Here is a 228,532-nt window from a genome sequence, read left to right on the forward strand (position 1 = left end):
GATCGAACCCGCCGAAGTCGACCAGGCCCGGATCCGCAAGCACCGGCGCCTGACCGCGGCGTGGGCCGTGATGTGGGCGCTCCATGTGCTGATACTCCTGCCGCTGTATGCCGCCGATCAGGTCACGGCCCTGGCGGCGGGGACCATGCTGCTCGGCAAACCCTCGGTACTCATCGCCGTTGCCGCCTCATGGTTGTGGGTTCGCAAGCGATAACCGACAGCAGGCATGCCGACAGGTAATCGGCATTTATCGACACGCCGAAGCCAAGGGACGATAGCTTTCAACTAAGTCCCTTCGGGCACCGTGTCCTGCGTCGACCCGACTACGCGATTACCCCGCATGAAAGGACTCGCCATGACCCGTTCCTCTGCTGACCTCATGCGACGCAACCTGCTGGACGTCTTCAACGAACCCGATCCGGCTCGCCGGGCCGCAGCTATCGCCGAGACCTATGCCGAAGATGTGGTGTGGCACGAACCGGACCGAATTGTGCACGGGCGCAAGGACCTCGAACGCCGCGCCGAAGAGGTGCGTGCGGAAAACCCGGACTGGGTCTTCCGACCTGCAGGCCCGGCCTCGGAGCTCGACGACATCGGCCACCTCGGCTTCCAATACGGCCCTGTCGACCAACCGCCGGTGGTCAACGGCATGGACATCGCTCGCACCAAAGACGGCGTCATTATCGAGCTCTACACCATCGTCACCGAGATCCGTCAGCCGTCCTAGCCCGATTCTCGACGGCTTCGCGGGCCAGGATAAGGCAGCTGACCACGAGTACCCAGGCGGGGAATACCAGCTCCACCCATTTGCTCATCTCACTGACGATGAGCAGTGTCAGGGCTACCAAATAGGTGAGGAGGGCGAGCCAACGGGGCATCAGCTTGGTCTTCAACCAAATCGTCGCGAGCGAGATCATGAATACGGCGGCCATGCGAAGCGCATAGGTTTGGCTCGCTGAAACCAGGACATGCCTGCCGAAGTTGATCACCTCGGAGCGGGCGGTCGGGTCGGTTACGTCGGTGTTGCTCGCCACCAAGCCCGCGGCGACCGCGGTGGCGACGAACATCATCGCCAGAAATAGCAGCCCGCTGCCGAGGAATATGGATAGGAAGAATCGGTCTTCGTAGCGTCCGAATCCGTCGCGCACGACGCCGATGAACCATAGAAAGCTGATTCCGGCGAAGGGCATCAGCACCGTTGCCATCGTGATCGCACTTTGTTGGCTCTTGAGCCAATGCGTTGAATCTTCGAGGCCCGCGGGCATTTTGATGCGGATCAGGATAATCGTCGTGCCGAACAATACCGCGAAGACGATTCCGGACAGCGCGGCGGCTCGCGGCGTCGACAAATGGCGCGGTTGCGGCGCCGAGTTGGTGTTCTGCGGCGGGTTCGACATGAGGTGATCCTGTCAAACTCGGGCGCCCATGGCCGGGATTCGGAGTTTCCCGAAATTATCTCGGATGTCCAGTACGGCGGAGATAGCCGAATCTTTGCGGCGCTATCGGCTCGCTGCGTACCATGCTGGATGTCCCGCTTACTGCGACGGTAAAGGCAGGTGACGCCATGCCAGCGACCGATCAGGACTGGAGTAGACCGGCGGCGATGGCCATCCCGAGGGAGGGCTATTTCGAGCTGGAGCGGGGTCGGTACGGACCGGTGTATCCACGGACGCCAGCCTGCTACGGATTCTCGATCATCGCAAAGGTGAAACCGGGTCGAGAAGAGGCGGTTCGCGCATACGGCAAGCAGATCGAAGAGGCGGTAGCGGGCAGCCCGGATGTGCTGGCACCACTGCGGTTGCATTATCTGCGGTGGGTGCTGTTCGATGTCGGCTCGGGGCTGCATTTCCAGTATCAAGGCATCTTCGACACCGATTTCGACAAGTACACCGAGGATGCCGTCGCGCTCTTCAGTCAGACCGGTATCACGACAGTTTTCACCAATCTCGAAGGGTTCCCGGAGGATTGGCAGGAAAACCCGGCCGCCTTCGTGAAATTCGTTCGAGAGCACCAGTTTCCGAGCTTCCTCGAATACGGCGAGTACCCCTACGTCACCGCGGACGAGATCAAAAAGGCGCTGCGGCTGAAGGCGGCGTTCTCCGACATGCTCGATCAGATGCAGTAGATCGTCCGGGCCGATGCTCGAACTCGACGATATTCAGCACATCCTGCTGACCCGCACCCCGGCGATGACCGGGCGCTACGAGTTCCTGTCCTTCGACGATCCCGCCGGGGGCCGGGCCTGGCTGACCGAGCTGCTGGACCGGGTGCAGTCGGCCGCGGACGTGCGCGCCACGATGGACAGCTCCGAGCGCTGGATCACGCTGGCCTTCACCTGGCGTGGGCTGCGGGCGCTAGGGGTGTCGGAGGAGGCGCTTGCCACCTTCCCCGCCGAGTTCCGTGAAGGCATGGTCGCGCGCGCTGACATTCTGGGCGATACGGGTGCCAATCACCCCGATAACTGGGTGGGTGGGCTGGCCGGTGCTGACCTGCACGCCATCGCGATCCTGTTCGCTCGCACCGATGCCGAACATCAGAGGTGCACCGCCGAGCACCACAAGCTGGTGGCCCGCAGCCCGGGCGTGCGCGTGTTGTCCTTCTTGGATTTGAATGCGACGCCGCCATTCAACTACGCCCACGACCACTTCGGTTTCCGAGACCGGTTGTCCCAGCCCGTGATCGAGGGATCCGGTGAAGAACCGACGCCGGGGTCGGGCGCACCGCTGAAACCCGGCGAATTCATCCTCGGCTATCCGGATGAGGAGGGGCCGGTCCACCGGTTGCCGCAGCCGGAGGTGTTGTCCCGCAACGGGAGTTATATGGCCTATCGGCGGCTGCGAGAACACGTCGGTGCGTTTCGGAGCTATCTGCGCGAGCACGCCGACACCCCGGACGGGCAGCAGCTGCTCGCCGCGAAGCTCATGGGCCGCTGGCCGAGCGGCGCGCCCTTGACGCTGGCTCCCGACCACGACGATCCGGAGCTCGGCGCGGATCCCATGCGGAACAACGACTTCAACTACGAACAGATGGATCCGCACGGCTACGCGATACCGCTCGGCTCGCACGTGCGACGGCTCAACCCGCGTGATACCGCACCGAATATGAACCGCCGCAGGATGATTCGCCGCGGCGCCACCTACGGTCCGGCGCTGCCGCAAGACGCACCCGATGACGGGGCGGATCGAGGCATCGCCGCGTTCATCATCTGCGCCAGCTTGGTCCGCCAGTTCGAGTTCGCCCAAAACGTCTGGATCAATGACAAGGCATTCCACGAACTCGGCAATGAACGCGACCCCATCTGCGGCACCCAGGACGGCACCCTGGAGTTCACGATCCCCAAGCGGCCCATCCGCAAGGTGCTCACGGGACTACCGGCATTTACCACGCTCGAGGGCGGCGCGTACTTCTTCCTGCCGGGTATTCGCGCACTGCGATACCTGGCCTCGCTCGACAGTTGAGAGGTGACAGCATGAGCACCCTGCCGCGGGCACGCACTTACAACCAGGACCACATTCCGCGCAAGCACGACGGGCGGCGGCGGATGAGCATCTATTGGACGTGGAGTTATCCGTGGGAGGCCCAACGCGATCCCGCCGAAATGTACAACCGCTTCTCCACGATGACCGAGGTCCGCAATGTCACGTGGCCGAGTTACGAGACCGTCGAGTACGACGCGGCGCACTTCCTGCAGGGCATCGCGGGCACATTGGAGCTCTTCCATCGTTCGACGCTGGCGTTCCAGCGACTGGCGGGGGAGGCCACCGGACATCCCGTCGCGGTGTTCCAGCGCATCGACCAGGCCGGTTACACCTTGCCGATCGACGAGCGGATCCTCGCCGATACCGACACGCTCATGGTGTTCGGACTCGACCACGTCCTGTCCGAGCAGCAGGCCGCACCCGAGGAGTGCGCCGCGATCCGGGAGTGGCTGCAACGCGAAGGCACCTGTCTGCTGCTGGCGCCGCACCACGACGTCGGCTTCACCGACGACTTCACCCAGCGACAAATCGAATACGAGCATCACGGCGACCCGCTGGTACCCCGCCAACAGCGATTCGGCCAGTACACCCGCTCACTGATGAAGGCGCTCGATGTGCCGGTGCACAACAAATGGGGCCTGCGCCCGGCAGTCGTCGACGGCACCGATGAGATCGCCCCCCTGACCGGATTCCGAGATCTGGACGCGCTCCACCTACTGGACAACGTCACCACCCTCAACTTCCACCCCCACCTGCCGCACTACGAACTCACCGCCCCGGAAAGCGACTCCCTACGAGTCCTCGGCCGCCAGCGCGTAGCCCCCGATCGCCCCCACCCCTTCACCGCCGCAGGCAACACAGAATTCAACACCCTGATCTGGATGCCCCCCACCACCCCCCGCGCAGGCGACATCGTCCTCCTCGACTCCACCAACTTCACCACCCTCTTCGGCGGCACCCAAAGCCTCGAAAACCTCTGGCACAACCTAGCCACCATGCAATAACCGGATTACCCAGCGGCACTGGGGGTTAGCTCTCGGTTGCGGCGCTCGTCGTCGGCCAGGTTTCAGGACTTTCGCTGTTTGCTGGGGGGATGGGATCGGGCCCATTCGGCCCACTCGCCGAGTGCATCGGTCAGGCGGATGCCTGCTTCGGCGGCGTATGCGGATCGATTCGTCGACCAGGCGCAAGACGGTGCAAGATGCAGCTTGGAGAGCATGACCCGGTGCGCAACTCGGCCGCGGGTCAGGTAGTGCCGATTCGCCATCGGCACGGCTGCGCGGCCGAGTTGCTCGGCGGTGCCGTCGGCGATGACGGCACCGGCTGCATGGTTACACCAATTCGGGTACGCGCAGGTGGGCGAGTGCCAATTCGAACTCGCCGATGTCGGTCACCTGCATGCCGGCTTGCCCAGCGATTCGGTCCCGCATGGCGGTCGCCTGGTCGCGGTTGCGTTCCATCGCATCGGCGTTGTCGAAGGTGACGGACGAAACGCCCCGCCCGGATGCCCGGTCGACCAGCAGACTGGCGCTGCAGAACCCCTCGAGGCCTTCCATTGCGGGCAGGGCTTGGGACTTGTAGGTGTCGATCGCCGAGTCGGCCCGAGCCGGGTCCATCTTGCTCCAGACCACGCGGGCGCATGCGCCCTCGCGGGAGAAGTGGTCCCGATGCAAGGCGGCAATCTCCCACTGTTCGATCAGTGCGCCGCCGCGGAACGTCTCAGCGGCACGATCCCGAATCGAGCGAACGCGCTCCGCGCTATTGCGCATCGCGTCCTCGGTTTCCCACGCGGTCGTCGCGATGCACCGGCCGGACTTCCGGTCGACCAGCAGCGACAGCCCGATACAGCCGGGTATGTCTTCCAGAGCCGGCAATGTTACGTCGCGAACGTGCGCAATCCCGGCATCGATAGCGGAGGGTTGCGCCTGAATAGTGGTAGAACGTGCGTACACGATCCACCCCCTCGGGGTGTTCAGGGCAGCGCCCCGATGGCGCCACCGGTAAGTTCACACTGCTCCGCCATTCCCGCAATGGCAATAGCGGATGGCCTCCCAGCACACTCTCCGCAACCTGCCGCGATCGTTCCGTAGCACATCAGGCACATCTGTCGGCGAACGTGCGGCGGGTACGGGCCCACGGACGGCTCGAACGATGTGTCACGCAGCGGTGCCGGTCGGTGGGGAACCGGGCTGCAGAGTCGCGGTTCGATGCGTTGCTGATTGCGCTGGCCGACGACGAAGTGCGCTCGGCCGAGCGGGAATTCGTGGTGTACGACACGGCCGAATCGATCGATGACGGATGGATCCGACCGGAACCACGGTCGGTGGACGATGCGCGGGTCGAAGGCCGGTGCCGCTCGCGCGCTCCGCGCACGCGAAAGCCGCAGCGAATAAGCCTATTTCGTGGCTGCCGCCAGTTCGATCAGGCGGGCGCGGATGATATCGGGGCGCTCGTCAGCGACGAAATGCCCACAGCCGGTGACGGGTTCGAAGGTGTAGTCGTCGGCCTTGGCGGTATCGGCGGCGGCGAGGGATGGGTGGACGGCGACGTCCTCGACGCCGAAGACCGCCCGGATCGGGATGGTGATGCGGCGGCGTTCCGGATTGCGTGCGGCATCGGGGACTTCGCGCAGCCAGAAGGTGCGGTAGGTGTCGGTGGCGGCGCGGGCGCAGACCGGATCGCGGAAGCGGTCGGCGAAGATGCGCACCGCCTCGCGGTCGAAGGCGCCGTGGTCGGTGATCGCGGCGCCGATGAGTCGTTCGAGGAACTTGGTGCGCTGTTGCAATGGCACACCCACGGTGGCGACCAGGGGTTGATAGGTGAGGAAGCGCCAGAGGTGGCGCAATACCGTCGGTACCGGAACCCATGGATGCGCCATATTCAGCACGAGGTAGCCGTCGAAGCGCTCGGGTTCGCGCAGCACCATGCGATATCCGACGTAACCGCCCCAGTCGTGGCCGACCAGCAGCACGCGGCCCAGGCCGAGCGCATCGAGGAGTGCGAGCACATCGGAGGCGACATCCTCCTTCGCCCACCGATGTGGTGCGGGGCCGGACCAGCCATAGCCCGGCAGATCGGGCGCGATGATCCGGAGCCCATCGGGTGGGTCGGCGAGCAGGTGCCGGTAGGCGTAATGGTGCTCCGGCCAGCCGTGCAAGAGCACGACCGGCCGACCGTCGACCGGTCCGGCCTCGGTGACGTGGAATCGGACATCGCGGGCGGTGATGAACGACCGGCGCACACCGGGGATGACTGGCGGTTCGGAGACAGCGGTACCGTCGGTAACGGGCATATGGTCACCATAGTTCGCCCAGGGTCTGGCGAACACCTTCCGTGGGCGGATCGGAACGACCTGCTGTGGGCGGACAGCGAACCGTACGCGCCGCTGGACCACGATCAACCGGAGGATCACACTGGAGGTGTGTTCCAGCGGATCGTGGTGGGATACGACGACTCGCCCGGCGCCCGCGAGGCTCTTCGACTGGCGCTCGAGTTGGCCGCCGAGCATAGATCCGCGCTCACCGTCGTCGCCGTGGAGGAGCATCGGCCGCTGTATCGGCCGGTGATCGGTGAGATCGAGGAGGAGCGCTCGGTCGAGGAGGAGGCCAGCCGCCGCTGGCTGGCCGCGGCCGCCGCGACGGCAGCCGAACGCGGCATTGTCATCGAAGCCGAGATCCGCGCCGGACACTCCGCCCGTGAACTCGCCATCGCCGCAACGCATCACGTGGCGGATCTGCTCGTCCTGGGCCGCAGCGGCCATTCGGCGATCTGGGGTCGCTTCATCGGCACGACCGCCGAGAAGGCCGCCCGACACGCCGATTGCTCTGTGCTGATCGCTCAGACCGGGCATGCGCCGAAGTGAGTCGCTGCACAGCGCGCGGTTCGCCGCCGGGATCAGGCCGCGAACGGTAGATTGCCGCCATGGCACTGCCCCGGGAATTGCTCGATATCGCTGAGCGGGTGAACAACTGGGGGCGGTGGGGCGATGACGACGAGATCGGCACACTCAATCTCATTACCGATGAGGTCGTCCGGAATGCCGCGGCCACGGTGCGCACCGGGCGCCGGGTCTCGTTGGCGGTGCCATTGCAGCAGCACGGAATTCAGACCGGACTGATACCGGGACGGGTCAATCCACTGCATTCGATGATCGCGCTGAACTGGGAGATGTTCGGACCGGGACTGGTCGCCACCAGCGACGATGTGGTGACAATGGGACTGCAGGCCGCCACCCACTGGGATGCGCTGACCCATGTATCGCATTCCGGCCGGATCTACAACGGGCGTCCGGCCGACACCATCACCGCGCACGGCGGCGCCGCCTTCAGCGGTATCGATAAGGCCCGCCATATCGTCTCGCGCGGTGTCCTGCTCGATATCGCGGCCGCCCATGGCGTCGATCGTCTCCCTGGCGACCACGCCGTCGGGCCCGAGGACCTGCTGGCCGCCGAGGAATTGGCGCGCACCCGGGTCCGTGCCGGGGATGTGGTGCTGGTGCGGACCGGCCAGATGCGGTTGTATCTGGCGGGCGACAAACAGGGGTATGCCGTTCCCGCACCGGGACTTTCGGTACGCAGTCCGGAATGGTTCCACGCCCGCGATGTCGCGGCCGTCGCGAACGACACCCTGACCTTCGAGATCTTCCCGCCGGAGCTCGCGGACGGGTGGCTCGCGGTGCACGCACTGCACCTGGTCGAGATGGGCATGCTGCAGGGGCAGAACTGGAATCTCGAGGAGCTGTCGCGGATCTGCGCGGCCGAGGGTCGCTACGAATTCCTGCTCAGCGCAATGCCCGAGCCGTTCGTGGGTGCCACCGGAACGCCGGTCGCACCGGTCGCGATCTTCTGACCAACGGTGCGGACCCGCACCACCGGGACACGCCGAACCAACTCGGCGACTGAAAACCAGGTGAATCGAGGGCTATCGGCGAGGTAGGAATTGCTCATGCCGTCTGACTTCGCCCCGGGTTTGTTCGCAGGACAGGATCTCGCAGCGCGCGTCGAGCATGCCGAACGCACCCTGGTCGAGGAAGGTGCACGCGCGGCCGCGCGGCGGAATCCGCAAGAGCGAGTGTTGCTGCACCCCATCGGCAGTGGCGTCGCGGTATGGGCGGGTGCGGGATCGCCGCTCGACAAGGTCGTCGGCGTCGGAATGGGCGGTGCGTTCGACGACGCCGAGCTCGATGCCGTCGAACAGGCCTTCGCCGAGCGCGACGCGCCGGTGCAGTTCGAGGTGTCGACCCTCGCCGACCCCGCCGTCGTCGAATGCCTGACCCGCCGCGGCTATGTGCTGTTCGGCTTCGAGAATGTCCTCGGTTTGCGACTCGACCCAGACCGGAAGGCGCAGCTGGCCGATGGTGTGGAGATCTGCGATGTCGGCCACGAGGAATTCGATACCTGGGTGAATGTCGTTGTGGACGGCTTCGCCACGCCGGATACCCAGGGTGTCGCCTCGCACGAGGAGTTCCCGCGCGAGGCGATCGAGCGCGCCGAGCGGGACCTCACCGCGACAACCGGTTTCGTCGGTTCACTGGCCTGGATCGGCGGTGTGCCCGTCGGAGGCGCGAGCCTGCGCCTCAGCGACGGCATTGCCCAACTGTGCGGTGCGGCGACCCTGCCCGAATTCCGCCGACGCGGTATACAGGGCTCACTGCTGTCGATGCGCCTCGCGGCCGCGGCGGTCGCGGGCTGTGACCTCGCGGTGGTGACCACACTGCCCGGTTCGAAGTCACAGCAGAACGTGCAGAAGCTGGGCTTCCAACTGCTCTATCCGCGCGCCATCCTGATCCGCTAGTACCGGCCGAAGGCGAGCGCGACATTGTGCCCGCCGAATCCGAACGAATTGTTGATCGCGTACTCGATCTCCTGGTGGCGCGCCTCGCCGTGCACCACATCGAGATCGATCTCGGGATCGAGGTTGTCCAGGTTCAGCGTCGGCGGCACGATGCCGTCGCGGATGCTGAGCACGGTCAGGATCGATTCGAGTGCGCCCACCGCGCCGATGGAATGTCCCAGTGCGGATTTCGGCGCGTAGACCGAGGCGTGATTGCCGACGGCCTTGTTGATGGCGCGCGCCTCGGCGACATCGCCGATCGGTGTCGCGGTGGCGTGCGCGTTGATATGGGTGATGTCCTTCGGCGTCAGGCCCGCGGTCTGCATCGCCCGTGTCATCGCGCGGGCGGCGCCATCGCCATCCGGTGCCGGAGCCACCAAATGGTAGCCATCGGAGGTGATTCCGGCGCCGAGCAGCCGCGCGTGGATGGTCGCGCCGCGCGCCTTGGCGTGCTCTTCGGTTTCCAGGACCATCAGCGCACCGGCCTCGCCGAAGACGAAGCCGTCGCGATCCTTGTCGAACGGGCGGGAGGCGCCCTTCGGGTCATCGTTGCGGGTGCTCATGGCGCGCATCATGGTGAATGCCGCGATCGGCAGGACGTCGATGAAGCCCTCGACGCCGCCGGTGACGACCATATCGGCATCACCCATCACGATCATGCGCCACGCGTTGGCGATCGCCTCCGAACCGGACGAGCACGCCGAGACCGGGGTGATCACTCCGGCCCTGGCCTGCAGTTCCAGACCGACGACGGCCGACGGGCCATTGGGCATGATCATCTGCACGGCCAGCGGCGAAATCTTGCGATAGCCGCCGTTCTTCAACTTGCTGTTCGCATCGGTGATCGCATCCGCGCCACCGATGCCGGTGCCGATCGCCACCGCGAGTCGGTAGGGATCCACCTCCGGACTGCCCGCATTGCGCCATACCTCACGTCCGAGGACGGTCGCGAGCTGTTCGACATAGGCCATGCGGCGCTGCTCGACGCGGGTCAGCAGGGTCTCCGGCCGCACCTTCAGGTGACCGCCGATGCGCACCGGAAGCTCGTACTCCTCGATGAACGGATCGTCCAGCTCCTCGATTCCGCTCTCACCGTTGAGGAGTCCCTTCCACGTGGCATCGACATCGCCAGCGATCGAGGTGGTCGCCGCGAGGCTGGTCACGACAACGTTCGGAAAACGTCCATCGGCGGCAAAGAGGTTACGCACGAGCGTCACTCCTGATTTCTCTTCCGGTAACTCTGTTTCGGTGTCCTGACGAGTGCCTTATGCGAAGCGAACAGGCGTACAACCGGTCCGCCGCAACCCGACATCATTGTCGGACGGTATCGTCGCAGGCGGTTCCCGGTGCTGAGCAGGGTGTCGAAACACATTGCTGAGCAGGTGTTTTCGCCGGACATCGTTTCGGGAAGAGCTTACCGGCGCGGTTTGATCACGGTATGCCCGTATTTACGAACCTTCGGCCCGGCTCTTGTGGGAACCCTCCAAAGTTGCCGAAACGGGACGCATCCGCGGCCGGATCGGGCGTAGTCTGCCGGTCCGCTGACGAGCGCGCGCTGGCCGATTCGGTCGCCATTACCCGGGGGGATGTGCAATCTTGTTATTGCACAACGGCATTGAAAGGGCTGGGGCCCGGCAAGTTTTGAAGGTCGCCCGAGCGGCACCGGCAAAGGGGTGTGGCGAGATCATGGTGTCGTCGAACGCAGCTGAGTCCAACGGCAATACCGCCGCGTTCCGAACCGGCATGCGCCGAAGCCGGAACCGTTCGGCCGATCCGCTATGGCCGGGCATGATCCCGCCCGGACCGGCGCCACGGGTCCTACCCGGGCCGCGCCCACCACGCCGGAAACGCCGCCCGCGGCATCGACCCTGGCTGGTTGGCAGCGCGGCATTCTTCGGGACGCTGGCGGCGGTGGCGCTGGTGCTGGTGTACACGGCCGAGGCGAGCAATACCCGGCAGTCGACCGCGACGATCACCGATCCGGTCCTCGGCGGTGGCCCGAACTGTGAACCGACCCGCACGGAACAACTGGTGCGCGGTAATGGCACCGGTTCGACCAAATCGGGTCCGGATGTGATTCTCGCCTTCCAATACGCCTACTACGTGACCCGATCCGGCTCCGACGCCCGATCCCTGACCAGCCCGGACGCCGGGGTGTCCGCGATCCAGTTGATCGATGCCGGAATCAAATCCGTTCCGCTCGGCACCCAGCACTGCGTCCTGATCACGCCGATGGTCGACGGTCGATTCGATGTCGTGATCACCGAGGTCCGGCCCGATTCGACGGTGCGCACCTACCGGCAGTTCGTGAGTGTCGCACCCCGCGAGGGCATCACCGTCATCACCAAGATCACGCCGCCGTCCTGATCCAGGTGCGGTTCGCCCCGGTTCTCCGCGCAGGATCAGCCGCCGGGCAGGCCAGCGGCGGTCGCCGCGGCGGTCAGCACCGATTCGAGCATCTCGGGCGTGAGTCGGCCGGTGAAAGTGTTCTGCTGGCTGACGTGATAGCAGCCGAACAGGTGCAGCGGTGCGCGACCGGCGGCGCTCGGCGCGAACACGATATGGGCGCCGTGCCCGAATTTGGGACGCGGGCGCGGCACGGTCCAGCCCGATGATGCGAGTGCGGGAAGCAGTGCCTGCCAGCCGAACGCACCGAGTACCACCACCGCCCGCAATGTCGGTGCGAGCAGACCCAGTTCGGTTTCCAGCCAGTGCCTGCAGCGGTCGCGTTCGTCGGGGGTCGGCTTATTGGCCGGCGGCGCGCAGTGCACCGGTGCGGTGACGCGCGCACCGATGAGCCGCAGCCCGTCATCGCGGTGCACCGCCGTCGGCTGATTGGTCAGCCCGACGTTGTACATGGCGGCGTAGAGGAAATCCCCACTGCGGTCGCCGGTGAACATCCGGCCGGTTCGGTTGCCGCCGTGTGCGGCCGGGGCCAGGCCGACCACGAGCAACCGAGCGTCATCCGGGCCATAGCCGGGAACCGCCCTGCCCCAGTAGGTCTCGTCGCGGTAGGCCGCGCGCTTCTCCCTGGCCGCCCGTTCCCGCCAGGCGACCAGCCGCGGACAGGCGAAGCAGTCCGCGACCGCGGCGTCTAGTTCGGCGATGGTCTCGCACACGATGGTTATTCGATCACACAGTGCGGCCGGTCATTTGGCTGACAGCATGCCGCTGAGATGGTCATATGCGACGTGCGCATGGAGTCGAACCCCGGTGACCAGTGGCCCGTCATCGGCATAGAAGTGCGGATTGTGATTCATCGCCATACCCCGGCCACCGGGAACGGCGACCGGCATGCCGGTTTTCGGGTCCAGTTCGGAATCCTGCACGCCGAGCGTCACATAGAGACCACCGAATTTGTTGACGAACTCGGCGACGTCGTCATAGCCCAGCGTCGGAAGGGTCGGGGTGACCTTACCGGCCCCGGCGACGCGCCGGAGTGTCGGCAGCCCCGCCTCGATCCACTCCTCGGTGTTGTGCACGGCGGGCACATCCTGGAGGTATTCGACTGCCGCCGAACAGTTGTAGGCCTGCGCCGAATGCGCGGCGAGGGTGTCGAGGCGCTTCTGGATATCGCCCATATCGGTCTCGACGGCGCAGCGGATGGTGCCCCACAGCGTGACGGTCTGCCCGATGATATTGAACCGGCCCACATCCTGCACGTGGCCGATGGTGACGGTGCACGGGTCGAATGCGCTGATCTGCCGGTAGAGCTGGCCGATGCCGGTGATGACGGCGCCAGCGGCGGGCATCGGGTCGACGCCCATCCACGGTGTCGACCCGTGCACCTGGTGCCCGGTGATGGTGATCTTCACCAGGCAGGAGGCGCCGAACTGGTTGCCGATCCGGTATCCGATGTAGCCCTTGGGATATGGCGTGACGTGGAAGCCGAATGCCATGGTCGGCGCCGGATCGTCCAATGCGCCTTCGGCGAGCATCTGCTTGGCGCCGCCCTGCTCGTCCACTGGCGGCCCCTCCTCGGCGGGTTGGAAGACGAACAGCACCGTCCCGGGGAGCCGATCGCGCACGCCGGTCAGTACCGAGGCCGCGCCCATCAGCATCGCGGTATGGCAGTCGTGGCCGCAGGCGTGCGAGACCGGGTACGGTCCGCCGGGATAGTCGTTGTCCACCACCTTCGATGCGAAATCGACACCGCATAGATCGGGTACCGGCAGTGCGTCGATATCGGCGCGCAGCGCGATCGTCCGGTCGCCGGCCGCGCCGCCGCGCAACACGCCGACAATGCCGTGTCCGGCGATGCCGGTGCGCACCTCGTCCAGGCCGAGCGAGCGCAGGTGGTCGGCGATGAGTGCGGCGGTATTCGACTCCCGGTTGGACAGCTCGGGATGCTGGTGCAGGTGGTGCCGCCACTGGATGACCTGATCCGCCAGTTCCGCCGCGCGCCTGTCCAATTCGTCGTAGATCGCGTCCGCATTCATCTGAACTCCGTTCGTTGTGTCGGGCAGCCACACGAGCAGCGATGGACGAAACGGTCATGTCCACTATGCATCGATAGCCGATCGTTTGCGTACAGGTCGTGCGACCAGTTCCGCGGCCGTGCGCGGTGGGTAAGGACCCGGACATGTGAGCCTGGCCACCGTGGGCGAGTTGATAGCATGGCCTTTCTGGCCGACCGGATGCGGGCAACGCCCCCGGATTCACCTCGAAAGAGTCTTTTCATGCAGTTTGAAATCGTCGAGCGAGACGAGACGTGGGTTGCCGGACTACCGGTGCGCAGCCCGAAACGTGCGCTCGGGGAACTGCGTGACCACGATCTAGAGGCCGCGTGGGCGGCGGTACTGCATCAGGAACTCGGCGGCCCGCTGGCCAGCGCCTATACCGACTACAGCGGTGAACTCGGCACCTATAACACTCAGATCGTCGGCTATGAGTGCGCGTCCTTCGGCAATGTCACCCGCGGTCACCTGGTGGCCCGGCTGCCGCGCGGCACCTATGCCCGCTTCTCCTCGGTCGGTAACTTTCCGCAGGTGATGACCGACCTGTGGACGCAGATCGCCTATGCCGAAGAGCACAACCAGATCAAACGCACCTACAGCGGTGACTTCGAGTGTTATCCGCACGCGTACAAGATCGATCTCTACCTGGCGGTCGATGCGCGGTGAGTGAGCGCAGCGAACCGACCATGGCACAGGGCATCTCGCGGCGGAGCGGCAGCGAGGCGCGGTCATGACCTATGCGATCGTGGTGCGCCGCGAGGCCATCTACGGCGGCCTGGTGGTGCCACGGGTACGTCCGAGCTTCAAGGTCAGCAATAGCGATCTGATCGAATTCCTCAAGGATCGGCTGCGCGACCGCGCGGGCGCCGACCAGCCGATGTATACGGTGTATGTACCGGATCCGGCCGGGAACTACAACGCTGTTGTTTGTTTCGAGTACTCGGATCCGAGTGCGGTTCCGGTCGGTGACGTACTGGTCAAGGTACCCAAGGGTGTCTACGCCCGGTTCGAGCCGAACGGGGATTATCACGATCCGGTCGAGGACGTTTGGGCCCAGGTCGACGATGCGACCGCCTCCGCCGAGATCACTCGGGCCTACCGTGAAGAGATCGAGATCTGGCGTGGGCCGGAGTCGGTCGAACTGTTCATCTCCATCCTGGTTTAAGTTTGCCGAACGTTAGCTCTGTCAGTACCGACTGGTCTCTCTATTCCTTTCGATGGCTTGTTCGAGCCGTCTGACCTGCGGCGATTTCGGTCCGCCCAAATAGTTTTCGGGAGATTAACCAGACATCTGGTCAATTCTTGTCGGATGACGGATACTGCCCTAGGCAAACTCACCTGATCGGCGAGTCGTCTGGTGAGTCTGCCGGACCGGCTCGATGACTGCGCGGATGCGCGGTAGCAAATGGAGTAGGAACACCATGACTGTCGAAACAATCGCAGTCGGCCCCGGGGGCACACGCGATGCCGAGGTGTTGCGGTTTCGCGACATGCATTCCGGTTATGCCTTTCATGTCGCTACTCCGCAGGCTCATCCTGATCTGTGGCGCCGTTATCTGCATGGCGCGCTGCAGGTTTACCGGCACTACGGCGTTGATCACGCTTTGGAATACGACAGGGTCGTCGACGGCAGCTCGACATCGTTGTTCTTCGCCGCTGTCGACTCGACCGGCGCGGTCGTCGCGGGATTGCGGGCGCAGGGTCCCTACGGCGTCGCCGATGAGGTGCGCGCCCTGGGCGCCTGGGCTGGTCGCCCCGGTGCCGCCGAGTTGCGGGCGATGGTTGCTGACCGGATACCAGGGGGTGTTGTCGAGGTGAAAGCGGTCTGGGTTGCACGGGCGGCCGAGCAGCGTGCCGCGCTCGCCGCCGCGGTGTCGCGCTGTGTCGTGCACGCCGCGTGGCTGCTCGATGCCCGGTTCGGTTTCATCACCACTGCCACGCGGAATGTCGGCCTGTACCGCTCGAGTGGTGGATATGTCGCCGATCGGATACCGTCTGTGCCCTATCCCGACGACCGTTATCGGACCATCCCGATGTGGTGGGATACTCGGACTTATCGGTCATTAGCCACAAAGTTGCAGAGTTCGTTGATCGCGCTGGAGCGTGCGGCGCTGGATGCTTGGCTGTCGCCGCACGGTCGGGCTCCCTCGGGTGGATCAGGGATCGGAGGACTGGCGCAGGCATGAACGGTGACCTCACCGCGGAGCACCGCCCGTTGATTCTCGACGAGATGGCCGTAGCCGACGCGCAGATCCTCGTGCAATTGCGGAAATCGCCGCAGGTCCGCATTCTCGACCTGCGTGATGTGCTGCGCGCCGAACTCGCCAAGGTGCGCCGGCCGCCGGTGGATCTCGGCGGCCCAGAAACCGACCGATGGGTTTACTATCCGTGGCGGCGCACACTGGTCGGGCTGCCCGGCGAAAAGACGTACCGGGCAATCCGTTTGGACCGCAATCAGAACAAGCTCACCCGCGCCGAACAGCTGCGCTGTGCCGGTCAGACGATCGGTGTGGTCGGGCAGAGCGTCGGCCACGCGGTCGCCTACGCGCTGGCCCTGGAGGGCACCTGCGCCGGGCTGCGCCTGGCCGATTTCGACGATATCGAACTGTCGAATCTGAATCGGGTGCCTGCCGGAATCTTCGATATCGGGGTGAACAAGGCGGTCGTGACCGCGCGCCGGATCGCCGAACTCGATCCGTATCTGCCGGTCGAGGTCTACCCCGCGGGTGTGGACGAGGACACCGTCGACGAGTTCATGCGGGGGCTATCGATCGTGGTCGAGGAATGCGATTCGCTCGATATCAAGTTCGCGGTCCGCGAAGGCGCACGGCGCCACCGCATTCCGCTGCTGATGGATACCAGCGATCGCGGGCTGCTCGATGTCGAGCGCTATGACCTCGAACCGGACCGTCCGCCGTTCCACGGTCTGCTCGGCGCGACCGTCGGGGCCGATCTGCGCGGGCTGTCCACCAAGGACAAGGCGCCGCATGTCATGCGGATCCTGGATCCGAAGGAACTCTCGGCCCGGATGGCGGCGAGTCTGGTCGAGATCGACGAAACCGTGACGACCTGGCCGCAGCTCGGCGGCGATGTGCAATTGGGTGCGGCCATCGTGGCGTCGGCGGTGCGCCGGATCGGGCTCGGACAGAAGCTGTCCTCGGGGCGGACCCGATTCGATCTGGAGCGCGGCCTCGACGAACTGGCCGAGCCGGAGCCCGGCTGCGAGAAGGTGGCCGACGAATATCCGGCTCTGGAAGGCGTTGCGCCGCAATCGAACGGAACCGCCTTCGACATGGTGCTGGAATGCGCGCAGCGTGCCCCTTCGGGCGGTAATACCCAGCCGTGGTCGCTGCGAGCCGAGGGGAGCGACCTGCGCATCGAACTCGCCCGAACCCGCTCGTCGGCACTGGATATCGGCTATCGCGGCAGCGCGGTATCGATCGGTGCCGCGCTCTACAACGCCCGTACCGCCGCGGCCGCGCACGGCATACTCGGCGATTTCGAGTTCATCGAGGACGACGCCACCGCGCTGACCGCGGTGCTACACCTCGGCGACGGCACCGATCCGACGCTGGCCAGCGACTATCCGGACGCGCTCACCCGCGAGACGAACCGCCGCCTCGGCACGGCCGCACCGCTGGCCGAGCACATCCTGCCCGCGCTGCGCGCAGCGGCCGCCGACGCGGACGGAATGGTCCGTGCCGTCACCGCACCCGACCAACTCGCGGCCGTGGCCGCGCTACTGTCCGAATCCGATCGCATCCGCTATCTGACTCCGCGCCTGCACCAGGAGCTGTTCGGCGAACTGCGTTGGCCCGGTGCGGATCCGCGCACCGGGATCGATATTCGGAGTATGGAATTGGCCGCCGATGAGCAGGCCAAAATCCGGATCGGCGTGCGCTCGGATGTCATGGATCGGCTGCGCGAATGGTCCGCCGGGAACGCGCTCGGCGAGTACACCCGGGACCGAGTGCGGTCGAGTTCGGCGCTGCTGGCAGTGACGTTCCCGCGTCGATCCGGGTCCGCATCGGTCTCATTGGCCGACTACGCGCGCGGTGGCGCGGCCGTACAGCGGGTCTGGATCGAGGCGCAACGGCTCGGTCTCGCGGTGCAGCCGGTCTCGCCGTTATTCCTTTATTCGCGGCACCCCGACGAGCTGAGAGGGATTTCCCCGGATTTCGCGGATACACTAACGTCACTTCAGGGCCGTTTCCTGGACCTGCTGGGAGTGCCTGGGCATGAGATCATGGCATTGGTGCTTCGCCTGAGCTATGCGGCAGCAGCCACGGTCCGCAGCAGGCGGCTTCCAGTGCCGGGCGCGGGCAACCGCAGCTAGCGCGATCGGAGAATAGGTGCCTCGGCGAACGCTCGACTCACTGGTGACCCAGGTCGCCTCGGAGTTGATGGGCGTCGACGCCACGACGATGGTGGCGGCGAGTGAACGTGTGCTGGCCAGATTGGTCGATCACTTCGACGTCGATTTCAGCTACCTACGCCATACCGATAGAGAGCAGCGGGCGACCGTACTCATCGCGGAGTGGCCGCATCGCGGTGATGTACCGGATCCGGACCCGCTGAAGATCGTGCATTTCGAGCACGCGGATTCGGTGTTCCGCGAATTGGAATACGCCACCGAACCGATCATTGTGCGTCCATCGCAGCAATCCGCCGACTATCAGGAGACCATCCGGCGCTCCTCGGGCATTCCACAGGTCGCCATGGCCGCCGTACCGCTGCTGTCACGCGGTGAGTCGACCGGCGTGCTCGGATTCATCAAACAGGGCGATCGCGACTGGAGCACCAGAGAACTGAACGTGCTCAAGGCGATCGCCGCACTGTTCGCCCAGTTGCAGGCGCGTGTGGTGGCCGAGGAGCGATTACGTTATATCGCCTTGCACGACGATCTGACCGGGTTGGCGAACCGGCGGGCACTGCTCGAGCATATGGAGGAGCGGCTGCGACAGGGCAGTCCCGGCCCGGTGGCCGCATTCTTCCTCGATCTCGATCGGCTCAAAGCGCTCAACGATTTTCTGGGACATACCGCGGGGGACAATTTCATTCGCACACTCTCGTCGCGGCTGCGCGAGAATCTCGATCCCAATGACATGATCGCCCGGCTCGGCGGCGACGAATTCGTCATCGTGCCCGCCAAACCGATGGACGCGGTGGCGGCCGAGTTGGAGGCGACGCGAATCCAGCAGCTCATCGGACGGCGGGTCACCGTTGGCGGGGAATCGGTCAGCCGCGGCGCCAGCGTCGGTGTCGCGGTGGGTATTCCGGGTGAGACCACGGTCGCCGATGTACTGCGCCGGGCCGATCATGCGTTGCTGTCGGCGAAATCGGGCGGTGGCAACGGTGTCGCGGTCTTCACCGACGCCATGCGCGCGCAATTCGAACTACAGGACGATGTGGAGCTGAATCTGCGCGGCGCGGTCTCGGATGGATCGCTGCTGCTGCACTATCAGCCCGAGGTCGATCTGCGCACCGGCCGGGTCGTCGCGCTGGAGGCGCTGGTGCGCTGGTTGCATCCGACCAGGGGCTTACTCCCGCCCGGTGCGTTCGTCACGGTCGCGGAGGCCACCAATCTCGCTGGTGAACTGGGGCGCTGGGTGATCCGCTCGGCGTGCGCCCAGTTCGCCGAATGGCGCAGGCGCGGCCTGGCGGCGAATGTGGTCATGCGGATCAATGTTTCGCCCGTTCAGCTGGTCAGCCTGGACTTCGTGGAGCGGATCGAGGACATGCTGCGGCTGTTCGGCATCGATGGCAGTTCGGTCTGCCTGGAGATCACCGAACATGTGGTCGTGCAGGATCTGGCGCGCACCCAGGTCACGTTGCGCGGGCTCAAGCGGATGGGCGTGCAGATCGCCATCGACGACTTCGGCACCGGCTACAGCTCGCTCTCGCACCTCAAGGCACTTCCGGTGGACGCGGTGAAAATCGACCGCGGGTTCGTACAGCGCCTCGGCGCGAGCACCGACGATTTGGCGATCGTGAAATCGATTATCGGGCTGGCCGGGTCGTTCGGGCTCGGCGTGGTCGGGGAGGGCGTCGAGACGCCGGTGGCCGCGCGCACCCTGGTCGGCTTGGGTTGCTATCGGGCCCAAGGGTTCCTGATCGCGCGGCCGATGCCCGCCGATGAGGTGGAAGCCCATCTGGCCGTCGGCCGGATCCCATTGGATCTCGATCTGCCCCGGGCGGGCCGGGGTACAACCCGGGCGTGACCGGTACAGGTCCGGACGGCTGGTCGGATTGCGGTGCGGGACGGGCTGGCACCTGTGCCCCCGCTCGACCGCTGGCTGCGCGGGATTCCGGAGATGCATCCCGATGCCGCCGCAGACTTCCGGCGTGCATGCGTCGAACTGGCAAACGACGGTCGGCACAGCTCCAGCGAACTACTGCTCCTGGTCCGCTTCGCGGGAGATGGGTTCGCGTTCGGCCCGAACAGGCGCGAGCCGTGGACGGGGACTCAGTTCATGGACTCATCCAGGTGTGGTGCGATCTGGATGAATAGGGAGTGGGCGGGCATACCCGGCTGTCCGAATGCGCCAGGGCGTGCCCGTTAGCAGGGTCTTTCACGGGTGTTCACGCGCCGTTGGGCGCATGGGTTCCGGGGGGAACCCGATTCGCTGCACGATCGGCGATGTGCGCATCGTGCAACTGGCGAACTTCTACGGTCCGCGGTCGGGTGGGCTGCGCACCGCATTGCATCATCTGGGCGAGGGCTATGTGGCCGCCGGGCACGAGGTGGTGCTCATTGTGCCTGGACCGCGCCGGGCCGAGGAGATACTGCCGACCGGAGCGGTACGGATAACCCTGCCCGCCTTGGCCATTCCGTGGACCGGCGGATATCGGGCGGCGGATCCGCGGCGGGTGGCCGATGTGCTGGCCGGGCTGCGGCCGGATGTGCTCGAGGTATCGGATCGGCTGACGCTGCGTGGCTTCGGGCGCTGGGCGCGCACCCGCGACGTGGCCAGCGTCATGATCTCCCATGAACGCCTGGACCGACTACTCGGCCAGGTCATGCCCGGGCCGGTGGCGCGCCGCTGCGCCGATATCGCCAATCGCCGCACCGCCGACGACTACGACATCGTGGTCTGCACAACGGAATTCGCGCGTGCGGAGTTCCTGCGCATCGATGCGCCCAATGTCGAACTGGTGCCGCTGGGGGTGGATCTGGAGTTGTTCAGTCCGCGCCGCCGCGATTACCGACTACGTGCCGATCTCGGCGTACCCGGCCATCCGCTGCTGGTGCACTGCGGCAGGTTGTCGGTGGAGAAACGGGTGGATCGCAGTATCGAGGCCATCGGGGCGCTGCGGAAGGCTGGCGTGGAGGCCCGGCTGGTCGTCGCGGGAGAGGGACCGCGGCGGGAGGCCTTGGAGCGCCGGGCCCGCGCTCTGCCGCCGCTGCCGGGCGGACTGCCCGCCGTACATTTCACCGGATTCATCACCGACCGGGCCATGGTGGCAAAGCTGCTCGCCACCGCCGATGTATCACTGGCGCCCGGTCCGCACGAGACATTCGGCCTCGCCGCGCTGGAGGCGCTCGCCGCGGGCACCCCGGTGGTCGCGAGCCGGTCCTCGGCGCTCGCCGATATCGTGACCGCCGAATGCGGCGCGGTCGCCGCCGATCGGCCGACCGCGTTCGCCCAGGCGGTCACCGATGTGCTCGCACTGCCGACCGCCGGGCGTCGGAAGGCGGCGCGCAACCGGGCCGAGCAGTTCACCTGGCCGCGAGCCGTCGCGGGGATGCTGGCGGTGCTGGGGCGGTAGTCCGAAACCCCGGCGTGTCGCGGGCGGGTCGGTTCCGCACTCTAAACCTCGCCCGGGCTTCAGAGCAGCGCGTTCGCCGCGTAACGTGCGGAGCACCGATTCACGCTATTCGAGATGGGATCCGGTGTGCTTGGCTTTGGTCGCGGGAAGACAGTGCGGGGCGCGAAGGTGCTCGTTACCGGGGCGGCGAGCGGAATCGGCCGGGCGACCGCACTGGCATCGGCAACGGCCGGAGCCGAACTGGTGCTCACCGATATCAATGCCGAAGGGCTGGAGGATACGGTGCGCACCATCAAGGAGGCGGGCGGTGTGGTCCTGGCGTCGCGTGCCCTCGATATCACCGACTATGCCGCGGTCACCGCTTTCGCGGCCGATGTGCACGCCGAATTCGACAGCCTCGATATCGTGATGAATATCGCGGGCACCTCCACCTGGGGCACGGTCGAGAATCTCGAGCACCGGCATTGGCGAAAGATGGTGGACGTCAACCTGATGGGCCCGATCCACGTGATCGAGAACTTCGTGCCGCCGATGGTCCGCGCGAAACGCGGTGGGGCACTGGTCAATGTCTCCTCGGCGGCCGGAATCCTGGCACTGCCATGGCATGCCGCCTACAGTGCGGCCAAGTACGGCATCCGCGGCGTCTCCGAGGTTTTGCGATTCGACCTACAGCGCCACGGCATTTCAGTGCATCTGGTGGTGCCCGGCGCGGTGAATACGCCCTTGGTGCAGACCTTCGAACTCGTCGGTGTGGACAAGCAGGACAGACGGATCCAGCGACTCACCGCCGCGTTCACCGAACACGCCGTTACGCCGGAACATGTTGCGACGGTGATACTTCGCGGTATCGAGCGCAATCAGTTCCTCATCTACACCTCTTTCGATGTTCGTTTCGGCTATTGGTGGACGCGCAAATTCGCCTACCCGTACGAATTCCTCATGCGCCGCATCGGTGATCGGTTCAACAGGCTGCTGGTTTCGAAGGGCAATTGAGCGTCACATCGAGTACCCGGGCACCGGGACCCTGCTCGCCGAGGCGGTCGTGTTCATTGACCAGTCGGCAGCTGCCGAGCGAGAGGCAGCCGCAGCCGATGCAGCCGGTCAGGTTATCGCGCAGGCGAGTCAACTGGGTGATGCGGTCGTCTAGGTCGGCGCGCCAGGTGGTGGACAGGGTTTCCCAGTCGCGCCGGGTCGGCGTGCGGCCCTCGGGGAGTTTGTCCAGGGCGGCGCGGATTTCACTCAACGGAATGCCGACCCGCTGCGAGATGCGGATGAAGGCGACGCGGCGCAGCGTTTCGCGCGCGTATCTGCGTTGATTTCCACTCGTGCGACGGCTCGTGATGAGACCCTCGCGTTCATAGAAGTGCAACGCGGAGACCGCTACTCCGCTACGCTCGGACAGCTGCCCGGGGGTCAGCTCCTTCGCCCGCCAATCGGTTGTCGACATCACGCTCCTCCATTCACCTGAACAATACTTCAGGTTAGGGTGTGCTGGGGTGAGAATCGGGCACACCCAATTGCGTGCTCTTACGCCCTCGGCGAACTACGGTCGGATCATGGGAGCAGACGCGGTGCGGGCGGGGCACGAAGGCGGTGCGGACGAAGCGGGCAGTGGGCTGGGTGGTGTCGGTGAACCGGGCGGGCGGCTAGCGGTCACCTCCGAGGTCGGCACCCTGCGCACGGTGCTGTTGCATCGGCCCGGCGACGAGCTGCGGCGGCTGACTCCGCGCAATAACGATCAACTGCTCTTCGACGGCATCCCCTGGGTCGAGCGGGCCCAGCAGGAGCACGACACCTTCAGCGGCGTACTGCGCGAGCGCGGCGTCGAGGTGCTGCTGCTCGCGGATCTGCTCGCCGAAACCCTCTCGGTGAGCGGCGCCGCCCGCATCCAGGGCATCTCCGGGGCCGTCGACGCGCGCAAACTCGGCCATACCCTGGCCGACGAACTCGCGGCCTTCCTGCGCGGCGTCCGGGCCAGGGAACTGGCCAACATCCTGATGTCCGGGATGACCTTCGATGAACTGCCCTTCGGCGGCGACAACACCTCGCTGGTGCGCCGCATGCACCACGGCGCGGACTTCGTCATCGATCCGCTGCCGAATCTGCTGTTCACCAGGGATTCGTCCTTCTGGGTCGGCCCGAGGGTGGCGATCACCTCACTTGCCCTGCCCGCCCGGATGCGCGAGACCTCGCTGACGGATCTGATCTATGCGTTCCACCCGCGCTTCCTCGGGGTGCGGCGGGCCTACGAATCGCATACCGCGCCGATCGAGGGCGGTGATGTGCTGCTGCTCGCCCCGGGGGTGGTGGCGGTGGGCGTCGGTGAGCGCACCTCGCCCGCGGGCGCGGAAGCGCTGGCGCGCAGTCTGTTCGACGACGATCTAGCGCACACCGTGCTAGTCGTCCCGATCGCGCAGAACCGGGCGACCATGCATCTGGACACCGTCTGCACCATGGTCGACACCGATGCCGTCGTGATGTACCCGGTGGTCCGGGATTCGCTGTGCGCGTTCACCATTCATCGCGAGGACGACTATGGCGGCCGCAACGACCAGGCCAGGGTGAGCGTGCGCGGTCCCGATCCGTTTCTGCCGGCGGCCGCCGAGGCAATGGGCATCGGCAAGCTGCGGGTCATCGATACCGGACTGGATGTCATCACCGCCGAACGCGAGCAGTGGGACGACGGAAACAACACCCTGGCGCTCGCACCCGGCGTGGTTGTTGCCTACGAGCGCAACGATATGACCAATACCCGGCTCGAGGATGCGGGCATCGAGGTGCTGCGGATCCCCGGCTCGGAGTTGGGTTCCGGACGCGGCGGACCGCGGTGCATGTCCTGCCCATTGTCGCGAGATGATGTGTGAGCCTGCGATGTTCACCATTACCATTACCCATGATTCGTCGATTGCGCCCTATGAGCAGCTGCGGCTCGGTGTCATCGCGCAGGTGCGCTCGGGAGAGTTGACGGCGGGGACGAAGATACCGACCGTGCGTGCCCTCGCCGCGCAGCTGGGGCTCGCGCCGAATACCGTCGCCCGTGCCTATCGGGAACTCGAGGCCGACGGGGTGGTCGAAACCCGGGGCAGACAGGGCTCTTTCATCGCATCCTCGGGCGATCCGACCAAGGATCTGGCGGGCCGGGCCGCGACCGACTACGTCGCCACCATTCGACGCCTCGGCCTCGATGACGAAGCGGCACTGCGGTACGTCAAGTCGGCTCTGGAGACTTAGCCGCAGGTCCCGTGGCAGGGCCGGCGTCGGTTGAGACGCGGCCTCAGCGCCAGCTGGGCAACCAGAGATGGTCGTGCCAGTTGCCCGGGGTGATCGGGAGGGCGGTCAGGATCGGCCAGAGCCAGATGAAGTTGGCGATCACCAGACCGAGATAGATGCAGACCGCGAGGAGTCCGAGGCTGCGCCGCTCGCTCGGTACCGCGGGCAGATAGGTGCCCGCGGGACTTCGCGGTATCGGCGTCGAGCGGGCAGGGCCGAGAATATCGCCGCAGACCAGCGCGATCCCCATCACCAGGAACGGGGCCAGCGGCACGGCGTAGAAGTAGTACATCTGGCGATCGAGGGTGAAGAACCAGGGCACAAGTCCGGCGCCGTAGCCAGTGAGGATCGCGGCATAGCGCCAGTCCCGGCGGACCACACTGCGCCACAGCATCCAGGCCAGCACCGGGAATGCGATCCACCAGATCGCCGGGGTGCCGATCAGCATGACGGCCTTGACGCACTGGGTCTGACCGCAGCCGGTGACACCGTTGTCGGCGTAGTAGTAGAGCATCGGCCGCAGCCCCATCGGCCAGGTCCACGGCTTGGATTCCCAGGGGTGATGGTTACCCGCGGAGTTGGTCAGGCCCTCGTGGAAGCGCAGCGTCTCGCCGCTGTAGTACCACAGTGAGCGCAGGGCGTTCGGGAGGAACGACCACGGTCCGTCGCGACCGACCTGATTGCCGACCGCGTACCGGAACACCCCGTCCTCACTCGAGAACCAGGCCCAGTAGCTGGCCAGGTACACCCCGAGCGGGATCAGCACCAGCGCGTACAGCGCGGGCCCGATATCGCGCACCGCCGTGCCGACCCACGGGCGGCGCACACCGAAGGTGCGCCGCGCCGCTGCGTCGAAACAGACGCTCATGATGCCGAACGCGAGGATGAAGTACATGCCGGACCACTTTGTGCCGCAGGAGAGTCCGAGCAGCACTCCGGCACCGAAGCGCCACCAGCGCACCCCCAGTCGCGGACCCCATTCGCTCGCGTCGATCCGACCCTGGTAGTCCACCAGGGCGATTCGGGCCCTGACCTCGTCGCGGTCCACGATGAGACAGCCGAATGCGGCGGTGACCAGCACCGCCATGAAGATGTCGAGCATGCCGATGCGCGAGGAGACGAAGGTGAGTCCGTCGGCGATCAGCAGAATTCCCGCGATCGCGCCGATCATGGTGGAACGTGCCATCCGCCGCACGATCCGGATGACCAGCAGCACCAGCACCGTGCCCGCCAGCGCCGCGCTGAACCGCCAGCCCCAGCCGTTGTAGCCGAACATCCACTCGCCGATCGCGATCAGCTGTTTGCCGATCGGGGGATGCACCACCAGCCCGTATGCGGGATTGTCTTCGACACCGCCGCCGGTGAGGATCTGCCAGGCCTGCGGCGCGTAGTGCTTCTCGTCGAAGACCGGGGTGTACGCGTCGGTGGGATAGTCCAGCATGATGAACCGGGTCAGGCCCGCGATCGCGGTGAGGACGGCGGTGACCACCCACCCCTGCATCTTGTCGAGCGGCCCGAAATCGGGCGTTGGCCGCAGTGGTGCGGGGCTCGACCAAGAGGGCACGGCCTTGGCTACGGTCGCGCGCTGGTCGGTCACCTGGGTCACGCCCCGATCGTATGCTGTGCGCGCCACCGAGACCCGCACCGGTTTGCGCGCCGCAACTGGAATCACACCTCGAACCGCGGTCGAGGGGATCCGCGAGCACCACCCGCAGATCAGGGTGCGGCGAGTCCGCCTGCGTGTCGGCATCGGTTGTGATTACCCGACACGGGATTCATTTTCGCGTGATGACAGAATCGCGACGACCGGCAAAAGATCCGGGGAGGCGGAGGAACAAGGTGACGGCGGGTCGGTTGGTGCTCGCGGCGACGCCGATGGGGGATATCGGCGATGCGTCGCAACGGCTGCGCGAAGCGCTGGGATCCGCCGATATCGTCGCGGCCGAGGACACCCGGCGCACCCGCAGCTTGGCGAAGGCGCTCGGGGTGGAGATCACCGGACGGGTGGTGCGCTTCGACGATCATGTGGAAGCCGCGAAGATTCCGGCGCTGCTCGATGAGATCGAGAGCGGTCGCACGGTGCTGCTGGTGACCGATGCCGGTATGCCGTCGGTGAGCGATCCGGGCTATCGCATGGTGGTCGCCTGCGTGCAGCGCGCGCTCCCGGTCACCTGTCTGCCGGGCCCATCGGCGGTGACCACGGCACTGGCCCTGTCCGCGCTTCCGGTGGAGCGGTTCTGCTTCGACGGATTCGCGCCACGCAAGTCCGGCCAGCGCCGGGAGTGGTTGCGCACCTTGCGCACCGAGCCGCGGGCCTGCGTATTCTTCGAGGCTCCGCACCGGCTGGCCGAGTGCCTGGCCGATGCGGTCGAGGTGCTCGGTCCGGACCGGCGCGCCGCGGTCTGCCGGGAGCTGACCAAGACCTACGAGGAGGTCGTCCGCGGCAACCTCGGTGAACTCGCCGCTTGGGCGGTCGACGGGGCGCGCGGCGAGATCACTGTTGTCCTCGAAGGCGCACAGCCGACCTCGGCCGATCCCGCCGACCTGGTCGAGGCGGTCGAATCGCTGACCGCCGAAGGTATCCGCCTCAAGGACGCCTGTGCGCAGGTGGCGGCGGAAACCGGGGTCTCGCGGCGCGAACTCTACGACGCGGTCCTGACTTCCCGCCGCAATGGCGGCGACAGTTCGTAGCGCGACGCGCCATCATCGACACTCCCGGACAACCGGATGGGGAGTGTCATAGTGCCATCGATCACGGTCGAGACGATGATCGGTGTCATGACCTCTTTGGAAAGCAAGGCGAAGGCGTTTCTCGAATTGCATATCCCCGGCGATCCCGGCGTCTTTCCGACGGTATGGGACGCGTGGTCGGCGAATGTTGCTGTGGCGGCCGGGTTTTCGGCGCTGACCCTGGGGAGTCATCCGGTCGCCGATTCGATCGGGCGCAGCGATAAGGAAGGTATGACGTTCGCGGAGCTGCTGACCCGCGTCCGGCAGATCACCGATGCCGTCGAAGTTCCGGTCTCGGTCGATATCGAATCCGGTTACGGCCTCGAGCCCGCCCAGTTGATCGAGGGTCTGCTGGAGGCGGGCGCGATCGGTCTCAATATCGAGGACACGGTGCACAGCGAGGGCGGTCGGCTGCGCACCGCCGAGGAGCATGCCCATCTGGTGCACGGGCTGCGGCAGTTCGCCGATGCCGCGGGCGTGCACGTGGTCATCAATGCCCGCACCGACTTGTTCATGCGCCAGGACGGCGCCGATAGCGACCGTGTCGACCGTGCCATCGCACGCCTGCGGCTGGCCGCCGAGGCGGGCGCCGACTCGCTGTTCCCGGCGGGTGTGCGTGCCGACGCCGATATCCGGCGGCTGACCAGTGAACTGCCGCGGCCGATCAGCATGGTCGGGGTGCCCGGCGAATCCGATCGGGCCGTGTTCGCCGATCAGGGCGTCGGCCGAATCAGCTTCGGGCCCCTGCTCCAATCGGCGCTGACCACCGAGATCAACCGTCTGCTCGAGCGCTGGAAGTAGGCGAGTGCGAAGAGCCCCCGACCTTCTCGTGAAGTTCGGGGGCTCTGTCGTGCTCGGGCGGGGCTACTTCTTCGGCTCGACGTAGCGCGGGTAGACCGCCACCGGTTCCGGCAGCGGGGTGCCGGGGACCAGCGGCGTTGCGATATCGGCGAACGTCCGCTTGGGCGTGGCGAGCAGATCGAGGATCTTGCCCGCGGATTCGGGCATGACCGGCTGAACCAGGATGGCCACGATGCGCAGCAGCTCGATGGTCACGTACAGCACCGTGGCCTCGCGGGCCAGCGATTCCTCGGTGCCGGTCTTGGCCAGTGCCCACGGAGCCTCGGCGGAGAAGTACTTGTTCGCCTCGCCGAGGGTCAGCCAGATCGCCTCCAGCGCCAGATGCATCTGCTGGCTGTCGAATTCGGTGCGGCAGCGCGCCAACAGCTCGTTCGCGCGGTCGAGCAGGGCGCGGTCGGCGTCGGTGAATTCGCCCGGCGTCGGCACCACGCCGCCACAGTCGCGTGCGACCAGCTTCAGGCTGCGCTGCACCAGATTTCCGAATTCATTGGCCAGATCGGTATTGATCCGGCCGACGATTGCCTCGTGGCTGTAGCTGCCGTCCTGACCGTAGGAGATCTCGCGCAGCAGGAAGAAGCGCAGCGCGTCGACGCCGTATTCGTCGACCAGCGCGAGCGGGTCGACCACATTGCCGACCGACTTGGACATCTTCTCGCCCTTGTTGTACAGGAACCCGTGCACGAAAACGCGTTTCGGCAACTCGATCCCGGCCGACATCAGGAATGCGGGCCAGTACACGGTGTGGAATCGGGTGATGTCCTTGCCGATGATGTGCACGTCGGCAGGCCAGAACTGCTGGAACGCAGCCGATTCGGTATCCGGGAAGCCGACGCCGGTGATGTAGTTGGTGAGCGCGTCCACCCATACGTACATCACATGATCGGGATGGCCGGGCACCGGCACGCCCCAGTCGAAGGTGGTGCGCGAGATGGACAGGTCCTTCAGACCCGCCTTCACATAACTCACCATCTCATTGCGAGCCGTTGCGGGCGCGATGAATTCGGGATGTTCGTCGTAGAGCGCGAGCAGCTTGTCCTGGTAGTTCGACAGGCGGAAGAAGTAGTTCGACTCCTCGGTCCAGGTGACCGGTGTCTTCGACTCGGTCGAGATCCGGGTGCCGTCCTCGAGCAGCGTCGTCTCTTCCTCGGTGTAGAACGCCTCGTCGCGGACGGAATACCAACCCGAATAGTTGTCCAGGTAGATATCGCCGTTGGCGAGCATCCGCTCCCAGATCGCGACGCTGGCCACCTGGTGATCGTCATCGGTGGTGCGGATGAAGCGGTCGAAGGAGACATCGAGCCTCTTGTCCATCGCCTCGAACACGTCGGAGTTGCGCGTGGCGAGCTCCTCCACCGGCACGCCCTCCGCGACCGCGGTCTGCTGCATCTTCTGCCCGTGCTCATCGGTGCCGGTCATGAAGAAGACGTCATATCCGTCGAGCCGCTTGAAGCGGGCGAGGGCGTCGGACGAGATGTACTCGTACGCATGCCCGATATGCGGCGCACCGTTCGGGTAGGCGATGGCCGTGGTGATGTAGAAGGCGCGGCGGTCAGCTTCGCTCATGACTGCACCTCGCTGGCGCTCGGCTCCGTCATGCGCGAGGCGCCCGTGTCTTTGATTCGCTCGCTACGCTCGCTCATGGTGCATCTACTGTAGTGCGCGTGGATTCCGACGCTCACGTGAATATCCCCGGAGACGATGACCGCCGCCCGGCGTCGGTGTACTACCGCACCGGAGCCCGCCGATGAGCGAGCGCAGCGAGCGAACAAAAGGCAAGCGAGCCGCGCCGGAATTGCCGGATCCGCTCGCGCCGCTGGTGGACGCGCATACGCATCTGGACGCCTGCGGGGCGACCGATGCGGAGTCGACGGCCGTGATCGTGGACCGTGCGGCCGCGGTCGGTGTCGGCCAGGTGGTCACCGTCGCCGACGATCTGGCCGCCGCGCAGTGGGCCGTACAGGCCGCGAACTGGGACCGTCGGGTGTTCGCCGCCGTCGCCCTGCATCCGACGCGGGCAAATGCGCTCGATGACGCGACGAAGGCCGAGCTGGAGCGTTTGGCCGCCGATCCGCGCGTCGTCGCGATCGGGGAGACCGGACTCGATTACTACTGGCCGGGCAAGCTCGAGGGCTGCGCCGATATCGAGGATCAGGTCGAGGGCTTCCGCTGGCATATCGACCTGGCCAAGCGCCTGCGCAAACCGCTGATGATCCACAACCGCGAGGCCGATCACGATCTGCTGACGGTGCTGCTGGACGAGGGCGCGCCGGAAACCGTGATCTTCCATTGCTTTTCCTCTGACGCCAATATGGCGATGTCGTGCGTGGCCGAGGGCTACCTCCTCAGCTTCTCCGGGACGGTGAGTTTCAAGAACGCCCACGAATTGCGTGAGGCCGCCAAGGTGGTGCCCGACGACCAGATTCTGGTGGAGACCGATGCGCCGTATCTGACTCCGCATCCGTTCCGCGGTGCGCCCAATGAACCGTATTGCCTGCCGTACACCGCGCGCGCCCTCGCGGAATTGCGGGAACAGGACCCGGTGGAGCTCGCGAAAATAACGACCGCGAACGCCCGCCGCATTTACGGTATCTGAATCGATTGCATTTCTGTTCAAGATCGAACGTGAGTTCTCGCGGTAACGCGCGAGAAGCCGTTTTTGCGATCTTGTTCGGACGTCGGCATTCGAAGCCCCCGTCAATGTGCAAGGGGGCTGGATGGACGCGTGTGTTCTAGGTCACTTCACTCGGCACGTTTTGTGATTTACCTGCGGTGTCGATATTGATTTGTGATATTGAAACCCGCCGCTCATAAGTCTGCGGTTGTCGACCCCTGACCCCTTCGTTATCGTGCTGTGACCATGTCTCCATTCACGAGGATCAACCAGTCCCGCTCGCCGCTGCTGTACGCGGCGGTTGCGGCGCTGCTGGTGACACTGATCGTCGGTGCCGCGATGGCGATCGTGAACCGCAAGACGGTCACGGTTGTCGTGGATGGCGAACAGATGACGCAGACCACCATGTCGCCCAATGTCGGCGGAGTGTTGAAGGCCGCGGGGTTCGATGTGAACGACCGCGACCTGGTCCGGCCCGCGCTGGCAGCGACGATTGCCGATGGCGCCACCATCACCTTCAACCGGGCCCGTGAGGTCGCGCTGTCGCTGGACGGCAAGGTCGAGAAGGTGTGGTCCACCGGCCTGACCGCGGGCGATGTGGTCGATCAGCTGCATCTGCCCCGCGAGGTTTACGTCTCCCCGGCCCGCACCGAGCGGCTGCCGCTGGAGGGCGCGGCATTGCAGATCGCCAGCCCACGCGCGGTATCGCTGCTCGACGGCATCGGCAATTACGTCGATGTCCGGCTGGCTGCGCCGACCGTCGGTGATTTCCTAACCGTCGCGGGCATTCCGCTGATCCAGCAGGACAGTGTCGAGCCCGCGCCGACCACCCCGCTCACCGATGGGCTGCGCATCGTGGTGACCCGCAAGCGCATCGAGAACAAGGTCGAGACGATGCCGCTGGATCCGCCGGAGAATGTGATCGAGGATACGACCATGAATATGAGCCGGTCGGTGGTGGAGAGTCCCGGCGAGGCCGGTGTGCAGGACGTCACCTTCGCGGTCACCATGGTCAACGGCCAAGAGGTGAGCAGACAGCCGGTCTCCGCCACTGTTACGGTGACCGCGCAGCCCAAGACCGTCCGCAAGGGCGCCAAGCCCGGCACCGAGGTACCGCCCGTGCGTGACGGTGCGATCTGGGATGCGTTGGCCCGCTGCGAATCCACCGGTAACTGGGCCATCAATACCGGCAACGGCTACTTCGGCGGCATCCAATTCGACCAGAGCACCTGGGAGCGCCAGGGCGGACTGAAATACGCGCCCCGCGCCGACCTTGCCACCCGCGAAGAACAGATCGCCATCGCCGAGCTCACCCGCGCCGGCCAGGGCTGGGGCGCCTGGCCCGCCTGCACCAGCCGCCTCGGCATCGGCTGAGTCCGACTCGCAACGGGTTGATACGTTGTCGGACGTGTCCGAACCCGATATTTCCGCTCGTGGGAGCGCTGCGCTACTCGGGCCCGCCGAGGTGCGGGCACTGGCCGAACTGCTGGGCGTGCGCCCGACCAAGCAGCTCGGGCAGAACTTCGTGCACGATGCCAATACGGTGCGGCGCATTGTCGCGGCCGCGGGGGTCGGGCGCGGGGATGTGGTGCTCGAGGTCGGGCCCGGGCTGGGCTCGCTGACATTGGCGCTGCTCGATGTGGTGGATTCGGTCGTCGCGGTCGAGATCGATCCGGTTCTCGCGCGGCATCTTCCGGTGACTGTCGCGGACCGTGCGCCGGAACTGGCCGGGCAGCTGAGCGTCGTCGAGGCCGATGCGCTGCGGGTGCGCGCGCGGGACCTGCCGATATCGCCGTCCGCGCTGGTCGCGAACCTGCCCTATAACGTGGCAGTGCCGGTGCTGCTGCATCTGCTGGCCGAATTGCCCAGCATCACAACCTCATTGGTGATGGTGCAGGCGGAGGTGGCCGATCGCCTGGCCGCCGAGCCGGGTGGCCGCATCTACGGCGTTCCCAGCGTCAAGGCGGGCTTCTTCGGCACCGTGCGCCGCGCGGGCGCGGTCGGCACCCAGGTCTTCTGGCCGGTGCCGCGCGTCGAATCCGGTCTGGTCCGCATCCAGCGCTACGCCGAACCGCCATGGCCGATGGATGAAGTGCACCGCCGCCGCGTCTTCGAGGTCATCGACGCCGCCTTCGCCCAACGCCGTAAAACCCTGCGCGCCGCACTCGGCACCTGGGCAGGCTCCCCCGCCGAGGCCGAACGCCGTCTACTGGCCGCCGGAATCTCCCCGACCGCCCGCGGCGAAACCCTCGACACCGCAGCCTTCGTCCGCCTCGCCGCCCAGGTGTAATTCCGTCATGGGCAGTGCGTTCGGTTGATCGGATGACGTTCGGGCCGAATCGTAATCGGCGGACTGGTCGGTTTCTGTTGCTGGCGTGACAGGAGGGCGCTCGGTGCGACCAACGCCGCCAGCTGCGCGAACAGCTGCTCTGTCGAAACAGATTGTGGATAACGAACTTTTGTCTTTGCTGGGGCGAATGTGGCAGCCGCCGTGACCCATCGAATTCGGCTAAGCCGCCGCACCGCATGTGCCGCACAGATTGCGCAGGTCAACGCGCCGATTGTCGGCTCTATCGAGGCCGGTCGGCGGCTGCGGTCATGGGTGACCGCCATCCGGATGGTGCGCACCGCTGGATGTGGATGGCGCTGTGGATGATTCGACGCGCACGGTGAACTCCGCGGTGTGCACGACGCCGCCGTGGGAGAAGTCTAGATATAGCCGATATGGGCCCGCGCTCGGGGCCTGTGCATGGAAGGTGACCTCCGGACCGGCTGGTGTGCGGCCGATTTCGCCTTGCGGGTGGACGTGCAGGTAGGCGAGGTCATTGGCGCGCAGTGCGACCAGATGTGCGTACGCACCGAGGTACGGTTCGAGATCGGTCACCGGCGCGCCGTCGCGCGTCACGGTGAAACGCAGTTCGCTGCCCGCGGTGCGCAGCTCGCCGGTCATGCGCACCTGGTAGCCGTCCACCGTGGCCGACCGCGATTCGGGCGGAAGCGGTTGTGTCGTAGCCGCTCCCGCGACGGTGAAGGTGCGGCTCAGAACCAGATCGCCCGGACCTTGTTCCGGGACGAAATCGGCGAAGACGCGATAGGCGCCGGGCGCCGCCCAGGTCCAATCGATCGACCAGGTGCCCGTGTCGTCCATGGTCGGATGCACATGCCGGTATTCGGTGGCGTCCGACCGGACCACGATCAGGTGCAGCTTCTTATCGTGCTGGGTGGTGAATCGGGTGACCGGCGTCGCGTCCGGTCCGGTGATCCGAAAACGCAGGGCCCCGGCTCGATTCGGCTCCGCGGGTGCGGTCAGATCGGCCAGGGTGTAGCCGGATCGTGAATCCGACAGCCCGGTGTCCTGTTCGGTGTGTGCCATCGCGCCGTGGTCCGGTGCCGACCCGGTCGGCTCGCCCACCAGGGCGCCGATTCCGAGTGCGACACCGAACAACGCGACCAGTCCGCCACCGACCGCGGCGAACCTCAGCCGGTCCTGCATCAGACGGCGACCTCGTACCCCGCCTCGTCCACGGCGGCGACAATATCGGCGGCGGCGAGCGGTGCGGCGCTGTCCACCTGGACGGCACCGGTGGCGAGGTCGACATCCACGCTGGTCACGCCATCGATCTTGCCGATCTCCGTCTTGACCGAGTTGACGCAGTGTCCGCAGGTCATCCCCGTGACGGTGTAGGTGCTGGTGGCCATGTCCGACTCCTTCGCTGGCATTCGATCATACGGTGTGGGGGTATCCCCAACGCAAATGAAACATACCCCCCGAGGGTATTGGGCGCAAGTGTGGATTGTTCTGCCATCGACTGGTCGTTCCGGAAGTTCGGATAGTTCCCATCGTCCAGCTGTTTTCGGAATATGGACTCGGATGCCGACGCGCTCGACGGCAGATCTCGTTCCTTATGCCGACGACGTGTTCACGCGCGAACGGTGGAAGGCCAACCGTGCATGGCCATTTCGGCGACCCGCTCCAGCTGTGCGGGACTTGCACCGTCTCGAGATGCCTGTGACATGCCCTGCATGACCGTGCCCACATAACGCGCGAGCGTGGTCGCATCGGTCTCGGGCGGCAGCAGGCCCGCATCGATATCCGCCTGAATGTGCGCCGCGAAGCCCGCCACATTCCGATTGCGAATCGTGCGCAGCATCTCGGCGATCTCGGTGCTGGTGGTGTTGAGTCCCGCGCTCATCACCAGGCAGCCGTGCGGGCAATCGGGCCGGGTGTACTCCGTCGCCGCCTCGCGCAGCATGCGGCGCACCGCCGCCTCGGCCGTCGGCTCCTCGGCGAGGGCGCGTGGGATGAAGCCGCCGTAGCGGGTGCCGAAGACCTGCACCACCTCGTTGAACAGCGTCGCCTTATCGCCGAATGCGGCGTACAGGCTCGGTGCTCCGATGCCCATCGCCGCGGTCAGATCGCCGATCGAAGTCGCCTCGTAGCCGCGCGCCCAGAACAGTCGCAGCGCCTTTTTCAGCGCGGCATCCCGGTCGAACGAGCGGGGGCGTCCCCTGGTCGGTGCACTCACCCAGCCATTCTATAGCGATCGCTAGATAATATGCTAACGTCCGTTCTGTAGTGATCGCTAGAGAAAGGGCTCATGATGGGTGCACAGCTGCGAACCGGTCGGCTCGACGGCAAGACGGCACTGGTAACCGGTGGCAGTCGCGGTATCGGCCGGGCGATTGCGCAACGGCTGGGGCAAGAGGGTGCGCGCGTCGCCGTGCACTACAACGGCAATGAGCAGGCGGCGAAGGAGACCGTCGCGGCCATCGAGGCGGCGGGCGGTTCGGCCTTCGCGATCCGGGCCGAACTCGGCGTGCCCGGCGATGCCGCGGCACTGTGGTCCGCATTCGACGCACATGCCGACGGTGTGGACATCATCGTCAATAACGCGGGCATCGACGGCATCCGCGAACCGATCGGCGGTACCGATGAGACAGCCTTCGACCGGCTCTTCGCCGTCAATGCGAAGGCGCCGTTCTTCGTTGCCAAGCTGGGGCTGGAGCGACTGCGCAGCGGCGGGCGCATCATCAATATCTCCACCGGCCTCACGCACGGGGCGAGAATGCCGCAGCTGATCGCCTACACCATGACCAAGGGCGCCATCGACACGTTCACCCAAACGCTGGCAAAGGAACTCGGTGCGCGTGGCATCACCGTGAATGCCGTCGGGCCCGGCGTGATCGATACCGATATGAACGCGAGCTGGCTGCGCAATGACGAGACCGAGGCATTGGTCGCCGGGTGGTCGCCGTTGCACCGGGTCGGTCAGCCCGGCGACGTCGCCGATATCACGGCCTTTCTCGCCTCCGACGATTCGCGCTGGGTCACCGGACAGTGGATCGATGCCACCGGCGGGGCCCTGTTGTAACCGTCCGACACATGGCCGGTGAATGTCTCATCGCTAGCTGAGCACCTGTCGGACCCACCCGATAGGCTTGAGCACCGTGTTGTCGGTAGTGCCAAGTCCCGTCATCGTGCGCGCCCCGTCGAAGGTGAATCTGCATCTCGGCGTCGGTGACGTGCGCGCGGACGGCTATCACGATCTGACCACGGTGTTCCAAGCGCTATCGCTCAGCGATGATCTGGAGCTCGCGCCCGCCGCTGCGCTGTCGGTCCGGGTCAGCGGCGAAGGCGCCGCCGATGTGCCGACCGATCGCACCAATCTGGTCTGGAAGGCCGCCGTGCGCGTCGCGCATCTGGCCGGACGCGCGCCACTGGTGGAAATCGCCATCAATAAGGGCATTCCGGTCGCCGGTGGTATGGCGGGTGGCAGCGCGGACGCCGCCGCCGCGCTCGTCGGCCTGAACGAGCTGTGGGACGTCGGGATGACTCGCGACGAATTGTTCGCGGTCGCCGCCGAACTCGGCAGCGATGTGCCGTTCGCGCTGCACGGCGGCACCGCGCTCGGCACCGGCCGTGGTGAACGGCTGCTTCCGGTATTGTCCCGCAATACTTTTCACTGGGTGCTCGCGCTGGCCAAGGGCGGGCTGTCCACGCCCGCCGTCTTCGCCGAACTCGACCGACTACGCGAGAACGGCACCCCGCCCCGGATCGGCGAGCCGCAGGCGCTGATGCAGGCACTGGCCTCCGGTGACCCGAAACAGCTTGCGCCCCTGCTGGGTAACGACCTGCAGGCGGCGGCCCTATCGCTGAAGCCGGAGCTGCGTCGGACATTGCGCGCCGGCGTCGGCGCGGGTGCGCTTGCCGGATTGGTCTCCGGTTCCGGTCCGACCTGCGCATTCCTGTGTGACAGTGAGGATGGCGCGGTGGCGGTCGCGGCCGAACTCGCCGGTGCGGGTGTGTGCCGCAGCGTGCGCACGGCCAGCGGACCGGTGCCCGGTGCCAGAGTCATCAGCAGTGACACGCCCGGAAAGCGCTGACCTTGGTGAAAGAAGCGTGCACTTCCCGCTGAATCCTGCGATCGCCGGACTCGGCTGGAAAAGTGCACGCCTGGTTGGGCTGGCGCGGAGTTATGCGATGACGTCGGCGAGGCGGTCGACCTGGTCGGCGTCGCGGCCGTAGCAGTAGAGCATGACCTCGTCTGCGCCGAGATCTTCGAATTGGCCAATGGCCGTGCGGATCTCGTCGGGAGTGGTGAGCATGCCCGCGAGCATGTAATCGGCGCGACCGCTGAATTCGTAGTAGTTGCCCATCGAGGTGCGGGCGTCTTCGATCAGGTCGGGTGCGCCGAGTGCGACATTGACCTGGGCGACGATGCGCGGCTCGCCGTCGCGGCCGTATTCCTTCCATGAGCGACGGGCGGCATCGAAGAGGTCACCGGCCCAGGACGGTGCGGCGGCGGCGAGAAATCCACCGCCCCAGCGTCCGACGCGATCGATGGCGGCGGGCTGGAAGCCGCCGAAAAGGATTTCGGGGCCTTCGGGACGCAGCGGCGCGGGGCCGACCGGTCCGCAGTCGGCACCGTGCGGCTGACCGGACCAGAGGCGGCGCATGATCGCCATCTGTTCGTCCAGGCGGCGACCGCGAGTACGCAGGTCGGTGCCGGAGGCGATGTGGTCGTCCGCGCGACCGCCGACACCCAGGCCGAGCACGAAGCGGCCACCGGACATGCGGTCGAGGGTTGCGGCCTGTTTGGCGAGCAGCGTCGGCTCGCGCAGCGGTGCGATGAGCACCTCGGTCTGCACCTTGATGCGGTTGGTGGCGCCCGCGATCATGCCGAGCGCGATCAGCGGTTCGGGATTGTCGTAGACGAGCCGGTCGAGCAGGCCGAGGGTGGAGAACGGGCCCGCATCGGCGCGGCGGGCCCAATCGAGCAGAGCGGCGGGATCGGAAATGGGCAGACCGAGACCGATGTGCATGAGAAACCTCCAGGTAAGGGGTAGTTGATCCGTGCCGCCCCTGGCACCTCGACGCGAGGTGGGGCTCCCATTCTGCGGCTGTGCTTCGGAAGCGCCTTCGCTAACGTTGTTCGTAACGAACGCTGTTCGCTGAAGCTACTGTAAACGAACGCTGTTCGTTGCGCAAGTAATGGCGGATTCGGGTATGTGACCACTGATTTCGCGAGGACACGGGTAACTCGTCGGGGACGCCCAAAACCGGGGTCCGGACCGCGACCGTCGGGCCGTGCGGGAGGGTGAGTAGGCTCTCTCGACGGGAAAATTGCGCGGAGAGGCGGGCTAGCGGGATCCATGTCCAACCTGATCAACCTCGAGCAGGTCTCCAAGAGTTTCGGTATCAAACCGCTCCTGGACAACGTGTCGCTCGGTATCCACGCGGGCGAGCGGATCGGCGTCGTCGGCCTCAACGGCGGCGGTAAGACCACCCTGTTGGAGGTGCTGACCGGTCTCGAACCGCCCGACAGCGGCCGGGTGAGCCGGGTCGGCGGGCTGCGGATGGCGGTGGTTACCCAGCGCGGTGTGCTGCCGCCGGGCGCGACCGTCGGAGCTGTTGTGCTGGCCGGACTCGCCGATGATGCGATGACCGACGATATGGCCGAACACGAATGGGCCTCGAACCCGCGCATCCGTTCGGTGCTGGCGGGTATCGGCATCGACGGCCTCGGCCTGGAGACATCGGTCGACAATCTGTCCGGTGGCGAGCGCCGCCGCGTCGCGCTGGCCGCCGCGCTGGTGCGCGAACTCGATCTGCTCGTCCTCGACGAGCCGACCAACCACCTCGATGTCGAGGGCGTGCAGTGGCTCGCCGAACATCTGCTCAACCGCCGCAGCGCGCTGGTGGTCGTGACCCACGATCGCTGGTTCCTCGACACCGTCGCCACCGATACCTGGGAGGTTGTCGGCGGCAAGGTGGAGAGCTATGAGGGCGGTTACGGCGACTGGATTTTCGCGCGCGCCGAGCGGGCCAGGCAGGCCGACGCCGCCGAGGCCAGGCGCGCGAACCTGGCGCGCAAAGAGCTGGCCTGGCTGCGGCGCGGCGCGAAGGCGCGCACCTCCAAGCCGCGCTATCGGGTGGAGGCCGCCGAGGCGCTGATCGCCGATGTACCGCCGCCACGCGATAGCGTCTCGCTGGCCGCGTTCGCGCGAAAGCGCCTGGGCCGCGTCGTCATCGAACTCGAGGACACCACCCTCACCACACCGGACGGCCGAGAGTTGGTGCGCGACTTGACCTGGCGCCTTGCGCCGGGGGAGCGGGTCGGCCTGGTCGGGGTGAACGGCTCCGGCAAGACGACCCTGCTGCGCACCTTGGCCGGTGCGATCGAACCCGCTGCGGGCAAACGCATTCAGGGGCAGACGGTCCAGATCGGCTGGCTGCGTCAGGAACTCGACGATCTGCCGACCGACCTGCGGGTACTGGAGGCCGTGCAGCAGGTGGCGCAGCGAATCGTGCTGGGCGACAAGGAGATCTCCGCGGGGCAGCTGGCCGAGCGGCTCGGCTTCACTCCCGCCCGTCAGCGCACCCCGGTCGGCGACCTATCCGGCGGTGAACGGCGCAGGCTGCAACTGACCCGCATCCTGATGGCCGAGCCGAATGTGCTGCTGCTCGACGAGCCGACCAATGACCTGGATATCGATACCCTGCAACAGCTCGAGGACCTGCTCGACAACTGGGCGGGCACGCTGGTCGTGATCAGCCACGACCGCTACCTGATCGAGCGCATCTGCGACTCGACCTGGGCACTGTTCGGCGACGGCAAACTCACGAACCTGCCCGGTGGCATCGACGAATACCTGAAAAAGCGTGCCGTATCGAACTCGGCCGCAACACGTTCCGGCACCGACACCAAGCCCGCCGAAACCCCCGCCACCGACTCCGCCGCCTACCGCGCCGCCCGCAAGGAACTGGCCAAACTGGAACGCGCCATCGATAAGCTCACCGAACGCGAGCAGCGCCTGCACACCGCCTTGGCCGACGCCGCCACCGACCCGGAGAAACTCATCACCCTGGGCACCGAGCTGAAACAGGTGTTGGCCGAAAAGGAGACCGCCGAGGAGCGCTGGCTCGAATTGGCCGATGGCGCCTGACTTGTGGGCAACGGCGCCTGATCCCTGGGCGACGGCGCTTTAGGCTTTGGCCGATTGCGTCTGCCGTCGGTCGGGCTGCCCCTAGCCGACGGGAGCCTGCCCTCTGGCCGACCTCGACTCGGCCTCGCAGACCGTCCGGTACCAGCGAACCATAAGGAGCGCACCTGATTCGGTGGGCGCCGCACCACGCGCGACGGATTGTTCGCTGCATCGAGCGGAGTCGAATGGCGCCTCGGTCGTGGGGCAGCCGGTGCGAGAGACTCGGCCGTTCGGTGGGCGCTGCACCACGCGCCCGACTTGGCGCCGCATCGAGCGAGTCGAATCGCGCCCCGATCGTGGGTTAGCTGGTGCCGGAGACGCGACCGTCTTGCACTACGACAGGCAGGCAGGTCTGTACGAAGTCGGCGCCGAAGCCGGTGAGGGTAATGCTGCGGTAGTAGACCTTGGTGCCGAAGCCGGAGCGCTTCAATACCTCTCGGACCGGGGATTGGGCCTCGAGGATCTGGTAGCGGTTCGGGTTGCCGACGGGTTCCTTGACGAATTCGATCAGGCCGAGGCGACGCAGGTTGGGCAGATATTGCTGGACGCGGTTCGGGAAGCGCAGACCCGCGTGTTCGCCGATCAGGTTGAGGCCGCTGATGATCCGCTCGACGCCGAGGCCGCGTGGACGTCCGGTGCGGATGTCGATCGAGGGCTGCGGGCCGTCGAGATGGAGAAAGCGCAGGATGCGCGCCTCGTCGGGGGTGAGTTCCTCGAGCATGCGGGCGAAGGCAGGATGGGTTTCGGCATGTTCGCCGTGCGTGCTCGCCGACAGGCGCAACAGCGCGGCACCCTGTTCGCGCAGCGTGGGAACGGCGTCGGAGGTGGGCTGTTCGGGTGTGGCGGGCAGTCGCAGTGCGCGGCGCACCGCGTCACGGACCCCCGCCTCGGCCTCGGCCAGAACCTCGCGCGGTGGATTCCCGGCGATGCTGCCGCGCACCACGGTCGCGCCGACACCGAGTGCGGTATCTATGCCCCAGGCGGTCACCTCGGCGGCGGCGGTCACCGCGACCCGGGCGACGCCGGTGGTCGCGCGGACGGTTTTGCGCACCGACCCGGGCTCCCGCTTGCGGGCTCCGACCTCGGCCGAGCTGATCGGCAGCCGCGCGATTTCCGTTGCGAGCTGGGGTGTTTCGGCCACCTCGGAGTGCTCCGCCGACGCAGAGCCCTGCCCGGCGGCCTGCAGATCGTCGCCGCCAGATTCCGTCATAGCCATGATGTCGCCACTCCCGTCCCGAAGATCAGGATGTGAGCGTATCCGGCGAAGAGCCCCAACACGCCGCCATGCAGAAAAAGGAGCCATTCGTCCTGTTTGATGGCCGATCGCAGCATATCCACGAAGTCCGGAGGCTTCAGCGCCGACATCTGTTTGGCGATGTAGTCGTTGATTTGCCTACCCTGCTGGACATTGAAGTCCGGATCGGCGAAGGCGATCGGTGCGATGGACATCGCCTCGGTGGTCAGCGTCGACTGCAGCGAGTCGTACTCCCGGCTGCCGAGCATGAACTTCACCGCGGGTCTCGCGGGTCCGAGCGCGCGGTCCGCGGCCGGGCGCAAGGTGTCCTCGAGCATCTGCATGGTCCGGTCCGAGCGCGGGCCGTTGAGCAGTTCGTCACCGATATTGGCGACGGTCATCACCTGGCTGGAGACCAATTCGGCGTAGCCATCGGTGATCTCGGACTGCCGCTTGATCAGCAGACCCTGCCGCCACGGGCACCACCACTTCGGGTAGGCGGGCGCGAAGATCATATTCAGGCCGATCCAGTTGACCATCCAGCCGATGATGACGCCGCCGATCGGCAGCACCACCAGTGTCGACCAGCCGGTTGCATGCAGAATCCCGACCAGCACCACACCCATCGGCGCGCCGAAGTAGAAACCGAAGTTCTGCATGAAACGCAGTTCCTTGGCGCCGAGTACCTGGAAAAGGGTGTTGAGCAGGTGCGGGCGCGCCTGGAAATAGCGGATTACCATCTGCTTGACGTCGAGCAGTTGATCGATATTGGCGCCCAATTCCTCGGTCAGCTCACGCAGAATATCGGGCAGCTGCTGGCGGACCCGCGCATGAATCATCTCCCGTACACCGGTCGGCAGGTTGTACCAGAGTTGCGGGTGCTCGCGGCGCAGGATTTCTTCGACGATGTCCTTGATCTGTGCGTCGGCGATATTGGCGAGGTGTTCGGCGAGCTTGTCCGGTTCGAGTTCGCGATAGAAGTCGGCGACGCTGCCGAGTTTCGCCAGGCCCTTGTCGACGGCGATGCTCGCCATTTTGTCCGCGCGCGAGGGCACGATGCCCTGCCAGCCGATTCGGCCGTCGTAGCTCAGTAGCGGAAGCACCTGAATTCGCTTGGGCAGGAAGGGAAACAGCGCGCGCAGCCCGGGTAAATGCACACCGTGGAAGGCGACCGGCTTGAACAGCATGAGGATGCCGGTCCAGTTGGTGATGTAGCCGATGATTCCAGTGAAAAGCGGGATAGTCACTAACTCGAGGAGGATCGTCGGGTGAATCCCGAAAACACTCTCCAACACGACACCCTCCTGCCGATATACCGGTGACCGCCGCCTCACCGGCATCCCAAACTAGCACCCAGTCGGCAGACGGACCCTACTGTGAGATCGAGAAGCCGGTCCACCGCGAGTGTCCCGAGCCACAGCGGATTGTCTGAGACATCAGTCACACTGTGTGTCCAGAATGTCGTACTGTCAACCGGCGCCGGAGACAATGACGACCACCACACGTTCGACGGCAGGGGTCGGCGTGAGTGCTGGCCCACTCGGCTCTCGGTTACGCATACCTGGAAAGCTCGAGGGCAATAATCTGTGGGCGTATTCGTTCACTAGGCAATACATCGGAGTAGACGTGACAGACGACAGGACCGGACAGGACCTGGCCCGGGCCGGTTCCCGCTCGGTGGAGCGCAGCTCGGATGTCGAACAGCGGCAGATCAGCAACGAGGCGAGGCTGATTCGCGGTGTGTTCCGGGCGGCGGGACTCGCCGCGGGCTCCGTGGTGCGCGGCAGTCAGTGGGCCGTCGAGACGACCTATGAGGTGACCAAGGAGATCACCCAGGCCGCGCTCGACGGTGAGTCGTCGGCCGATATCGCCGAGCGGACCGGCAATGCGCTGCGCTCCATCGCGCGCAGCGCGCTGGGCGTCACCGAGGGGTCGGTGCGCGAAATCGTCAGCTATGTACCGGCTTCCAACGGTGCGTCGCAGCAGCAGGCGATCGGCATCGGCGCACCGCTGCACTCGGCGAGCAGTGAGGAGCTGCGCCGCCGCGGCGATGCGCTGCTGGCCCGCTCGGCCGATGTCTACTTCACCGAGGATGTGCATCCCGCCTATGACCGGATCCTCGACGAGTTGGCGCCGGACGAGGCGCGCATTCTGCGGTTCATGGCATTGAACGGTCCGCAGCCGACGGTCGATGTGCGGACCAATCGTCCGCTCGGCATCGGCTCGGAGTTGGTGACCGGCGATCTGACCTCGGTGCCGGAACAGGCCGGAGTCCGCTACCCGGACCGCTCCCGCACCTATCTGATCAATCTGAACCGGCTGGGGTTGACCCAGGTCTCCGATGATCCGGTGGTGCTCAGCCGGTACATGGTGCTCGAGGTGCAGCCGGTAGTGGAGGCGGCGCTGAAGAAGGCCGGGCGCGCGCCCAAGATCGTGCGCAAGAGTCTGCGGCTGACGGAGTTCGGCAGCGACTTCTGTAATACCTGCTTCACCATCGGCAACTGAGCCGCGCGCCGGGGCGGATTATCGACCATCGGTGATAGCAATCTGATACAAATCTCCCAATTCGTGTAGCGCGGCGGCTTCGAATGGGATTGTTGAGGTTATGGATCAGGATGCTGTGTCAGCGATCAGTCGCCTGAAGTTCCGGTATCTGCGCACCCTCGACACCAAGTCGTGGGATGAATTCGCGGATACGATGATTCCCGAGGCGACCGCCACCTACAGCGAATACCTGCAGTTCGAGTCGCGGGACGCGTTCTTGGCTTTCATGCGCAACACCCTCGGTCCGCATGTCATCACCGAGCACCGATGTGATCATCCAGAGATCGATGTCGTCGGTGATACCGCCACCGGCACTTGGTATCTCGCCGATACCGTACTGATACCGGCGCACAATATGCTGCTGCGCGGCGCCGCGTTCTACTCCGATCGCTATGTGCGCTGTCAGGACGGCCTGTGGCGGATCGCGCACACCGGCTACGAGCGGACCTATGAGGTGGTGCTCTCGCTCAGCGATCTGCCCAGCCTGCGACTGACATCGAGTCGCTGGGGGATGATCGCGCGCGAAGACGGCATCGCGGACATCGAACGCGAGCCCACTACCCCGCTGCGCCGCGAGCCCGAACCGGCGACGGAAGCCGAACCCGAAGCCGGATAGGGGCGGGCGTTCAGTCCGCGGCCGCGACCAACGGCTCGAGTGTGAGCTTCGGATGCTCCTTCTCGATGTACTGCAGCCGCCACTTGTCGCCGAACAGCGCGAGCAGCACTCCGTCGGAGCGGGTGAACACCTCGACCCCGCGCTGCCGGTCGAGTTCGGCCATCGACTCCGCATCGGTGCGCCGGGCCAGCGTGTACGGCAGGTGCTCCATATGGGTTTCGACGTTGAACTCCGCCAGCATTCGCGCGGTGACCACCTCGAACTGCATCGGGCCGACCGCCGCGAGCACGGGGGAGGCATCGCCGCGCGCGTCATTGCGCAGCACCTGCACCACGCCTTCGGAATCGAGCTGATCGATGGCCTTGCGGAACTGCTTGTACTTGCCCGCACTCTGCGCGCGCAGCACCGCGAAATGCTCCGGTGCGAAGGATGGGATGGGCGGGAACTCCACCTTCTTGTCCACGAACAGCGTGTGCCCCGGCGCCAGCGCGGTCGCGTTGACCAGGCCGACCACATCACCCGGGTAGGCGGTGTCGACGGTCGAGCGCTCCCGGCCGAAGACGGTGAGCGCGTATTTGGTCGCGAACGGCCGACCGGTCTGGGCGTGCGTGACGACCATGCCGCGCTCGAATTCGCCGGAGACGATCCGCATGAACGCGAGCCGATCCCGGTGTGCCGCATCCATTCCCGCCTGCACCTTGAAGACCACCGCGCTGAACGGATCGGTGGTATCGCGCGGTGCGCCGCCGATATCGGCACGCGAACCGGGCGCGGGCGCCAGCGCAACCAAGGTCTCGAGCAACTGCCGCACACCGAAGTTCAGCATCGCCGAGGCATAGATGACGGGGGAGGTCTGCCCGGCCAGGAACATTTCCTGATCGTGGTCCTGTCCGGTGGCCGAGAGCAGTTCGCTCTCCTCGGCGGCGGTCGTCCACGCCTCGCCCTCGCGAGCGTCGGCGGCTTCGGGGTCGATCGATTCCTCCGGCGCGATGGTCGCGCCGCCCGCGGTGCGGGTGAAGTGGATGTACTCGACGGCCTCGCCCTCGGCGCCGCGACGCAGCAGGCCACGGAAGTCACCGGCGATGCCGACCGGCAGGAACAGCGGCGTCGGGGTGAGTCCGATCCGCTCGTTGATCTCGTCGAGCAGTTCCAGCGGCGCGCGGCCGGGGCGGTCCCACTTGTTGATCACCGTAATGACCGGAATGCCGCGGTGGCGGCACACCTGGAACAGCTTCAGTGTCTGCGGCTCGAGACCCTTGGCGGCGTCGATCAGCATGACCGCGGCGTCGACGGCGGTGAGTACGCGGTAGGTGTCCTCGGAGAAATCCGAGTGGCCCGGGGTGTCGACCAGGTTGATGACGTTATCGATATCGGAGCCCGCGGCGCGGTAGTTGAACTGGAGTGCGGTCGAGCTCACGGAGATTCCGCGCGCCTTCTCCATTTCCATCCAGTCCGATACGGTCGAGCGGCGCCCGGCCTTACCGTGGATCGCGCCCGCCTCGGAGATCATTTTGGCGTGCAGCGCGAGCGCCTCGGTCAGCGTCGACTTGCCCGCGTCGGGGTGGGAGATCACCGCGAATGTGCGCCGCCGAGCGACCTCGGCGGGCAACCCACGCGGGGCGGGCGCGACGACACCCTCAGTGGAGGCGGTCAACTTCAACAACCTTTCAGACAGCCGATCGGCAACCGCTCCAGCGTACGCGACCCGGGTGACGACAATTCGGCGAGTACGACGACCCGATTCAGGGAGAGATAGACAGTTGCGCTATGGTGTTCAGGTTGTCTCGGCGAGGGTGACCGCAGACCTGATGCGTTCACCGTGATCGACGCGGCTCGGCTCTCTGCCGTCCTCGTTCGGTCTTCGCCCGACGAATAGACCAACCTTTGCCAGGGCGGATAACAGTTCCTGGCGCACTGTTGACAGCCCGCAAGAGCCGTAGGGAGCAGATCCAGTCATGTCCGACGCCAACCTTCTCGAAGCCGCCGTCCGCACGGAGTTCGGCAAGGGCGCGGCCCGCCGCACCCGCCGCGCGGGCAACGTCCCCGCCGTGCTGTACGGCCACGCCGCGGACCCGCAGCACCTCTCGCTCAACGCCCAGGCCTTCGCCGCCATCCTGCGCGAGCACGGCACCAATGCGGTGCTGAACCTCGTCATCGACGGCAAGAACCAGCTGGCGCTGACCAAATCCGTTGTGGTGCACCCGATTCGCCGTTACATCGAGCACGCCGACCTGCTGATCGTCAAGCGCGGCGAGAAGGTCACCGCCGATGTGAACGTGACGCTGGCCGGTGAGGCCGGTCCGAGCACCCTGATCACCCAGGAATCCACCACCCTGTCCATCGAGGCCGACGCGCTGAACATTCCGGAGGCCATCGAGGTCTCGATCGAGGGCGCCGAGGCCGGCACCCAGATCACCGCGGGCGAGATCCCGCTGCCCAAGGGTGTCACCCTGGCCGGTGACCCGGAGGCCCTGATCGTCAACATCATCGCGGCCCCGGCCTCCGCGCAGGAGACCGAAGAGGCCGCCGCGGCCGCCGCCGAGGCCGAGAGCGCCGAGTAGGAACTCCCCGGGTCGGTTATCCGCATGACCGAATCCTCGACCGGGCCCGCGCTCGTGGTCGGACTTGGCAATCCAGGTCCGGAATACGAGCGCACCCGGCACAATATCGGCTTTCTGGTCGCCGACGTGCTCGCGCAGCGCGTCGGCGGCCGTTTTGCCGTGCACAAGAAGTCCGGCGCCGATCTGCTGCAGGCCCGGCTGGACGGGCGTCAGGTGCTGATCGCCAAGCCGCGTTCGTTCATGAATCTGTCCGGGCGTCCGGTCGCGGCGCTGGCGAAATTCTTCTCGGTACCGCCGACCGAGGTGATCGTCGTGCACGACGAACTGGATCTGCCATTCGGTCAGGTTCGGCTCAAGCGCGGCGGCGGTGAGGGCGGGCACAATGGGTTGCGCTCGGTCTCCAGTGCCTTGACCACCAAGGACTATCTGCGCACCCGCATCGGCATCGGCCGCCCGCCGGGCCGCCAGGATCCGGCAGACTATGTGCTCAAACCGTTTTCGTCGGCGGAGCGCAAGGAAGTTCCGGTGATCGTCGAACAGGCCGCCGACGCAGTCGAATTGCTGCTGCGCGTCGGGCTCGAACCGGCCCAGAACCAGCTGCACTGATCGAGACGGATTGCGCGGAGCGTCGGTCCTGATCGCGGAACATAAAGCTGCCGAGCACAATTGCGATGATCACATGGTGTGCTAGGCCACCGCGGCCGGCGCATCGAGATCCGCGAGCGCGAAAGCCGTTGCCACGAAAAAAAGTTGACGAGACCACCGCCCGACGGCTGCGGATCTCCGCTCGGGCGCGGCGTCGCTGTGTGCAAAGCCCCTGCGCCCGAATGCAATTCACATGTTCAGCGCAGGTGGATGGCGGTGGCGGAGCGGCGGAGTTTGCCGGAGGAGGTCTTCGGGAGGGCGCCGGGGCCCAGCACGGCGACGGTGCGGGGGCGGGCACCGACCTCGGAGAACACCGAGTGCACGATCTCGCGTTCGATGCGTTTGACCTCATCGGCGTTCTGGTGGTCATTGCTTTCCACCACCACGGCGAAGCTTTCGCGCTTTTCCCCCGCGTCCAAACGGACCGCGACGGCATTGCCGGGGCGCACACCTGCCACCCGCATCGCGGCGCGCTCGATATCGGTGGGATAGATATTGCGGCCGCCCATGATGATGACGTCCTTGATCCGGCCGCACACCACGATCAGGCCCTCGTCGGTGAAGTAGCCGATGTCACCGGTGTCGAGCCAGCCGTCCTGGTCCTGCGCGCTACGGAACCCATTGACCGTGACATAGCCCGAAGTCACTGCGGGACCGCGTAATTCGATCACGCCGACGGAACGGGTGGGCAGCGGTTGGCGCTCCGAGTCGACGACCCGGCCCTCCAGATTGTCGACCAGATAGCCGAGTGTGGGCAGGCGGCGCACATTGCTGTGGTGGCCGTGCGGATCGTGGACCGGCACCGCCTTGCCGAGGGCCTCCAGCAGGTCGGCATCGATGACATCGAGTATCTGCCCGAGTCCGGGATCCGGAATCGACACCGCCAGTGTGGTTTCGGCCATGCCGTAGACCGGGGTCAGCGCCATCGGATTGAGCCGGAAGCGTTTTCCGGCGGCGGCGAGTGCCTCCATGGTGTCCGGGTCGACGGGTTCGGCACCGTTCCACATGTACCGGACGCTGCTGAGGTCATAGGCGCCGTCCTCGGCCTGCTTGAGCCTGCGGGCCAGCAGCGAGTACGCGAAATTCGGTGCCGCCGTGACGGTTCCGTGATACTTATCGATCAGCTCGGCCCACAGCAGCGGGCGCGTGAGGAAGTCGATCGGCGTCACGCAGACCACTTCGGCGCCGAATTGCATAGGGACGCTGAGGAAGCCGACCATGCCCATATCGTGGAACAGGGGCAGCCAGCTGATCATCACATCCTCGTCGAGCTGGAACTTCACCCGATCGAACATGGCGTAGGCATTGACGTAGAAGTTGCCGTGTGTGATCCGCACCGCCTTCGGCGATCCGGTCGATCCCGAGGTCAATTGCTGCAATGCGATATCGGTCTCGACGGTCGGCACCGGATCGGCCTCCGGGCCGTCGCGGAGCTGGTCGATCCGCACCACGGTGATGCCGCGTTCGCGCAGCAGCGGTTCGGCGGCCTCGAAGGGCGCGCCGAGCACCACCGCCCGCGCATCGATCATCGACAGGACGGTCTCGGTATCGCGGGCCCAGACCACCAGATCGGTCCGCGGCGTCGGCTGATGCAGCATGGTGATGGATGCGCCGCGCATCCAGATGCCCTGACAGGCCGGTGCGATATCGACCGGCATCCCGGCCAGCACGCCGACCGCGTCGCCGTGTCCGATTCCGGCCGCCGCGAGGCCGCCCGCCATGCTGCGCGCGATGCGGTGGATCTCGCCCCACGTCTGCCGCAGCGGCGCATTCGGCTCCCCGGTCACCAGCCCGCGAACCGAGGTTCGTGCCGTCGCGTACATCTCATCGGTGAACCTGCTCAAGTCCAACTCCCTGATCACCACGGTGCGGTGGCCGGACGTTGTGCACCGGCCTGCTTCCAACTATCCCGCCAATTCTGCGCCGCGTTAACGCTTCGGCCCGGTAGTCCGCGGACTTGTCCGATCTGGGCGGCGAATCGGGGGCGGAAAGCTACGAGCGGTTCGAACCGAAAGTGGCGGCGTAGCGGTCGACGTAATTGCGGCCGGATCGCGCGGCCAACTCCCGCATCAGCTCGTCGGTGGCGGCGCGGACCGGGGAGGTGGCCGCAGTGTCGGTCGCGGTATGGATCGCGCGGCTCGGGGGAACATGCGGGTAGTAGCGCGGCGTGCCGAAGCTGATGCGCACCTTGCCGAAACGCGGCAATTTGGCACCGCGCGGATTCACCTTGTCGGTACCGGAGAGCACCACCGGAATCACCGGCGCGCCGGTCGCCATGGCGACGCGCAGTGCACCGGTGCGGCCGCGGTAGACGCAGCCGTCCGGGGAGCGGGTGCCCTCCGGGTGGATCGCCCAGATATCACCCGATTCCAGGATCTTGGTGGCGGCGTTCAGTGCGTCCGCCGCGGCGGTGCCGCCGGTGCGGTTCACCGGGACCTGACCCAGGACGGTGAAGAACCAGCGCAGGAATCGTCCCTTGAGTCCGGTGCCGGTGAAGTACTCCTGTTTGGCCAGGAAGGTGACGCGGCGAGGCAGGACCAGCGCGAGGTAGAGGGAATCGAGCACTGCGAGGTGGTTGGCGGCGATGATCACCGGTCCGGTGCGTGGCACGTGCCGCCGACCCTCCACTGCGGGCCGACCGAGCAGTCGCAACAGCGGGCCGACCAGCACGTACTTGAAAAACCGGTACCACACATGAGCCTCCGAGAGAGTTGCCGTAGACACTGTCTACCGTTGCTGTAGACACTGTCTACCACGCAAGCGTAGACATTGTCTACTATTGTTGGTAGAGGATTTCTACTTGTGTGACGCAGTCGGGATGCCGGTGAGGAGCGATTCGATGGCTGACGTAGACGATGTCTCCATGGTCGGAAATGAGCCCCTGCGCGAACGGTTGGTCGGCGCCGGGGTCGACATGCTCGAAGAGGTGGGCGTCGGGCAGCTCGGTCTGCGGGCGATCACCCGCGCGGCCGGGGTCTCCCATGGTGCGCCGCGCCGTCACTTTCCCACCCACCGTGCGCTGCTGGCCGCCATCGCCGCCCGGGGTTTCGCCGATCTCATGGATCAGTTTGCGAAGGCACGGGAGGGAGCGACCACGCCGCGCGAGCATATGCAGCGCATGTCGGTGGCGTACGTCGAGTTCGCCGGTGAGCGCCCGGAGATGTTCACCCTGATGTTCCGTCACGACCTGCTCGAGGGTTCCGGCGAGAATCTGCGCTCGATCACCCTGCCGCTGTTCGAACGCTTCGCCGCACTGGTCGCCGAGGCGGCGCCGACCGCCGACGATCCGAGGGCCACCGCGATCGCCCTGTGGACCAATCTGCACGGCATCGCCACCCTCCAGGCCAACCGCAGTCTGCGCCTCGTCATCCCGGGAGCCAGCGCCCCCGCCCTCGTCGCCCAGGTCCTCGCGTTGCATCTGACCTGACGGTGCACCCCCCGCTTGCGATCCGAGCCTGCGCACAGCCGGGTGTGAGCTGGCTCGGACCGCCGTCGTGGAGCTAACGGCGTTGGGGGAGTGGGATTCTCGCGAGATCGGTGGCGATGACGATCTCACCGGTGAAGTACTCGGACGCCTCGTCGAGATGGCCGTCGAGGTCGCGGTAGCGCTGGGAGAAATGGGTCAGCACCAGGGTGCGCACACCCGCCTCGGCGGCGACCCGGGCCGCCTGCCCGGCCGTGAGATGGCCATATTCTTCGGCGAGGTGGGCGTCGGCGTCCAGGAATGTCGCCTCGATTACCAGCATGTCCACGCCAGAGGCGAGTATCTCGACACCGGGGCACATCCTGGTGTCCATCACGAAAGCCACACTCTGTCCAGGTCGCGGCTCGCTGATATCCGCCAGAGTGATCGTGCGCCCGTCGTATTCGATGCTGCCCGCGCGTTGCAACTGCCCGATCGCCGGGCCGTGCAGGCCGTGCTCGGCGAGTTGTTCGGGCAGGATGCGCACACCGCTCGGCTCGGTGAGCCGGTACCCGAAGGCCTCGACCGGATGCGACAGCGCGACCGCTTCGAGGACGAACGGTGCGCCGGGCGCGTCCAGCGCACCGGGATCGGCGATCGGATGCGCCCGCAGGTCGATGGTGCGGTAGAACGCGCTGGCATTGCTCAGTCGTTCGAAGAACTGTTCGCCCGAGGCGGGGTAGTACACGTCCACCGGATGGGCGACCTTGTCCAGATTGATCCGCTGGATGATGCCGGGCAGTCCGAGGCAGTGGTCGCCGTGGAAATGCGTCACCGCGATCCGGGTGATGTCGGTGACCGAGACGCCCGCATGGGTCATCTGGCGCTGGGTGCCCTCGCCCGGATCGAAGAGGATGCCCTCATCGCCCCAGCGCAGCAGATAGCCATTGTGGTTGCGCTGCTTGGTCGGAACCTGACTCGCGGTGCCGAGGACGACCAGTTCCCTGGGGGACATCAGAGCGCCGCGACCGCGGTCACGAACCGGTCCAGTTCCTCGAAGCCGACGAAGCAGTGCGGTGAGGCGCGCACCACCGAATCGAGTCCGCGCGCGGTCATATCGAGCAGGGTGGAGCTGGCATGGCTGGCTGTCACCGTAATGTTCTGTGCCGCAAGGCGATCACGCACTTCGACGGCGGGAATTCCATCGACGGTGAAGGATACGATGCCGCTGTGCCGAATGCCAATATCGCGCACCGTGACTCCGGATATTTCCGGCAGCGCTTTGCGCAGATGTTCGGCACGGGCCGCGATCGCGGTATAGACGTCCTCGGGTCCGAGGTCGAGCAGGTACCGCACGGCCGCGCCGAGGCCGAGACGGGCGGCGACATCGCATTCCCAGAATTCGAACCGGCTCGCGTCGGGCAGCATGGTGTACGCGTCGGGGCCGGTCCACTGAGCACTGTGCAGATCCAGCCGCTGCGGTTCCATCGACGCGGCCAATTCCGGTCGCACATAAAGGAATCCGGTGCCGCGCGGCCCGCGCAGCCATTTGCGGCCGGTGACCGAGAGCGCGTCGACGCCCAATTCGGCCACATCGATCGGCAGCTGTCCGGCCGACTGGCAGGCATCGAGTAGTACGAGCGCACCGACCGAATGCGCGATCCTGGTGGCCTCGGCGGCCGGGTTGACCAGGCCGCCATTGGTCGGGGCGTGCAGCACCGATACCAGCTTGACGCGCTCGTCGACCAGCTCCGCGAGTGCGTCGAGATCGATTTGACCGCTGCCGTCGCTGGGAATCGGCTCGACCACCGCACCGGTGGCCTTGGCGCGCTGCAGGGCGGCGATCGCATTGCTGGCGTAGTCGGCGCCCGAGATGAGAATGCGGTCGCCGGGTGCGAGCGGGACGGAGTAGAAGAAGTCGGCCCACGCACGGGTGGCACTGTCGCTGAGCGCGATGCTGGTCGGAGCGGCATTGATGAGCGCGCCGATATCGGACTTCACGGCGGCGAGGTCGTCGAGTCGCTCATTCGCCGCGCGGTAGCCGCCGATTTCGGCCTCGCGCCGCAGATGGCCGATGACGGTGTCGAGCACGATCCGTGGCGGCAGCGACGAACCCGCGCTATCGAGGAAGACCAGGTCGGATCCGGACTCGTAGCCCGGGGTATCGGCACGTACGCGATTCTCGTCCAGCATGTCGACGACAGTATCGCCGAAACGGGCCAAGCGCGCCGTCGCGCGGGGGCGGTGCAGCTCGGCGGCCGGGCCACGGGTGCTGGCCGGGCGTGACCATGAATTCAGATTCTTGTCACATCTTTTGTCGGTGCCCCTCGTTACCCTGGGTTGGGTCGGCGCACTGGAATACGACGAGCAATCGCGGCGATACAGAACTACCGAGACAACTACCGGCAGACGAACCCCGACTACGGGTATCCGGTTCACATGGTGGAGGTTGGTATGGCGGTTACGCTCGAGCACCCGGAGCGGGTCATCGCGCTGGAGCACGGTGAACTGTCCTCACGTGCTGCGGCCGAGGCCTACATCGAAAAGATCTGCTTCAAGTTGGGCCCACCGACGCTCATCGGCGCCGAACTCGAGTGGCTCACCGTGCAGGGTGAGTGTTCGCCGTCCGGTCCACTGGCCGCCCCCCGCCCGCAGCTGACTGCACTCGCAGATGCACTCGGACCCTATGCACCGCGGTCCATCGCCCCCGATTCGCCGGCACTCTCGCTGCCAGGGGGCAGCCGGGTCACCATCGAACCCGGCGGTCAGATCGAACTTTCCAGCGCCCCGTTCGCCGCTGCCGCGCAGCTGTGCGAGGGTTTGTCCGCTGATGCCAGGATGCTGCGGGATCTGCTCGAATCCCGATCCATCCGCACCGTCTCCGCCGCCGCCGATGCGGACCGCCGCCCCAAGCGGGTATTGCGGTTACCGCGCTATCGCGCCATGGAAGAGTCCTTCGGCGGTATCGGCCCCTTCGGCAAATTGATGATGTGCAATACGGCCGCGACCCAGGTCAGCGTCGATGCCGGTGCCGACCGCGCCGAGGTCACCGCCCGATGGAATGCGCTCTACACCATCGGTCCCACGCTGGTCGCCGCCTTCGCCTGCTCGCCGGAATTGCGCGGTGCGCCCGTTGGCGCGTGGGCATCCCAGCGCATGCGGAGCTGGTTGCGCCTCGACTATGCCCGCACCCGTCCAGCGGCGGAGTCCTGGCCCGATCCGGTCCAGGGCTATGCACGCTGGGCCCTGGATGTCCCGCTGCTGTGCGTTCGTGGCCCCGATGGCGTAGACGGCGATGGCGAGATCGGCTGGGCCGCGCCGCCGGGCGCGACCTTCGCGGACTGGCTGTCCGGTGCGCTGGACGACGAGATCGGACGTCGCCCTGAGCTCGGCGATCTCGACTACCACCTGACCACCCTGTTCCCGCCGGTGCGGGCCTCGGGGCATCTGGAGATCCGCTATCTGGACGCCCAGCCGGAGAACGACTGGACCGTTCCGATCCACGTATTCGACGCCCTGCTGTCGTCCCCGGATGTCGTCGCCCAGGCGAGCGCGGTCGCCGCGCCGATCGCGGGCCGTTGGCTCGACGCGGCCCGCTGCGGGCTGGCCGATCCGGAGATCCGGGCCGTCGCGGTGGAGCTGTTGACCCTGGCCACGGCCCATGCGGCGAGTCCGTCGGCCGCCCGGGAGATCGAGTCCGCGGCCGAGCGATGTCGCAGCGGTCGCACCCCGACCGGCGAACTCGCTTCGCAGCCCGCGGATCAGCACGAGGACCGCCCATGACCGAGGCATCGCGGCGCAGACCGCCGCTTCGAGTCGCTGGCCAGAACGAGTTCCGGAGATGTTCATCGTGACCATTCAGTACCCCGCAACAGATAATTCCGGCACCGAGCGATTGCGTGACCGGATCGCCGAAGTGCTCACCCGCGCACGGGAGCGCACCGTCGGACTTACGAACCTCGACGAGGCGGAACTGGTCGCACAGCATTCGCGACTCATGAGCCCGCTCGTCTGGGATCTCGCCCATATCGGCAACCAGGAAGAGCTGTGGTTGGTACGCGATGTCGGCGGGCGCGAAGCGGTGCGCGCCGATATCGATGAGCTCTACGACGCGTTCAAACACGCCCGCGCCAATCGTCCAGAGCTGCCGCTGCTCGACCCGACCCAGGCCCGTGGCTATGTCGGTACCGTGCGCGACAAGGTCTGGGATGTGCTGGACACCAGCGCTTTACACGGTGATCCACTGGTCGACGGCGGATTCGCCTTCGGCATGATCGCCCAGCACGAGCAGCAGCACGACGAAACCATGCTCGCCACCCACCAGTTGCGCACCGGCCCCGCCGTACTGTCGGCACCGGCATCGCCCACGGCGCCGAATCCGGTCGGTGGCGAAGTCATCATTCCCGCAGGCGAATTCACCATGGGCACCTCGACCGACCCGTGGGCACTGGACAATGAGCGCCCGGCGCATCCGGTGCACGTGCCCGCCTTCGCCATCGACACCGCACCCATCACCAATGCGCAGTACCTGGCCTTCATCGCCGACGGCGGCTATGACCGGCCGGAACTGTGGTCCGAAGGTGGTTGGGCGCACCGGCAGCAGGCGGACCTGGTCGCGCCGCAGTTCTGGGAGCGCGATCCGGCCGGGCACTGGTGGCGTCGGGTTTTCGGCGTGATGACCCCGGTGCGTCCGCACCAGCCGGTGCTGCACGTCTGCTGGTTCGAAGCCGAGGCCTACGCCACCTGGGCCGGTAAGCGCCTGCCCACCGAGGCGGAATGGGAGAAGGCGGCCCGCTTCGATCCGGAGACCGGAACGTCGCGCCGCTACCCATGGGGTGACGCCGAACCGGGCGAGGCCACCGCGAATCTCGGTCAGCGCCATCTGGAACCGGCCGATGTCGGTGCGTACCCGGCGGGTGCCTCCCCGGCCGGAGTGCATCAACTCATCGGTGACGTATGGGAATGGACCGCATCGGGTTTCGAGGCCTATCCGGGCTTCCGTGCGTTCCCCTACGCCGAATATTCCGATGTCTTCTTCGGCGGTGACTACCGGGTCCTGCGCGGCGGCTCCTTCGGCACCGATCCGGTCGCCTGCCGCGGCACCTTCCGCAATTGGGACCATCCCATCCGCCGCCAGATCTTCTCCGGTTTCCGCCTGGCCCGCGATCTGCGAAAAGGCGAGGGCGAGTGAGGATATCGGCAGTCGAGTTCCGCGGCCGACCGGTGACCACGGGAGGTGGGTGCTGATGTGTCGACAGCTCGGCTACGTCGGTCCCACGGTGCGCGTCGGCGACATGCTGACGCTCGGCTCGCATTCCCTGCGGACTCAGGCGTGGGCACCGAAGGATATGCGCGGCGGCGGCACGATCAATGCCGACGGGTTCGGTGTGGCCTGGTGGCGGGAAGTCGATGACGCGGTGACCGTCAGCCGGTATCGCAATCCGGCGCCCATCTGGACCGATCCGGCGGTGGAAGAGGTACTGCCGCAATTGGAATCGTGGGCGGTGCTGGCCGCGGTGCGTTCGGCCAGCGTGGGTATGCCGGTCGAGCGGAGCGCCTGTGCGCCGTTCACGCACGGCCGCTGGGCGTTCGGCCTCAACGGCCTGATACCGGACTGGCGCCGGGCGCTCAGCGCGGTTGCCGAGGAATTCGGCTCCACCGCATCCGAACTCGGCGCGGGGCAGCTCTTCGAGCCGGTGCAGTTGCTGGAGGCCGAATCCGCGACCGATTCGGCGACACTCTGGATGATTCTGCGCGGCCTGCTGTCCACCGACTCGCCCGATGGTTCATGGGCGGCGGCACCGGCGGCATTGAGTCTGCTCGTGGCCGCGGTACTGGACCGATCGCCGAACGCCAGACTGAATTTGCTGCTCGGTGATGGTCAGCAGCTGTGGGCGACCACCGTGTCCCACTCACTGTCGGCCCTGGTCACCGACGATTTCGCCATTCTATGCTCCGAACCCTTCGACGACGATCCACGCTGGCAGCCGATTCCGGATCGGCAGCTGGTCAGCGCCAGCCCCGGCGCGCTGACGGTGGCACCCCTGCTCACTGTCCCAAGCACGAAAGGCTCACTCCGATGACCGCACCGACGCTGGAGATCCACCTATCCGATGACGACCTCACCTCGGCGTTGCGCGCGGATGCCAGGCTCGGCCTGACCGCGGACCCGAAGTGGCTGCCGCCCAAGTGGTTCTACGACGCCCGCGGCAGTGAACTGTTCGAGCAGATCACCGAACTCCCCGAGTACTACCCGACCCGCACCGAACGCGCGCTGCTGGAACGGGTGGTCGGCGAGATCGCCCGCACCGCGCAGGCCGAGGTCCTGGTCGAACTCGGCTCGGGTTCGGCGGCCAAGACCAGGCTGTTGCTTTCCGCGCTGACTACCGAGGGTCCGCTGAAAACCTATGTTCCCCAGGATGTCTCGTCCTCGGCGCTGCGGGCCGCCGCGGCCGAGATCGCGGCCGAGTTTCCCGGTCTCGCGGTGCACGGCGTGGTCAGCGATTTCACCGACACCCTGCACAATCTGCCGGGCGGTGGCCGCCGCATGATCGCCTTTCTCGGCGGCACCATCGGCAATCTGGTGCCCGCCGAACGCGCCGAATTCCTGTCCAGCATCTGCGACGTGCTGGAGCCGGGCGAGCGATTGCTGCTCGGCGGTGGTCTGGTCATCGATCCCGCGGTACTGGTACCGGCCTATGACGATGCGGCCGGTGTCACCGCCGAGTTCAACCGAAATGTGCTGCACGTCTTGAACAATCGGCTCGACGCCGATTTCGAGCCCGATAAGTTCGCCCACGTCGCCATCTGGGATGCCGAGCACGAGTGGATCGAAATGCGCCTGGAGGCAACCGAAGATATGACCGTGACCGTCCGGGAGCTGGATCTCACCGTCCAGTTCGCCCGCGGCGAGCAGATGCGCACCGAGATCTCGGCCAAGTTCCGCATCGACGGACTCGACGCCGAACTGGCCGCCGCCGGTTTCAAGACCGAACAGGTCTGGACCGACCCGGATGACCGATTCGCCCTCGTGCTCGCGGCGCGCAGCTAGAACCGGTCGGGCGCGGCGCCGACCACCGCGCCGAGCCATTCGATGAAGGGCCGCATCGTCTCCCAGGCGGTGCGGACCTCCTTGGCGGCCCGGGGCTTGTCCAGCCAGGCCGGTGCGCCGAATTCCTTACTGCAGGTGAGTGATTTGTGCCGCAGCAGATCGATGCGCGGATGGTCGGCGTCGTAGCCCTTCGGCTTGGTCTTCAGCTGCTCGCCGCCGATGGTGAACTTGGCCTTGGTGAGCTTCGCCAGGATCGCCGCCAGCTCCGCGCCGCGCACCTCGTCATCGATGGTGGCGCGCAACTGGGCGATCTGGGCGGGCGAACCCGCATAGAATCCGCCGCCGACGAACAATCCGGCCGCGCTGATCTGCACATACCAGCCGGTACCCGGTGCGACGCCGACCACCGCGCCCTGGGCCGTCTTGTAGGGCACCTTGTCCTTGGCGAAGCGCACGTCCCGGTACGGCCGAAAGATCTTGGCGGTGCCGAAGTCCGCCTCCAACTCCGCGGTCAGCGCGACCATCGGCGCCTTGACCGCCTCCTCGTACACATCCTTGTGCGCGGTCCAGAAGGCCTTCGAGTTATCGGCCTCCAGATCCTCGTAGAAGTCGAGTCCCGCCAGCGGGAAACCAGTGAATCCGCTCATGCGCACAACCTAGCGCCAGCGCACAGTCCAGAGCTCGGACGGCGCCCATCCGATGCGAGATCCGCGTAGCAGTCCAGGCCAGCGAGCGGGAATCCGCCGAATCGACTCATGGGTACAACGCTACGACGCGTGTCCGATGCATCGAGACGGTGGTCGGTCAGTCGGAGTCCGGGACCATGCTGCCGCTGAAGACGGTGAAGACCATGATCAGTCCGACAATCAGGGAGATCGCCGATGCGATGGCGGCCCACTTGCCGAGGGATTCGCCCTTTCGGTGGCCGATGATGCCGAGAACGATGCCCATCGGACCGAACAGGTACGGGCAGAACAGCAACGAGATGCCCGCGCAGACGAAGCCGATGATCGATAGGATCTGACTGTCGGACCGTGCGCCCGTCTTGCGGTACGGCTCATAGGGCTGCTGGGTGTAGGCACCGGGATAGCGGCTGTACGGTAATTCGGGCGCGGTGTCCCCGATCGGCGGATAGACGGTGCCCGGCGGATAGGGCTGCTGGTCGTATGGTGTTTCGGCCGCGGGGCCCCACGGTTGCGGCGGTGTCGGCGATTGGTTCGGTGCGCCCGTGCTGTCCGAGGGTTGGCCCTGCTGAGCACTCTGTCCCAACTCTTGTCGGGCGGGACCCGCGGGGCCCGATGGCTGAGGCTGCGAGAGATCATCGGCCGCCGCGCTCGACGGCTGCGGTGGCATCGCCAGATCGGGTGCGGTTTCGGCGGCCGCGCGCTGAGCCGGTGTCTGCGCGTTCCCCGGCTGCGCCGCGGAATCCGGCGCGGCGGATGGGGGCGGAACCGCTCCGGCAGGCTCGGCCTGCGTTGACTCCCACGGCCCGGTTGCCGCCGGTGTCGCCCGGTCCGTATCCGTGGACTCGACCGGCTCGGGCTCGCTGGCCGCGGGTTTATCGGCCGCCGGCTGCTCGGGCGGCTCGGCATCGCGCTCGGGATCCTGCGGAGTGGTCATCGAACTCTCCTCGTGTCGGCGGCTGCGGGATGCCACGCCGGGGCGGTGCGCTACAGGTCGATGTCGCGGACGATCTCCATCGCTGCCGCCTCGGCAGGCCGTTCGTCCTCCTCGGCGAGTTCGGCGGCCTGCTGCTGCGCGGTCCACTCCTGTTCGAGTTCGTCGCCGATGCCGAGCCAGCCGTCATCGTCGTTTTCGCGATAGCGAATGTGCAGGTCATCGGGCGGATCCTCGATATTGCGCCGATACGCGCGGATATCGTCTTCCTGCCTGTCGTCCCCCATATCCAAGTCGAGTGGGTCGCGGTCCATACCCCCAGTATCCCCCGTGACCTCGGTGGCAACAGGGGATCCGATGGTTGCGAGCGGCGATCGGCAAACGCTCGGCTGAAGCCGCCGAGCAATCCGACAACGGCGATGACCAGGATGATCGCGTTCGCCAGCACCGCGCCGTTGGCGGTGGCCGCTCATTTGCCAAGGGATTCGCCCTTGTTGTGGCAGATGATGCCGAGGACGACGCCCGCCGGTCCGGTGATCACGATGGGGAGCCGCAGAACATCACGACCGACAGCACAGTGGCGGCCAGGCAGGAGAAGCTGATGATCGAGAAGATCGGCGCCAAACTGGCACAAGGGTATACACCCGAACGACAATGGCGGCTCGGACATCGTCCGAGCCGCCACGACCTTCATGCGCAATGCCTGATTTCGTGAGCACATGGGTAACTCACCGGGCACGCCCAGAACGCAGCCGGGCACCTGACGCAGGACCTGAACGCAGGCCGTGCGGCTCCCAACTGGTATGGCCTAAATATTCGGGGAGGCGGTCAAGCGTTGCCGTTGAAAAGTCCGGTGACCGAACCGTTCTCGAAGACCTCGCGGATCGTGCGCGCCAGCAGCGGCGCGATCGACAGCACGGTCAGCTGCGGGAACTTCTTCTCCTCGCTGATCGGCAGCGTATTGGTGACCACGACCTCCTTGGCACCGCAGCTGGCCAGGCGCTCGGCGGCCGGATCGCTGAGCACACCGTGCGTCGCGGCGATGACCACGTCACCGGCACCGGCCGCCTTGAGCACATTGACCGCGCCCGCGATGGTGCCACCGGTGTCGATCATGTCGTCGATCAGGATGCAGGTGCGGCCCTCGACCTCACCGACCACGCGATTGGCCTTGATCTGGTTGGGCACCAGCGGGTCGCGGGTCTTGTGGATGAATGCCAGCGGCGAGCCGCCCAGCGAGTCTGCCCACTTCTCCGCGACGCGCACGCGACCGGAGTCGGGGGAGACCACGGTGATGTGCTCGAGGCTGTAGTTGTTGCGCACGTATTCGGCCAGCTGCAGCTGGGCGTGCATGTGATCGACCGGGCCGTCGAAGAAGCCCTGGATCTGATCGGTGTGCAGGTCGACGGTGATGATGCGGTCCGCGCCAGCGGTCTTCAGCAGATCGGCGACGAGGCGGGCGGAGATGGGCTCACGGCCGCGGTGCTTCTTGTCCTGACGCGCGTACGGGTAGAACGGCAGCACGGCGGTGATGCGCTTGGCCGAACCGCGCTTGAGCGCATCGATCATGATGAGCTGTTCCATCAGCCACTGGTTCAGCGGTGCCGGAAAGCTTTGCAGCACAAAGGCATCCGAGCCGCGGACGGATTCCTCGAAGCGGACGAAGATCTCGCCGTTGGCGAAGTCGCGCGCGGTCTGCGGAGTGACGTGAACGTCGAGTTCCTTGGCGACCTGCTCGGCCAGCTCAGGATGAGCGCGTCCCGAGAAGAGCATCAGGTTCTTCTGGTTGTCGATCCATGACGCGGTCACTGCTGTTTGCCATCCTTTTGCTCGATTGCCTGACCCGACATCTCTTTGGCCGCGATGGCTTCCGCCGCCGCACGCGCCGCGTCCGTCCCTGGACGGTGTCGCTGCACCCAGCCCTCAATATTTTTCTGCGGTCCGCCCGACACCGCCAGAGCCCCCGGCGGAACGCTTCTACGCAGCACAGTACCCGCCGCCGTATATGCCCCGTCACCCACGGTCACCGGTGCGACGAACATGGTGTCGCTGCCGGTCCGCACATGCGAGCCGACCACCGTGTGATGCTTTTTCACACCGTCGTAATTGACGAAAACGCTCGAGGCGCCGATGTTGCTGTGCTCGCCGATGGTGGCATCGCCGACATAGGTGAGGTGCGGCACTTTCGAGTGCGCGCCGATCGAGGCATTCTTCGTTTCGACGAATGCGCCGAGCTTTCCGGAATCGCCGACCACGGTGCCGGGGCGCAGATAGCTGAACGGCCCGATATTCGCGCCGGGACCGATCACGGCCTGATCACCGTGGGTCCGAACAACGCGCGCGCCGTCACCGACGACCACATCGGTGAGTGTGGAATCCGGTCCGACTACCGCATCCTCACCGATCACCGTGCCGCCGAGCAATTGCACGCCCGGCCGGATTTCGGCGTCCCTGGCGATCTTCACGCCCGCGTCCACCCAGGTGGTTGTGGGATCGATAATGGTGACCCCCGCGCGCATATGCCGTTCCAGGATGTAGCGATTGAGGGTGCGCGCCGCCTCCGACATCTGCACCCGGTCGTTGACCCCGGTGACCTTGGCCGCGTCCAGCAGCCGGGCGCCGTGCACCGGATGTCCGGCCTCGCGGGCCAGCCGCAGCACGTCGGTCAGGTACAGCTCATGCTGGGCATTGGCGGTGGACAGCCGCCCGATCATGGTGCGCAGCACCGCCGCGTCGAAGGCGTAGACACCCGAGTTGACCTCGGTGATCGCCGATTCCTCCGGGGTGGCGTCGGCGTGTTCGACGATCTCGATGACCTGGCCCTTGGCATTGCGGACGATGCGGCCGTAGCCGTTCGCGTCGTCCGGCACGAAGGTCAGCACCGTGACCGCGGAGCGTTCGGGATAACTGCGGTGCTCGTCGAGCAGCGCGGACAGGGTGTGCCCGTCCAGCAGCGGCACGTCGGCGGAGGTGACCAGCAGGTCACCGGTGAAATCCGCCGGAACCGACGCCAGCGCGCACTGCACCGCGTGGCCGGTTCCGAGCTGTTCTTCCTGGATGGCGGTGGTGATGTCGCGGCCCAGTTCGGCGGCGACGTCGGCGACCGCTGCGCCGACTTGTTCGCGGTCGTGTCCCACCACGGTAATGAGGAACGCGGGGTCGATCTCGTTGGCCGCATGCAGCGCGTGCGCGAGCATGCTTCGACCGGCCAGCGAATGCAGCACTTTAGGAGTCTTCGACCGCATTCGCGTCCCGGCACCGGCTGCGAGAACGACGACGGCGGTCTGCTGTGGCATGGATCTCCCTCGGCTGCCTGTCATCGTGCCAGTGATGTGCGCGGCCAACGATAAGCCATCGTGCCGATGTGCTCCGCCGCCAGGACTCGAACCTGAACTATCTGAACCAAAATCAGAGGTGCTGCCATTACACTACGGCGGATTGCCACACCGGCGGATCGTGCGAAACCCGCCGCTGTGCCAGCGGCACGGCATGAATCCTCGCATGCGGACTGCCGATCCGTCGAACTCCCGGGTGGAATTGGGTCCGAACGCCACTGATAACGTCTGGGACGGGGCCAACTGATTTCGCACGTACATGGGTAACTCGTCGGGGACGCCCAGAACCTGGCCCCGTACGCGACCTTCGGCCCGCAGCGAAAGCCTGGTTGCGCTCGACGACCGGCAAGAGACGCGGAGAGGCGGAGGAGCACGGTGTCTTCGGGTGAGCCGCCCAAGGTGTCCCGACCGCGGATGACGGGAACGCAGCGGCGGCAGCAGTTGATCGAGATCGGTCGTGCACTGTTCGCCGAGCGGGGGTACGACGCGACATCGATCGAGGAGATCGCGCAGCGGGCCCAGGTCTCCAAACCTGTGGTGTACGAACATTTCGGCGGCAAAGAGGGGCTCTACGCGGTGGTCGTCGACCGCGAGATGTCGATGTTGCTGGATATGATCACCTCCTCGCTGACCCAGAATCGGTCCCGGATCCGGCTCGAACAGGTCGCGCTCGCGCTGCTGACCTATATCGAGGAACGCACCGACGGATTCCGAATCCTGGTGCGCGACCAGCCCGCTGCCACGGCCGAGGGTCGCTACTCGAGTCTGCTCAATGAGGCAACCAATCAGGTCGCGCATATCCTCGCCGGTGATTTCGAGCGCCGCGGATTCGATACCAGTCTGACCGGTCTGTACGCGCAGGCATTGGTCGGCATGGTGTCGACCGCCGCGACCTGGTGGTTGGACGAGCGCAAACCGTCGAAAGAGGTTGTGGCGTCACACCTGGTCAACCTGTGCTGGAACGGGCTCAGTCATTTGGAAGCCGATCCGCAGCTCAGCTCCGAATGGCGCGCCGGTACGGGAGACTGACCGCATTGGTAGCCAGTGAATTGCGCAGTGTGCCCGTCCGAATGCTCGAATTCGCTGGCGGGCGCCCACCTGGTGGTACGGTTCACCCATCCTCTGGGTGCTGTTCGGGCGGTAAGTCGGTCTACTTCGGGATGTCGGTCTACTTCAGGATGGCTGGTTTTAGGGATGACAGGCGGATCTGATGGCTAGGCAAGCGCGCGCGGAGATCACCCGCGATTCCGTCCTTGCGGGTGCTGCCGATGTCTTTCTGCGCTTGGGATATGCGAATGCGAGCCTGAGCGAGATCATCGCGCAGTCGAACGTGACCAAGGGCGCCTTGTACTTTCACTTCGGTTCGAAGGAAGAGCTGGCGCGCGCCGTGGTCGACCAGGGCAATGAGCGCCTGATCAGTTCCTGCCAGGGCTTCTTCGATCCGAGGGTGCCGGCACTCGAGGCATGTATCGGGATCACCTATGTCGTCGCGGACCTATCCATGAACGATCCGATGGTCGGCGCGATGCTCAAGCTGACCCATCAGATCGGCGACTATCGCGGTGCCCAGGGTGACAATATCGCCAAGACCTGGGGCGATACCTACCGAGTTCTGGCCGAGCGGGCCATTGCCCAGGGCGATCTAGAGCCCGATCTGGACGCCGAGGTGATCGGCCTGCTGCTCCAGGAGATGACCGCGGGCGTGCACATTACGGCGGTCGGCACCGACTCCATGGATCAGATGGCGACCCGGATGGAACGGGCCTGGTACTTCCTGCTGCCCGCGATCGTGCCTCCGGAGAAACTGTCTTACTTCCGCGAATTCGCCGCCCGTCGCCTACGCCGCTACGTCCCGTAGGTCGGTCCGCACCGGTCCAGGCCGAGAACGGTGTCACCCTGCATTGGTAGGTTGTCTGGTGCCGACTGATTTCGTGAGCACATGGGTAACTCGTCGGGTATGCCCAGAACTCGACCACTCGGTTGGCCATCCGGAAAACCCACCTGAGCTCAGGGAGTGTTTGATGCCCACCCACCGTCCACCTCTCGCGGGACTGGCCGCGGTGGCCGGGGCCGATTCCGCCTTGCGAACCGTCGCTGACCTGGTCGGCAAGTCGCCGGTCGAATTGGTCGGCCCGTCGGCGGTGCGACCGTTCGTCGCGGCGACCATCGCGGCGCAGCGGCCGCTGGTGGTGGTGACCGCGACCGGGCGCGAGGCCGATGATCTGACCGTCGAACTCGAAGAGATACTCGGCGCGGCGGTCGCGCAGTTCCCGTCCTGGGAGACGCTGCCGCATGAACGGCTGTCGCCGGGTGCGGACACCGTGGGACGCAGGCTGGAGGTTTTGCGGCGGCTTGCGGTGGATTACGGCATCGCGAAGCGATTCGATGAGGGGCGGGGGTCGGGCGACGGGCGGGCGGACGCGGTGTTCCCGGTGCCGTTGCGGGTCGTGGTGACCACCGTGCGTTCCCTGATGCAGCCGATGGCGGCGGGCCTCGGCGATATCGAGCCCATCGTGCTGCGCGTCGGCGCCGAATTCGATTTCGACGAATTGCTCATGCGCCTGGTCGAATTCGCCTACACCCGCGTCGATATGGTCGGCAAGCGCGGTGAGTTCGCCGTGCGCGGCGGCATCCTCGACGTCTTCCCGCCGACCGCGGATCACCCGGTGCGCGTGGAATTCTGGGGTGATGAGGTGACCGAGCTGCGGCCCTTCGCGGTCGCCGACCAGCGGTCGCTGACCGATGTGACGGCGGACGTCGTCGTGGCACCGCCGTGTCGAGAACTTCTGCTCACCTCGGCCGTTCGCGCGCGCGCCGCCGAGGTCGCGGTGGCGAATGCCGCCGACGCCGCGCTGGTCGAGATGTTGGAGAAGCTGGCCCAGGGGATTCCGGTCGAGGGGATGGAGGCTCTGCTTCCGGTGCTCCAGCCCGGCGAATTGCGGCTGCTCACCGAGGTTTTGCCGGATGGAACCCAGCTGCTGCTGTGCGATCCGGAGAAGATCCGCACGCGGGCGGCGGATTTGGTGCGTACCGGCGAGGAGTTCCTGGAAGCCTCGTGGACCGCCGCTTCATTCGGTGGTGCGGCCCCGCTCGGCGGGCACGGGCTCGATCTGGCCGCCTCCGGCTACCGGGCGCTGCCCGAAATCCATGACAGCGCAAACCAGCACGGCCTGCCCTGGTGGAGTCTGAGCCCGCTGACATCCGGCGATCCCGCCGAGGTGGTGTTGCCGGTGCTGGCCGGTCCGGCGGCGCGCGGTTCCGATGAACTGGTGGCGACGATCTTCGCGTCCCTGCGTGCGCATGTGCTCACCGGCGGACGCGCGGTGGTGGTCGTTGCGGGTCACGGTACGGCGCAACGCATTTTGGAACGGCTCGCCGATGCCGAAGTGCCCGCCGCCGCATTGGCGGTCGCGGCCGAGCCGACGCCAGGACTGGTCGGTGTGCTGTGTGGTTCGCTGCACGACGGGTTGATCTTCGACGACGCCGGGCTGGTCGTGGTCGCCGAATCCGACCTCACCGGCAACCGGGTCACCGCACCGGCGGAGGGGAAGCGACTTCCGGCCAAGCGCCGCAACCAGGTCGACCCGCTGGCGCTGAGCGCGGGCGATATGGTCGTGCACGATCAGCACGGCATCGGCCGGTTCGTGGAGATGATCGAGCGCACCGTCGGCGGGGCCCGGCGCGAATACCTCGTCATCGAATACGCGCCCGGTAAACGCGGTCAGCCCGGCGACCGGCTGTTCGTGCCGATGGAATCGCTCGATCAACTCTCGCGCTATGTCGGCGGCGAGATGCCGAGCCTGTCCAAACTCGGCGGCTCTGACTGGGCGAATACCAAACGCAAGGCGCGCAAGGCGGTTCGTGAGATCGCCGGTGAACTGGTGCAGTTGTACGCGGCGCGCCAGGCCGCGCCGGGGCATGCGTTCGGTCCGGATAGTCCGTGGCAGAAGGAGATGGAGGACGCGTTCGCGTTCACCGAGACCGTTGACCAGATGACCGCCATCGCCGAGGTGAAATCGGATATGGAGAAGCCGGTCCCGATGGACCGCGTGGTCTGCGGTGATGTCGGCTACGGCAAGACCGAAATCGCCGTGCGCGCCGCGTTCAAGGCGGTGCAGGACGGTAAGCAGGTCGTCGTGCTGGTGCCGACAACCCTACTGGCGCAACAGCATCTGCAGACGTTCACCGAACGCGTCGGGGGATTCCCGGTGACGGTGAAGGGACTGTCGCGTTTCACCGATCCGGGCGAATCCCGCGCGGTGCTGGAGGGGATGGCGGACGGCTCCGTCGATATCGTGGTCGGCACGCACCGCCTGCTGCAGACCGGCGTGCGGTGGAAGGATCTCGGCCTGGTCGTCGTCGATGAGGAACAGCGCTTCGGTGTCGAGCACAAGGAGCACATCAAGGCGCTGCGCACCCATGTGGATGTGCTGACCATGTCGGCCACCCCGATTCCGCGCACCCTGGAGATGAGTCTGGCTGGCATCCGCGAGATGTCGACCATTCTCACCCCGCCGGAGGAACGCCATCCGGTGCTCACCTACGTCGGCGGCTATAACGATAAGCAGGTCACCGCGGCCATCCGGCGTGAACTGCTGCGGGACGGTCAGGTCTTCTATGTGCACAATCGGGTCTCTTCGATCGACAAGGCGGCCAAGCGAATTCGGGATCTGGTGCCCGAAGCGCGGGTGGTAGTCGCGCACGGTCAGATGAACGAGGACATGCTAGAGCAAACAGTGCAAGGGTTTTGGCAGCGTGAATTCGATGTGCTGGTCTGTACGACCATTATCGAAACCGGTCTCGATATCTCGAATGCGAATACCTTGATCGTGGAACGTGCCGACGCCCTCGGTCTTTCGCAGCTGCACCAGTTGCGCGGTCGGGTCGGCCGCAGCCGGGAGCGCGGGTACGCGTATTTCCTCTACCCGCCGGAGAAGCCGCTCACCGAGATGGCCTACGACCGGCTCGCCACCATCTCCCAGAACTCCGATCTTGGTGCGGGTATGGCCGTTGCCATGAAGGACCTCGAAATTCGCGGTGCCGGAAATGTGCTCGGCGCCGAACAGTCCGGTCACGTGGCCGGTGTCGGATTCGATCTGTATGTGCGACTGGTCGGTGAGGCGGTCGAGGCGTATCGCGCCGCCGCCGACGGCAAGCCGATCCTCACCGAGGAGGTCAAGGAGGTTCGCATCGACCTCCCGGTGGACGCGCATATTCCGCCCGACTACATCACCAGTGACCGGCTCCGGCTGGAGGCCTACCGGAAACTGGCTGCCGCACAGGATCATCCGGCGCTGGAGTCGGTTGTCGAGGAGCTCGTCGACCGCTACGGCCCGCTGCCGGTCGAGGTCGGCAGGCTGGTCTCGGTGGCCAAGCTGCGGCTGCTCGCGCGCGAGTACGAGGTCACCGAAATTGCGGTCACCGGAACCACCTTGAAGGTTTCGCCGCTGAGTCTGCCCGATTCCAAGCAGATGCGTTTGAAGCGTCTGTACCCCAGTGCGGGCTATCGCGCCGCCAGTGGTGTCGTGCAACTGCCGCTGCCCCGGGTCGAGGACAGTGTCGGTGCGGACCGGGTCCGCGATCTGGTGCTGCTGCAATTCGTGGCCGACCTGCTGCTCCAGTTGGACGGAAAGCCGAAGGGATTCGTCGATCTTCGGGTTGCCACCGAGGTCGCGGCTCGATGAGTTCGGATCGTGAGGAGGCCGTGCTGCGTGCCGCTCGACATGCGGCCGCGGCGGCGGGCAAGGCGAACGGTATTGATCACCGGGAGCCCGAGGCAGTTAACGGCAATGGTTCCGCCGACTCGGGACAAATGGATGACGGCGATCTGGGCACCGGATCGGCCTCCGATGAATCCGGCCGCACCGATGCCGCTGTGGTGGCGGCCGGTCTGGCCGGAGCCGTCGAGGTCATGGATCGCTTGTGGAAGTTCGGCGGTTGGGAGGTAACCCAAACCCACGATTCCCTGCGCCCCTACCTGCTCGAGGAAACCTACGAACTCCTCGACGCCATCCAGCACAACGACGCCGAAACCATCAAGGAAGAACTCGGCGATCTGCTACTGCAGGTCTTGTTCCACTCCCGAATCGCCCAGGCCGCAGGCGAATTCACCGTCGACGATGTCGCCGCCGCACTTGTCGCCAAACTCGTCAACCGCAGCCCCCACCTGGTCGACGAGCCCATCGATCCAACGGCGACCGTCGCCGAAAAGATCGCCGCCCAGGAAAAGGCCTGGGAAGAGCGCAAATCCGCCGAAAAGTCCCGCCGCTCCTGCCTCGACGGCATAGCCATGGCCCAACCCGCGCTCGCCCTTGCCGAAAAAATCCGCTCCCGCAGCCTCAAGGCAGGCCTCCCCGAAGACCTCATCCCTAGGGAACTGCGCGTCATCCATCTCGGCGGCGCCGACAGCGCCGAGGAACGCCTCCGCAAGGCAACCCTGACCTTCGCCTCCGAAATCCGCGCGGCGGAAGATGCGGCCGAGGCCGCGCGGGGTGAACGTGCCCCGCTGTCCGACGACGACTGGCGCGACTACTGGCCGCGGTAGGCGGGGCTTATGCGCTCGGCTGAGTCAGGCTCGGCCTCGAGTGTGCCGCCAGCACCCAGAGATCGTCGGCGCGGCAGCTTGTCGGAGTGATCGGAAGGTTGGGCAGGTCGGTCGACACCGGAGCCAGCTCCGAATCCTCGGTCACTTCGTCCGTCCATGAAGTCCAACGACCGCGGCCAGCCCGGTCCAACCGTGTCGATGCTTCATGGCTCAACCGAGGCCTGAGCGGATGTCGTGCGCGTAGCGTTGCCCATACGAGCGGCTGTCGGGCAGCGGTGGTGTGCGGGCGATTCGGCGCTATCGACGGTGCCCCGGATCGGGAGGTGGGCCAGATGCTGAGTGTGTTTTCTTCGCCGGGTCATTACGTGCAGGGACGGGATGCTACTGCGGCGCTCGGGGCGGAGATGACGAGGTTGGGGATCGGGGGGCCGGTGACGATTGTGGCCGGGGGTAGTGCGTATCGGCTGTTGGCCGATGCGTGGCAGGAGTCGCTTACCGAGGCGAAGATCGAGTACTCGGTGCATCGGTCCGGGGGTGAGTGCAGTCGGGCGGAGATCGCGCGGGTGACCGCGGCGGTGCAGGAGAGTGGGAGCACCGTGGTGTTGGGGGCGGGTGGCGGCAAGGTGCTCGATACGGCGCGGGCGGTGGCCGATGATCTGGATCTGCCGATGATCAGTTGTCCGACGGCGGCGTCGAGTGATGCGCCGTGCAGTGCGCTGTCGGTGATCTATACCGACAGTGGGGAATTCGAGGCTTATCAGTTGGTGCGGCGGAATCCGGCGATGGTGCTGGTGGATACCTCCGCCATCGCGCAGGCTCCGGCCCGGCTGCTCACCGCGGGGATGGGTGATGCGCTGGCGACCTGGTTCGAGGCGCGGACCTGCAGTGCCGCACGGGTGCGGAATATGCGCGGCGGTGCCTCTACCCGCAGCGCGACCGCATTGGCCGAACTCTGCTACCGCACCTTGCTCGCCGACGGTTTCCAAGCCCTGACCGCGGTCCGCAATCACACCGTCACTCCGGCACTGGAGCGCATAGTCGAGGCGAATACCCTGCTCTCCGGCCTCGGCTTCGAATCCTCCGGCCTCGCCGCCGCCCACGCCATCCACAATGGCCTCACCGCCGCCCCACAGACTCACCCCTACCTACACGGCGAAAAGGTCGCCTTCGGCGTACTCACCCAACTGGTGCTGGAAGGTGCACCCGCCGAAGAGATTTCAACGGTTCTCGACTTCTGCACAACGGTCGGCCTACCGACCACCTTCGCTGCACTCGGCCTGGCCGACGCCGATCCCCGGACCCTGACCGCGATCGCCGAACGCGCCATCGCCCCCGGCGAAACCATCCACAACGAGCCCTTCACCGTCGACGCCCCAATGGTCCTCGACGCCCTCCGCACCGCCGACGCCCTCGGCACGGGTTGAGGCTGAGGCATGTCGGCCCCGCGGCGACCTGCATGTCGTCTTTGACGAGATGGCCTGGATGCTAGTGGGCGTTCGGGAGCCGATGATAGGCAAATACATTGTGGGCGGCGAGTTTTCGATGTGCTCGCTCTATCGAGCGGCCCTGCGCGGCTGGCAAGATGGTATGACGTCCGGCAAACCAGGGGAGTGAGGGGCTGCTATGTATGCCACCGTTGAGATCTCGACCTCCGATAAGGCCGAGTTGCTAGCGGTCACCGCATCCAATGCTGCAGATGTCTTGCGGCTGATAGCGGGAGCCTTGGAATTCTGAGGATTTGTGACTCTGGTCTTGATGTAGTGGTGGGATCCTAATGTCTGATATCGTATATTCCCCCAAACTGGAAAACCGTTTGGCCTTGGTTATCGGCTCAGAATGTAGCGCCCTGCCGCCCCTCGGTTTTGCCGGGGAACTTGCGGATTCGCTGTATCGCGGTTTACGTGACCGTGGCGGATGGCGGCCTGCGACAATGCGTGATGGACCATTAACGGATCCGACTGTGGCTGAGCTGGTTTCCTCCGTAGATGAGGCATTCGATGCGGCATCGCGTATGCAGGCAACTTTATTGATCAGCTTTGTCGGACATGGTATGGCGACTGGTGCCGCTGACTATTATCTGATGGTTCGTGATTCGCCGGTGAAACCGACTTCCCGTACTGCATTTCATCTGGTACAGGAAATTCGGGAGCGGATGGATGAATCCGCATTGGATGGCATCATCATAATGGTGGATGCATGTGAAACCGAGGATGGTGTAATCGGCGCGGCACATCGCTGGACCGACAAAGTTGAAGTCGCAGCCCAGCGAATGGAACTGCTGGTCGCTACCGGGCCCGGCCCGGCGTATGGTGGATGTTTTACCCGCACCCTCATTTCAACTTTCGACAATGGCTTACCGCAGAGCGGTGAAAATCTGCTGTTGTCGGATATGCGGATGGCGATAGCGAAAAGCTGTCGTCGCCAGGTGCCGCAGCATCTCAGCCTCGCTTACGGCGGTGATCCCGGGCTCTGGCTGGTATCGAATGCTGCTCGTCGAGATGATGCGGTTACCGGTCGACCGGCGGCCGGGCTTGTTGATCAGCTGACCCGTGGGTTGGTATTTACCGATACCCTTCGCGAACAGCTCGCCGAGGTGGCGGTCACTGGTGGATTCCGGCTGCGCGCGGTCACGGGGCCTGCCGGTGCTGGTAAGTCGACACTGCTATCGATACTGATCCGACCGGCACTTACCGATACGCTGGACGACTTATCGCCGAGGTATGTAACGGCGGCCATCTTTCTTGATATTGCCAGTTCTCTGGGATCGGTTGCTGAAGAGTTGGCGGAGCAGCTGAGTCGTCGGCTTACTGACTATCAAGACGCCGCCCGGGCGGTCCAACGGGAGTTGGCTGCCAAAGGAGATGTGCAGTTCAATATCTTCGAAATATCCGTATTGCTTCCGCTTGCTCGAATGGTAAAGCCCGGTCGTCGTATCAATATTGTCATCGATGGGCTCGATCAGCCGGAATCTGGAAATAGAAGTCTTATTATGGCCGCCATTTCCGGGCTTACAGGTCACGCGGGGCTTGCTCATGTAAGAGTAATCCTAGGATTTCGAGAGGGGGTCGGCATCGAGGCGGAATCTGTGATCGGTCATGCGCATCTGATCAAGCTACGTGCGCCCAGCGTGCATGAAATATTCGAGGCCACAATGAACGAGCGGCATGATGCGGGTCCTTCCGGGCCGGAATGGATCGACGAATTTCTTCAGGCGCCGGCCGGGGGTTGGCTACTGGCCCGTCTGCTGAATGAGCTGGGTGAATCAGCTGCGAGCGGACCCAGCCGCCTTGGATTGGCAGACATTAATCTCGCCGATCTGGTCCAGCGGAGAGTGGCTAAAGCTCTGGACCCACTCGCCACGGGAGATCGAAGTCACGCGACGGCTGTACTGGATACGATTGTCGCAGCAGGTATCGGTGCCAAGCTGCCATTGAGTTTATTGCGCGCGGCACTGGAACATCAAGGCGTCGTATTGAGTGGTTCGAGAATTCGCGACTATACGGTGATTTTCGGCGCGCTGATCGGACGATCCAGCCCCGGTGTATCGAAGGAACTAGTTGGTATCGCTCACCAAGCTTTGCTCGACCCGATCATGGAGGCACTCGACCAGATTCGATGCGATCCGGTGCAGGCGCACAGGGCGATTGTGTCGGCGATCGAGGTTGCCGGTGATGAACTTACGATCGAGTACGCGCGCGGATCTGCTGCGCGCCACTATCTCGCTTGTGGGAGGCCGGAAGCCGCTTTCGCATATCTGCAGAGCGCGGCCAGTGATCGAGCGGCCGATACCAGGGACTTGTGGTTATCCTGGTTGCCGGCTTTTACCGAAGTGCTCGGCCCGAACCATCGCGTCACCCTTGCGGTCCGTCACAATATCGCTTTCTGGCGTAGTGAGAGCGGTGAAACCGGCACTGCCATACAAGAATTCGAAGCGTTGGCGGCTGATCAGGCACGCTGCCTGGGCGGCGATGACCGCGATACCTTCACGACTCGTAATTTTCTGGCGTGGTGGCGGGGTATGGATGGAGCTCCTGCGAGTGCGGTCGTCGAGTTCGAGCAGCTTCTCGCTGATCAGCTGCCCGTACTCGGGCCCGAGGACCCCAACACGCTTCGGACTCGTCACAATCTCGGCTTCTGGCGCGGGCGGATCGGTAAGACCGCACAAGCAGTTTCAGATCTTGAAGACTTGCTCACCGACCAAGTACGGATCCTGGGGCCCGAGCACCCGAATACGTTGCGAACCCGGCACAACCTTGCCTGGTGGCGTGGGATGGCCGGTTATCCCAGTGCGGCGACAATCGAGTATCAGCGCCTTCTCGCTGATCAACTCCGCTTATTGGGCCCCAGCCATTTCCGTACGCTGATAATCCGTGGATGCCTGGCGCTATGGCGAGGTGTCGGTGGAGACGCGGCAGCGGCAGTCTCCGACCTCGAGGAGCTGCTTGCCGATCGCACGCGACTGCTCGGCGCAGACCATCCGGAGACGTTGACAACTAGAAATGGCTTAGCGCTCTGGCGTGCTCTCGCATTCGGTGATGCGGCACGAGCTGTAAACGAATTCGAGGAGATCCTCGTCGACCGTCGACGAGTTCTCGGACTGGACAACCCGGAAACGCTGAACACGCGACGAAATCTCGCACACTGGCGCGGGCAGTCTGGTGATGCAGCCAGCGCGGTGGCCGATCTCGAGGAGTTGCTCGTCGATGACATTCGAGTTCTCGGGCCCGACAACCCGGAAACACTGCGAGTGCGACGCAATCTCGCGTACAGACGTAGCCAAGATGGTCACGTGGACGAGGCGTTGGCTGAGCTCGAACAGGTGTTGGTGAACGAGACTCTTGTACTTGGGCCGGAGAACCCCGAAACGCTGGTTACTAGGCATGCTCTCGCCAACCTGTACGGCCGTGCTGGAGACATCGCGGCGGCCACGCTGAGACTCGAGCAACTGATTCCTGATCAAACACGTGTGCTCGAGAACGATCATCCCAACATCGTCATCGCCAAGCGCAACCTTGCCTATTGGCGTGACCGCCAGGGCGTTGATGCCGAAGACATTCCGGAGACTGACTAATCGAGCGAAGATTAAGGTAGCCTTGCCTTACTCGACTTTCCGTTGAAAGGAGTCAGAAAGTGCGGGTAGTCATTCTGTTCGGTTCGGAGATGGGCACGGCCGAGGCTGCTGCGGAGTGTGTGGCGGATGAGCTGGCGGCCACCTATGACGTGTCGGTCCACGATATGACCGACTTCGATATCGACGAGCTGGACGCCGGTGACTTTCATGTCGTCATCTGCTCGACCTATGGCGACGGCGAATTGCCGACCGGCGCCGAACCCTTCTTCGATGCACTCGAAGCCCGCAAGCCGGACCTTACGGGACTGAACTTCGCGGTCTTCGGCCTCGGCGACTCGGTCTACGGTGACACCTTCAATCGCGGTGGTGAGATCGCCGCCGAACTGCTCGCGGCTCGCGGAGCAGCTCAGATCGGCGCGCACGGTCGACATGACGCGTCATCGGAGATTCGCGTCCAGGATATGGTCCGCGACTGGGCCAAGGCGCTGCCCATCCCCAGCCCCGCTGCACTGGCGTCCTGAGAGGTGCCTGAGAGCACTTCGGACAAAGGTCGCAGCGCCAGCGGACAAGGGACACAGCGCCTTAGACTTGCAAGCGACGCGGCACAGCCCGCCGCGTTGCATCGATCCATGAGGTGACGAAGATGGCAGCCGGAGCCAGCCCTGTGCAACGTCAAGACCACTCGACCGATCATCCCGAACTGGACGTGCTCCCGGAATGGCCCCAGGAGACGATCGCGGTGCTGGTCACCACCGATCCAGCGCCGCATGCGATTCCGGTCTCCTGGCCGGTGCGCGCGGGCGACCGGCGCATTCTGATCAGCCTCAAATTCGATCGCGGTTCGCTGGCCCGGTTGCGGGAGCAGCCCGATGTCGCCCTGCTGATTCTCGGCGGCGGCAATGTCGCGCTGTGCGCGCGAGGTCGGGCGAAGGTCATCGCCGAGGAAATGCCCGGCGCGACAGACTATGTGGCGGTACAGATCGATGTCGAGGTGATCGACGATCACCGGCAGTCGGCATTCGCGGTTGTGAACGGTATCGAGCGCACCGTGCTCGATGCGAGCGAACTGCATGCGCTCGAAGGGCGCGTGCAGACGCTGCGCGCGTGGGCCGACTAGCGACTTGCTCGCGGGTCGCTCGAAAGGTGTCACTGGTGGTCGCTCGTAGGTCGTTCGACCAGGCTGCTGGCGACCGCTTGCAGGTCGCTCGAAAGGGTCGGCCTGCCAGAACTGAACCGGCGCAACACGTCCGGGACAGAGTAATAATCGGGCAGATGAAAGGCGGCGCGAACGCGTCGAATGGAAGGGGATCATGAGCGTCACATTGGCCAAAGGCGGAAATGTCTCGCTGTCGAAGCAGGCGGCCAACCTCACCAAGGTAGCGGTGGGGCTGGGCTGGGATGTGCGAACGACCACCGGGGCCGACTACGACCTCGATGCGAGTGCGCTCGCCACCGGGCCGAATCAGCGGGTGCTTTCCGATCAGCATTTCGTGTTCTACAACAATCTGCGTTCGCCCGAGGGCACGATCGAGCACACCGGTGACAATCTCACCGGTGAGGGCGAAGGCGATGACGAGGTGATCAATGTCGACCTGGCGGCGACGCCGCCGACGATCACCAATATCTTCTTTCCGGTCTCCATCCACGACGCCGATGCGCGGGGACAGTCGTTCGGCCAGATCCGCAATGCCTACATCCGCGTGGTGGACGCGACCACGGGCGCCGAGCTGGCCCGGTATGACCTCACCGAGGATGCGTCCACCGAGACCGCCATGGTGTTCGGGGAGTTGTACCGGTACGGCAACGAGTGGAAGTTCCGCGCCATCGGTCAGGGATATGCCTCCGGACTCGCGGGTATCGCCCGCGATTACGGCGTCAACGTCTGAAAGGCCTGCGGGTGGTCGGGATCGGAACTGGCCGCCCGCTCGGCCTCGAACACTGCGATGGCGGCACGGGTCTTGCGCTTGATCGCTTGCAGCACATCCAGATCCGGCAGCTCCGCGAACTGGTCACCCAGTACTTCGGGGAGGTCGGAATAGTGCAGTACGCATTCATCGACGCCGAGGTTCGCACAGGCCGCGACCAGGTCCGGATGCAGATAGCCCGCCACCGCGGTCTGCACGCCCGCGGCCGCGGCCACCATGGTGACGCGTTCGATCGCGCGCAGCAGCGGCGGAACGGGGCGCACCGGTCGCAGTGTGGCGCGGTCTTGGCCGAGTAGCAGCGAGGACAGATCGTTGCAGCCGATCACCACTCGTGACACCCCGGTGGTGACGACACGATCGACCTCGAGCAGCAGCGACGGGATCTCGATCATGGTGGCCATCGGGCACTCGCCGATTACGGCCCGGGTTTGCTCAATGGCCCACTGCAATTCGTCGACATAGGTGACGAAGGGGAACAGCACGCCGATATCCGCGCCCTCGTCGCGCACCTGTGCGATGCCCTCGAGTTCCGCGATGAATGCCTCGGGAAAGCGGCGGCCCCGGCGAATGCCGCGCAGGCCGAGGAGTTTGTTCGGCTCGATGATGATCTCTTCGACGCCGTCGAGGATGTTGCATTCGGCGGTATCGGCTTCCATGGTGCGATACCAGATGGTTCCGGTCGCACGTTTGGCGATATGGCGCAGATAGGGCACCAGATAACCCGAAACGGATTCGGGCGTTGGGTATTTCCCGGCGGCGCGGAATACGTACTCGCCGCGCACCATGCCGACGCCGTCGAAATGGTCCAGCAGTTCAGCGGAGACCCGCTCACAACTCAATGCCAGGCTCTGCCGCATTCCGGCACGCTATCAGGTTGCTGCACAACACTTTCGGCCGCCCGTCCGAAAGCCCTGCGGCTGCCCCTGCTGTCGGGGTTCGCACCGCTTCGATGCCGCTGCAAGCGGTGCGAACTCCGCGAAAGTGCAGCATCTCGCACGATCGTGAGTGTGCGCGATGGCGAGCCGGCTGCTGGGTGGTCGAGAGTCGCACCCTTGTCGGTATCCGCACCCTCGGTGGCGCTGATCCCGGGTGCGGATTTCGTCGGGGCGATCATGTGGGAGTGGGCAGGGATTGGGGGAGTGGGTGGCTGGCCTGTTCGGCGGTGTCGAGCAGGGTGAAGTAGCGGCGGAGCATGAGGGCGGCGGTAGTGGCCAGGCCCGCGGTCAGGCCCCACCACACGCCAGCGGCCCCGAGGCCGACGGGGAAGGCGAGCAGGAGGGCGGTGGGCAGGCCGACGAGCCAGTAGCCGACCAGGGACAGGCGGAAGCCCGCCTTCGTCTCCTTCAGGCCGCGCAGCAGACCGGTGCCGATGTTCTGTGCGGCATCGAAGAACTGGAGCACGATGCCGATGAGCAGCAGCGAGCGGGCCAATTCGATCGTCGCGGTGTCACCGGGTTCGAGGAAGGGGCTCAGCACGAGCCTCGGCGCGACGATATAGACCACGCCGGTGACCGCGGCGACAATGCCCGCATGTTGCAGCGCCAGCCAGGCCAGTGCGCGGGCGTGGCCGAATTCGTCGCGGGCGACGGCATGGCTGACCAGGATGGACGCGCCGTGGGACAGGCCGATCGCGATCTGGAAGACGATGTAGATGATCTGGTAGACGACATTGTGCGCGGCCAGCGCGGCCGGTCCGATACTGCCCATCACCAGGGCTAGCACGGAGAACATGCCCGCCTCCGAACCGTAGGTGAGCGCGATCGGCGCACCGAGCTTCAATTCGGCCCGGATGGTCGGCGTGTGCACCGGCCATGGGCGCAGCGGCAGGGTGGCGCCGAGTTCGGTATCGGCGCGCACCATCGCCAGGAAGCTGCCGAAGGTGATCAGGAAGACCAGTGAGGTCGCGATGCCGACGCCGGTAAGTCCCAGCGCGGGCAGTCCGGCCCAGCCGTGGATGAAGGCAAGGGCCAGTACCAGATTCAGCGCCACCGAACCGAGGGTGACCAAGAGCAGCGCCTGTGGGCGTTGCATGCCGACGGTGTACTGGCGCAGCACCTGAAACCACAGGCACGGCAGCAGTCCCGGCGCGAGTGCGATCATCAGCGGTCGCGCATCGGCCAGCACCCCGGCGTCCTGACCGAGCCATTGCAGCGCCCAGCCGAGTCCGACCAGCACCCCACCGCCGATGATTCCGGCGACGGTGGCGATCAGAAAACTCGACCGCACGATGTCGCGCACCTCCCGATCCGCGGACTCACCACGCTTATCGGCCGCACTCACCGAGCCCGCGATCTGATTGCCGGTCCCGGTGATCAGGCCGACGCACATGGTGCGAATCTGGTTGAACAGCACCATCGCGAGTCCACCCGCCGCGACCGCGCGCACACCGAGAGTGCCCATCAACGCGATATTCGTGGTCGACACGGCAATCTGTGCCAACTGTGTCAGTGCAATCGGCGCCGCCAACGCCGTGAGCTGCCGTCCATCGGCACGGAAGGCGGACAGATTCACCATTCGAACTCCATCGGTCGAATCTCGGAACCGATCGTCACGGGTTGCATCCCGACCCTTCCCTCTCGGAAATTAGGCTACCCAAACCTAAATGCGTGATGATCATTTCAGGAGAACGGCGTAATGCGCAACGGTGACCGAGCGCATCCGGTGCCGTCTCGATGGCCCCGCACCCGAGTGTGGTGCGCGGGTACGTCATTGCACCTCGACCAATTGCCCTTGGCGCGCGACCGGAGCGTAGCGGTCGAGCAACTCGCGCACTTCGCGTTCGGCGGCGGCGTCGAGGAGGTCGCGATCGCGCATCCAGTCGTCGTCGAAGACGGTGTCCAGGTACTTCTCGCCGCCGTCGCAGACGAGGGTGACCACGGTCGAGCCGGGCGGGAAGTCTTCGAGACGGGTCAGTGCGGCGTGCACGGAGCCGCCCGCGGAGCCGCCGATCATCAGTCCGAGTTCGGCCGCGACGGCGCGGGCGGTGGCGAAAGCCGCGATATCGGAAACCTTGACACCCTCGTCGAGCAGCGAATAGTCGACGGCGGTGCCGATGGTGGCACCGGGCGGGGTCCCGGTGCCGGACTGCCAGTAGGGCCCGCCCGGCCCGCCGAACGCGATCGAGCCGACGGGTTCCACGCCGATCACCCGCGGCGTGCAGCCGAGTTGGCGCAGCCGGGTCGCGGTACCGAACAGCGAACCTCCGGTGCCCACCGCGGAGAGCAGGATATCGACGCGGTCCACATCCTCCAGCAATTCCTCGGCGACCGCGTAGTAGCCAACCGCATTGGCGTCATTGTTGTGCTGTTCGGTGAAGTAGGCGTCCGACTGCGCGGCGGCCATCCCCTCGGCCAGGTCCTCCCGGGCTGAGGTGGCCAGATTGTCGTCGCCCTCATCGGCGACAAATACCAGTTCCGCACCCATTGCTCGCATCGCGCGCAGCTTGTCCTTGCATGCGTGGTGATCGACCACCGCGGTGAAGCGATACCCACGTTCGGCAGCTACTACCGCGAGGCCGAGCCCGGTGTTTCCGGATGTCGACTCGATAATGTGCCCGCCAACGCTCAGCAAACCCCGGCGTTCGGCGTCGTCGACCATCGCGCGCGCCATCCGGATCTTGGCCGCACCCGTCGGATTGAACTGCTCGAGCTTGAGCAGCAGCCGGGTGCCGGTCGCGGTGGTCGCGAGTTCGAACAGCGGGGTGCGGCCGATCAGATCCGTCACGCGCGTGACGAGCGGCATGGAGGTCTCCTCGTTCGTGGGCCGTAAGGGTGTGGGTTCAAGGGGTGCCGGATCATTCGGCGTCGAGCGTCCAGCGGAGTCGATCGCCGGTGTCGTGCAGGACCACCTTCGGCGGAATCGGCAGTTCGTGGAATGCCGACTCATTCGAATCCATTTGGTAGCCAGCGGTATTCGGGTAGATCAACAGATCGCCGACCTCGGCCCGCCGTGGCAGCGGGATGCGCCGCCAGCTGAGCATGTCCGATTCCAGACAGCTGGCCGCGCCGACGCAGGTCGGAGTGGGCTCGCCGGGGCGCGGCGGCCACAGCGTCGGATCGGGCAGGTACTCGCTGTCGAACCACTGCTCGGACAGGCTCAGACTGGTGCCGTCCACGGTGAGCAGTTGGTAGGGGTGCCCGTCCGCGTGGCGAGTCTTGCTGCCCTGTACCCGGAACACCGTGGATCCGGCCTGGTCGAGCAGTGCTCGGCCGGGTTCGATGGCGAGCCGGATATCGTTGTCGCGCAACCGCACTGCCAATGCGTCGTGCTCGAGTATCGCGGTCAGCATGGCCGGGCCGGGCGCGGGAAAGTGGTAGGGGTAGTACGAATCGAAGGACTTGCCCGCGTGGAACCATCGCTGGTTCGCGCATTCGGTGAATTCGGACCAGGCCGTGGCCGCGACATAGTCGACGCCGAATCCGCCACCGATGGAGATGGTGGTGGCCGGATGTCCGAGGGTGCGCGCGTCCATGCAGCGGGCGATCAGATCGTCGGCCTGTTCGGCGCGGGCGATCGCGTCATAGCCGGAGAGATGGAAGCTGAAGCCCTGCAGGCGAATCGATTCGTGACCGATCGTGCCGGAAGCGCCGATCATCGAGATCGCGTGGTCCAGTTCGTCGGCGGTCATGCCGAACCGGCTGACCGATCCATCGGGCAGCACCCGGAGCAGTACCCGGGCCGCCGCGGCCGGGGTGGTGAATGCGGCCAATCGTTCGAGCTCGCCGAGACTGTCCATCGCGATCAATGCGCCGTGCCGGACCGCCAGCCACAGCAGATCATCGGATTTGGCGGGCCCGGTCACCATCAGCTCGTCGCCGCGAATACCTTGCGCCAACGCCGCCGTCAGCTCGCCGATGCTCGAAACATCCACGCCCGCACCATTTTCGGCGCAGGCGCGGGCGACACAGGCTGCCTTGTTCGCCTTCTTGCCGTAGTAGATCGCGCCATCCACCCCGGCGCGCTCGAACGCCCGCCGGAATCCGTTGATATTCGCCGCGACTCGCGCGGGATACATGACATGGAACGGTCCGCCGACTGCAAAGGCGATATCGCCCAGCAGATTCGGATCGGCGAGCAACCGCCGCTCCCAGTCGTCGGTGTGTGCGGGCAGCGGCGTCGCGCAGATGTTCAGCAGCGCCCGCACCGTCGCCAGTACCGCAGGGTCAGCGGATCCGGTTGTCTCCGCAGGGTGATCACCCAGCTTGATCTTGTCACGGGTCGAGCCGTCGTCGAACGCCAGCGTGCCGTCGGGTTCGGCGGTGCCGAGGGTGGGCACCGTCTTGTCGAACTCGACCGCGCTGATATCTAGTCCCACAGGGGCACCTCCGTGCCGCGTCCCTCGGCGATGGCCCGTTCGGCGAGTGCGTGCGCGACGGCGATATCGGTGAGCACCAATCCGCTGTTGTAGACGAAGATCCGTTCGTCGTCGGAGCGGCGGGCGATCGCGCGGCGGGTGAGGATCTGCGGCAGCTCGGCATCGACCGGTCGCAGCCTGCCGTCGGGGCCGACCATATCGGTCCCGGTCAGCGCCATTTGCTGAGCGCTGGTTGCGACTACGCGGTCGGCGTGGACCAGGGTGGACGGCGCCAGTCCGTAGCCGACGAGTACGACGGTCGATCCCGGTGCGAGATCTTCGGATTCGATCGCGACCTCGGTGCCCGGCCCCGCGGTGGCCAGCACCACATCGGCGGCGCCAGCGGCCGCGCGCGGATCCTCGACGGTCTCCAGCAGCACGTGCGGGTTGTATGCGGCGAGATGGTCGCGCACCGCCGCCAGGCCCTCCGGATGCGTCCCGTAGAGCATCAGCTTGCGCAGCTGCGGATTGGCGGCGAGCAAGTGCGGCAAGGCATTTCGGCCCTGGGTGCCGGTGCCGATCAGCAGCACGCTCTCCGCACCGCGGCGTGCGGTCTCGCGCACGAGCAGCGCCGAGACCGCCGGAGTGCGCAGCGCACCGACCCTGGCGCAGTCCATCATCGCGATCGGTGCGCCGGTGGTGTCGTCGTAGAGCGTGATGGTCGTGTAGTAGCGCTTGGTGCTGCGATCGTGGCCGGGATCGAATTTGTAGGAGGTCTTCATCGCGACCACGCGGCGGCGACCATCGCGCCCGAGCATGGCGTAGGCCACCGACCAGCCGTCCGGATTCGCCACGCTGAGTTTGCGCGGATTATCCGAATCGCCCGCGGCGAAGGCGAGATACGCCTCCTCCACCGCGCGCACCACATCGGCGGGCGTGATAGGTACGTCCGCGAGATCGCTGCGGCTCAGCACGCGCAGTGGTGTGCTCCGGTCACGAGTGCTCAACGGTTCCTCGATCATGTTCTGTCGTATCCAGCCTCACTGCGGTCCGGGCGGTGGCCCGGGCCGGTATACCAGCGCTCGCGGGCGGGTTGCTCACCGCGCGGAACGGGGCGACGATCCGTTGCCCATAACCATCTTCGTCGGCCTCGGCGGCTCGCCGTTGTCGTTCTGGCAGGCGGATATTGACGCGCTTGAGCCAGCGGTCGGTGCCGTCGTAGCGCGCGGTGAACGGTACCCGACCGTGTACCGCGACGTCATTGTCCACCAACAGGAGTTCGCCAGGGGCGAGCGCGGCGGTTGCGCAAACGCGCTCGAGTTCCGCGGTGAGGCGCGCGTAGGCCAGCCGGAATTCCGCGTCGGCATCATCGAGCGGGGTGTATGCCGGATCGTAGCGCAGCGTCAAATCCGCTGTGTCGCCGTCGGATTCGGTGCCCCACAGGGTCGGCAGCGGGATGGCGCGATAGCTCTCGTGGCCGGTGCCGTAGGAGACGTCGGGCAGGATCGGCAGCGTCGGCGCGCGTAGCAGTCGGCGCTCGTCGTCGGAGAGTTCGGTCCGGCGCACCGAGGAGACGGTGGTGCCGACATGGTCCGGGTTGCGCAGGCACGCCAGCATCAGCAGATTGGCCCGGTCCGGGTGGAATGCGTCCTCGGTATGCGGGCTGAGCAGGGTTCTACTGCTCGCACCCGACTGTTCGTGCTCATGGCCGGGGGAGGGCACGATGTTGTTGACCAGACGTCCGCCCTGCTGGCCCTGCCAGCCGAACGGTTCACCCGCGCTGCGGGCGAGCAGCAGCATGACGACATCGAGTTCGAATGAGCTCGCGCGACGTTCGGCGTCACCGCTCCAGCGGGCCGCCTCGACCCAACTCGGCGGTGTCGGGCCGAATTCGGCATCGGTCAAAGGCAGTGTGCCGACGATGGTGGCACCCGCGGCGGTGGCGGGCGGGCGCATGGCGACGCGCACCGCATCGGGCAACTCGCCAACACGGGCATCGATTTGCTCGAGCAATGCCGGATCGGTCAGCGTGCGCGCGGTATCGGCCGCGCCATCGGGCCGGGAGTCGATTGTGATACATATCTCACGGGCGAGCGCGCGTACCGCGTATCCGGCGGCGGTCGGTAGCTCGCGGCGTTCGATTTCCAGTGGGTGAAGCGTCTTACGTTCGGAGAGAACGCCTTTCACCAGGAATCCCTTCTTCGCATCGGTCGAAAAGTGGGGTTGTGACGATTCGATCTGCGAAGCTAGCGCCTCTGGATGACTTAAGCAAGCCTTACCTAAGCGAGTCGCGAGAAATAGCAAGCGCGCATGACTGAGGTTAAGACTCGGCGTTGCTGGGTGTAGCTAATTTGCGGCATCGTTCTCGGGGTGGTGCCCGAGTCTTGCGGCGGAGCAAAGTCCAACGACCGGAACGCTCTTAGGCTAGCCTGTCCTAGCTCGATTGGCTACGGTTTTGCGATCGCGCGGTAACTCGAATGCTCGAGGAGGGCGGCACCATGGAATGGAATCGACGACAACTCCTGCGATCGGGACTGGGCGTCGGCGCGGTGCTGTTGGCTGCCGCGTGCTCGGACGGCGGCGATTCCAGTGGGCCCGCGCGTCGCGGTGGCACCCTGCGGGTCGGTGCGCTCGGCAGCGCGGCGCGCATCGAACGCGATCCGCACGCGAATCTCAGCAATGACAGCGACTTCCTTATCACCTCGCTGGTGTACGACGCGCTCACGGTACCGGGCGCGGACCCGAATGTTGCTGCGCGCCTTTCCAACCGGTGGGAATCCGATGCGCAGCGCCGCCGCTGGAGCTTCAGCATTGCCGACGGTGCGACCTTCCATGACGGATCCCCGGTGACCTCCGAGGATGTCGTGTGGTCGCTGCGCAGGCTGCGCACCGTGGGCGGTGCGTCGAAAATGCCTGCCGCCGTGGCGGACATCACCGCCGACGGCCCGAACCGGGTCGTGATCGCGCTGCCCGAGTCGAATTCCCAACTGCCGCTGCTGGTTCGGCTGATGACCTTCACCGTCAAGAAAGACACCACCGATTTCACCAGGGCCATCGGCACCGGTCCGTTCCGGTTGGAGTCCTATCAGAGTGGCAATGCCCGGCTGGTGCGCAATGACCGCTGGCACGGTCCGGCACCGCTGCTGGATGCCATCGAGGTCACCATGTTCGACAGCGTGACGTCACTGGGGAATGCGGTGCTCGGCGGGCAGATCGATCTGGCGTCCAATGTCGGTGCGATCGCGGGACGTACCGCCGATGGGCGCGGCGATCTGCGGGTGGTCCGGCGGCCGAACGACACCATGGTCGGGGTCGCGATGCGGACCTCCGACGGGCCGTTCGCCGATGCTCGGGTGCGCGAGGCAATTCGGTTGGGGGTCGATCGGAAGGCCCTGGTCGATCAGGTGCATTCGGGTTACGGCACGATCGCCAACGACATCCTCGGCACCGGGGATCCGTTGTACGACAACACCGTTGCGCAGCGGACCCGCGATGTGGAGCGGGCGAAGACACTGCTGCGCGATGCCGGGTTCGATACCGGTCGCGGCTACCAGCTGCGCACCAAGGCCGAGGCGCCGGGTGAGGTCGAATCGGCGAAGGTGATCGCCACGCAGTTGGCCGATATCGGACTGCGCCTCGAGGTCGTGACCCAGGAGCCGAACACCTTCTACGACGAGACCTGGTTGAAGGCGCCGCTGTACACGGTCTCCTGGGGCACCAATGATTCCGCGCTGTTCTTCGCGAACAAGCTGATGTCCTCGGGCTCCGATCGCAACGAAACCGGTTTCAAGGATGCCGAATTCGACGCTGCCACCACCAAAGCCCTGGCCGCGCCCGGTGATTCGGAGTACGCGACGGCTTGTCGCGAGGTGCAGCGGATCGAATACGCGCGCGGCGGCTATCTGGTCTGGGGCATGGCCGACGGTATCGATATCGCCGCGTCCCGGGTGCGCGATGTGCCGACGCTCGGCGGCTTCGCCAGGGTGCAGTTGGAACGGGCCTGGCTCGCGCAGTGATGTCGTTGGCCCGACTCCTCATCCGGCGCGTCATCCTGCTGATCGCGCTGCTGGCGACGGTGTTCGTGGCCGTCGACCTGCTGCCGGGAAGTTCGGCCAGCGCTGTGCTCGGCCGCGACGCCACCGCGGAGCGGATCGCGGCGAAGGAACACGAACTGGGATTGGATCGTCCGCTGCCCGTGCGCTTCGTCGAGTGGCTATCCGGCGTGGCGACCGGCGATTTCGGCCGGACGGCGCGCGGGCGATCTATCAATGAGCTACTGGCCGATAAGTTCCCGCCGACGCTGCTGCTCGGTGGACTCGCCCTCCTGGTAACGGTGCTGGCATCGCTGTTGCTCGGCAGCTGGTGGGCGGCCCGGCGGGGTGCCTCGGCCCGGTTCCTGCAACCGACTACCACTGCGGCAGCGGCGATTCCGGAGTTCGTCATCGCGACATTGCTGATCCTGGTGTTCTCGTTGGGCGCTGGATGGCTGCCCGCCGTCACCATCACCGGTCGCTCGGGCTTTCCGGCCAGCCCCGACATGTTGGTGCTGCCGGTGCTCGCGCTGGCGATACCGCAGATCGGCTGGAACACCCGGGTGGTGCGCGCGGCACTGCTGGACGCGGCTCGGGCACCGCATGTGGAAAGTGCTGTACTGGACGGACTTTCGACAACAACGGTCTTGACCAGGCATGTACTGCCGTTCGCCCTGCCGACCATCGTGGCGAGTTTCGCGACCACGGTCGGCATGCTGCTCGGTGGTGCGCTGGTGGTCGAGACCATCTTCAACTATCCGGGACTCGGTGCGGTGCTGGCGAGTTCGGTGGCCGATCGGGACTCCTCGCTGATCGCCGCGGTGGTCGCGCTGACCGGCGTGGTCATTATGGCGATGTTGGCGGCGGCGGATGGTATTCGGGCTTGGGCATTGCGAGGTCGGATATGACGAAAATTCGGCTGCTCACCGTGGTGCCCGCGCTGCTCGTGGTGGTTGCCGCTGCGCTCGGGCCGACCCTGGCGACTCGGCCCGCTGCGCAGGCGGTCGGCATTCCGTTCGCCCGGCCAGGTGCAGATGCCCCGTTGGGAACGGATCGGATCGGACGCGATGTGCTCACCCAATTGCTTTATGGCGGTTGGGGTCTGCTATTGCTGGCCGCGGTGATCGCGGTCGCGGTGACGGCACTGGCCTGCGTGCTCGGCACCATCGCGGCGCTGCGTCCTCGGGTCGGCGCGGTGATCGAAGGTGCCGCCGACTTCGCGATCCTGCTCCCGGCCGTCCTCGGCATCCTGCTGGTGCTCACGTCTTGGCCGGACGCGGGTGTGTACGGCCTGATCGCGGTGGCCCTGCTCTTCGGCACCCCGTACTGCGCAAGGGTTTTCGCGGCCGCCGCGGCTGGCGTGGCCGCCAGCGGTTATGTCGAAGTCGCCCAGGCCAGCGGCGAAACACTGCCGCATTTGGTGTTTCGCGAGGTGATCCCGAATCTGCGCGAAGTGCTGGCCGCTCAACTCGGCCTGCGCTTTGTCGAGGGCGTTTATGTGGTCAGCACCGCTTCATTTCTGCAATTGCCGACCACGCTCGGCGCGAGCAACTGGGCCGTCATGGTGCGCGAGAACGCCTCCGGCATGCTGCTCAACCCCTGGTCGGTGCTGACCCCGAGCCTGGCGATCGCGGTGGTCGCGGTGAGCGTGAATGTCGCGGTCACGAGCTTCGAGCACCGCGGGCCGGGCGCGTCTCGGCGCTGGGCTACGCGGCGTGCGCGCAGGGCAGACGCCATCTCCGATGTGCTGGAGGGAGGAGAATGAGTGACCCGGTCGTCGTCGACGCGCTGACGGTGCGCGGTTCGAATGGTCAGGAGTTGTTCGGGCCCACCACATTCCGTATCGCCGCGGGCTCGGTCACCGCACTGACGGGTCCCTCCGGATCGGGCAAGACCACATTGATGCGCGCCCTGCTCGGGCACCTACCGACGGGAGCCATCCGCTGCGCGGGTTCGGCCACGGTCGCGGGGCTTGATGTGTTCGCGCTGAATCCCGCTGCACTGCAACGATTCCGGCGTACCAATGTTGCCTATGTCGGACAGGATCCCGGTTCGGCACTCAATCCGTTGATGCGGGTGCGCACCCTGCTCGATGAGGTGAGCCATGCAAAGGCAGCCGTATCCGAAACCCTGGAACTGGTCGGCCTGTCCGCCGAACACCTGCGCCGCCGCCCCGGCGAACTCTCCGGCGGTCAGCAGCGCCGAGTCGCGCTCGCCCGTGCCCTGGTCCGCAATACCGGAATACTCATCCTCGACGAACCGCTCGCCGGTCTGCACGGCGCCCTGCGCACCGAAATCGCTCGCCTGCTGACCGATATCGCCGCCGAGCGCGCAGCGGCCATCCTGCTCTCCGGACATGACACGGCGACCATTCACGCCATCGCCGATAACGTGGTCGAACTCGGCGCGACCAGCATCGGCAACGTTGCTGGTCCGATCCGTTCGGTAGCGTCGAACTCGCTGCAGCCGAATGGGATCAGCGCTTCGTCGACCGATCGTGTCGAGCTGTCGGTGGCACGACCCCCGGTGCTCGATACCTGGCTGGACCTGCCCGCCGATCTTGCGGAGGGGATCGGCGACGCGGTGATCGATGCGACTGCGGTGCACAAGCCAGCTGGCTCGCCGAGCCAGGTGGACGCGGCGGCGCAGCGGTATCCGATGTGTGACACGAAGGCGGAGTCCGAGTTCGTGGCATCGGCCGGATCTGACGTCGCAGTGGTTCGGTCGGGCGCTGTCGAAGTGCTCGAGCGGCCCGACCCGGATGCGCAGGATGCGGTGATACTGCGCTCCGGAGATAGTCCGGAACCCCTGCTGCGCGCACGGGATATCGGCGCATCGATCGACGGGCAGCAGGTGCTGGCGGGTATCGATCTCGTCCTGTCCGGCGGCTCGGCGCTGGCGGTTGCCGGGGCTTCCGGGGCGGGCAAGACCACTCTCGCGCGGGTGATCGCCGGTCTGCACCACGCGGCGACCGGCTCACTGGAGCTTGCCGGTGCGCCGATTCCGGTCGGTTCGCGCCGACGAACACGTCACGGCCGCAATGGCATTCAGCTGGTCACTCAGAATCCGCGGTCCGCGCTGAATCCACGCCGAACCGTCGCCGAGACGCTCGGCCGCCCACTGCGCCGTATCGGCAAGGTACCGAAACGATCACTGGCGCAACGTGTTATCGATCTGTTGGACTCGGTCGAACTCGCGCCGGAATTGGCGACCCGCTATCCCCATGAACTCTCCGGCGGTCAGCGTCAGCGTGTTGCCCTGGCCAGGGCGCTCGCGGCCGATCCGGCGGTGCTGGTCTGCGATGAGATCACTTCCGCCCTTGACCACGACACCGCCGTCGCCATCATGACGCTGCTGGACCGTATCCGCGTCGAACACCGCACCGGCCTACTCGTCATCACCCACGACATGGCCCTGATCACCGGCCACTGCTCGCATGTCATCGTCCTCGACCACGGCCGCATCGTCGAATCCGGCTCGGCGACAACGGTGCTCACCACCCCGGCGCATCCCGCGACCCGTGAACTTCTCGGTTAGCCGCCGACCGCGGCACAGCATATGCGTGATGCACATTAGGTATGCGAGGACTTTTCGCGACCGCTCCAACGGCGGTTTGCTCGGTACTCTCGGATCACGGAGCGCGTGACGGCTGGGGCATGCGCCATCGGAGGGGGAGGCAATATGGCGCTCGGCTGGCCGCGATGCGCGTACCGCGGGTGTGGTCGTTGGGATCTGGATGATGGAGGGGTGCTCGCGAAGCTGACCGGCGTACTGGCCGCCGCAATGGTGACCCTCGTGCTCGCCGGTTGCGGCACCGAACGCACGCTGCCGCCCATTCCCGAGGGCATCCCGCCCGGTCCAGGCACACCGCTGCCGGTGATCGACCTGGACGCCCCCGGCCGCACCGCCGTGCAATTGCGCGACTGGGCCGAGGAGCAATCCGACAAACTCGGCATTCCGAGCGTCGCGCTGGAGGCCTACGGCTATGCCGCGGCGATTATGGGCAGATCCCGGCCCGATTGCGGGATCGCATGGACCACCATTGCGGGGATCGCCAGCGTGGAGAGCAAACACGGCAGCCATCGCGGTTCGGGGGTCGATGCCGACGGCACCGTGCGCCCGCCGATCATCGGCATCCCGCTGAACGGTTCGCCGGGTGTGGCCCTGGTCCCGGACACCGATGGCGGCAAGCTCGACGGCGATCCGGACTACGACCGGGCCCTCGGCCCACTGCAATTCATTCCGGAGACCTGGAAGCGCTGGGGTGTCGACGCCAACGGTGACGGCATTGCCGACCCGCAGAATATCGATGACGCCGCCCTCACCGCGGCCCGATACCTGTGCGCGAGCGGCGGCGACCTGACCTCCGAGCGCGGCTGGCAGCAAGCGCTATTGACCTACAACCAATCCAATGTGTATCTGCGGACGGTCCGCGATCGCGCCGCCGCGTACAGCGTCGGACGCCGGGCATGATCACCCATTGGACGACATGATCACCCATTGGACGAAACGACGGGCGATTTCCGCGACGATATGACGGGATTCGTCGGAGTGCCGGTTACTGCACAGTGCGCGAGGGCGCTAGGCTCGCAGACGCACGGCCCTTCCCGTCAGACCTACCGTGCCAGCAGCCGAAGGAGTGTCGTTTTCGTGGCCATCATCGAACAGGTCGGAGCTCGCGAGATCCTGGATTCTCGTGGAAACCCCACCGTCGAGGTCGAGATCGCCCTCGACGACGGCACCCTGACCCGGGCTGCCGTGCCTTCGGGCGCCTCCACCGGCGAGCACGAGGCCGTCGAACTGCGCGACGGCGGTGAGCGCTACGGCGGTAAGGGTGTGCGCAAGGCCGTCGAGGGTGTCCTCGATGAGATCGCGCCCGCCGTCATCGGACTCGACGCGGTCGAGCAGCGCACCGTCGACCAGGTCCTGCTGGATCTGGACGGCACCCCGGACAAGTCCCGACTCGGCGCCAATGCCCTGCTCGGCGTCTCGCTCGCCGTGGCCCGCGCCGCCGCCGAATCCTCGGGCCTCGAGCTGTTCCGCTACCTGGGTGGCCCGAACGCGCATGTGCTTCCGGTGCCGATGATGAACATCCTCAACGGTGGTGCGCACGCGGACAGCGGCGTCGACGTCCAGGAGTTCATGGTCGCCCCGATCGGCGCGCCGACCTTCAAGGAATCGCTGCGCTGGGGCGCCGAGGTCTACCACGCGCTCAAGTCGGTGCTGAAGGCCAAGGGTCTGTCCACCGGTCTCGGTGACGAGGGTGGCTTCGCGCCGTCCGTCGCTGGCACCAAGGAAGCCCTCGATCTGATCGGCGTCGCCATCGCGAAGACCGGTCTGAAGCTGGGCACCGATGTCGCGCTCGCGCTCGATGTCGCCGCGACCGAGTTCTACACCGCGGGCACCGGTTACAAATTCGAGGGCAGCGTGCGCTCGGCCGCCGATATGGCGCAGTTCTACGCCGAACTTCTCGCCGCCTACCCGCTGGTCTCCATCGAGGACCCGCTGTCGGAGGACGACTGGGACGGCTGGATCGCGCTGACCGATCAGATCGGCGAGAAGGTGCAGCTCGTCGGTGACGACCTGTTCGTTACCAACCCCGAGCGCCTGGAGGAGGGCATCACCAAGGGCGCGGCCAATGCGCTGCTGGTGAAGGTCAACCAGATCGGCACGCTCACCGAGACCCTCGACGCCGTCGAACTCGCGCACCGCAACGGCTACAAGACGATGATGAGCCACCGGTCCGGCGAGACCGAGGACACCACCATCGCCGACCTCGCGGTCGCGGTGGGCAGCGGCCAGATCAAGACCGGTGCGCCGGCGCGCAGCGAGCGTGTCGCCAAGTACAACCAGCTGCTGCGCATCGAGGACGCGCTCGGCGATTCCGCACGGTACGCGGGTGACGTCGCGTTCCCGCGGTTCGCGTTCGAGGGCTAGTCGATCGCGGTGTGAGCCACGGGCCCGGAGGTAGCCGTAGCGACTGCTTGCAGGTCGCTCGAAACGATCAGCCGTAGCGACTGCTTGCAGGTCGCTCGAAACGATCAGCCTGCGTAACCACCAAGGGCCCGGGAGCACCGCAGTCGGATACAGGTAGATACAGGGTGACGGTATGACAGAGCGACGTGCGCGTGGATCCAGTCCGGCCGGACGTGGGAACCGCCGCACGTCGCGCTCTGCCAGATCGCGCCCGTCGGCCGAATCGCCGGCGGCCGCGCCGAAACGGACGACCCGCAGGCGCTCCGAACCCGCCGAGAAGAAGGCCGAGCCGCGGCGCACAAAGCCGCGCGTCGCCGAGCACGACCGCACCATCCTCGGGCTCTCGACCGGTAAGGCGGTCATCCTGGCCATTGTGGTGTGCGCCCTGGCACTGACCCTGGCCGTGCCGCTGCGCACCTACTTCACCCAGCGCGCCGAGGCCGCGCACCTCGCGCAGGAGCGCATCGAACTCGAGGCAGATGTCGCCAAGTTGCGGGATCGCCGGGCCCAGCAACAGGATCCGGCCTACGTCCGCTCCGAGGCCAGGGACCGGTTGCGGCTGGTCATGCCGGGCGAGACGCCCTACATCGTGCAGGTGCCCGGTATCGAGGCGCCCGCGCCACCCGCCGCACCGACCCAGTCGAAGGCGCCCGAGCCCTGGTACACCGAGCTGTGGCGCAGTATCTCCCAACCGCAGCAGGCCCCGGCGCTACCCGCGGCCGCACCGGCCGGACCGCCTGCCGCGCCGACTCCAGCACCGGAAGGACCGAGGTGACCGCACCGACCGACCGCGATCTCGAGATCATTGCCGAGCAGCTCGGGCGCGCACCGCGCGGCGTGCTCGCCGTCGCCTACCGCACCCCGGACGGGCTGCCCGCGGTGGTCAAGACCGCGCCGCGCCTGCCCGACGGCACCCCCTTCCCGACCCTGTACTACCTGACCGATCCGCGGCTCACCGCCGAGGCGAGTCGTCAGGAATCCGCTGGCGTCATGCGGGAAATGACCGACCGCCTCGCCACCGACTCGGAATTGGCCGCCGCCTACCGCGCCGCGCACGAGAGCTATCTGGCCGAACGCAATGCCATCGAGTCGCTCGGCACCGATTTCACCGGTGGCGGGATGCCGGAGCGGGTGAAATGCTTGCATGTGTTGATCGCGCACGCGCTGGCCAAGGGGCCCGGCGTCAATCCGTTCGGCGATGAAGCGGTAGCTATGGCGGCCGATCATGGCTTGCGCGGCACCGCGATTCCCGCCGACTGGCCGAAGTACGAGCGGCCCCACCCGCCAGCCGACGGGCACGGAAACGAGCGGAGCGAAGATGAGTGACCGGGTAGCGGCCGTGGATTGCGGCACCAATTCCATCCGACTATTGATCGCCGATGTGCTCGGCGACGGCCGACTGGCGGATGTGCACCGCGAGATGCGCATCGTCCGGCTCGGCCAGGGTGTGGACGCGACCGGTGCGCTCGCACCGGAGGCCATCGAGCGCACCAGGATCGCGCTCGCCGACTATGTCGCGATGATGCGGGAGGCGGGCGTCAGCCGGGTGCGCATGGTTGCCACCTCGGCCACCCGCGATGCCGCGAACCGCGAGGACTTCTTCGCCATGGCCCGTGCCGAGCTCGGCACCGTGGTGCCGGGTGCGGAGGCCGAGGTGATCACCGGTGACGAGGAGGCGCGGCTGTCCTTCACCGGCGCCGTCGGCGAATTGGCCAGCAACGCGGGACCTTTCATCGTCGTCGATCTGGGGGGCGGTTCCACCGAACTGGTCGTCGGCGATAGCGACGGTGTGCGCGCCGCGTTCTCCGCCGATATCGGCTGCGTCCGCATTACCGAGCGGTGCCTGCCGGGTAATCCGCCGACCGCCGAACAGGTCTCCGCCGCACGGGAATTCGCCACCGAACGACTATCCGAGGCCTTCGACAAGGTGCCCGTCGACGGCGCGCACACCTGGGTCGGTGTCGCGGGCACTATGACCACGCTCGCCGCCGTCGCCCTCGATCTGCCCGAATACGATTCGGAGCGGGTCCATCTCACCAGCCTGACCCTGGATCAGGTCCGCGACGTCTGCGACCGCCTGATCGGCATGAACCACGATGAGCGGGCCGCCCTCGGCCCCATGCATCCGGGCCGGGTCGATGTGATCGGCGGCGGCGCCGTCATCACCGAGGTGCTCGCCTACGAATTGTCCCGCCGCGCCGACATATCCGCCCTCATCGTCAGCGAACACGACATCCTCGACGGCATCGCCATGTCCATCGCCTGAGGCGCTACCGGCGACCCGTGCGGTCGATCGGATTCGATCACTCCACCTCGTCCGGCCTTGCTGCCCAGGTATTGCACGACGAGGTCGAGGCGGTGCGGTAGCCGGTTTCGACCCAGCGCCTGCTGTTCGTGCCGGTGCCATGGGCCGGATCCTCCGCGACATCGGATTGGATATCGATCAGCTCGTCGGCCGCGCTCGGCGTCAACATGCCGCCGGATTGCGCCGCCGCCAACATCACTCCGGCCAGGCACTGGGCCTGTAGTTCGATGCGTCGGCTGAGTTCGAGTCCGACCGGTGACCGCTCGCCCGCGGTATCGATATCCCGGTCGGCCGTGCGCAGGATGCCGGTGGAGGACTGCAGGTGGTGCCCGTATTCGTGCATCACGACGAACAGCAGATAGTGCTCGAGCAGCGAACCCCAGCCCTGATGGATCGGATCGTCGGCGGGCCAGTACACACTGCCACCGCAGTAGAACGCGGCATCGGTCGGCCGGACCTGTTTCGAGCAGCCGGATATCACGCTGTCCACCACGACGAGTTCCAGCGGTGCGACGGACATACCGGCGGAGCGCAGCGGCGAGTCCCACACCTTGGCAAGGCAGTCCAGCATGGTCTGCACGAACTGTCGCTGGCCGGACGCACTCATCTCGACCGGTGGCAACTCGCACTGCAACGGTGCCAGCCGCAGATCGGCGTGCAGGGTATTGGCCGTGAGCGGGGGCTCCTGCGCCGATCCGACGATGAGATCGGATTGCTCGCCGTCCACCGCGGATACCGGCGCGCATCCGGTGCCGAGCAGCGATACCAGTGCGACGATCACGGCGAGGAACAGTGCGGCCTGCGCGCTCGAATACTTCATCAGGTTCCCCCGTCCAGCCAACAAACGAGGGTTCCCCGTCCAGCGAGGCGCACTCTACCGGGAAATTCCGGCGGCTTCTCGTCGAGCGTTGTCGATGCCGAGCCAGGTCACCGGGTGGGTGCCGACGAATATTCGACATTGCCTAGAATTCGCTAGCCTGACCAATCAGTCGGGTATTTCCACGAAGTTCTGGCCGGACAGCGATTTGCTATGACCTGCAGCACGGGCGGGTTGCGTGGCATCGCGCATGAACAGGGAAACTTTGTTCAGGATGCCGGAAATTCTCTGCCTATATGGGATGGTCTCAGCATGTCCGAAGCAGCAATGATGGAGCAACCGATCAGGGAGCGGACCCTGTTCGGCCACCCCATCGGGTTGACCAACCTCTTCGGAGTCGAGCTCTGGGAACGCTTCTCGTTCTACGGGATGCTCACCATCCTGGGGTACTACCTCTACTACTCGACAGCCGAAGGTGGACTCGGTCTGTCGCAGAGCACCGGGGTCGGGATCGTCGGCGCCTACGGCGGGCTGGTGTATCTGTCCACGGTGCTCGGTGGGTGGGTCGCCGACCGGCTGATCGGCATGGAGCGCACCGTCTTCTACGGCGGCGTCGTGGTGATGGCCGGACATATCGCGCTGGCGATCCTGCCGGGACTGACCGGTGTCGGGGTCGGGCTGGTCCTGGTCGCCCTCGGCAGCGGCGGACTGAAGGCCAATGCGTCCTCGCTGCTCGGCACCCTCTACCGGCCGGGTGATCCGCGCTTCGACGGCGGATTCACGCTGTTCTATCTCGGCATCAACCTCGGCGCGTTCACCGGACCGCTGCTGACCGGTCTGCTGCAGCGGCATTGGGGCTTCCACTACGGCTTCGGCGCCGCCGCGGTCGGTATGGCGGTCGGGCTCACTCAGTACGTGGTGTTTCGGCGCAACCTCGGCACCGCGGGTCGGCATGTGCCCAATCCGCTGCCGCGCAGTGCCGTCGGGCCGGTCGCCGGAATCGTGGCCGGTGCGGCCATCGTGATCGCGCTGGCGCTGGTCAGCGGGCTGGTGACGCTGGACAACCTCTCCGAGGTCACCACCGGTGTCATCATCGCGGCCGCGCTCGCCTACTTCGTGATCATGCTGACCAGCGCCAGGGTGACGCCGATCGAGCGCAGTCGGGTTCGCGCGTTCATTCCGCTGTTCATCGCGAACGCGGTCTTCTGGTCGCTGTTCCAGCAGATCTTCACCGTCCTCGCGGTCTACTCCGACGAGCGGATGAACTGGCGCATCTTCGGCTGGACCCCGCCGTCGAACTGGATCGGCTCGGTTGAGCCGGTGTGGATCATCTGCCTGTCGCCGCTGTTCGCGCTGATGTGGACCAAACTCGGCAATCGCGCGCCGAGCACACCGCGCAAATTCGCCCTCGGCGTCATCGGCATGGGCCTGGCGTTCTGGTTGTTCGTGCTGTTCTCGGGCGGTAGCGGAAAATCCGTCCCGGCACTTGCGGTGCTGCTCATCATGGGTGCTTTCGCGGTTTCGGAGCTGCTGCTCTCACCGATCGGCCTCTCGGTGACCACCCAGCTCGCCCCCGCGGCGTTTCGCGCGCAGATGATGGCCCTGTACTTCTTCTCTGTTGGCATCGGCACATCGATGTCCGGTACCTTGGCTCGGTTCTATGACGCGGAACACGAATTCGCTTACTTCGGCATCACCGGAGCAGTGGCGATCTGTGCCGGTTCGATCGTCGTCGCACTCACACCATGGGTGAGCCGACATATGGCCGGTGTGCACTGAACAAATCGGCGGAGAACCCGTCATTCGACAAGCAAGGAGATAGTGTGGCGACCCCAGGAACTCGATGGGGCGGTCTGTTCCGCACCAAATCGGTTGAGCAGTCCATCCGGGACACCGACGAACCCGATTCGAAACTGCGCAAGGACCTGACCGCCTGGGACCTCACCATCTTCGGTGTCGCCGTGGTCGTCGGTGCTGGCATCTTCACGCTCACCGCGCGCACCGCGGGCAATGTGGCCGGACCCTCGGTCTCGCTTGCGTTCGTCTTCGCCGCCGTCGCCTGCGGTTTGACCGCGCTCTGCTACGCCGAATTCGCCTCTACCGTGCCGGTCGCGGGCAGCGCGTACACCTTCTCCTATGCCACCTTCGGTGAGCTCGTCGCCTGGATCATCGGCTGGGACCTGATCCTGGAGTTCGCGCTCGCGGTTTCGGTGGTCGCCAAGGGTTGGTCGCAATACCTCGGTGAGGTGATGGGGTCGCATTCGCCGATCCTGCATCTGGGACCGATCGACTTCGACTGGGGTGCCGTACTCCTCATCGCCGTGCTCGCGGTGCTGCTCGCGGTCGGCACCAAGGTGTCTTCGCGCGTTTCGGCGGTGGCCGTTGCCATCAAGCTGAGCGTTATCGCGTTGGTGCTCGTGGTCGGTGCCACCTATTTCGACAAGTCGAATCTGACGCCATATATCCCGCCGTCGCAGCAGGGTGCGGAAGGCGAGGGGTTGAGGCAGTCGCTGCTGTCCTACTTCACCGGTGCCGGGCACAGCACCTTCGGCTGGTACGGCCTGCTCGCCGCGGCCAGCCTGGTGTTCTTCGCGTTCATCGGCTTCGATGTGGTCGCGACCACCGCGGAGGAGACCAAGGATCCGCAGCGCGCATTGCCCCGTGGCATCCTCGGCTCACTGCTCATCGTCACCATTCTCTATGTCGCGGTATCCCTGATCCTCACCGGAATGGTGCCCTACACCGCGCTGTCGGGCGATAAGGCAACGCTGGCAACGGCTTTTGCTCTGCACGGCGCCACCTGGACCAAGAACATCATCTCCATCGGCGCGCTCGCCGGACTCACCACGGTCGTCATGGTGATGTTCCTCGGGCAGACCCGCGTGCTGTTCGCGATGTCGCGCGATGGGCTGTTGCCGCGCCGCCTCGCGCACACCGGCAAGCACGGCACACCGGTCCGGCTCACCGTGATCGTCGGGATCGTCTGCGCCCTGCTCGCCGGTTTCGTGGACTTCGGCACCCTCGAAGAGATGGTCAATATCGGCACCCTCTTCGCCTTCGTGCTGGTCTCCATCGGCGTGCTGATCCTGCGTCGCACCCGCCCCGAACTACCGCGCGGCTTCCGGGTCCCATTGGTCCCGCTGATCCCGATCCTCGGCGTCCTGGCCTGCCTGTGGCTGATGCTCAACCTCTCGGTCGAAACCTGGCTGCGCTTCGTGATCTGGATGGGACTGGGCCTGGTCGTCTACTTCGCCTACAGTCGCCGACACTCTGTTCTCGCAAACGCCCCCGAGCCGGATCCGGCCGACTGTCCGCCGTCGTCCAGTTCGGTCACCACGCGGGAGTAGCTGCCTGCCGAGAGATCTGTGCCCCGAGCGGGCACGGGACCAATCATCGATCCGCCCCGCCGCGAACACTCTGATGACACCGGATATGGACTTGCCTGCAGCGGGAATTCCGGTACGCCAGTACGAGTCGGTACGCTAGCCGGGCGCCCCTATAGCCCAATTGGCAGAGGCAGCAGACTTAAAATCTGCAAAGTGTCGGTTCGAGTCCGACTGGGGGCACGATACGTCTCCGGCATTCACGCAGGTCGAAATGGGTTTTGGCGGTGCATCAGCTGCGTCGACCAGCAACAGACCGATCGGCAGCCAGTCCGGGATGATGGCGAAGGCCAGGGGCGTGCCGGTCGGGCATGTCCCGGCGAGCGATGACCAGTGTCACGACCGTTGCTGGCGCGGCGGTGAGCAGCTGCCAGCCGAGGACCCGTAATGCCGAAGAGTGCCGGACGCATCGGCGGCAAACCGGTCAGCTTCCGCGCCGGACGTGGAATCTGCTGACCTGGCTGTTCGGCCTGCCGTCGAGTTCCTCGCACGCGCTGTTCGGCCGCCTCATCGGTGCCACCATCGCCGCACTGGGCTCGGGCGACGGCGACGTCCGCTGTGCTGCGCGCCGTCCTCAGCAATTGCCCGCGCCCACGATGTGCATTCGCGCAGGTCGATCCGGAGGGGGCGTGCCCTGACCCGGGTGAAAGCCGATAGCGACCTCGACTCGGAGCTTCTTCCGTCGGGGTTTCGCGGCACGTCACTCGAGCCAGCCGCGTTGCCGACATTCGCGAAAGTATTCGTCCTCGGCCGGATTGCGTGTGGCGGATGTGGGGCGGGAGGGTAGCCGCAGCGCGGACCGTTCCGGGCTCCTCCGTAGCCGTAAACGGGGATTTAGCAGCGTAAATTCCGCGGCTCCCGGTGCCGCGACAATCCTGTGGTTTCCCGGTGTTGTCAGGTCAAAAACTGAGCACAGTTAACTGCTAGCATTGCTCTGGTTGAAGAATCTCAACGGCGGGTTGGAACCCCTGGATCTACCGTCGGATTCGATGTCTACCTGGTGCTGGAGTATTCGGAGCTGGTTGCGCAGTTGTTCGGATTTCAAGCCCGATTGTGGGGTGATGGAACTGTCGGTAGCTTAATCTGACTGATCATGGTAAGTATTAGCCAACGTGTTGCCGATCTACCGACCTGAAGTGCTCCTTCGAGCTCTGATGACATGTCCAACCACGTTATAGCTACCCTGACAGCGCGGAGAGCGTCTGCGCTGCATTTGCTGCTGGATGCCGAATCGTACTCGAAACTTGTGACTTTAGTCCCTGGGATTGTGCCGCGGGCGACCTCACGATGGACGGATGACCGAGAGGTCCGACCGGTTGGAACGTCGCGCATGCGTCGGCGAAATCGGGTGCCGATGTCACGCCGACGCTTCCTCGGGTATGCAGTCTGGTTGTCGTCACTATGTTGCAAAACTTCAACAAGCTGATATCGGCAACTTCACGGCAATAGCTGAGCTTCTGCAATGAGTGGTATCAGCGGAGGTCGAAATGGACCAATCGAAGAGCGGCGACGATGGCAGTCCGGACTCGTCGAAATCGTTGCAAACCGGCCCATTCAGTTTTTCCGGAAACCCGGATTCGGGTAACGGTTCCAGCGCGCGCTCCGAGGGGGAGGGGTCCGCGCGACGGCCGTCATTCGTGCTTCCGCTGACCGCTGCACAGCGGGGAATCTGGTTTGCCCAGCATCTCGCGGAATCGTCGCCGATATCGGTGGCCCAATACGTCGAGATCACCGGCGAGTTGGACACGGAATTGCTCGCCGAGGCCTGCAGAACCGCCGGTCGCGAGTTCGGATCCGGACATATGCACCTGATCGAGGTCGACGGAGAGCCACGTCAGTTCGTCGACGAGGACCATGGCGGTCAGGTGTCGATCATGGACTTGCGCCGGCACGCCGATCCGGTTGCGACTGCGCACAGACTTATGGTTCAGGACTATTCTGCTCCGCTGGACCTGCTGCACGACGACCTGATGACGAGCATTGTGTTCCAGGTCGGCGAGGGCCATTTTCTGTGGTATCAACGCGCGCACCATATCGCGCTCGACGGATTTGCCGCGGTAACCATGGTGCACCGGATAACCGAGCTGTACAACGCTTGGGTGCAGTCCGAGGACGCGGCGCCGTGCACGGCGCAGGACCTGGGGGACATCGTCGAGCAAGATCTGGCGTACCGAGGTTCGGAGCGTTTCGACAACGACCGCAAGTACTGGCTGGAGCACCTGGCAGGCGCGCCTCCCGTCGTCAGCCTGGCCGGGCGTGTTGGCAAGCCGACCATTCATCCGGCGCTGGTCAGCACCGAACTTTCCGACGACACCGCGCAGCTGCTGGAAAGCGTCGCGCTCGAGTACGGCCCGAGCGTGACTCCGATCATCGTCGCGGCGTTCGCCGCCTATCTCGCGCGGATGACCGGAAGCGATGAAGTATTGCTGAGCCTGCCGGTTTCGGGTCGGCACTCCGCCGGGCTGCGCCGTTCCGGTGGGATGGTGGCAAATGTGGTCCCGCTGCGCGTGCAGGTCGCCAGCCGCAGCGTCGGTGAACTGATCGCCGCCGTGTCGAGCGAGCTGACGAGTGCTCTTCGGCGGCAGCGCTATCGCCAAGAGGACATATTCCATGACATGGGGATTGCGCGCGACGAGACGGCATCCTTCGGGCCGGCCGTGAACCTCATGATGATCGAGAACGAGGTTGCGCTCGGCAATACGACAGGCCGCCTGAACGTCCTCACCTCGGGCCCTACCGGCGACCTTTTCGTCAATATCTACCCGGGTGCGGGCAAAGACAGTACCCAGATCGACTTCCAGGGGAATCCGAATGCCTACAGCCCCGACGAGCTCGCTGGTCACCACCGCCGGTTCCTCATGTTCCTGCACGAGTTCCTCGCCGGGGGAAAGGGATGTCCGATCAGCAGACTGCCGCTGCTCGAAGTGCAGGAACGGTCTGCGCTGCTGCCGGTGCGGGGGCCGAGCGGGGTCGAGACGCGGCTGCTTCCGGAGATTCTGACCGAGGGTGCGCACCGGAATCGTCGCGCGTGCGCGATCGCCTCGGCCGGGCAGACGATGACGTACGGCGAGCTGGACACCAGATCCTCCCAGCTGGCCCGGGATCTGATAGCTCTGGGTTGTGGCCCGGACACGGTGGTGGCGATCATGCTGCCCCGCTCGGTCGAATCGGTCGTGGCGACATGGGCGGTCGCGAAATGCGGTGCCGCCTTCGTACAGTTGTCCCCCGAGTATCCGTCGAAGCGGATAGACCACGTGATCGCCGATAGTGGCGCAACAGTGGCGATCACGGTCGACGCCCTGCGCGGTCGACTCCCGCAGGAGATACACCGTGTGGGTCTCGACGACCCCGCGACCCGGTGGGAATCCGACACCGCGGGCGGGCCGATTTCCGACAATGACCGTATTCGCCCACTGCGGCCGTCCAACGTCGCCTACATCACCTACACCTCCGGATCCACCGGAACGCCGAAAGGCGTCCAGGTCACCCACACCGGCCTCGCGAATCTCATTGCCGACCGCGCCGCTACGTACGGCATCGACACGACATCGCGCGTGTCCTATGCCCTCTCGCCCAGTTTTGATGCCTCCCTGGAGCAGTTCCTGACCTGCTTCGCGAACGGATCCACGCTGGTGATCGTGCCGCCCGAGGTGACCGGCGGTGAGCCGCTGACGCAACTGCTGGCCGACGAGCACGTGACACACCTGACGCTGACGCCCACGGTGCTGGCAACCGTGGACCCGCATCCGATGACCGATCTGCGGGTCGTCGTGGTCGGGGGCGACGTATGTCCACCGCACGTCATCGAGCGGTGGACACCGCTGTTGTCCATGTACAACGAATACGGTCCGACCGAAACCACCGTGACCGCCGTCTCCGCCATGTTGAAACCCGGCCGCGCCCAGACGGTCGGTGGTCCCATCAGCGGCGTCTCGGCGATGGTGCTGGACCGCACGCTCCAACCGGTGCCCAAGGGCACCATGGGCGAGTTGTATCTCGCCGGACCGGGATTGGCCCGTGGATACAGCCACCTGTTCGTCGAAACCGCCGCCCGGTTTGTCGCCGATCCCTACGGTGGTACCGGCGAGCGGATGTACCGCACCGGCGATATCGCGCGCTGGACCGGTGACAACGCCGAGATGACGCTGGAATTGATGGGGCGCAGCGACTTCCAGGTCAAGATCCGCGGATACCGGATCGAACCGGGTGAAATCGACGCCGCGCTCACCACCCACGAGGACGTGGACCTTTCGGTCACGGTGCCGGTGCAGAACAACGCCGACACGACCGTGCTGGCGTCCTATGTCGTCCCGGTCAGCGGCCACCGGATCGATCCGCTGGAACTCCAGCGCTTCGCCCGCGCTTCGCTGCCGCCGCATATGGTCCCGGCAGTGATCCTGTCGCTGGACAGCTTCCCGGTGAACGCCGTCGGCAAGCTCGATCGCAGCGCCTTGCCGAAGCCCGAGTTCGGGACCGCGCCGGTCGGTCGGGCGCCGGCCACCGCCCAGGAAAAGACGGTCGCAAGGCTGTTCGCCGAGGTGCTCGGCGTGCCTCTGGTCGGGGCGGACGACAGCTTCTTCGCCCTGGGCGGCGACAGCATTCTGTCGATCCGGCTGGTGGCGCGGGCCAAGGCCGAGGGCCTGAGTTTCTCCACACAGGATGTGTTCGTGCACAAGACCGTCGCGGGCCTGGCGGCCACGGCGACGGAAGTCCGCGATACCCCCGAATTGGCCGAGTTGCCCGGTGGCGGTGTCGGGCCGATGCCGTTGTCGCCGATCATGCACGCAATGGTCGATCGAGATCATTACGACCGATTTGCGCAGGCCGCGCTCGTGCAGCTGCCCGAGCGGGCCGATCGAGCGGGTCTCGTGCGCGCATTGGGATCCCTGCTGGACCGTCACGACATGCTGCGTGCGGTACTGCGCGGCGGCGATTCGGTTGATCGGTACATCGAGGTACTCGATCGGGAAGCGGTCGACCCGGACGCCGCGCTCGTCGATGTTCGGCTCGATCGACGTGACGCCGCCGAAGTCGACCGGCACCTGCAGAAGGCCGCGGATCGATTGGACCCTGGCAACGGTGTGCTCGTTCAGGCCGTCTGGATTCACGATTGCGACGGCTCGGGACCCGACCTGATGTGGCTGGTGATCCACCATCTCGCCGTCGACGCGGTGTCGTGGCGCATCATCCTCGCCGACCTCGCGCAGGCCTGGTCGCAGATTTCCGATGGCGGCGAACCGCATTTCGGCCCGGTCACCACCTCGTTCCGACGGTGGGTGCACGGCCTGGTCGAGCGGGCGCCGGGCAGGCGGTCGGCGGAGCTCGACCTGTGGAAAGACGTACTCGAGCGAGGTGATCAGCCACTCGGATCACGTCGTCTGGTCCCGGATCGTGACATCGGGGCCACCGCGGGCCGGATACATCAGCGCATCCCGGCAGCGGTTGCCCATGCGGTTCTCACCGTCATTCCGGACCGCTTCCACTGCAGTGCCAACGATCCGCTGCTGGCGGCGCTGGTACTGGCACTCGGTGAGTGGCGGCGCAGGCGCGGTACGGCGACGGCCGCCGGAGAGCTGATCTCGGTGGAGGGACACGGTCGCGAGGAGCGGGCCGTACCCGGCGCCGATCTCAGCGCCACCGTGGGCTGGTTCACCACACGCTTCCCGGTCCGGATCGAATGGGAAAGTGTCGACCTCGATGATGCGCTGTCCGGCGGCATCAGCGCGGGACTGGCGATAAAGCAGGTGAAGGAGCAGCTGCGCGCGGTGCCCGGTAACGGCATCGGCTATCAGATGCTGCGTCATCTAGATCCCCGGGGGAGCGTCGAGCTCGCCGACCTGCCCGAACCCGAGATCAGTTTCAACTACCTCGGGCGGGTGGGTGTCGGTGAGCGCTCGGGGCCCTGGGCACCCACCACCGAATTCACCGCACTGACCGCGACGAGCGATCCGGGGATGGCGCTGGCCGCCGCGCTCGATATCAATGCGATCGCCGAGGAAGGTCGTGACGGGCTCGAAATCCACGCGACCTGGGAGTTCGCCTCACAGGTGTTGCGTGGCGAGGAGGTCGACGAACTCGCCGGGCTGTGGGTTCGCGCCCTAGGGGCGCTTGCCGATCACGTCCGATCCGACACCACACCCGGCTTCACCCCATCCGACTTCCCGCTCGTCGCGGTACCGCAGGACGATATCGACAACTGGCTGCGGGAATACCCGTCGATGACCGATGTGTGGCCCCTCACCGCCCTGCAGTCCGGGCTGCTGTTCCACACGGTCTACGACCGGGACGGCGAGGACGGCTACATCGTGCAGGCGGCGCTGACATTTGCCGGGCAGGTGGATGGGGAGCGGATGCGACGGGCCGCGCAGGTGCTCATCGACCGGCACGACAGCCTGCGGACCGCGTTCGTCGAAAGTGCCGATGGGCCACGTCAGATCGTATTGCGCGACACCAGGGTCGATTGGGGCGAGTCGAGTGTCAGCGATGTCGGGCAGCAGACGCAGGCACTTCGGCGGCTCGCGACGGCGGCTGCGGCTCCGTTCGATCCGGCCCGCCCGCCGCTGGTGCGTTTCCACCTCGTCCGCACCGGCGTCGAGATGTTCCAGCTGCTGGTCACCAACCACCACCTCGTGCTGGACGGCTGGTCGATGCCGCTGCTGATCCACGAATTGCTCTCGTTGTACACAGCCGATGGCGATACCGCCGAGCTCGCGCCCCCGCGTTCGTATCGAGAGTATCTGCAGTGGCTACAGGTTCAGGATCGCGAAGCCGCAACCGCCGCGTGGCGGGAGATGCTCGCCGGAATCGACAGTCCGACCCGGGTCACCAGCGGGTCCGATCGGACGGTCACCGCGGACGCCGGTGCGGTCGGCCTGAATCTGGACGCCGCGACCACCGCCGCGATTCTCGATCTGGGCCGCTCGCACGGCGTCACTGCCAACACGGCCCTGCAGGTGGCGTGGGCATTGCTGGTGGCCGTGCTGACCGGACGGTCGGACGTGGTGTTCGGCAATACGCTGTCGCAGCGCCCGCCGCAGCTTCCGGATGTCGAGCGCATGGTCGGGCTCCTCGTCAACACGCTGCCCGTCCGAGTCCGGCTCCAACCCGACGAAACCGTCGGCGACCTGCTCGTCCGCGTGCAATCCGAGCAGGCCGCAATGCTGGACCACCAGCACATCGGCTTGGCGGAGTTGCAACGGGCCGCCGGTATCGCCGATATGTTCGACACCGCGACGGTGCTCGAGTCCTATCCGCTGGACCGGGAACTGTTGGCGCGCAATCTGTCCGACGCCGGATTGCGGCTCGTCGAGATCGACGCGCACGATGCCACGCCGTATCCGCTGAGTTTGCAAGTGACCCCGCCGCGGTCGAGTCGCGACGGCGGAGCGGATGCCGACCAGCCCGGCACCTTCACGGTGACGGTGAAATTCGCCACCGATCGATTCGAACCGGACGATGCCCGCACGCTGCTCGCACGATTCGAGCTGCTGCTCACCCAGATCGTCAATGATCCCGCCAGGACGGTCGCCGCGATCTCCTCCTGCTGGAATTCCGAACGGGCGGAACTACTTTCGGTTGGCAGCGAGGAGGCGGCCGCGGAGCTCGTGCTCCGCGACATCCTGTGGGGGACCGCGCGCAGGTATCCGGACGCCGTGGCTGTCCGGTGCGATGACACCGCGTGGACCTATCGTGAGCTGGCGCGTCGCGCCGACGGGTTGGCTCGCCGGCTGGCCGATCACGGTGCTCGCGCCGAGTCGATCGTCGCATTGGCCATTCCCCGTTCGGCCGAACTGATCGTTGCGATCTGGGCGGTCGCGAAGACAGGTGCCGCCTTCCTGCCATTGGATCCCGGTAACCCCGCCGTGCGGATCGCGGAGTTGTTGTCCGACTCGCGGACCGGTCTGGGCGTGACGACCAGCGCTGTGGCACCGCAGCTTCCGGATACTGTCGACTGGTTGATCCTGGACGCTTCCGATTCGGAGGCTCGGGAGGAGCTACCTCGTCCGTCCGATATCCCGGCCGGGGCCGACCGGCTGTCGGTCGACAATGCGGCATACGTGATCTATACCTCCGGATCGACCGGCAAACCGAAGGCGGTCCAGCTCAGCCATCGCGGTCTGGCCGACCTGGTCGCCGCGCAGGTCGACGCCTTCGGTGTGGATACGGATTCGGTGGTGTTGCAGGTCGCTTCGCCGGGATTCGACGCCTGCCTGTCGGAGTTGCTGTTGGCGCACAGCAATGGCGCCTGTCTCGTGGTGGCGCCACCGGAGGTGTACGCCGGGACCGACCTCGAGGAATTGCTCGGGTCGCAGCAGGTTTCGCACGCGATCATCACCCCGTCCGTGCTGAATACCCTGGATCCGTCCCGGACACCGTCATTGACATCGCTCGCGGTCGTCGGCGAAGCGACCGGGCCGGACACCGTCGAGCGGTGGGGCCCTGGGCGGCGGCTGATGAATCACTACGGACCGACCGAGTGCACGATCTGGGCCACGGGGTCGGATGTCCTGGTACCCGGCGAGCCGGTGACGATCGGTGGCCCGATCCGAGGCACGTCCGCGATGGTTCTCGATATGTGGCTGCGACCGGTGCCGATCAGTGTCGCGGGCGAACTCTATATCGGTGGGCCCGGACTTGCCCGCGGGTACGTCGATCGACCGGGCGTGACGGCGTCGCGCTTTATTGCGGATCCGCGATCCACCCGGGGCGAGCGGATCTACCGCACCGGTGATTCCGTGCGCTGGGTGCGCGGCCGCGCCGGGTTGGCCCTGGAATACTTGGGCCGCTGCGATCAGCAGGTCAAGATTCACGGCCTGCGGATCGAGCCGGGGGAAGTCGATGCGCATATCGCGCGACATCCGGGGGTGGCGAGCGTCGCCACTGTTGCGGTGAAAGGGCCTGCGGGCGAACCGGTTCTGGTGTCCTATGTCGTCTTCGCGCCGGGCGCTGCCGTGGATGTGGCGGCAATCGGCGACGATCTCGCGGGCAGGTTACCCCGCTATATGAATCCCGCGGCGATCGTGCGGCTCGACGAGATGCCGCGCACGCCTACCGGAAAGATCGATCGGGAAACATTGCAGCGGCGCACCTTCGATTCCGACACCGCAGGTGGCAGACCGCCGTCGACGCAGCTGGAGCAGGTCGTGGCGAAGCTCTTCGCCGATGTGCTCCATATCGACACCGTGTCTGCCGATAGCAACTTCTTCGCTCTCGGCGGGGACAGCATCGTCTCGATGCGGCTGGTGGCGCTGGCGAGATCCGCCGGGCTCACGCTCACGCCGCGAGATGTATTCGAAGGCAAGACAGTTGCCGCCCTCGCCGAACTGGCGGGCGGCGACGCGCATGCCGCGACCATCGAGGAACCCCCTCGACTCCCGACGGCCGATCGCGCCGCGGATCTTCCGCTCGTCGCGCTCACCCAACAGGACATCGATCGGCTCGAGCGGCAGTACCGCGGCCTGTCCGACGTATGGCCGTTGTCGCCCACGCAATCCGGGATGCACTTCCACTCGACGTTCGACCCGGATGCCGGGGACAACTACACCGTCCAGACGATGATCGGATTTTCCGGTGCGGTCGACGCCGATCGCCTGCGACGTGCGGCTCAGGCCGTGGTCGACCGGCACGATATCCTGCGGGCCGCCTTTGTGGAGACCTCGGCCGGGCCGTGCCAGATCGTGCTGGACCATGCCGAGATCCCGTTCCGGGAGATCGATCTCGCCGGTGGTGGCAATGTGGAACCCCCGGCCGACCCGGAATCGATTGCCGCAGCGGACGCGGCGGCGGGGTTCGACCTATCGGCTCCTCCGCTCCTGCGCTTCACGCTGATCCGCCTCGATGCGGTGTCCTTCCGGCTGCTCGTCACGAATCACCATGTGATCCTGGATGGCTGGTCGATGCCTTTGCTGATGCGAGAACTGCTCGACTACTACGGATCTCCCGCACATATCGACTCCGCCGGACCTGCTCCCTCCTACCGCGACTATCTGTCCTGGCTGGGTCGGCAGGACAGCGCCGCATCCAAAGCGGCATGGGCGCAAGCCTTTTCGGATGTCGACGCACCCACCCGGGTGTCCCGCGCGGCTGGCGCGGCGGGCTCCGTATCCGCCGCCGAGGTGGTGGCCGAGCTGACCGCCGATCGTTTCGGAGAACTCCGTCGAATGGCGGCGGAGGCTGCCGTCACCATCAATACCGCGGTCGCCGCGGCCTGGGCCCTGAATCTACGGCTACTGACCGGTGAGACCGATGTGATCTTCGGTTCCTCGGTGTCGGGCCGACCCCCGGAGTTGCCGCTGGTCGATCAGACACTCGGCATGTTCCTGAATACGATTCCCGTGCGAGTTCCGCTCGAACCCACTATGACGGTGCGCGCATTGCTGACCGGCATTCAGGCGCATCACGCCCGCATGCTGGAGCATCACCATATCGGCCTATCCGAGATTCACCGCAGCGTCGGCCTGCCCGAACTGTTCGACACCGCCATTACCTTCCAGTCGTTCCCCGTCGACCGGGTGGCACTGCAGCAACTCGTCGATTCGGCGGGCCTGCAGGTGGACGAACTCAGCGGTGTGGACGCAACGCCATACCCGCTGAGCCTGGCCGTGGAACCGACGCAGTCCGAGGACGGCGACGCACAGGGACTGCGGATCACCCTCCGATTCCACGACCACGCGTTCGACACCGCGTCGGCGCGCCGCATCCTCGACCGCTTCGTCGAGTTGCTGTGCCGAATCGGCGCAAATGCCGACCTGCGGCTGGCCGAGCTGCCGCTCGACGAGGAACCGGGACCCACATGGCCGATTTCGGGTGCGGAAGCCGCGATCCCGGACACGCTGGACCGGATACTCGCCGCTTCCGCTGTCGCCGACCCCGACGCGATCGCCGTGCGGTGCGGTGCGGCCGCAATGACCTATCGGCAGCTCGACGAGCGATCCGCTCGTCTGGCTCGGGTCCTGCTGCGGCACGGCGCTCGGCGGGGACAGGTCGTTGCCTCCGTGCTTCCGCGATCTCTGGCTGCGACGGTCACCGTGTGGGCCGTGGCGAAGACCGGTGCCGCATTCCTGCCGATCGATCCGACCCTGCCATCGGAGCGGATCGAATTTCTGCTGTCGGACTCGGAAACCATACTCGGGCTGACCGATACGTCTGCCAGGAAGCATCTTCCCGTCGGCGTCGACTGGCTGGTCCTCGATGAGGAGCAAACGCTCGACGCCGTGGACTCGGTTCCGGCCACGCCGATCACCGATGCCGAACGCGGCGGACATATCCAGCGGGATCAGATCGCCTACGTGAGCTACACCTCCGGATCGACCGGAACGCCCAAGGGCGTACTCGTCAGCCATCGTGGCCTGGCCGATATCGTCGCGGCGCAGCGGCGAATACTCGGCGTCGACCCGATGTCGGTGGTGCTGCAGGTCGCCTCGCCCAGCTTCGACGCCTCGGTATTCGAGTTGTTGATGGCGCACGGCTCGGGCGGTCGGCTGGTCGTATCGTCGGCCGATGTCTACGCCGGACCCGAGCTGGCGGATCTGATCGGGCGCGAACATATTTCGCATGCCGTGGTGACCCCGTCGGTGCTGGCGACGGTCCCGTACGCCCGTCTCGACGGGCTGCGCGTGCTGGCAACAGCCGGTGAGTCGGTCGGGCCGGAACTGGTCGATCGGTGGGCGCCGCATCGCGCCATGGTCAATCTCTATGGGCCGAGCGAAGGCACCATCTGGGCTACCGCCGGTGATGCACTGGTACCCGGTGCCGCGATCACGATCGGCAGGCCGGTCGGCCCCGTCGCGGCCGTGGTCCTGGATACCTGGTTGCGGCCCGTGCCCTACGGTGTCGCGGGCGAGCTCTACCTGTTCGGCGCCGGGCTGGCCGATGGGTACGTCGCCAAGATGGGGTTGACCGCAGCGCGGTTCGTCGCATACCCGTTCGGGGAGCCGGGGCAGCGCATGTACCGCACCGGTGATGTGGTGCGCCGCAGCGCCGATGGCGAGATGGAGTTCCTGGGGCGCAACGATTTTCAGGTGAAGGTGCACGGCACCAGGGTCGAGCTGGGCGAGATCGATGCGCTGCTGGGTGCGCGTGCGGATGTGGCATATGCGGTCACCGTGCCGCGCCGCGATGGCGGGCGACCGGTGCTGCTGGTGTCCTATGTCGTGCCCGCGACCGGGACACAGGTATCGGGCGAGGAGTTGCGTGCGGCGCTGGCCGAGGCGCTGCCCCGGTACATGGTCCCGTCCGCGGTAATGGTGCTGGACGAGGTGCCGCTGACCGCCAACGGGAAGCTGGATCGCGAGCGGTTGCCCGAGCCGGTTGCCCTCGCGCGCGAATTCCGTGCGCCATCGCCAGGATTGGAAGAGCTGGTCGCGCGGGCATTCGAGCAGGTGCTCCAGGTGGACCGGGTGGGAGTCGATGACGACTTCTTCGCGCTGGGCGGCGATTCGCTGAGCGCCGCGCTGGTGGTGGCGCGCATAGGCGCGGCCATGGACCTGCGAGTGCCGGTGCGATCGGTATTCGAGGCGCCGACCGTCGGCGAATTGGCCGCGCGTGCAGGGTCGCTCAGCGGTGCGGGCCGGTTGCCCCTGCTGCCCGGAGTGCACCCCGATCCCGTACCGCTGTCGCTGGCACAGCAGCGGATGTGGTTCCTGAACCGGTTCGAGCCGGATTCTGCGGCATACAACATTCCGGTGCTGCTGCGGTTGTCGGGACGGCTGGATACCGCAGCGTTGGCGGCCGCGCTCGCAGATGTGATGGCACGTCACGAGGTACTGCGGACGATATATCCGGACGTCTCGGGTGAGCCGCGGCAGGTCGTTCTCGACGAGCCCGCGGTGTCGGTGGAACCGGTGCGGGTGTCGGCGGATTCGGTCCCGGATGTGGTGGGCGAGTTCGTGCGGCGCGGATTCGATGTGACGGTCCGAGTGCCGATGCGGGTGGGATTGTTCGAGCTCGACAGTGACACCGGAGAATACCTGCTGGTGCTGGTGGTCCATCACATCGCCGGTGATGGTCAGTCGATGGGGCCGCTGGCCCGTGACGTAATGACTGCGTATGCCGCGCGACTGGCCGGACACCCGCCGGAATGGGAGCCGCTCGCCGTGCAGTACGCGGATTTCGCGTGGTGGCAGCGGCAGATGCTGGGGGCCGCAGACGATCCGGCATCGCTGATGTCCGCGCAGTTGGAGTTCTGGCGCTCGACGCTCGCGGGCGCTCCCGACCGGCTGGAACTGCCGGCGGATCGACCACGCCCGGCCGTCGCATCACTATCGGGAGGCCGGGTACCGGTGGAGATCGGTGCGAGGCTGCACGAGCGGCTGCTCGCGCTGGCACACTCGCGGGGGTCGTCGCTGTTCATGGTGATGCATGCTGCGCTGGCAACGGTATTGGGGCGGCTCAGTGGCAGCGATGACGTAGTGATCGGCACCCCGGTCGCGGGGCGGGGCGAACCCGGTCTGGACGATCTGGTCGGGATGTTCGTGAACACCCTCGTATTGCGGACCCGGGTGGATACGGGCGAGCCGTTCGCCGAGTTGCTGATGCGTACCCGGGAGACGGACCTGCTGGCGTTCGAGCACGCGGACGTGCCGTTCGAGCGGGTCGTGGAGGAGTTGAACCCGGAGCGGTCGGCGGCGCGGCATCCGTTGTTCCAGGTGGCCCTGGCGTTCCAGAACGTGTCGACAGTTGACGTGGCGCTGCCCGGCGTCCGGGTTGCCCGGGCGGATGTGGATACCGGGGCGAGCCAGTTCGACCTGCAACTGGTGCTGTCCGATTCTTTCGGCAATGCCGGTGTGGCACAGGGCATCTCGGGAATGATGACCTATGCGTCGGAGCTGTTCGACGAGGCGACCGCCGCGGGAATTGTCCGACGGCTGGTATGGGTGCTGGAAGCCGTCGCCGACGATCCGGCCGTCGTGGTCGGGGATATCGACTGGCTGGAAGCCGACGAGCGCTCGGCGCTCACATCACGGGTAGGGGCGTCGCGGGTGGGGGCACACACCGTGGCGGCGCTGGAGCCGTCCGTATTGCTGCCGGAGGTGTTCGCCTCGGCCGTCCGCGACAACAGCGACGGTATCGCCGTTGTCGCAGGGGATGTCACATTGTCGTATGCACAGCTGGACGAACGATCGAACCGACTGGCGCGATTACTGATCCGCCGTGGTGCCGGACCGGAGACTCCGGTGCTGGTTGCGGCGGCGCGGTCGATGGAGTCCGTCGTCGCGTGGTGGGCGGTGGTGAAGTCGGGTGCGGCACACGTGCCGGTGGACCCCGGCTATCCCGAAGGCCGGATCGCGCAGATGGTGTCGGATTCCGATGCGACGCTGGGGGTTACGGTGTCGTCGGCGCGTGCCCAGGTGCCCGATTCGGTGGACTGGATCGTGCTCGACGACCCGGCCGTCGCCGCGCAGATCGACGCGGCGGCGAGCGGCCCGATCGGCGACGACGAGCGGACGCGGCCACTGCGTGCCTCGGATATCGCCTACGTGATCTTCACCTCCGGATCCACCGGGGTTCCGAAGGGCGTCGCCAGCACACATGCCGGCATTGCCGACTTCATCTCGGGGCGGCGCGCCGACCGCGAACTCCGGCGCACGTCCAGGGTGTTGCATTTCGCGTCGCCGTCGTTCGACGCCGCGCTGATGGAGATCCTGATTGCGGTCAGCCGGGCCGGTGCGCTGGTCGTGGCGCCGACGGGGATCTACGGTGGCGGTGAGCTGGCCGAGTTCCTGCGCGTGCAGCGGATCACCCACGCCTTCATGACCCCGGCCGCGCTCGCGTCGGTGGATCCGGCCGGGCTGGACGAGTTGCGGCTGGTGATGTCCGGTGGTGAGGAGGTCCCGGCGGATCTGGTGCGCCGATGGGCGGGCACCGATATCGCGGGCGCCCGGAAGTTCCAGGTGCTGTACGGGCCGACCGAGGCCACGATAATCGCCACGGCGACGGGTGCACTGCAACCGGATGACCGGCTGACGATCGGTGCCCCGCTGCCGGGAATACAGGCGCTGGTCCTGGATGCCCGGCTGCAGCCGGTGCCGGTGGGAGTGGCCGGAGAGCTGTATCTGGCGGGCCCGGCGCTGGCGCGCGGATATCTGAACAAGGCGGCTACCAATGCAGCGCGGTTCGTGGCGCATCCGTTCGCAGCACCGGGACGCCGCATGTACCGCACCGGTGATGTGGTGCGCTGGAATACCGAGGATGCCCTGGAGTTCCTGGGGCGCAACGATTTCCAGGTGAAAATCCGTGGTTACCGGGTCGAGCTGGGCGAGATCGATGCGGTGCTGAGCGCGCGGGCGGAGGTGGCATACGCGGTCACGGTGCCGTGGCATGCGGGCACGGGTCCGGCGCAGTTGGTGTCCTATGCGGTGCCCGAAAACGGGGCGAGCCTGTCGGGCGAACAGTTGCGGGCGGCGTTGGCCGAGGTGTTGCCGTCATACCTGGTGCCCGCCGCGGTAGTGATCCTCGATGCGGTCCCACTGTCGCCGAATGGCAAGCTCGACCGCGCGGCCTTGCCCGCACCCGTCGTCCAGGCCAAGCGATTCCGGGCCCCGGCGTCACCGGTGGAGGAAATAGTTGCCGGTGTATTCGCCGACGTCCTCGGCATCGACGGTCCGGTAGGCGCCGACGACGATTTCTTCGAACTGGGTGGCAACAGCCTGGTGGCCACCCGCGTCGCCGCGCGGATCGGTGCCGCGCTCGACGCGACCATCCCGGCATCGATGATTTTCGAGGCGCCGACGGTTGCCAGGTTGGCCGCGCGCGCCGAATCGCAGGCCGACACCGGTCGGGTGGCGCTGACCGCACAGCCACGGCCGCAGCGAATTCCGCTGTCGTACGCACAGCAGCGGATGTGGTTCCTGAACCGCCTCGAACCCGGCTCGGCCGCCTACAGCATTCCGATCGTGCTACGGCTGTCCGGAAAACTGAATCTCGACGCGCTGCGTGCGGCCATCGATGACGTGCTGAACCGGCACGAGGTACTGCGGACCATTTACCCGTATGCCGAGGGCGAGCCGTTGCAGGTTGTCCTTCCCGTCGCCGAGGCACTTGCACCGATATCGGTGACCTCGGTCACGGAACCTGAGCTGGCCGAGTCGTTGTCGGCGTTCGTCTCGACGGCGTTCGATGTGACGGTCGATGCGCCGGTGCGGATTCGGTTGTTCGAACTCGGGCCGAACGAGTGGGTCCTGGCCGTGCTGGTGCACCACATTTCCTGCGACGGATCGTCGCTCGGCCCGCTGGCACGGGACATGATGACCGCGTACACGGCGCACCGGCTCGGGGAGACGCCGAACTGGCAGCTGCTGCCGGTGCAGTACGCCGACTACGCGATCTGGCAGCGGACGGTGCTGGGCACCGAAGACGATCCCGAATCGCTACTACGCGCCCAGATCGACTACTGGACACTCGAATTGGCGGAGCTACCGGTGCTGCTGGAGCTGCCGACCGACCGACCGCGTCCACCCGTGCAGACCTATGCGGGCGCGAGCGTACCGATAACTCTCGATGCCGATCTGCACGCGGGATTGCAGCGGGTCGCGCGGGCACACAATACGACGCTGTTCATGGTCTTCCACGCTGCGCTCGCGGCCACGCTGGCTCGGCTGGCCGGTAGCGACGATATAGCGATCGGCACTCCATACGCTGGACGCGGCGAACCCGAACTCGACGATCTGGTCGGGATGTTCGTCAATACCTTGGTGCTGCGCACCCGGTTGACCCCGGGGATGACCTTCACCGAGCTGCTCGAGCACGTGCGCGGGACCGATCTGGCCGCGTTCGGGCACGCCGATGTTCCGTTCGAGCGGCTGGTGCAGGAGCTGAATCCGGTGCGGTCGCATGCCCACCATCCGCTGTTCCAGGTGATGCTGGCGTTCCAGAACGTCGGCACGGCCGAGTTCGAGCTTCCTGGGCTCTCGGCGTCGGCCGTGACCGCGGACGCCGACACCGCACTGTTCGATCTGCAGATCACGGTGTCGGATTCCTACGACTCCACCGGTGCCCCGGCCGGTATCGGCGGCGCGGTGACCTACGCGAGCGACCTCTTCGACGCGATGACGGTGATCACGATCGTCGATCGCCTGCTGCGGTTGCTCGGCGCACTGGTGACCGATGCGGCACAGCCAGTGCACGAGGTGGACCTGCTCGGCGCCGATGAACGGGAAGCCGTTCTGACGCAGTGGAATTCGACCGATCGCAGGCTCCCGCCCGGCGAGACGCTCACCGCGGTCTTCGCCCACTCCGTGCAGTCGTATGCAGACCGGCCCGCGGTGATATTCGGCGAACAGTCGCTGACCTATGCGGAATTCGCGTCTCGCGTATACCGGTTGGCGCGGTGGTTGATCTCGCGCGGAGTGGGGCCGGAGTCGTTGGTGGCGCTGCGGATGGCGCGTTCAGTGGACCAGGTCACCGCCATGTACGCGGTGCACGCCGCTGGCGGTGGGTATGTGCCGGTCGATCCGGACCTTCCGGACGACCGCATCGCGTACATGCTGTCGATCGCCGCACCGGTGCTCGAGCTGTCGTCCCTCGATGGACTGGAGCTGTCCGGATTCGATGATGCGCCGGTCACCGACGCCGATCGGCTCGCACCGCTGCGGCCGCACAATGTCGCTTACGTGCTCTTCACTTCCGGGTCGACCGGGCGGCCGAAAGGCGTTGCGGTATCGCATTGTTCGGCGGTCAACCAGGTGCGGTGGCTCAGCGGGACCTACGCGCTGACGCCGAATGACGTCATCATGCTGAAGTCCCCGGCCACGTTCGACATGTCGGTGTGGGAGCTGTTCGCGACACTGGCGGTGGGGGCGCGGCTGGTGATCGCGCGAGCCGACGGGCATACCGACCCGGCCTATCTCGCCGAAACCATTGCCACCCAGCGGGTCACGATCACCGCTTTGGTGCCGTCGATGCTGGCGGTATTTGCGGACGCGGCGCCTGCGGGGTCGCTGGAGTCGGTGCGGACGCTCCTGGTGGGCGGTGAGGCATTCGGCCCCGAGGTGGTGGCCGCGGTGCGGCGAATAGTGCCCGGGGTCGAGTTGCACAATCTGTACGGGCCGACCGAGTTCACCGTGTGCGCGACCGCGCATCGGGTGACCGAAGCCGACAGCGGGAGCATGCCGATGGGCACACCGGTATGGAACACGCGGGCATACGTACTCGACAACCGGTTGCGTCCGGTGCCGCCCGGTGTCGCCGGGGAGTTGTACTTGGCGGGCGCCCAGCTCGCGCGCGGCTATCGGTCACGTCCGGGCCTCACGGCGGAACGGTTCGTGCCCGACCCGTACGGTGACGGCCGACGCATGTACCGCACCGGCGACTTGGTGCGCTGGCGCCACGACGGCGAATTGGAATATCTGGGCCGCACCGATTTCCAGGTGAAGCTGCGCGGCCTGCGCATCGAACTCGGTGAAATCGAGGCGGTACTTGCCGAGCATCCCAGCATCGCCCGGGCGATCGCTGTGGTGCGCTCGACCGGTGCGGTGGACCACCTCGTCGGCTACCTCGTGCCTGCCGCGGGCGCCACGGTAGACACCGCAGCGGTCTCGGCGCACGCGGCAACCAAACTGCCCGACTACATGGTGCCCGCCACGATGATGGTGCTCGACACGGTGCCCCTCACCGCGTCGGGGAAGCTGGACCGCACGCGGTTACCGGAGCCGGTGCTCGCAGTAGGGGAGTTCAGGGAGCCCACGTCGTGGCTGGAAGGGGAGGTCGCCCGGGCCTTCGGAACCGTACTCGGCGTGGATCGGGTTGGCGCCGATGACGACTTCTACGCCTTGGGTGGTAACTCGCTGAAGTCGGTGCAAGTGGTGAGCGAGTTGCGCAAGGAACTCGACTACGAGATTCCGATCAGCTGGATGCTGTCGGATCATTGCCCGGCCGACCTGGCAAAGCGGATCGAATCCGGAATGCGCTCGGGTCCGGCGGTCGACCGGACCGATGACGGTTTCGACGTGCTGCTGCCGATCCGGACCGGCGGTGAGCGAGCGCCACTGTTCTGTATCCACCCGGCGGTGGGCCTGTCGTGGTGCTACCGCACACTCGACCGGTACCTCGCCGACGGTCGACCGATCTACGGCCTGCAGGCGCCACAAATCGGCGGGGAGATCCCCGGTCCCACGTCGATCGAAGAAATGGCCGAACGCTACTTCGACGAGATTCGCGCGGTTCAGCCACACGGCCCCTATCACCTCCTCGGTTGGTCGCTGGGTGGTGTGATCGCCCATGCCATTGCCGTCGAGATGCGCGCGGCCGGTGAACAGGTTGAGCTGCTGGCGCTGTTGGACGCCGAGGTGGACGGTGTCGACGAGTCGACGCTGCGCGCCGTCACGCCCGGAGAACTGATCGGCAATCTCGGCCCGGTCATGGGCGTCGACTTCGTGAGCTCCGATGCGACCGCCGAGGAGGCCGCCGACCTGATCGAACGGCACCTGGGAGGCAGCCTCGGTATCGACGCCGCACGGATCGAGCGCCTGACCGACGCTTATAACCTGGCGGTCCGGGCAGCCGGTGCGTGGCGGCCCGCGGTCCTGGACAGCGACATGCTCTACTTCGCCGCGACACGTGACAGGCGATCCGATGCTGCGGGTCACGAGGGATGGGCGCGGGTGGTCCGGGGTCAGATCTCGGTTTTCGACATCGATGCGACCCACCTTGCAATGACCGAGCCGGATGCGATTGCCCAGATCGCCCGGATTCTCAATGCACGACTGGATCGATGACCGCGTCTATTTCGGTGAGGTGTGGGCGCGCCGAATCCATCATTCGCCCGTCCGCTTAAGGGGAGGGGCGCGCCGAATCCATCGGTTCGCCGGTCCGCCTACGGGAGGGGCGTGGTGATGCCCACCACCACCCCGACCGACGCCCCGAGTGCCCCACCGAGCACGGCGGCAGGTCCGGCAATGGCGGCGGCGCCGACGGCCGCGCCGAGGAGCGGGCCGGCAACCAAGCCGGTCGGCATGAACGGGATACCGGCGACGAACCCGGCGGCCGCGCCGACCGCGCCAGCGGCCACCGCGACGGGCGCGAACACTCCCGCGGCGAGGCCCGCACCGATTGCCGCACCGACGCTCGCGTCCACGGCGGTGATGGAGCATCGGCGGGGATCTACCGGGACGTGCTCGCAGAACGCCTGGATCGGCTCCTGATCTACGGCCGGCGGCGCGTCCGGCACGTCCAGCGTCGCGATTCGGGTCCAGCTGTCGGCGGCGAGCGGATTCACTGTGCCGAGAACACGATCGATGCGGTGCGTACCGACCGGCGACTGGCCGAGTAGAGCGAGCAGGGTCGGCGACGGGAAAGGATCTTGCCCGTGCTCATGGCGCGTCAGCGATAGCCGGTCCGCTGTCGTCGGTGGCGCAGGTGCCTGCGCGGTGCCATACGGGGATGCGCTGGCTACTCCGGTGCCGAGAACGACCGCAATCGGCAACATGCTCGCAATCAATATCGGACGCGATCGGCACCAACGACCGGCTTCCGGCATTCCGCACCTCCTGGACGTCTATCCCGACCTCGAGTATTTGTCGCACGTTGCGGCGCAGTCAGCTTAAGCGGCCGGGGCCGTCAGGGTAGGGAGAAATGCCGAATCCTGCGGGCATCTGGCAAATCTGTGGCTATGTCGAGTTTGCCGCGCTATCCAAATGCGCCGGATCGGTATCCCGCCGTGCTGGCCGGCCCGCCGTGCGCTGACGTCAGCCGGTCGAGTGCGCGGTAGCGTCCGGAGCTTCCAGTCCTGTCGGCGCAGGAAGACAGCGCGATGGACAGCGAGCGCGCATAGGCCCCTAGGGGTGTCGATGATGATGTCTTCGAGCGCGACGGCTCTGCCCTGCCGGGCTGGGGCGCGATCAACCCCATCATTGTCAACCATTACGCACAACTTCGAGATCAGTTGTGGGTCAAGATATCCCGCACGCTGAGTACGTCCAGTGGCAACCGCAGTGCGGATTCGGGCGTTGTGCTCGGCGCTGGACTCCTGGGCAGCCCGGATCGGGCGCACGGCCGCTTCGCTTCTATCGAATATTGCAATTAACAATATTGTTTCTGCATCCATTCTCGCAGCGGCGAATCGCGTGCAACTGCATCGTCGTTAACGCTATTTCGACGGTGTTCCACGATCGTTGCTACGAAAGTCGTGGAATCTTATCCCATCGTGCAACGCTACCTTGGTGTTGTTTATCACAACCCAAAGGTGCTGGTTAAAGCACATCAAGGGTTGTGGATTACTGCCCGGCTCCACCAATAAAGTTCATGGCACGCATCGATACATTCCGATGTCGAGTCCATTTACCCGAGAATCCATATAGGAGAATCTCTATGGCTATTCAACGTTGCAGCAACTGCGCTGCAATGGCGCGTGCGTCCGAGCGAGTCGTTTTCGGCAGGTGTGGGGTCTCGAGATGAATCGTTCGTTGATCATCGCTCGAATACTTCCGCACGCTGGTTCCCGCGTTGCCGAGATCTTCGCCGAATCCGACGCGACGGATCTGCCGGCGATCGCCGGCGTCGCCCGGCGAGAGCTCTACGTCCTGGGTGATCTCTATGTGCACTTGCTGGAGACTGCGGAACCCGGCGCGGCCGCAATCGGTACGGCTCAGCAGCATCCGGAGTTCGCGCGCGTGAGCTCCCGGCTGGGTGAATTCATTTCGCCCTACCTTGCGACATGGCAGTCCCCGGCGGATGCGCGCGCCCACATGTTCTACAGCTGGACACCGCAAACCGGTCCCACGCTGGATATTCCGAACCGACCGGAGTCGGCTGCCGACACAAAATGGAATGAGGAGAAGTAAGTGTCCGCAACATTCACCATTGAAACCCTCCGCGCGATCCTGGACAAGCACGTCGGGGTCGATATCAGCCCACACGAGTTGCAGTCGGCAGACAGTTCGACAATGGCGGAACTCGGCGTGGATTCGCTTGCCGTCTTCGAGATCCAGAGTGTTGTGGAACGCGACTTCGACATCAGGTTGCCCGCTGAGCTGATCGACATGACCGGTGGCGAATTGGTCCGGTACGTCGAGCGTGCAGTGAATCTGGAGGTCGCGTGATGTCCGGCCACACAGAAAACACGATCCACATCGACGCCCCCCTCGACGTGGTGTGGAACTCGACCAACGACGTGCGAAGCTGGCCGGAGCTGTTCTCCGAATACGCCGCCGTCGACGTTCTCGCACAGCACGGCGACACCGTCCGATTCCGGCTCACGATGCACCCGGACGAGGCGGGTCGAGTATGGAGCTGGGTCAGCGAACGAACCGTTGACCCGATCAACCGAACCGTTAACGCACATCGCGTGGAGACCGGACCGTTCGAGTACATGCGCATCCGCTGGCACTATGCCGAGTCCGGAGCGGGCACCCAAATGACCTGGGTACAGGACTTTCACATGCGACCGGGTGCGCCGCTCGACGACGCTGGCATGACCGACCGAATCAATACCAACAGCGTGATCCAGATGCAGCTCATCAAGGAAAAGGTCGAACGGCGCCACGCCGTGGAATCCGGCGCCCAAGCTGCACCGCCGCAGCACCCATCGGGCGAATCCGTCAGCGCGCCGAGCGTTCGGCCCGGCCGCGTCGATGCTTCCGACCTTCCCGCCGACCGCCGCCGGGGAGGTGAGATCAGGACTGTGCTGAGCCCGAAAACCGTCGGCAGCACGTCCGGGTTCACCGGCGTTGCCACATTGGCGGCGGGCGAGCGCATCGCCGAGCACTACCACCCGTATTCGGAGGAGTTTCTGTACTGCGTACACGGGGACCTCGCCGTCGACCTCGACGGTGAGGAGTGGTCGGTGACAGCGGGGCAGGGACTGTTCATCCCGATCGGTGTCCGGCACCGGTTGCGCAATGTCGGGACCGAGACCGCGAGCGTCGTCTTCCATCTCGGACCACTCGCCCCACGACCCGAACTCGGCCACGTGGACACCGAATCGTCGGAGCGTGCCCCGGTGACAGCGGAGAGAGCTCGATGACCCGGGTCGCCGTCACGGGGATCGGGGTCGTCGCTCCAGGTGGAATCGGACGCAGGTCGTTCTGGGACTGTTTGTCGTCCGGGCGAACAGCGACCCGTCGGATCAGTTCCTTTGATCCGACGGGGTTTCGCTCCCAGGTGGCGGCGGAATGCGATTTCGATCCGCAGGCATACGGGTTGTCGCCCAGGCAGGCGCGCCGCTGTGATCGGATGACTCAGTTCGCGCTCGTTGCCGCCCGCGAGGCGATGGCGGACAGCGGTCTGGAGTTGTCCGACGCCGCGCGTGAGGTGTTCGGGGTGTCGCTGGGCTCGGCGGTCGGAGCGACCATCACCCTGGAGAACGAGTACGTGATCGCCAGTGACGGTGGCCGGGAATGGCTGGTCGACGAGGGGTCCGTGCTGCCCCACATGTATCAGGCCCTCATCCCCAGCAGCATGGCCGCCGAGGTTTCGGCGTTGTACGAGTTGCACGGTCCGGCAGCGGTCATCTCGACGGGCTGCACATCCGGGATCGACTCGATCGGTTACGGACTTCACATGATCGAAGACGGTGACGCCGACTTCGTTCTTGCCGGCGCATCGGATGCGCCTATCTCACCGATCTCCGTCGCCGCGTTCGACGCGATCCGGGCGACCACCGATGACAACGATGATCCCGCGCACGCGTCCCGCCCCTTCGATATGACGCGGGCCGGATTCGTGCTCGGGGAAGGTGCGGCGGTGCTGATGTTGGAGAAGCTCGAACACGCCCTGGATCGGGGTGCCCACATCTACTGCGAGATCGGCGGGTATGCCTCGCGCTGCAACGGCTTCCATATGACCGGACTCCGCCCGGACGGGCTCGAGATGAGCATTGCCATCAGGGCCGCGATGGACCAAGCCCGGCTCGATCCCGACGCGATCGGATACATCAGCGCACACGGTTCGGGCACGAAGCAAAATGACCGCCATGAAACGGCCGCCTTCAAAAAGGCGCTCGGTGCGGCCGCGTACGAGGTGCCGATCAGCTCGATCAAGTCGATGGTCGGGCATTCGCTCGGGGCGATCGGCTCGATCGAAATGGCGGCCTGCGCATTGGCGATCGACACCGGCGTAATACCGCCGACTGCCAACTGGAGTAACCGAGACCCCGAGTGCGACCTGGACTACGTCCCGAACATCGCGCGCAATGCTGCCGTTGACACGGCGTTGTCGGTCGGCAGTGGGTTCGGCGGTTTCCAGTCCGCGATGGTCTTCACCCGTCCGGAGGAGTTGCGATGACCCGCCGAGCGGTGATCACCGGGATCGGCGTTGTCGCCCCGAGCGGCACGTCGGCGAGCGAGCACTGGAAAACCGTTATGGCGGGTGAGAACCGGATCGCACCGATCACCCACTTCGACGCCTCCGGGTATTCGACCACGCTGGCCGGAGAGGTCCGCGACTTCGTGCCGGAGCTACACATGGACCGCCGTCTGATCGTGCAGACCGACCGGTGGACGTGGATGTCGATGGCGGCGACAACGCAGGCCTTGGCGGATGCGGAGCTCGATCCGTCCAGCCTGGATCCGTACCAGATGTCGGTCGCGTTGGCGAGCTCGTCCGGCGGAAATCACTTCGGCCAGCAGGAGCTGCAGCGGCTGTGGTCAGGAGAGAAACGCACCGTCGGCACCTATCAATCGATCGCCTGGTTTTATGCGGCAAGCGTTGGGCAAACCTCGATTCTGCATCAGATGAAGGGTCCGTCGAGCGTCCTCGTCTCGGAAGCGGCGGGCGGCCTGGACAGCCTCGGATACGCAGCTCGTGCCATCCGTCGCGGAACCGACGTCGTCCTGGCCGGCGGCACCGAGGCGCCGCTGGGTCCGTACGCGCTTACCTGCTTGCAGCGCAGCGGATGGCTGAGCCGGCAAAAGGACCCCGCACGCGGATATCTCCCCTTCGATGTCGCTGCCGCCGGATATGTCCCCGGTGAGGGCGGTGCCATCTTCGTTGTGGAGGAAGAGCAGCACGCGCTGCGGCGCGGCGCACCGTATGTGTACGCGGAGGTCGCAGGGTATGCCGCCAACCACGACGGACGTACCTCCCACCCCTGCGGCGACATGACCGGCGAGCAGCCATCGAATTACCTTGCCGCCGCATTGCGCGGAGCACTGCGGCGTGCGCAGACCTCGCCGGAGCGAACAGATGTCCTGTTCGCCGACTCGGCCGGTGTGCCAGCTGCCGATCGGGCCGAAGCCAACGCGATCCGCGCCGTCTTCCCCGACGGGGTGCCGGTCACCGGTCAGAAAGGACTGCTGGGCAGAGCCGCCCATGGCAGTTCCGCGCTCGACGTTGCGACCGCCGTGCTGGCAATGCGGGAGCAAACCTTGCCGGCGTTCGGGGCGTTGGTCAACCCGGCCCCGGGATGCGAACTCGATTTCATCGCTGCTCCGCAACGAGCGGCCGTCCATGTCGCCGCCGTCGCCGCACGCGGATACGACGGCTTCAACAGCGCGTTGATTCTGCGCCGACCCGAAGGAGTCCGACAGTGAACGACAACGAGAACACCCGCGCCAGTCGGCTCGGATGCGCTGCTGTGCGACAGCACGAGCATCCGACAACCGACAACCCCTCGGCCGTGCAGCAGACGCAGCTGAACCTGCGACTGACCGGCAAGACCGCGATCGTCACCGGCGGCACCCGCGGCATCGGCCTCGGCATCGTCCGCGCGTTGGCCGCACAAGGCGCACAAGTGACAGCGATCGGCAGCAAACCCAGTGACGCAGCCGCCGATCTTGCACGCGAACTGGACGAGGCCACCGCACCCGGCCGCGTGTGCTTCGCGAACGTCGCCGACCCTGCGGAAGTCGCCGCCATCGTCGAGACTGCCCCGGCCACCGTCGACATCGTCGTCAACAACGCAGGGGTGGTGTCGAATACGCCACTGCTGAAGATGGATCCGGCCGAATGGCACCGCGTCGTCGACACCAATTTGACCGGGATGTACCTGATGGTGCGCGCGCTTCTGCCCCGCCTCGGCGAGTCCGCGTCGATCATCAACATCTCCTCCGCCGTCGCGAATGTCGGAATGCCCAACCGGACGCACTACACCGCGTCCAAAGCCGGCGTGCACGGCCTGACGCGCTCGCTGTGCAAGGAATTGGGTCCACAGGGCATCCGCGTCAATACCGTCGCCCCGGGAATCATCGAAACCGACCAGATCATCGGTCTGGCCGAACCGCAGAAACAGCGCTACGCAGCCCTGGCGGCCCTCGGCCGTCTCGGTCGCCCCGGCGACGTCGCCGGCGCCGTGCTGTTCCTCGCCAGCGAACTCGCACAGTTCGTCAACGGCATCTGCCTCAATGTCGACGGAGGAATCTGACGATGACCGTCTTGCGCGCCACCATTACCATGACCGTCGCCAGACCCGACGCTACCCGCCTGCTCGAGGGCCTACGGCCGGTGTTCGCCTTGGCTGTACAGTCCCCGGGTTTCGTCCGGCAGTGCATCACCCGAGCCGTATCCGCGGACCCGGACATGTGCGTTTTCGTCGTCATCAGCGACTGGGCCGATGAGGGCTGCTTCCATGCCTTCGAACGCAGCCGCAAACAGGACGTCGCTACCGCTGCGTTGCGTGCCGTGCGCACCAGCAGCGACATGCAACTGAGCACGGTGAACGAACCGGCCCGTACCGGCCAGGTGATCGCATGACCGCGCGAGTGATGGTCCGAGCCCGCATACGGGCGGGCGAGGAAGCCGCATTCGAAGCCGCATATGCGCAGGTCACTGCGCAGGTGGCGGGTACGCCAGGCCATATTCGTGACGAGTTGCTGCGGCCGTGCGCCGACGACGACCACTACATCCTGCTGTCCGAATGGACCGACGAAGAGGCGTTCCTCGCCTGGGAAGACGCCCCGATCCACCGGCAGACCACCACCCCCATGCGTCCGTACTGGGCGGGGCGAGTCCGCCGCGACATCCACATCGTCGCGCACTCCAGCACCGCGAACACCCCCTCGCCCACGAAAACCGCCACGCCGGCGCCGGAGGGAGAACTCCCGTGACCGCGAACGCCCCACCCGACACGCTCATCGAAACCGCCGACCCGGACTCCTCCGACCCCCGCCCATCGACCTTCTCTGTGCTGCGCATCCTCGTCCGCGCACTGCAGTGGTTTCTCGACGGCTTATGCATTTACGGGCTCGCGCTGCACGGCTACAGCCGCGAGCAGGTCTCGGCCGCCGACCACAGCACCGGGGTCGCGTCATCGTTTTGATCACCGGTCCCGGTGGCACGCCATGACGAATTCCTCGCCGACGACAACATCCCCGCCCATCACACCAGTAACCCGACCCTGATTGGAGAAAAAGTGAGCACAACGCGCAACGACAACGATTCCTGGGACATCAAGACCAGCGTCGGCGCCACGGCGCTGTTCGTCGCGGCAGCCCGCGGCTTGGCAGCTCGGCAGCCGCAGGCCCTGGCCGTCGACGAGTTCGCCGAAGTGTTCTGTCGCGCCGCAGGCGACGAATGGGCCGAGCTGTTCACCGCCGACCCGGAACTGACGAAGCAACATCCACTGCGCTCGGCCGACTTCGGATCGCTGTTTCAAGCTTTCCAGGCCGGACGCACCCGGTACTTCGACGATTATCTGCGCTCCGCCACCGAAGCGGGTGTGCGTCAAGTCGTCGTCCTCGCCGCCGGACTCGACTCCCGCGCGTACCGGCTGCCCTGGCCGGACGGCACGGTCATCTATGAACTCGACCGCCAGCCAGTACTCGAATTCAAACGCGCCGTGCTCGACGACGCCGACGCGACGACAACCGCCGAACGTCACGAAGTCGCCGTCGATCTGCGCGACGACTGGGCAACTGCCCTGCGCGACAACGGCTTCGACCCATCGCTACCGACCGCATGGCTGGTCGAAGGTCTCGTCATCTACCTCACCCCCGCCGCCCAAGATCAACTGTTCGACACCCTGAACGCACTGTCCGCCCCCGGCAGCTGGCTGGGCATCGAGGAAATGGGCACGATCGATTCTGGCGTCTTTTCCGCCATGACCACGCCATCCGCCGATCCGGACAGCTACGACCGCGGCGAGGGCGCACGCTGGGCCGGGCTCATCTACAACGATCGCAAAACCCAAGCGGTGCAATCGTTCACACCGCAGGGCTGGACCGGCGCCGCTATCGGCCTGGTCGACTACCTGCAATCCCACGGCCGCACCGTCCCCGGCGGCGGCGACGCGGTGGGGCACTTCAACCCGTCCCTGATGAGCCTCGCGACCATGCGGAAGCCGACGTCGGCCAACGCTCGGCCCTGACCGAAACCATCTGGGCTACCGCACTTTCAATGATGGGAGGGCCATAGATGGTGTGGCAGTGGAGTTGTCCGCCGATATCCCAGGGGCGTTCGACGTCGCAGGAGCGCCGACGCTGGATCGCGCTCGTCGTCGTCCTCGTCGCGGGGTTCATGGACCTGCTCGACACCACCATCGTCAACGTCGCGGTACCGAGTATCCAACGTGACCTTCGGGCGCAATATGCACAGCTCGAATGGATCGTCGCGGGATACGTGCTGGCGTTCGCCGTAGTCCTCATCACCAGTGGCCGGCTCGGCGATATCTACGGCCGCCGCCGGTTGTTCCTGACCGGAGTCGCCGGGTTCACCATCGCCTCAGCGCTGTGCGGCATCGCCTGCAGCCCGGGCATGCTCATCGTCTCGCGGTTTCTTCAGGGCGGCACCGCCGGACTGATGGTGCCGCAGATCCTCGCATTCATCCACGTCACCTTCCCACCCAACGAGCGGGGCAGGGTTCTCGGCATCTTCGGCGCCATCGTGGGATCGGCGGCGGTCGTCGGGCCGACCTTCGGTGGTGTCCTCGTCGACTGGAATGCGTTCGGCCTCGACTGGCGGCCGATCTTTCTGGTCAATGTCCCGGTCGGTATCGGCGCTTTCGCCGCGGCCCTGTTCGCAATGCGCGAATCGAAGTCCGCGACCGCTGCGAAGCTCGACCTCGTCGGCGCCGGGCTCGTCACGGCCGCGATCGCGATGCTGGTCTACCCGCTCCTGGAAGGCCGCCGATTCGGGTGGCCGGCATGGACTTTCGCGATGATGGCCGGTGCGGGTGCAGTGCTTGCTGTCCTTGTGGTCTACGAACATCGACGCGCCCGGACGATCGGTTCTCCGCTGATAGTTCTCGGATTGTTTCGGGTGCGATCATTCACGATCGGTTGCGTCCTCTGGCTGATCTTTTGGATCGCGCTCGGCGGATTCTTCCTCGTCTGGACGCTCTACATGCAGCTCGGCCTCGGCTGGTCGCCACTGCGGGCCGGTCTGACCGCTGGCGCCTTCGCCGTCGGCGCTGCCGCGGCGGCGGCCATAGCTGTGGAGGTGCTGATACCCCGGTACGGGCGGCAAGTGCTGATGGCCGGAGCACTGCTGAACGCGGCGGGCTTCGCCAGCTGTGTATGGGCCGCCGGGCGGTACGGCCCGGCGATCACGTCGTGGCAGTTGATTGCACCGCTTGCCATTTCGGGGCTCGGCTTCGGCCTGATCGTCTCGCCGACCATCGACTTCGTACTGGCTGCGGTCCCCAAAGACGATGCGGGGTCGGCGTCCGGCCTGCTGAACACCGCTCAGCAACTCGGCGTCGCGCTCGGCGTCGCGCTCGCCGGGGTGATCTTCTTCACCCAGCTCGACAGCGGTTCCGATCGCGGCGTCGATACGGTCATACCCCGGGTCCGCACCGAACTCGCCGTGGCGGGCCTGGATGAGCAGGCGCAGGCGCGGATCATCTCTGGCTTGCGAGTTTGTGTGCAGGACAGATCGGCCAGCACCAACCCCACCGAGACGCCCATGAGCTGCCGGGGCGTCCAGGGCCAGGCCACACAGCCCGGCGGGCGTGATCGGGTCACCGAAATCCTCAGCGAAGCAGGCGAAACGGCCAACGCGGAGAATTTCTCCCGCACGTTCGGGCGCACGCTGTGGTGGGCCGTGGGAATTCTCGCTGCCGTCTTTGCAGGATTGTTCGCGGTCCCTCGACGCGTAGGACAGCACAGTCCGCATCCGCCCGGGTTCGATGCGCACTGTGGCGCCCGTCCAGTCGACCAGAGCAGCTGCGGGGCGGCACGCGTCGATGCCTGGTCGGGGCGGATGTCCTCCTAGCTTCGTCGGACGACGGTTCGGCTACGCATCGCTCGGGGGGAGCAGGGTTCGGCGATAGCCGGGGTGCACGCCCGGTTTCAGGTGCTGCTGGTCGGCGATGCGATTGAGCAGGGTTGCCAATTGTTCGTATTCGGCGTCGTTGAGGCTTGCACAGATATCGGCTTCGTGCGCCTGGCCGAGCTGCCATACCTGGCCCATCAGCTGCTGTGCCTTCGGGGTGAGGTGCAGTTCGTGATTGCGGCGGTCGGTGGCGCCGCGGCGGCGTTCTACCAGGCCCTTGCGGTCGAGGTGGTCGATCAGGGTGACGATGCGACTCGGGACGACGCCGAGTTCGGCGGACAGTGACCGCTGACTGCGTCCGGGCTGGGTGGCGATCATGCGCAGCAGTCCGATATCGGGCGGGGACAGGTCCAGATCGCTGATGAGTTCGGCGAATCGCTGTGCCGCGTGCGCGCCCAACTGTGTGAGCAGGTAGGTCACTGCCCGTGTCCGTGGCGGGTGTTGCGCATCCCCTTGCTCGGCTTCGCTCACCACGCTATCGTACACAGCGCAGCATCGTTCACTACAGTGAATGATTCACCTAAGAGAATTGAGTTGATCGTGCATGCCGAGCTGATCGAGAAGCTGATCCGGTTCCAGCGGCCCGAGCGGGCGCTGCCGTATGTGAACGGGCTCGACGACATCCGCACCGCGGGCCTGTTCGGCCTGGATCCGGCCGAGTACAAGCGACTGTGCGCCGGATTCGACGAACAGACCCGAGCCGCGGCCACCGAACTCCTGGCCGATGCCGAAGTGGCCGATGCGGTGGACCGGCTCCCATTCGAGCCGGGGCAGCACGTCGTCGCCATCGGGGAGAGCACGACGGCGGATCGGCTGTCCTGGTACGAGATACTGCGAGCGCTACTCGCCATCCGCCGTCCGGAGGACGGCATCCGACTCAGCAATCTGGCCGTATCCGGTTGCACCACCACACAGGCGCTCACCGGACTGGCCACACTGGTCGGTCAGCGGCCCGACTGGGTGCTGTGCCAACTCGGCGCGAATGATGCCCAGCGTCTCGGCGGGCTCGACGGACCCCGGCTGGTGAGCATGTCGGAAACGACCCGCAATCTGCTACTGCTGCACGAATCGACGGTGCGTGCCACCGGTGCGCGCTGGTTGTGGCTCACACCGGCCGCGGTGGACGAGGGTAGGTCGGCCGCGTTCCCGCACTTTCAGCGGGCCGGAATCGGTTGGCGCACTTCCGATATGGCCGAGACCGCGCAGACGCTCATCGATCAGCCGGAACCGACCGTGGATGTGTTCGCGATAACCGCTCCCGCCTCGGGCTTCGACGGGCACCTCGATGACGGTGTCCACCTGACCATCTCCGGCCAACAGGAGATCGGTGCGGCGGTCGTCGTCACGCTGGCCCAGCTGTCCTGAACCGATATCCCGGCTTCGCATCACACTAGAAAAGGTCAAGCATGCGCGTCACCACGTTCATCCTCACCTGCACACTCGCCGCCGTCACTGCCGTGGGCACCGCCACCGCCCAAACTCCGGAAGAGATCGATGGCGTTGCCTTCACCGCACGCGCGGTCGACGGCGCGAGTGTGATCGACATCGACTCGGGAACACTGTCATCGGATAACGACGTCTTCGAGATCAGGGCCGCCGACGGTACGGTGGTCGCCGCGATGCCCTTGCGGCTGCGGCTCGACGATTTCGAATTCCCCATCGCGGCAGCGATTTCCGAGCACAGCGCGACCCTGGTACCGCAATTCGATATGGCGCGCGCGGTCTATCGGCCGGTGGCGCTGCCCTTCGAGGATCAGGCGCCGTTTCGATCGGAATACGAGCGCGAGGTCGCGGCCTGGAATCGGATGAGCAGCACCATCGCCATGGGGGCCCTTGTCGGCACGGTGGTCGGTGGCCTCGGCGGCGCGGCCGTGGGCTGTGTGCTCGGCGGGGCGGTCGGTGCGGCGGCCGCCAGCGCCACCATTATCGGGCTCTTCGGTCCGATCCTGCCCGCCGCCGCGGTCGGCTGTGTCGGTGGCGTCATCGCGGTCGGGGCGCTCGGCACCATCGCGGGTCAGCTTTTGGTCACCGCCCCGGTGATCGTCGCGGCCGCGATCCAGTACTTCACCACGATCAGTTCCCCACTCCCGGGGCGATGATCGGGTATCGGGGGTTCAGAACTCGACGCTCCCGCGGCCGCACCGTTACCTCGTGGAGGCAACCCGGGGCAAATTGCCAGCACCGACCAGCGCACGGAAAGGGTGGTGGCGAGGTGGCCGAATGCCGTTGTAGCGCTATCATTTACGAATTCGCGTTGCCCGCACCGGTCGAACGAGGCCGGGGCGGGGGACATCCCATATCGCCAGCGTATTTCCGCCGGACGGCAGGAAAGGCTTGTTACGATGATCGACGGTATCGAGGGAGGTGCGGTGTCGGACGTCAAGCGGGTACCGGCGGGCGTCGATCCATCGAAGCCGAACTCGGCTCGGGTGTACAACTACCTGCTGGGCGGCAAGGACAATTATGAGGTGGACCAGATGCTGGCCCACCGCATGTTGCAGATAGCACCGGATACCAAAACGCTGGCCTGGCTGGTCCGCAAGTTCATGCTCCAGGGCGCGCAGTTGGCGGCCGAGGCGGGCGTGCGTCAGTTCATCGATATCGGTGCCGGGATTCCGGCCTCACCCAGCCTGCACGAGGCGGTGCAGGCGATCGACGCGTCATCGAAGGTGGTGGCCGTCGACTACGACGCGGTCGTGTTCGCGCACAACAACGCGCTGCTGGCCCAGCTGCCCGGGGTAACTCCGATGCTGGCCGATGTGCGCCGCCCGGACGACATTATCGAGCGGGTGCAATCCGAGGCGCAGATAGATTTCTCGCAACCGGTCGCCATCGTGCTGGTCGGCGTGCTGCATTACATCATGGACGATGAAAACCCGGCCGAGGTCATCGCGCGTTTCCACGAGACACTGGCGCCGGGCAGCTATTTCATCTTCACCCACGGGTCCGATGAAAGCGATCCGGACTTCATCGCGCAGTCGACCGCGCAAGCCGCCGGTAGCACGGCTCAGGTCCATTACCGGTCGCGGGCCGAAGTGGCCAAGTACTTCGACGGTTTCGAAATGCTCGGGCCCGGCCTGGCACCGGTACAAGAGTGGCTCGACGGTGATACGCCGAAAACCGGGTTGGTGCTCATCGGCGGCGTCGGCCGCAAGTAGTAGTCCGGATTTTCCAGGGCTACAACGGTATTCGGGACGGCGTGGTCACTCTGCCCCGGCGATGGCATCGGCGCGTGCCACCATCGCGTCGGCGATCTCCCGAGGTCTGCGGCCGAGTCCGCAGGCACTGGCGACGCCGTCGACCGGTCGGCCGAGTGCACTTTCTACCATGTGCAGCGTCTGCACCTGCTGTGCTTCGGTCGGAATATCGTGCACCAGACCGGCATAGAAGGCGGTGCCATCGCCCAGCCGCAGATCCTTCAGCGGCGCATAGAATTCCGGAAGTGTCGAAGGCGGCACATCACCCGCGGCGAGCGGTCCGTGCACGAACTCCAGCGCGCGGCCCGACGGCCATTGCCGCGCAATGGAATTGGCCAGATCCACCAGCGGCCGAGTATCGTGCATGCTGGCGCGGGATCTATTGTTCATGCTGCCGAGGCACAGGTGTACCCCGAATCGGGTGCCCGCCGGTGCCGCGGCGGCGAGCGCGGCAATGCCGCGGCCGAGTCCGAGTGCCGCCTCGAACTGGCGGTGTACCGGTTGCGTTTTCGCCAGTAGCACCAGTTCGGCGGTCGCCTCCAACTGAATGACGACGTCGTCGCCAACCAGTTCGCGGATCGCCGCGATATCGCGCACGGTGGCGTCGGTGAATGCCTGCTTATGTGATCGCAGGCCGGTTGGACCGAGGGCGATGAACGTCAGTGTGAAATCGGTCGGCATGCCCATTTGCAGTGAGAGGCCGGGCAGATCGCGTGCCTCGCGCAACTTCTGGAAGACCGGCAGCGCCTCCCGCGTCTCGCGGAGGTAGCCGAGATCCATCATGTCGCCGGTGGATTCGGCGCCGTGGGCGACGCGGTGGATGGTGCGTTCCTGGCTGGTGCGCCAGCTGCCGGGCTTGCGCACCTCCAACGCGCCCTGGGACACCAGATCCGTGATGATCTGCTGGACATAGAACTCGTAGCGGCTGGTCTCGCCGGTCGGCAGCGTACGTAGCCGGGCTCCCGCTCCGTCCAACATCGCCCGCATCGCATCGTCGGTACTCTCAGCCGGGTAGCTTCCAACAAAATGCACAGCTCGCGCGCTCACCTCCGGATTGTAGATCGCAAACGTCCCGCATTCGGTCTTACGTCCGGCATGTCCGTTGCGTCGGATCTGTCGGCGACGTCGGATCCGGCCGTGCCGCAGCAAACGAATCGCCTTGCGCGGTATCGGGATTCGCCGGAAAGTGGCCCAAGGATGGCGCAGTCTTCTCGATCACCATTTTCGACACCACGGAAGATCTGCCCACGCCATGCGCGACACCGACAGCGAATACCGGTGTGCCGGCACTCCTCCGAACTGGCCCCATAGCGGAGCGGGGTCTCGCACTCTTCTGCCCACCGGGCACCTCCTGGCACGACGCGCGCCAACTCACCGCCTTGGCCGAGTTCGGGTGCACGCCGCTCGATGCCTGGGTACTGGAAGTGGTGGCGGGGGCGGTCGATTCCAATGCTCAGCAGGTCGACTTCGGCCACCTCGTACCACATGACAGCGACTGAGGGACAGCCTTGCCGATGTATCTATCGGCGCGTGGTGTAGCCGGATCCGGATCGTCAGCGCGGTTTCGATCTTGTGCCGCAAGGGAATCGGGTGCCGCCCGCCATTTTCCATGATGCGTGCAGCAATTCTTGCGCGGCGGCGAGCTCGCGCTATAGCCTGCCTCACTGGACGGCTGATCAGCATGCCAGGCCGGCGATTTCACATATCACCAAAAGGGGGCGCGTCCCGTGCGAAGCTCGGTTCGGTCCATTGCCGCATTCGCGGCCGCAGCACTGCTCTGCCTCGCGCCGGGGGTGGCCGATGCCGACGATACCGTGGCGCCGGACGGTTGCCAGGCGGTCTCGTTCCCGGTGCCACAGGGCAATCTGGCCGGCACGCTGTGCCTGCCGCAACAGCCGACCGATGTCGTCATGGTGCTGATGTCGGGCTCCAACTACAACGCCACCTATTGGGACTTCGCCTACCAGCCGGAGACCTACAGCTTCCGGCGGGCAATGAACCGTGCCGGTTTCGCGACGCTGACCATGGACCGGCTCGGCAATGGCGACAGCAGCCACCCCCCGGCCATGACGCTGACCGCCACCGCCACCGCGGACGCCCTGCACGAAATAGTCCAGTCGCTGCGGCGCGGGTTCGCTGGCGCGCAGGCCTTCGGCAAGGTCGTCACCGTCGGTCACTCGCTGACCTCGGGTACCTCCGTCATCGAGGCGACCGCGCACAACGATGTCGACGGCGTATTGCTGACCGGCTATTCGCACACTCTCAATATGACCGAGGTGCTCGACGTTATCGCCACCTACTACCAGGCCATCCACGATCCCGTATTCGCTGGTCGCGGACTGGATTCGGGCTATCTCACGACCAGGCCCGGCACCCGGGCCAAGGACTTCTTCGGCCCGGATGCCGACCCGAAGGTGGTCGAGCTGGACGAGAAGACCAAGGAGGTCTTCTCGCTCTCCGAATATCCGGACGGCCTGACCTCCACGCTGCCGGGGATGTCCAGCCTCATCAAGGCGCCCGTAATGATCGCCAATGGCAGTGTGGACCGGTTGTCCTGCGGCCCCGCGTATTCGATCTGCCGGGACGCCACCACCCTGCTGGCCGCGGAGACCCCGTTCTTCGCCCCGGCGGCGAAGCTGCGCACCTTCGTGCTGCCCGGCAGCGGACATTCGGTGAATCTCGCACCGAATACCGCTGCCTACCAGCGTGCTGTTGTCGACTGGATGAATACAACCATCAAGTGATGGTCGGCCCGAGTCGGGTTGTCAGGCAGTGATCTTCGCGCGATATGGCTGCGGCGTCGCGACCACGCGCACTGCGCTGATCGGCCGTTTGCGCAGTCCCATGGCGGCGGCGGCCAGCGCGGCGCCGAATGCGGAGAATGCACCGAGCGTCGCGCCGAGGTCGATTCCGGCACTGGCGATTCGATGTTCACCCATCCCGAGGTTCGAACTCACGTCATTGCCGAAGAGCCAGCTGAAAAGTCCGGCGTGAGTGGCGGATTCGGTGAGTCCGCGCAGTTCCGGCGCCTTGCTGTTGAGGTACAGCAGGGTGATGAGCACGAAGATCGCGGCCGCGCCGCTGGTGACCATGACCAGGCGGGACAGCGCCTGGCTGCGCACCCGGAAATACAGCACGACCGAGAAGACCGTGCCAGCGACCGCCATGGTGGTGAGGACGGCCCAGGCGCCGCTGATGCTCACCATGTCCGGCCCGTCCGATTGCCAACTGCTGCTGGTGAAGCCGTCGATGCGGCCGAAGGCATTGGCGCTGACCGTGCCGTTCGGTCCCGTTGCCGAAACCCAGGGCTGGAACAGTAGTAGGAAGGTCAGCAGACTCAGGCCCGCTGCGCACAGGTAGCCCCAGTCGGATCGTAGATCGAAACGTTGCGCGGTCAGTTCGCGAATGCGGTAGCGACTGTTCTCGGACCGGCCGAGCTGAACTTCATTGACTTGCCAAGGCGTTGCGTATGCCATTTCTAACCACACCTGCTGCGCCACTTCCTGATCGAGGGAGCGGGCACTGCGGGGCATGTCCTCCTGCGGGACCGAATAAAAGGAATTGGTCAGGACGACATCGTCCTGTTAACAGGAAGTTACGTTATGCCTCAACGTTCCGAAGGGGCAACGTGATCCCATGCACAGACAACGGCGCGAACTCGGCATCAAAAGCCCCGGTCCGAGCGCCGAACGGCCGCGTGGTTCCGGTGAATCCCGCTCTCTCGTAGGCGTTTTCGTGGCGGTTGCGCGACCTCGCAAACCGAGCCGGTGCGGCGCTGGTCAGTACGGCATCGGCGCACCCGTTGTGACCCGATCAACAGCTCCGGCAAGGGATTCCGCTACTGACTACTGAGTAGTAACTGGAATCGGCCCTCGAGTCCGTCCAATAGCGATTCGAGACCGACCTCGAATGCGACCTGATCGATGCGCTGCTGTCGGTCGGCGAGTAGGTGCGCCTCGTTCAGGTGTGGATATTCGTCGGCGTAGACCTCGGCATCGGCGGGGAAGCCGGCGGCAAATGAGCCGAGAGATGAGCCGGTGAGGAAGTAGCGCATCAGCGTGCCGACGGTTGTCGCCTCCCGGCGCGGCCAGTTCGCCGCAACCAGGCCGCCGAAGACGGCATCGGCCATGCGCAGCGCGTTGGGGCGATGGCCGGGTCCGCTCGCCAATGCCGGAACGATGTGCGGATGCGCGGCGACGGCGGTCCGATACGAATGGGCCCAGCGTCGCAATGCCGATCGCCAGTCCGGATTGTCGGCCGACAGCTCGCCGAACATCGACGTGTCCACCTCGCCGAGCACGGAATCGACCACGGCGTCGATGAGTTCGTCCTTGGCGCCGACATGGTTGTACAGCGAGGGGCCCTGTACGCCGAGTTCGGCGGCGAGGCGGCGGGTCGAGAGGGCCGCCAGACCCTCCGCGTCGACAAGTGCCAGCGCGGTCTCGACGATGCGCTCGTGGCTGAGTAGTGGTCGGCGGGGTCGGGCCATGGATCGCATTCTTGCAGGAGCCATTCGAAAAACTTGCGCTGCTAGTTTTGGTGCCTTACGGTTGGTTTTTAACTTGCGCTGCTAGTTTTTGGAGAGCGATGACGAGATTCACCGGGCGAGCGTTATGAACGCGACCCTGTCCCTGGCGAGCATCCTGGCCGAACAGGCGCGAAGGCGACCGGAGCGGATCGCACTGATCGAGGGCGCAGAGCGGATCACCTTCGTCGAGCTCTGGGAACGGGCGCGCCGTCAGGCCGCCGCCCTGATCGAGCTCGGTGTGCGCCCCGGCGACCGAGTGGCGCTCATGTGCCCCAATACGGCCGAATTTCCGGCCGCCTACTATGCGATTCTCGCCGCTGGGGCGGTGGTGGTTCCGGTGCATCTGCTGCTGACGGCGGGTGAGGTCGAACATGTGCTGCGCGACAGCGATGCTCGGCTGCTGGTGTGTCATCCGTGGTTCGCGCAGGTGGGCGCGACGGCCGCCGCGGCGGTGCAGATACCCGGTGTCGAACCGAATTCCCTTGCCGGACAACCCATTGCGACCTTCGTAACGCGGCGGCCCGAGGATCCGGCGGTGGTGTTCTATACGAGTGGGACGACCGGTCGGCCGAAGGGCGCCGAGCTCAGTCACCTGAATATGGTGATGAACGCGACGGTGAATGCCTTCGACGCCAACGATGTCCGTAGCGATGATGTCGCGCTCGGCGCGCTACCGCTGTTCCACGTCTTCGGTCAGTCGGTCTCGATGAACGCCACCTGGCGTGCCGGAGCGACCCTCGTGCTGCTGCCCCGATTCGATGCGGCCGAGGCCATTCGGCTGATGAAAGCCAGGGGCGTCAATACATTTCACGGCGTGCCGACGATGTATGTCGGTCTGATCGCCGCGGCGCGCGCGTCGGCGGAACCGCCGCGACTGCGACTGTGCATCTCGGGTGGCGCATCGCTGCCGCAGCCGGTGCTGGAGGCGTTCGAGGAGGTCTTCGGTGCGCCGGTCCTGGAAGGTTACGGGTTGTCGGAGACTTCCCCGACAGCGGCGGTGAACCAGCCCGATTTCGGGGCGCGGCCGGGTACGGTCGGACATTCGATCTGGGGTGTCGAGGTGGAGATCGCCGATCCGTCCGAATCGCAACGGATTGCACTGCTGCCCATCGGTGCACTCGGTGAGGTGGTCATTCGCGGCCACAACGTCTTCAACGGATATCTCGGGAAGCCGGAGGTCACCGCCGCCGCCGTAGTCGACGGCTGGTTTCGCACCGGTGACCTTGGGGTCAAGGATGTCGACGGGTACCTCACGATCGTCGACCGGATCAAGGACATGATCATCCGCGGCGGGTTCAATGTGTACCCGACCGAGGTCGAAGAGGCGCTACTGCGTCATCCCGATATTGCCGCGGTCGCGGTCATCGGTCTGCCGGACGACGCCTACGGCGAAGAGGTCTGCGCGGTCGTCGTACCAGCCGGGCCGGTGACCGCCGAAGCGGTGATCGCCTACGGGCGTGCACATCTGGCCAAGCACAAGTATCCGCGGCGCGTCGAATTCGTCAGCGAACTTCCGCTCGGTCCCAGCCATAAGGTCCTCAAGCGCGAGCTCGTGCGACAGTTCAGCTGAGGATCGTTGCGCGCTTTACGCCAACAGCTGTGTGGTGAGAATTTCGCCGATCGCGCCAACGATCCCGGGCGACTATGCGGCCCAGCTGTGTGGGACCACGAAGGCGGGGCGGCGTTCGGGGCGTAGCCACTGCACCGATGCCGGGCCGGGCGCGGGGGTGGGGGTGGGGCCGGCTCCGGCGATGACGGCGAGCAGGACGGTGGTGAGCGCGGCGAGTTCTTCGTCGGTCGGGTTGCCGCGCTCGATTTTCAGGAAGGTGGTCATCCGGGCTGCTCCTACTGGGGTGGATTGCCGTGCTTGCGCATCGGGAGATCGGCATGCTTGCTGCCGAGCATGGCCAGTGCGGCGATCAATGCGGGGCGGGTATCGGCGGGGTCGATGACGTCGTCGACGAGACCGCGTTCGGCCGCGTAGTACGGGTGGATCAGTTCGGTGCGGTATTCCTTGATCTTCTGGCGGCGGGCGGCGTCGGGATCGTCGGCGGCGGCGATCTCGCGCCGGAAGATGACATTCGCCGCGCCCTCGGCGCCCATGACCGCGATCTCATTGGTCGGCCAGGCCAGGGCCAGATCGGCGCCGATCGAGCGCGAGTCCATGACGATGTACGCGCCGCCGTACGCCTTGCGCAGCACGACCGAGATCCGCGCGACGGTGGCATTGCAGTAGGCGTACAACAATTTCGCGCCGTGCCGGATGATGCCCTCGTGTTCCTGTGCGACGCCGGGCAGGAAGCCGGGCACATCCACCAGCGTCACGATCGGGATATTGAACGCATCGCACAGCTGCACGAAGCGCGCCGCCTTCTCCGATGCTTCGATATCGAGCACACCGGCCAGGACGCTGGGTTGGTTGGCGACGATCCCGACCACTCGACCGCCCAAACGCGCCAGCGCGCATACGATATTGGCCGCCCAGTGCTCGTGCACCTCGAACAGCACGCCGTCATCGACGATTTCCTCGATCACCGCGCGCATATCGTAGGGCCGGTTGCTATCGGTCGGCACCAGGTCGTAGAGCGATTCGCTGCGCCGATCGGCCGGGTCCTTACTGGCTTGCACCGGTGGCTGTTCGCGATTGTTCGACGGCAGCAGCGATAGCAGGAACCGCACGTCGTTCAGGCAGTTCGCCTCGTCGTCGTACAGGAAATGCGCGACCCCGGAGGTCTGCGCGTGCACATCGGCACCGCCGAGATCCTCCATGGTGATGGTCTCGCCGGTCACCGCGGTCACCACCTCGGGTCCGGTGATGAACATCTGGGCGGTGCCGCGCACCATGAAGACGAAGTCGGTCAGCGCCGGACTGTAGGCGGCACCGCCCGCGCACGGTCCGAGCATCACGCTGATCTGCGGGATGATGCCGGACGCGCGGGTATTGCGCCGGAAGATACCGCCGTATCCGGCCAGCGCGGTCACCCCCTCCTGGATCCGCGCGCCGGCACCGTCATTGAGGCTGACCAGGGGCGCGCCTGCCGTGACGGCCAGATCCATCACCTTGTGGATCTTGTGCGCGTGCGCCTCGCCGAGTGATCCGCCGAAGATCCGGAAGTCGTGCGCGTAGACGAAGACGCGGCGCCCCTCCACGGTGCCCCACCCCGTGACGACGCCGTCCCCCGGCGGGTGCTTGCGATCCATGCCGAAGCCGGTGGCCCGGTGCGTGCGCAGGCCCTCGATTTCAACGAAGGAATCCGGATCGAGCAGGGTCTCGATCCGCTCATAGGCGGTCTGCTTGCCGCGCGCGTGCTGGCGTTCGGTCGCCGCCGGATCGGGTCCGATTACGGCGGCGCGTTTGCGTTCGGCGAGTTCTTCGACGTGACCGCGCATCGAATTGATGCTCGGCGCCCGGGCGCCGACGGGGTCGGCGTCCGGTGCGTCGGCGGCGTTCGGTGGTTCGCTGATCATCAACTGCTCTCGCCTTGTTTTGTGCGGCTTCTGCATAGTTGATCGCGATCCAGCGTCGAAACGTTTTCGTACGCCGATCGCACTGAGATCAAAACTCAGTGCGGAGCCAAGCTGACCGGCGCGAGTGCGATCAGACGGGGCATGACCGTCGCGCCCTCGTCCGTTCGCGGCTCGTGCAGAGCGGGGAAATGGAATGCGCGATCTGTCACCGTGGCCGCGGCGTACGTGATCGTTGCGCGGTCCTACGGGGCCGCCTCGCTGCTTCCTTCCGGACCTCATCGATCTGGTCCCTGGGAACGAATCCGATGATGTCTTCTCGGGAAGTAATTGTCAGTTTCTGAAAGATCGCGGCCATCTGCGCGTCGATGGTCCGGCCGGAATTGCCTCGACGGGCCGCGATCGCGCTGTTCGTCCATCCCGCAGCGGCCAAGGTCGCGACCTGCTCCTCGGCTGCCGACAGCTCGCCCCAGCGTGCTGGGGTGTTCTTCCGGGCGGGATGGTCCATCGCCAGCCTGCCGATGGACAGCGTCCCCAGCGCCAAACGCTGCACCTCGCGCAGGTCGGGACGCAGCAGGGAGCCCTGCCTATAGGCGGCGGCGAATGCATCGGGCGTCAACACGCTGCGGGCGACGTCGATCGCCTTTTTCGTTTCATCGGCGTAGAGCCCCAGATCGCCGAAATAGATACCCGACCCCGCTCGCAGCGTTGTGACCCCGCCGGCGAGTTGAGCGGTTTCGGTGGCCAGTGCCCTGAGTTCGGCCTGGTCGGTGCCGCCGGCCGCGATCGAATTCGTAATGGACTGTGCCAGTGACCATATCCGGATGAACACAGCCAACGCCGCCCCCCAGTGGTCGCTCGCGGCTTCCTGGCGTGCCAGTGTTGCGCGCCCGAGAGCCAATGCCTCGGTGGGATCGCCGTGTTTGGTCAACGCGATCGCCCACGCCATCTCTGCCCAGGTTATCGTCCACCGGTCTCCGGACGCGTTGGCATGATCGAGGCCACGTCGGTTGATCTCCAGGGCCTGCTGAGCCGATCCTACGAAGCTCGCCGCCAATGCCTCGTGCCACTCGCTCCTCGCCTCGCCACCGAGATCGCCCAGGGCATGGAACTTTTCGCGGGCCCGGGCCAATACCGTGATAGCGCTCGGGTCTCGGTGGGCCGCCATCAGTTCCACCCCCCACAAGACTTCGACATGCGCGGGGAGACCGATGTCGGCTTCCGGGGCCTGCCGCCAATTCTGTCGGATCTTCGGGTCATCGATGCAGGCGGCGGCGCACTCCTCGAGCATTCGTTCGGCGTCGTCGTTTCTGCCCTGGAGCAAGGCGAGCCACCCGCTCAGGGCCATGGCCATGATTTGGAGTTCGGTCGGTTCCGGGGTCAGCGTGCGGGTGGCCCGCAGCATGCGTTCGGACCACCGGCGTATTTCTCGGGGTGAACCTTTGTAGATGGGCAGGGCGATCAGACCTGTGCAGATTTCCAAACCGAGTGCCGGCTCGCCGGAGGTGAGGCTGGTCTCGATCGCGGTCACAATGTTGTCCCACGCCGCGCGTGCCCAGGCCAGCAGATCCCGCTCCGCGGGACTGAACCAATTGAGTTGCGCCGCAACGACTTTGTTCCGATAGTAGCGGAGATGTCGCTGTGCGAGCCGCGCCGGTTCGTCCACCTCGTCGGTCGAGCGTTCTTCCAGCCGCTGCTGGGCGAATACTCGAATGCTTTCCAGCAGTGAGTACCGGACCGCGGTCGGCGTGATGTGCCGGGTTACCAGCGACTGGTCGGCGAGACTCTCGAGCAAGCCCTCGACCTCCTCGGTTGCCACGCTCACTGTGGTCTCGCCGTTTCCACGGTCGTGTCCGGGTGCCGGGTCGTCGGCGCAGACCACTTCGATGGCTTCCAGGTCGGCACCGACATCCCGGGCCGAGATGATGTCGTCCTCGGGGTTGGTGTCGTAACCCGCCGCGAAGACCGACATTCGGTCCAGCAGCAGCCGCTTCTTGTCCTGGGCCAGGTCGTAGGACCAGGCGATGACATCACGAACCCCCTGATGCCGCGCCTCGGCCCCCATCCGAGGCCCATGCGCCCACCGCATCCGTCTGTCGGTCGCCTCACCGCTCAGTTCGGAAAGGACGACAGCCAACGGCCGCCGTGACAGCTGCGCCGCCGCCAACCGGATATACAGCGGATGGTTGTGCACATGACGACAAATCAGGCCGGCCGCAGCAAGCTGATCGGCGTCGGTGTCGATGATCGGATGATCGGTGAGTACGGCGCGCTGCCGGAACAGCGCCAGAGCTTGCTGTTGTGTCAGCGGGGGGACCACGACGAGATGTTCGTCGACCCACCCGATCGCCTCGCGGCTGGTCGCCAGGACGGTCAATCCCGGAACCGCCTCCAGCAACTCCGTGATCAACTGCCCGGCGCCCGCGAGGACGTGCTCGCAATTGTCCATCACCAGCACCGTCTGCAGATTTCGTCCCACCGCGTCGGTCCTGGTCAACGTGTCGATCAGCGCATCCCACCCAGATCGTCCGGAGAAGTCGGCACCGACCACCGATTGCGCGGCCTCGTCCAGGACCGCGGCCGCATCCGAGTTCTTGGCCAGCCGCGCCAACCGCACCCAATACACCGGCGTGGGCCCGGCCTTGCCGAATCGGCGCAGGACCTCGGTCGCGAGTCGTGTTTTCCCGATTCCGCCCGAGCCGATCAACGTGACCAGCCGAGCCGAACCCAGCAGCAAGCTGCTGATCTTGCCCAGCTCCGGATCACGACCAACGAAATCACCCGTTGCCGCCACCAGATCCTCGGCGTGTTCTCGGCGCGTCGCCGACATAATGCCGAGCGTAGTCGCCCGAACACGCAGCTGGTCGCCCGATCACCGCAGATAGCCGCGGAGCTGGGCATCAGCGATCAGGCTGGCACACCGCTCGATGATCGGGCTCGGGGGTGTTGCTGATGGTTCACGCCCATAGTCTGCGACACGGCAAGGGCGGCCAACTGTCGCTGAGGTTGGAGTCGATCGTGACGGTCGCCCCCACCTTGTGCGCGGCAGCGGCGAACCGGTCGGCCACCGCACGGATGTCCTGGAAGTCCAACTCCAACGCCGGACACACGAACCGAACCCGAATGTGGCACAGGTCCCACTGCCAGGAGCCCATCCCGTTCATCGACATGTCATTTCCAGTCGCGTCCGCTGGCCGGGCAGCCCGACCCGAGTCGGCGCGGATCGGACATCTCGTACTCGGTGGCCGGCCACTACCCCGAGCACGTGTCATGGTGATGGTCACTGTCTTGGCGTCGATCCTTCCGGCCATGAAACCCACAACCTGTTGATAAGCAATGCTCGGCGATTAGGCGCGGCGCCACGCATCAGCAGATACCTACGGATCTACCTATAGCGGCTACCTAGACAGGAGGCGGGAGACGCTCGGCCCGCAATAAGCGCATTCGATCGTCGAACTTCGCAATGTCCGGCGTGCGATCGCGATGCTCGAACGAGGACTCGGCGACTATCCCCGAGACGCGGGTCAGCACGGGAGCCGATCAGTACTCCCGGACGCATCGGGTTTCATCCGGCCCCTGCGATCAGCGCCTGCCGCACGGGACGGGGTATGTGAGCGTTATCTCTCAGGCGTTTTCAATATGGCTGCCGAGTCGCGGGTCGACGATCAGCAGGTCGCGGCATCGGCGTAGGGCGTCCAGGACGAGGTGTACGGCGGCGCGTGGGGGTGCGCCGCGGCGGATGACGGCGGTGATCGTGCGGGTTACGGGGGTGGCGAGCTCCCGGGTGGTGACGCGATAGCGTGGGTCGACGGCCAGGCCGGGCAGTAGGGCGATCGAGAGTCCGGCTTCGACATGTTGCAGCGTCATCATGTAGTTGCTGAAGCGGCAGACCACGCGCGGTTCGAAACCGGATTCGCGGCAGAGCCGCGTCGCCAGATTCGCCATATAGGACTTCGGCATATCGAAGGCCCACGGCTCGTCGGCGTAGGCGGCGAGGTCGGCGGGTCCGCGGGCGGACCGGCCGGGTGGCAGCACGAGCACGATCGGGTCGGTGGCCAGCGGCACGATATCGACATCCGCGCCGAGCGGATGTTCGACGAAATCGGTTGTCGTAATGATGATGTCGGCATCACCGACCCGCAGCGCGGGCATGCTCGCGTGCGGTTCCAGCTCGACCAGTTCGATATCGAGGTGCGGATGCGTATGTGCCAGCTGCGTCACCGCGGGCACACACAGCGAGTGGATGGCGCTCTGGAACGCGCCGAGCCGGACCTGTCCGACCGGTTCGTCACCGAGGCTGCGCAGTTCGGCCTCGACGCCGTCCATTTGATCGAGGATCGCCCTGGCGCGGCGGGCCAGCATCAGCCCGGCGGGGGTGAGCCGGACCCGGCGGCCCGTGCGTTCCAGCAGCCGGGTCTTGGTTTCGGCCTCGAGCACGGCGAGTTGCTGCGACACGCTGGACGCGCTGAGGTTGGCCGCCTGCGCGACCGCGCGGACGGTGCCGAGGGAGTCGAGTTGGCTGAGCAGCCGCAGCCGCCAGGGGTTCAGCATGCCTTCATTGTTGTTCGGCTCTGCCGAACAGCACAGCCGGAATTGTGAGATGGACGTGATGCTCGGACCCGCCTTACCGTCGCAGATATGGCTGCTCCCACCTCCGCATCACTGTCCACCGTCGACTTCTGGGCCGACGCCGACCGGCATCTCGTGCGCTACGCGGGTGCGGGCGAGTTCACCCGCGAGATCATCGCCCGCGCCGAGGGCAGCTTCCTTTACACCGAAAGTGGCAGGGAGATACTGGATTTCACCTCGGGTCAGATGAGTGCGATTCTCGGACACGGACATCCGGATATCGTCGCCACCGTGCGCCGCCAGATCGGTGAGCTGGACCATCTGTTCAGCGGCATGCTGAGCCGCCCGGTCGTCGACCTCGCCCGCCGCCTGGCCGAGACCCTGCCCGAACCGCTCGCGAAGGTGCTGCTGCTGACCACCGGGGCCGAGTCGAATGAGGCCGCGATCCGAATGGCCAAGCTGGTCACCGGAAAACACGAAATCGTCTCGTTCGCCCGCTCCTGGCACGGTATGACGCAGGCCGCCGCGAGTGCCACCTACAGTGCGGGCCGCAAGGGCTATGGCCCCGCCGCGCCGGGCAATTTCGCCATCCCGGTACCCAATTCCTATCGCCCCGACTTCACCACCGCCGATGGCGAACTCGACTGGCGTCGCCAACTCGATTTCGCCTTCGACCTGATCGATGCCCAGTCGGTCGGCAGCCTGGCCGCTTGCCTGGTCGAGCCGATCCTCAGCTCCGGCGGTGTCGTCGAACCGCCGCCCGGCTACTTCGCCGCGCTGCGGGACAAGTGTCGCGAACGCGGCATGCTGCTCATCCTCGATGAGGCACAGACCGGCCTGTGCCGTACCGGATCCTGGTACGCCTTCGAGCGCGACGGCGTCGTGCCCGACATCCTCACCCTGTCCAAGACGCTCGGCGCCGGGCTGCCGCTCGCGGCGGTGATCACCAGCGCCGAGATCGAGCAGCGGGCACATGAGCGTGGCTTCCTGTTCTTCACCACCCACGTATCGGACCCGCTGGTCGCCGCGGTCGGCAATACGGTGCTGGATGTGCTCATTCGTGACGATCTCGCCGAGCGTGCCGCCGCGCTCGGCGCCTACCTGCGCGGTGGTCTCGAGCGCATCGGCGAGCGGCACAGCGTCGTCGGCGATATCAGGGGCCGTGGTCTACTCGTCGGACTGGAACTCGTTCTCGATCGCGAAACCAAGGAGGGCTCCGATGAACTCGGCGCGCTCGTCACCCGCCGCTGCCTGGAACTCGGCCTGCATATGAATATCGTCCAGCTCCCCGGCATGGGCGGCGTCTTTCGCATCGCCCCGCCGCTGACCGCCACCGAAGACGAACTCGCCCTCGGACTGTCCATCCTGGACGCGGCGATCGGCGACGTCGTCGCGCGGGGCTGATGCCGGATCAGCTGCCGTTGGCGCCGGTGGTGAGCCGGACCACGACCTTGTCGCTGGTGACCTCCGGCACCGTCACGCTGAGACCGTCGGCGGGTTGGGTCTGCCCGGCCGGGATGCTGACCTCCTGGCCGCCCACCTTCAGCGTGACCGTATTGCCGTTCACCGCAACGAGTTCGGCATCGATGCCGAGCACATTGGCCTTGGCATTGACGCCGCGGGTGAAGGTGACCGTGCAACCGCTGACCTCGCACTCGGACTTATAGCCGGGCCCCGAGGATGAGCACGCCGTCGCGGCGAGCGGTGTGAGCAGGGCGAACGCGGACAGGGCGAGCATCCGTTGCACAGGCATGCGGCCCAGTGTAGGGGCCGTCACATCGGCCGCACCTCGCTCGCGGTCCGTGGGATGGCGCGAATCATGGCGCGGACTATCGTGGAGACGTGGGCGTTATCGGTGAACTGTTCCCGGGGCAGAAGCTGACCGACGAGGGGAGCGAGGACAGCGATGGTCAGACGCACCGGCCACGCGTCGAGATCGATCTCGACGCGGGTGTCGTGCGCCTCGGGCCCATCGCGCCCTCGACCACGGACGAACCGAGTGAATAGCGCTGTCCCGCAGCTCAATTGCGTGCAGGCAGCGCACATCCGTCCGGACCACAGACCTCGGCCCCGCCGATCGTCGCGATAACGGGTTCGCGATCCGCCCAGGCCTTCTCCAGAACTTGGGCGAACACCTCGGACGGCTGGGCACCCGAGACGCCGTATTTGCGATCGAAGACGAAGAACGGAACGCCGGTCGCCCCGAGTTGGGCGGCCTCTCGCTCGTCGGCGCGCACCGCATCGGCGTAGGCATTTGGATCGGCGAGCACGGCACGCACCGCCGACTCGTCGAATCCGGCCGCGACGGCGATCCGCACCAGACGCTCGTGATCGGCGAACAGTGACTGCTCTTCGGCGAAATTCGCACGGTAGAGGGCATCGAGCAGGTCGTCCTGCCTGCCCTCGGCCAGCGCGAAGTGCAGTAGCCGGTGCATATCGAAGGAGTTGCCGTAGTCGCGACCTTCGGTCAGATAGGGCAGTCCGATTTCGGCGGCTTGCGCGCCGATGCCGAGCTCATTGGCCGCCGCCTGCGCCTCGCTGATGCCGTATTTGCGGGCTATCTTCGCGATGACCGGACCGGATTCATCGGTGGGCAGGGTCGGATCCAATTCGAACGAGCGGTGCACCACCTCGACCTCGGAGCGGTGCGGGAAATCGGTCAAAGCCTGCTCGAACCGCTGCTTGCCCAGGTAGCAGAATGGGCAGTTGATATCGGTCCAGATCTCGACCCGCACGGTCATCCTCGCTCTCGTTCGAACCCCCGGGTTTGGCAACACCTCGGCTATTGCATCTGTTCCCAGTCAGCGGGTCATCGGCGCCCAACGATCGCATCGATGACTCCGGTGCCGTAGTCGAACGGCGGCGTCACCACCGACCGAGGTTCCCACTGGAGGTGAGTTCGCGCCGAGTCCCAACGATCTTCGACACCTAAGCTGAGCTCATGGAGCAGCCGAACTCCTCCAGAGCCATCGCATCTCGACGCGCAGCCGCTCTGATGAGACCGACGCAAGGCCGCGCCGCGGAGCTGATCGAGCTCCGGGCGCAGCTCGGACCGCTTCGATGTTATTGGGGCCACATAGTCGCCGCGATCGGCAGCACGGCGACCCTCATCCTGCTGTTCCAGTCGTGGATCACCGCACAGGGGCCCGACGGCACGGTCGCCGCCAATGCCTTCGGCCGACTCGAAATAACCAGCAACTACCTGAACATCTGGTCGCAAGCGAAGCCCAAAACCCCGCCGCTCACCGGTCTCTGGGCCATCCTCGCCGGCGCCGCCATCATCATCGCGCTCTGCGCCATCGTGCTGAACATCCGCCTTCGCAACGAGATTCTCGCCCGCCTGACCACGTTTTCACTGGCGTGTGCCGCACTTTTCGTGATCCTCTGTTTGATCTATCTCAATGGCAAAGGCGCCGAACTCAAGGCCATGACCGGTCGGACCTATGACCTGGGCGGCAGTGTCGGACAGATATTGAACTGGGCTACCGGCAGAGGCAAACTCGTCGTCCCGGGCACCGGTACCTCCAACTACACATCCGCCGGACTCACGCACTGGGGATATCTCGCGGTAGTGACCTCGCTCGTTTCGACCATGGCGGCCGTCGCCCAATGGCTGCTCGTGCGTCGCGCGGCCGACAATCCGGTCCGTCTGTCGTTGCGTATGCCCATTGTCATTTCGCGGGCACCATCGGACCGTGACATCACCACGTGACGCAATTCGCTACCGGGTGAATGCCTTCCGCAGCGCCGCCGCGGCATCGAGTCGTGCTCGCTTGCTGGCGTCGAAGGGGTGCCGGACGAATTCGTGGATCATCCCCGGATAGCGGGTGACGGTGACCGCGACCCCGGCCTCGTCGAGCTGCTGACCGTACTGTTCGCCCTCATCGCGCAGCGCGTCGTATTCGGCGGTCATGATGAGCGCCGCGGGGAGGTCGGCCAGGTCGGTGGCCAGCAGCGGGGAGACCTTCGGGTCGAGTTTCTCCGCATCGCTGTTGAGGTAGCTGTCCATGAACCAGAACTGGGCATCGCGACTGATATTGCCGTACTTGCCCGCGTACTCGCGGATGCTGAAATTCGTTCTGCGGAAATCGAGATCGGGATAGATCAGCAGTTGGAAGACCAGTGCCGGACCGCTGTCGCGTGCCATGCGTGCGACGACGGCCGCCAGATTTCCCCCGGCGCTATCGCCGCCGACGGCGATCCGGGTGGCATCGACGCCGATGCTGGCCGCATGTTCGGCGACCCACTGGGTCGCGCCGAAGCAGGCGTCGGGTGCCGCGGGAAACTTGTGTTCCGGCGCTCGCGGATAGTCGACGGAGACCACGACGCATTGGGCGCCATTGGCCAGACTGCGGCACAGGCCGTCATGGGTGTCCAGATCGCCGAGCATGAAGCCGCCGCCGTGGAAGAACACCAATGCCGGGAAGGGGCCCTCGCCGTTCGGGGTGTAGATGCGGATCGGTATCGGTCCGTTCACGCTCGGGATCGTCCGGTCCTCGACCTGGGCAATGGGCTCCGGTTCGCCGAGTAGGGCGATCTGGCGCCGCCACCCTTCGCGCGCCTGCTCCGGGGTGAAGGTGTGCACCGAGCCGAAATCGGCGCGGGCGAGTCGGTCCAAGTAGGCCTGAACCTGGGGGTCCAAGGCGATCTGGGCTTCTTTTGTTTCGCTCATGCGCCTATCGTCTGACTTGAAGTCCGCTTCAAGTCAAGGAGTAGCTGTGATGGAGCTCGATATCGGGGAAGTGGCCGTGCGGTCCGGGCTGGCGGCGTCGGCGCTGCGGTACTACGAGAAGCGCGGTCTCATCGAATCCGCGGGCCGAAACGGTTTGCGGCGCACCTACCGTCCTGAGGTGCTCGACCGGTTGGCGCTCGTATCCTGTGCTCGCGCAGCGGGTTTCACGCTCGCGCAGATCGCACGATTTCTCGTTGCCACGCCCGCGGACACCGAGCTGCGCGGCTATATGGCCGCGAAGGCCATGGAACTGGATGCCGATATCGCCCGCCTCACCCGCATGCGCGACAGCCTCCGCCATGCCGCCACCTGCACGCATCGACCGTTGGTCGAGTGCCCCGACTTCAAGCAGACCTTCGGCGACACCCGATCCGAACCGGCCCTGGCCAGCCGCGGGGGCGGGTCGTAACCGATACGCCGAGCGCGCGTATGTGCGGCGATACGATGTCGCCGACGATCCGCCTTTCGCGCGAGCCGCGCGAAAGCCATATTCCACCAAGCACTTTCGGCATTCTCGTTGGTGAGAACAGGGTCCGGCGAGTGGTACTCGCCGGACCCTGTTTCGGCGCGACGTCAGGTGGCGCCGACCCCTCCGCGGCGCCAACCGCCGTTACGCGGCCGGTGTGGTCGGTACCGCGATGCGGCAGTTGGCTCCGGACTGGCGCCGGTCGCGTTCGAGGATGCGAGCGTGCAGCAGGACGACCGCCTGGGCCAGTTCGAGGCCGAGATCGGCGGCGCGCATGGCCGCGATTTCCATGGCCGGCAGGTAATCCTCGGGATCCGGATCGCTCAGGGTCTCGTCGAGCACCATGCCGGTGATGGCCTGCTCACGGGTGAGCAGTCGGCCCGGCAGCCAGCTGAGGATCCAGCCGTCGCCCGTGTAGCGGGCGGTCTCGGGGGTGATGTCACTGGTGATCAACCAGTCGGTCGGTTCGAGCGTCATGACCCCTCCCTTGGTCGATCGAAACCACCTGTCCCGGAAGAGGTTCCGAATCAGATGTGGCGCTGACAACAATGCTATGGATCGCCACTTCGGGATGTCAACTAAGCATAGATGCTATCCAATGATATCTTTCAATCAATATTGCTTAGATTCAAGCAGATTGGGTGAAATGTGTCCGAGTTATGTTCTTTGAGAGCGAGGTTGAGTGACGTAATGCCATTGCGGATGAAATTGCACCGACGATACTGAGGCTGCCATGCGCAATATCCGTCCGTGCGTACGGTTTCCAGCGATCGCTCAGGAAACATCCATTGTTCGAATCGGCGTCCGGCTTCGTAACGTGACTATGATGACGACGGATGACACATCGTGGGCATTAGGATCCGAGCGCAGGATGGAGGCGCGACATGGCTGGCTCAGGGCCGGACGGTGAGCAGGTAGGGGATCTGGTCCGTCGGCTCCGCACCGAACGCGGGTTCACCCAGGCCGCGCTCGCGGCCAAGGCGGGTTGTTCGCGCAGCCTGATCCAGCAGATCGAGAACGGAACTCGCGTGCCGCCGCTACCGCTGCGTGAACGTCTGAGCCTCGCGCTCGGCCAGGAATTGCCGACCACCGACGGTGTCACCGATGATCTGGCCGGCGGCGCGTACCACGATCTGCGCATGCGATTCAATGTCCTACTCGGCAAGGACCCTGAACTGGTCGAGCGGGCAATCGGCATCGCGGGCAGCCTGATCGATGCGACAGGTGCGCGGGAGGAGATCGAACCGCTGCGCATGATCGCGGATCGGCAGTTGGAGCGGGCCGAGGAGATCCTGGCCCAGATCCCCTCGCGCAGCGCGACGGTGTGGGAATGGAATACCGTGAGCGACTGGTTGATGATCCTCGAACAGGCCAAACAGTCCGTTCGTGCGATCCACACCGCCGACCTGGGCACCATCGGCGGCGATGTCGGCGATGACTATCACGCCGCGATCCTGCGGCTGGCCGACAACACCCATCCGCCCCGAATCGATGTGAGACGCATGTATGTCCTCGACACGATCGATGACGTATGGCCCTATGACGACAAACTATGGAAGCAGGCGCGTTCGGGAGTGGAGAGCGTGCTGGTCAAGCGCGAGCATGCGCGCAATGCGCAGAGCATGCTGGTAGTGGACGAAAAGTATGTCGCCGTAGGTGAATACGACTATTCCCGGCAGGCCCGCGTCGCAACCCGGTTCTCGGCCTTGAAGCACGATGTCGCGTTCGCGGTGCGCCGGTTCGAGCGCCTCTACGAACTCAAGGTCGCCGGTTCGGGCATCGTCGTCAACGACATTGTCGCCGCACCGGCGCTGGCCGCCTTCGAACGCCTGACCGATGGCGACTGCCGCAGGCTGTTTCGTGCGGCGCTGGAGCAGAGTTGGCGCGAGATGGTCGCGCCGGGGGAGTCGCCCGTCGAAGGTGAGGTGCCGTGACTCGGCTGGCTGCCATCGATGGGCTGCCATGGCAGCACCCGGCGCCGAGTCTCGCCGCTCGCACCAACCGCTCGGAGGTGCGTAAGCGGGAAGTGCGTCGACACCTGGGCGCACGGCCACAGTTCGCGGGTGCGGGCGACCGGATGTATTCGGATGTCATCGACGCCTATCACGGTGAGACCGGTCTCGCGCTGGCCGAAAACGCCGTCACTGCATTGGATCTGGCTTGGCGCGAGCTGCTGCACACGCAGCCGCCGGATGAGTACACCGACGGCACGCTGTATCACAAGCGGCAGCCGCTGGTACTGCGAGAGTTGGCGGCGCACAAGCTGTTCGGGCGGTTGTCGGAGCCGGTCGACGGTGTGCCCGGAGTGCGGGTATCGCCCGAGGAGGTCATTGTCTGCGCATACTCGAGCACCATGCTGCTCGAGGAGGCGGTCGCGACCCTGGCCCGTCCCGGTGGTGTCATTGTGTATCCGGAAGGCCTGTACAAGAGTTCGGGCATCCACGTGGAGAAGTACGGTCTGCGGATGCAGGCCTGTCCGGTCGCACCGGATGACTCCTTCAAGATCGACCCCGAGCTGCTGGCAGCTTGCCTCGACTACTTCGCCGAGCGCGGCGAGCTGTGCGGGGTGCTGCTCACTCTGCCCGGAAATCCGGTATTCACCGAGTATTCGGCCGAGGAACTGCTGGCGATCGGCCGAGTGCTGCTGGCGCACGGAGTGCCGGTGATCTGCGATATGGCCTTCGATTGCATGGTGGCGCAGCATATTCCGATCGCCGCGCTCGAGATACCCACCGCCGATGGCGTGCGGCGGCTCTACGACCAAGTGCTGACCATCACCGGGAACTCCAAGGGCTACAACGCTTTCGGTCCGTGCAAATTGGGCGCTGCGTGCTCGGGCAATGCCGAATGGCTTGCCGAGGTTCGGGAGCGGCTCACCATTTCCTTCCAGCGCGAGTCCACGCATCTGGCGCGAGCGATCGTCGAGCACACGCCAGCGGATTATTTCGCGCGCAATCGCGTGCGCATGCTCGAACAACTCGACCGCGCGCACGGCCATATCACGGCCATCAACGCTCGATTCGGTGCGAACGTCTTGCGGCCACTGGGCAGTCGGCAGGGCATGTTCCTGACCGTGGTCTTCGACGACGCGCTGCTCGACCAGGTGTGTGTCGCGACGAGCGCGGAGCTGGAGGATCTGCTGCTCGCCGGTGCCGGGATCGATACCGTCGCACTGGACCGGACCGGATCCGAGCGACTCGGCGTGCGGTTCAACGTGCTGGCGCCGCGCAAGGCGCCGGGCCGCGAGTCGGCCGATCTGGTCGACGAGCTGTTCGACCGGCTAGAGCAGTTGATCCAGGAGATCCGGGAGGGGCTGACCTATCCCAAGGTACTGGCCGAGCGTGGTCTACCGATTCTGGAAGGCACTCCCGCACAATGATTGTCGGAGTGCTGCGGGAGACGGCGGTCGAGGAGCGGCGCGTCGCACTGATCCCCGACGATGTGCGCGGGCTCGCGAGTGTGGATGTCCTTGTCGAGCGCGACGCGGGCCGATCGATCGGGTTCAGTGATGCGGACTACCGCGGGTCCGGCGCGCGGATAGTCGAGCGGGCGGAGGTTTTCGCGCGCTCCGACCTTGTGGTGTGGGTGAAGCCTCCGGCATATCCGCTGGATTCGGTGCGGTCCGGTACCACCCTCATCGGATTCCAGGACCCACTGCATCGTCACGATGTGATCGGTGGACTGCGGGCCCGCGGCATCGAATCCATTGGCTACGAAACCATTCCGCACTCGCGCCCCGAGATCGATGCCCTCTCCGCCATGAGCCGAATAGCCGGTGAGGTCGCCTATGTACAAGGCCGACAGCTGCGCTCGGCTCAGGGGAGCGTGCACGCCCTGATCCTCGGCTGCGGACAGGCCGGACTCGCCGCCATCGCCGTGGCGGCCGCGCACGGCGACGTGCCGACCGCGCTCGGCAACCGCCCCGATCAGGAGTCCGCGGCAATCCGGCACGGTGCCAAGACATTTCTGCCGAATCCGGCCGGGCTGCTCGCACACCTCGCCGCCGAACCACCCGACCTGATCGTCTGTGCTGCCGTACATCGTGGCGCCCGGGGTCCGCTGCTGCTCGATGGCGCGGCTCTCGACATACTGCGCCCCGGCACGGTGATCGTCGATCTCGTCGCCAAATCGGGTGGCAACTGTGTCGCCACCGTGCTGGACCGCACCGTAACCCTGCCCAACGGCGTCATCGTCACGCACCGATCGAATTATCCGACGCTCCGTCCGCTGGAAGCGAGCCTCGCCTACAGCGCGGCCACCGCCGCCCTGCTGAAGACCCGTTTCGTGGGTTGCAAACCTTAGCGCGGCCGAACTCACCACGGAAGCCGCTGTCGCGCGGCTGGTTTCGGTCACCGCGAACGGACTACATTCCGACGTGCGGTGATCCATGGTCATGGTCGTGACCGGTGTGCTCGTGCTGAGTGTGATCGTGCGGGGCGTCGGGTGAACCACCCATCATGCGCAGCATGGGAATTCCGCCGGTGCGTACGAAAATCGTGACCAGCAGTGCGGCGAGGATCAGGAAGGCGATATTGAGCCAGGTGGTGTAATTCCACCTGATTCCTTCCGCCATCACCATGGCATTGCGTTCGGCCGGGATGAGATTTGTTGTGCCGAAGATGATTTCGACCAGAAATCCGGCGCCGACCATGGCGGCGTAGAAGGTACCGAGCAGGGCGAGCATCATCCGGGTGCCGTAGTACTTGCGGTAGATATTCAGGATCGGCAGGATCAGCAGGTCGGCGTAGATGAAGGCGATCACCCCGCCGAAGCTGATGCCGCCGTTCCACAGCACCGCGGCCAGCGGCACATTGCCGATCGAGCAGACGAACGACAGGATTGCCACCAGCGGTCCGACGATCGGTCCCCAGATGGCCGACAGCAGTGGATGATCGGTGAGGAAGAAGTTCTGCCAGAACGTCTCCGGCACCCATGCGCCGATCGCGCCCGCGATGAGCAGGCCGAGCACGAGATCGCGCAGAATCGCGGCCCATTCCATGACGAATACATGTGAGACCGCGGTCAGCCCCGATCGTGACAGCAGCCGGTGGGTGAAGGAGCCTTCGGCCGCTACCGACATATCCATCGCAGCATGGCCTTCCATCGATCCGGCGAGACCGCGGTCGGCTTGCCGCCGGGCCTCGTCGACCAGCTTGGACCGCACGAAGAGCCGGAACAGCACCGCGAGCAGCACGATCATAATGGGACCGCCGACGAATTCGGCCGCGGTGAACTGCCAGCCCATCAGCAGCGCAAGGATGACGCCGAGTTCGATGACGAGATTGGTTGAGCCGATCTCGAAGGCCATCGCCGCGGTGAAATTCGCGCCCTTGCGGAACAGTGAACGCGCCAATGCCACCGCCGCGTACGAGCACGACGAGGAGGCCGCCCCCAGCCCCGCCGCGATGGCGAGGGTGCGCGGCCGATCATCGCCCATCAGCCGCAGGATGGTCGACTTACGCACCACCGCCTGCACCACGGCCGAGAGCGCGAAGCCGAGGATCAACGCCCAGAGGATCTCCCAGGTCATCGACCCGGCCAGCGATAGCGCATGCCCGATAGCGTTCACCACAACCTCGTCTCGGTGGAGATCCGGGCGACCGTTCCGACCGCCCTGCGCGGCAAGCTATACCCCCACCGGGTAATGGTCAAGCCGCCACTCGGGTCGGTGGGCTGCGTCGCGTGCCCGCTTGCGGTCAGGCGCTGCGCAATACCAGGACGGTGATTTCGCCTGGTGCGAAGACGCGCAGCTGTGGACCCCAGAAACCGGTACCGCGGCTGGTGTAGAGCTGGGTGTCGCCATGTCGGGACAGGCCGGCCACGACGGGTTGTTCGAGGCGGACCAGATAGTGGAACGGCCAGATCTGGCCGCCGTGGGTGTGGCCGGAGATCTGCAGCGCGACACCAGCGGCGGCGGCCTGGGCGACCTGCCTGGGTTGGTGGGCCAACAGGACCACCGGTGCGTCCGGATCCGCGCCCGCGAGGGCGGCGGGCAGGTCGGGGCCGTGGCCGGGCAGGCCGACGCCGGTGGGATCGTCGATACCGGCCAGCACCAGCCGGTCATCGCCGCGGGTGATCGTCTCGTGCTGGTTGTGCAGCGGCTGCCAGCCGATCGAGGTCATATGGTCGATCCAGCCGGGTGCGTCGCCGAAGTACTCGTGGTTGCCGGTGATGTAGAAGCGGCCCAGCGGGGCCTCGATCTTGCCGAGCGGGTCGACCTGCGGATGCCGTTTCGCCACCGAACCGTCCGCGAGATCGCCCGCGTGGCAGGCGATATCGGGCTGCTGGGCATTGACGACGTCGACCACCTTCTCCGACCAGCGCAACCGGTCCAGCGCCGCGTAGTGGGTATCGGTGATGACCACCATGCGCAGTCCGTCGAGCGCGGGGCCGAGCCCACGGATCGCGATATCGAGGGTGCGGACCCGGGGCACCCGGCGCGCTTCGATCACACCCCAGACCGTCAGCGCGGCCGCGATCGCCAGTACGCCGATGGCGACAATTCTGGAGCGGGTCGGATCGTCCACCCCGCCGAGCGCCAATCCGAGTCCGACGATATTGCCGATTACCGACCAGCTGAACAGTACCCACATCACGCCGAGCAGCGTGTCGCCGACAATGGACGCCGCATCCGACTGCCTCGGTCCATGGCCGAGAAACATCGAGGCGGGCAAACACGCGAATCCGGCCAGGAAAGCCGCCGAGCCGAACCAGAACAGCGGGCCCTCAGTGGTGGCACCGATCAAGGTCCACCAGGGCAGCAGGAACAGTAAGGCGGGAATCGCCAGAAACAGGGCGATGCGCGGAACGTATTTCACGGAAGATCATTTCTCGCGGGTGCGGTGCGGCGCCCGGTCCCACCACCCGGTGCCATGGGCGCTATCGACGATAACAGCGTTAACGCAACCGCGTCGGCGACGACCGATCCGCGCACGTCACTCGGGGCAGGGGTGTCCGATATAGGACGGGTCGAGTGCTTTCTGCACGACATAGCCAACGGTGGGCGATTCCGGCAGCGCGCCATGGTTGAAGTCATCGTCCGGGCACAGATCCTGTACCCAGATATTGTCGACCGTGGCACCGAGACCGGCGGTGAGAAAGGTGGCCTCGGGCGGGGTGACGACGCGGTCGAGGTGGCTGGCGATCACCGTGTATTTGATGCCGGGTTCGGTATCACCCGCGGCATTGAGGCTGTGCAGGAATTCACTGTCGATCAGTTGTTGCAGCGCGGCCGTGCCGAGATATTCGGCAATGATGCCGAGGACGGGCGCCTGTGCGCTTCCGGTCGGTAGCAGATAGCCGAGCCCTTCCGCAGTAGTGCCATGATTGGTCGCCGCGATGGTGATCAGCTGGTCCACCTTGTTCTGCGCGGGATCGCGATAGTTCGCGCCGCCCTCGAAGCGCAGAAATTGCCGGACCAGCGGACCGCCCTGCGAATGCGCGACGATATCCACCTTCGGTACACCGGTCGCCGCGCGCACCAGGTCGACGAATCCCCCGACTTCCCGGGCCGAACTGCGAATGTCCTCGGTGCCGTATACGCCCGGTTCCGCACCTCGGACACTGGACTCCGCGCGGCCGTAGCTGAGCGAAAATACGCAGTAGCCTTGCGCTTTCAGTTGCGGTGCGAGCACATCCCAGGAATTCTGATTACCCCAGGTGCCATGGACCAGGACCACGGGTTCCGGATGCGCCGCCGACGGTCGGCACGCCCAATCATTGGCCCCGGCCGGTGGCGTGCTGCCATCCGGGGAGCCATCGTCGGCGTGCGCCGGAGCGAGCATGCCCGAGAATGCGCCGATGAGCAGAGCGGGCACAATAAATGATCGTCGAATAAGCGAACTCTTCGCGAACAGCGCAACGCTCCCTTCGCTCACAAATCAGGACCTGCAAACGAAACTCGCCATCGGCTCGGTGATTGGCGCCGATATGGCTGTCAACCGCCTGCTTCATAACATGACAGCGAATGCAGGGCAAACATGCTCGCCGCTGTGGCGAGTCGCGGAAATGCGGTGCCACGATGGAGTTGCGCACCGCTGTCGGTCGGTATGGTCGTTGGAGAGGAATTCGAATTCATGCCCAGCACACCGCGTTCGGTTATCGCAGTGTTCATCGCGGCACTGCTGGTTTCGGTGCCGACCGCGTGCGGTTCCGATAACAAACCCGCCCCGGCAGTACCGCGCGGTGCGGTGGTCTCCACCACCCCGGTCGAGCAGCTGTCGACCGAACAGACCACGGCGTATCTGGCCGATGCGAATATCGGTACGCCGGTGCGCAATGGTGTCGACGCCTACCGCGTCGTCTATCGCACCATCACCCCGGAGGGCGGCGCGACAACGGCGAGCGGACTTATCGCCTTGCCGCGCACCGATTCCCGGCGGCTGCGCGTGGTCAGCTACGAGCACGGCACGCTGGTGCTGAAGAGTGACGCGCCCTCGGTCAACGGCACGACCCGCCCAGAACGTGCCCGCACCATCATGTTCGCCGCGGCGGGCTATGCGGCCGTCGCGCCGGACTACCTCGGACTCGGCGAAGGTCCGGGCTTCCATCCCTACACCCACGCCCCCTCCGAGGTCAGCGCCTCGGTCGACCTCTTGCGCGCCGCCCGCACCATGGCTGCCGAACGGCAGCGCGATCTGGACCCGGACATCCTCGTCACCGGCTTCTCCCAGGGTGGACAGGCTGCGACGGCCCTGGGCAAGGCGCTACAGGGCGGTGACGTGCCCGGCTTCGGCCTGTCCGCGCTCGCGCCGGTCAGCGGGCCCTACGACGTCGCGCGGGTCGAGACGCCCGGCGCCATCGAGGGACGGGTCCCCCCGGCGATCGCGGTCTTCTTCCTGGCCTACTGGATCACCTCGATGAACCGCATCTACCACCTCTACGATCGGCCCGCCGACGCATTCTCCGAACCCATTGCCGACCGCATCGACCAACTCTTCGACGGACAGCAGAACGAGATCACCATCGGCACCGCCCTGCCCGTGCGCCCGGAACTGCTGCTGACACCGAAATTCCTGGCCCAGGCCCAACATCCGACCGGAACCTCGCAATCGGCAGTGGCCGCCAGCGACGGCACGTGCGACTGGACGCCACGCGTCCCGGTGCACCTCTACGCCGCCACCGGCGACCGAAATGTGCTCTACGCCAATGCCGAACACTGCCTGCAGGCCATGCACACCGACCGCGCCACCCTCACCGACCTCGGCGATATCGACCACTCCGCCACCGCCCGCATCGCGCTCCCGCAGATCCTCGACTGGTTCCAACGCGAAATTCCGGCCACCTGAACAGATTCAGCGGATGCCGGGAGTCGGGGCGGGGCCGATGCAGCCGACAATGAAGCAGCCGGATGGCCAATCCGCGAACGGTGCGGCAGGGGCCTTGCCGAGGCAGAGCAGCGGGCCGCACCCCGGATAGGCATTGGGACCGATGCCGAGGGCATCGAGGACCGCGTCGGGGTTGGTGATCATCGGATCGTCCAGGCTGACGCCCTCTTGTGGCACATAGGGTCCTGGATCCGGTAGCCGCGGTTCCCGGAAGGCCGCGTTGATGGCGCGCAGCGTATCACTCTGGAAGGTTCCGGCACCGCCAGGGACGGTGACGCCGGTCCAGCTGACCACCAGGTCGAGGCTCGGCACAATGTAGCTGTCCTGGCGCATCATGCCCGACATCTTGACGGCATCGGCTGGCAGACCGGGGAATTCGGCGGTGCATTCGGGTCCGTTGACGACGAAGAGGAAGCCATAGCACGGGCTGGTCTGCGACGGTTGACCCGCCTGCGCGAGGTAGTCCGCCGAAATGACCTGGATGCCATGCCAATTCCCGCGATTGGCGACCAGCAGGCCGAGCTTGACGAAATCGTCGGGTGGCAGCATGAGATGGGCGTAGCCGTAGGTGTTTCCGCTGCGGTCGCGGCCCCAGTAGTAGTCGGTGCTCCGGATGCCCAAGGGGTCGAACAGCTTTCGCTGCGCGTACTCCTGGAAGTCCATGCCGACGGCCCGCTGTACCACATAGGCGATCAGATCGACGGCGCGCTGGCTGTAGCGCCAGACCGTGCCCTGCGGATGCTCGACCGGTCGCGCCATGGCCTGCGCCACCACATTCGGATCGAGTTGCGCCAGCCCCGTGACCCCCTCGGAGAGTACCGAGACCTCGAGACCCGAGGATTCGGTGAGCAGATTGCGCACGGTGATCGCGCGGTGCTCGGCATCGCCGATGCCGGGCGGCAGATAGGCGTCGACCGGATCATCGATCCGCAGCCGCCCCTCGTCGACGGCGATGCCGGTGACCAGCGAGATCACGCTCTTGGTCGCACTCCACAGATTCCACGGCACACCGCCGGTCTGTGCATTGTTCGGCCCGGCCGCGATCAGACAGTTATTGCGGAACACCTGGATATTGCGCCGCGTCGGATCGGAGGCGAAGCCGATGGCCGTGCGCAGCGCGGCCGAATCGAGGCCGACCTCTTCGGGCGTCGCCGTTTGCGGCGTGCGCCCATCAGTGAGTGCACAATGCTTCAACTCCGCTGGCGCGGCATCGGCGACCGCACCCGACAGACCGGCCAACAGCACAACGGCCACGGTGATCGCAAACACCACAGCACTCTTCGAACGACGACCCACTCGACCCTCCACGTACCCACGGTTTCGGTGGTGAGATCGGGTGGTACGGCCCCCTGTTACGGCATCGAACGCCCCAAATCCCATGGTCACAGGGGTTAGGGGCAGGCTCACAGCGGACTGACAGCAAACGCCAAGGCGGTCCACCGGTACGGCTGTGATACTCCCCAGGTGACAGTGACCAGTCCCCCGGCGTCCCTGCCCAATACGACCCCGCCCGACCCGACCCCGCCCGTCTCGGCGACGGCGTTGCCACCCATCCGGCGGTGGGAGCGCATCGGCCTGGTGGTCCTGCTGATCGGGACGGCGGCCGCCTATCTGTGGAATATCACCGTCAATGCCATGGGCAATGGCTTCTACGCCGCCGCCGCGTGGTCGGGTTCGCGCGACTGGAAGGCGGTGCTGTTCGGCTCACTGGATCCCGGAAACTTCATCACGGTTGACAAGCCGCCGGTATCGCAATGGGTGATGGGACTTTCCGGTCAGCTGTTCGGCTTCAGCAGTGCGAGCATGCTCATACCGCAGGCGCTGATGGCGGTCGCGACGGTCGCGCTGATGTACGGCGCGGTGACCAGGGCGACCGCGAGCCGCGGCGCGGGGCTGCTCGCCGGTGCCGTCTTCGCGGTGACGCCGGTGGTTGCGCTGATGTTCCGGTTCAACAATCCGGATGCGGTCATGGTGCTGCTGATGACGGCCGGTGCGTACTGCACGATCCGCGCGCTGCGGCAGGCGAGTGTGCGCTGGCTGATGCTGGCCGGGGTGGCGCTCGGCTTCGCATTCCTGGCCAAGATGCTCGAGGGTCTGATGGTGTTGCCCGCGTTGGGCATCGCGTATCTGATCGTCGCACCCACCGCACTGCGGACCCGGCTGTGGCACCTGCTGGCCGCGGCCGGGGCGTTGATCGTCTCGTCGGGCTGGTTCGTACTGCTGACCATGCTGTGGCCGGAGTCCTCGCGACCGTATCTGGCCGGTTCGACGAACAACACCTTCATGGATCTGGTGCTCGGCTATAACGGCTTCGCGCGCTTCCTCGGCCGCAATCACAAGGGCGGCAACCGCTTCGAGCTGCCGCCCGGTTACGAAATGCCGCACAATGCCGGACCGGGACAGGGCTTCGGCGGCTTCGGTTCGGGACCGGACCGATTGTTCACCGGCGAAATCGGTTATGAGATCTCCTGGCTGCTGCCAGCGGCGATCCTCGCCTTCGTGCTGGTGCTCGCGGCACGGTGGCGCGCGCCGCGCACCGATCTGGTGCGTGGTGCGGCATTGACCTTCGGACTGTGGCTGATCATTGATGGCGTCGCCTTCTCCACCATGAAGGGCGGCATGCACGCCTACTACACCCTGGCGATCGGACCCGCCGTCGCGGGAATGTTCGCGCTCGGTGTGCACGAAATGTGGCTTCGCCGCGACAGCGCCTTCGGTCGAATCGGCTCCGCCGCACTCATTCTGACCGCGGGCATATGGGCATTCGTTGTCCTGCAGCGGAATTCGGACTGGCAGCCCTGGCTGCGGTGGACCATCCTCGTGCTCTCGGTGCTCGCGGCGGTCGGGCTGCTCATCGCATCGCTGCCGGCGGCCGGGCGCCGCCGGGCGCGTGACCGGGTGACCTCGGTACTGGTGGTCGCGGGTGTGCTGGCCGGTCTCGGCGGGTCGACGGCATACGCAGTGACGACGCTGCCACAGTCGCATACCGGCGGCAGTCCGACGGTCGGCCCGGCCCGCAAGCAGAAGCCCGGTCCCGAGAACGAGGCCCAACAGGAGATCCGCCGGTTCATGAGTGGCGATTTCGCGGAGCCGCGATTGGTGGGCATGCTCAGCGATACGACGACGCGGTGGTCGGCCGCCGTGGACCGCTCCTCGACCGCGGCCACCCTCGAATTGGCAAGTCGCACACCGGTTATCGCGATCGGCGGCTTCACCTCCGATGATCCGGTGCCGACACTCGACCAGTTCCAGGAACTGGTGCGCACCCATCAGGTCACCTACTACCTCGCGCAGGAGGTGAAGCTGCCCGATTCCTGGCGGGTCCCGACTCGAGGCAATGCCCCGGCTGCGGAGCCCGACGACGAGCTGTGGCGGCCGGTCGGCCACAAGGACATCGGCGACTGGGTGGCCGAGCATTATCAAGCGGTCCACATCGGTAATGTCGCGGTCTACGACCTGACGGCGTCGCCGAGCTAAGGGGTGCGCCTCGGAAAGCGCCGGGCCCAGGGTTCGAATTCGATACGGGCACTGGTGATCACGGTGCTGAGCAAGCGATACCAGCCAGCGATGATGATCAGCTCCAGGATCTGGTCCATGTCGTAGCGTTCGGCCAGCCGGGTCCAGACCTCATCGGAGATATCCCCGGTGTCGTGGAGTTCATCGGCCATGAGCACCAGCACGCTGTCCGCGGCGGTCCACGCCGGATCGTCGGCCGGACCGACCGCGGCAGCGTCGATTTGGGCGGTGGTCAGGCCGACCTGCGGACCCTGGACCACCGCGTGCACGCCCCATTCGTACTCGGCGCCCGCCCGGGCGCAGGTGCGGTGGATGACGATCTCGCGATCGCGCGGCGGCACCCGGCCGTGGCCCAGAATTCCCGCGCCCAGTGGCCGCATGCGCGCGAAGAGTTCATCGTGCACGGCCAGCGTGCGGAACAGCGCCAGCGGTTCGATTGTGGCTTCCGGTGGCATCCACTTCTTCAGCTGTGCGTCGATATCGGGTGCGTAGGGCGGGTGCAGCGGGGCGATTCTGGGTGTGGATTCGGTGGTCATCGATCGAACCTCGTTAGACTGATCTTCATGCTTCGAAAAACAGAGCAAGGACGGTCTCGATGGTAGCTTCGGAATCCGAAGCGGGCAAGACTCCGGTGGTCGGCAAGCCCGTGCGGGGATCGCGCACCGGGCGCCCGATCATGGCGCTGCTGGATCTGCTCGGACGCCGCTGGACGCTGCGGGTGCTGTGGGAATTGCGCGACGGTGCCAGCGTCACCTTCCGCGAATTGCAGGGACTGACCGGCGGGGTGTCGGCCAGTGTGCTGAACGATCGGCTGCGCGAGTTGCGTGCGGTGGCGATCGTGCAGACGGATGCGAAGGGGTACCGCCTCACCGCCGATGGCCTCGAACTGGTCGCGGCCCTCGAGCCGCTACAGGTTTGGGTCGAGCGCTGGGCCGATGACGCCTAGGTGCCGACCGGGGCCGCGTTCGAAGCCGCGGTCAGTTGCTCGACAGGGCGACCGACAGTGCGCGGGCCGCCGCGGCCAATCGGCTGGCATCGCCGCGCCGCAGCACCGCATCGAGTCCGGGTAGGTCACCGCGAGCGCCCGATTTACGTGCGCAATCGGCCGCCACCGCAACCACATCGGGCAGGCCGGGCGTCGGATTGCTGGCGAACAGCACGGGCAGGATGGCCGCGAGCAACGGCCAGGTGCGGTGCGCGCCCAATACGCGACGGGTGTCACGCAGCGAACTCGCGAGGCGCCCGGTCTGGGCGCGCACGGGCAGTGCCCGCGCCAATAGATCCGGCCGGAGTTCGTCGGCGGTTGCCAGCGCGGCCAGTGCGTCGACGCCCGCGGTTCGGTCGCGGATATCCTGGCTGACGAGTGCGGCCATTACCGCCCGATGCACCCGCGGCCCCTTCGTGCCCGGCAGATTCACGATGCGCGACAGCCGATCTCGGTCCACCCATGACATCCACGCCGCCTGGACCTCCGGGATGGGGAGCTGATATTCGGATAGCGGGCTGGAGTGCCCGCGCTTATTCGGAGGCGGGCCCCGCAATGCCGCGCTCAGGTAATTCGGAAACGCGTCGGTCTCCGCATCGGAATGATCACTGCGCAACCAGGCGGCCAGGCGTGCCCCCTCGGGCGGCCGAAGTGCATCGGCCATCAATAGCACCTCGGGGCGCGCTGTCGGCGCGACCCGCACCAACGCCTGGGCGAAGTCGACCGGGCCTGGCCGCAGGCCCAACTCCGCGTATTCGCGCAGCCGCTCGACGAGTTCGGCGGCATCGATCCCGCCATTGTCAAAGGTGGGCGTGGCCAGTGCGAACGGCGGCAGCACAGCACCTTCCAGCACCAGGGTGCCCCATTCGGCCATGCGGTCGGTCAGCGGGGTGGAGCGGGTAGGACCGCGCGGCGGATATCGCAGTGCGCCGGTGGCAATCGCGGCCAGGGTGCGCATCGACCACGGTTGCCTATCGCACCACCGACGCTGTTGTTGGCGCTGCCACCACGATGGATCCTGTTGCGCCGCAGGCACTTCGTGGTCGATGAGCCGCCCGAGAGCCGTCGACAACTCGTTGCGATCCCGGTAGGTGAACCGGATGACGGCGTCGAGGAAGCGCTCGTCCAGTGACCAGTCGTCGTGCGGTCGTGCTGTCACCCGGCGGTACAGCTGCACCGTCTCCACGACCGTGCGCGCCACCGTGAATCGAGCGAGTGGAGCCGGCGGTGGCAGCGTGAACCGCTCCTCGATCTCCCACGCTCGCGCCGCGTCCGCCAACTCTTCCCGCGTCCGCTCGTCCGCGACCCGCAGCTGCCGGGTGATGATCCGCGCCATCCGCTCACGCAGCCCGATATCCGCGGTCGTCTCGATGGCTTCCGCCAGCACCCGCACGGCCGCCGAGGCGCACCCCGGCTCATCCCGAACTGTCCGATCCAGCCAGCTCAACTGTGCCCGTACCAGCTTCTTCTCCGGTCGCGCGAGCACCGCCCGGGACAGCGATACGACATCCGCGCTGGCGAGCGCGCCCTCGTTATGCAATTCGGCGAGCACATTCTGCGCATGCGCGGCGGCGGTGGACCGCCCCTCGGTCAACATCCGCGAGTAGAACTCCACCCGCCCGGCGCATTCCGCGACGCTGGCCCGCATCCGCGTGAGTTCCACCAGCTGCCAACGGATCTCGGACGGACGCGCATCCGCACGCAGCAGACTGCTGAGCAGCTGCCCATGTCTGACCGCGCGCTCGGTATCCGCCATGGGCACACCGTAGAGGCGAGGTCCGACAATCTGGGGGTTGACAGCGGGCGGATGAGTGAGTGTATAGTCACTCACATGAGCAGACGCGGTGTCGTACTTTCTACCTCGGAGATCCGGCGGGATGCGGTGGTCGATGCCGCGATCGCCGAATTCGCACAGGCCGGATATCACGGCACGCCGATCAATACCGTTGCGGCGCGGGCGGATATCTCGCCCGCCTACGTGTTCAAGCTGTTTCCCGGCAAGGTCGCGCTGTTCGTGGCGGCGCTGGATCGGTGCTACGAACTGGTGGAGCGGGCGTTGTCGGCCGGTGCTGCGCGGGTGGACGGCGCGGCCCCCGACGCGATCCTGTACGAGATGGGCGCGGCGTATGCGGAACTGATCACCGACCGAAACCTGTTGATGCTGCAGGTGCACGCGCAATCGGCGTCCGATATCCCGGAGGTTGCCGAGGCGGTGCGGCGTGGGCTCGAGCGGGTGACGACCTTCGCGAAGACGCGATCCGGGGCGGCCGATGACGCGGTGCAGCGCTTCATAGCCTACGGCCAACTCTGCCATCTGATCACGACGCTCGGATTGGACAGTATCGAAAGCGATTGGGCGCGAATGCTGAGCGCCGGTATCCGTCACGTCGATCCGAAGCACTGAAGAAACTTGTTGCCCCTTCGTGGGGCACTCTTTTTGACCACCGAGTGACTGTCCAGTCACTCACTAGATGAACATCAACCGAGAGGACACCGAAAATGAACACCCTGGCGACCCAGATCCTGCTGCCCGGCCCCGTCGAACCGTCGGGTCTGCAGATCACCCACCGCGAACTGCCCGCACCGGCCGCTGGCCAAGCCATGGTGGCTATCGAGGCGACCGGCATCTCCTTCGCCGAACAACAGATGCGCCGCGCGAAGTACTACGACCAGCCGCCGTTCCCGTTCGTCCCCGGCTACGACCTGGTCGGCACGGTGACCGCAATCGGGGCGAATGTCGATTCGGCGCTGCTCGGCCGCCGTGTCGCCGCGCTGACCAAGGTCGGCGGCTGGGCCAGCCATATCGTCATCGACGCCGCCGACCTGGTCCCGGTTTCCGACGGCCTCGATGCCGCGGAGGCCGAAACCTTCGTCGTGAACGGCATCACCGCATGGCAGATGCTGCATCGCATTGCCAAGGTGCGCAGCGGCGCAACGATTCTCGTGCACGGTGCCAATGGTGGCGTCGGCTCGACGCTGGTCCAGCTCGCGCGTCACGCCGGAATCCGGGTGCTCGGTACGGCATCCGCCCGGCACGCCGAAGCCGTTACCGCACTGGGCGCCGAGGCCATCGACTACCGCGGCGACGTGGTGGCGCAGGTTCGTGCGCTGGCGCCGGGCGGGGTCGACGCGGTCTTCGATCACGTCGGTGGTCCGGGCATCGTCGATTCGTTCGGCCTGCTCGCACCGCATGGCACGCTGGTCTCCTATGGCACCGCGGCCACCAAGGACGATCCCGGCAACTCGCGTCTCCCGGTACTCGCCCTGGTGGGTCGCCTGATCTGGTGGAATCTGTTGCCCAACAAGCGGAATGCGCACTTCTTCAACATCTGGGCGGGAAAGCGCAACCGCGCCCGGTTCCGCACCGAGATCGCCGCGGATCTCAGTGCGGTATTCGACCTGGCCGCGGCCGGAATCCTGCGGGCGCAGGTGGCCGCTCGCATCCCGCTGTCCGAAGCCGCCCGCGCAATGGAACTCGCCGAATCCGGAACCGTCACCGGCAAGGTCGTCCTCGTCCCCTGACGCTGTTGCCCCGGCTCACGCCCCGGTCGTGGAGCCGGGGCGGACGATCATCAGCACCGTGACGACGGTCCAGAGGAGATTGAAGATGCCGGTGAACATGGCCAGTTGGGCGGTGCTGGGGACGGGCTGGGATGCTGTGCCGGAAAGCGCGGCGAGGATGCGGGTTTGATCGGGCAGGATTGCCAGGGCGAGGATTCCGGCGGCCGCCCCGGTCAGGGCAATGGAGATGGTCAGCCAAGTATCGGTCAGGACACCGAGACTCGCCGCGGTGGCCAGACCGAAGACCGGGACGGCGAGGCCGATGGCGGCATAGACGCGGCAGATGCGATGCAGGGTGCGGGCGGCGACCAGGTGGTGTTGGTCGGCCGGGGTGGCGAATGCCAGGCGAGCGGCGGCGGGGAACATGCTGGCGGCCACGGTCACCGGGCCGATGGCGATAATGGCGGCCAGGACATGCAGGGAGAGTAGAAGTTTCGTCACGGGCCGCGGCTCACCGAGCGACGGCGGGGGTACGGCCCGCATTGCGCCGGACGGTGCCGCAGCGCTTGGCGTCCGGCCATTGGTCCTTCGGTCCTTCGGGCAATGGCCCGACTGCGCCGGGGACGACGATCAGGTCCGCGCGGTCCGGATCGAGTCGGGCGGCGGCATCGAGCGAAATGGCGGAGATGCTGCCGGGCACCCGGCGTGCACCCTCGGCGGACACCGATTCGACGGTCACCCAGCCGTCGGATGCCAGACGTCCGGCATCGAGCACTACGAACGGTGCGATGACATCCAGTGGGTCGAATCCGTCGAACAGTACGAACTGGGCGAGCACCCGAATCAGCTCCTTCTCATGTAGGTGCTGCCGACGCTAGTGATCGGGGAGCGACGCGGGAACTGGCGAAATTGCCATATGTCAACAGATTCTCGCCAAGCCGGTTGAACTGCAATTGCGGGGAATCTACGAGGTCAGGGCATTTGGCGGGAACCCGGTGACCGCCTACGGTATCGGCATGCACACCGTGGCCGTCCTCGCGTTGGACCAGGTCCTGCCCTTCGACCTCTCCACGCCGATCGAATCCTTCACCCGCTGTCGGCTGCCCGATGGCCGCCCGGCCTACCGGGTGCGCGTCTGCGCCGCCGCACCGACCGTCGAGACCGAACTGTTCACCATCCGGGCCCGCTGGGGACTCGAGGCATTGGCCGAGGCCGATACGGTCATCCTGCCCGGCTGCGCGGATCCCGCCGCGCCGGTCCGCGCCGATGTCGTCGCGGCCCTGCGCGCGGCCGCGGCGAATGGCACCCGCATCGCCTCGATCTGTGTCGGCGCCTTCATCCTCGCCGCCACCGGACTGCTCGACGGGTTGCGCGCCACCACACACTGGGTGGCCGCCCCGACGCTCGCCGCCCGCTACCCCGCGATCGATGTCGACCCCGATGTGCTCTACGTCGATAATGGCCAGTTCCTCACCTCCGCGGGCGCCGCCGCCGGAATCGACCTGTGCCTGCACATGATTCGCCGCGATCACGGTTCGGCAGTGGCCGCCGATGCCGCTCGCCTCGCGGTGATGCCGCTGGAACGCGAAGGGGGACAGGCGCAGTTCATCGTGCACGACCAGCCGCCGACGCCGCAGGGCGCGTCGATGGAACCGCTACTGCACTGGCTGGAGGAGAATGCGGCGAAGTCCCTCACGCTGGAAGATGTTGCGGCCCAGGCCGGTATGAGCCAACGGACCCTCAACCGCCGCTTCCGCGAACAGACCGGCACCACCCCGCTGCAGTGGCTGCACCGAGCCCGCATCCGTCAGGCCCAATACCTGCTCGAAGCCACCAACCATCCGGTCGATCGCATCGCCACCCAGGTCGGATTCGGTTCCCCCACCGCCTTTCGCGACCGCTTCAAACGAGTCGTCGGCACCAATCCGCACGCCTACCGCACCGCCTTCCAGAGCCTCGCCCGCTGACTCGGCTCGAGAACTGACGGTTCCAACCGGACCGCAGGACAGTCGCGCGCCGGTGGGCCGCCACCGCCGGGCCATCGCGCAGCAGCGTCGGATCGTCGTCGAGCAGGCGGGCGTTCGAGTTCGCGCAGCACCGGTCCCGGATCCCGTCGACCAGCAGGGCCTGGACCCGCCGCAACTGCGTCAGGGCGGGTGCCTGCCGTCCGCTGCGATCGAGCGCCAAGGCCAACAGCTGCCAACGTGTTCGCGATACGGTGCCGGAATCACCGCTTCAGTGGGGATAGGTGCAGCGTCCGTTCATCGGTCGCGGATCCGGGCGGCGATCCCGTCGAGCACGCACCCGAGGCCGAAGTCGAAGCGCTGGTCCGCGTCCGGATCGGCGGCGTCGCGCACCCGACGGGCGAAGTGCGGATAGTCCTCGCTCGCGATCACCTCGCGGATATAGGGTGCGACGGTCTCGCGCCACTGGTCCTCGGTCAGACCGGTGCGACGTCGCGCCTGTTCCTCGGCGAGTTGGGCGGCGGTGGCGCCGAAAACGTAGGCGTGCAGGGTATCGACAATGGCGGCCGCGCTCGTGATATCCGGTGTCAGCTCGGTCGCGGCGGCGAGTGAAGTGTCGTGCAGGCGAAGGGAATTCGCACCGAGCGTGGGTCTGCCGGTCAGTTCGGAGGCCAGCCACGGGTGCCGGATCATGGTGTCGCGCAGGTGCCGCGCGATGGCGGTGAGGTCGGTGCGCCAGTCGCCGACAAGGCCGGGCGGCGCCACCTCGCCGCGGACCGCATCGATCATCAGATCGAGCAGATCATCGCGACTGGCGACGTAGCGGTACAGCGATGCCGTGCCGGATTCGAGTTCGGTGGCAATGCGACGCATGGACACCGCGTCGGGTCCCTCGCTGTCGGCCAGGCCGATGGCGGTGCGAACGATCTGCTCCACGCCGGGAGCCTGCCGTCGCGGCGTGCGCCGCTGCTTGCTCCAGACCAGCGCGGGTGTCTTCGCCGAATTCGTCACTACCTGCTCCTTGACTGCTTTCGTTGCGAACATCGTAGCAGTATGGATACGGTGTATCCGTTACGGATACGCTGTAGCCATAAGGGAGTTGTCATGTTGCGAACACCGGTATTGATCGTCGGAGGCGGCTCGGTCGGCCTGTTCACGGCCCTATTTCTGGCCCGACACGGGGTCGAGGCGCAGCTGGTCGAGGTACAGCCGGAGCCGTCGGTGCATCCGCGGGCGACCGGGCTCGGCCCGCGCACCCTGGAATTCCTGCGCGAGGCCGATGTGTTGGACGCGGTCGATGCGGTGGCCGTCGATATGTCGGCGGGCAATCTTGGCAAACTCACCGCGACAACCCTCATCACGGCGAATCCGGCCGGGCTGCCCGATGCCGCGCCCGCACGTTCGGGATGGCGCTCGGACTTGGTGACACCGGCCGCGATTCGCGGCACCTGCCCACAGCACCGGCTCGACTCGGTGCTGCTGCCCGCGGCCACCCAGCACGGTGCCGCCGTCCGCTACGGGACCCGGCTGCTGTCCTTCGACCAGGATGCCGATGGCATTACCGCCCATCTCGACAACGGGCAGACGATCCGCGCCGACTACCTGGTCGCCGCAGACGGCGTGCACAGCGGGGTGCGCAAGGCGCTCGGCATCGGCACGAACGGGCCTGGGGCGCTCGGCAATCCGAAGATGAACATCCTCTTCCATGCCGACCTACGCCCGTATACCCAAGGTCGGCAGTTCGTCGCATGCGATATCACCACCCCGAACGCGCCGGGCATCTTGATGACCATCGATGGCGCGAAAGAGTGGGTTTTCCACAGTGATTACGATCCGGCGCGCGGCGAATCGGCCGAGGATTTCACCATCGACCGGTGCGTCGAATTGATCCGTGCCGCGGTCGGCGATCCCGATCTGGATCCGCAGGTGATCAGCAGATTACCCTGGCGGGCAAGGGGATCGGTCGCCGAACGGTTCCGGGATGGGCGGGTGTTCCTGGTCGGTGACGCGGCGCACGCGGTGCCCCCGCTCGGCGCCTTCGGATTGAATACCGGCGCGGCCGATGCGCACAATCTGGCCTGGAAACTGGCCGCGGTGCTGGCCGGGCGTGCCGGTCCGGCGCTGCTCGACAGCTATGACGCCGAGCGGCGTCCGGTCGCGACCACCACCATGGCGCAGGCGCTGCTTCGATTGAAGGCCCCACGGCTGCACTGGGATTCCAGCCCGGCCGCCGCCGCCGAGCGCGCGGCACTCGGCATCATCAACGCTCCCGTCGTGCATATGGGCTATCGATACGATTCGGCGGCGGTAATCGCACCGGAGCCCGCGCTGCCATCGACCGAGGACATCGAACTCGTGCTCGACGGCACACCGGGATCCAGGCTTCCGCACGCCTGGGTGGAGCGCGACGGCACCCGAGTCTCCACCCTCGACCTCGTGGCATCCCATTTCACGCTGCTGGTCGGTCCGGATGGTGCGACGTGGCTGCGTGCCGCACGCGAGGTTGCCGACCGTCTACTCATACCCCTGCGGGCGACGGTGATCGATCCGCCGGACTGGTTGCGGCAGGTCGGAATTCGCGAGCAGGGCGCTCTTCTCGTGCGACCCGATCAGATGATCGCCTGGCGCGCGCCGACCACGCCGCCGGATCCGGCCGATGCGCTCGGTCGAGTGCTCACGCGCATCCTCGCCCGCACTGGGGGCTAGCCCACCTGGCTGTTTCGGATCGGCGTGTGGGGGAAATCTCACAGATGTCAGGCACCGGGCACCCAGCCTGAGTCCGAAATGTGAGGTACCACCATGACAGCGGAAGGGCCGTGGGAAATTCCCCCGCTCGACGACGCGCCGGATATCGCCCGCGCGCCCGAGCCGCAGCCGGGAATTACATTGGCGGACGCTAGAAATTGGCCCGGATTCGTCCTGCTGATCATCGGCGGACTCGTCGCAATCATCGCCGCGGTGATCGCGGCGGTCGGATACCCCGGCGCGGCATTCATTTTCGCGCTCGTCGCCATCGCCGCATCGCTCAGCGGCGTGGCGCTCGTATTGTTCGAGCGTCGCGGCCACCGCCCGCAGCGCGGGACGCGGACACCGCCGTGGCAGCCGACCATCCCGCCGGGGGCCTGATCGCCTGTGTCAGTGGCCTTTACAGGCATCCTCGGCAATATTCTTGGTGGCGTTGAACTTATCGATCGCGGCATTGAGGGTATCGGTGGGCGCGCGCCGATCGAGGGTGTCGGCGAGTGCATTGGTGTCGTCGCGGTAGCTGCGCAGCGGAGTCGCGACGGCCAACGGCACCTCGGAGGTCACCTTCGCATCGATGGTGCGCGCGTTATTGCGCAGTGCGGTGACGGCGTCATTGGCCTTGGAATTGGTCTCCGGGTCGTTGATGCCCTTGCTATTGCTCGCATCGATGTAGTCGTTGAAGGTGCTGATCGAGCTGCTGTTCGCGGTGGCGAAGGTGTCGCACGCGGTTCCGGTCGCCCGTTCGGCCGCTGCCGCGCGCGAGGAGGATGCGGCCACCGACGACGCCGTGACCTCGGAGGTGTATGCGGCGAGTTCCGTCTGGTCGACCTGCGCGCTGCCGGTGATCTGCTTCGAGCATGCGCCGATGGTCAGGACACCCGCTGCGGTCGCGGCCGCGGCGGCGACGAGGCCCGCACGTTCTAGACGTCGCATGTCGGTTTCCCCTCTCTCCTCCGGACACCCGGCCGCTGGAGGCGCGAAGGAGGCCGGACGTAAAGACGGTACTTGTTCGCGCCCGCCGACGTCAGCCGAGCGCGGCCAGATCGATGACCAACTGATATCCAGCGGACCCGATGATGCAGGTCAGAGTGGAAGATCGGCACCGGAGCACGCCGGGACCCGCCGGTCCCGGTGTGCTCCGGTTGCGATGGATCAGCGCTGGCCGAGCAGGCCGCGCATGGTGGTGATTTCGGCCTGCTGGGCCGCGACGATCGCGGTGGCGAGTGCCTTCGCATCCGGGTTGACGCCGTTGGCGAGTTCGGTGTTCGCCATGGTGATCGCGCCGGTGTGGTGCTCGATCATCAGTTCCATCCACTGCCGGTCGAAGTCGGCTCCCGATGCCGCCGCCAGCGCGTTCATCTGCTCGTTCGACATGATGCCCGGCATTGCCGAGGTGCCGGGCATGGTGGTCATACCGGGCATGGTGGTCATACCGGGCATGGTGGTCATGCCGGGCATGGTGGTCATGCCGGGCATGGTGGTCATGCCGGGCATGTGCATGGTGCTGGTCATACCGGGCATCTCCATGCCGTGTCCGCCGTGTCCGGTGCTGCTCGGCGCGGGCTTGCCGAAGCTCTCGAGCAACTTGGTGATCTGCTCCATTTCGGGGGACTGTGCCTGCTCGATATTCGCGGCGAGCGCGCGCACCTGCTCGTTCTGGGTGCGGCTCGGGACCAGCCGCGCCATCTCGACCGCCTGCGCGTGATGCGGGTACATCATCTGCAGGAAGGTCACGTCGGCGTCATTGAAATCGGTTCGGGCGGCGGGCGTTCCGGAGCTGGCCTGGCTCGACGACGAGCCGTGGTCCGCGCTCGGCGATTCGCCATTGCTACAGCCCGCGGCGAAAAGCGCTGCGGCGGTGCTGGTTGCGGCAATGGCGAGGGTGATTCGGTTACGGGTGATGAACATGTCTGTGCTCCTGAGGAATGGCGAATAAACGGTTTCGGACAGGCAGAAGCCGCGACCGTGGTTGCGGGCGCGGTGGGCCTGTCAGATCCGCAGAATCGACAATTCGGCCAGGGACAGCACGGTCCACGGTGGTGCGCGTTCGCGCATCGGCCGCCACTGGCGCGGTTTCGACACACCGCCACCCGGTCGATCGAGGGTGATCCAGTAGAGCAGGACGAGCATCAGAGCCAGTGCCACGGCCGTCAGGATGAAGACGCACGCGTGCATGCCGCCGTGTGCGTTGCCGCAACCGTCATCGGTGCAGTCCGATCCGGTGGTCGCGTCGTGCTCGGCGGGCATCGCCATTGTCATCGTGCCGTGGTGGTGGTCGGCGGGCGTGGCGACAGTGAAAACCCCTGCGTGCATGGCCACGATCCCCGCGACCAGCACCAGCACACCGAGCGCCCGGACGAGTCCGGTGGCGCGCGGCGACAGGTGCTGTTGGACCACGCCGTCATTCTAGAACGGCCCGGACGGGCGATCTTTGATACCCCCTGGCCGTATCGACACCGGCTATGCGGTCGCGATATCGATCACCAGCCGGGTGGGATTCGTCAGCGTGCCGACCGCGAAGTTCGGGCGATCGGCGTTGACCCCGATGAACGATTGGGTGGTGCCCTCGAAGACGGTGGTCCGGTAGACGCCCGCGATCGCAGGTGCGCTGGGGTCGGTGGCCGGATCGGGACCGGAGTACGGCGTCACACCGCTGTCGAACGGATAGGCCGAACCCGTGATCTGGACCTCCAGAATCGAACGGCCCGCGACATCGATGACCTTGCCGCTGCCGTCCTGGATGGCCTGCTCGGTGTACTGCACGATCCAGCCGGGTGTGCCAGCGCCGCCGAATTCGTAGACCACGCGGTCGAATCCGGGGTGATGTCCGATCCGCAGGTCGGACACGGTCACGCCCGCGCCATTGGATGGGGCGCCGCGCTTGGGCAGGGCATCGCGCGGGGCGCTCTCCGGCGCGTCGGTGAATGTGCCGGTCGTGGTCGGCGCGGTCGTGGTGTTCGGGCCGGATCCACCGTCGCCGCAGCCGGCGAGCACCATCGCCGCGGCGGCGGCCATCAGCACCATCCTGTTACGCATGTGGCTGATGGTATTGGCCCTCGCCCGCGCTGCCCGGGATTTGCTGCAACCCGGTGTCAGCCAGCGGGGTGTCGCCGATATACCGGGTCGGACGCGATGTATCGGCAACGATCTAGCACACTTGAGGTGTGGAAGATGTCGAGGATGTACTTGGCCGATTGCGGCGGTACCCGGATGTGGAGGCGCGCAACCTCTATGCCGTCGATGCCGCCGACCGGCTGATCCTCGACGTGGCCGCGGACGCCATCGATGCCGCTGGCGGCGGCCGGATCACGGTGATCGGCGACGCCTACGGTGCGCTCACCCTCGGCGCGATCGCCGGGCACGACCTGAGCGCTGTCCGGGTCCATCAGGATCTGCTCACCGGCGAACTCGCGCTGGCCAACAACGCCCGCGCGCTCGGCCTCACGGATCGCTATACCGCGCACGCGCTTTCCGAAGAGTTGCTCGCCGATGCCGAGGTCGTCCTGCTGCGCCTACCGCGCATGCTCGCCGGACTGGCCGAGATCGCCGATGCCATCGCCCGCTACGCCGACCCCGGGGTGGTCGTTGTCGCGGGCGGGCGCGATAAATACCTCACCAAATCCATGAACGACATACTGGCCGAATCGTTCTCGCAGGTGCGCGCGAGCCGGGGGCGGCAGAAGTCGCGCACGCTATTGGTGAGCGGTCCGAAACCCGTTGCCGCGCCGCCATTTCCGGTCCGCGAGCGGATCGACGATATCGATATCGACGTGGTCGCGCACGGCGCCGCGTTCTCCGGCGCCAAATTGGATATCGGAACCCGGTTCCTGTTGCAGCATCTCAAGTGGATGAAACCCGATGCCCGCGATGCCATCGATCTCGGTTGCGGCACCGGCATTCTGGCCGTCGCACTGGCCAAGGCGCGGCCCGGCATCCGCGTCGTCGGCACCGATCAGTCGGCGGCCGCGGTGGCCTCGGCGCGGGCGACCGCCGAGGTCAATCGGGTCGCCGATCGGGTGACGGTGGTGCGCGACGATGCCATGTCCGCGGCCGCGGACAATAGCGCCGATCTGGTGCTCTGCAATCCGCCGTTCCACGTCGGCGCGGCCGTGCACACCGGATCGGCGATCAAGATGTTCGCCGAGACCGGCCGGGTATTGCGGCCCGGCGGTGAGCTGTGGACGGTGTACAACTCACATTTGAACTATCGCGGTGTGGTCCAGCGCATGGTGGGCCAGACGGAGGTGATCGGCCGCAATCGGAAATTCACGGTCACGCGATCCGTGCGTGGACTGCGTGACGTCCAGCGGTAGTAGAGTCCGATTTGTCCGTACCGAAGGGTTGCTCGGGAACCCGAGCGGGCCGATACACGTTGGACAACCTAGTTGGATATCGAGCGACCGGCTCGATAGACACGGCTCGGGACCGATCTTCGAGCGACCGGCAAGTAGGCGCTGGCGATCGGCCACGGCGACGTGGACCACGACTCCAGAAAGGCATTCACGGTGCGCACCACTAGCAATCCGGTATTCCGTCAACTTCCTCGGCAAGAGGGCGGTGGCTATGCCAACTTCGGGTCAGGGGTGACGGGCGCGGGCCAGATGGGCCAGCAGTACGGCCAATACCCGCAGTACCCCGAATATCAGCAGCCGTACCAGCAGGCCCCGACCACGCGGGCCATGACCATCGACGATGTGGTCACCAAGACCGCCATCACCCTCGGTGTGGTCGCGCTGTCGGCGATCGTGTCCTACGGCCTGACCAATGCCAATACCGCGCTGGCCCCGCTGTTCGTCGTCGGCGGCGGTCTGATCGGTTTCGTGCTGCTGCTGGTCGCGACCTTCGCAAGGAAGCTGGACAACCCGGTCGTCGTGCTGTCGTACGCGGTCTTGGAGGGTCTGGCCGTCGGTGCGGTGTCGTTCATATTCAGCAATATCAAATTCGGCGGTGCCGGTGGCAGCGGTATGATCGCGCAGGCCGTGCTGGGCACCTTCGGTGTCTTCGCGGGCATGCTGGTGGTCTACAAGACCGGCGCGATCCGGGTCACTCCGCGCTTCACCCGCATGATCTTCGGCGCGACGATCGGCGTCCTGGTGCTCATGCTTGGCAATGTGATCGCCAGCGTCTTCATCGACGGCGGCCTCGGCCTGCGTGACGGCGGCCCGCTCGCCATTGTCTTCAGCCTGGTCGTCATCGCGGTCGCCGCATTCACCTTCCTGCGCGACTTCGACGCCGCCGACCAGCTGATCCGCGCCCAGGCTCCGGAGAAGGCCGCCTGGGGCGTGGCCCTCGGCCTGACCGTCACCCTGGTCTGGCTCTACCTCGAAATCCTGCGCCTGCTCAGCTACTTCAACAACGACTGATCCGGTACTTCAATAACGCGACTGATCCGGCCACCCGGGTCCGGCGCTGACGATACGGCCCCAGTTGCCTTGGTATTCCAGGCCACTGGGGCCGTTCTCGCTTATCGGGGGAGCTTGTGTGGATCAGGCGGCGATCCCGAGCCCCGTCACGATGATGACTGGAACCATCTACAGCAGCGGGCAGGGAATCCTGGCGTGTTCGCTGAGAAGTCGAAACCCGGGTGCGCACTGTGACATCCGCGAGCGGACGCGGATTCTCCGGGCCGATCGACACCACGGCGAGCAGCAGCCCTGACACGCCAACGGCTCCCCATCTCCATCGAGATGGGGAGCCGCTGAAGCGATTTGGCGAGTTACCCGATCAGCTCAGGCGCTCGATGACCATCGCCATGCCCTGGCCGCCGCCGACGCACATGGTCTCCACACCGAACTGCTTGTCGTAGGTCTGCAGGTTGTTGAGCAGCGTGGTGGTGATGCGGGCGCCGGTCATACCGAACGGGTGGCCGAGCGCGATCGCGCCGCCGGAGACGTTCAGCTTGTCCTCGTCGATCTTCAGCGCGCGGGCCGAGCCGAGCACCTGCACCGCGAAGGCCTCGTTGATCTCGAACAGGTCGATATCGTCGACGGACTTGCCCGCCAGCGCGAGCGCCCGCTTGACCGCCTCGATCGGGCCAAGGCCCATGATCTCGGGGGACAGACCGGAGACGCCGGTGGACACGATGCGCGCCAGCGGGGTGAGGCCGAGTTCCTTGGCCTTGGTGTCACTCATGATGACCAGCGCGGCCGCACCGTCGTTGAGCGGGCAGCAGTTACCGGCGGTGATGGTGCCGTCCGGACGGAACACCGGCTTCAGCTGGCTGACCGCCTCGTAGGTGACTCCGGCGCGCGGGCCGTCGTCCTTCGAGATCACGGTGCCGTTGGGCAGCGTGATCGGGGTGATCTCGCGCTCGAAGAAGCCCGCCTTGATGGCCTCCTCCGCGCGGTTCTGCGAGCGCACGCCCCAGCGGTCCTGCTCCTCGCGGGTGATGCCGGTGAACGACGCGACATTCTCGGCGGTCTGGCCCATGGCGATGTAGGCGTCCGGGATCAGGCCGTCCTCGCGCGGGTCGTGCCAGATGCCGGCCCCGCCCTCGGCGGCCTTCGCGGTGCGGGCCTCGGCCTCGGCGAACAGCGAGTTCTTGGTGTTCGGCCAGCTGTCGGCAGAGCCGTTCTTGTAGCGGGACACGGTCTCCACACCGGCGGAGATGAACACATCGCCCTCGCCCGCCTTGATGGCGTGGAAGGCCATCCGGGTGGACTGCAGCGACGAGGCGCAGTAGCGGTGCACGGTGGTGCCGGGCACGAAGTCGTAGCCCAGCTGCACCGCGACGATGCGGGCGATATTGAAGCCCTGCTCGCCGCCGGGGGAGCCGCAGCCGAGGATCAAGTCGTCGATCTGGGCTGGATCCAGAGCCGGCACCTTGTCGAGCGCCGCGCGCACGATCTGGGTGGTCAGATCGTCGGGCCGCATATCGACCAGCGAACCCTTGGCTGCCCGGCCGATGGGGGAGCGGGCGGTCGAAACGATAACTGCCTCAGGCATGAGGGCTCCTTATGTACTCGCTGCTCAGTTTTGTACTGGCACCTCTATGTGTACCGAATCCGCTGAGCGGGACATCCGCCACCCCGGTGATTCGATGAGTCGGCGCAGCCGGGCGGTGATGCCGCGACGTTCGGCAGAGCAGGCCTGGGGCGATTCCGATCGCCGCTGTGCAAGTGCCGTTACCAGGATCGGCAACAGATGCGCGGCGGCCAATGCGTAGCCGTCGGCAGAAGGATGGAAGCCGTCGTCGGCGAAGAGCCGGTCCGGCGCGGTGAGGAATTCCGGCCCGAGATCGCCCATCGGGACGGGGCTGCCGCCCGCGGTGTGGGTGACCGCGAATTGTGCCTTGGCCAGCCGGACGCTCCAGTTGTGCACGATGGTGCGCAGCGGCTGCGGAATGGCGCCGACGGTGCCCAGATCCGGACAGGTGCCGACCACAACGACGCTTCCGGCCGCATGCAGCCGCGCGACGGCCACGCCCAACCTGCGCGCCGACGCGGATATCGAATGCTTCTTGGTGATGTCGTTCGCGCCGATGAAGATGACCGCGGCATCCGGCGGCGGCCCCGCGACGAACATGGCGTCGACCTGTCCGGCCAGCCCCTTCGAAGTCGCGCCGGAGATCGCCTTGGTGCTCAACCGGATCCGCATGCCGGTGGCCTCGGCCAGCCCGCGGGCGATGCGCACCCCCGGTACCTCTTCGGCGGTGACGCAGCCCACACCCGCGGCGGTGGAGTCGCCGAAGACCATCAGGTGGACGTCGACCGGCCGACCGGGACGCCACGGCTCAGGGACGTCGCATCCGGCCGAATAGATACCGTCGGCCTCGGGCGGTTTGGTGGTATCGCGCCCGATCAGACCGCGCGCTGCTCCCGCCTGCGCCATGAGAAGTCGATACGCGGCCCAGGACGCGGTGCCCGCACTGGATCCGGCCAGCACGGTAGCCATACCCGTCACCGCGGCTGTCCGCCAACTGATTCGAGGTGCCACGACTAGAAATAGTACGTGTTGATCGGCGGCCTGCGGTCGGTCGAACTGCGCCGTTCTGCTCATCCGATATGCGGCTCCGGCACCGTATCGGTGCCCGTCGCCGCGTGGCGGGCAACCACATGCCGGACCGCCACTTCGGCGCGGCGATCAACTCCCGGCCAGCGGGATCAGGCCGGCACGCCGAAGGTGCCGTCGCCGCGTGGCGGGCAACCGCGTGCCGGAGCCACTTCGGCGCGGCGATCAAGTCCCGGCGAGCGGGATCAGGCTGGCACGTCGAAGGTGCCGTGCGCCGGGACGCTCGCAGTGTCGGTGGTGACGGTGACCTCGACGCGCCCCGGACCGGTGTCCTGGAACAGCGCGTACTGAATGCTGCCGTAGAGGCCGGTGACCACGTTGTTCTCGTAGACGCCCGTCGCGCCGGTGCTCAGATTGCGCCAGGTGACGGTGGTGCGGACCTCGCACAGCGGGGCCAGCGGATAGTCGCCGGGGCCCAGACCCGCCGCCGGATTCGCGCGCACATTGAGAATGGCCCGGCCCGGCCACTCCGAACTGGTATCGGCCCAGGTGCGGATGCTCGTCCAGCAGACGCCGCCATGGGCCAGCGTTGGCACCTGCGGGAATTCGACGGTCGCGGCATCGGCTTGCGCCGCGCCAACTCCCGCGGCGAGTGCCGCTCCGGCGAGAACTGTTGCGGCGCGAGCAATGTTCGGCTGCCTCATGGTCGCGATCCTAGGCAAGTGATCGGCCTCAGGTGCATTTGTCACGCAAAACCGTCCGAGGCGACGTGCGCGAACTCACAGTGTCGGATCCGCGACATGCGCGGTGCACTGCGTGTTGTGCGGTGCGTCCGCCAGCGTGCCTGTTGCGAACGCCGTGGGAGGGATCTGTGTGACGTTCGTTGTGCTGCTTTCTCGACCGCCGTCGGGGCTGACCTGTGACGGTCGGCACCTGCGTGGCACCGACCGGTGGCCACTGCGCGAAGTCAGCCCAGCTTTCCGCTTCGTCGGTCTTCCGGCTCGGGCGCACAGCACTCTGCGGCGGATACGCTGCGCCCCCTTGTGCAGGCTGCGGGACCGGTCGTGGTGCCCTGCGCGGTTTCGCTGTGCTTGCTGTCTACGGGGCCATTGTGCAGACCGCGGAGTCGGATTTGTGACATTCGCGGTGCCCGACGCGCCGTACGCTGCGCATCCGCCTCCGGGACCGTCGCGAACGCCCTGGAAGTCCTTCTGCAACGATAGGGGGCATGCGCATCGCTGATCATGTCGTTGACCTCATCGGCAATACGCCGCTGGTTCGGTTGAACTCGGTGGTGGGACCCAACGCTGGCGTCGTCGCGGCCAAGATCGAATATCTGAATCCGGGCGGCAGCGCCAAGGACCGCATCGCGGTGAAGATGATCGAGGCGGCCGAGGCCTCCGGTGCCCTGCGGCCCGGCGGCACCATTGTCGAGCCGACTTCGGGTAATACCGGTGTCGGGCTCGCGCTGGTCGCGCAGCAGCGCGGCTACAAGTGCGTATTCGTCTGCCCGGACAAGGTCAGCGAGGATAAGCGCAATGTGCTGCGCGCCTACGGCGCAGAGGTGGTGGTGTGCCCGACCGCGGTGCCGCCGGACCACCCGGACAGCTACTACAGCGTCTCCGATCGGCTGGTCCGCGAGATCTCCGGTGCGTGGAAGCCGGACCAGTACTCCAATCCGGGCGGCCCGGACAGCCACTACGAGACCACCGGCCCGGAGATCTGGCGCGATACCGACGGCAAGGTCACCCACTTCGTCGCGGGCGTCGGCACTGGCGGCACCATCACCGGCACCGGCCGGTATCTGAAGGAGGTGTCCGGCGGCAAGGTGAAGATCATCGGCGCGGATCCGGAGGGTTCGGTGTACTCCGGTGGCACCGGTCGGCCGTATCTGGTCGAGGGCGTCGGCGAGGACTTCTGGCCCTCGGCCTACGACCCGGCCGTGCCCGACGAGATCATCGCCGTCTCCGACGCCGACTCCTTCGATATGACCCGCCGCCTCGCGCGCGAGGAGGGTCTGCTGGTTGGCGGCTCCTGCGGAATGGCGGTGGTCGCGGCCATCGAGGTCGCGCGCCGCGATCCCGATGCACTGGTGGTCGTATTGCTGCCCGACGGCGGCCGCGGCTATCTGTCCAAGATCTTCAACGACCAGTGGATGAGCTCCTACGGCTTCCTGCGCGACCGTCTGGACGGCACCGCGGAACCGCTGGTCGGTGATGTGCTGCGCGGCAAGTCCGGCGCGCTGCCCGATCTGGTGCACACCCATCCGTCGGAGACCCTGCGCGATGCGATCGAGATCCTGCGCGAATACGGGGTTTCGCAGATGCCGGTCGTCGGCGCCGAACCGCCGGTCATGGCCGGTGAGGTCGCGGGCAGTGTCACCGAGCGCGATCTGCTCTCCGCGGTCTTCGAAGGCCGTGCGCATCTGACGGATTCGGTGGCCCAGCATATGAGTCCGTCGTTCCCGCTGATCGGTTCGGGCGAACCCATTTCGGCCGCGACCAAGGCACTGTCGGATACCGACGCGTTGATGGTGGTCGAGGACGGCAAGCCGGTAGGCGTGATCACCCGGCACGATCTGCTCGGGTTCCTCAGCACCTGATCCAGCTGAATCCACCTGGCTCGGTCGCCACTGAGTCGCCCGTCGGTCGTCGAGGTGACGGATCAGTGGCATTGGCCGGGCACAGGTCGGCGGGCGCGTTTTCGGCCGTTGCCGTGGCACTGTTCGGCTCGGCGCTGTTCGTAGATCCGGTGCTGTCAGGTCTGTAGCCGGCATCAACACCCGGGGCCATCAACGCCTTGCCAGCCACGGCCGAGGGTATGGGATGACGGGCCCGGATTCGATCCCGCCGTATTGCCGCACGTCTTCCGACGCTTCGCGCGTGGCCACGGACTCGGGTTCGCGCTGGTGCGCTCGATCGTCGCACTGCACGACGGGCGGGCCGAGGCGGTCAACCGGGCCGAGGGCGGCGGCCACCAGAGCCTGCACCTGCTCTCGATGTCCAGCGGCGACTGTCGCCGGTACTCGGTTGCTATGCGGATCGACGCGTGCGCGAATTATCTTGTGCGGCACCGATGATGAGGTCGCTCCACTGGTCGGCGAGCAGCGCGAGGCGATACCAGGCGGCGTGTACGCGATCGTCGGAGACCTTTTCGGCGGTGTGCAGCAGATGGCTGGCGTGGGTGTAGGCGGCGGCCATCCGATCCAATGTCGCGCCGATGGATTCGGCCCGGATATGTGCCGTCGATCGCCGCTGCGGCACCCGGGTGATCACCCAGGTGTCGATAGCCGAGACGAGTTCGGCTCGGCGGCAATCGATTCCGGCAGTGGCGAGCGGATCGTCGTGCCGCTTCCTGTGCAGATCCGCGAGCACGCGCGCCAGCGGAACAAGCGGATGTTCCGAACCCGGTTCGGGCGGATGTCCGCCGAATGCGCCGATCAATTCTCGTTGGTCCGGAAGCATTTTCGCGCCCTCGATGATCGGCGCGCGGTCACGGACGAACATTATGGGCCCCCAGATCTGACGACGGCATGAACATGGTGCACCTCCGAATAAGCGGTCGGTGCACTCGGATTCGCCGCGTTGATCCGGGACGCTGTACGGCTCCGATGCTGTGAGGCCTTCCCGAAACCGAGTGCCGTTACAGCTTCGCTATCCGCCTTGGCGAATCGGTGACATGAAGATGGCACAGCGATGACAGGTAGTAACAATATTCTCAACTCGGTGCGAGCGCCGCTGTGAAATGTGCCGACCAGTCCGAAATACGCCGAATTCGCCACTTCCCCACCATGATTCGCACTACCACCCCCACCCCCACCCCATGCCCCGGCAGCCGCCGACACCCCCAGGAGGTGGACAGATGATCACCATGCGCTGATGCAGGCAAACGCCGAGAGCTCCCTGCATCAGCGCATTCTCGTCGGTTTAGCGGAACGCGTTGGAGTTGGTGAGGGCTTGGCCTAGGACTAGTTGGTGTACTTCGGCGGTGCCTTCGTAGGTGAGGACGGATTCTAGGTTGTTGGCGTGGCGGAGGATTGGGTAGTCGAGGGTGATGCCGTTGGCGCCTAGGATGGTGCGGCATTCGCGGGCTATGGCGATGGCTTCTCTTGTGCTGTTCAGTTTGCCTGCGCTGATTTGTTCGGGGAGGACCTTGCCGGTGTCTTTCAGTCGGCTGATCTGTAGTGCGAGTAGTTGGCCCTTGCCGTATTCGAGGGCCATATCGGCGAGCTTGGCCTGGGTGAGTTGGTAGGCGGCCAGGGGTTTGTCGAAGACTTCTCTGGTTCGCGCGTATTCGATGGTTGCGGCCAGGCAGTCGCGGGCGGCGCCCAGTGCGCCGAAGATGATGCCGAAACGGGCCTCGCTCAGGCAGCCGAGGGGGGAGCTCAGTCCGCGGGATTGCGGGAGGACCGCGTCCGCGGGCAGGCGCACGTCGTCGAGGTCCAGTTCCGCGGTCACCGAGGCGCGCAGTGAGAGTTTGTGATGCATTTCGCGGGCGGTGAATCCCGGCGTGCCCGCGGGTACCAGGAATCCGCGCACCACCTGTTTGCCCTCATCCTCGGTCTGTGCCCACACCACCGCGATATCGGCCACCGAGCCATTGGTGATCCACATCTTCGAGCCATTGAGCACCCAGTCGGTGCCGTCGCGCTTGGCCCTGGTCCGCATGCCGCCCGGATTGGAGCCGAAGTCGGGTTCGGTCAGGCCGAAACAGCCGAGTGCGCGCCCCGCCGCCATATCGGGCAGCCAGCGCTCTTTCTGCTCATCGGAGCCGTATTTGTGGATCGCGGTCATGGCGAGCGAGCCCTGCACCGAGACCATGCTGCGCACGCCCGAATCGACCGCCTCTAGCTCCTGGCAGGCCAGACCGTACGCGGTCGCCGAAAGGCCAGCGCAGCCATAGCCCTCCAAGTGCATGCCGAGCAATCCGATATTGCCGAGTTCCGGCGCGATCTCGCGGGCCGGGAACGTTCCCGCCTCGAACCAGTCCGCGATATGCGGTCGCAACCGCTGATTGGCAAACGTGCGGACGGTATCGCGGATCTCGCGCTCGTCCTCGGTCAACAGGGCATCGATCGCGAACAGTTCATCAACGCTGAGCATGAGCTCAACCTACCGCCGCACCCGCGCCGAAACCCCGGATCGGTGCACAACGCTGATCCGGCCGATAGCCCGCCGATCGCCCGACGCTAGGCTGACCCCATGAGTGAGCTGGGATTCTCCACCAGAGCCGTGCACGCCGGATACGACCCCGAAGCCCGGACCGGTGCGGTGAACGTGCCCATCTACGCGAGTTCGACGTTCGCCCAGGACGGGGTGGGCGGGCTGCGCGACGGCTACGAATACGGCCGCACCGGCAACCCGACCAGGACCGCGCTGGAAGCGAACCTCGCCGCGCTCGAATCGGGCCGCTATGGACGGGCATTCGCCTCCGGTATGGCCGCCACCGACTGTGCGCTGCGGGCGACGCTGCGTCCCGGCGACCACATTGTCATCCCGGATGACGCCTACGGTGGCACCTTCCGGCTGATCGATAAGGTCTTCAGCCAGTGGGGCATCGAACATTCGCCCGCCCATGTGTTCAACGTCGACGAAATGCGCGCCGCGATCCGGCCGAATACCAAGCTGATCTGGATCGAGACCCCGACCAACCCGCTGCTGAGCATCGGCGATATCCCGGCGCTCGCCGATATCGCGCACACCGCGGGCGCGAAACTGGTGGTGGACAACACCTTTGCCACGCCGTATTTGCAGCAGCCGCTGCTGCTCGGCGCCGATATCGTCACCCATTCGACCACCAAGTATCTGGGCGGGCACTCCGATGTCGTCGGCGGCGCGCTGATCACCAATGATCCGGAGCTCGACGCGGCATTCGCCTTCCTGCAGAACGGCGCGGGCGCGGTGCCCGGTCCGTTCGACGCCTTCCTCACCCTGCGCGGCACCAAAACCCTCGCGGTGCGGATGGATCGGCACTGCGACAATGCCGAGACCATCGCCGAATTCCTGACAAGGCATCCGGCGATTTCGAAGGTCATCTACCCCGGCCTGGCCGAACATCCCGGCCACTTCATCGCCGATAAGCAGATGAAGCGCTTCGGCGGCATGATCTCGGTCCGGCTCAACGGCGGCAAGGACGCGGCACACGAGTTCTGCTCGCGCACCAAGATCTTCACCCTCGCCGAATCGCTCGGCGGCGTGGAATCGCTGATCGAACACCCGGCCGCGATGACACACGCCTCCACCGCTGGCTCGCAGCTCGAGGTGCCGGACGATCTGGTGCGGCTCTCGGTCGGCATCGAGGACGTCAGCGACCTGCTGGCCGATATCGAACAGGCGCTGGCGAACTAGGTATGCATATCCCGAACGGCGGCCGCATCCGGATCTCCCGGATGCGGCCGTTCGTTTCGGGATCGGTGTCGAGATGCTCCGGCCGAGCCGGTCTCGACCCCAGATCAGCTGTGGTAGGGCTCCGCGCTGACCAGCGTCACCTTCATGGTCTTGCCATTGGGCAGCGTGTACTCACGTGTGTCGCCGACCTTCGCGTCGATGAGCGCGCCGCCGAGCGGCGAATTCGGCGAGTAGGTCTCGAGCTTGGAATCGTTGAGGCCCTCTTCGCGGGTCGCGATGAGGAAGGTCTCGGTGTCGGACTCGTCGCCGTCGTAATAGACCTTGACGACCGAACCCGGCAGTGCGACGCCGGACTTGGTGGGCGCAACGCCGACCTTGGCGTTGTTCAGCAGCTCCTGCAGCTGCCGGATGCGCGCCTCCTGCTGACCCTGCTCCTCGCGCGCGGCGTGGTATCCGCCGTTTTCCTTGAGGTCGCCCTCTTCGCGGCGCTCGTTGATCTCAGCAGCGATGACCGGACGATTAGCGATGAGCGCGTCGAGTTCACCCTTGAGCCTGTCGTGCGACTCCGGGGTCAGCCAAGTCACTTGCGTCTCAGTCATCTCGATCACTCCCTAGTAGTTGTTCCCGGCCGAGACCGGGCTCCCTGATCCGCTGCAGTGCCCACAGGGGGCGGGCACGCACCAGCCGACGGCTAGTGCCATCCTGGGGAAGTTCATCGAACCCCGACAGGCCTCAGGTCCGGCGAACTCACACACCCGGAACTGACAGCGCTGGCCGCCAATGCAGCAAACACGGCTCCGTGCCCCGGAACCGTGTATCACGCCATTTTAGCATGAATCACAAACATGCAGGTCGGCGTTCGTTTTGCGGACGCCGTGACGGGGTACCGCCCGGGATCAGCCCGCCCGAAGGTACTTCGGGACGTCATCGCTGCAGCCGTAGATGCTGCTCGAGACCGGCCGCTCGGAGGCGCGCACGGTGGTCGTCAGCTCGATGGTGCCGCTGCCGGACGGTTCGATCAGCACCTCACGCCGGCCCAATTCGGACCCGTCCCTGGCCATCGCGCGTACGAAACACACCACCGGCTGCTGCGGATCCTTGCGGGTGACCTTGAGGTGCACCGAGATCGTGGAATCGTCGACCACGGTGTAGCCGAGCTGTTCGGCGTCGATATCGTTCGGGCCGTACTTCTGGAAACCGATATACGCGACCACGAGACCCGCGGCGAGTACGACCGCGCCGAGTGCGAAAGGAATCCAACGACGCCTCGGGCGTGGCGTCGTACCGTACCGGTCGGCACGTCGGTCGGCGGGCGCCGAAGCGGCGGCACCGGGCGTGTCACTCATGGTGTATCGCTCCCGGGGGGTACGTCGGAACAAAAGTCTGTCGAATGGAACTATAGGGACAGCAGATCGGACCCCGGCGGCGGAGATACGAGGTATGACGGTGAGTTCTGAGGTGGACGAGACGTGAGTGGCTTTCGCCTCATGGCGGTTCATGCCCATCCCGACGACGAATCCAGCAAGGGTGCTGCGACGACCGCGCGCTATGCCGACGAGGGCCATGACGTCCTCATCGTCACGCTGACCGGCGGCGAACGCGGCAGCATTCTCAATCCCGCGATGGATACCCCGGGGGTGCTGGAGCGGATCGATGAGATCCGGCGCGAGGAGATGGACGCCGCGGCCGCCGCACTCGGGGTGCGGCAGACCTGGCTCGGTTTCGTCGACTCCGGCCTGCCCGAGGGCGATCCGCCGCCGCCGCTGCCGGAGGGCAGCTTTGCGCTGGTCCCGTTGGAAGAGGCGGTCGAGGCGCTGGTCCGGGTGGTGCGCGAATTCAAACCGCATGTGATGACCACCTATGACGAAAACGGCGGCTACCCGCATCCGGATCACATCCGCTGCCACGAGGTGTCGATGGCCGCATTCGAGGCGGCGGGCGATCCGGAGCGGTTCCCGGACGCGGGCGAGCCATGGCAGCCGCTGAAGATCTATTACGACCACGGCTTCACCATGGCGCGCCTGGATGTCTTCGCCGCGGAGTACGAGCGGATCGGCGAGCCGTTCCCGCTGCAGGAGTGGCTGGAGCGGATGCGCACCTACCGGCAGGGCCGCCCGGACGGAATGACCCGGGTGACCACGCAGATCGAATGCGCCAAATACTTTCCGCAGCGTGACGACGCCCTGCGCGCCCACGCCACCCAGATCGATCCCAACGGCGCGTTCTTCGCGATTCCGATGGAGATGCAGCAGCGGCTGTGGCCGACCGAGGAGTTCGAACTGGCCAAGTCCCGGGTGTCGAGCTCGCTTCCGGAGACCGACCTGTTCGCTGGTATCGAAGACGAGCACCGGTGATGTTGGCTCTGCTCGCCCAAGCGCCCGGCACACCGACCGGACCGGAGTTCGGCAAGGCGTCGCCGCTGGGTCTGGTGATCATTCTGGTGCTGCTCGCCGGGACCGTGCTGTTGGTGCGGTCGATGAACCGGCATATCAAGGGTCTGCCCACGACCTTCGAGCCCGACCATCCGGAGCCGGATCAGGAGGCCGATGAGGGCACCGAGCCGGGCATCACCCGGCTCGAGGAGAGCAATGGCGACTCGGGCGATCGGCCCGATAAGACCTGATAGCGCCCGCTGCGACACCGGCCGCCCGAGGAATTCGGGCGGCCGGTGTTACGTTCGCGGGCCGTATTTCGTCTATGGGGTAGTCGCGGCTCGATCCACGGGCCGCAGGTGCTTTCGGGCACGGCTGCGAAGTGAGGAAATACCAATGACATTCGAGGATCTGCGCGCTGCCCTGTCCGGCCGGGTGCTGCTACCGGGCGAGCATGGCTTCGATGCGGCGGCGCGGCCGTGGACCACCACGGTCACCCAGCCGGTCGCCGCGGTGGTGCGGGCAGCCGATGCACGGGACATCGCCGCCGTGGTTGCCCATGCGCGCCGGACCGGTGTGCCGGTGATCGCGCAGCCGACCGGACACGGGGCCTCGGGTGCGATCGAGGACGCGATTCTGCTGCGTACCGGGGGACTGGACAGCATCGAGATCGATGCCGACCGGCGGGTGGCGAAGGTCGGTGCCGGTGTGAACTGGGGCGCGGTGCAGGCCGCGGCCGCGGCGCATGGGCTGACCGGACTGGCGGGCAGCAATCCGGCGGTCGGTGTGACCGGATACACCCTCGGCGGCGGGCTGAGCTGGTTCAGCCGTAAGTACGGCTGGGCTTCGGATGCGGTGCGCGCCTTCGAGATCGTCGATGCCGAGGGCATCCAGACCCGGGTGAGCGCCGCCGACGATCCGGAGCTGTTCTGGGCATTGCGTGGTGGCGGCGGCGATTTCGCGGTGGTAACCGCACTCGAGTTCGACCTCTTCCCGGCCCCCGCGCTCTATGGCGGGCGGGTGATGTGGCATGGTGCGCGCACGGCCGAGGTCTTCGAAGCGTTCCAGGAGATCACCGCGGATGTACCCGACGAACTGTCGGTGTGGTTCCACCGGTTCCAGTTCCCTGATGCGCCGCCGATGGTCGCGCTGGATGTCGCCTACCTGGGCGATGCGGAGGCAGGCCGGTCGCTGCTCACCCGGTTGGACGCGATCGAGGGGCCGATCGCCGATCAGCGTGGTGCGCTGTCGGTGGCGAATCTCGGCGATATCACCGCAGAGCCGACCGATCCGAGCCCGTCCCTCTCGCGCGGTGAACTGCTCACCGACCTGGGCGATGCGGTGGTGAAAACCCTGCTCGACGAACCCGTTGCCCCACTGGTCGATATCCAGATCCGCCGTCTCGGTGGCGCACTGGCCAGGGCGGCCACCGACGGCGGCGCGCGTGGTCCGGTCACCGAGCCGTACCTGCTCTACGCACTCGGTCTCGGACTGCCGCATCTGACGGCCGCGGTCACCGCCCGACGGGCCGAGATCGTCGATGCGATCGGCGCGCATATCAGCGGCCGCAAGCCGTACACGTTCCTCACGCCGGAGGAGACGGCCGCCGCGGCGTTCGATGAGAGCACGCTCGCGCGGTTGCGGGAGATCAAGCGTGCGCGCGATCCGCGGTCGGTGATCCGCTCCAACTATCCGGTGCTCGGATAACGCATTTCGGCCGCTGCCGACCGCCGGGTCGGGACCGTCGGTCGGCAGCAGTCCGGCCGACGTCCTCGCGTGGGCATCCGGCGCTCGGCATGGCCGGTTGACATTTCGGTTTCGAAGACCACACATCCGCCGGAAGTGCGGCAGCGCAACACTTTTGGGTCCCTGCCGTGCTCATGCGGTGATCCGGGCGGCGTTGGATCGAGTTTGGATGTCACCCCGTCGTGCTACCCATTCTGCGAACTCTTCGAGCGAAGGATGCCCATGGACAATGTGATCGGACAGATCGACCGCGCTCTGGATATGACGGGCGCGATCGTGGTCGCCGCCGTCGACGGCGACCGGCTCGCGGCGTCGACGCCGTGTCCGGAGTGGGATGTGCACGCCGTGCTCAACCATGCCGTGGGCGGTATGCACCTGTTCGCCGCCGAGGTGAGCGGCACCGACGCGGGTGCCGGACACGATGACGACTGGCTCGGCATCGATCCGCAGGGCGCCTTCGCCGCGGCGTCCGAGGTCGACCGCGCGGCCTGGCATCGACCCGACGCACTGGCCGGCACCGTTCACTTCTCGCTCGGCGACCTGTCCGGCCCGGCCGCCGCCATGATCCATCTCACCGAGGTCGTCGCACACGGTATCGATATCGCAGTGGCCATCGACCGCCCCGATCTCGCCGACGACGAGCTGTGCGCCGAACTGCTGACCACCATGCACGCGATGGGCGGCCTCGACGGCTTCCGCAAACCGGGCATGTTCGGCGCGGAGGTCGCCGTGCCCGCCGACGCGCCAGCGCACCGCCGCTTGCTCGGTTATCTCGGGCGGGCATGTTGATTGCGTAACCGATTGCCGCGCAGCTGATTTCGTCGCGTTCGGCGTTGTGCCCGAGCTCGGTGTCGCCGGGTCGATCGCCGGATCAGGCGCGGCGGACGGGATGACGCAGGATGGTCCTGGTCTTCGTGTCGGGGGATTTGCGCGGATCCGAGAGGTAGATCTCATGATGGCGGCCGTTCATGACCAAGTTCTGCTCGGCCATGAACGCCTCCATCCGAGCCAGCGTCTCCGGTTCGGTCGCATACGGTCCGATGTGCATGACCTGGATGGCTTCGCCCTCGGTCAGCCGCTCGAATGTCGCGCCCGAGACCATCTCGGCGGTGACGGTATCGGGCATTCGGATCATCAGCTTCCACTGCCACAGTTCGCGCGGCACCGACAGCGGCGGCTCATCGGAATTCACCCACCACTGGCCCTCCAGCTTGGGCACCACGAAATCCTGTCCATCCGCCTTGGCGAGCTTCTTGGCGCCGTAGGCGGTTCGATACAGCGTCTGCACCGCCTCGGTGTACACCTCGCCGCCGGGTGCGCCCGAGCCGGCGACCGTCAGGTAGCCGTAGGTGTCGAAGGTGCGCAGCTGCGGTTGCGTGGTGGCGTCGTAGTAGTGCTTATCGCTCTTGGCCAGGTCGAGTTTCATCGGGGTCCTCCCAGTCGAATGCGGACGCTGACGAGCCTGAACCCTCCATCGGCGGGAGAGTCAAGATGACTTGGATCGCTCCCGTATGGAAGCTTGGCAAGTGTGGAGGAGATCTTCCGTAAGGTCGGTGTGCACGGCTGGGTGCATGCCCGATGTTTCGATTGCGAGGGCGCGGCCGGGCTCGGTGCCGATGAACCGGTGGTGCTGGCATCGGTGGTGAAGGTGCCGCTGGTACTGGAGTTCGCGCGTCAGGTCGTGGCCGGTCAGCTCGATCCGACCGACCGGGTGCGGGCGAGCGCGGCGGACCGGCTCGGTGGCGTCGGCACCGCGGGCTGTCTGGACGATGTCGAATTCAGCCTGCGCGATGCCGCGTTCTTCGCACTGTCGGTGAGCGATAACACCGCCGCCGACCTGCTGTTCGATCGCGTCGGCCTGGACAATGTGCGCTCGCTGGTCCGCGAATTGGGCCTGACCCGCACCCGGATCGTTGGCTCGCCCAGGTATGTCGTGCAGACCATGGCCGAGGATATCGGCGCACCCGATACCGCCGAATTCGCGCGCCGCTTCCCGACGCTGAGCGTGTCCGAAGTGCTCGCCACCCGTGCCATGGACCCGCACCGCACCACCGCGAGCACGCCGCGCGATATGACCCGCCTGCTCACCCTGCTCGGTCAGGATCGCGCTGGCGCACCCGAGGCCTGCCGGTGGGTGCGCGGACTCATGGCACAGCAGGTCAATTGGCACCGACTCGCCGCGGCCTTCCCGCCGGAGGTGTCGGTGTGGGGCAAGACCGGTTCACTGCCCGCGATTCGCAATGAGATCGGCGTGGTGGAGTACCCCGGCGGCAGTCGCTATGCGGTCGCGGTTTTCACCAGGGCCGATACCCTCGTGCAACGCTTGCCCGATGTCGATCATGCGATCGGCGAGGCCGCGCGGCTGGCGATCGAGCGCATCCATCACGATCTGCCGAATACGACATTCCACGGCCGCTGCGCCACCTCCTGAGCGGGTGCGGGCCGCGACGCGCCGTCGCCTTGAATTACTTCGACGATGAGGTCGGCGAGTTCGTGCACCAGGGGATGCGGTGCCGCCGCGGGCCAGGCGAGTGAGAGCCGCCAGCTCAAGGTGTCGGTCAGCGGGCGCCACACGACCCGGGGCTCCTTCTGCGCCACCATGCCCTGGTCGAAGGCGACGCCGCGGCCGGAAAGCACCATGCCGAGCACGAATTCGGGGTTGCGGGCGTGCTGGACCCGGCTGGGGCGGAAGCCGTGCTCCCAGCAGGTGCGCAGGGTGGCGTCGTAGAGTCCGGGCGCGGCGGCCCGCGGAAAGATCACCAGACCGAGTCCGGCCAGCTCGGCCAGGGTGAGCGAGGAGCGAACGGCCAGCGGCGAGTCGCGCGGCAGTACCACGCCGAGCGGTGTCTCGACTTCGGGGCCGAGTTCGAGGCCGACCACATCGACCGGATGCTGGAGCAGCCCGGCATCGAGTTGGCGGTCGGCGAGCAGCCTGATCTGTTCCGCGGTGGTCAGCTCCTGCAGATCGACCCGGACGTCGCGACCTTCGCAGGCGGTGAGGATCGCCGCCAGCACCCGCCCGGCCAGCTCGGGCGGGACCCCGACCCGCAGCGCGTCGATCTCACCCCGATGTGCCTTACCCACCAGCCGCTGCGCCCGATCCCAGCGGGCCAGCAGATCGCGGGATTCGGCGAGCAGGATCTGACCCGCCTCGGTCAGTTCGACCCGTCGGCTGTCCCGATCGAACAGCCGCGCACCGAGATCCTGCTCGAGTTTGCGGATGCGCTGGCTCAGCGGCGGCTGCGCGATGCCCAGCCGCTCGGCCGCACGTCCGAAATGCAGTTCTTCGGCGACGGCGACGAAGTACCGCAACTGGCGCAGGGAGTCCACGCTGCGACGATAGCGTGCTCGTGCTTATCGGCTGATGTCCGGCGATGACGCCGTGCGGCTGGGTTGGCCGTGGCCCGCCGGTCCTTCGCGGAGTTGTCCCGGCGTGGTGTCGAAACGTCGGCGGAAGGCTTTGCTGAAGCTGCTGGTCGAACCGAAGCCCAGCTCCGATGCGATATCGGTGATGCTTCGATGCCGGTAGGCGGGGCTGCGCAGGCGGTCGCGGGCCAATTGCAGGCGTTCTTCCCGGATGACTTCGCTGGGCGTGGTGCCGACAGTGCTGAATGCCAGTTGAATTTGACGCAGCGACCAGCCGAGCGCACCGGCGACGGATGTGCCGGTGAGGTTCGGATCTCCGGCATGGCTGTGGATATATCGACGGGCGGTCGCCGCCACATGGGCGAGCTGGGTGGGTGAGCTCCCCGGGTCGCCGAGGATCTGCATGCAGACCAGATCCACCAGCCGTTCGGAGACGGCGTCGAATTCGTGGTCGGTGAGTGCGGCGGATTGGGTGGACAAGCCGCTGACGATCCCGTCGGTCACCCGCCCGAGCCCGCTCGTGAGATCCAGCGGGTGGCTGGGCGGCGTGACGCGGTTGAGGCGATGCTGTATTTCCTTGTGCGGAATGGTGATGATCAGCCCGCGCGAGCCGTCGGACATGGACATCTCGTAAGGCCGGTCGACGGCCACCAGGCCCATCGTTCCCGACGTGAGGACCCCGTAACCGTCGTCGGTGCGGAAGGACAGTTGCCCGACGAGAGGAACGATCAGCCGATAGTCGTCATCGGGGTCGGCACGGATGTGCGCTGGGGTGCGCAGATAGGTGACGGCATCCGATTTCCAGCCGACGAGCTGATAGGCGTCGGTGCGGCGCAGTTGAGTGTGCCCCTGGAAGTCGGTGTGGCTGGGGAACCGGTAGCCGAGCCGACAGTGATATGTGCTGATCAGATGAGCCCAATAGTCGGCTCGCTCATGTGGGTCCACCGCACTTGTCGTGGCGGAGTCGGCGATAGCCGCTCGATCCATGAATGCTGCCTTCCGATCGACGATCATCGGTGGCCCAGGCGTCGACCCCAATTCTGGTAGCAGACTACGGCAGAACCGCGCGGATCACCGCCGGAGCAGCAAATCGCGGGCATTCGACTCTGCGCACTTGGACAGTGCTCGTGCGTGCTGGGACAAGTGGGGATGCGCGGGCCGCGGCTACGGTCCGAATAGCTCGGATCGGCCAGGTGCGGCTATCGGTGCCGACCTGATTCAGCTAGTGGTGGAAGGTAACCGGGAGTTCATATGCGCAGAATCGTGGTCGGCGACGACGGAACCGGGCAGGGACGGGTACTGGCAGACGACAGTGTCGACCCGCTGACATTGGCGCTGCTGCCCGGCGCCGAAATCTATCGGATGTGGGAGCTCGACGAGCTGCCCGATCTGCCGGTGGATCGGATGCCGCCGCAAACCGATACGCGTTACTTTCCCGGCCCGGGCGGGTTGCGTTTCGGGTTCATCTCCGTACCTCCGGGCCTGACCTATGAGCCCGATGCCGAGCTGTCCGAGGAAGCAATGGCGGCCGTCGCCGCGGAAGCGGAGGCGAAACTGCCGGGGATGATGGCGGCATTCGACCCCGCCGCGCCCGGCATGCACAGCACTGCGAGCATTGATTTCGTGGTCGTGCTCAGCGGCCAGGGCCGCATGCGCCTCGGCGACGGTGTCGATGTATCGCTGCGGTCGGGCGATTGCGTGATCCAGAACGGCGCACCGCACGCCTGGTTCAACGACGGTGTGGTGCCGTTCGTCTTCTGTTACGCCCTCTGCGGCGTCGCCGACCGGAATGCGCCGACGCAGCCATGACTCATCTCCAGCAGCGCCCACGACGGAGGCCGCTCACATGAGGGCCGTCGGAAATCGTTGGCGCAGTTTCGAATACACGCTGGTGTCGGCCGGTCCGTGCGCCGTAGCCGTCGACCTACCGACGGTGGGCATGGCACAGATGTTCGCCGATTGCCTGGTAATGCGAGTCGATGTCGAACCGGGCGATTGCCCCTTGACCGCCGAGGCCGTTCGCGCGATCCGGTACCTGTGCCTCGTCAGCGAGGCGGACCATATCGTTATCGCCGGGACGCCGAACTGGACGACCCGGGGTAGTCGGTTCACGTCGGGCGCTCGTCCACTGGATGTCCTCACTCACATCGCCGACACCCTCGACGTGCTTGCGGATCTTTCCGAACAATTGGGGGAATACGGGGAACGCGTCCATCTGATGCCGTTCGGATGGAACCTTGCCTGGCGCGCCGAAAAGTCGGCACGACAATGGGATTTGCCGTCGATCACCGTATCCGCGTCCGGGGATATCGAGGTAGTACCGGCGTCCATCCGCCGGTTGTCGGGCCCGAGCGTGCCCTGTTCGTCGACGGCGCGGCCTTCCGGTCCGGCCCGGACCTTTCGGTCTGTCAGCTGCGCCCGTGGTAATTAGGGCTCACCCACATGCATGACTCCCGCACGTCGGTCGTCATCGGTCGTTCGGGCGAGATCGACACACTGACAGCGCTCGCGCGCCGGGCCGCCGCGGGGCAGGGCGCCGTGGTGCTGGTACAGGGCGAACCGGGTATCGGTAAGACAGCGCTATTGGACGCGGCCAGGGCACGGTTTACGGCGGCAGGTTTGCGAATTCGACTCGGCGCCGCCAGCGAACCAGGCCAGACCGTAGCGTTCGCGGCGCTGTTCTCCTGGCTCGACGTCGACCACAACGCCGACGCGCCGGAGGCGGATCCGATCCGCGCCCTGGTCGACAGCGACGATCCGTCGGGTGACGCGCAGGCAACGCCCGAGATCGTCATCGCCGAGGCGATCCTCGATCACATCGAGACCTGGTGTGCGAGGGGCCCGCTCGCGCTGATAGTGGACGACGTCCACTTGGCCGACAGGTCGAGCCTGTCGGTGTTGCAGCGACTGTGTGCCCGCATCGATGAGCTACCACTATTGCTACTGCTCGCGGCCCGCCCACAGCCCCAGGACTCGGCGTTCACCGCACTATCGGCAGAACTCGTCGAATGCCGCGCCGCGCAGATCCGTCTCGGTGGACTATCCGACGCGGCGACAGCGGAATTGGTGTCGCATCTCGTCGGTGCCGCACCCGGCCCGGCATTGCTGCGGGAGGTTGCGGGCGCGGGCGGCAATCCGCTCTATATCACCGAATTGGTGGCCGCCCTGCTGCGCGAGCAGGCGATCACGGTGGTCGCCGACACTGCCGATCGCACCGAGGCGGTCGCCGAGCAGCGCCCGTCCGCGACACTCGCACAGGCGATTTCGCGGCGGCTGGACTTTCTGCCCCGCCGGACACGGAACGTGCTGGCGACTGCCGCCGCGCTGGGCCCGGTCGTCGACGTCACGGAATTGGCGGCGGTTCTGAACCAACCCCTGCTGGATGTGTGGAGCGTGGTCAGTGATGCGATGGTGATCGGACTGCTGATGCGGGTGGACTCCGAAGTGATGTTCCGTCACGACTTGATCCGCCACGTGCTGTCCGATCAGCTGCCCGCTACGGTGCGCGCCGGTCTGCTGCGCCGGGCTGGACAGGTTCTGCAGACGACCAACGCGCCGATCGAGCGGATCGCACACTATTTGGCGGTCGCCGACTGCGAACTGGACCAGACCAGCATCGACTGGCTGGTCGCGGTAGCCGACAAGCTGGCCTCTCGAACCCCTGAGCTGGCGGTGCAGCTATTGTGGCGCGCGATGTCGGTCGTGGAGTCGAGTGATCCACAGCTGATCCGCTCGTATATCAAGGCGCTGCTGTGGAGCGGCCGGACGGCCGAGGCGGAGGCCGAGGCGCGCGCTGCACTGTCGACGCGTCCGGAGTGCGGCGACGATATCGAATTGCGCTGGCTGCTCGCTAGCGCCTGCCAGGCCCAGGGGCGCATGGCCGATGCCGTCGACATCGCCGAAACTGCGCTGCGCACAATGGATCTCCATGCCGAGCAGGCGGGCCGTTTCCAACGCATGCGCGCAGTGCTCAATCTATCCCTCGAGCGGTTCGATGCGGCGGAGCGGGCTGGCCGAGCGGCGGTCGCGATGGGGGAATCCAGTGGGGATCTGCGCACCGTCGGGTGCGGTCTCGCCGCCGTCGGCGCGATCCGGTATGCCCGAGGCGATCTCGCCGAGGCGCTGGAGCTGAGTACTCGAATACCCATAGCCTCGACCGACGGCGCCGGACCGGATCAGTTCGATCCATACGCGCTGCGGGCAGACTGTCTGCTCGAGCTCGATCGCCTGACCGAGGCCGAAGACGTGCTGGAACAGGCGATAGCGCACAACCGCCGTATCCGAGGCGAGCACCTGTGCTCGAACCTGGTCGCCAAGGCACGGCTACATCTGCTCGACGGTCGCTGGGATGACGCGGTGGCCGAATGCAGCGCGGGCGCGGCGGCGCCGGACGTGCTCGGGTACTCGACGGTCGCGCCCACCCTCGCGGCGCTGATCGGTATTCACCGCGGCACGTTCCTACCGGATGTGGACAGCATTCCCCTGCCGGGCGACCGCGTGGGCACCATCGGCTACGCGCACTTGCACTCGTGGGCCGAAGCATTGACCCACGAGGCCCGCGGTCATCCGGACCTGGCCTTGAAGCTGCTCGTCGAGACCCACGAGCGACTGGCCGACCGCTCGGCCGCGGCCACGCTGTACTACATCTTCCCGGATATCGCTCGACTGGCCGCGGACGTCGGTGACCCGGATGCGGCGCGGTCGGTTGCGGCCAGCGCCGACGAACTCGTGGCGCGAGAGTCGACCGCTTCCCGGAGCGGGACAGCGCTGCTGTGTCGCGGTCTGGCCGAGCGTGATTCCGATCGCCTGCTGGCGGCCGCCCAGGCCTTCCGGCGGTCCGGACGGCCGCTCTACGAAGCGCAGGCACACGAGAACGCCGCCGTGCTGCTCGCTGCCAACGGATCCGATGCCGACGCTCGTCGCTCGCTGGATACCGCGATAGCGATCTACGGCCGACTCGGCGCATCGTGGGATATCGCCCGTACGGCCGCGCGCGTGCGGCCGTACGAAATTCGACGAGGTGTGCGCGGTCGGCGCAACCGCCCCAAATCCGGCTGGGCGGCACTGACCGATACCGAGCGCAGGGTAGCCGTGCTGGTCGCCGAAGGCCGCTCCAATTCCGGCATCGCGGCGCAGATGTTCTTATCGCACCGCACAGTTCAGTCCCACGTATCGAAGATCCTCGCGAAACTCGATATGCGATCACGGCGCGAGATCGCCGCGAGCATGCCGCGCATGTGACCGCCCCGACAGCGCGAAACCTGGTGTGGCACAGTCGCTGTCTATCGTGGTGGTGATCATGTTCGACCATGCGTGAAGGTGATACGGGATGTTGGATTACGGCCTTGACATGTCCGATGTGGAGCGCGATCTGGCTCTGCCCGACTTGGTGGCTGAAGGAGATGAGCTCGACGCCCTGGTGTCAGCGCAGGCCGACTGGTCCAAGGACACACCGGCAGCGGGGTGGACGATCGCCCACCAGATCGCTCATCTTGCTGCAGCCGATGCGAATGTTCTCATCGCCATACGGACCCCGGAAGCGTTCGACGCCGTGCTGAAGCAGGCCGAAGCCGCAGGCAGCCGATACGCTGATCTCGACGCTGCCGCGGGAGCGGCGAAACCGCGATCGGTACTGCTGGAACAATGGCGTGCTGGTCGAACCGAGGTGGCGGCCGCGCTGCGTGATGTTCCACTGGACCATGGGTTTCCGTGGTACGGCTCGCAGTTGACCGCCGCGCTCATGGTGCCGCTTCGACTGATGGAAACGTGGGCGCACGGGCAGGACGTTTTCGATGCGCTGGGTGTCGCACACCGTCCGACGGGTCGGCTCCGGCATGTGGCCTCCTTGGGAGTCGTAGGACGAGAGCTGTCGTTCTACGCGGCCCAATTGCCTACTCCGGCAGAGCCGTTCCGTGTCGAGCTGACCGGTCCCGACGGCCGGACCTGGGTCTGGGGCCCAGAAGATGCCGGGCAACGGGTTCAGGGCAGTGCCCTCGACTTCTGTCTTCGAGTCACCCAACGCAGGTCCCTGGCCGAGACCGACCTCACCGCGGTCGGCGAGGACGCCCGCAAGTGGCTGGAGATCGCTCGCGTCTTCCTCTGAAATGGTGCGCATATCGGGATGAGCTCGCATGCGTAGCGGCGTGCGATGTTCGGCGGCGGCGGTTGCTGTCGCGACCAGGTAATCGGCGGGCCCGGCCGATCACTGGGCTATTTCTTGTTCACCGACCACCGCAAGCAATTCGAGTTGTTCGACCGCCCGCGTGCCCGGCACGGGGGTGAACCAGAGCAGCCGTTGGGTGCCGTCCTCGCTGAGCAGGCTGAGGCAGTTCAGTTCGAGCTCGCCTATGACCGGGTGGATCAGCCGCTTGCGGTCTGCTCGACGGACGCCGACGTCACGCCGCCCCCAGAGCTCTGCGAATTCTGCGCTGATCCCCAAAAGCTTCTGGGTGAGTGCAATGACTTCGGGATCTTTTCCACGGCGCGCGGCGACCGCCCGCATATCCGCCACGAACACCCGGGAGTGGTATGCGTGTTCGTCCGGGTGGTAGAGCTCACGGACGGAGGGGTCCGCGAACCACTGGTAGATGAAACTCGCCTCGATGCCTTTTCCGCCCTTCGGCGGGCCCAGCAGCGCTCTTGCGAGCGGGTTTTGGACCAGTGGTGCGCTCAGATCGGTGATCACCTGCGCCGGGGTGTTCGGCAGCCGGTCGAGGAGGTCGAGCATGCCCGGATGAACATGCGCGGCAATGCCGTGCACCGGCGGTAGTGGACGCCCGGCCAGATGGTAGAGGTGATCGCGTTCGTCGGAGGTGAGGCGCAGTGTCCGCGACAGCACCGCCAGCATCTGTTCGGACGGCTGCACTCCGCGCCCCTGCTCCAACTCCACGTAATAGTCGGTGGATACCCCGGCGACCGTCGCCACCTCGTCACGACGTAAACCGGGTACGCGCCGACGGGGTCCGGTGGGAAGTCCGATGTCGGCCGGTCGCACCCGGTCTCGCCGGGACTTCAGGAAGGCGCCGAGTTCCGAGAGATCCATGCATTCAGTATCTGTACCCGGTCCCGCCACCTACCAGGGGGTGACGGCACCACTCTCGGCGAGGTGACCGCGCCCGCTCTCAGACGACGCTGTCGGCAACGAGGACGACCTTGCCCTTGGCCTTGCCGTCGGCGAGGTAGTCCAGCGCTGCGGGCGCTTCGCCGAGCGGCAGCACGCGGTCGAGCAGGATGTGCGTGCCGGAATCGATCTTCTCGACCACGGTCGCGAGCCGGGTCGCATCCGAGCTGTGGAAGACGAATTCGGCACGCACGCCACGGCTGGTGGCACGTTCGGCGTCGGGTGGGACAGGCGTCGCGACGAGGATTCCACCACTTCGGAGGACGTCCAATGACCGCACCTCGTTCACACCACCGATGGTGTCGAGCACGACATCGACGTCCGCTGCCACCGTCGTGAAATCGGTTTCGGTGTAGTCGATGACCTGGTGAGCCCCCAGCTTCTGCGCGATGTCGACTCCCGCGCCGGAAGCCGTCGTGATCACCTGGGCGCCGAGATCGCGGGCGAATTGGACCGCGAAACTGCCGACCCCGCCCGCACCGCCGTGTACCAGCACCGTCTGTCCTGATCGGATGTTTGCTACCTGGGTCAACGCCTGCCAGGCGGTGGCGGCGGCGGTCACAATCCCGGCTGCGAGATGCAGTGAAACAGTCGAGGGTGCCCGGACCAGCTGGTCTGCTGGTACCACGGCATATTCGGCGGCGGCGCCACCCCGGCTCGGATCGAGGCGTGCGACGACTCGGTCACCGGCCGACCATCCGGTGACGTCGTCGCCGACTGCCACGACTGTTCCGGACAGGTCGGTACCCAGCGTGTAGGGAAATTCGACCGGGAAATAGTCGCGCATCACGCCCGAGCCGATCTTCAGGTCCAGCGGATTGGCGGCGTAGCCCGCAACACGCACCGATACCTCCCGCGGCCCGATGGTCGGCGCTCGGGCATCCCGCACCACGGCCTGATCGCCGTACGCCTGAATCTGCACTGCTTTCATTGCTACTTCTCCTCGTTTCCAACCGTCGGCCACGCACCCACCTGCTGGAACCAGCCGAGCCAATCCTCGAGGTGCCAGGTCCGTACCATCCGGCCGTCGATCACTTCGTGAAATTCATGGATCCTGATTCGGACTTGCTGCCCGGTTGCGGGTACGCCGAACCAATCACCGTCGTGGGTGCCGCATATCTCGGCGCGCACCGCGACAAGGCCGTTGCCGTTGTCTGCACGGCCGTCGACGATGGTGTGAACCACTATCTTGAAGTCTGCGAATGCTCGATTGATCGCTGTGACAAGGGGTTTGATGCCATCACGTCCCGGCGCCTGATCCGGACCGAGGGGTATGTCGTCCCAGTCGGGTGTCACGACGTCATCGAACAGTGCGGTATCGCCACTGAAGCCGCGGTAGAAGGTCTCGATCAGTTCGTTGAGCGATCTCGTCATTATCTTTCCTTCGATCGTGTTGGTGCCGTGGCCAGTACCCGCTCCGGTCACGACCACCATCGGGGGCCGGGATCCTGTCGGTCTTGCGCATGCCTGCTCCCTTCCTCGAGGCCTGCCCGACATGAGCTCAACTGTCGGTGCCGCCGCCGCGGCGATCCAGATGAGGCTTCCCCCGGTGTTTTCGGCACCACCATCCGGCAGCAGGAGGGGCAACAACCCCCGGGTTGACGTCATCTGGCTGCTGCTGTGGCCGATCGGGGTGTGTTGGTCATGCCGTTCATCGCGGGCCGCTGCCCGCGGGTGTTCGATTGCGAGTGCACTGATGGTTGCCGGGGTGTGCCCCGGCAACCAGGCGTCATCACCCCAGGGCTTCATCCCTTGCATCCGTTCGCTTCCGGGGCGTTACGACAGAGCCGCGACCATGATGTGGGTGTCGGCGAACGTCTCGAACGAGACCGGCGCGCCATCCGCGAATCGCCATGCGTGCGTGAACCGGGCCAGCATCGATCGGCCGGTCGTTTGGGATACGGCGGAGTAGTAGCCGAGTGCGAACACCCGGTCGGCGATACCGACGACTTCCTCGGGAACAACCCGCAATTCGTCCCACACCGCGCCCATGCGGGTGAAGTTTCGAGTCCGGTATCGCACCGCCGCGTGTCGAGGAACCGGCACCAGGGGGGACCCGCCCGGATGACCTCGTGTACGGCGACCGCTCGCCGGTCGGATCCGCGGCACCGCTGCGGTTGGCGCTCCTGGGACCGGTGCAGACGCGAGTCGGCGGCGCGCAGATTATCCTGCGGCCGAAAGCACAAGCGCTACTTGTCATGCTGGTCGCGCACAGCCACCGCACCAGTGGATCCTCCGCGACGACGTGATTCCGTTGGAGAGCGGTGGATCCACGCGTCCACGCTACGGGCCGCTACCGCATGGCCAGCCCAAGCGCGGTGAGCCAGATATGGGTGACGGTGGCGGCGGTGTCGTCCAGCGGGCCGCCGGACCGCGAAGCCTGATAGAACGAGCGCTCGGTCATCCATACCAGGGCGGTTGCGACAGCCCCGGCGCCCGCGGGGCCGTCGTCGTGGGGGATTCCCGCTCGTTCCGCGATGCCCTGCGTCGTGTCGCGGATGGCTGCCACTGCCGAATGCCAGGATTCTTCGATCGCGGGCACCGTCGGCGCGAGGTCGACCGCGGCACGCACGACGTTGCCGTGGTCGCGCCACATCTGAGCGGTGCGGGCGACGGCCCGGCGGATGGCGGTCTCGGGTGGACCGGAGGCGTCGGCGTCGTCGATCTCGGTGCGCAGTGTCTCGACTGTGCGCTCGACCAGCGCCGTGAGCAGGGCGTTCTTGGATGCGAAATAGAAGTAGAACGCTCCCCGGGTGATGCCCACGTCCGTGGCGACGGTTTCGATCGTCATGCGCTCGAACCCGATCTCCTGCAGTTGCCGTTCGGCGGCATCGAGAATGGCGCGCTCACGCAGATCACCTTTCGTCGGTGTGTTGCGTCGGCGTCCTCGTCTGGTCGGGGTGTCTGGCACGAATCGACTCTACCCGCTATAGAAATTTTTCTACGCACTGTAGATTTTTTCTGACCGAGTGTAGATTGTGTGGCCATGAGCGTGCAGACAAGTGCGAGAGTCTTTTTCATCACCGGCGTGAGCTCGGGGTTCGGGCTGAGCTTCGCGGAAGCGGCGATGCAGGCCGGTCACACGGTGGTCGGCACCGTTCGCAACAGCGCCGACGCGACCGAATTCGAAGCGCTGCACCCGGATCGGGCCATCGCGCGCATCCTCGATGTGACCGACGACGAGGCGGTCTTCCGCACGGTGGACGATGTCGAGGCGACGGTCGGCCCGATCGATGTGCTCATCGCCAACGCCGGATATGGGCACGAAGGCGTCCTGGAGGAGTCGCCGATGGCCGAACTGCGAGCACAGTTCGACGTGAACGTCTTCGGTGCGGTCGCCACCATCAAGGCCGTGCTGCCGCATATGCGTGGTCGTCGCCGTGGTCATATCTTCGCGGTCACTTCGATGGGTGGACTGATGACCGTTCCGGGCCTGGCCTACTACCACGGCAGCAAGTACGCGCTGGAAGGAATCCTGGAGACGCTCGGAAAGGAGGTGTCGCAGTTCGGGATTCACGTCACCGCGATCGCACCCGGATCATTCCGCACCGAGTGGGCAGGCCGGTCGATGGTCCGCACGGAACGCTCGATCTCCGAATACGACGCTTTGATGAACCCGATTCGCGAGCGCAGACTGTCCGCCAGCGGCAACCAACTCGGCGATCCGCGCAAGGCCGCGGCCGCCGTGCTGTCGGTGCTCGACACCGACGACGCGCCGGCACACCTGGTGCTGGGCTCCGACGCCCTGCGGTTGATCACCGCGGGCCGGGCGGTCGTGGACGACGAGATCGAGCGGTGGGCCGACCTGTCTCGTTCGACCGACTTCCCGGATGGCGCCCAGCTCGCTGGGTAGGTCCATGACGGCCGTAGTTCCACGCGTTCGCAACTGCTGGCGGACAACCTTGTGTTGCGTCCCTTCGCATTCGGGACGTGCAAACTCGGCGTGAACCGCCGCGCCGATGCCGTCGCCCGCGCCACGGGTCTGCTCGCACCCTTCTCTCGCTATCGCTGACCGGCGGGTACTCCGCACCCGGTCTGGGCTGGTCGCAGCCGTCGCTGCCCGTTGCTCCGCCGATGCGTCAGCGGCCGGGGCGACGCGGTGCGCGGCTTGTTGTCCGCACCCGGCTCGCCCGGCAAGCAGTAGCCGCGGCACTGAACGGGTTTACAAAGCGGAACATTGCTCCGTATAGTTCCGGAGCAACGTTCCGCTTTGGAGCGCGGCCAACATCCCCAGCAAGGAAGTGCGCATCATGAGTGAATCGACTGTCGCTACCGCCGACGCCCCCGGTGCTGTCTTCTCGGTCGCTCCGGTGGTGCTGCCGGTTCCCGGCCGCCCCGTGGATCTGCAACTGCGGGTCTCGGCACCGGTGACCGGAAGCGAGTTGCCGATCATCCTGCTCTCGCACGGTCACGGCTACTCGAACCACCTGTCCTCGCTGAACGGCTATGCGCCCCTTGCCAACTACTGGGCCGCACACGGCTTCGCCGTCATCCAGCCCACTCACCTGGACTCGAAAACGCTGGTCGGTGATCCCGACCTGAACCCCGATGATCCGGAGGCGCCGCTGTACTGGCGGTCGCGGGCCGAGGATATGAAACGCATCCTCGACCAACTCGACGCGATCGAGGCCGCGGTCCCGCAGCTGCGCGGCCGCCTGGACCACGGCAAGGTCGCGGTGGCCGGGCACTCGCTGGGCGGGCACACCGCAAGCCTGCTGCTGGGCGCGCGGCTCACCGATCCCCGCGATGGAATCGAAGTGGATCTGGCCGATCCCCGGATCGCAGCGGGAGTGCTGCTCGCCGCGCCCGGGCGAGGCGGCAATGCCCTCACCGAATTCGTTGTCGAGAACTATCCCTTCTTCCTGACCGCGGACTTCACCACCATGACGACACCCGCGCTGGTGGTCGCCGGTGACAAGGACACCTCCACCCACCTGACGGTCGCGGGCCCGGGCTGGCACACCGATCCGTACTTCCTCTCCCCGGGTCGCAAAACCCTGCTGACCCTGGCCGACGCCGAACACGGCCTCGGCGGGATCGCCGGATACGACGTCGCCGAGACCACCGACGAGAATCCGGAAAGAGTCGCAGTGGTCCAGCGGCTCACCTCGGCCTACCTCCGCAGTGCGCTGTACCCCGGGAATTCCGCTTGGCAGACGGCGTGTGACGCGCTGACGGCGGGACCCGACCCGCTGGGGCGGGTCGAGTCCAAGTAAGCCTTCAGCTTTAGCGCACCACAGTTCGTGTGACGGTCGTCGGCGCTCGTCACTGTGTCGACTGGATGACTCGGCGTCGGCGTGGGCGCGGCAGGCGAGGACGGGATCATCGGACAGTTCCTTGCGTCCGGCTACTGGCTCTCATCAGTAGCGGACGGGTTGGCGGTTGCCCGCCGGATCGACCCGGGCGAACGTCGGAGGCCGCTGCATGATCGGTTTCGGCTAGGTGCGGGCGCTCGGCGATCAACTTGCCGACCTGCGCGGGGTCGGGCACTTCGGTATCGAGATCACTGAGTGGCGGTCGTCGGGTAGTGCGGACGGAGGCCGAACGCGAGCATGCGGTCGAGCGTCCGGTCGGGTAGTACCCGCGATAGGCGGGTGATCAGGGCCGCATCACGGCCCACGGTGTAGCGGGTGCGGGGCTTTCCGGCGGTTACGGCCTTCGCGATCACCCGCGCGACGTCGTCGGCGGGCCTGCCATTCGGGATGTGGGCGGCGGCCTGCGCGTTCACCGCCTGGATCAGCCTTCCGTAGCGGTCACGCTGTTCCGGTGACATGGCAGCGGCCTGCTGGTTCGTTGCGGCGATCACCCGGTCCGACATCTCGGTGCGGACCGCTCCTGGCTCGACGACGACCACTCGCACGCCCAGCGGTGCCAGTTCTCGGCGCAGCGAGTCGCTAACCGCCTCGAGGGCGAACTTTGTGGCCGCATAGGGGCCGTATGCGGGCATGGCGACTCGCCCGCCGACCGAGCTGATGTTGATCACGCGGCCCGAGTTGCGCAGCAGCGCAGGCAGCAACGCCTGGGTGACGGCGATGTGACCGAAGAGGTTGACCTCGAACTGCCTGCGCCACTCGTCCAACGGCAGGGTCTCGACGGGGGCGTTGATTTGGATGGCGGCATTGTTCACCAGCGCCCGCAGCGCACCTGTACGCGACTCATCGGCGAAGAGGGGGGCCAGTCGCGCGATGTGATCCTGCTCGGTGATGTCGAGAATGATCGGCTCGATGCGGTCCGTGCGAAGCGCGTCGGCGTCCTGGTCGCGGCGGACTCCGGCGATGACGTGGAATCCTCGGCGAGCCAGTTCGCGGGCAGCCGCCGCGCCGATCCCGGTCGAGGCCCCGGTCACGACGACGCAGCCCTGAGGTTTCGGCGATTTTTCAGATGACATTGTCATCTTGATGACGATAGGCATCTCAGATGACAGCGTCAACTGTATTGTGATCGGCATGGTCAGCCGCATGGAATCCGCCGCCACGACGCGACGCACCCTGCTGGACGCCGCCGCCGACCTGCTGGACAGCGGTGGCCCGGACGCGGTGACATTGCGCGCGGTCGGGGCGCGCGCGGGGGTCACCCGCGGGGCGCCGTACCGGCACTTTCCCGACAAGGACAGCCTGCTGACCGCCATTGCAACCGAGGCACTGGACCGGCTCGCGGATCAGATGCGGACCGTGCGCGCCGATCCGCAGTTATCCCCGGCCGACAAGTTGCAGCGCGCCCTGACCGCGCTGATGACCGTCGGCCGTCGTCAGCCGCACCGGTACCAGCTGATGTTCACCTCCCCGGCCGGCGACTCGTCCGCGATCAACGCCTCGACCCGGGCGGCCGAGCGCGCCCAGGACGAATTTCTCGCCATCGTCGGCGAAGTCGTCGGCGCACAGCACGCTCAGCGATTCGGGGCGCTGCTCTTGACCAGCGCGCACGGGATCACGGTGATGCAGATCAGCGGGCACCTGCCCGAGGACAAGTGGCACGTCACGGCCGAGGAACTTGTCTCGACCCTGGTGCGCATGATCGATCGCCAGGTCCACATGGAAGCTTCGTGATGCGCTCGGCGTACTGCTAGAGCGCCGGGTCGTTGACGGTCCGCGGGTTCGCCCGCCGGTGGACAGCAATTGTCAACACGCGCAATCGGTTTCAGCTCCAAGCCGGACTATCGCCTGCCGTATCCGTCGCCATGTGATGGCGTACTACTCTTCAAGTGATGGCCCACGAGTCTCCGGTGTGGTGGCGGGGCAGGTTTTGCCGTACCGCCGATCTCCATCGTGTGGCTCGAGGCGAAGAGGCGCTGAGCGAGTTACGTGCTGGCTCGACACAGGAGGTTGATGGGTGTGAACCAATTATCTGGTGCGACATCTCCCTATCTGCGTCAGCACGCCGACAATCCGGTGGATTGGCGGGAGTGGGATGCGGATGCGCTGGCGGAGGCGGCGGCGCGGGATGTGCCGATCCTGCTGTCGGTCGGGTATGCGAGCTGTCACTGGTGCCATGTGATGGCGCACGAATCGTTCGAGGACGCGCAGACGGCCGCGTTGATGAATGACAACTTCGTGTGCGTCAAGGTGGATCGCGAGGAGCGTCCGGATCTGGATGCGGTCTATATGAATGCCACGGTGGCGATGACCGGTCAGGGGGGCTGGCCGATGACGTGCTTCCTCACCCCGGGCGGCGAACCGTTCTATTGCGGCACCTACTACCCGAAACTGCCGCGCGGCGGGATGCCGTCGTTCACCCAGTTACTCGCGGCCATTACCGATACCTGGAAGACCCGGCGCGACGAAGTGGACCAGGCATCCGCCCAGGTGACCGAGGCGTTGCGAGCGCAAACCGCCGGACTGCCCGATGCCGGGGTGGCGATCTCGGCCGATCTGCTCGCGCACGCCGTCGCCGCGGTGATCCGCGATGAGGATGCAAAGCACGGCGGATTCGGCGGCGCACCGAAGTTTCCGCCATCGGCGCTGCTGGAGGGGCTGCTGCGCAGTTGGGAGCGCACCGGCGACGCGGCCGTCTTGGATGTGGTGAACCGCACCGCCGAAGCCATGGCGCGCGGTGGTATCTACGACCAGTTGCGCGGCGGTTTCGCGCGCTACTCCGTCGATGCCGCCTGGGTGGTGCCGCATTTCGAGAAGATGCTCTACGACAATGCCCAATTGCTGCGCGCCTATGCGCATCTCGCCCGGCGTACTCCCGAGCAGGACCGGGAGTCCTTGGCGCACAGGGTCACTCGGGAGACCGTGCAGTTCATCATCGATGATCTCGGTACCGACGGTGGTGGGTTCGCCTCCGCGCTCGATGCCGATACGCACCTGGAATCCGGCGGTCCCGGCGTCGAGGGCGCGACGTACGTATGGGCGCCCGCCGACTTGATCGGCGAACTCGGTTCCATCGACGGAGCATGGGCCGCTGAGGTTTTCGGGGTCACCACCGCCGGTAACTTCGAACAGGGCACCTCGGTCCTCACCCGGTACTCCGACCCCGATGCCCTATCCGACTCGGCTACCGCGGCCGTCGTCCGCGAGCGCTTCGAGCGGATTCGTGCGACGCTGCGGGCGGCCCGTGGCCGACGCCCACAACCGGACCGCGACGACAAGGTCGTGACCGCATGGAACGGTATGGCCGTTACCGCTCTCGCCGAAGCGGGTTCCGCACTGCGGCAAGATGATTGGCTGGACGCCGCCGTCCGCTGCGCCCGCTTCCTGCTGGCCGAGCATGTGGTCGACGGCCGGGTGCGCCGCGCCTCCCTCGGCGGTGTCGTCGGTGCGTCTCCCGGCGTCCTGGAGGACTATGCCTGGCTGGTCACCGGCCTGCTCGCCCTGCATCAGGCCACCGGCCAACTGGACTGGCTCGAACACGCACAACACCTGCTCGACAAGGCGATTCAGCACTTCGCCGATCCCGCCGCCCCCGGCAGCTGGTTCGACACCGCCGACGATGCCGAAACCCTCGTCACGCGTCCCCGCGACCCCATCGACGGCGCCACCCCGGCGGGTGCCTCCGCGCTGGCCGAAGCCCTACTCACCGCCGCTGCCGCCAGTGCACCGGAACCCGCCCTGCGCTACCGCGAACTGGCCGACCAGACGCTCGCCCGCGGCGCCGTCGTCCTCGCCCGCGCTCCGCGCTCGGCAGGCCAATGGCTGACCGTCGCCGAAGCCGCCCTCCGTGGCCCGCTGCAGGTCGCGATCGCGGCCGACAGCTCCACCGCGGCAATGGAATTGATCGCCACCGCACGCACTGAAGCCCCGGGCGGCACGGTCATTATCGCCGCACCCACCGACTCGGTTCCCCTCCTGGTCGACCGACCCCAGAAGAACGGCGCACCGGCCGCCTACGTCTGCCGCGGCTCGGTCTGCGACCTCCCGGTGACGACTCCTGCCGACCTGAGCGCCTCGCTGAAACGCCCCTAGCCTGCACCGGCGGTTGCCCGCGGTCTGCTCCGCATGGACCGTTTGGATCGTGCGCCGGCCGACCTGCCGCCCGAAGTCCGGGCGGCAGGTCGGTGGCGTGGATGTTCGGATCTCCCGTGCGAATTCGGGCGTCGTCGACCCGCTCACACGGTCAGGTGCCCCAGCCTGATCATCAGCAGGTTCGCGACCAGGACGACGACGAAGACGACCGCGGCCGATCGGTAGCCCATGGCCCACAGTCCGACCGTGGCGCTGCCGAAAACCACGACCTTGGTGGCGACCGCGAGCAGTGGGTAGTCGAATGACGCATTCGGTGCCGCGAACAGGCCCCAGGCCAGCGCCGCGAGGAGTGGCATGCCCACGGCCAAGACGAGTTTGAGCGGAGTCGCATTGGCGGTCTTCCAGCCCCACAGCGCCAGCGCCGCGAACGTGACCAGCTCCATCACGAATGCCAGCGTGAGGTTGGCCCATTTCCAGACTTCCAACATGTCCGTACTCCCTCGAATCATCGAGAGCATCGCTCTCTAATGAGAGCAGTGTGCACGGAAGATTCGATCTCGTCAAGTCGCTATCCGGCACCGGCCGTGGGCGTCCAGCCGGAGAAGGTGCCGTGGTCCTGCTGACGGTTCCCGGCGGGTCGGGATCGGGCCCGTCACCGTGGCCGCGGATGCGGCACAGTGGTTGGGTGACCGTGCGCAGTCAGGCACTTTTTATCGGCGGTAGGGCCGGGGTCGGGAAGACGACCGTGGCCTTCGAGGTGCATGCGCGGCTTTCGGCGGCGCGGGTGCGGCACTGTTTGATCGAGGGCGACAATCTGGATCAGGCCTATCCGGCGCCGTGGGAGCACGGACTCGCGGAACGCAATCTGGCTGCGATGTGGGCGAATTATCGCGCGCTCGGATATCGGCGGATCGTGTATACGAACACCGCCAGTGTGTTCATGAATGTGATCGATGCACTTGTCGCGGCATTGGGGGAGCAGCCCGAGATCACCGCGGTCCTTTTGACCTGTGCGGATGCGGCGGCGGCCGAGCGGCTCGCGGGTCGGGAGATCGGCAGCGCACTGGACGAGCACATCGCGCGCGGCAAGGTGATGGCCGCGAAGCTGGATGCCGAGGTCCCGGACTGGGTGCATCGGGTCGGCACCGATGGCCGTGGAGTGTCGGATATCGCGGCAGAGGTCGTTGGCCTGACTCGCTGGTTGCCTTGATCGCAGCGGTAGCGGTGACTCGTCGAAAGTCGTTGGCGCACTCTGTTTCTTGGTGAGCTCACCGACGAGGAAGGACATGATCGACCTCGGATCGCATACGTGCCCGGTACCAGGAAAACCAATTCAATTCTGGGACGGCGATTCGGTCGCCGCGGTATGCACTTCAGTGATCGGGCTGACAGCGGTCTGGTCATCGGCTGGGGCGGTATCGGGCGCCGTGTCACTGGATGTCTCGGCGGTCTCGACATCGGTCCAGCAAGCGGTGGGGTCGGGCATGCCACGCAGCAGAATATGGTCGTAGAGAGTCCATTTGGCGCGCTCGTGCGCGGCCGCGGCCTCGATGAGCGCGCCGCTCACCAGGATGCGACGCGGCACCTCTTTCGCCGCCGTGGTCAAACGGGCCGCCTCATTGACCGCATCACCGATCACCGTGTACTCCAAACGGGTATCGGAGCCGACATCACCGGCGAACACCGGACCGCGCGCCACACCGATACCGATATCGAGTTCGCCGGTGGCGATGACCTCGTCTCGGATGCGCCTGGCCGCCCGCAGCGCCGGTGTCGCATTGTCCTGCAAGGCAATCGGCGCGCCGAAGATGCACAGCGCCGCATCGCCTTCGAACTTGTTGACCAGACCGTTGTTCTCCTCGGTCGCCGCGACGACGATCGCGAGCAATCGATTGAGCTTGGCGACGAACTCCTGCGGCGGCAGACCGCTGGACAGTTCCACCGATCCGGTGACATCGACGAACAGCGCCGACACCTCGCGCACATCGCCGGTCAGATCGAATCCGCCGGCCAGCGCCCGCTCGGCCACTTCGGCACCGACATGGCGGCCGAATACATCCCGCATCCGCTCACGTTCACGCAGGTTGGCGGCTAGTTCGTTGACCGAATGCTCCAGCCGCCCGATCTCGCTGGTACTGCCGACCGGCACCCGAACGTCCAACTCGCCCTTGGTGATCAGGTCCAGCGCCCGGCGCAGCGTGCGCATCGGGGTGGCCACCGAACGGGCCAGGAAGGCGGTGGCAAGTGCGCCGACACCGAATCCGACACCGGAGAGGTAGATGGCGGTGCGGATGCGGTCCGGCGCACCGGCGGCCGGATCGGCGAGCACCACGATCAGCATGAGCAGCGGCATGGCCCCCGCCACCGCCCAGGTCATGACGACCCGGACGAGCACCGAGGAACTCCAGTGCATGGTGCCGCCGAGCACTCCTGCCACCACCGGGATGGTCGGGCGGATCAGCCGGTCGACGATCAGAAAGGTGAATCCGGCGGATTCCAGGGCGCCGAGGGTGAACAGCGCCGCCGTCACCGCCGCGCTGTTGTGCGCGGTGAGATGGGAGAACGTCGAGGCCGCCACGATCACACCGGGCAGCCAGATGGCCAGCGCCCGGATGGTTATGGCGATCGGCAGGCGCAGCAGTCGTCGCGCCTCCTCGGCCGTGGGCTTGCGCCCGGCATCGAGCCAGGCGAAGTAGACGGTGCGATCGCGCACGGCCAGCCCGACCCCGGCCAGAAAACCCACCACCGGATAGATCGACACCAGTCCGATGATGCGGTGCCAGTCGGCTCCGATCCGGCCGAGAAATCCACTGAGCCAGAGCTCGGTCACGATCACCGCGAGGCCGCTGAGATTCGCGGTGATCACCACCGCTGCCAAACCCCACCGCGCCTTCAGCGCCCAGATGACGAGCTTGGTGATCACGGCGCCGCTACGTTCGCACGTACCGTAACCCGCACTGGCACACCCGATCGCGTCGAACTCGGCAGCCACCAATTCCAGGTCCCGAACGGTTTCATCAGCGCGGGCACCAGCACCAACCGGATGCCCCACTGGAATACCGCGACGGTGCTGCTCAGGGCCGCGCCGGTGGCCAGCAGATGCATCACGATTGCCTTGATCGGCAGTGCGATGCTGCGGCCGGCGGCGATGAGGAACACGAACGAGCAGCATAGAACCAGTGCGATCACCAGTGGCAGTTTCCCGGTGATCTCCTCGGACATATCGGCGAACTCGGCCGTCACGCAACCGACCAATACGGCCGCTCCGGGCAGTACGGCGGCCCGGTCACGGATCTCCCGGACCAGTCGATCGGCGTGCCGTCTGCCGGTCTCGATCGTCCGCTGTGCCATTTCGCCCCGCCGTCTACCCGTCCCTCGTCCCCAACTCTATTGCCGCAATGGGCAATTCGGCACACCCACGATGTTTCTCGGAGCGGCTCAGCGCAGTACGACCAGCCAGATCGCGGCGTAGTGGCACAGTGCCGCGAGGACCGTCGCGGCATGGAAGAACTCGTGATGGCCGAAGACCGTGGGCCAGGGGTTCGGCCATTTGGTTGCGTAGAGGATCGCGCCGCCGCTGTAGATCAGCCCGCCGATGAGCAACAGGATCAGTGGGGCGATGCCGATATTCGTGTTCAGCTGCCCGGCCACCGGCACGATCGCCCAGCCGAGCAGCAGATACAGCGGTACCCCGACCCAGCGAGGTGCGGTGGGCCACAGGAGTTTCAGCGCCACACCGGCCAGCGCGCCGAGCCACACCACCAGCAGCAGCGTCTGCCCGGTCCGCCCCGGCAGCCCGAGCAGTGCGAACGGGGTATAGCTGCCCGCGATGAACAGGAAGATCATCGAATGGTCGGCGCGCTTCATCTGGATGCGCGCATTCGCGGTTGCCCAGGTCACCCGGTGGTAGACGGCGCTGATGCCGAACAACCCGCAAACCGTGAGCCCGTAGACCAGGGTGGACCAGCCTGCCGTCGCCGAAATCGTCGCGGCCGTGGCCACCAGGACGATCCCCGCGATCGCCGCGATGCCGACCGCCCAGGTGTGGATCCAGCCGCGCATGCGCGGTTTTGTCGGTGTCGCCGTGTCCGTGATCACGTCTGGTATCGCATCGGCTGTGCCGATCGTTTCGGACACGAGCTACCTCCTAGAAATACCCACCGGTAACCTACGGTGCCGTAAGTTGTGGGTCATCGGCCACTGTACCGGGTCGCCCGCGGTGTGGGCGAGGGCCAGAAGGCAGCGGGTGCGGGCCGTCAAGGTGATCCGCCGCCAGAAATGCGCGCGCACGAGGGTACGGGGAACGCCGCGAATCCAACACACCGACGGGAACGACGGGCCTGGAGGCGGTAGCGCAGCGTAACGATGGAGCGCACCGCGAACACCGCGAATCCGACACAGCCGGTGCCGGGATCGTGCCGGTGGGGCGTAGGGTTGGTCGCCGTGGAGCTTCCGAGTCAGGTGCGTGGTTTGCCCTACCGCATCTACGAGGCCCGGCTGTCCAAGCAGCTGGCGGGCAAACAACATCCCCGGCACGTCGCGGTGATGTGCGATGGTAATCGGCGTTGGGCGAGAGAGAACGGCTTCACCGATGTGAGCCACGGGCACCGGGTCGGCGCGCTGAAGATCGCCGAACTCGTCGGCTGGTGTGCGGACGAGGGCATCGAGATGGTGACCGTCTATCTGCTCTCCACCGAGAACCTACAGCGCGATCCGGACGAACTGGAGACGCTGTTCGAGGTGATCACCGATGTCGTCGAGGAGCTGTCCGCACCGGAGCAGAACTGGAGCGTGCGCATCGTCGGCACGCTGGACGGCTTTCCGGAACTGGTCGCCAAGCGACTGCGCACCGCGGCCGAACGCACCAGCGGACGCGACGGCGTACACGTGAATGTTGCGGTTGGCTACGGCGGTCGGCAGGAAATCGCGGACGCCGTCCGCAAACTGGTTCGTCAGGAGATAGCCGCGGGGGAGACCGGTGAGGATCTGGTCCAGTCGATCACCGTGAACTCCATCGGCCAGCACCTCTACACCTCCGGCCAGCCCGATCCCGATCTGGTCATCCGAACCTCCGGTGAGCAGCGGCTTTCCGGATTCCTGCTGTGGCAGAGCGCATACTCGGAAATATGGTTCACCGAGGCGTACTGGCCGGAATTCCGGCGGGTGGACTTCCTGCGCGCATTGCGCGACTTCGCCGCACGACATCGCCGTTACGGTATTTGATTTGCGGAGCCTGCGGCGCCACGAGCGTCGCTCGTAAGACTCGCTCCGCTGTGGTCGGGTCGGCGACGCCAGCTGAGGACGAAAAGTGAACCCGCCGTGGGGGGATGGGCCGACGCCCTACATCGACTATGCGCAGTTCGGTCGGCGGTTCCTGGAGTACGCGGCCTCCGAGCAACGCATTTCTGGCGCATTCGCCCAGCTGACCGGGGCCGCCTTCGATTTCGGGCCGATCGGCGTCGGGCCGGGCAAGTTGGCCAAGGTCGCCGCGCAGGTGCAACTCGGTGAGCCGAAGCTGCATCGGTATGTCGACGACATCATCTCCTTCGAGCTGATCATCCCGCTCGATGTCGATCTGCTGCTCGATCTCGCCGTGGACCGGCATCGCTTCCAGGTCCACGGCAATGTCCACCTGCACTTGGCCGTGCGGACCGCCGAACCGCTGCGGGTCGTCATCGATATCGCCGAGCCTCGCCCGAGCGATGTCCGCATCAATGTGGCCACCGCCACCAAGCGCGGGCAGCTGCTGCGCATCCTGGCCAGCGTCGACCATGAGATCCGGCGTTTCGTGGCGCGCTATATCGCCACCGAAATCCGCAAACCGCATATCGCCGCGGTCCGGGATATCGATGTCGCGGCTCGGCTGGACGCGGCCTGGAAGCTGTAATCCCGTCGAGCCGCCCGCAAACAGTCGCCCCGGCTAGAGCTTGCGCAATCGCAGCCGGTTGATGCTGTGGTCGGCGTCCTTGCGCAACACCAGCGTGGCGCGTGGACGGGTGGGCAGGATGTTGTCCACCAGGTTGGGCCGGTTGGTGTTGTTCCAGATCTCCTGCGCGGCGGCCGTCGCCTGGTCATCGGTGAAACCGGAGTAGTGGTGGAAATGTGCGTTCGGGTCGGCGAAGGCGGTCTGGCGCAGGGTGAGAAACCTTTGCACATACCACTTTTCGATGTCCTCGATGCGCGCGTCGACGTAGATCGAGAAGTCGAATAGGTCCGAGACCATCAACCGTGGACCGGTCTGCAGCACATTGAGACCTTCCACGATGAGAATGTCGGGTTGAGTGACGCAGTGGAACTTGCCCGGCACGATGTCATAGGAGATATGCGAATACACCGGCGCACATACTTCGGCCGCACCGGATTTCACCTCGGTGACGAAGCGCAGCAGTTTTCGGCGGTCGTAACTTTCCGGAAATCCCTTGCGATGCATGATGCCGCGCCGGGTCAGTTCCGCGGTCGGATAAAGGAATCCATCGGTTGTGACCAAATCCACACGCGGATGGTGGTCCCATCGCGCGAGCAGGGCCTGTAGTACACGGGCCGTGGTGGACTTTCCGACCGCGACACTGCCCGCGACACCGATCACGAATGGCACCTGCTGATCGGGATGCTTCTCCCCGAGAAAGGTCGCGGTCGCGGCGAACAGCCGTTGACGTGCAGCGACCTGCAGGTGGATGAGGCGAGCGAGCGGAAGGTAGACCTCGGCGACCTCTTCCAGATCGATCTGTTCGCCGAGGCCGCGAAGTCCGATCAGTTCTTCCTCGGTGAGTACCAGAGGAGTCGACTTACGCAGGGTGCGCCACTGTTTCCGGTCGAATTCCACATAGGGACTCGGCTCGCTCATTCGTGCCACTTACCCGACACTCCGTTCAGGCAAACACGCATACGTGATGCGCCGACAGTGTGAGATTCGGTCCAGCTCTCGCATAGCCGAATTCTGCTCTGCGTCAACATCGTGTGAAACGCGGGGTGCCACTACCGGGTGTAACCGGTCGATACGCAGGCCCATTGCGGCTAATGTCGGCGGACATGGAAGCGCATCCCCTCGTGACCGAGTACCTGCGACTCGGCTTGGCATTCGACCGGCTGGAGGAAGGGTTCGTCGACGCGTATACCGGCGATCCGGCGCTGCGTCGCGAGGTGGACAACGCGCCAGCACCGCAGCCGCGCGAGCTGGCCAGGCGGGCCGCGGCATTGCGTGCGGAACTGCCCGCCGCCGGGTTGGCGCCGCAGCGGACGGAGTTCCTCGACGTGCACCTGCGGGCGCTGGAATGTTCGGCACGCAAGTTCGCCGGGGACGATATCGGCTTCGTCGATGAGGTGCGGGCGTACTTCGATGTCGAGATCGCACCGGGGGATGTCGAGGACTATCGCGATGCGCACCGGCAGATGGACGAGGTACTGACCGGCGACGGTCCGCTCGCCGAGCGGGTGACGGCGTTCCGCAAGGCCGATGAGATTCCGCCGGAGCGGTTGCACGTCTGCGTCGAGGCATTCTCGGGTGCGCTGCGGGAACTGGTGCGCGAGCGCTATCCGCTGCCCGACCATGAGCACGTCACCTACGAGGTGGTCGGCGACAAGCCCTGGTCCGGCTTCAACTACTACCTGGGCAACTACCACTCCCGGGTGGCGATCAACTCCGACCTGAAGCAGCATATGGCGCAGCTGCCCACCCTCATCGCGCACGAGTCCTATCCCGGACATCACACCGAGCACTGCCGCAAGGAGGCCGGGCTGGTCGCGAATGGGCAGGCCGAGCAGACGTTGTTCCTGGTGAACACCCCGCAGTGCCTGATGGCGGAGGGGCTGGCGGATCTGGCGCTGCGCTCGATCGTCGGACCTGGCTGGGGCAAATGGGCGCAGGAGATCTACGCCGATCTGGGGCTGCGCTTCGAAGGTGAACGCGCCGAACAGCTTTCGAACGCATCGGCCAAATTGCTCGGGGTCAGGCAGGACGCCGCCCTGCTGCTGCACGATCAGCATCGCGATGCCGACGAGGTCGCCGGATTCCTGCAGCGCTGGAGCCTGACCACCCCCGAACGCGCCCGCCAGTCCCTGCGCTTCCTGTCCTCACCGCTGTGGCGCGCCTACATCAGCACCTACGTCGAGGGCTACCGCCTGCTCGGCGGCTGGCTGGACCGCGCGGCCGATGCCGACGATCGCGCCGACCGCTTCCGCCGCCTGCTCGACGAGCCCCTCACCCCTGGCGGTCTGCGCGCCGGGTGAGCTCGACGCACGCTCAGCTGTGGCGACCTAGTCCGCGGTGAATGTAATACGCACCGAAATCGGGTCCGATTCCAGTGCTTTGATCGTCCATGCGGTGGCTTGGGCGGGAATGCGGCCCTTGGCGAAGCTGCGCGCACGGGCGACCACGTCGTCATCGGGGACAAAGGCGGCGGTGCCGGTGTACCAGCGCTTGCCGTGACGCAGCCGGACCTGCGGGTTCGCGGTGATATTGCGGGCCCAACCGGCGCGGTGGCCGTGCTGGGAAATGAGCCAGGCGCCCTCGTCGTCGATCGAAACGGTGACCGGAACGCGACGCGGCTGACCGGATTTCGCGCCGGTGGTCTCCAGTTCGGCGAGCAACGCGGAGCGGATGCCGATCCGATCCAGCAGTCCGACAGCGGGATTGACGATATAGCGGCCGATGAAGCGTTCGCGCCGGAACTTGCGCACGGTCGCTGCGGTGGTGCGCTGACTCATGGTGTTCTCCTTCGTCAGCCTGCGGCCTCCGGCTCAGCGGAAGATGACGCAGGTGGTGGTGCCGTGTGCGACCAGACGGCCCTGGTCGTCGACGATGCGGCCTTCGGCGGTGGCCGTGGTGCGGCCGATGTGGATGGTGGTGCCGGTCGCGATCAGGCGACTGCCGTGGGTCGGCACCGCGCGGATGTAGTTGATCTTCAGTTCCAGCGTCGTATAGCCGACACCGGCGTCGAGGGTGGTGTGCACGGCGCAGCCCATGACCGAATCGAGCAGGGTCGCGCAGATGCCGCCGTGCGTGGTACCGAGCGGATTGGCGAAATCCGGGCGGGTCCGCAGCCCGAAGACCACTTCGCCGTGCTCGATCTGCTCGACCTCCATGCCGAGTAGATCGCCGATGAACGGCGGCCGCCCCTGCGCCGTCATCGCGGTGCGCAGCAGTTCGAGCCCGGACAGCTCGGCCAGGTCGGTCGGTGCCCCTGACTGCGCCTCGCTAGCGCTCGGCTCCGTCATGACCGCCACTGTGGCTGTGTCGGATGTTCGCTCGCTGCGCTCGCTCATATGACAATCCCGTCTTTCGGTGAACCGATCGGTCCATATCTGTCATGATTGGAGCATGGACCGATCGGTTCACGCAACCATGAGTGCGCTAACAATGGACACAGCCCAGGGAGGACAGCGATGACCGCGGGTCCGCGCGACCGACTGATCGAAAGCGCCATCGAGCTGGTTCGTGAGCAGGGTGTGCACGCGGCCGGGCTCGCCGCCCTGCTCGAGCGCAGCCATGCCTCTCGGAATTCGCTCTACCAGCACTTTCCATCCGGTAAGAGCGAGCTGGTCGAGGTCGCGACCAAGACGGCGGGTGAGCGCCTGGCCGCCGTGATGGACAAGATCACCGCGACGGGCGCGCCCGTGCAATGGGCGAGTGCGCTCACCGGCTGGTGGCAGCGCGCCCTCACACACAGCTCGTTCACCACGGGCTGCCCGATCGTCGGTGCCGCACTCGCCGAATCCGAACCGGATGTGCAGGCGGCGGCGGGCGCCGCCTTCACCGACTGGACCGACCGACTCGCGAACGCATTGTGCGACAACGGTCTATCGGTCGAGCAGGCGCGCTCACTGGCCGGATTTGTGATCAGCGCGCTGGAGGGCGCCATCATCCAATCCCGGGCGCTGAAATCCACTCGGCCCCTCGACGACGCGCAGATCCACCTCACCGCTCTGCTGCGGTCCGCCGTCCCCGAGGCTTGACGCGCGGGCCAGCAGAGGCGCATCAGCCCGTCGCGCACCCGCGGATAAGATGGTCGGACGCGACTGGCGCACTCGAGGTGGAAGCAACCACCGGGAAGCACCCTCGCCCCGCACCGCGCGCCTGGGTGCCGGGCTCATGTGCTTCGGGGTGCGCACCCCGAGGCATCCGGACCACGGAGGTTGCTATGCACACCGAGACGCAGAACCCCCTGATCGACGCGGCGCGGACGGCCAATAGACTCGATCAGGTGACGCAGACGACCGCCTCTGTCAATACCCAATCTCTCGGTGAGCTCGATCCCGAGCTCGCTGCCGCGATGGCAGGCGAACTCGCCCGCGAACGCGACACCCTCGAGATGATCGCCTCGGAGAACTTCGTGCCGCGCGCGGTGCTGCAGGCGCAGGGCAGCGTGCTCACCAATAAGTACGCCGAGGGCTACCCGGGCCGTCGCTACTACGGTGGCTGCGAGCACGTCGACGTCGTGGAGACCCTCGCCCGCAACCGCGCCAAGGAGCTCTTCGGCGCCGAATTCGCCAATGTGCAGCCACATTCCGGCGCACAGGCCAATGCTGCGGTGCTGATGGCGCTGATGGAGCCGGGTGACCGGCTGCTCGGCCTGGACCTCGCGCACGGTGGTCACCTCACCCACGGCATGCGGCTGAACTTCTCCGGCAAGCTCTACGAAGTGCACTCCTACGGGGTCAGCAAGGAAGACCACCGCATAGATATGGACGAGCTGCGCAAGACTGCGCTCGCCGCCCGTCCGAAGGTGATCGTCGCGGGTTGGTCGGCCTACCCGCGGCACCAGGACTTCGCCGCGTTCCGGGAGATCGCCGATGAGGTCGGTGCCAAGCTGTGGGTCGATATGGCCCACTTCGCCGGTCTGGTCGCCGCCGGGCTGCATCCCTCGCCGGTGCCCTACGCCGATGTGGTGTCCTCCACCGTGCACAAGACCCTTGGCGGTCCGCGCTCCGGCCTGATCCTGGCCAAGCAGGAGTACGCCAAGAAGCTGAACAGCTCGGTATTCCCGGGGCAGCAGGGCGGCCCGCTCATGCATGTGATCGCCGCCAAGGCCGTGGCGTTCAAGATCGCGGCGGGTGCCGAATTCAAGGAGCGTCAGGAGCGCACCCTGTCCGGTGCGAAGATCCTGGCCGAGCGGCTCGGCGGCGCCGATGTCAAGGACAAGGGCATCAGCGTCCTCACCGGCGGTACCGACGTGCATCTGGTGCTCGTCGACCTGCGCAACTCCGAAATCGATGGTCAGCAGGGTGAGGATCTGCTGCACGAAATCGGAATCACCGTGAACCGCAATGCCGTTCCGTTCGACCCGCGCCCCCCGATGGTCACCTCCGGCCTGCGCATCGGCACCGCCGCGCTGGCCACCCGTGGCTTCGGCGATGCCGAGTTCACCGAGGTCGCCGACATCATCGCCACCGCGCTCGCGGGTGGTTCCGATGTCGACGCGCTGCGCGCGCGGGTCAGCAAGCTGGCTCGGGAGCTGCCGCTCTACAACGGTCTCGAGGACTGGCGTCTGCTCGGCTGATCCCGGTTCGATTCGATTCGCCTGGGAACTCGGCGTCGCGTCGACAGCAACCCTGCGGTTGTGTGCGCGCTGGCCGGGTTTCCAGGCGAATTCGTTCGGTGCGTACCGGGTCGCGGGGGCGAATGTTGCAGCAGTTGTGTCAAGGGCGAATTGCGCTTACCTTTGTCGGTGAATTTCCGGCAATGGGGTTGAATGGTGAAGCGTCAGTACATATTCGGTGTGGGTATCGCGGTCTTCGCGGCGGCGATGCTCGGTGTCGGTGCCCCGGTGGCCAGCGCCAAGGAGGTAGCGCCGGGCGTCAGTTGCAGTGCCGACCTGTGCGACAACGACACCGATGAGGTGTACCGCGTGACGGGCTACGGATATTGCGACGGTGAGTTGAACGCACTGACCCGGTCGCTCCAGCCGCATTCAACCGAGCGGATCACCTGTCTCGGCGGCAACGCGGTGGAAGGCTTTTCGGCCACCGGCGCGTACGTCTCCAACTTTCCTGGATAGACCAGGCCTTCGCGGGCGCTGGTTGCACGGCTGCGTTCTTTCGTGAATTCCGTTGACGCAGCCGACATTGATTCAGCGCTACAGAGTTGGCGTGCGGCCCGGAGGCGAGAATGTGGGCGGTCGTATCGGTGGCGACACCTGCGGTGGCGTCGGGGCCAAAGGTCGGGGCGGTTGCGCGTGGATTTGGTCATCAGCGCGCATCTGCTGCCGCCCGAAAATGGCCGCCGAATCAGCCGGGCCGCAACAGCTCTGGCAGTGCGTACCCGCCGCGATTCCATGGCGGGGCCTGGCATCGGTCCGGATTCGATTCGACGGCAACCGAATTCAGGACGGGAGTTGAATACCCTTGGTGGCAGCCAACTTCGCGATCTGCTCCATCTCGTCGATGGCGACCGCGACGTAGGCGCGCAGTTGGCCATCGTCATCGCGGCGCAGCAGGTATTCGTAATCGCAGTCGGTCAGCAGATTGCCTTCGACGTCGTAGAAGTGCCAGCGGACGTGCAGACGGGTGATGCGATCGGTGAGATCCACATGCTCGAGCACCGTGTGGTCGACGCTGGCCAGGCCGAGCGCCTGATACAGCGGATAGGACTGCTCGAGGCCCTTCGCCATCTCGGCGGTGGTGGCCATGGATCCCACGAAAGCGTCGGTGACCATGGTTCCCGGCGCACCCCACTGCGCGACCGAACGCTGCGCGTCGAACGCGCTCAACGCTTCCTGATACTCGACTAGATAGGATTCGATTTCCGCGGCGGTTGTCATCCGACAAACCTATCGAGCGCCCAACTTCCCATGAACCACCTGGGTATTCCCATCGCGGTCAGGGGCAGTGGGCACGCGGATCCTATTGGTCCATGCGCGCTTTCGCGCGGACGATGGACTCGTCGAGATACCGCGTGATGTCGGCGCTGTTGGCGGGGCGGATCATCAGGGCGCGGTTGGCGGGGATCTCGCAGTAGCGGCCGCCCTTGGTGTCGATCCAACGGAGTTTGCCGGTGCGCAATGGTTCGGCATTGCGTGGGCCGACCAGGACGGTTGCGGTGCCGCTGGTATCGCAGGGTTGGCGCCAGAAGCGGCGGTAGCGGTCTTGGACGGTGCGGGCGGGAGCGTTGCCGAAGAGATCGGGGCGGTCGTCGCTGAGATCGTCCAGGAGGTAGCTCTTTTCGGCCGCGGTGCCGGGCGCGGGATCGGGGAGCAGGCGGATCAGTTCGGTGGCCAACTGGTCGACGCGGACGCGGCGCAGCCGCACCTTGCCGCCGTCCGGTGCGGGGGCCTGCAGGGCGATGACGCCGGGTCCGCTGCGGGTGGCGCAGCCGATGGCGCGCATTTCGATCCCGCCGCGCGTGTTATCGATGCCGAACAGTTCGATGCGCCACTCGGGTCGGGCGAGCACCTGCACGGCGCGCTGTAGCGGCGCATGGTCGGCATGGGCCAGTTCGGCCCGGAATTTCCGCTGGTAGGAGTGATATTCGTGGAGTCCGGGGAAGCGGCTGGTGAAGCGAAACGGAAAGGGCATGCGATCCAGGCCGGTACCGAACCAGGCCGCCGCGAACTGCTCGGCGGACAAGGTCCATTGCGTCATCATTGCGCCCCGAGCACTGGCGGCACGGTCTTTTCCACTTCGCCGATGAGCTCCTCGCCATGCTCCTCGGTACGCAGGTACCGCGCCGCCTTGTGCTCGCCGTCCTCCCCGCGTCGGGCACGGGCCCCTGGCGGAAACATCCCGGAGTACCCGGCGCCCCCCGCAGCGCCCACCCGGCTCGGCGTACCGGTGGCGGGTTGTGTCGTTGCCGCTCCCGGAGTTGTGGTTCCCGGTACCGACTTGCCGGGACTCGGCGTCGTCGCGCCGGCACCGGGTGGGCCACCAGGACTCGGAGAGGTAGCGGTGAGGCTCGGAATCGAGGTGCCCGGCGTGACTCCGGCCGAGGTGACGGTGATCGGCCAGGTCGGCTGCGCACCGGTCGTCGATGGTGTGGCGGTGGTCGTGGCGGTATGTGTGCTGGAGGTGGGTGTGGTCTGCGAACCGCTCGGCTGGGTCGGTGAAACCGATTGTGGAGCAACAGCTTCGGCCTTTCCCGAGCCGACCGTCTTACCGGAGTCCTCCGCCTTGGCCGGCTCCTGCGTCTTACCTGTGTCCTCGGGTTTGTTCGGATTCCCCGCTTTGCTCGCATCCTCGGTCTTCCCCGGCTCGGTCGCCTTAACCGAGTCCTCCGTCCTACTGGGCTGACCCGACCCGGTATCGGTTGGCGATGTCCCCGGAACGACTCCGGACACCGCCCCCGGAACGGAGATCGGATCGACCGGCGGCGGCAGCGTCGGAATCGTCGGAGCGGTATTCCCATATGGCTGGATGTACAGGGTGCTCATATCGTCGCGAGCCTGCTCCTCCTGCGTATTACGCAGTTCGGGTCCGCCCGGACTGTTCGAGGTCTGCACCACCGGTGGCACCGCAACCTTGAACCGCGCCGCCGCACTCGCGGCCGAGGATAGTGGTGCCGATTGCTGATCCAGTGACACACCGAGTTCGCCGACCCGCGTGGCGTAATCCCGGATGGCGCGCACCGCCCGGTCTGCGGCGGCGCCCTCCCAATGCTGTTCCACTGCTTGCTGAATCGCGGTTTCGAACTGTTGGCCCGCTTTGGTCACCGCCGCCGAGATGGCCGCCCAGGCGTCGAATGCGCCGTCGAGTCCGTCCGGATTCATCTGGTCGGCAGCCTGTTTGATTTCCGCGTGCGAAAAGTTCTGCGCGTTCTCGGGATTGGTGATCGCGCGGCCGTCCGTCTGTGCTGTCATGGCCGACTCAGCCCCTTCCGTCAGTGCCGTCTGACCATATAGACGCACCCGACCCCACCCCGGTTCCATCGAAACACAGCCGATCTCGCCGTGCTAGACCGTGCGGTCCGCCGAAGGTCGGGGTGGTACCGGTGTCAGTTCGCATTCGCGGCCGCGACCAGCGCCGGGTAGTCCGGCAGCTCGATGGTCTTGACGTTCTCGGTCATTTTCAACATCTTGTCGAACATCCACGAGTGCAGGAACCAGTTGCGGAACTTGATGCCGTACGCGGTCTTCGGCGCGAAGAAACGCCCCGCATTGCTGTAGTCCGCGAGTTTGGTGAGGGAGCGCATGAGCTCGTCGTAGCGCGCGAAGGCCGTCGGATAGTCGCCGTCGGCGAGCGCGAGTTCACCGGCGATGATGTAGGCGCCCTGCACCGCGAGTCCGGTTCCGAAGCCGCCCAGGGTGTTTCCGTAGCCCGAATCGCCGACCAGCGCGACCCGTCCCCGGCTGTAGCTCTTCATCTTGCGCACCATGCTGATCGAGTCCAGGAAGAAGTCGTCGAACTCGGCCATTTCGGCGAGCATGCGCGGCGCCTCCCAGCCGACGTCGGCGAAGGTCTCCCTGATGATGCGGCGCTGCGCCGCGGTGTCGTCACGGGCGTAATCGAGTTCGGGCGAGGCGAAAATGTAGAGCTGCTGTGCCTTCGAGCCGCCGGTGATAACGCATTTGCCCGGCTCGTTGTAGCCGTAGGCGGTCACCCGCTCGGGGGCGCCCTCGGACCTGGTTGCCCACGGGCTCGCGCCCGCGACGCAGTAGTAGTGGCCGAGGTGCTTGACGAATTCCCGCTCCGGTCCGAACGCCAGACGCCGTACCCGCGAATGGATTCCATCGGCGCCGAAGACCAGATCGAAGGCGCGCGGCGCGTTCTTCTCGAATTCGACCCACACACCGTCGTCGGTTTCGGTCAGGGCGCTGATCGAGTCGCCGAAGATGTATTCGCAGTCCCGGTAGGTCTTTTCGTACATGATCCGCGCCAGATCGCCGCGCAGGATCTCCACATCGCCGCCGGTGAAATCGCCGGAGATGACGGCCTGCTGCTTGCCATCGCCGTCGACGATCGCGATATCGGTGGTGCCGGTTCGGTGCGCGTAGATCTCGTCCAGAATGCCCATCCGCTCGAGCACCTTGTGGTGCGTTTCGCCGGTGAAGTCGACCGCCTGACCGCCGGGCCGCAACTGCGGCGCGCGCTCGACCACGGTGACCTCGAATCCGTAGTGGTTGAGCCAGTAGGCGAGGGCCGGGCCCGCGATGCTCGCGCCGGAGATGAGGACGGACTTGTTACGCATGATGACTCCTGATGTCGGTATCTGTGTCCGATGGAATCTGTATCCGCTGGACACGAATTAGAGTATGGTAGACACAGTTACTTGTCAACACGCTTTCCGGAAGGATGTGCAGATGCCGTCACCGACCACCGTCGAACTGCTCTGGGGCACCCAGCAGCGACCCAAGCGCGGGCCCAAGCCCGCGCTCTCACTGGAGGGGATCGTCGCCGAGGCCATCTCGCTCGCCGATGCCGAAGGTCTGGCGAATCTGTCTATGCAGCGCCTGGCCGAACGCCTCGGCTTCACCAAGATGTCGCTGTACCGCTATGTCCCCGGCAAGGAGCAGCTCACCGCGCTGATGTTCGACACCGCCATGGGGGCCCCGCCGGATATGGCAGCGGCGCAGGTGGATTCGACCGAAGAACCGTGGCGTGGTGCACTGCGCCGCTGGGCCCGGACGATTTTCGAGCGCTACACCGCCCATCCCTGGGCGATCGAACTCACCACCGGACTGCGTCCCATCGGGCCCAATGAGATGGGCTGGACCGAGGCCGCGCTGGTGGCGCTCAAGGACAGCGGGCTGAACGGATCCGAGCGACTGGACACCATCGTGCTGCTCAATGGGCACGTCCGCAGCCTGGCCCAGCAGGTCAACTCAACCGGCGGCGATGCCACGGTGCAGTTCAACGCGCAGTTCGCCGAGATGATGACCGCGGCGGGCGACCGCTATCCCGAGGTTGTCGCGGCCTTCGCCGAGGAGGCGTCCGCGACATCCGCGGCGCCCTACGCCGGGGGGCCGAACGATGCCTTGAATTTCGGTATCGCCCGTGTGCTCGACGGCCTGGCCGTGCTCATCGAGCAGCGCCGACGCGAATCGCGGTGAGCTGCGGTGGGCACTGTCGAGCGATGCAGCGGCGGCCTACGCTCGGAATATGACCGAAGAACTCGAGCTGGAACAGGACGCGATCACCACCGTGCGGGAGTTCTTCGCCGCGCTGGAACTCGGCGCTGTCGAGGAGGCGCTCGACCTGCTGCACCCCCACGTCATCTGGAAGAACACCTCGCTGCCGACCGTCGGCGGCGGCCTCACGCGCCGAATTCTGCGCGGCCTGAACCGTGACACCATCGGCTTCGCGGCCGAGATACATCACATCGCCGCCGACGGTGACATCGTGCTGACCGACCGCACCGATATCCTGCGCGTCGGCCCGCTGCGGATCGCGTTCTGGGTCTGCGGCACCTTCGAACTGCACGATGGCCGAATCCTCCTGTGGCACGACCACTTCAGCTGGGAGAACTTCCTGCGCGGGACCGTCGTCGGACTGGTCCGCGCCGCGCTGCCCAACCGCTGACGGAGTCTTGCGGCGAGTCGAATGGCGGCTGCCCGAAGCGCGCAGTCGACTCGCCCCGGTCAGGAGTGCTCGGCCAGGTAGTCGAGGTAGTACGGCCGCAGCACCTCGGCGATCCTGCCGTCGCCCGCGTGGATGTAGTCATCGATCATCGGGACGACGTACTTGATATCGGCCTCGCTCTCGCCGAGATCGCCCGCGGCGGCCTCGGCGGCCGGGATCGATTTCAGCAGCCGCCACAGGTATTTGATGTCCGCGCGCCGCACCGCGAGCCGGACCGCCCGGTCGTGCAGCTCCTTGGACGACAGCTTCTCCAACTCCTCATTACCGGCCATACCTGCGACTCTATCTGCTGCACCAATAAGGGGTTAACGACAAATTCACGGACACGCCTACCTGTGCCCGAGCGGAGACCGGGCAGTCGGCGGTAGCGTCGGTGGTGCGGGCCGCGTCGGTGTGGCTCGTACGGGAGGTCCTGAACCGTGACTGAGCTATTCAGTACGAGAGGGCCGGCACCCGGCCCTCAGGGCATCTGACGCAAGTCGGATCCCATCGGGACGGACCGGTCCAGCGAGATCGTTCGTGCGGGTGCCGCGCGAACACAAAGGAGCCCACCGTGACTGCTGCACGCTCCGTTCCCGCTCCCTCGGCGCACTCCAGCTCCGCGAAAGGCGAAGCCGCCGCGAAGGGGGCCCGCCCCTCGCATTCCCAGAAAACCGGTGCCAAGTCCTTCGTCATCGACACCTCGGTTCTGCTGTCCGATCCCTGGGCTTTTACCAGGTTCGGCGAACACGACGTCGTATTAC

202 protein-coding genes, 2 tRNA genes and 2 pseudogenes (2 of these 206 cut by a window edge) are annotated in these 228,532 nt (G+C 66.1%); 118 read left to right on the forward strand and 88 right to left on the reverse strand.

Features of this window, described 5'->3' with window-relative positions:
* Both ABZ293_RS00625 and ABZ293_RS00630 read left to right on the forward strand, forming a co-directional pair.
* Positions 1 to 214 carry the final stretch of a DUF3159 domain-containing protein gene (locus tag ABZ293_RS00625; RefSeq protein ID WP_355176586.1) on the forward strand. It extends 422 nt beyond the left edge of the window, so only the last 214 of its 636 coding nucleotides appear in the window; its start codon lies beyond the left edge, outside the window; its stop codon occupies positions 212 to 214.
* A gap of 141 nt (positions 215 to 355) precedes the next feature.
* Positions 356 to 727 (forward strand): nuclear transport factor 2 family protein, encoded by a 372-nt coding sequence (locus ABZ293_RS00630; protein WP_355176588.1) that lies wholly within the window; start codon positions 356 to 358, stop codon positions 725 to 727.
* Here the strand turns inward: ABZ293_RS00630 and ABZ293_RS00635 are convergent.
* Positions 702 to 1,397, reverse strand: coding sequence for a hypothetical protein (locus ABZ293_RS00635; RefSeq protein ID WP_355176590.1), 696 nt, complete (start codon positions 1,395 to 1,397; stop codon positions 702 to 704). The genes ABZ293_RS00630 and ABZ293_RS00635 overlap by 26 nt on opposite strands.
* Before the next feature lie 167 nt (positions 1,398 to 1,564).
* On the opposite strand from ABZ293_RS00635, the gene ABZ293_RS00640 reads away from it, so the two are divergent.
* The 3 genes from ABZ293_RS00640 to ABZ293_RS00650 are packed head-to-tail and all read left to right on the forward strand — an operon-like array spanning position 1,565 to position 4,483.
* Positions 1,565 to 2,125, forward strand: coding sequence for a hypothetical protein (locus ABZ293_RS00640; RefSeq protein ID WP_355176592.1), 561 nt, complete (start codon positions 1,565 to 1,567; stop codon positions 2,123 to 2,125).
* Between the two features lie 13 nt (positions 2,126 to 2,138).
* Positions 2,139 to 3,458, forward strand: a complete 1,320-nt coding sequence (locus ABZ293_RS00645; protein ID WP_355176594.1) for a peroxidase — start codon at positions 2,139 to 2,141, stop codon at positions 3,456 to 3,458.
* 11 nt (positions 3,459 to 3,469) lie between these two features.
* Positions 3,470 to 4,483: a hypothetical protein gene (locus ABZ293_RS00650; RefSeq protein WP_355176596.1), complete on the forward strand. Its 1,014-nt coding sequence runs from the start codon at positions 3,470 to 3,472 to the stop codon at positions 4,481 to 4,483.
* A gap of 327 nt (positions 4,484 to 4,810) precedes the next feature.
* Here the strand turns inward: ABZ293_RS00650 and ABZ293_RS00655 are convergent, their stop codons facing one another.
* Complete coding sequence (locus tag ABZ293_RS00655; protein WP_355176598.1) at positions 4,811 to 5,431, reverse strand: antibiotic biosynthesis monooxygenase; 621 nt, start codon at positions 5,429 to 5,431, stop codon at positions 4,811 to 4,813.
* Positions 5,432 to 5,874: 443 nt separating this feature from the next.
* Positions 5,875 to 6,771, reverse strand: coding sequence for an alpha/beta hydrolase (locus tag ABZ293_RS00660; protein ID WP_355176600.1), 897 nt, complete (start codon positions 6,769 to 6,771; stop codon positions 5,875 to 5,877).
* A 129-nt stretch (positions 6,772 to 6,900) separates the two neighbouring features.
* Here ABZ293_RS00660 and ABZ293_RS00665 point away from each other — a divergent pair, with 129 nt between their 5' ends.
* The 3 genes from ABZ293_RS00665 to ABZ293_RS00675 all read left to right on the forward strand — a co-directional run bounded on the left by ABZ293_RS00665 (position 6,901) and on the right by ABZ293_RS00675 (position 9,272).
* On the forward strand, positions 6,901 to 7,341 hold the full coding sequence (locus ABZ293_RS00665) for a universal stress protein (protein WP_355176602.1): 441 nt from the start codon (positions 6,901 to 6,903) through the stop codon (positions 7,339 to 7,341).
* Between the two features lie 59 nt (positions 7,342 to 7,400).
* A complete protein-coding gene (locus ABZ293_RS00670) occupies positions 7,401 to 8,327 on the forward strand; it encodes a cyclase family protein (RefSeq protein WP_355176604.1) in 927 nt (308 codons plus the stop codon).
* Between the two features lie 96 nt (positions 8,328 to 8,423).
* The gene (locus ABZ293_RS00675) at positions 8,424 to 9,272 is read left to right on the forward strand and encodes a GNAT family N-acetyltransferase (protein WP_355176606.1); all 849 of its coding nucleotides are present in this window, start codon (positions 8,424 to 8,426) and stop codon (positions 9,270 to 9,272) included.
* Here ABZ293_RS00675 and ABZ293_RS00680 read toward each other — a convergent pair.
* Positions 9,269 to 10,519 carry a KasA/KasB family beta-ketoacyl-ACP synthase gene (locus tag ABZ293_RS00680; protein ID WP_355176608.1) on the reverse strand — a complete coding sequence of 417 codons (1,251 nt, stop codon included), beginning with the start codon at positions 10,517 to 10,519 and terminating at the stop codon, positions 9,269 to 9,271. The genes ABZ293_RS00675 and ABZ293_RS00680 overlap by 4 nt on opposite strands.
* 478 nt (positions 10,520 to 10,997) lie before the next feature.
* Between ABZ293_RS00680 and ABZ293_RS00685 the strand changes: the two genes are divergently transcribed.
* A complete protein-coding gene (locus tag ABZ293_RS00685) occupies positions 10,998 to 11,678 on the forward strand; it encodes a hypothetical protein (protein ID WP_355176610.1) in 681 nt (226 codons plus the stop codon).
* A 35-nt stretch (positions 11,679 to 11,713) separates the two neighbouring features.
* On the opposite strand, the gene ABZ293_RS00690 is transcribed toward ABZ293_RS00685, so the two are convergent.
* The gene (locus tag ABZ293_RS00690) at positions 11,714 to 12,430 is read right to left on the reverse strand and encodes a uracil-DNA glycosylase (RefSeq protein WP_355176612.1); all 717 of its coding nucleotides are present in this window, start codon (positions 12,428 to 12,430) and stop codon (positions 11,714 to 11,716) included.
* Between the two features lie 30 nt (positions 12,431 to 12,460).
* Complete coding sequence (locus tag ABZ293_RS00695; RefSeq protein ID WP_355176614.1) at positions 12,461 to 13,750, reverse strand: amidohydrolase; 1,290 nt, start codon at positions 13,748 to 13,750, stop codon at positions 12,461 to 12,463.
* A gap of 240 nt (positions 13,751 to 13,990) precedes the next feature.
* Between ABZ293_RS00695 and ABZ293_RS00700 the strand changes: the two genes are divergently transcribed.
* From ABZ293_RS00700 to ABZ293_RS00730, 7 genes are all read left to right on the forward strand, one after another.
* The gene (locus ABZ293_RS00700; protein ID WP_355176616.1) at positions 13,991 to 14,434 is read left to right on the forward strand and encodes a GyrI-like domain-containing protein; all 444 of its coding nucleotides are present in this window, start codon (positions 13,991 to 13,993) and stop codon (positions 14,432 to 14,434) included.
* 64 nt (positions 14,435 to 14,498) lie between these two features.
* On the forward strand, positions 14,499 to 14,933 hold the full coding sequence (locus ABZ293_RS00705) for an effector binding domain-containing protein (protein ID WP_354959785.1): 435 nt from the start codon (positions 14,499 to 14,501) through the stop codon (positions 14,931 to 14,933).
* A gap of 256 nt (positions 14,934 to 15,189) precedes the next feature.
* Positions 15,190 to 15,954, forward strand: a complete 765-nt coding sequence (locus tag ABZ293_RS00710) for a hypothetical protein (protein ID WP_355176618.1) — start codon at positions 15,190 to 15,192, stop codon at positions 15,952 to 15,954.
* On the forward strand, positions 15,951 to 18,104 hold the full coding sequence (locus tag ABZ293_RS00715) for an Rv1355c family protein (protein WP_355176620.1): 2,154 nt from the start codon (positions 15,951 to 15,953) through the stop codon (positions 18,102 to 18,104). The genes ABZ293_RS00710 and ABZ293_RS00715 overlap by 4 nt, the downstream gene beginning before the upstream one ends.
* A gap of 67 nt (positions 18,105 to 18,171) precedes the next feature.
* On the forward strand, positions 18,172 to 19,989 hold the full coding sequence (locus ABZ293_RS00720; protein ID WP_354959799.1) for an EAL domain-containing protein: 1,818 nt from the start codon (positions 18,172 to 18,174) through the stop codon (positions 19,987 to 19,989).
* Positions 19,990 to 20,410: 421 nt separating this feature from the next.
* Positions 20,411 to 21,538 carry a glycosyltransferase gene (locus ABZ293_RS00725; protein ID WP_355176622.1) on the forward strand — a complete coding sequence of 376 codons (1,128 nt, stop codon included), beginning with the start codon at positions 20,411 to 20,413 and terminating at the stop codon, positions 21,536 to 21,538.
* 114 nt (positions 21,539 to 21,652) lie between these two features.
* The gene (locus ABZ293_RS00730; RefSeq protein ID WP_355176624.1) at positions 21,653 to 22,531 is read left to right on the forward strand and encodes an SDR family oxidoreductase; all 879 of its coding nucleotides are present in this window, start codon (positions 21,653 to 21,655) and stop codon (positions 22,529 to 22,531) included.
* On the opposite strand, the gene soxR is transcribed toward ABZ293_RS00730, so the two are convergent.
* A complete protein-coding gene (gene soxR, locus ABZ293_RS00735; protein ID WP_355176626.1) occupies positions 22,500 to 22,985 on the reverse strand; it encodes a redox-sensitive transcriptional activator SoxR in 486 nt (161 codons plus the stop codon). The two genes, ABZ293_RS00730 and soxR, sit on opposite strands and share 32 nt — an antisense overlap.
* Before the next feature lie 109 nt (positions 22,986 to 23,094).
* On the opposite strand from soxR, the gene arcA reads away from it, so the two are divergent.
* Together arcA and ABZ293_RS00745 are read left to right on the forward strand one after the other, a co-directional pair.
* Positions 23,095 to 24,402, forward strand: coding sequence for an arginine deiminase (arcA, locus tag ABZ293_RS00740; protein ID WP_355176627.1), 1,308 nt, complete (start codon positions 23,095 to 23,097; stop codon positions 24,400 to 24,402).
* 7 nt (positions 24,403 to 24,409) lie between these two features.
* On the forward strand, positions 24,410 to 24,769 hold the full coding sequence (locus tag ABZ293_RS00745; RefSeq protein WP_355177110.1) for a GntR family transcriptional regulator: 360 nt from the start codon (positions 24,410 to 24,412) through the stop codon (positions 24,767 to 24,769).
* 43 nt (positions 24,770 to 24,812) lie between these two features.
* On the opposite strand, the gene ABZ293_RS00750 is transcribed toward ABZ293_RS00745, so the two are convergent.
* Entirely contained in the window at positions 24,813 to 26,414 is a 1,602-nt protein-coding gene (locus ABZ293_RS00750) for a phospholipid carrier-dependent glycosyltransferase (RefSeq protein WP_355176629.1), read from the reverse strand.
* Positions 26,415 to 26,647: 233 nt separating this feature from the next.
* Between ABZ293_RS00750 and rsmI the strand changes: the two genes are divergently transcribed.
* Entirely contained in the window at positions 26,648 to 27,499 is an 852-nt protein-coding gene (gene rsmI / locus ABZ293_RS00755) for a 16S rRNA (cytidine(1402)-2'-O)-methyltransferase (protein WP_355176630.1), read from the forward strand.
* 87 nt (positions 27,500 to 27,586) lie between these two features.
* On the forward strand, positions 27,587 to 28,339 hold the full coding sequence (locus ABZ293_RS00760) for an isocitrate lyase/phosphoenolpyruvate mutase family protein (protein WP_355176631.1): 753 nt from the start codon (positions 27,587 to 27,589) through the stop codon (positions 28,337 to 28,339).
* Between the two features lie 63 nt (positions 28,340 to 28,402).
* On the opposite strand, the gene metG is transcribed toward ABZ293_RS00760, so the two are convergent.
* Positions 28,403 to 29,962, reverse strand: coding sequence for a methionine--tRNA ligase (gene metG, locus ABZ293_RS00765; protein ID WP_355176632.1), 1,560 nt, complete (start codon positions 29,960 to 29,962; stop codon positions 28,403 to 28,405).
* Positions 29,963 to 30,143: 181 nt separating this feature from the next.
* Between metG and ABZ293_RS00770 the strand changes: the two genes are divergently transcribed.
* The 3 genes from ABZ293_RS00770 (at position 30,144) to rsmA (ending at position 33,300) form a co-directional block, all read left to right on the forward strand.
* A complete protein-coding gene (locus ABZ293_RS00770) occupies positions 30,144 to 30,992 on the forward strand; it encodes a TatD family hydrolase (protein ID WP_355176633.1) in 849 nt (282 codons plus the stop codon).
* Positions 30,993 to 31,256: 264 nt separating this feature from the next.
* Positions 31,257 to 32,384 carry a transglycosylase family protein gene (locus tag ABZ293_RS00775; RefSeq protein WP_355176634.1) on the forward strand — a complete coding sequence of 376 codons (1,128 nt, stop codon included), beginning with the start codon at positions 31,257 to 31,259 and terminating at the stop codon, positions 32,382 to 32,384.
* A gap of 34 nt (positions 32,385 to 32,418) precedes the next feature.
* Entirely contained in the window at positions 32,419 to 33,300 is an 882-nt protein-coding gene (rsmA, locus tag ABZ293_RS00780; RefSeq protein WP_355176635.1) for a 16S rRNA (adenine(1518)-N(6)/adenine(1519)-N(6))-dimethyltransferase RsmA, read from the forward strand.
* Between the two features lie 306 nt (positions 33,301 to 33,606).
* Here rsmA and ABZ293_RS00785 read toward each other — a convergent pair whose 3' ends face one another.
* The 3 genes from ABZ293_RS00785 to ABZ293_RS00795 all read right to left on the reverse strand — a co-directional run bounded on the left by ABZ293_RS00785 (position 33,607) and on the right by ABZ293_RS00795 (position 35,536).
* The gene (locus tag ABZ293_RS00785) at positions 33,607 to 34,503 is read right to left on the reverse strand and encodes a hypothetical protein (RefSeq protein WP_355176636.1); all 897 of its coding nucleotides are present in this window, start codon (positions 34,501 to 34,503) and stop codon (positions 33,607 to 33,609) included.
* A complete protein-coding gene (locus tag ABZ293_RS00790; RefSeq protein ID WP_355176637.1) occupies positions 34,503 to 34,709 on the reverse strand; it encodes a copper ion binding protein in 207 nt (68 codons plus the stop codon). Before ABZ293_RS00790 ends, ABZ293_RS00785 begins: the two co-directional genes overlap by 1 nt.
* 221 nt (positions 34,710 to 34,930) lie before the next feature.
* The gene (locus ABZ293_RS00795) at positions 34,931 to 35,536 is read right to left on the reverse strand and encodes a TetR/AcrR family transcriptional regulator (protein ID WP_355176638.1); all 606 of its coding nucleotides are present in this window, start codon (positions 35,534 to 35,536) and stop codon (positions 34,931 to 34,933) included.
* A gap of 72 nt (positions 35,537 to 35,608) precedes the next feature.
* On the opposite strand from ABZ293_RS00795, the gene ABZ293_RS00800 reads away from it, so the two are divergent.
* Positions 35,609 to 36,382, forward strand: coding sequence for an SDR family oxidoreductase (locus ABZ293_RS00800; protein ID WP_355176639.1), 774 nt, complete (start codon positions 35,609 to 35,611; stop codon positions 36,380 to 36,382).
* A 76-nt stretch (positions 36,383 to 36,458) separates the two neighbouring features.
* Positions 36,459 to 37,394, forward strand: a complete 936-nt coding sequence (locus tag ABZ293_RS00805) for a 4-(cytidine 5'-diphospho)-2-C-methyl-D-erythritol kinase (protein WP_355177111.1) — start codon at positions 36,459 to 36,461, stop codon at positions 37,392 to 37,394.
* Between the two features lie 90 nt (positions 37,395 to 37,484).
* On the opposite strand, the gene ABZ293_RS00810 is transcribed toward ABZ293_RS00805, so the two are convergent.
* Positions 37,485 to 38,333: an LLM class flavin-dependent oxidoreductase gene (locus ABZ293_RS00810; protein WP_355176640.1), complete on the reverse strand. Its 849-nt coding sequence runs from the start codon at positions 38,331 to 38,333 to the stop codon at positions 37,485 to 37,487.
* 330 nt (positions 38,334 to 38,663) lie between these two features.
* Between ABZ293_RS00810 and ABZ293_RS00815 the strand changes: the two genes are divergently transcribed.
* Positions 38,664 to 40,457 (forward strand): ABC-F family ATP-binding cassette domain-containing protein, encoded by a 1,794-nt coding sequence (locus ABZ293_RS00815; RefSeq protein ID WP_355176641.1) that lies wholly within the window; start codon positions 38,664 to 38,666, stop codon positions 40,455 to 40,457.
* A gap of 340 nt (positions 40,458 to 40,797) precedes the next feature.
* Here the strand turns inward: ABZ293_RS00815 and ABZ293_RS00820 are convergent, their stop codons facing one another.
* Positions 40,798 to 41,706: an Abi-alpha family protein gene (locus tag ABZ293_RS00820; protein WP_355176642.1), complete on the reverse strand. Its 909-nt coding sequence runs from the start codon at positions 41,704 to 41,706 to the stop codon at positions 40,798 to 40,800.
* Positions 41,703 to 42,977, reverse strand: coding sequence for a hypothetical protein (locus ABZ293_RS00825; RefSeq protein ID WP_355176643.1), 1,275 nt, complete (start codon positions 42,975 to 42,977; stop codon positions 41,703 to 41,705). The genes ABZ293_RS00820 and ABZ293_RS00825 overlap by 4 nt, the downstream gene beginning before the upstream one ends.
* A gap of 379 nt (positions 42,978 to 43,356) precedes the next feature.
* Here ABZ293_RS00825 and ABZ293_RS00830 point away from each other — a divergent pair, with 379 nt between their 5' ends.
* Positions 43,357 to 44,235 carry a DUF4393 domain-containing protein gene (locus ABZ293_RS00830; protein WP_355176644.1) on the forward strand — a complete coding sequence of 293 codons (879 nt, stop codon included), beginning with the start codon at positions 43,357 to 43,359 and terminating at the stop codon, positions 44,233 to 44,235.
* A gap of 100 nt (positions 44,236 to 44,335) precedes the next feature.
* Complete coding sequence (locus tag ABZ293_RS00835; protein WP_355176645.1) at positions 44,336 to 44,890, forward strand: nuclear transport factor 2 family protein; 555 nt, start codon at positions 44,336 to 44,338, stop codon at positions 44,888 to 44,890.
* Positions 44,891 to 44,900: 10 nt separating this feature from the next.
* On the opposite strand, the gene ABZ293_RS00840 is transcribed toward ABZ293_RS00835, so the two are convergent.
* Complete coding sequence (locus tag ABZ293_RS00840; protein WP_355176646.1) at positions 44,901 to 46,544, reverse strand: peptide chain release factor 3; 1,644 nt, start codon at positions 46,542 to 46,544, stop codon at positions 44,901 to 44,903.
* A 301-nt stretch (positions 46,545 to 46,845) separates the two neighbouring features.
* On the opposite strand from ABZ293_RS00840, the gene ABZ293_RS00845 reads away from it, so the two are divergent.
* Both ABZ293_RS00845 and pth read left to right on the forward strand, forming a co-directional pair.
* Positions 46,846 to 47,451, forward strand: a complete 606-nt coding sequence (locus ABZ293_RS00845) for a 50S ribosomal protein L25/general stress protein Ctc (RefSeq protein WP_355176647.1) — start codon at positions 46,846 to 46,848, stop codon at positions 47,449 to 47,451.
* Positions 47,452 to 47,475: 24 nt separating this feature from the next.
* Entirely contained in the window at positions 47,476 to 48,057 is a 582-nt protein-coding gene (gene pth, locus ABZ293_RS00850) for an aminoacyl-tRNA hydrolase (RefSeq protein WP_355176648.1), read from the forward strand.
* A gap of 236 nt (positions 48,058 to 48,293) precedes the next feature.
* Here pth and ABZ293_RS00855 read toward each other — a convergent pair whose 3' ends face one another.
* Entirely contained in the window at positions 48,294 to 49,940 is a 1,647-nt protein-coding gene (locus ABZ293_RS00855) for a fatty acyl-AMP ligase (protein WP_355176649.1), read from the reverse strand.
* A gap of 148 nt (positions 49,941 to 50,088) precedes the next feature.
* Positions 50,089 to 50,790 (reverse strand): lysophospholipid acyltransferase family protein, encoded by a 702-nt coding sequence (locus ABZ293_RS00860; protein ID WP_354951332.1) that lies wholly within the window; start codon positions 50,788 to 50,790, stop codon positions 50,089 to 50,091.
* 145 nt (positions 50,791 to 50,935) lie between these two features.
* Here ABZ293_RS00860 and ABZ293_RS00865 point away from each other — a divergent pair, with 145 nt between their 5' ends.
* Positions 50,936 to 51,523, forward strand: a complete 588-nt coding sequence (locus ABZ293_RS00865; RefSeq protein WP_355176650.1) for a TetR/AcrR family transcriptional regulator — start codon at positions 50,936 to 50,938, stop codon at positions 51,521 to 51,523.
* A gap of 73 nt (positions 51,524 to 51,596) precedes the next feature.
* Here ABZ293_RS00865 and ABZ293_RS00870 read toward each other — a convergent pair whose 3' ends face one another.
* Together ABZ293_RS00870 and ABZ293_RS00875 are read right to left on the reverse strand one after the other, a co-directional pair.
* Entirely contained in the window at positions 51,597 to 52,514 is a 918-nt protein-coding gene (locus tag ABZ293_RS00870) for a ribonuclease Z (RefSeq protein ID WP_355176651.1), read from the reverse strand.
* A complete protein-coding gene (locus ABZ293_RS00875; protein WP_355176652.1) occupies positions 52,514 to 53,692 on the reverse strand; it encodes an aminotransferase class V-fold PLP-dependent enzyme in 1,179 nt (392 codons plus the stop codon). Before ABZ293_RS00875 ends, ABZ293_RS00870 begins: the two co-directional genes overlap by 1 nt.
* A gap of 261 nt (positions 53,693 to 53,953) precedes the next feature.
* Between ABZ293_RS00875 and egtA the strand changes: the two genes are divergently transcribed.
* The 4 genes from egtA (at position 53,954) to egtD (ending at position 58,550) form a co-directional block, all read left to right on the forward strand.
* Positions 53,954 to 55,282 carry an ergothioneine biosynthesis glutamate--cysteine ligase EgtA gene (gene egtA / locus ABZ293_RS00880; RefSeq protein ID WP_355176653.1) on the forward strand — a complete coding sequence of 443 codons (1,329 nt, stop codon included), beginning with the start codon at positions 53,954 to 53,956 and terminating at the stop codon, positions 55,280 to 55,282.
* A gap of 67 nt (positions 55,283 to 55,349) precedes the next feature.
* On the forward strand, positions 55,350 to 56,690 hold the full coding sequence (gene egtB, locus ABZ293_RS00885; RefSeq protein WP_355176654.1) for an ergothioneine biosynthesis protein EgtB: 1,341 nt from the start codon (positions 55,350 to 55,352) through the stop codon (positions 56,688 to 56,690).
* 55 nt (positions 56,691 to 56,745) lie between these two features.
* Positions 56,746 to 57,582, forward strand: coding sequence for an ergothioneine biosynthesis protein EgtC (gene egtC, locus ABZ293_RS00890; protein ID WP_355176655.1), 837 nt, complete (start codon positions 56,746 to 56,748; stop codon positions 57,580 to 57,582).
* On the forward strand, positions 57,579 to 58,550 hold the full coding sequence (egtD, locus tag ABZ293_RS00895; RefSeq protein WP_355176656.1) for an L-histidine N(alpha)-methyltransferase: 972 nt from the start codon (positions 57,579 to 57,581) through the stop codon (positions 58,548 to 58,550). Before egtC ends, egtD begins: the two co-directional genes overlap by 4 nt.
* On the opposite strand, the gene ABZ293_RS00900 is transcribed toward egtD, so the two are convergent.
* From ABZ293_RS00900 to ABZ293_RS00910, 3 genes are all read right to left on the reverse strand, one after another.
* The gene (locus ABZ293_RS00900) at positions 58,547 to 59,197 is read right to left on the reverse strand and encodes a DUF2461 domain-containing protein (protein WP_355176657.1); all 651 of its coding nucleotides are present in this window, start codon (positions 59,195 to 59,197) and stop codon (positions 58,547 to 58,549) included. The genes egtD and ABZ293_RS00900 overlap by 4 nt on opposite strands.
* A 157-nt stretch (positions 59,198 to 59,354) precedes the next feature.
* Complete coding sequence (locus tag ABZ293_RS00905) at positions 59,355 to 60,170, reverse strand: hypothetical protein (protein ID WP_355176658.1); 816 nt, start codon at positions 60,168 to 60,170, stop codon at positions 59,355 to 59,357.
* A 50-nt stretch (positions 60,171 to 60,220) separates the two neighbouring features.
* On the reverse strand, positions 60,221 to 60,481 hold the full coding sequence (locus tag ABZ293_RS00910; protein ID WP_354951352.1) for a hypothetical protein: 261 nt from the start codon (positions 60,479 to 60,481) through the stop codon (positions 60,221 to 60,223).
* Between the two features lie 47 nt (positions 60,482 to 60,528).
* Between ABZ293_RS00910 and ABZ293_RS00915 the strand changes: the two genes are divergently transcribed.
* Positions 60,529 to 60,882, forward strand: a complete 354-nt coding sequence (locus ABZ293_RS00915) for a hypothetical protein (RefSeq protein WP_355176659.1) — start codon at positions 60,529 to 60,531, stop codon at positions 60,880 to 60,882.
* Between the two features lie 113 nt (positions 60,883 to 60,995).
* On the opposite strand, the gene ABZ293_RS00920 is transcribed toward ABZ293_RS00915, so the two are convergent.
* The 3 genes from ABZ293_RS00920 to ABZ293_RS00930 form a co-directional block, all read right to left on the reverse strand.
* On the reverse strand, positions 60,996 to 61,976 hold the full coding sequence (locus ABZ293_RS00920) for a ribose-phosphate diphosphokinase (RefSeq protein ID WP_354951356.1): 981 nt from the start codon (positions 61,974 to 61,976) through the stop codon (positions 60,996 to 60,998).
* The gene (gene glmU, locus ABZ293_RS00925) at positions 61,973 to 63,463 is read right to left on the reverse strand and encodes a bifunctional UDP-N-acetylglucosamine diphosphorylase/glucosamine-1-phosphate N-acetyltransferase GlmU (protein WP_355176660.1); all 1,491 of its coding nucleotides are present in this window, start codon (positions 63,461 to 63,463) and stop codon (positions 61,973 to 61,975) included. Before glmU ends, ABZ293_RS00920 begins: the two co-directional genes overlap by 4 nt.
* A gap of 71 nt (positions 63,464 to 63,534) precedes the next feature.
* A tRNA-Gln gene (locus ABZ293_RS00930) sits at positions 63,535 to 63,605 on the reverse strand.
* A gap of 311 nt (positions 63,606 to 63,916) precedes the next feature.
* Between ABZ293_RS00930 and ABZ293_RS00935 the strand changes: the two genes are divergently transcribed.
* The 9 genes from ABZ293_RS00935 (at position 63,917) to ABZ293_RS00975 (ending at position 77,003) form a co-directional block, all read left to right on the forward strand.
* Positions 63,917 to 64,531, forward strand: coding sequence for a TetR/AcrR family transcriptional regulator (locus ABZ293_RS00935; protein ID WP_354951360.1), 615 nt, complete (start codon positions 63,917 to 63,919; stop codon positions 64,529 to 64,531).
* A gap of 181 nt (positions 64,532 to 64,712) precedes the next feature.
* Positions 64,713 to 65,360, forward strand: a complete 648-nt coding sequence (locus tag ABZ293_RS00940) for a TetR/AcrR family transcriptional regulator (protein WP_355176661.1) — start codon at positions 64,713 to 64,715, stop codon at positions 65,358 to 65,360.
* A 163-nt stretch (positions 65,361 to 65,523) separates the two neighbouring features.
* The gene (mfd, locus tag ABZ293_RS00945) at positions 65,524 to 69,186 is read left to right on the forward strand and encodes a transcription-repair coupling factor (protein ID WP_355176662.1); all 3,663 of its coding nucleotides are present in this window, start codon (positions 65,524 to 65,526) and stop codon (positions 69,184 to 69,186) included.
* Between the two features lie 227 nt (positions 69,187 to 69,413).
* Entirely contained in the window at positions 69,414 to 70,046 is a 633-nt protein-coding gene (locus tag ABZ293_RS00950; RefSeq protein ID WP_355177112.1) for a MazG family protein, read from the forward strand.
* Positions 70,047 to 70,378: 332 nt separating this feature from the next.
* Positions 70,379 to 71,470 (forward strand): glycerol dehydrogenase, encoded by a 1,092-nt coding sequence (locus tag ABZ293_RS00955; protein WP_355176663.1) that lies wholly within the window; start codon positions 70,379 to 70,381, stop codon positions 71,468 to 71,470.
* A 350-nt stretch (positions 71,471 to 71,820) separates the two neighbouring features.
* Complete coding sequence (locus ABZ293_RS00960) at positions 71,821 to 75,117, forward strand: tetratricopeptide repeat protein (RefSeq protein ID WP_355176664.1); 3,297 nt, start codon at positions 71,821 to 71,823, stop codon at positions 75,115 to 75,117.
* 59 nt (positions 75,118 to 75,176) lie between these two features.
* Positions 75,177 to 75,638, forward strand: coding sequence for a flavodoxin domain-containing protein (locus tag ABZ293_RS00965; RefSeq protein ID WP_355176665.1), 462 nt, complete (start codon positions 75,177 to 75,179; stop codon positions 75,636 to 75,638).
* 122 nt (positions 75,639 to 75,760) lie between these two features.
* Positions 75,761 to 76,234 carry a hypothetical protein gene (locus ABZ293_RS00970; RefSeq protein WP_355176666.1) on the forward strand — a complete coding sequence of 158 codons (474 nt, stop codon included), beginning with the start codon at positions 75,761 to 75,763 and terminating at the stop codon, positions 76,232 to 76,234.
* A 193-nt stretch (positions 76,235 to 76,427) separates the two neighbouring features.
* A complete protein-coding gene (locus ABZ293_RS00975) occupies positions 76,428 to 77,003 on the forward strand; it encodes a TerD family protein (RefSeq protein WP_040695304.1) in 576 nt (191 codons plus the stop codon).
* Here the strand turns inward: ABZ293_RS00975 and ABZ293_RS00980 are convergent.
* The 6 genes from ABZ293_RS00980 to ABZ293_RS01005 all read right to left on the reverse strand — a co-directional run bounded on the left by ABZ293_RS00980 (position 76,985) and on the right by ABZ293_RS01005 (position 84,522).
* Positions 76,985 to 77,899, reverse strand: a complete 915-nt coding sequence (locus ABZ293_RS00980; protein ID WP_355176667.1) for a putative PEP-binding protein — start codon at positions 77,897 to 77,899, stop codon at positions 76,985 to 76,987. The two genes, ABZ293_RS00975 and ABZ293_RS00980, sit on opposite strands and share 19 nt — an antisense overlap.
* A 253-nt stretch (positions 77,900 to 78,152) precedes the next feature.
* Entirely contained in the window at positions 78,153 to 79,556 is a 1,404-nt protein-coding gene (locus tag ABZ293_RS00985; protein WP_355176668.1) for an MATE family efflux transporter, read from the reverse strand.
* A gap of 192 nt (positions 79,557 to 79,748) precedes the next feature.
* Positions 79,749 to 80,783, reverse strand: coding sequence for a cysteine synthase family protein (locus ABZ293_RS00990; protein WP_355176669.1), 1,035 nt, complete (start codon positions 80,781 to 80,783; stop codon positions 79,749 to 79,751).
* A gap of 52 nt (positions 80,784 to 80,835) precedes the next feature.
* Entirely contained in the window at positions 80,836 to 82,356 is a 1,521-nt protein-coding gene (locus ABZ293_RS00995) for a Y4yA family PLP-dependent enzyme (RefSeq protein WP_355176670.1), read from the reverse strand.
* A complete protein-coding gene (locus ABZ293_RS01000) occupies positions 82,347 to 83,357 on the reverse strand; it encodes an ornithine cyclodeaminase family protein (RefSeq protein ID WP_354951381.1) in 1,011 nt (336 codons plus the stop codon). The genes ABZ293_RS00995 and ABZ293_RS01000 overlap by 10 nt, the downstream gene beginning before the upstream one ends.
* Positions 83,329 to 84,522 (reverse strand): TauD/TfdA family dioxygenase, encoded by a 1,194-nt coding sequence (locus ABZ293_RS01005; protein ID WP_355176671.1) that lies wholly within the window; start codon positions 84,520 to 84,522, stop codon positions 83,329 to 83,331. Before ABZ293_RS01005 ends, ABZ293_RS01000 begins: the two co-directional genes overlap by 29 nt.
* 311 nt (positions 84,523 to 84,833) lie before the next feature.
* Here ABZ293_RS01005 and ABZ293_RS01010 point away from each other — a divergent pair, with 311 nt between their 5' ends.
* The 9 genes from ABZ293_RS01010 to ABZ293_RS01050 all read left to right on the forward strand — a co-directional run bounded on the left by ABZ293_RS01010 (position 84,834) and on the right by ABZ293_RS01050 (position 94,608).
* Positions 84,834 to 86,351 (forward strand): ABC transporter substrate-binding protein, encoded by a 1,518-nt coding sequence (locus ABZ293_RS01010; protein WP_355176672.1) that lies wholly within the window; start codon positions 84,834 to 84,836, stop codon positions 86,349 to 86,351.
* Positions 86,351 to 87,274, forward strand: a complete 924-nt coding sequence (locus ABZ293_RS01015) for an ABC transporter permease (protein WP_355177113.1) — start codon at positions 86,351 to 86,353, stop codon at positions 87,272 to 87,274. The genes ABZ293_RS01010 and ABZ293_RS01015 overlap by 1 nt, the downstream gene beginning before the upstream one ends.
* A complete protein-coding gene (locus tag ABZ293_RS01020; RefSeq protein ID WP_355176673.1) occupies positions 87,271 to 88,131 on the forward strand; it encodes an ABC transporter permease subunit in 861 nt (286 codons plus the stop codon). Before ABZ293_RS01015 ends, ABZ293_RS01020 begins: the two co-directional genes overlap by 4 nt.
* Positions 88,128 to 89,903: an ATP-binding cassette domain-containing protein gene (locus ABZ293_RS01025; protein ID WP_355176674.1), complete on the forward strand. Its 1,776-nt coding sequence runs from the start codon at positions 88,128 to 88,130 to the stop codon at positions 89,901 to 89,903. Before ABZ293_RS01020 ends, ABZ293_RS01025 begins: the two co-directional genes overlap by 4 nt.
* 210 nt (positions 89,904 to 90,113) lie before the next feature.
* Positions 90,114 to 90,839: a lytic murein transglycosylase gene (locus ABZ293_RS01030; RefSeq protein WP_355176675.1), complete on the forward strand. Its 726-nt coding sequence runs from the start codon at positions 90,114 to 90,116 to the stop codon at positions 90,837 to 90,839.
* Positions 90,840 to 91,016: 177 nt separating this feature from the next.
* Positions 91,017 to 92,303 (forward strand): phosphopyruvate hydratase, encoded by a 1,287-nt coding sequence (gene eno, locus ABZ293_RS01035; protein WP_355176676.1) that lies wholly within the window; start codon positions 91,017 to 91,019, stop codon positions 92,301 to 92,303.
* Between the two features lie 172 nt (positions 92,304 to 92,475).
* Positions 92,476 to 93,117 (forward strand): septum formation initiator family protein, encoded by a 642-nt coding sequence (locus tag ABZ293_RS01040; RefSeq protein WP_355176677.1) that lies wholly within the window; start codon positions 92,476 to 92,478, stop codon positions 93,115 to 93,117.
* The gene (locus tag ABZ293_RS01045) at positions 93,114 to 93,668 is read left to right on the forward strand and encodes a DUF501 domain-containing protein (protein ID WP_355176678.1); all 555 of its coding nucleotides are present in this window, start codon (positions 93,114 to 93,116) and stop codon (positions 93,666 to 93,668) included. Before ABZ293_RS01040 ends, ABZ293_RS01045 begins: the two co-directional genes overlap by 4 nt.
* The gene (locus ABZ293_RS01050; protein ID WP_355176679.1) at positions 93,661 to 94,608 is read left to right on the forward strand and encodes a Ppx/GppA phosphatase family protein; all 948 of its coding nucleotides are present in this window, start codon (positions 93,661 to 93,663) and stop codon (positions 94,606 to 94,608) included. The genes ABZ293_RS01045 and ABZ293_RS01050 overlap by 8 nt, the downstream gene beginning before the upstream one ends.
* Before the next feature lie 37 nt (positions 94,609 to 94,645).
* Here ABZ293_RS01050 and ABZ293_RS01055 read toward each other — a convergent pair whose 3' ends face one another.
* Entirely contained in the window at positions 94,646 to 95,467 is an 822-nt protein-coding gene (locus ABZ293_RS01055) for a neutral zinc metallopeptidase (RefSeq protein ID WP_355176680.1), read from the reverse strand.
* 309 nt (positions 95,468 to 95,776) lie between these two features.
* Between ABZ293_RS01055 and ABZ293_RS01060 the strand changes: the two genes are divergently transcribed.
* The 5 genes and pseudogenes from ABZ293_RS01060 to ABZ293_RS01080 all read left to right on the forward strand — a co-directional run bounded on the left by ABZ293_RS01060 (position 95,777) and on the right by ABZ293_RS01080 (position 118,559).
* Entirely contained in the window at positions 95,777 to 97,243 is a 1,467-nt protein-coding gene (locus ABZ293_RS01060; protein WP_355176681.1) for a peptide MFS transporter, read from the forward strand.
* 44 nt (positions 97,244 to 97,287) lie between these two features.
* On the forward strand, positions 97,288 to 98,811 hold the full coding sequence (locus ABZ293_RS01065) for an amino acid permease (protein WP_355176682.1): 1,524 nt from the start codon (positions 97,288 to 97,290) through the stop codon (positions 98,809 to 98,811).
* A 145-nt stretch (positions 98,812 to 98,956) separates the two neighbouring features.
* Positions 98,957 to 99,030, forward strand: a tRNA-Leu gene (locus tag ABZ293_RS01070).
* Positions 99,031 to 99,290: 260 nt separating this feature from the next.
* Positions 99,291 to 99,389: pseudogene (locus ABZ293_RS01075) on the forward strand (inorganic phosphate transporter); the annotation flags it as partial.
* Positions 99,390 to 100,334: 945 nt separating this feature from the next.
* Positions 100,335 to 118,559, forward strand: coding sequence for an amino acid adenylation domain-containing protein (locus tag ABZ293_RS01080; protein ID WP_355176683.1), 18,225 nt, complete (start codon positions 100,335 to 100,337; stop codon positions 118,557 to 118,559).
* 98 nt (positions 118,560 to 118,657) lie between these two features.
* Here the strand turns inward: ABZ293_RS01080 and ABZ293_RS01085 are convergent, their stop codons facing one another.
* Complete coding sequence (locus ABZ293_RS01085; protein ID WP_355176684.1) at positions 118,658 to 119,269, reverse strand: hypothetical protein; 612 nt, start codon at positions 119,267 to 119,269, stop codon at positions 118,658 to 118,660.
* A 964-nt stretch (positions 119,270 to 120,233) separates the two neighbouring features.
* Here ABZ293_RS01085 and ABZ293_RS01090 point away from each other — a divergent pair.
* From ABZ293_RS01090 to ABZ293_RS01140, 11 genes are all read left to right on the forward strand, one after another.
* A complete protein-coding gene (locus ABZ293_RS01090) occupies positions 120,234 to 120,623 on the forward strand; it encodes a TcmI family type II polyketide cyclase (RefSeq protein ID WP_355176685.1) in 390 nt (129 codons plus the stop codon).
* Positions 120,624 to 120,881 (forward strand): acyl carrier protein, encoded by a 258-nt coding sequence (locus ABZ293_RS01095; protein WP_354951411.1) that lies wholly within the window; start codon positions 120,624 to 120,626, stop codon positions 120,879 to 120,881.
* Positions 120,881 to 121,804, forward strand: coding sequence for a cupin domain-containing protein (locus tag ABZ293_RS01100; RefSeq protein ID WP_355176686.1), 924 nt, complete (start codon positions 120,881 to 120,883; stop codon positions 121,802 to 121,804). Before ABZ293_RS01095 ends, ABZ293_RS01100 begins: the two co-directional genes overlap by 1 nt.
* The gene (locus tag ABZ293_RS01105) at positions 121,801 to 123,063 is read left to right on the forward strand and encodes a beta-ketoacyl-[acyl-carrier-protein] synthase family protein (protein ID WP_354951415.1); all 1,263 of its coding nucleotides are present in this window, start codon (positions 121,801 to 121,803) and stop codon (positions 123,061 to 123,063) included. The genes ABZ293_RS01100 and ABZ293_RS01105 overlap by 4 nt, the downstream gene beginning before the upstream one ends.
* Positions 123,060 to 124,310 (forward strand): beta-ketoacyl synthase N-terminal-like domain-containing protein, encoded by a 1,251-nt coding sequence (locus ABZ293_RS01110; RefSeq protein ID WP_355176687.1) that lies wholly within the window; start codon positions 123,060 to 123,062, stop codon positions 124,308 to 124,310. The genes ABZ293_RS01105 and ABZ293_RS01110 overlap by 4 nt, the downstream gene beginning before the upstream one ends.
* Complete coding sequence (locus ABZ293_RS01115) at positions 124,307 to 125,140, forward strand: SDR family NAD(P)-dependent oxidoreductase (protein ID WP_355176688.1); 834 nt, start codon at positions 124,307 to 124,309, stop codon at positions 125,138 to 125,140. Before ABZ293_RS01110 ends, ABZ293_RS01115 begins: the two co-directional genes overlap by 4 nt.
* Before the next feature lie 2 nt (positions 125,141 to 125,142).
* On the forward strand, positions 125,143 to 125,469 hold the full coding sequence (locus tag ABZ293_RS01120) for a hypothetical protein (RefSeq protein WP_355176689.1): 327 nt from the start codon (positions 125,143 to 125,145) through the stop codon (positions 125,467 to 125,469).
* Complete coding sequence (locus tag ABZ293_RS01125; RefSeq protein WP_354951423.1) at positions 125,466 to 125,822, forward strand: antibiotic biosynthesis monooxygenase; 357 nt, start codon at positions 125,466 to 125,468, stop codon at positions 125,820 to 125,822. Before ABZ293_RS01120 ends, ABZ293_RS01125 begins: the two co-directional genes overlap by 4 nt.
* A complete protein-coding gene (locus ABZ293_RS01130) occupies positions 125,819 to 126,034 on the forward strand; it encodes a hypothetical protein (protein WP_355176690.1) in 216 nt (71 codons plus the stop codon). The genes ABZ293_RS01125 and ABZ293_RS01130 overlap by 4 nt, the downstream gene beginning before the upstream one ends.
* 93 nt (positions 126,035 to 126,127) lie before the next feature.
* Entirely contained in the window at positions 126,128 to 127,081 is a 954-nt protein-coding gene (locus tag ABZ293_RS01135) for an SAM-dependent methyltransferase (RefSeq protein ID WP_355176691.1), read from the forward strand.
* 47 nt (positions 127,082 to 127,128) lie between these two features.
* Entirely contained in the window at positions 127,129 to 128,925 is a 1,797-nt protein-coding gene (locus tag ABZ293_RS01140; RefSeq protein WP_355176692.1) for an MFS transporter, read from the forward strand.
* 21 nt (positions 128,926 to 128,946) lie between these two features.
* On the opposite strand, the gene ABZ293_RS01145 is transcribed toward ABZ293_RS01140, so the two are convergent.
* Positions 128,947 to 129,456 (reverse strand): MarR family winged helix-turn-helix transcriptional regulator, encoded by a 510-nt coding sequence (locus ABZ293_RS01145; RefSeq protein WP_355176693.1) that lies wholly within the window; start codon positions 129,454 to 129,456, stop codon positions 128,947 to 128,949.
* 69 nt (positions 129,457 to 129,525) lie between these two features.
* On the opposite strand from ABZ293_RS01145, the gene ABZ293_RS01150 reads away from it, so the two are divergent.
* The 3 genes from ABZ293_RS01150 to ABZ293_RS01160 all read left to right on the forward strand — a co-directional run bounded on the left by ABZ293_RS01150 (position 129,526) and on the right by ABZ293_RS01160 (position 132,143).
* Entirely contained in the window at positions 129,526 to 130,350 is an 825-nt protein-coding gene (locus tag ABZ293_RS01150; RefSeq protein WP_355177114.1) for an SGNH/GDSL hydrolase family protein, read from the forward strand.
* Between the two features lie 41 nt (positions 130,351 to 130,391).
* Complete coding sequence (locus ABZ293_RS01155) at positions 130,392 to 131,084, forward strand: hypothetical protein (protein WP_355176694.1); 693 nt, start codon at positions 130,392 to 130,394, stop codon at positions 131,082 to 131,084.
* A 243-nt stretch (positions 131,085 to 131,327) separates the two neighbouring features.
* Positions 131,328 to 132,143, forward strand: a complete 816-nt coding sequence (locus tag ABZ293_RS01160) for an SAM-dependent methyltransferase (RefSeq protein WP_355176695.1) — start codon at positions 131,328 to 131,330, stop codon at positions 132,141 to 132,143.
* 45 nt (positions 132,144 to 132,188) lie between these two features.
* On the opposite strand, the gene ABZ293_RS01165 is transcribed toward ABZ293_RS01160, so the two are convergent.
* Positions 132,189 to 133,169, reverse strand: coding sequence for a hypothetical protein (locus tag ABZ293_RS01165; protein ID WP_355176696.1), 981 nt, complete (start codon positions 133,167 to 133,169; stop codon positions 132,189 to 132,191).
* A 740-nt stretch (positions 133,170 to 133,909) separates the two neighbouring features.
* Between ABZ293_RS01165 and ABZ293_RS01170 the strand changes: the two genes are divergently transcribed.
* A complete protein-coding gene (locus tag ABZ293_RS01170) occupies positions 133,910 to 134,926 on the forward strand; it encodes an alpha/beta hydrolase (protein WP_355176697.1) in 1,017 nt (338 codons plus the stop codon).
* Between the two features lie 21 nt (positions 134,927 to 134,947).
* Here the strand turns inward: ABZ293_RS01170 and ABZ293_RS01175 are convergent, their stop codons facing one another.
* The gene (locus ABZ293_RS01175) at positions 134,948 to 135,658 is read right to left on the reverse strand and encodes a hypothetical protein (protein WP_355176698.1); all 711 of its coding nucleotides are present in this window, start codon (positions 135,656 to 135,658) and stop codon (positions 134,948 to 134,950) included.
* A 362-nt stretch (positions 135,659 to 136,020) separates the two neighbouring features.
* Positions 136,021 to 136,671: a TetR/AcrR family transcriptional regulator C-terminal domain-containing protein gene (locus tag ABZ293_RS01180; protein WP_355176699.1), complete on the reverse strand. Its 651-nt coding sequence runs from the start codon at positions 136,669 to 136,671 to the stop codon at positions 136,021 to 136,023.
* Positions 136,672 to 136,795: 124 nt separating this feature from the next.
* Here ABZ293_RS01180 and ABZ293_RS01185 point away from each other — a divergent pair, with 124 nt between their 5' ends.
* Positions 136,796 to 138,280 carry a long-chain fatty acid--CoA ligase gene (locus ABZ293_RS01185; protein ID WP_355176700.1) on the forward strand — a complete coding sequence of 495 codons (1,485 nt, stop codon included), beginning with the start codon at positions 136,796 to 136,798 and terminating at the stop codon, positions 138,278 to 138,280.
* A gap of 72 nt (positions 138,281 to 138,352) precedes the next feature.
* Here ABZ293_RS01185 and ABZ293_RS01190 read toward each other — a convergent pair whose 3' ends face one another.
* From ABZ293_RS01190 to ABZ293_RS01210, 5 genes are all read right to left on the reverse strand, one after another.
* Entirely contained in the window at positions 138,353 to 138,544 is a 192-nt protein-coding gene (locus ABZ293_RS01190) for an acyl-CoA carboxylase subunit epsilon (protein ID WP_355176701.1), read from the reverse strand.
* Between the two features lie 11 nt (positions 138,545 to 138,555).
* A complete protein-coding gene (locus ABZ293_RS01195; RefSeq protein WP_355176702.1) occupies positions 138,556 to 140,178 on the reverse strand; it encodes an acyl-CoA carboxylase subunit beta in 1,623 nt (540 codons plus the stop codon).
* 205 nt (positions 140,179 to 140,383) lie between these two features.
* The gene (locus ABZ293_RS01200; RefSeq protein ID WP_355176703.1) at positions 140,384 to 143,005 is read right to left on the reverse strand and encodes an AAA family ATPase; all 2,622 of its coding nucleotides are present in this window, start codon (positions 143,003 to 143,005) and stop codon (positions 140,384 to 140,386) included.
* A gap of 127 nt (positions 143,006 to 143,132) precedes the next feature.
* Positions 143,133 to 143,345, reverse strand: coding sequence for a hypothetical protein (locus ABZ293_RS01205; RefSeq protein WP_355176704.1), 213 nt, complete (start codon positions 143,343 to 143,345; stop codon positions 143,133 to 143,135).
* 454 nt (positions 143,346 to 143,799) lie between these two features.
* The gene (locus tag ABZ293_RS01210) at positions 143,800 to 144,726 is read right to left on the reverse strand and encodes a LysR family transcriptional regulator (protein WP_355176705.1); all 927 of its coding nucleotides are present in this window, start codon (positions 144,724 to 144,726) and stop codon (positions 143,800 to 143,802) included.
* Between the two features lie 87 nt (positions 144,727 to 144,813).
* Here ABZ293_RS01210 and ABZ293_RS01215 point away from each other — a divergent pair, with 87 nt between their 5' ends.
* The gene (locus ABZ293_RS01215; RefSeq protein WP_355176706.1) at positions 144,814 to 146,148 is read left to right on the forward strand and encodes an aspartate aminotransferase family protein; all 1,335 of its coding nucleotides are present in this window, start codon (positions 144,814 to 144,816) and stop codon (positions 146,146 to 146,148) included.
* A gap of 7 nt (positions 146,149 to 146,155) precedes the next feature.
* On the opposite strand, the gene ABZ293_RS01220 is transcribed toward ABZ293_RS01215, so the two are convergent.
* Positions 146,156 to 146,497 carry a hypothetical protein gene (locus ABZ293_RS01220; protein WP_355176707.1) on the reverse strand — a complete coding sequence of 114 codons (342 nt, stop codon included), beginning with the start codon at positions 146,495 to 146,497 and terminating at the stop codon, positions 146,156 to 146,158.
* An 89-nt stretch (positions 146,498 to 146,586) separates the two neighbouring features.
* Between ABZ293_RS01220 and ABZ293_RS01225 the strand changes: the two genes are divergently transcribed.
* Entirely contained in the window at positions 146,587 to 146,751 is a 165-nt protein-coding gene (locus tag ABZ293_RS01225) for a hypothetical protein (protein WP_354951459.1), read from the forward strand.
* Positions 146,752 to 146,765: 14 nt separating this feature from the next.
* On the opposite strand, the gene ABZ293_RS01230 is transcribed toward ABZ293_RS01225, so the two are convergent.
* A complete protein-coding gene (locus ABZ293_RS01230) occupies positions 146,766 to 147,485 on the reverse strand; it encodes a DsbA family oxidoreductase (RefSeq protein ID WP_355176708.1) in 720 nt (239 codons plus the stop codon).
* Positions 147,486 to 147,739: 254 nt separating this feature from the next.
* Between ABZ293_RS01230 and ABZ293_RS01235 the strand changes: the two genes are divergently transcribed.
* Entirely contained in the window at positions 147,740 to 148,456 is a 717-nt protein-coding gene (locus ABZ293_RS01235; protein WP_355176709.1) for a hypothetical protein, read from the forward strand.
* 9 nt (positions 148,457 to 148,465) lie between these two features.
* Here ABZ293_RS01235 and ABZ293_RS01240 read toward each other — a convergent pair whose 3' ends face one another.
* On the reverse strand, positions 148,466 to 149,416 hold the full coding sequence (locus tag ABZ293_RS01240) for an alpha/beta hydrolase (RefSeq protein ID WP_355176710.1): 951 nt from the start codon (positions 149,414 to 149,416) through the stop codon (positions 148,466 to 148,468).
* A 49-nt stretch (positions 149,417 to 149,465) separates the two neighbouring features.
* On the opposite strand from ABZ293_RS01240, the gene ABZ293_RS01245 reads away from it, so the two are divergent.
* Positions 149,466 to 149,885 carry a MerR family transcriptional regulator gene (locus ABZ293_RS01245; RefSeq protein WP_355176711.1) on the forward strand — a complete coding sequence of 140 codons (420 nt, stop codon included), beginning with the start codon at positions 149,466 to 149,468 and terminating at the stop codon, positions 149,883 to 149,885.
* A gap of 201 nt (positions 149,886 to 150,086) precedes the next feature.
* Here ABZ293_RS01245 and ABZ293_RS01250 read toward each other — a convergent pair whose 3' ends face one another.
* Positions 150,087 to 150,419, reverse strand: coding sequence for a hypothetical protein (locus tag ABZ293_RS01250; RefSeq protein WP_355176712.1), 333 nt, complete (start codon positions 150,417 to 150,419; stop codon positions 150,087 to 150,089).
* 407 nt (positions 150,420 to 150,826) lie between these two features.
* On the opposite strand from ABZ293_RS01250, the gene ABZ293_RS01255 reads away from it, so the two are divergent.
* From ABZ293_RS01255 to ABZ293_RS01265, 3 genes are read left to right on the forward strand one after another with little or no spacing between them, the layout of a single operon-like run.
* On the forward strand, positions 150,827 to 151,876 hold the full coding sequence (locus ABZ293_RS01255; protein WP_355176713.1) for a helix-turn-helix transcriptional regulator: 1,050 nt from the start codon (positions 150,827 to 150,829) through the stop codon (positions 151,874 to 151,876).
* Positions 151,873 to 153,321: a pyridoxal phosphate-dependent aminotransferase gene (locus tag ABZ293_RS01260; RefSeq protein ID WP_355176714.1), complete on the forward strand. Its 1,449-nt coding sequence runs from the start codon at positions 151,873 to 151,875 to the stop codon at positions 153,319 to 153,321. Before ABZ293_RS01255 ends, ABZ293_RS01260 begins: the two co-directional genes overlap by 4 nt.
* Entirely contained in the window at positions 153,318 to 154,244 is a 927-nt protein-coding gene (locus tag ABZ293_RS01265; protein WP_355176715.1) for a hypothetical protein, read from the forward strand. The genes ABZ293_RS01260 and ABZ293_RS01265 overlap by 4 nt, the downstream gene beginning before the upstream one ends.
* Positions 154,245 to 154,305: 61 nt before the next feature.
* Here ABZ293_RS01265 and ABZ293_RS01270 read toward each other — a convergent pair whose 3' ends face one another.
* The 3 genes from ABZ293_RS01270 to ABZ293_RS01280 form a co-directional block, all read right to left on the reverse strand.
* Positions 154,306 to 155,514 (reverse strand): permease, encoded by a 1,209-nt coding sequence (locus ABZ293_RS01270; protein WP_355176716.1) that lies wholly within the window; start codon positions 155,512 to 155,514, stop codon positions 154,306 to 154,308.
* Between the two features lie 124 nt (positions 155,515 to 155,638).
* Positions 155,639 to 156,760: a metallophosphoesterase gene (locus tag ABZ293_RS01275; RefSeq protein ID WP_355176717.1), complete on the reverse strand. Its 1,122-nt coding sequence runs from the start codon at positions 156,758 to 156,760 to the stop codon at positions 155,639 to 155,641.
* Between the two features lie 117 nt (positions 156,761 to 156,877).
* On the reverse strand, positions 156,878 to 157,759 hold the full coding sequence (locus ABZ293_RS01280; RefSeq protein WP_355176718.1) for an alpha/beta fold hydrolase: 882 nt from the start codon (positions 157,757 to 157,759) through the stop codon (positions 156,878 to 156,880).
* A 258-nt stretch (positions 157,760 to 158,017) separates the two neighbouring features.
* On the opposite strand from ABZ293_RS01280, the gene ABZ293_RS01285 reads away from it, so the two are divergent.
* Entirely contained in the window at positions 158,018 to 159,229 is a 1,212-nt protein-coding gene (locus ABZ293_RS01285; protein WP_355176719.1) for a hypothetical protein, read from the forward strand.
* A 6-nt stretch (positions 159,230 to 159,235) separates the two neighbouring features.
* Here ABZ293_RS01285 and ABZ293_RS01290 read toward each other — a convergent pair whose 3' ends face one another.
* Entirely contained in the window at positions 159,236 to 160,537 is a 1,302-nt protein-coding gene (locus ABZ293_RS01290; RefSeq protein ID WP_355176720.1) for a serine hydrolase, read from the reverse strand.
* Positions 160,538 to 160,732: 195 nt separating this feature from the next.
* On the opposite strand from ABZ293_RS01290, the gene ABZ293_RS01295 reads away from it, so the two are divergent.
* A complete protein-coding gene (locus ABZ293_RS01295) occupies positions 160,733 to 162,745 on the forward strand; it encodes a glycosyltransferase family 39 protein (protein ID WP_355176721.1) in 2,013 nt (670 codons plus the stop codon).
* Here the strand turns inward: ABZ293_RS01295 and ABZ293_RS01300 are convergent.
* The gene (locus tag ABZ293_RS01300) at positions 162,742 to 163,320 is read right to left on the reverse strand and encodes a carboxymuconolactone decarboxylase family protein (protein ID WP_355176722.1); all 579 of its coding nucleotides are present in this window, start codon (positions 163,318 to 163,320) and stop codon (positions 162,742 to 162,744) included. The genes ABZ293_RS01295 and ABZ293_RS01300 overlap by 4 nt on opposite strands.
* Positions 163,321 to 163,379: 59 nt before the next feature.
* On the opposite strand from ABZ293_RS01300, the gene ABZ293_RS01305 reads away from it, so the two are divergent.
* The gene (locus tag ABZ293_RS01305; protein WP_355176723.1) at positions 163,380 to 163,730 is read left to right on the forward strand and encodes a helix-turn-helix domain-containing protein; all 351 of its coding nucleotides are present in this window, start codon (positions 163,380 to 163,382) and stop codon (positions 163,728 to 163,730) included.
* 31 nt (positions 163,731 to 163,761) lie between these two features.
* On the opposite strand, the gene ABZ293_RS01310 is transcribed toward ABZ293_RS01305, so the two are convergent.
* Positions 163,762 to 165,525: a hypothetical protein gene (locus ABZ293_RS01310; protein ID WP_355176724.1), complete on the reverse strand. Its 1,764-nt coding sequence runs from the start codon at positions 165,523 to 165,525 to the stop codon at positions 163,762 to 163,764.
* A 75-nt stretch (positions 165,526 to 165,600) separates the two neighbouring features.
* On the opposite strand from ABZ293_RS01310, the gene ABZ293_RS01315 reads away from it, so the two are divergent.
* Positions 165,601 to 166,173, forward strand: coding sequence for a TetR/AcrR family transcriptional regulator (locus ABZ293_RS01315; RefSeq protein WP_354951493.1), 573 nt, complete (start codon positions 165,601 to 165,603; stop codon positions 166,171 to 166,173).
* A gap of 95 nt (positions 166,174 to 166,268) precedes the next feature.
* On the forward strand, positions 166,269 to 167,291 hold the full coding sequence (locus ABZ293_RS01320) for a medium chain dehydrogenase/reductase family protein (protein WP_355176725.1): 1,023 nt from the start codon (positions 166,269 to 166,271) through the stop codon (positions 167,289 to 167,291).
* Positions 167,292 to 167,306: 15 nt separating this feature from the next.
* Here ABZ293_RS01320 and ABZ293_RS01325 read toward each other — a convergent pair whose 3' ends face one another.
* Positions 167,307 to 167,771 carry a hypothetical protein gene (locus ABZ293_RS01325; RefSeq protein ID WP_355176726.1) on the reverse strand — a complete coding sequence of 155 codons (465 nt, stop codon included), beginning with the start codon at positions 167,769 to 167,771 and terminating at the stop codon, positions 167,307 to 167,309.
* Positions 167,772 to 167,781: 10 nt separating this feature from the next.
* Complete coding sequence (locus ABZ293_RS01330; RefSeq protein ID WP_355176727.1) at positions 167,782 to 168,108, reverse strand: hypothetical protein; 327 nt, start codon at positions 168,106 to 168,108, stop codon at positions 167,782 to 167,784.
* 178 nt (positions 168,109 to 168,286) lie between these two features.
* On the opposite strand from ABZ293_RS01330, the gene ABZ293_RS01335 reads away from it, so the two are divergent.
* Positions 168,287 to 169,237 carry a helix-turn-helix domain-containing protein gene (locus ABZ293_RS01335; protein WP_355176728.1) on the forward strand — a complete coding sequence of 317 codons (951 nt, stop codon included), beginning with the start codon at positions 168,287 to 168,289 and terminating at the stop codon, positions 169,235 to 169,237.
* Between the two features lie 294 nt (positions 169,238 to 169,531).
* Here the strand turns inward: ABZ293_RS01335 and ABZ293_RS01340 are convergent, their stop codons facing one another.
* Positions 169,532 to 170,245 (reverse strand): TetR/AcrR family transcriptional regulator, encoded by a 714-nt coding sequence (locus tag ABZ293_RS01340; protein WP_355176729.1) that lies wholly within the window; start codon positions 170,243 to 170,245, stop codon positions 169,532 to 169,534.
* 93 nt (positions 170,246 to 170,338) lie between these two features.
* Here ABZ293_RS01340 and ABZ293_RS01345 point away from each other — a divergent pair, with 93 nt between their 5' ends.
* Both ABZ293_RS01345 and ABZ293_RS01350 read left to right on the forward strand, forming a co-directional pair.
* Positions 170,339 to 171,940 (forward strand): FAD-dependent monooxygenase, encoded by a 1,602-nt coding sequence (locus tag ABZ293_RS01345; RefSeq protein WP_355176730.1) that lies wholly within the window; start codon positions 170,339 to 170,341, stop codon positions 171,938 to 171,940.
* Positions 171,941 to 172,033: 93 nt separating this feature from the next.
* Positions 172,034 to 172,360: a hypothetical protein gene (locus ABZ293_RS01350; protein ID WP_355176731.1), complete on the forward strand. Its 327-nt coding sequence runs from the start codon at positions 172,034 to 172,036 to the stop codon at positions 172,358 to 172,360.
* Positions 172,361 to 172,369: 9 nt separating this feature from the next.
* Here the strand turns inward: ABZ293_RS01350 and ABZ293_RS01355 are convergent, their stop codons facing one another.
* From ABZ293_RS01355 to ABZ293_RS01370, 4 genes are all read right to left on the reverse strand, one after another.
* Positions 172,370 to 172,912, reverse strand: coding sequence for a hypothetical protein (locus ABZ293_RS01355; protein WP_355176732.1), 543 nt, complete (start codon positions 172,910 to 172,912; stop codon positions 172,370 to 172,372).
* Between the two features lie 219 nt (positions 172,913 to 173,131).
* Positions 173,132 to 173,887, reverse strand: coding sequence for a DUF305 domain-containing protein (locus ABZ293_RS01360; RefSeq protein ID WP_355176733.1), 756 nt, complete (start codon positions 173,885 to 173,887; stop codon positions 173,132 to 173,134).
* A gap of 81 nt (positions 173,888 to 173,968) precedes the next feature.
* Positions 173,969 to 174,376, reverse strand: coding sequence for a DUF6153 family protein (locus ABZ293_RS01365; protein WP_355176734.1), 408 nt, complete (start codon positions 174,374 to 174,376; stop codon positions 173,969 to 173,971).
* Positions 174,377 to 174,439: 63 nt separating this feature from the next.
* On the reverse strand, positions 174,440 to 175,015 hold the full coding sequence (locus tag ABZ293_RS01370; protein WP_355176735.1) for a hypothetical protein: 576 nt from the start codon (positions 175,013 to 175,015) through the stop codon (positions 174,440 to 174,442).
* Positions 175,016 to 175,143: 128 nt separating this feature from the next.
* Here ABZ293_RS01370 and ABZ293_RS01375 point away from each other — a divergent pair, with 128 nt between their 5' ends.
* Positions 175,144 to 176,292 carry a methyltransferase gene (locus ABZ293_RS01375; RefSeq protein WP_355176736.1) on the forward strand — a complete coding sequence of 383 codons (1,149 nt, stop codon included), beginning with the start codon at positions 175,144 to 175,146 and terminating at the stop codon, positions 176,290 to 176,292.
* A 192-nt stretch (positions 176,293 to 176,484) separates the two neighbouring features.
* On the forward strand, positions 176,485 to 177,342 hold the full coding sequence (locus ABZ293_RS01380) for a Bax inhibitor-1/YccA family protein (protein WP_355176737.1): 858 nt from the start codon (positions 176,485 to 176,487) through the stop codon (positions 177,340 to 177,342).
* A 361-nt stretch (positions 177,343 to 177,703) separates the two neighbouring features.
* Here ABZ293_RS01380 and ABZ293_RS01385 read toward each other — a convergent pair whose 3' ends face one another.
* From ABZ293_RS01385 to ABZ293_RS01395, 3 genes are all read right to left on the reverse strand, one after another.
* Positions 177,704 to 178,924 carry an acetyl-CoA C-acetyltransferase gene (locus tag ABZ293_RS01385; protein ID WP_355176738.1) on the reverse strand — a complete coding sequence of 407 codons (1,221 nt, stop codon included), beginning with the start codon at positions 178,922 to 178,924 and terminating at the stop codon, positions 177,704 to 177,706.
* 24 nt (positions 178,925 to 178,948) lie between these two features.
* A complete protein-coding gene (locus tag ABZ293_RS01390; protein WP_355177115.1) occupies positions 178,949 to 179,872 on the reverse strand; it encodes an SGNH/GDSL hydrolase family protein in 924 nt (307 codons plus the stop codon).
* 302 nt (positions 179,873 to 180,174) lie between these two features.
* Positions 180,175 to 180,633 carry a hypothetical protein gene (locus tag ABZ293_RS01395; protein ID WP_355176739.1) on the reverse strand — a complete coding sequence of 153 codons (459 nt, stop codon included), beginning with the start codon at positions 180,631 to 180,633 and terminating at the stop codon, positions 180,175 to 180,177.
* Positions 180,634 to 181,157: 524 nt separating this feature from the next.
* Here ABZ293_RS01395 and ABZ293_RS01400 point away from each other — a divergent pair.
* On the forward strand, positions 181,158 to 182,531 hold the full coding sequence (locus ABZ293_RS01400) for a cystathionine beta-synthase (protein WP_355176740.1): 1,374 nt from the start codon (positions 181,158 to 181,160) through the stop codon (positions 182,529 to 182,531).
* Between the two features lie 216 nt (positions 182,532 to 182,747).
* A pseudogene (locus ABZ293_RS01405) lies at positions 182,748 to 183,008 on the forward strand (ATP-binding protein); the annotation flags it as partial.
* Here the strand turns inward: ABZ293_RS01405 and ABZ293_RS01410 are convergent.
* Together ABZ293_RS01410 and ABZ293_RS01415 are read right to left on the reverse strand one after the other, a co-directional pair.
* On the reverse strand, positions 182,962 to 183,435 hold the full coding sequence (locus ABZ293_RS01410; RefSeq protein ID WP_355176741.1) for a DUF4254 domain-containing protein: 474 nt from the start codon (positions 183,433 to 183,435) through the stop codon (positions 182,962 to 182,964). The pseudogene ABZ293_RS01405 and the gene ABZ293_RS01410 sit on opposite strands and share 47 nt — an antisense overlap.
* A gap of 420 nt (positions 183,436 to 183,855) precedes the next feature.
* Entirely contained in the window at positions 183,856 to 185,031 is a 1,176-nt protein-coding gene (locus ABZ293_RS01415) for an acyl-CoA dehydrogenase family protein (RefSeq protein ID WP_355176742.1), read from the reverse strand.
* 99 nt (positions 185,032 to 185,130) lie between these two features.
* Here ABZ293_RS01415 and ABZ293_RS01420 point away from each other — a divergent pair, with 99 nt between their 5' ends.
* On the forward strand, positions 185,131 to 186,276 hold the full coding sequence (locus ABZ293_RS01420) for a cystathionine gamma-synthase (RefSeq protein WP_355176743.1): 1,146 nt from the start codon (positions 185,131 to 185,133) through the stop codon (positions 186,274 to 186,276).
* 104 nt (positions 186,277 to 186,380) lie between these two features.
* Here the strand turns inward: ABZ293_RS01420 and greA are convergent, their stop codons facing one another.
* Both greA and ABZ293_RS01430 read right to left on the reverse strand, forming a co-directional pair.
* Positions 186,381 to 186,875, reverse strand: coding sequence for a transcription elongation factor GreA (gene greA / locus ABZ293_RS01425; RefSeq protein WP_040695247.1), 495 nt, complete (start codon positions 186,873 to 186,875; stop codon positions 186,381 to 186,383).
* A gap of 297 nt (positions 186,876 to 187,172) precedes the next feature.
* Positions 187,173 to 187,622, reverse strand: coding sequence for a DUF4307 domain-containing protein (locus tag ABZ293_RS01430; RefSeq protein ID WP_355176744.1), 450 nt, complete (start codon positions 187,620 to 187,622; stop codon positions 187,173 to 187,175).
* Between the two features lie 123 nt (positions 187,623 to 187,745).
* Here ABZ293_RS01430 and mca point away from each other — a divergent pair, with 123 nt between their 5' ends.
* The 4 genes from mca to ABZ293_RS01450 all read left to right on the forward strand — a co-directional run bounded on the left by mca (position 187,746) and on the right by ABZ293_RS01450 (position 191,183).
* Entirely contained in the window at positions 187,746 to 188,630 is an 885-nt protein-coding gene (gene mca, locus ABZ293_RS01435; RefSeq protein WP_354951533.1) for a mycothiol conjugate amidase Mca, read from the forward strand.
* On the forward strand, positions 188,630 to 188,899 hold the full coding sequence (locus ABZ293_RS01440; protein WP_354951609.1) for a hypothetical protein: 270 nt from the start codon (positions 188,630 to 188,632) through the stop codon (positions 188,897 to 188,899). Before mca ends, ABZ293_RS01440 begins: the two co-directional genes overlap by 1 nt.
* Positions 188,900 to 189,044: 145 nt before the next feature.
* On the forward strand, positions 189,045 to 190,355 hold the full coding sequence (locus tag ABZ293_RS01445) for an FAD-binding oxidoreductase (protein ID WP_355176745.1): 1,311 nt from the start codon (positions 189,045 to 189,047) through the stop codon (positions 190,353 to 190,355).
* Between the two features lie 261 nt (positions 190,356 to 190,616).
* Entirely contained in the window at positions 190,617 to 191,183 is a 567-nt protein-coding gene (locus ABZ293_RS01450; RefSeq protein ID WP_355176746.1) for a TIGR03086 family metal-binding protein, read from the forward strand.
* 82 nt (positions 191,184 to 191,265) lie between these two features.
* Here ABZ293_RS01450 and ABZ293_RS01455 read toward each other — a convergent pair whose 3' ends face one another.
* Complete coding sequence (locus ABZ293_RS01455; protein ID WP_355176747.1) at positions 191,266 to 191,820, reverse strand: GyrI-like domain-containing protein; 555 nt, start codon at positions 191,818 to 191,820, stop codon at positions 191,266 to 191,268.
* 102 nt (positions 191,821 to 191,922) lie between these two features.
* Between ABZ293_RS01455 and ABZ293_RS01460 the strand changes: the two genes are divergently transcribed.
* On the forward strand, positions 191,923 to 192,825 hold the full coding sequence (locus tag ABZ293_RS01460; protein ID WP_355177116.1) for a serine hydrolase: 903 nt from the start codon (positions 191,923 to 191,925) through the stop codon (positions 192,823 to 192,825).
* On the opposite strand, the gene ABZ293_RS01465 is transcribed toward ABZ293_RS01460, so the two are convergent.
* Both ABZ293_RS01465 and ABZ293_RS01470 read right to left on the reverse strand, forming a co-directional pair.
* Positions 192,777 to 193,724, reverse strand: coding sequence for a LysR substrate-binding domain-containing protein (locus tag ABZ293_RS01465; RefSeq protein WP_355176748.1), 948 nt, complete (start codon positions 193,722 to 193,724; stop codon positions 192,777 to 192,779). The genes ABZ293_RS01460 and ABZ293_RS01465 overlap by 49 nt on opposite strands.
* Positions 193,725 to 193,748: 24 nt before the next feature.
* Positions 193,749 to 194,747, reverse strand: a complete 999-nt coding sequence (locus ABZ293_RS01470; RefSeq protein WP_355176749.1) for a helix-turn-helix domain-containing protein — start codon at positions 194,745 to 194,747, stop codon at positions 193,749 to 193,751.
* 264 nt (positions 194,748 to 195,011) lie between these two features.
* Here ABZ293_RS01470 and ABZ293_RS01475 point away from each other — a divergent pair, with 264 nt between their 5' ends.
* The 4 genes from ABZ293_RS01475 (at position 195,012) to ABZ293_RS01490 (ending at position 199,863) form a co-directional block, all read left to right on the forward strand.
* Complete coding sequence (locus tag ABZ293_RS01475) at positions 195,012 to 195,569, forward strand: cupin domain-containing protein (RefSeq protein WP_355176750.1); 558 nt, start codon at positions 195,012 to 195,014, stop codon at positions 195,567 to 195,569.
* A 37-nt stretch (positions 195,570 to 195,606) separates the two neighbouring features.
* Complete coding sequence (locus ABZ293_RS01480) at positions 195,607 to 196,191, forward strand: hypothetical protein (protein WP_355176751.1); 585 nt, start codon at positions 195,607 to 195,609, stop codon at positions 196,189 to 196,191.
* 11 nt (positions 196,192 to 196,202) lie between these two features.
* The gene (locus tag ABZ293_RS01485) at positions 196,203 to 199,001 is read left to right on the forward strand and encodes an AAA family ATPase (protein ID WP_355176752.1); all 2,799 of its coding nucleotides are present in this window, start codon (positions 196,203 to 196,205) and stop codon (positions 198,999 to 199,001) included.
* A gap of 88 nt (positions 199,002 to 199,089) precedes the next feature.
* Positions 199,090 to 199,863 carry a TIGR03084 family metal-binding protein gene (locus ABZ293_RS01490; RefSeq protein ID WP_355176753.1) on the forward strand — a complete coding sequence of 258 codons (774 nt, stop codon included), beginning with the start codon at positions 199,090 to 199,092 and terminating at the stop codon, positions 199,861 to 199,863.
* Between the two features lie 99 nt (positions 199,864 to 199,962).
* Here ABZ293_RS01490 and ABZ293_RS01495 read toward each other — a convergent pair whose 3' ends face one another.
* From ABZ293_RS01495 to ABZ293_RS01515, 5 genes are all read right to left on the reverse strand, one after another.
* Positions 199,963 to 200,802, reverse strand: coding sequence for a helix-turn-helix transcriptional regulator (locus ABZ293_RS01495; protein WP_355176754.1), 840 nt, complete (start codon positions 200,800 to 200,802; stop codon positions 199,963 to 199,965).
* 79 nt (positions 200,803 to 200,881) lie between these two features.
* Entirely contained in the window at positions 200,882 to 201,811 is a 930-nt protein-coding gene (locus tag ABZ293_RS01500; protein ID WP_355176755.1) for an NADP-dependent oxidoreductase, read from the reverse strand.
* A 2-nt stretch (positions 201,812 to 201,813) separates the two neighbouring features.
* Positions 201,814 to 202,314: an ester cyclase gene (locus ABZ293_RS01505; protein WP_355176756.1), complete on the reverse strand. Its 501-nt coding sequence runs from the start codon at positions 202,312 to 202,314 to the stop codon at positions 201,814 to 201,816.
* Between the two features lie 342 nt (positions 202,315 to 202,656).
* Positions 202,657 to 202,872 (reverse strand): hypothetical protein, encoded by a 216-nt coding sequence (locus ABZ293_RS01510; RefSeq protein ID WP_355176757.1) that lies wholly within the window; start codon positions 202,870 to 202,872, stop codon positions 202,657 to 202,659.
* Positions 202,873 to 203,173: 301 nt separating this feature from the next.
* The gene (locus ABZ293_RS01515) at positions 203,174 to 203,791 is read right to left on the reverse strand and encodes a TetR/AcrR family transcriptional regulator (RefSeq protein ID WP_355176758.1); all 618 of its coding nucleotides are present in this window, start codon (positions 203,789 to 203,791) and stop codon (positions 203,174 to 203,176) included.
* Positions 203,792 to 203,866: 75 nt separating this feature from the next.
* Here ABZ293_RS01515 and ABZ293_RS01520 point away from each other — a divergent pair, with 75 nt between their 5' ends.
* Complete coding sequence (locus tag ABZ293_RS01520; RefSeq protein ID WP_355176759.1) at positions 203,867 to 204,733, forward strand: oxidoreductase; 867 nt, start codon at positions 203,867 to 203,869, stop codon at positions 204,731 to 204,733.
* A 397-nt stretch (positions 204,734 to 205,130) separates the two neighbouring features.
* Positions 205,131 to 206,096: a chlorophyllase gene (locus tag ABZ293_RS01525; protein ID WP_355176760.1), complete on the forward strand. Its 966-nt coding sequence runs from the start codon at positions 205,131 to 205,133 to the stop codon at positions 206,094 to 206,096.
* 287 nt (positions 206,097 to 206,383) lie between these two features.
* Here ABZ293_RS01525 and ABZ293_RS01530 read toward each other — a convergent pair whose 3' ends face one another.
* Positions 206,384 to 207,274 carry an SDR family oxidoreductase gene (locus ABZ293_RS01530; RefSeq protein WP_355176761.1) on the reverse strand — a complete coding sequence of 297 codons (891 nt, stop codon included), beginning with the start codon at positions 207,272 to 207,274 and terminating at the stop codon, positions 206,384 to 206,386.
* A gap of 52 nt (positions 207,275 to 207,326) precedes the next feature.
* Here ABZ293_RS01530 and ABZ293_RS01535 point away from each other — a divergent pair, with 52 nt between their 5' ends.
* Positions 207,327 to 207,926, forward strand: a complete 600-nt coding sequence (locus ABZ293_RS01535; RefSeq protein ID WP_355176762.1) for a TetR/AcrR family transcriptional regulator — start codon at positions 207,327 to 207,329, stop codon at positions 207,924 to 207,926.
* 285 nt (positions 207,927 to 208,211) lie between these two features.
* Positions 208,212 to 210,284, forward strand: a complete 2,073-nt coding sequence (locus ABZ293_RS01540; RefSeq protein WP_355176763.1) for a thioredoxin domain-containing protein — start codon at positions 208,212 to 208,214, stop codon at positions 210,282 to 210,284.
* Between the two features lie 143 nt (positions 210,285 to 210,427).
* Here ABZ293_RS01540 and ABZ293_RS01545 read toward each other — a convergent pair whose 3' ends face one another.
* Positions 210,428 to 210,772 carry a YrdB family protein gene (locus tag ABZ293_RS01545; protein WP_355176764.1) on the reverse strand — a complete coding sequence of 115 codons (345 nt, stop codon included), beginning with the start codon at positions 210,770 to 210,772 and terminating at the stop codon, positions 210,428 to 210,430.
* A gap of 197 nt (positions 210,773 to 210,969) precedes the next feature.
* Here ABZ293_RS01545 and ABZ293_RS01550 point away from each other — a divergent pair, with 197 nt between their 5' ends.
* Positions 210,970 to 211,494 carry an ATPase gene (locus tag ABZ293_RS01550; protein ID WP_355176765.1) on the forward strand — a complete coding sequence of 175 codons (525 nt, stop codon included), beginning with the start codon at positions 210,970 to 210,972 and terminating at the stop codon, positions 211,492 to 211,494.
* A gap of 123 nt (positions 211,495 to 211,617) precedes the next feature.
* On the opposite strand, the gene ABZ293_RS01555 is transcribed toward ABZ293_RS01550, so the two are convergent.
* The 3 genes from ABZ293_RS01555 to ABZ293_RS01565 all read right to left on the reverse strand — a co-directional run bounded on the left by ABZ293_RS01555 (position 211,618) and on the right by ABZ293_RS01565 (position 214,346).
* Positions 211,618 to 213,207 (reverse strand): adenylate/guanylate cyclase domain-containing protein, encoded by a 1,590-nt coding sequence (locus ABZ293_RS01555; RefSeq protein ID WP_355176766.1) that lies wholly within the window; start codon positions 213,205 to 213,207, stop codon positions 211,618 to 211,620.
* A complete protein-coding gene (locus tag ABZ293_RS01560; RefSeq protein WP_355176767.1) occupies positions 213,204 to 213,635 on the reverse strand; it encodes an MMPL family transporter in 432 nt (143 codons plus the stop codon). Before ABZ293_RS01560 ends, ABZ293_RS01555 begins: the two co-directional genes overlap by 4 nt.
* A gap of 87 nt (positions 213,636 to 213,722) precedes the next feature.
* Positions 213,723 to 214,346, reverse strand: coding sequence for a hemolysin III family protein (locus tag ABZ293_RS01565; protein WP_355177117.1), 624 nt, complete (start codon positions 214,344 to 214,346; stop codon positions 213,723 to 213,725).
* 372 nt (positions 214,347 to 214,718) lie between these two features.
* Between ABZ293_RS01565 and ABZ293_RS01570 the strand changes: the two genes are divergently transcribed.
* Together ABZ293_RS01570 and ABZ293_RS01575 are read left to right on the forward strand one after the other, a co-directional pair.
* Positions 214,719 to 215,507 carry an isoprenyl transferase gene (locus ABZ293_RS01570; protein WP_355177118.1) on the forward strand — a complete coding sequence of 263 codons (789 nt, stop codon included), beginning with the start codon at positions 214,719 to 214,721 and terminating at the stop codon, positions 215,505 to 215,507.
* A gap of 85 nt (positions 215,508 to 215,592) precedes the next feature.
* Entirely contained in the window at positions 215,593 to 216,171 is a 579-nt protein-coding gene (locus tag ABZ293_RS01575; protein WP_355176768.1) for a hypothetical protein, read from the forward strand.
* 33 nt (positions 216,172 to 216,204) lie between these two features.
* Here the strand turns inward: ABZ293_RS01575 and coaA are convergent, their stop codons facing one another.
* The gene (coaA, locus tag ABZ293_RS01580; protein WP_354951569.1) at positions 216,205 to 217,137 is read right to left on the reverse strand and encodes a type I pantothenate kinase; all 933 of its coding nucleotides are present in this window, start codon (positions 217,135 to 217,137) and stop codon (positions 216,205 to 216,207) included.
* Between the two features lie 176 nt (positions 217,138 to 217,313).
* Between coaA and ABZ293_RS01585 the strand changes: the two genes are divergently transcribed.
* Positions 217,314 to 218,510, forward strand: a complete 1,197-nt coding sequence (locus tag ABZ293_RS01585) for a DUF885 domain-containing protein (protein ID WP_355176769.1) — start codon at positions 217,314 to 217,316, stop codon at positions 218,508 to 218,510.
* A 27-nt stretch (positions 218,511 to 218,537) separates the two neighbouring features.
* Here the strand turns inward: ABZ293_RS01585 and ABZ293_RS01590 are convergent, their stop codons facing one another.
* Positions 218,538 to 218,987 carry a nitroreductase family deazaflavin-dependent oxidoreductase gene (locus ABZ293_RS01590; RefSeq protein WP_355176770.1) on the reverse strand — a complete coding sequence of 150 codons (450 nt, stop codon included), beginning with the start codon at positions 218,985 to 218,987 and terminating at the stop codon, positions 218,538 to 218,540.
* Positions 218,988 to 219,020: 33 nt separating this feature from the next.
* Positions 219,021 to 219,497, reverse strand: coding sequence for a PaaI family thioesterase (locus tag ABZ293_RS01595; protein WP_355176771.1), 477 nt, complete (start codon positions 219,495 to 219,497; stop codon positions 219,021 to 219,023).
* Between the two features lie 168 nt (positions 219,498 to 219,665).
* Between ABZ293_RS01595 and ABZ293_RS01600 the strand changes: the two genes are divergently transcribed.
* From ABZ293_RS01600 to ABZ293_RS01610, 3 genes are all read left to right on the forward strand, one after another.
* Positions 219,666 to 220,235 carry a TetR/AcrR family transcriptional regulator gene (locus ABZ293_RS01600; protein WP_355176772.1) on the forward strand — a complete coding sequence of 190 codons (570 nt, stop codon included), beginning with the start codon at positions 219,666 to 219,668 and terminating at the stop codon, positions 220,233 to 220,235.
* A 248-nt stretch (positions 220,236 to 220,483) separates the two neighbouring features.
* On the forward strand, positions 220,484 to 221,779 hold the full coding sequence (gene glyA / locus ABZ293_RS01605) for a serine hydroxymethyltransferase (protein ID WP_355177119.1): 1,296 nt from the start codon (positions 220,484 to 220,486) through the stop codon (positions 221,777 to 221,779).
* A 192-nt stretch (positions 221,780 to 221,971) separates the two neighbouring features.
* The gene (locus tag ABZ293_RS01610) at positions 221,972 to 222,277 is read left to right on the forward strand and encodes a hypothetical protein (RefSeq protein WP_355176773.1); all 306 of its coding nucleotides are present in this window, start codon (positions 221,972 to 221,974) and stop codon (positions 222,275 to 222,277) included.
* A gap of 324 nt (positions 222,278 to 222,601) precedes the next feature.
* Here ABZ293_RS01610 and ABZ293_RS01615 read toward each other — a convergent pair whose 3' ends face one another.
* The 4 genes from ABZ293_RS01615 to ABZ293_RS01630 all read right to left on the reverse strand — a co-directional run bounded on the left by ABZ293_RS01615 (position 222,602) and on the right by ABZ293_RS01630 (position 226,398).
* Positions 222,602 to 223,039, reverse strand: coding sequence for a hypothetical protein (locus ABZ293_RS01615; RefSeq protein WP_355176774.1), 438 nt, complete (start codon positions 223,037 to 223,039; stop codon positions 222,602 to 222,604).
* A gap of 82 nt (positions 223,040 to 223,121) precedes the next feature.
* Positions 223,122 to 223,859, reverse strand: a complete 738-nt coding sequence (locus ABZ293_RS01620) for an ESX secretion-associated protein EspG (protein ID WP_355176775.1) — start codon at positions 223,857 to 223,859, stop codon at positions 223,122 to 223,124.
* Positions 223,859 to 225,070, reverse strand: a complete 1,212-nt coding sequence (locus ABZ293_RS01625) for a hypothetical protein (protein ID WP_355176776.1) — start codon at positions 225,068 to 225,070, stop codon at positions 223,859 to 223,861. Before ABZ293_RS01625 ends, ABZ293_RS01620 begins: the two co-directional genes overlap by 1 nt.
* Before the next feature lie 134 nt (positions 225,071 to 225,204).
* Positions 225,205 to 226,398: an FAD-dependent monooxygenase gene (locus tag ABZ293_RS01630; protein ID WP_355176777.1), complete on the reverse strand. Its 1,194-nt coding sequence runs from the start codon at positions 226,396 to 226,398 to the stop codon at positions 225,205 to 225,207.
* A 112-nt stretch (positions 226,399 to 226,510) separates the two neighbouring features.
* Here ABZ293_RS01630 and ABZ293_RS01635 point away from each other — a divergent pair, with 112 nt between their 5' ends.
* Together ABZ293_RS01635 and ABZ293_RS01640 are read left to right on the forward strand one after the other, a co-directional pair.
* Positions 226,511 to 227,260 (forward strand): TetR/AcrR family transcriptional regulator, encoded by a 750-nt coding sequence (locus ABZ293_RS01635; RefSeq protein ID WP_355176778.1) that lies wholly within the window; start codon positions 226,511 to 226,513, stop codon positions 227,258 to 227,260.
* Between the two features lie 49 nt (positions 227,261 to 227,309).
* Complete coding sequence (locus tag ABZ293_RS01640; RefSeq protein WP_355176779.1) at positions 227,310 to 227,729, forward strand: limonene-1,2-epoxide hydrolase family protein; 420 nt, start codon at positions 227,310 to 227,312, stop codon at positions 227,727 to 227,729.
* A gap of 59 nt (positions 227,730 to 227,788) precedes the next feature.
* Here the strand turns inward: ABZ293_RS01640 and ABZ293_RS01645 are convergent, their stop codons facing one another.
* Positions 227,789 to 228,061, reverse strand: coding sequence for a hypothetical protein (locus ABZ293_RS01645; protein ID WP_354951591.1), 273 nt, complete (start codon positions 228,059 to 228,061; stop codon positions 227,789 to 227,791).
* Positions 228,062 to 228,342: 281 nt separating this feature from the next.
* Here ABZ293_RS01645 and ABZ293_RS01650 point away from each other — a divergent pair, with 281 nt between their 5' ends.
* Positions 228,343 to 228,532, forward strand: partial view of a PhoH family protein gene (locus tag ABZ293_RS01650; protein WP_355176780.1) — the beginning only. Its footprint extends 1,220 nt past the window's final position; only the first 190 of its 1,410 coding nucleotides appear in the window; it begins with the start codon at positions 228,343 to 228,345; the stop codon falls past the right edge of the window.

Origin of the sequence: Nocardia sp. NPDC005998 (assembly GCF_040614395.1) — a bacterium.
GTDB lineage: Bacteria > Actinomycetota > Actinomycetes > Mycobacteriales > Mycobacteriaceae > Nocardia.

What these genes read in the sequence shown, in the direction of transcription:
- ABZ293_RS00630 (WP_355176588.1), top strand. Translation starts at nt 356, where the DNA reads ATGACCCGTTCCTCTGCTGACCTCATGCGACGCAACCTGCTGGACGTC.
- ABZ293_RS00635 (WP_355176590.1), bottom strand. Translation starts at nt 1,397, where the DNA reads ATGTCGAACCCGCCGCAGAACACCAACTCGGCGCCGCAACCGCGCCAT.
- ABZ293_RS00640 (WP_355176592.1), top strand. Translation starts at nt 1,565, where the DNA reads ATGCCAGCGACCGATCAGGACTGGAGTAGACCGGCGGCGATGGCCATC.
- ABZ293_RS00645 (WP_355176594.1), top strand. Translation starts at nt 2,139, where the DNA reads ATGCTCGAACTCGACGATATTCAGCACATCCTGCTGACCCGCACCCCG.
- ABZ293_RS00650 (WP_355176596.1), top strand. Translation starts at nt 3,470, where the DNA reads ATGAGCACCCTGCCGCGGGCACGCACTTACAACCAGGACCACATTCCG.
- ABZ293_RS00660 (WP_355176600.1), bottom strand. Translation starts at nt 6,771, where the DNA reads ATGCCCGTTACCGACGGTACCGCTGTCTCCGAACCGCCAGTCATCCCC.
- ABZ293_RS00670 (WP_355176604.1), top strand. Translation starts at nt 7,401, where the DNA reads ATGGCACTGCCCCGGGAATTGCTCGATATCGCTGAGCGGGTGAACAAC.
- ABZ293_RS00675 (WP_355176606.1), top strand. Translation starts at nt 8,424, where the DNA reads ATGCCGTCTGACTTCGCCCCGGGTTTGTTCGCAGGACAGGATCTCGCA.
- ABZ293_RS00685 (WP_355176610.1), top strand. Translation starts at nt 10,998, where the DNA reads ATGGTGTCGTCGAACGCAGCTGAGTCCAACGGCAATACCGCCGCGTTC.
- ABZ293_RS00695 (WP_355176614.1), bottom strand. Translation starts at nt 13,750, where the DNA reads ATGAATGCGGACGCGATCTACGACGAATTGGACAGGCGCGCGGCGGAA.
- ABZ293_RS00700 (WP_355176616.1), top strand. Translation starts at nt 13,991, where the DNA reads ATGCAGTTTGAAATCGTCGAGCGAGACGAGACGTGGGTTGCCGGACTA.
- ABZ293_RS00705 (WP_354959785.1), top strand. Translation starts at nt 14,499, where the DNA reads ATGACCTATGCGATCGTGGTGCGCCGCGAGGCCATCTACGGCGGCCTG.
- ABZ293_RS00710 (WP_355176618.1), top strand. Translation starts at nt 15,190, where the DNA reads ATGACTGTCGAAACAATCGCAGTCGGCCCCGGGGGCACACGCGATGCC.
- ABZ293_RS00715 (WP_355176620.1), top strand. Translation starts at nt 15,951, where the DNA reads ATGAACGGTGACCTCACCGCGGAGCACCGCCCGTTGATTCTCGACGAG.
- ABZ293_RS00720 (WP_354959799.1), top strand. Translation starts at nt 18,172, where the DNA reads ATGGGCGTCGACGCCACGACGATGGTGGCGGCGAGTGAACGTGTGCTG.
- ABZ293_RS00730 (WP_355176624.1), top strand. Translation starts at nt 21,653, where the DNA reads ATGGGATCCGGTGTGCTTGGCTTTGGTCGCGGGAAGACAGTGCGGGGC.
- soxR (WP_355176626.1), bottom strand. Translation starts at nt 22,985, where the DNA reads ATGTCGACAACCGATTGGCGGGCGAAGGAGCTGACCCCCGGGCAGCTG.
- arcA (WP_355176627.1), top strand. Translation starts at nt 23,095, where the DNA reads ATGGGAGCAGACGCGGTGCGGGCGGGGCACGAAGGCGGTGCGGACGAA.
- ABZ293_RS00745 (WP_355177110.1), top strand. Translation starts at nt 24,410, where the DNA reads ATGTTCACCATTACCATTACCCATGATTCGTCGATTGCGCCCTATGAG.
- ABZ293_RS00760 (WP_355176631.1), top strand. Translation starts at nt 27,587, where the DNA reads ATGACCTCTTTGGAAAGCAAGGCGAAGGCGTTTCTCGAATTGCATATC.
- metG (WP_355176632.1), bottom strand. Translation starts at nt 29,962, where the DNA reads ATGAGCGAAGCTGACCGCCGCGCCTTCTACATCACCACGGCCATCGCC.
- ABZ293_RS00770 (WP_355176633.1), top strand. Translation starts at nt 30,144, where the DNA reads ATGAGCGAGCGCAGCGAGCGAACAAAAGGCAAGCGAGCCGCGCCGGAA.
- ABZ293_RS00775 (WP_355176634.1), top strand. Translation starts at nt 31,257, where the DNA reads ATGTCTCCATTCACGAGGATCAACCAGTCCCGCTCGCCGCTGCTGTAC.
- ABZ293_RS00785 (WP_355176636.1), bottom strand. Translation starts at nt 34,503, where the DNA reads ATGCAGGACCGGCTGAGGTTCGCCGCGGTCGGTGGCGGACTGGTCGCG.
- ABZ293_RS00790 (WP_355176637.1), bottom strand. Translation starts at nt 34,709, where the DNA reads ATGGCCACCAGCACCTACACCGTCACGGGGATGACCTGCGGACACTGC.
- ABZ293_RS00800 (WP_355176639.1), top strand. Translation starts at nt 35,609, where the DNA reads ATGATGGGTGCACAGCTGCGAACCGGTCGGCTCGACGGCAAGACGGCA.
- ABZ293_RS00810 (WP_355176640.1), bottom strand. Translation starts at nt 38,333, where the DNA reads ATGCACATCGGTCTCGGTCTGCCCATTTCCGATCCCGCCGCTCTGCTC.
- ABZ293_RS00815 (WP_355176641.1), top strand. Translation starts at nt 38,664, where the DNA reads ATGTCCAACCTGATCAACCTCGAGCAGGTCTCCAAGAGTTTCGGTATC.
- ABZ293_RS00820 (WP_355176642.1), bottom strand. Translation starts at nt 41,706, where the DNA reads ATGACGGAATCTGGCGGCGACGATCTGCAGGCCGCCGGGCAGGGCTCT.
- ABZ293_RS00835 (WP_355176645.1), top strand. Translation starts at nt 44,336, where the DNA reads ATGGATCAGGATGCTGTGTCAGCGATCAGTCGCCTGAAGTTCCGGTAT.
- ABZ293_RS00845 (WP_355176647.1), top strand. Translation starts at nt 46,846, where the DNA reads ATGTCCGACGCCAACCTTCTCGAAGCCGCCGTCCGCACGGAGTTCGGC.
- pth (WP_355176648.1), top strand. Translation starts at nt 47,476, where the DNA reads ATGACCGAATCCTCGACCGGGCCCGCGCTCGTGGTCGGACTTGGCAAT.
- ABZ293_RS00865 (WP_355176650.1), top strand. Translation starts at nt 50,936, where the DNA reads ATGGCTGACGTAGACGATGTCTCCATGGTCGGAAATGAGCCCCTGCGC.
- ABZ293_RS00870 (WP_355176651.1), bottom strand. Translation starts at nt 52,514, where the DNA reads ATGTCCCCCAGGGAACTGGTCGTCCTCGGCACCGCGAGTCAGGTTCCG.
- ABZ293_RS00875 (WP_355176652.1), bottom strand. Translation starts at nt 53,692, where the DNA reads ATGCTGGACGAGAATCGCGTACGTGCCGATACCCCGGGCTACGAGTCC.
- egtA (WP_355176653.1), top strand. Translation starts at nt 53,954, where the DNA reads ATGGCGGTTACGCTCGAGCACCCGGAGCGGGTCATCGCGCTGGAGCAC.
- egtC (WP_355176655.1), top strand. Translation starts at nt 56,746, where the DNA reads ATGTGTCGACAGCTCGGCTACGTCGGTCCCACGGTGCGCGTCGGCGAC.
- egtD (WP_355176656.1), top strand. Translation starts at nt 57,579, where the DNA reads ATGACCGCACCGACGCTGGAGATCCACCTATCCGATGACGACCTCACC.
- ABZ293_RS00900 (WP_355176657.1), bottom strand. Translation starts at nt 59,197, where the DNA reads ATGAGCGGATTCACTGGTTTCCCGCTGGCGGGACTCGACTTCTACGAG.
- ABZ293_RS00905 (WP_355176658.1), bottom strand. Translation starts at nt 60,170, where the DNA reads ATGACCACTCCGCAGGATCCCGAGCGCGATGCCGAGCCGCCCGAGCAG.
- ABZ293_RS00910 (WP_354951352.1), bottom strand. Translation starts at nt 60,481, where the DNA reads ATGGACCGCGACCCACTCGACTTGGATATGGGGGACGACAGGCAGGAA.
- glmU (WP_355176660.1), bottom strand. Translation starts at nt 63,463, where the DNA reads ATGCCACAGCAGACCGCCGTCGTCGTTCTCGCAGCCGGTGCCGGGACG.
- ABZ293_RS00935 (WP_354951360.1), top strand. Translation starts at nt 63,917, where the DNA reads ATGACGGGAACGCAGCGGCGGCAGCAGTTGATCGAGATCGGTCGTGCA.
- ABZ293_RS00940 (WP_355176661.1), top strand. Translation starts at nt 64,713, where the DNA reads ATGGCTAGGCAAGCGCGCGCGGAGATCACCCGCGATTCCGTCCTTGCG.
- mfd (WP_355176662.1), top strand. Translation starts at nt 65,524, where the DNA reads ATGCCCACCCACCGTCCACCTCTCGCGGGACTGGCCGCGGTGGCCGGG.
- ABZ293_RS00950 (WP_355177112.1), top strand. Translation starts at nt 69,414, where the DNA reads ATGGATCGCTTGTGGAAGTTCGGCGGTTGGGAGGTAACCCAAACCCAC.
- ABZ293_RS00955 (WP_355176663.1), top strand. Translation starts at nt 70,379, where the DNA reads ATGCTGAGTGTGTTTTCTTCGCCGGGTCATTACGTGCAGGGACGGGAT.
- ABZ293_RS00960 (WP_355176664.1), top strand. Translation starts at nt 71,821, where the DNA reads ATGTCTGATATCGTATATTCCCCCAAACTGGAAAACCGTTTGGCCTTG.
- ABZ293_RS00970 (WP_355176666.1), top strand. Translation starts at nt 75,761, where the DNA reads ATGGCAGCCGGAGCCAGCCCTGTGCAACGTCAAGACCACTCGACCGAT.
- ABZ293_RS00975 (WP_040695304.1), top strand. Translation starts at nt 76,428, where the DNA reads ATGAGCGTCACATTGGCCAAAGGCGGAAATGTCTCGCTGTCGAAGCAG.
- ABZ293_RS00980 (WP_355176667.1), bottom strand. Translation starts at nt 77,899, where the DNA reads ATGCGGCAGAGCCTGGCATTGAGTTGTGAGCGGGTCTCCGCTGAACTG.
- ABZ293_RS00985 (WP_355176668.1), bottom strand. Translation starts at nt 79,556, where the DNA reads ATGGTGAATCTGTCCGCCTTCCGTGCCGATGGACGGCAGCTCACGGCG.
- ABZ293_RS00990 (WP_355176669.1), bottom strand. Translation starts at nt 80,783, where the DNA reads ATGCCGCTCGTCACGCGCGTGACGGATCTGATCGGCCGCACCCCGCTG.
- ABZ293_RS01000 (WP_354951381.1), bottom strand. Translation starts at nt 83,357, where the DNA reads ATGATCGAGGAACCGTTGAGCACTCGTGACCGGAGCACACCACTGCGC.
- ABZ293_RS01010 (WP_355176672.1), top strand. Translation starts at nt 84,834, where the DNA reads ATGGAATGGAATCGACGACAACTCCTGCGATCGGGACTGGGCGTCGGC.
- ABZ293_RS01015 (WP_355177113.1), top strand. Translation starts at nt 86,351, where the DNA reads ATGTCGTTGGCCCGACTCCTCATCCGGCGCGTCATCCTGCTGATCGCG.
- ABZ293_RS01020 (WP_355176673.1), top strand. Translation starts at nt 87,271, where the DNA reads ATGACGAAAATTCGGCTGCTCACCGTGGTGCCCGCGCTGCTCGTGGTG.
- ABZ293_RS01025 (WP_355176674.1), top strand. Translation starts at nt 88,128, where the DNA reads ATGAGTGACCCGGTCGTCGTCGACGCGCTGACGGTGCGCGGTTCGAAT.
- ABZ293_RS01040 (WP_355176677.1), top strand. Translation starts at nt 92,476, where the DNA reads ATGACAGAGCGACGTGCGCGTGGATCCAGTCCGGCCGGACGTGGGAAC.
- ABZ293_RS01050 (WP_355176679.1), top strand. Translation starts at nt 93,661, where the DNA reads ATGAGTGACCGGGTAGCGGCCGTGGATTGCGGCACCAATTCCATCCGA.
- ABZ293_RS01055 (WP_355176680.1), bottom strand. Translation starts at nt 95,467, where the DNA reads ATGAAGTATTCGAGCGCGCAGGCCGCACTGTTCCTCGCCGTGATCGTC.
- ABZ293_RS01060 (WP_355176681.1), top strand. Translation starts at nt 95,777, where the DNA reads ATGTCCGAAGCAGCAATGATGGAGCAACCGATCAGGGAGCGGACCCTG.
- ABZ293_RS01080 (WP_355176683.1), top strand. Translation starts at nt 100,335, where the DNA reads ATGGACCAATCGAAGAGCGGCGACGATGGCAGTCCGGACTCGTCGAAA.
- ABZ293_RS01085 (WP_355176684.1), bottom strand. Translation starts at nt 119,269, where the DNA reads ATGTTGCCGATTGCGGTCGTTCTCGGCACCGGAGTAGCCAGCGCATCC.
- ABZ293_RS01090 (WP_355176685.1), top strand. Translation starts at nt 120,234, where the DNA reads ATGAATCGTTCGTTGATCATCGCTCGAATACTTCCGCACGCTGGTTCC.
- ABZ293_RS01100 (WP_355176686.1), top strand. Translation starts at nt 120,881, where the DNA reads ATGTCCGGCCACACAGAAAACACGATCCACATCGACGCCCCCCTCGAC.
- ABZ293_RS01105 (WP_354951415.1), top strand. Translation starts at nt 121,801, where the DNA reads ATGACCCGGGTCGCCGTCACGGGGATCGGGGTCGTCGCTCCAGGTGGA.
- ABZ293_RS01110 (WP_355176687.1), top strand. Translation starts at nt 123,060, where the DNA reads ATGACCCGCCGAGCGGTGATCACCGGGATCGGCGTTGTCGCCCCGAGC.
- ABZ293_RS01120 (WP_355176689.1), top strand. Translation starts at nt 125,143, where the DNA reads ATGACCGTCTTGCGCGCCACCATTACCATGACCGTCGCCAGACCCGAC.
- ABZ293_RS01125 (WP_354951423.1), top strand. Translation starts at nt 125,466, where the DNA reads ATGACCGCGCGAGTGATGGTCCGAGCCCGCATACGGGCGGGCGAGGAA.
- ABZ293_RS01140 (WP_355176692.1), top strand. Translation starts at nt 127,129, where the DNA reads ATGGTGTGGCAGTGGAGTTGTCCGCCGATATCCCAGGGGCGTTCGACG.
- ABZ293_RS01155 (WP_355176694.1), top strand. Translation starts at nt 130,392, where the DNA reads ATGCGCGTCACCACGTTCATCCTCACCTGCACACTCGCCGCCGTCACT.
- ABZ293_RS01160 (WP_355176695.1), top strand. Translation starts at nt 131,328, where the DNA reads ATGATCGACGGTATCGAGGGAGGTGCGGTGTCGGACGTCAAGCGGGTA.
- ABZ293_RS01165 (WP_355176696.1), bottom strand. Translation starts at nt 133,169, where the DNA reads ATGCGGGCGATGTTGGACGGAGCGGGAGCCCGGCTACGTACGCTGCCG.
- ABZ293_RS01175 (WP_355176698.1), bottom strand. Translation starts at nt 135,658, where the DNA reads ATGGCATACGCAACGCCTTGGCAAGTCAATGAAGTTCAGCTCGGCCGG.
- ABZ293_RS01180 (WP_355176699.1), bottom strand. Translation starts at nt 136,671, where the DNA reads ATGGCCCGACCCCGCCGACCACTACTCAGCCACGAGCGCATCGTCGAG.
- ABZ293_RS01185 (WP_355176700.1), top strand. Translation starts at nt 136,796, where the DNA reads ATGAACGCGACCCTGTCCCTGGCGAGCATCCTGGCCGAACAGGCGCGA.
- ABZ293_RS01190 (WP_355176701.1), bottom strand. Translation starts at nt 138,544, where the DNA reads ATGACCACCTTCCTGAAAATCGAGCGCGGCAACCCGACCGACGAAGAA.
- ABZ293_RS01195 (WP_355176702.1), bottom strand. Translation starts at nt 140,178, where the DNA reads ATGATCAGCGAACCACCGAACGCCGCCGACGCACCGGACGCCGACCCC.
- ABZ293_RS01200 (WP_355176703.1), bottom strand. Translation starts at nt 143,005, where the DNA reads ATGTCGGCGACGCGCCGAGAACACGCCGAGGATCTGGTGGCGGCAACG.
- ABZ293_RS01205 (WP_355176704.1), bottom strand. Translation starts at nt 143,345, where the DNA reads ATGTCGATGAACGGGATGGGCTCCTGGCAGTGGGACCTGTGCCACATT.
- ABZ293_RS01210 (WP_355176705.1), bottom strand. Translation starts at nt 144,726, where the DNA reads ATGCTGAACCCCTGGCGGCTGCGGCTGCTCAGCCAACTCGACTCCCTC.
- ABZ293_RS01215 (WP_355176706.1), top strand. Translation starts at nt 144,814, where the DNA reads ATGGCTGCTCCCACCTCCGCATCACTGTCCACCGTCGACTTCTGGGCC.
- ABZ293_RS01220 (WP_355176707.1), bottom strand. Translation starts at nt 146,497, where the DNA reads ATGCCTGTGCAACGGATGCTCGCCCTGTCCGCGTTCGCCCTGCTCACA.
- ABZ293_RS01230 (WP_355176708.1), bottom strand. Translation starts at nt 147,485, where the DNA reads ATGACCGTGCGGGTCGAGATCTGGACCGATATCAACTGCCCATTCTGC.
- ABZ293_RS01235 (WP_355176709.1), top strand. Translation starts at nt 147,740, where the DNA reads ATGAGACCGACGCAAGGCCGCGCCGCGGAGCTGATCGAGCTCCGGGCG.
- ABZ293_RS01240 (WP_355176710.1), bottom strand. Translation starts at nt 149,416, where the DNA reads ATGAGCGAAACAAAAGAAGCCCAGATCGCCTTGGACCCCCAGGTTCAG.
- ABZ293_RS01245 (WP_355176711.1), top strand. Translation starts at nt 149,466, where the DNA reads ATGGAGCTCGATATCGGGGAAGTGGCCGTGCGGTCCGGGCTGGCGGCG.
- ABZ293_RS01250 (WP_355176712.1), bottom strand. Translation starts at nt 150,419, where the DNA reads ATGACGCTCGAACCGACCGACTGGTTGATCACCAGTGACATCACCCCC.
- ABZ293_RS01255 (WP_355176713.1), top strand. Translation starts at nt 150,827, where the DNA reads ATGGCTGGCTCAGGGCCGGACGGTGAGCAGGTAGGGGATCTGGTCCGT.
- ABZ293_RS01265 (WP_355176715.1), top strand. Translation starts at nt 153,318, where the DNA reads ATGATTGTCGGAGTGCTGCGGGAGACGGCGGTCGAGGAGCGGCGCGTC.
- ABZ293_RS01285 (WP_355176719.1), top strand. Translation starts at nt 158,018, where the DNA reads ATGCCCAGCACACCGCGTTCGGTTATCGCAGTGTTCATCGCGGCACTG.
- ABZ293_RS01300 (WP_355176722.1), bottom strand. Translation starts at nt 163,320, where the DNA reads ATGACCACCGAATCCACACCCAGAATCGCCCCGCTGCACCCGCCCTAC.
- ABZ293_RS01305 (WP_355176723.1), top strand. Translation starts at nt 163,380, where the DNA reads ATGGTAGCTTCGGAATCCGAAGCGGGCAAGACTCCGGTGGTCGGCAAG.
- ABZ293_RS01310 (WP_355176724.1), bottom strand. Translation starts at nt 165,525, where the DNA reads ATGGCGGATACCGAGCGCGCGGTCAGACATGGGCAGCTGCTCAGCAGT.
- ABZ293_RS01315 (WP_354951493.1), top strand. Translation starts at nt 165,601, where the DNA reads ATGAGCAGACGCGGTGTCGTACTTTCTACCTCGGAGATCCGGCGGGAT.
- ABZ293_RS01320 (WP_355176725.1), top strand. Translation starts at nt 166,269, where the DNA reads ATGAACACCCTGGCGACCCAGATCCTGCTGCCCGGCCCCGTCGAACCG.
- ABZ293_RS01335 (WP_355176728.1), top strand. Translation starts at nt 168,287, where the DNA reads ATGCACACCGTGGCCGTCCTCGCGTTGGACCAGGTCCTGCCCTTCGAC.
- ABZ293_RS01345 (WP_355176730.1), top strand. Translation starts at nt 170,339, where the DNA reads ATGTTGCGAACACCGGTATTGATCGTCGGAGGCGGCTCGGTCGGCCTG.
- ABZ293_RS01350 (WP_355176731.1), top strand. Translation starts at nt 172,034, where the DNA reads ATGACAGCGGAAGGGCCGTGGGAAATTCCCCCGCTCGACGACGCGCCG.
- ABZ293_RS01355 (WP_355176732.1), bottom strand. Translation starts at nt 172,912, where the DNA reads ATGCGACGTCTAGAACGTGCGGGCCTCGTCGCCGCCGCGGCCGCGACC.
- ABZ293_RS01360 (WP_355176733.1), bottom strand. Translation starts at nt 173,887, where the DNA reads ATGTTCATCACCCGTAACCGAATCACCCTCGCCATTGCCGCAACCAGC.
- ABZ293_RS01370 (WP_355176735.1), bottom strand. Translation starts at nt 175,015, where the DNA reads ATGCGTAACAGGATGGTGCTGATGGCCGCCGCCGCGGCGATGGTGCTC.
- ABZ293_RS01385 (WP_355176738.1), bottom strand. Translation starts at nt 178,924, where the DNA reads ATGCCTGAGGCAGTTATCGTTTCGACCGCCCGCTCCCCCATCGGCCGG.
- ABZ293_RS01390 (WP_355177115.1), bottom strand. Translation starts at nt 179,872, where the DNA reads ATGGCTACCGTGCTGGCCGGATCCAGTGCGGGCACCGCGTCCTGGGCC.
- ABZ293_RS01395 (WP_355176739.1), bottom strand. Translation starts at nt 180,633, where the DNA reads ATGAGGCAGCCGAACATTGCTCGCGCCGCAACAGTTCTCGCCGGAGCG.
- ABZ293_RS01400 (WP_355176740.1), top strand. Translation starts at nt 181,158, where the DNA reads ATGCGCATCGCTGATCATGTCGTTGACCTCATCGGCAATACGCCGCTG.
- ABZ293_RS01410 (WP_355176741.1), bottom strand. Translation starts at nt 183,435, where the DNA reads ATGTTCGTCCGTGACCGCGCGCCGATCATCGAGGGCGCGAAAATGCTT.
- ABZ293_RS01415 (WP_355176742.1), bottom strand. Translation starts at nt 185,031, where the DNA reads ATGCTCAGCGTTGATGAACTGTTCGCGATCGATGCCCTGTTGACCGAG.
- ABZ293_RS01420 (WP_355176743.1), top strand. Translation starts at nt 185,131, where the DNA reads ATGAGTGAGCTGGGATTCTCCACCAGAGCCGTGCACGCCGGATACGAC.
- greA (WP_040695247.1), bottom strand. Translation starts at nt 186,875, where the DNA reads ATGACTGAGACGCAAGTGACTTGGCTGACCCCGGAGTCGCACGACAGG.
- ABZ293_RS01430 (WP_355176744.1), bottom strand. Translation starts at nt 187,622, where the DNA reads ATGAGTGACACGCCCGGTGCCGCCGCTTCGGCGCCCGCCGACCGACGT.
- ABZ293_RS01440 (WP_354951609.1), top strand. Translation starts at nt 188,630, where the DNA reads ATGTTGGCTCTGCTCGCCCAAGCGCCCGGCACACCGACCGGACCGGAG.
- ABZ293_RS01445 (WP_355176745.1), top strand. Translation starts at nt 189,045, where the DNA reads ATGACATTCGAGGATCTGCGCGCTGCCCTGTCCGGCCGGGTGCTGCTA.
- ABZ293_RS01450 (WP_355176746.1), top strand. Translation starts at nt 190,617, where the DNA reads ATGGACAATGTGATCGGACAGATCGACCGCGCTCTGGATATGACGGGC.
- ABZ293_RS01455 (WP_355176747.1), bottom strand. Translation starts at nt 191,820, where the DNA reads ATGAAACTCGACCTGGCCAAGAGCGATAAGCACTACTACGACGCCACC.
- ABZ293_RS01470 (WP_355176749.1), bottom strand. Translation starts at nt 194,747, where the DNA reads ATGGATCGAGCGGCTATCGCCGACTCCGCCACGACAAGTGCGGTGGAC.
- ABZ293_RS01475 (WP_355176750.1), top strand. Translation starts at nt 195,012, where the DNA reads ATGCGCAGAATCGTGGTCGGCGACGACGGAACCGGGCAGGGACGGGTA.
- ABZ293_RS01480 (WP_355176751.1), top strand. Translation starts at nt 195,607, where the DNA reads ATGAGGGCCGTCGGAAATCGTTGGCGCAGTTTCGAATACACGCTGGTG.
- ABZ293_RS01485 (WP_355176752.1), top strand. Translation starts at nt 196,203, where the DNA reads ATGCATGACTCCCGCACGTCGGTCGTCATCGGTCGTTCGGGCGAGATC.
- ABZ293_RS01490 (WP_355176753.1), top strand. Translation starts at nt 199,090, where the DNA reads ATGTTGGATTACGGCCTTGACATGTCCGATGTGGAGCGCGATCTGGCT.
- ABZ293_RS01495 (WP_355176754.1), bottom strand. Translation starts at nt 200,802, where the DNA reads ATGGATCTCTCGGAACTCGGCGCCTTCCTGAAGTCCCGGCGAGACCGG.
- ABZ293_RS01500 (WP_355176755.1), bottom strand. Translation starts at nt 201,811, where the DNA reads ATGAAAGCAGTGCAGATTCAGGCGTACGGCGATCAGGCCGTGGTGCGG.
- ABZ293_RS01505 (WP_355176756.1), bottom strand. Translation starts at nt 202,314, where the DNA reads ATGGTGGTCGTGACCGGAGCGGGTACTGGCCACGGCACCAACACGATC.
- ABZ293_RS01510 (WP_355176757.1), bottom strand. Translation starts at nt 202,872, where the DNA reads ATGGGCGCGGTGTGGGACGAATTGCGGGTTGTTCCCGAGGAAGTCGTC.
- ABZ293_RS01520 (WP_355176759.1), top strand. Translation starts at nt 203,867, where the DNA reads ATGAGCGTGCAGACAAGTGCGAGAGTCTTTTTCATCACCGGCGTGAGC.
- ABZ293_RS01525 (WP_355176760.1), top strand. Translation starts at nt 205,131, where the DNA reads ATGAGTGAATCGACTGTCGCTACCGCCGACGCCCCCGGTGCTGTCTTC.
- ABZ293_RS01530 (WP_355176761.1), bottom strand. Translation starts at nt 207,274, where the DNA reads ATGACAATGTCATCTGAAAAATCGCCGAAACCTCAGGGCTGCGTCGTC.
- ABZ293_RS01535 (WP_355176762.1), top strand. Translation starts at nt 207,327, where the DNA reads ATGGTCAGCCGCATGGAATCCGCCGCCACGACGCGACGCACCCTGCTG.
- ABZ293_RS01545 (WP_355176764.1), bottom strand. Translation starts at nt 210,772, where the DNA reads ATGTTGGAAGTCTGGAAATGGGCCAACCTCACGCTGGCATTCGTGATG.
- ABZ293_RS01560 (WP_355176767.1), bottom strand. Translation starts at nt 213,635, where the DNA reads ATGGCACAGCGGACGATCGAGACCGGCAGACGGCACGCCGATCGACTG.
- ABZ293_RS01565 (WP_355177117.1), bottom strand. Translation starts at nt 214,346, where the DNA reads ATGCGCGGCTGGATCCACACCTGGGCGGTCGGCATCGCGGCGATCGCG.
- ABZ293_RS01585 (WP_355176769.1), top strand. Translation starts at nt 217,314, where the DNA reads ATGGAAGCGCATCCCCTCGTGACCGAGTACCTGCGACTCGGCTTGGCA.
- ABZ293_RS01590 (WP_355176770.1), bottom strand. Translation starts at nt 218,987, where the DNA reads ATGAGTCAGCGCACCACCGCAGCGACCGTGCGCAAGTTCCGGCGCGAA.
- ABZ293_RS01595 (WP_355176771.1), bottom strand. Translation starts at nt 219,497, where the DNA reads ATGACGGAGCCGAGCGCTAGCGAGGCGCAGTCAGGGGCACCGACCGAC.
- ABZ293_RS01600 (WP_355176772.1), top strand. Translation starts at nt 219,666, where the DNA reads ATGACCGCGGGTCCGCGCGACCGACTGATCGAAAGCGCCATCGAGCTG.
- ABZ293_RS01610 (WP_355176773.1), top strand. Translation starts at nt 221,972, where the DNA reads ATGGTGAAGCGTCAGTACATATTCGGTGTGGGTATCGCGGTCTTCGCG.
- ABZ293_RS01615 (WP_355176774.1), bottom strand. Translation starts at nt 223,039, where the DNA reads ATGACAACCGCCGCGGAAATCGAATCCTATCTAGTCGAGTATCAGGAA.
- ABZ293_RS01620 (WP_355176775.1), bottom strand. Translation starts at nt 223,859, where the DNA reads ATGACGCAATGGACCTTGTCCGCCGAGCAGTTCGCGGCGGCCTGGTTC.
- ABZ293_RS01625 (WP_355176776.1), bottom strand. Translation starts at nt 225,070, where the DNA reads ATGACAGCACAGACGGACGGCCGCGCGATCACCAATCCCGAGAACGCG.
- ABZ293_RS01630 (WP_355176777.1), bottom strand. Translation starts at nt 226,398, where the DNA reads ATGCGTAACAAGTCCGTCCTCATCTCCGGCGCGAGCATCGCGGGCCCG.
- ABZ293_RS01635 (WP_355176778.1), top strand. Translation starts at nt 226,511, where the DNA reads ATGCCGTCACCGACCACCGTCGAACTGCTCTGGGGCACCCAGCAGCGA.
- ABZ293_RS01640 (WP_355176779.1), top strand. Translation starts at nt 227,310, where the DNA reads ATGACCGAAGAACTCGAGCTGGAACAGGACGCGATCACCACCGTGCGG.
- ABZ293_RS01645 (WP_354951591.1), bottom strand. Translation starts at nt 228,061, where the DNA reads ATGGCCGGTAATGAGGAGTTGGAGAAGCTGTCGTCCAAGGAGCTGCAC.